The sequence below is a fragment of the Gemmatirosa kalamazoonensis genome (assembly GCF_000522985.1).
Lineage (GTDB): Bacteria > Gemmatimonadota > Gemmatimonadetes > Gemmatimonadales > Gemmatimonadaceae > Gemmatirosa > Gemmatirosa kalamazoonensis.
Genome location: NZ_CP007128.1, coordinates 4823022 through 5053707, shown reverse-complemented (window position 1 = coordinate 5053707; position 230686 = coordinate 4823022). Strand labels below are relative to the sequence as shown.

Here is a 230686-nt window from a genome sequence, read left to right as displayed (position 1 = left end):
TCGGAGCCCGGCGGGCGGATCTGCCTCATGGGCGGGGGCGAGTTCGCCCGCTCGCTGTTCGACGCAGGGCTCGTCGACGAGGTCCGGCTCAACATCCACCCGGTCCTTCTCGGCGAGGGCATTCCCACGTTCGGCGACCGCGGCACCCGTGTGCCGCTCGAGCTCACCGAGTGCCGCACCATCCACGGCGGCTGCGTCCTCGCGAGCTACCGCGCCGCCCGTTAGGCCCCGCGCGGCGTCACAGCGTCGGCAGCGAGCGCTCCTCCCGGAACCCGACGACCGCGAACCCCGCGATCGCGACGGCCTCCTCGAGCGCCGCGCGCGTCACGGTCCCGTCGTGCTCCACCGTCGCGCCGCCGAGCGTGACGTCGGCCCGCACGATGCCGGGGACCCCCGCGAACGCGGTGTACACGGCGCGCACCGCGTGGACCGCGGTCATGCCGGCGATGGTGAGGTGGGCGGTGCGCAATCGGGACTCGGGACTCGGGACTCGGGACTCGGGACTCGGGACTCGGGACTCGGGACTCGGGACTCGGGACTCGGTTAGGTTAACGAGTCCCGAGTCCCGAGTCCCGAGTCCCGACTCCTGCCCCAAATGAATGTCGCCTTTCTCGGCCTCGGCGCCATCGGCGCCCCGATGGCCGGTCATCTCGCCGCCCCGCCGTTCGCCCTCACGGTCTGGAACCGCACCCGCGAGCGCGCGCTCCGCTTCGTCGAGACGCATCGCGGCGCGCGCGTCGCCGACACCGCCGCGGAGGCCGTGCGCGGGGCGGAGTTCGTGATCACCTGCGTGCCGTCGTCGCGCGAGGTCGAGGCGCTCGTCGACGGCGAGCTGCTCGACGCCATCCCTGCCGGCGCGCTGTTCATCGACTGCACCTCCGGCGACCCCGCGACGTCGCGGCACCTCGCCGAACGGCTCGCGGAGCGCGGCATCGGCTTCGTCGATGCGCCGGTGAGCGGCGGCGTGATCGGCGCGGAGAAGGGAACGCTCACCGTGATGGTGGGCGGCGATGCCGCGCTGCTCGACCGCGCGCGGCCGGTGCTCGCCGCGTTCGGCGAGAAGATCGTGCACTGCGGCGCCATCGGAGCCGGCGACGCGCTGAAGGCGGTGAACAACGCGCTGCTCGCCGTGCATCTCTGGAGCACCGCCGAGGGACTCGCGGTGCTCGAGCGCGCCGGCGTGCGCGCCGACATCGCGCTCGACGTCATCAACACGTCGAGCGGTCGATCCAACGCGTCGATGAACCTCTTCCCGGAACGCGTGCTCACGCGCGCGTTCCCGCGCACGTTCCGGCTCGCGCTGCTCGACAAGGACGTCGGGATCGGCGCCGATCTCGCGCGTCAGCAGAAGGTCCCCGCGCCCATCCTCCAGCTCACCGCGGAGCTGTTCCGCATGGCGCACGCGACGCTCGGCGAGGAGGCCGACCACGTCGAGGCGGCGCGCATCGTCGAGCAGTGGGCCGCCGTCACCATCGGCGGGCCGCGCCCGTCCGCCGACGCGCCCACGGGCGTGTCGCCCAACAACGAGCTGGAGCAGGAGCTATGACCACGTTCGCGCTCGACGACCTGCGCGCGCCGCTCTCCATCGACGCCGTGCGCGGCCAGTTTCCGGCGCTCGCGCGCCTCCACGCCGGGACGCCGGTCGCGTACTTCGACGGCCCGGGCGGCACGCAGGTGCCGCGCGTCGTGGTCGACGCCATGGCGTCGTACCTGTATCACCACAACGCGAACACGCACTGGAACTATCCGTCCAGCGCGGAGACCGACGCGCTCCTCATGGAAGCGCGCGCCGCCGTCGCCGACCTGCTGAACGGCGAGCCGCACGAGATCGTGTTCGGCGCGAACATGACGACGCTCACGTTCCACGTCTCGCGCGCCATCGGCCGCGGCGTCGGCGGCCGTCCGACCGGGCCGGGCGACGAGATCGTCGTCACCGAGCTCGATCACCAGGGCAACGTCGCGCCGTGGAAGGAGATGGCGCGCGAGCGCGGCGCGACGATCCGCACCGTGCGGCTCGACACCGAGACCGGCCGTCTCGACTGGGCGGATCTCGAGCGCCAGCTCTCGCCGCGCACGCGTCTGCTCGCGATCGGCGCCGCCTCCAACGCGCTCGGCAGCATCACCGACGTGAAGCGCGCGTGCGCGATGGCGCACGACGTCGGCGCGCTCGCGTATGTGGACGCGGTGCACTACACGCCGCACACGCTCGTCGACGTGCGCGACATCGGCTGCGACTTCCTCGCGTGCTCGGCGTACAAGTTCTACGGCCCCCACGTCGGCATCGTGTGGGGGAAGGCCGAGCTGCTCGCCGCGCTCGACGTGCCGAAGCTCGATCCGGCACCCGACGAGATCCCCGAGCGGCTGGAGACCGGCACGCTGAGCCACGAGGGGATGGTCGGTGCCGCCGCGGCGGTCGACTTCCTTGCGACGCTGGGCGGTGCGGCGGCCGGCGCGTCGCGTCGCGAGCGCCTCGCGCGCGCGTACGACGTGCTGCACGCGCAGGGGCAGGCGCTGTTCCGCCAGCTCTGGGACGGCCTCGGCGCGATCGACCGCGTGACGGTGTTCGGGCCGCCCCCGGGCACGCCGCGCACGCCGACCGTCTCGTTCGTCGTCGACGGCGTGCGCTCGGAGCAGGTCGCTGGCGCGCTGGCCGATCGCGCGGTGTTCGTGTCGCACGGCGACTATTACGCCTCGGTCTGCGTCGACCGACTCGGCCACGCGGAGCATGGGCTCGTGCGCGCCGGCGCGGCGTGCTACACCACAGCCGAGGAGGTCGAGCGGCTGCTCGACGGCGTGCGCGCCGTCGCCCGCCACTGACCCACGCGCGCCGTGCGCACTCGCGAGGCGATCTACCACCACACGCAGGTGGGCCGGCTGATGCCCGCGCTGACCGTGGGCGCCGTCGCGATCGTCGTCGTCTGGACCGCGGCGGCGACGCGCAGCCTGCTCGTGCTGCTGCCGCTGCTGGTCGTCGCGCTGGTCGCGATGGTGTTCTCCACCATGACCATCGAGGTCATCGACGGCGAGCTGCGGCACCACTTCTCGTTCGGCGTCTGGCTCAAGCGCGTGCCGCTCGACGAGATCGAGAGCGCGGCGGCGACGACGTCGTCGTGGATCGAGGGGTGGGGGATCCGCGTGACGTTCCGCGGCATGCTGTACAACGTCTCCGGCACGCGCGCCGTGGAGGTCCGACTCCGCTCGGGACGGCAGTTCCGGCTCGGCACCGACGAGCCGGAGGTGCTGCTCGCCGCGCTGCGCCAGGCCGGCGTGCCGACGGACTGAGGCTCGGTCAGCGCGCGCCGAGCCGTCGCGCCAGCTCGTCGGCGAGCGCGCGCACCTGCGCGTCGCTCGAGTCGAATGTCAGCCCCCGTCGGAGCGACGCCAGCGCGCCCCTGAGATCTCCGCGCTGGCCTAACGCCTGCGCGAGCGCGAAGTGCACGTTCGCTATCGATGCGTCGGCGGCGAGCGCCCGGCGGTAGAGCGTGATCGCGGCCTCGGGCTGCCCCGCGCGCAGGTACGCGTTGCCGAGGTTGGCCAGCGCGAGCGGCTCGTGCGCGTCGAGCGACAGCGCGCGCTGGTACGCCTCCGCCGCGCCGCCCGCGTCCCCCGCGGCCTCGAGCGCGACGCCGAGGTTCACGAGCGTGAGCGGCTGCGCCGGGTCGTGCGCGAGCGCCTCGCGATAGCGCGCGGCGGCCGACGTCGCGTCGCCCGCCGCGCCGAGTGCCTCGCCGAGCGCCGCGAGCAGCCGCGCGTCGCCGGGACGCACCTCCAGGGCGCGCTCGATCGCCCGCGCCGCGCCGCGCGCATCGCCCCGCCCGCGCAGCCGCTCGCCGAGCGTCGCGAGCGCGAGCGCCCACCGCGCGCGCAGCGGCCCGTCGTCCCCCGATTCCGCCGTTAGGCGCTCGGCGAGGAACGCGCGCACGCCGGCGCGCTCGCCGCCCAGCAGGTGCAGCGTCGCGAGCGCGAGCGCGCGCACGTCCACGTCGCGCGACCGGGCGAGCGCGCGCAGCCGCAGCAGCGCGTCACCGTCGAGCGACGCCGTGTCGACTGCCGCGTGGCGCTCGGCCCACGCGGCGAGCGCGGCGTACTGCGCGGCCACATGCGTCGCGCCCGTGTCGAGTGGCGCGCGGCCCGCCGCGAGCGCCTCGACCGTCGCGGGGCGCGGCTTCGACTCCCCCCACAGGCGCCGGACCTCGGCGTCGGCGCGCGCCGTCGACCAGCCGGCGTGGCACCGGGCGCACGTGTTGGGCACCCCGAGCGCCGCGTCCGACGACGGGCGTGGGATCGCGATGGTGTGGTCGGCGCGGCCGTACGGGATCCGCGTGCCCACCAGCGGCTCCTGCAGGTACGGCATGTGGCACGCGACGCAGCGCGCGCCGGGGGACGTGCTCGCGTGCTTCGTGTGCGCCTCGGCGCGCACCGCCTTGCTCGCGTGGCAGCTCGTGCACTGGCGGTCGTCGTCGGGCCCGGTGAGCGGGCGCCCGGCAGCGTCGCGGTATCCCTGCGTGTGCGGGTCGTGGCAGCTCGTGCACGTCATGCCGCCGTTCACGTAACAGTCGCTCCACAGGTGGCCCTCCTGGTACGCGAACGTCCGCGTGCGCCCGTCGGGGCCGAGGAGCGAGTCGCCGAGCAGCGCGAGCCGCGCGGAGTAGAAGCGGCCTAACGGCGCGCCCGGCAGGTGCCCCGGGGCGAGCGTCGCCTTCACCGCGTGGCAGGCGAGGCACACCTCCAGCGACGCGTCCTTGCCGAGCGTCGCGAGCGGGCGCATCGCGCCCTCGTCGCTCGCCAGGCGTCCCGCGCGCGCCGCCGCCACGTGCGCGCGCGCCGGCCCGTGGCACGACTCGCAGTCCACCGCGAGCGACGCGTACCGGGTGCGCCACGCGTGCGACGCCGTGTCGAGCGCGACCTCGATGCGGCTGCCGTGGCAGCTCTGGCAGTTGTCGAACCGCGGCGTGTCGCCGAGCACGCGGCGTGGTGGCCAGTCGCCGCACGCGGCCAGCGGCAGCGAGTCGGTGATCGGCACCCACCCATGTCCCCCGCGCGACTCCGTGTTGCAGAACCACGTGCGTGCCTGCCGCGAGAAGTCGAACGGCACGAGTCGCAGCGTGCCGTCGCTCCACCGCGTCACGAACGCCTGCGTGCCGCCGCCGCGCATGTGCGCTCCGCCGATCACGCCGTCCACCCGCAGCACCACGTCGGGCTCTCCGTCGCGCCGCACGGTGAACGCGTACGTGCCGCTCGCGCTGCTCGGGAGCACGGTCGCGTCGCGGAAGCGGATCGGCGTGCCGTCGAACGGCGCGATCACGCGCTGCGGCGTCGGCGCGCCGCCGGCGTTGCCGTGCGTCGAGCGCGCCCACGCCGCGCTCTGCTCCGCGTGGCACGTCGTGCACGCGGCCGCGCCGGCGAAGTCGTCCCATCGGATCGAGTCGCGCACGCTCGCGCGCGCCGCCGGCAGCGGCGTGCGCGTGCGCTCCGGCGCGCCCCACGTGTCGTCGCCGCGCGCGCATGCGGCGAGCGCCGCGACGAGCAGCGACCAGCGCAGAACGTACCCTCTCATCGTCGTGCGCCGTCCGCTGCCCATCGCGGCTGCGTGCATGAGCAGAGCGTGCGGATGTGCCGCACGAGCGCGTCGATCTGCGCCGGCGCGAGCGTCTCGCCGAAGGGCGGCATGCGCGGGCTCCGGCCTAACGCGGCGCCGCCGGCCGCGATCGCGTCGTACAGCCGGTCGTCGGTGCGACGTTCCATCGCCTCGCGCGACGCGTGCACCGCGGGCGGCACGGGCAGGTAGCGCGCGTTCGGTCCGTCGCCCCGCCCCTGCGGGCCGTGGCACGCCGCGCAGTGCCGCGCGTAGAGCCGCGCGCCCGACGTGTCGCCACCGGCGGGCGGTGGTCCCGGCGCCGCCGGCGGAACCGCCTCCGCGCCGGTGAGGTAGCGGACGAGGAGCGCGCGCGTCGCGGGCGGCAGCGCCACGCGCGGCATGATCGTCCCGGGCACCGTGCGCTGCGGGTCGTCGAGGATCGACGCCACGTACGCCGGCGGGCGCCGCGCGCGCACGGTCGCGAGGTCGGGCGCCAGCCGCCCGCCGTCGGTGCCTAACGCGTGGCAGCCGAGGCACGGCAGCCGGTCGCGGAGCAGCGCCACCGCGGTCGCCCGCTCGAACGGCGACTGCGCCCCGGCGCTCGCGGCGCCGAGGAGAAGGAGGAGCGACGCGGCGCGGCGGCCCGTGCGCGTCACTCCACGTGCTTCGGCGCCGGCGTCGGGTGCTCCTTCTTGTGCGACACGAGCTCCCCGCGCTCCAGCGCCGCCTCGAACGGCTCGAACTTCGAGCCCGGGTGCCACAGCACCCAGCCGTCGTAGCCCGCGTCGTACACCGCCTGCTTCTGCTGGCGGACCTCCTCCGCCGTGTAATCCGGCTTGCCTAACGAGAACGCCTGCAGCCACGGGCGCACGTGCTCCCCGCCCGTGATGCCGAGCTTCGCGTCGCGCTCGCGCGCCCGGCTGATGGAGATGTTCACCACTTTGTACGGCTCCGCGTTCGGCACCGGGATGCCGAACGAGCCGCGCACGTAGTGGGACGGATACACCATCGGCAGCAGCACGTCGGTCACCGGGGCGAGCTTCTCCCACCACTGCGCCACCTCGAGCGGCCCGTTCACCGTCGTCACGAGCCCGAAGATGTCGGCCGTCGCCCGCACGCCGAGCTTGTCGAGCCGGTCGTTCGCTTCCTTCAGGAACGCGGCGATCGCGTCGGGCTTCGACATCCCGTCCGCGCCGGGGAAGATCTGCTTCGGCAGCGACGCGTACGGCTCGGGGAAGCGGATGTAATCGAACTGGATCTCGCCGAAGCCCATGCGCGCGAGCTCCTCCGCCACCCCGATGTTGTAGTCCCACAGCTCGCGGTGATACGGGTTCACCCACGGCGTCCCCTTCTTGTCGCGCCAGATCGAGCCGTCCTCGCGGCGGATGGACCACTCCGGGTGCAGCAGGGCGGTGACCGAGTCCTTGAACACGACGATGCGCGCGATCGGCAGGATGCCGTGCGCCTTCAGCGTGTCGAGCATCGCCTTCACGTCGCGCACCTTGCCCATCGTCCCCGCGTTCTGCGCGAACTTGGGGTCGGCCGAGTGGTAGTTCAGCCCGAACTCGTCCTTCATGTCGATGACGAGCGCGTTGATCTCGGTCGAGTCGGCGAGCGCGATGAAGTGCGGCATGCGCTTGCGGCTCTGCGCGGCGAAGCGGTTCACGTAGAGCGCCCGGATCGCCGGCGCCGGTCCGTCGTTCCGCGCGAGCGCCGCCGCCGTCGCCTCCGCGCCCTTCGCCTCCGCCGGGACCGCCGCCTGCGCCGGCCGCGCCGAGCCCGGCGAGACGGTGCCGCTCGCGGAGTCGCTCACCGCGCCTGCCGGCCGGCCGGCGCGGGCGCTCGCGTCGCAGGCGGCGGTCGCCAGGCCGCCGAGGAGCAGGGTCCGCGCGAGGAGACGGAAGAGAGCGGGGCGGGGGCGGAGCGGATGCGACGGCGGGAGCATGGGGTGCGACGAGTGCGACGATGAGAGACGAAGAAAGCCCGGAGTGGACTATATTTACTCGCGATGTCGATGCTTCGAGTCCTGTCCCCCCCCAAGGTGCGCCGCGCCGCCTCCCTCCTGGCGCTGGGGCTCGCCGCCGTTCTCGCCGGCTGCCGCGGGCGCGCCGCGTCCACCGCCGGCGCGCGCCCGGCCGCCGAGTTCCTGCTCAGCGCGGGCGACTCCACCTACTGGATCACGAGCGACCCGGCGCGCGTGCGGGTCCGCTCCTCGGCCATGTTCCTCGCCCGCTACGGCGGGCACCTGTACGAGGTCTACGCCGCGGACGACGACCGCTCGTACTACGACGCGATCTTCACGTCGCAGCGCATCTTCAGCCGGGACCTCGTGGGCGGCGACTCGACGACGGTGTTCTCCGACCCGCTCGTGCCGACGCTCGCCCGCCGATACGCGACGTCGCATCCGCACGAGCTGCCGCTCGGCCCCGAGGACGAGGGTGCGGAAGATCCGCGCACCCAGGCCACGACCGAGGTCTCGCTCGTCGACCTGCACGGGCCGTTTCTGACGTACGACGCGCGCGCCGACATCGACGTCGACGGCGGCACGACGCGGCACACCGCGCGACGCACCGTCGTCGACCTCCGCAGCGCGCGCACGATGTCGGTCGCGGAGCTGTTCGGCACCGCGGCCGCGGAATCGCTCGTCGTCGAGGGGCGTCGCCGCCTCGCGCGCGCGCTCGACTCGGTGCGCACCCTGGCCGACACCGACGACGAGACCGAGGTGCGCGCGCTGCACGCGTTGTCGACGTTCCGCTTCCAGGCCGACAACTTCGGCCTCGCCGCCGTCGGCGCGCGCCCCGCCGTGTCGTTCGTCGCTCTCGGCCGCGACGCCGACGGGCACGCGGTCACGCTCGTGCTGTCGCCGATCGTCGTTCCGGGCGCCGCGCCCGCGTGGTGGAGCGCCGACGTGAGCGACGCGCTCCCCACCGTCGCCGCCGATTCGTCCGAGCTGCGCTGGCGCGTCCACGCCGCGGAGGTGCTGGCGCGGCCCGTGCGCGGACAGGACGCCGCGACGCTCACCGTGCGCGCCGCCAACGCGGCGCGTCGCCGCACCGAGTATCCGTTAGGCCGCGTGCCGATGCCCGTGCACCAGCTCTTCGCGCTCGACCGTCCCGCGCTGGACGCCGTGTCGCGCCGCGCGCTCGTGCGCGCGTTCAACGAGAGCGCGCTCTATGGCGATCAGGCGATCAGCGCCGCGTATCGTAGCGGCGAGCGTGGAGCGTGGCGCGTGGTGCGTGGAGAAACGCGTCGTCGCGCAACGCTCCACGTTCCACGCACGACGCTTCACGGAAGCCGATGACCGTCGCTCCTCGCTCCCCCCGGGAGAGCCAGCACGAGACGTCCGAGCTCATGATGCCGCAGGATGCCAATGCGCTGGGGCACGTGTTCGGCGGCGTGATCCTCTCGATGATGGACAAGGCGGCCGCCGTGGCCGCGATCCGCCACGCGCGCGCCCAGTGCGTGACCGTGAGCATCGACCGCGTCGACTTCCGCGAGCCGATCCACGTCGGCGACCTCGTGGTGATGAAGGCGAGCGTGAACTACGTCGGCCGCACGTCGATGGAGGTCGGCGTGCGCGTCGAGGCGGAGGAGCTGACGACCGGGCGGCGGCGCCACACGAACTCGTGCTACCTCACGTTCGTCGCGATCGACCGCAACGGCCGTCCGATCGACGTGCCGCCGCTCGAGGCGCAGACCGCCGACGAGATCCGGCGTTACGACGCCGCGCGCGAGCGGCGTCGCCGCCGGCTCGAGGAGCGCGACGCCGAGGCGCGACGCAATTCCGCGCCGACCGCGCCCTCCGCAGCGCCCTCCGCCGCGCCGTCCGCAGCGCCCGCCGCTTGACTCCGCGCCGCCTGGCAGTCGATCCTCCGGGATGACCACGACCACACACGCGCCGCGCGACGCGCGGCCGCCGATCACCGTCGAGCAGGCCAACCGCATGCTGCCGCTCGTGCGGCGCATCGTCGCGGACCTCGTCGCCGACTATCGGCGGTGGCGCGACGCCGTCGCCGCGTTCGAGGTGCACGCCGCGTCGGGACGCGCCGACCCGGGCGACGCCGCGGCCGCGCGGCTGCAGCAGACGGTGCAGCGTCTCGCCGCCGACATCCAGCACTACCTCGGCGAGCTCGCCGCGCTCGGCGTCGAGTGCAGGGGCCTCGACGATGGTCTCGTCGACTTCCCGGGCGAGGTGGACGGCCAGCGCGCGTATCTCTGCTGGAAGCTCGGCGAGCCGTCGGTGGAGTGGTGGCACCGTCCCGAGGCCGGCTTCGCCGGACGTCAGCGCCTGGTGCCTAACGACGCGGACGCGGCCGGAGCGGCGCGATGAGCCCTTTCTTCGGCCGCGGCAAGAAGAAGTCGCGCGTCGCATTCCGCGATGGCGAGGGCGTGGAGTGGGGCGTGGAGGTGCGGTGGCCGAGCGCCACGAACGTGATGGTGGTGTTTCATCATCCGTCGCTGCTCGCGCGCAACCGCTACGCGTGGTGGGTGAGCGACGGCCCGCAGGCGCTCGACGTCACCGCGCGCCTGAAGGCGGACGACGTTCTCGCCGCGCTCACCGAGGCCGACCTGCGCGCGCTGTTCCGCAAGTCGATGCCCATCTCGAGCCAGATCCCGCGCTTCGAGCCGGCCTAACGAAACGCGAGGGCAGGAGGGCAGGAGGGCAGGAGGGCAGGAGAGCGATCAGGCTCTCGTGCCCTCCTGCCCTCGTGCCCTCGTGCCCTCGACGTACGGTACGTCGATCTCCAGCCCGTCCTTCGCGACCGTCGTCTCGGGGAAGACGTTCCGCGCCTCGCGCTCGAGCTCCACGAAGTCGCGCGAGTAGCGCGCGGAGATGTGCGTGAGCACGAGCCGTCGCGCGCCCGCGCTGGCGGCCACCCGCGCCGCCTCGCGCGCCGTGGAGTGTCCTGTCTCCACCGCGCGCGCGGCCTCGTCCTCGGCGAACGTCGCCTCGTGCACGAGGAGGTCCGCGCTGCGCGCCATCTCGATCGTCGCCTCGCACGGGCGCGTGTCGCCGGTGATCACGACACGCCGCCCGGGTCGCGACGGCCCGACGAGCGTGCTCGGGTCGATGACGCGCCCGTCGTCGAGCATCACCGGCTGCAGCCGATGCAGCTTGCCCCACAGCGGCCCTTCCGGCACGCCGAGCGAGCGCGCGAGGTCGGGATTGAAGCGGCCGCGCCGCTCCTCCTCGACGAACGCGTAGCCCACCGACGCCGATCCGGGGTGCTCGATCGCGAACGGCACGATCGCGTAGTCCTTGCGCGCGATCGGCGTTCCCGCCTCGACCTCGATGATGTCCACCGGGAACGCGAGGCGATCGCCGCCGAAGCTCACCGCCTGTCGCAGCGCGCGTCCCGTCCCCTTCGGCGTGTGGAGGCGCAGCGTCTCCGTGCGTCCCCCGAGCTGGAGGGTCCGCGTGAGCCCCACGATGCCGAGCACGTGGTCGGTGTGCAGGTGCGTGAAGAAGACGTCGTCGAGCGCGAACGAGATGCCGTAGCGCATCATCTGGCGCTGCGTTCCCTCGCCGCAATCGACGAGCATCGTCTCGCCCTCGCGCACGACGGCGATCGACGAGACGTTGCGCTCCACGGTGGGGCGCGAGGCAGCGGTACCGAGAAAGCGCAGCGCGAGCGACATGGCGGGGCAATCTAACCGCGCCCGGGAGGCGTGGCCGTTTCGTTAGGCATGCCGGTCGCTCGCCCTGGGTCGTTCCCGCGCTCCGCCGGGGGCACGTCGCACGTCCACGGTCCCGTCATGGAACCCGCCCGCGGAGTCGTCGAGGCTCCCCGCCGCCGACGGCATCGTCCTCGCAGGAGAGCCGTGCGGGCGGGTCGACCCGTGCGTCGGCCTCGTCGCGGACCGCGCAACGCCTAACAGGGACATCGCATGGGACCGAGGGAGGACGACACCAGCGCCACGCCGCCGCACGGCGATACGCTGCGCGACGGCAGCGGCGCCGCGCCGGGGAGCCGACACGGCGTGCAGCTCGACCCGCGCGGCGAGCCGGCGGACGCGGAGGCCGCGCCGCGCGAGGGCGTGCCGGCGACGCCGCGCTCGGCGCCGAAGCGCGGCGACACACCGTGAGCATCAGACCGGGGAGCAGCCGATGACAGCGAAGAAGGGAGGCAAGCGCAGCGCGCGGAGCGCGGCCGGCGACGCGGCGCGCGAGGGCGGGGACGAGCGGCACGCGTCGCCCGCGGGCGCCGGCTCGCGCGCCGCGCCACGGTCGGCGTCGCGCACGACGTACGCGTCGCGCGAGACGGCGGGCGGCGCGGACCCGGTCCAGCGCGAGAAGTCGCAGCCGAAGCAGATGCCGGCGCAGCATCAGGACGAGCCGGGCCTCGAGCGCGATCTCGAGCTCCAGCCCCGGTGGCAGGCGCCGTCGTACAAGCCCGCCGGAAAGCTCGACGGGAAGGTGGCGCTCGTGACGGGCGGCGACTCGGGCATCGGGCGTGCGGTCGCATATCTGTTCGCGCGCGAAGGCGCCGACGTCGCGATCGTGTATCTGCCCGAGGAGGAAGCCGACGCGAGCGAGACGGCGCGCGCCATCGAGTCGACGGGACGGCGATGCCTCAAGATCGCCGGCGATGTGACCGACGCCACGTTCTGCCAGGACGCCGTGGAGCGCACCGTGCAGTCGTTAGGCGCGCTCGATGTGCTCGTGAACAACGCCGCGCATCAGTTGGACAAGCAGTCGATCGACGAGATCGACGACGCGGAGTTCGAGAAGACGTTCCGCACGAACATCTTCGCGTACTTCTGGTTCGCGAAGGCCGCGCTGCGGCACATGAAGGAGGGCGCGGCGATCATCAACACCGGATCGGTGACGGGCCTCGAGGGCGCGAAGACGCTCATCGACTACTCGGCGACGAAGGGCGCGATCCACGCGTTCACGAAGTCGCTCGCGCAGAGTCTCGTGGATCGGAAGATCCGCGTGAACTGCGTGGCACCGGGCCCGGTGTGGACGCCGCTGAATCCGCAGTCGAAGCCCGCGGCAGAAGTCGCGAAGTTCGGACAGGACACGCCGTACAAGCGGCCGGCGCAGCCGGAGGAGATGGCGCCGGCGTACGTGTTCTTCGCGTCGACGGCGGACTCGAGCTACATCACGGGCGAGGTGCTCGCCCTGCTCGGCGGAGAGACCACCGCCGGGTGAGTGTGACCCGCGTCACGTTGCGGGCGAGGTGGGCGTGTCAGGCGAGCGGTTTCTTCGGCCCCGGGCTGGACGGTGTGGCGGGCGCGCAACAGTATTGCGATGCCAGCCGAGTTCGTCGCCCGGACTCCGAGCCTGAGCTTGGTGCGGCCCGTAGTTTGCTCGGGCGTAGCGCGAATGCAACACACCTGCGGGCGCGCGTTGGTCCGTATCGCGTCAGGGCGGTACGAGGGCGCGTCGGAAAATCGAGCGTGAGGGAGGTAGCATGGCCGGCACCGGGAAGAGCCGACGCGGCTTCGCGTCGATGGATCCATCGCGGCAGCGCGAGATCGCCAGCAAAGGTGGACGGGCGGCCCACGAGAAGGGTACCGCTCACGAATGGAGCTCGGACGAGGCGCGCGTCGCCGGCCAGAAGGGCGGCATCGCGGTGAGCCGCGACCGCGCCCACATGGCGGCGATCGGCCGCGAGGGCGGAGAGTCGCGCAGCCGCGCGAGCCGCCAGGCGCGCGAGACGAACGTCGGGAACGGCAGCGGCGATCGGGAGGTCTTCCGGACGGCCAGCCGCGAGAACGTCTCCAGCGACCGCGGTCAGCTCGGCGGCAACGCCGGTGGGATGGGAGGCGCCGGCTCGGAGACGCGCGATCTGCGCGACAACCGCCCCGGTCAGAGCCTCCCGGCCGACGGTCGCTGAGAGCTCCGGCCGGCTCACATTCCGCAACGAGCGGCGGCGCGAGGCGCATCTCCTCGCGCTGCCGCATCGACGTGTCCGTGAGGGAAGCCGGCGCGTTCCGCTGTCCTCGACCGGGGTCAGCTGCCTTGACGCGCTAACCGAAGGCGCTATCTTTACTTGGTCGGGCGGCCCCGCCACAGCGCGGGGCCGTTTCGTCGGAACGGGGCTGTAGCTCAGCTGGGAGAGCGCTGCAATCGCACTGCAGAGGTCAGGGGTTCGATCCCCCTCAGCTCCATAGATGGTGCTTCACCGGGGCATGCAACCTGCCCCTGGCTTACCTGCCCGCCGCCGCTCGGTAGGACGTAGAGTTCCAATGACGGCGCGCGAGGCAAGCGATCCTCCGTCGCTCGCGTGATGCGCGAGGCGACCTGACGATACGCGCAGCGCCGCGGTCCCTTCCGGGATCGCGGCGCTCTCGCTTTCCGGGCCTCAGGGCCCGGTCACCGACCCGCCGAGTGCCGCGATGAGGTCGGCGCGCAGCGCGAGCAGCGCATCGGCGAGGAATCGGTTCTCCTCCGACTCGGCGCGTCCTGCGAAGTCGTCCATCGCGCGGAAGCCGAGCCCACCGAGCCACCGGACGATGGCGCTCTCCTTCACCGAGACGTCGAGCTGGCGGACGAGCAGCGTCTGCGCACCGTCGTCGCGCAGGAGGACGTTGAAGACGATGCCGTCGTTCTGGAACGGCCGGTCGAGCGGCCCGGCGATGAGATGCCGGACCGCGAGCGGGAGATGCCAGCGCGGCGCCCGCCGGAAGCGCATCGCCCACCCGCGCTGGGTCGGCGTATGCACCATACGGAACTCCCCCATCATCTCCGACACGCCGACGTCGAAGATGAGGAACCGCTCGTACGCCTCGGCCAGCACCTCGGCCGAGTCGGGCATGGGGCGCGCGGGGCCGTCGAGCGCGAGCAGGTGGCCGTCGCGCGTGCGGAAGCGGATCGTCAGCACGCCGTCGCGCATCCGCGCGTCGAACCAGCGGGCGCCGCGACCGTCGCCGAGGACGAACACCAGTCGACCAGGGCGCACGTACTTCTTCACGTATTCCGCGAACGCCGGCATCGACTGCTGGATCGGCTTCGCGTCGACGACGACGCGCAGGTCGACGATGCTGGAGCCGTCGGTGAGCAGCGTGCTGCGCGCGCTGTCGAGCACGAACAGCCGGCCGAGCGCCGCGCTCGTGCGCGGGAGCGCGGCGTGGAGATCGGCGCGCAGGTCGCGCTCCGGCCGCTGGAACGTCCCGAGCCACGCCGACATCCCGGCCGCGACCTCCGCCGGTGCGACGCGTCCCACCCCGTGCTCGACGAGCGTCATCCAGCGGTACTCGTCGTCGTCGAGCTTCTGCAGGCGAATGGTGTGGCGCGCGTCGCCCGCGTGGTCGGGGACGGGCGTGCCGACCGTCGGCGTGAACAGGTAGCCGGTCGGCGTCGTGCGTCCCTGCAGCTCGAGCACGCGCATGCTCGGCGTGGGGCTCGACGTCCACACGCTGGTGTCGGCCACGAGGCGCGACGGGGAGAGCGCATACCGCGCGAGCCGCTCGCGTCCGGCGGCGAACTTCGGGTGGCGCTGGACATTGATGAACCGGACCGCGAGTCCGCGAAACAGCTCGTCGGCGTGCGCGCGCGCGCGGTGTCCCGCGTCGGACCGAGCACGGTCGGTGCGTCGCGACAGCCGGCGAGGGCGCTCGTGAGAGTGGCGCAGAGGGCGAGCGCGAGGGCCGGACGGCGGTGCACGGCGGGCGGGCAGGGGTTGAACGGGGGGGCTGGAACGGGTAATTTACACGTCCTGTCCGGTCGTGTTCGGTGACGCGGATGGGGAACTGCCCCTTGGTGTAACTGGCAACACGTCTGACTCTGGATCAGAAGAGTCCTGGTTCGAGCCCAGGAGGGGCAACTGAAAGCCCGGCGAGCACTTAGCTGCTCGCCGGGCTTCTGCTTTTCGGGAAACTTGGTAGAAAAGGAACCACATAGGTACCACGCGAGCCGCTTTCGTCCCGGAATCGCCAGCGTCACGCGTCGAGACGGCTGGGGAACTGAATCGTCATCGGTGCCCGCCTGCCGCGTGTGACGTCCACCATGTCGAATTGAAGACCGACGTACAGCGGCGGTAGCCCGCCGACATAGCGTGCACGCCATCGGGGCTCCTGGCCCGGCGCCGGGGGGGCGATGGCGCGCGAGTGCCAGTCAGCGTCGGCGAGGCGTTCAGCCTCTATGCGGAGCCGCAGCGCATCCACCTGCCGCGCCGCCACGTCACGCAGCGCCGCGGCGCCGTTGACAACGCACCGGGGCGAGCCGGGCGGCATGCCATGAGGTAACGGCTCCGCAATCAGCGCCGCCGATACCTCACGGGCGAGGTAGGCCGCGACGCCGTGCGCCAACTCCTCGTCAGTGCCGTAGGTCGGCGACAGCGCGCGGTATCGTGGCTCATCCCCGGGGCCGAAGAGCAGCCAGTCGACGGACACGCCGCGGCACCGCTCGGCGATGCGCACTAGCAGATCAAACCCCGGCTGCATCGTGCCGGCCAGGTACTTCCCCATGTTCGTCGGCGTGACGCCGCACGCCTTCGCAAACGCGGTTTGGGTGTAGCCCATGTCGACGCGCAGCCGTCCCAAGCGGTGCGCGAGATCAGCCCTCGCCGCGGGGTAGTTAATCTGCTCCCCCGGCTGGGCCGGAGCGTTCTTCTTGGGCCGCCCATGGCCGCGGCGGGCCGGCTTCGCTTTCCGCGCGCGAGTGCGACCGCGGGGCGTCACTTTCTTGGGAGTCTTCATATCCCAAGAAAGTGATATTGCTGCGACTCGTTAGCAATGGCTGGAAACTGCGATGGTGAGGCGTACCCCAACTCGAGGTGACGCCATGCCCCTACTGGACGCGAAGGAAGCCGCAGAGCTTGTGAAACTCGCCCCAGCCACTCTTGCCAAGCTGCGCGTCGTCGGTGGCGGTCCGCCGTACATCAAGATCGGCGCGCGGGTCGTCTACGAAGTCGCTGACCTGGAAGCGTGGGTCGCCGCGCGGGGGAAGCGGCGCTCGACGTCCGACACCCCCCGGGCCGCATGAGCGCGCCGGAGCGGGTCCCTTCGGAGGTGGCTGGCGCGCCGTTCCCGGGCGCCACCCCACTCGCGTGCGCCGCGGTTGCCTACGCGCGGCGCGGATGGGCCGTGCTGCCCTGCGCGCCAGGCGCGAAGCTGCCGCTGCTGCCTAACGGTTTTCACGGTGCGAGCACCGACCCGTCGACGGTCGCCGCTTGGTGGCGTGCCGAGCCGCGCGCCAACATCGGCGTGGTGCCGGGGCTGAGCCGTCTGCTCGTCGCGGGCGCGCCGTACGCACTCGTCGCCCTGGACCTGGACGGGCCGAGGGGCTTTGCGACGGCTGACGCGCTCGGCGTGCCCACCGATACGCTGACTGCGACGACGGGGCGCCCCGATGGTGGCTGTCACCGCTACTTCGTGGTGCCGACGTCAACGGTCGACGGCGCGCCGCTCATCATCAGCAACCGCGCGCTCGGCTCCGGGCTCGACGTGCGCCACGCGCGTGGCTACGTCATCGTGCCGCCGAGCGTGCATCCCAGCGGCGCCGAGTACCGTTGGACGGTCACTGCCCCGGCCGCGCCGCTACCGCCGGTGCTGCTCGCGCGGCTCCTCGCCCCGACGCGCGACGGCACGACGACGCGCGGCAACGCGGCGCGCAACGACACGCGCTATGCCGGCAGGGCGCGTACGCATATGTGCCCCCGGCGGACACCGGCGGGGGCCGACGCGCGGCGCCGCGCGCTGGCGTACCTCGCGCGCGTGCCGCACGCGCTCGGCGACGGAGACGGCAGGAACATGACCGCTTTTCGCATCGCCGTGGTCCTGTTGCACGATATGCAGCTCGGCCCGCACGAGGTGGCCGCCTTCCTCGCCGAGTGGAACGCGACGAACCGCCCGCCGCTGTCGTTCGACGAACTTGCGCGCGTCGCGGCGAACGCCGCCCTCTACGGCGGCCCGCGGGGGGCGGCATGACCGCGCCCGTAGACCCCACGATCGTCGCGGCCGAGACGGCGGCCGCGGCCCTCGCGTGCGCCGCGGTCGGCGACACGGGGGCGACGTGGACGCGCCGCGATCCAGCGGGCGCGTGGAGCGTCGTAGTGACGCTGCCTCGCGGTCGCGCGGTGCGCGCCACAGTCGCGGTGTACGTGCCGGCCGACACCGCCACGCCGGCCGCGCTCGACACGTGCGACCTGGCGCGCGACAGCGCGCGCGCGCACGGCTCGTCGAGCGCGCCCGCTCTGGGGGGCTCGATGGAGAGCACGAGGCGCCCCTTCTCGGGGTGCTCGCCGCGCTCGGCGTGCAGCTCGCCGCGCGCCCCGGCGCCGGCGACGCAGCAATGGAAGACGCGGCGGGCCGGGGTGCGCGACTCGTGTTCGATGACCCCGAGCCGTGGCATGAGCCGGTGGATGGCGCCACGCTGCTCGACGCGGTGGCCGCGTTCGTGGCGCAGCGCGTCGCGCTCCCACCGCACGCGGCAGACGTGTGCGCCCTGTGGCTGGCGCACACGTACGTGTTCGACGTTTGGCCCGTGACGCCGTACCTGCTTCTCAGCTCGCCCGCGCGCGCGTGTGGGAAGTCCACTCTGTTAGGCGTGCTGGCAGCGCTCGCCCGGCGCTCGCTCGCCGCCATGGACTGCTCGCCGGCGGCGCTTTACCGGGTCGTCGAACGCTTCAAGCCGACGGTGTTCTTGGACGAAGCCGACTCATGGCTCACGACGAAGCGGGAGGACGGGATCGTGAACCTGCTGAACGCGGGGGCGCGCGTCGGCGGACAGGCCATCCGGTGCGTGGGCGAAAGCACCGCGTACGACGTTGCCGCCTTCGACGTGTTCTGTCCGAAGCTGCTCTCCGGTATTGCGGTGCCACTGCCGGACGCCACGCGCTCGCGCTGCGTGGTGCTTCGGATGGAGCGCGCGGACGCCGCGCAGCTCGCCGCGCTGCTGCCGTTCTCGGAGCACGACCGGCCGAGTGCCGCCCCGCTCGCTGCGCAGCTCGTACGGTGGACAACCGACACGCGGGACGCCGGCGCGCTCGCTGCTCGGCCGGCGCTTCCGGCCGGAATCGTCGGCCGTGACGCGGACCTGTGGATCCCGTTGGTGACACTCGCCGACGCCGCCGGTGCGCGTTGGCCGGCGGCCGCTCGCGCTGCGGCGCTGGCGTTCATGCAGGCCGGTGCGCGCGACGAGCCACGCGACGTGGGCGAGCTGGCGTTGCGCGATGTGTGCGCCTACTGCGCCGCGAACCCGGCAGCCGACGGGGAGCTCGTCCCAAGTGCCGAGTTGGTGCAGTCGTTGAACGGCGATCCGCTCAAACCGTGGCCGACGCTCGGACGCCAGGGGCTGACGGCGAAAAAGCTCGCCGATTACCTGCGGCGCTTCGGCGTCCACGCCGAGCAGCGCAGGATCGACGGGGCGAATGTGCGCGGTTACCCTCGTGCTGCGTTGCACGCCGCCGGCGAGCGCTACGGTTATTCCCCGAGCGACGCTTTGGCCAGCGCGGAAGATCAACCCGCGCCCCCCTACCATGTGGGACACGCGGGACAACCGGGACAAGTGGGACCTTCGCACGGCGGACGCGTCCCACTTGTCCCGGTTGTCCCACGTGTCCCGTATGAGCGGGACGCGCAGACTGTTATTCCGCGACCAGCAGCGCGGCCGGAAGTGCTCGCGCGCTTCCACAGTAGCGCCGGCTAGCGGCGCGCCTAACGGTATGAGTGGCGCGGTGTACCCGCCGGGAGCCCTGGATCTTCTCACGTGGGCAACACGAGTCGGCGCGACGATCGCCCCGGCAGGCGACGGGGTGGAGTTGCGCGCGCCGTTGGTTGGCACGCCGCTGGACGCGGCCGACGTGGAGGATGCCGTGGCCGTGCTCGGCACCACGTGGCGCGATGTACGCCGGGCGCTTGACCAGGCGCACGTCGCGCTCGGCACGCTCGGGTGCCCCGGCTGGCCGGGGCTGTCGCCGGACGTCGTGACCGTTGCGGCTTGGGCGTGGGTGCTTCGCGATTCGCTTGAGTCCGACGCGCGCGACGTGTTCGACGAACGCGCCGCGGTGTACGAGCATGACGCCGGGTGCCCGCGCTGGCTCGCCGAGATCCGGGCCGCGGAAGACGTGGTACGCGCCTGACCCCCGGTGCCGCGCCCGTGCGCGCGTGGGGCCGCTGACGGCGCCGATCGTCGTCGTTACGGCGGCGATCGGGACTGGCGCGGACGGCACATCTTCAGGAGGGAAGTCGAATGACGGACGCACGCGAGCAGCGCACCCGGCGCAACGCGCCACAGCTCCCTGACTGCATTCATGGACGGCCCAGGCAGCCCGGCCGGCCCATAGAAATCACGCCCGAAATCGTCACCGCCGTCGCGGAGCGCATCGCCTCCGGTAACTGGTTCGAGACCGCCGCCCGCCTCGCCGGCGTCCCTCCACGCACGGCCAGCCGTTGGCTCGGTCGTGGGCTCGCCGCGTTCAAGCAACTCGGACGCGCCAGGCGCGGCGACGCGCCGCCCGCCGACGAGGCAGCGACCCTGTGCCTCGCGTTCTGGCTCGCCGTACGGACCGCTGAAGCGAAGCGTGAGGACGCGCACGTTCAGAACATCACGCGCTGCGCCATGGGCAGCCCACGCCGCACCATCACCACCGAACGCACGCTGCTCGACGGCACGAGGGAGTGCACGGTGGTCGTCGAAGAAGAGCGGGCGCCCATCTGGACGGCCAGCGCGTGGATGCTCGAACGAACCAGCTTCAGGCGCTGGGGCCGCAAGGAAGCGCGCGAGTTCTCTGGCCCCGGCGGCAGCGGCATCCCGCTCGCCATGGTGCGCGAAATCCTGACCGAAGACGCCACGGACAGTGCCGCCAGCCGCAGCGCGGCGACATGACTATCGTCACGACGGTCGTCACGACGGCGGTGACGACCGCGAGCAATTCTGGCGGGCACCTAAATAAAGAGCGATACGGCCCGGGCCACTTTGCAGCGTCAGCGCGATGTCGCTCTGCGCTCGCGACGCACTCGGCGATCGTGATGGTGAACGTGCCGGCAAGCAGGTCAGGGCCACCACCACGCGCAAGAGGACATTTGGGGTCGGTTTATGCCTTCTCCAACGCACGTTGGCTAGCGCACGGAACGCGGTGCCGCCTCGGATCGCGAATGTCTAGGACGGCTCGATCCCCCGGTTGCCTCTGCGGCACCATCGCGTTTGCCCGCGCGCTGGCTGACGTTCGCTTAAGCTTAGAAAAAGAGCGGACTGTCGAAGCCGCGGATGCGCAGGCGGATCCCAAGCTCACGTCTTCCGCCGAACCAAGGATCCCTTCGCGGGGTCATAGCTGTAGTCCGTGATCGTCCCGTCCCTGATCCGCTCAATCGCTTCGTCGATAACGAACAGCGGAACCAGAAACCACTCCCGCGGCGACACCGGATTGCCAAAGCGGTCGGTGAGCGTGATGCTCAAACGCGCCGGATCGAAGACGCGATGGAGCAGGTTCTCTAACTTCGTCCGGTTGATGTGGTAGAGCTGATAGGTCGTAACGACCTCCACATCCGCCAGCAGATAGGTGGGGTCCAGCTTTGCGTTGCCGATCCTACCGGCAACGTCTCCACCTGTCACGCCGATCTTGTGAATGAGGTCGCGCCTTGACGCGATCTCAGGGTGATCAGATCTGCTACGGAGGACATACACTTTCCCACTGGCCAGGTCGCCTTCATCGGCGTGCGCGGCAAAGAGCGGCCCCGCATCGGGTTCGGTGACTCGGCGTCCGGTTTCATCCTTGTAGAGCGCGTTCTGCAGCGAACGGATAAGGAGGTTGCTCTCGGTGCCATTGCTGTAGATCACGCGGAGTCGTGCATTCGGTGCGCCCTCCGGCGTCCGATACACTTCACCCATCTCGGCGACGTATACGAGCTGCCCACCCAGAACGAAGAAATCGCGAACCGTGATGATGGCATCCCTGCCGAAGCGCCGCGTTTGTCTGATTCCGGCCCTAATCTCGTCCTGAACCCCCTTGAAGAGCGGCTGGAACTGCTCAAAGTCCGCGCACGGCTGGCGGGTTGCGATCTCCTCCGCCGACTGGATCTCGGCGCGAGAGCGCACGTGGCGCAGTGTCGTAATCTCCGACTCGGATCTAGCGATGCCTGCCAGCTGAGCAGCCAACTCGTCAACACTCAAAGTGGCGGGATCGGACGGCAACTCCTTGCTCCCCTTCAGAATACCGTGATGATCGATCGGCTCCAGCAGGGCACATAGCTCTTGCTGCGCGCGAATCCGATCAAGGCGCACGGCGTACAGGCGTTCAAAGATGTCGATCCCCTCGCCGTGACACGGCAAGCGACCGTGCTCAGTGACCCACCGCTGAATCTCATCGAAGCCGGCAAGGACGCGCTCTCCGAGTGGCGAACCTGCCGCCTCAGGCGCCGGCTCGGCAAACTCCGCCAGATCGGCGCGAAGCGCGTCGAGATCAATGTTACCCGTCATAGCGCCCCTCATCCTTAAAGCGAACGAAGGCCTTTGCTCCCTCAGCCATCCGACGCTCCCAGGGGTCCGTCGCCGTCAGCGACGGGAGCCGACCACGCTCGCGTTTGAACATCGCCGCCCGGAGCGCTAGGTCCTTTGCGTCATCGGGGGAGATGGCGATGCGTTTGGCCTCCACCACCGCCTGAATCGCGCGCAGCCGCTCCTCAGTCATCGCCTTACTGAGAATAGCGTAGGCCTGGCCGAAGGGGTTGATCGAGTCAATCAGGTCGATGTCCAGCTCTCGGACGTCCATCGCGAAGCGGCGGACACCGTCCACGAACGCGGTGTTGAGACGCTCGACCGGATCGGCTCTCTCGTTCGTGTCCCGTTCAGCCAGCTGCTTCGCATGTTGGGCAAAGGCCATGGCCGCGATCACGCGTTGGCGAATCGCTTCTTGATCTTCCTCGGCAAGATCGGGGTGGCGCTCACGGACGATCTTGCCAACCTGAACCTGGGTGATCTCCTGCGGCATCAACTCCATGTCGAAGATCCCGTGTTCGATCGTCGGCTTGTCTTGGACGACCGCGGCGATCAGCTCGTTCAGGTCCTCCTGGATGATCCGTTTCGCCTCGTCACTCTTCGGCTCGGCGAGGCCCGCAATCTCGATCTGGAGCCTCCCCTCTTCGGCATTAAATCCGACGTTCCTCCCCTTCGGATCGTAGCCCCCCTCGCCGTAGTCAAAGCCCTCAGTCGCGGTGTTGGTCGGGTTCTTCGGCCGAAACTCGAAGCGCGGCGCCAGCACCTGCTCCATCAGTAGCGAAGCGGCGATCGCCTTCAGGGTGTCATTAACCGCCTCGGTCACCGCCTGCTCCGCGGCGTCCGGTTCCGCAATGAGGTTGGTGAAGCGCGCGCGGCTCTTCCCGGGGGCATCGCGCGTGGCCCGCCCGATGATCTGCACGATCTCTGTAAGGCTGGACCTGTATCCCACCGTCAGTGCATGCTCGCACCAGATCCAGTCGAATCCCTCCTTCGCCATCCCAAGTGCGATGATGATGTCGACGTGGTCGCGGTTGTTCTTCTGCGCCGGATCCTTTAGGGCCGCTATCACACGGTTCCGTTTTGCCGGCTCGTCGTCCACCAGGTCAGCGATTCGGAGGAGACGCCCCTCCGGTGTGCGGACAAGCTGAAAGCCCGTGGTGCCGTCCGCCCCTTCCCAGGTGCCGAGCGCGTGGAGGATCATCTCCACCTCGCGGAGCTTGTCCTGTGTGCTCTCGCGAGAATTGACGTTCGGTATGTGGACGATCGTCTTCTCGGCCGGATCGAGGACTTTGAGGATGTCGTCGACGTACGAACCCGAGTAAAAGAAGTAGCCGATGTCCAGCCGCTTCAGGTACTGGTACCCATTGAGCTGCTCGTAGTACGTGTAGGTGACGGTCGCGAATTTCGCCTCATCGGATGGCGCCAGCACGGCCTCGGCGTCGCCGCGGAAGTACGAGCCGGTCATCGCCACCATGTGCACCTTGCCGCGTGAGATAAGCGCGCCCAAGTGGCGGCCGAGGATGTTGTCCTCGCTCACCGAGACATGGTGGAACTCGTCCACCGCGACCAATCGGTCGTCAAACGCCTCCACACCGAACCGCTCAACGGCGAAGCGGAAGGTGGCGTGTGTGCAGACCAGCACGCGGTCGTCACTCGCCAGAAACGACTCTACAGCGGCGACCTTGCCGACATCGGTACCGGAGGCGTCGCACAGGTTCCACTGGGGCGCAACCACCCAGTCCGCCCAGAAGCCGCTGTCTGTGAGCCGCTCGTTATGAAAAGAGGCGCCAATGGCGCGTTCCGGCACGACGATGATCGTCTGCCTTATCCCCTGGTTGTGCAACTTGTCCAAGGCGATGAACATCAGCGCCCGGCTCTTGCCGGAGGCTGGCGGCGACTTAATCAGGAGGTACGGCTCGCCGCGATGCTGCCAGGCCCGCTCCTGCATCGGACGCATGCCCAGGACGTTCAATTTTGTCGAGCTTCCGTTTCCGGCGTACTTCACCGAGATCGAAGGAACCTCCATGCGCTCGCCGTTCATCCGCGCATCCTGCGGGCCGTGCTGGAGCGCTTCTCGTTTGCCGTCATCTGCGTGTACATGGCAAAGAGCCTCTCAAGCCGTTCGGTGTCGTTGCGGAAGCGGCGCCCAATGTAGATCCGCTCCAGCACTTCGTCGTTGCGCTCGTGCGCTTCCCGTAGATTGTCCGGCATCGTCTCCAGATCATACAGGTCGGCGATCGTCGCAGGGTAGTGCACCTCACGCGCGAGCAGAATGTCCTCGGCGCAGCGAGTCAGATCGGCCATGTTCTGGTCCGTTAGCGCCGGAACCGGAAACGTGTTCCAGCCAAGGGTATTGGAATACGAGAACCGCATCTCCAAGCGGACGCAAACCGTGCCGACCCAGACCCAATGGAGGCGCGAAGCGACCAGCGCCATGTTCCACAGCGGCGCATCATAGATCGCATAGCACTTGTCCCCAATAACCGGCCCGGCGGCGAAGTAGCTGACGGGGAGATAAGGCCTGTTCTCCGATGAGACTCTTGGAACGATGATGGCTCGTGTTCCGCTTGCCGCAGAGAGCTGGACAAACCGGTGCGGCGTCGAAGCGAATGCGCGGGTCGAAGGCGCGTCGCTCTGCCTCCTGAACCGCCGCACACGCTCTACGATCTCCGCAATAGCGGCATTCTTGAGTGCGGAGTCCGCGTGGCTGTCATCGATCCACAAACAAGCTCGCGGCTTCCCGTATATCACTTCCTCTGATCCAAAGAACTGCCGTACGAAGGCCGAGTTGACACCATGGTTCTGAACAAGGTCACGCGCGGCCTTCAGCGACATGACCAGATTGCCACCGTCTTTCGCCATGCTGCCTAAGTACATCTTCTTCTGGGGTCCGAGCGGCGTAGTGGTTGCCTTCACAATCACCGTAGTATTTGGCACCAAATACGGCCCGATGCTCGCTACAAGTCGCATTGAAGTGCCGCTGTAGAGGCATTTCGAGCGCGTACCGTTTGCGGCAAGGCCTATGACAACTACAGTGACGCCCGCATTGTGGCTTGCGAGATTCGACCATGTAAAGGACAGATGAGCGAAGAAGATCTCTACGCCCCTCTCATAAACGAGAGGCCATATGACTGGGACCTGTTCGCCCTGGCAGACAGAGTTGGTCGCGACAAAGGCGCCCGCAGTTCCTGGTACAGCACTGATGTAGTCGGCTAGCTTGAGCAGCCAGCCGGCGACGTAATCCATAGTGCGGTGCTTCGACGTTCGCGGCCCGGCGACCGCAGCTAGGTCTCCTTTCTGGGTCGAATCCTTCTTGTTACGACCCTTGTACGGAGGGTTGCCGCAGATGTACGTCTCTCCGCCCGCGTTCTCAAAGTCTATCTCAGGTTGATCAAGCGGTGTGTTGAAGAGGTCATCCCCCAGCAGCTTTACCTCTGTTCCGGTGCGGGGGCAGATCGCGAGCCAATCGAGCCGGAGTGCGTTGCCGCAGGTGATCCAGTTCTCAGCGTCTAGAGGAAGGAATTCCTGAATCGCGTCTTTCTGGCCCCGGTAAAGCTCATCGCACTGGAACTCCGCGATGATGAGTGCCAGACGCGCAATCTCGGCTGCAAAGCCCCGCAGCTCGATGCCACGGAAGTTGGTAGGCGGGATCTCCGACGGCCGGCCCGGCTGGCCCCGCCGGCGATTGATCTCGTGCTCAATCGCCCGCATCTCTTTGTACGCGATGACGAGAAAATTTCCGGAGCCGCAGGCCGGGTCGAAGACGCGGATGCGGGCGATGCGCTTGCGCAGATTGAGCAAAGTGCGCGAATTGTCACCCGCTTCCTCTAGCTTCGCGCGGAGGTCGTCCAGGAAGAGGGGGTTAAGGACCTTGAGGATGTTCGGCACGCTGGTGTAGTGCATGCCGAGCGCCCCGCGCTCCTCATCGTCAGCCACAGCCTGGATCATCGACCCGAAGATGTCCGGATTGATCTGTTTCCAGTCCAACGAGCCTACTTGCAGGAGGTACGAGCGCGCCGTGCGCGAGAAGCGCGGTACGTCCACCTTGTCGGAGAAGAGGCCGCCGTTGACGTATGGGAATGACGCCGCCCACCGCGGGATCCCTGCGTTCTCACGGTCAGCATGCTTCGTGTTCATCGCGCGGAACAGCGTGCCGATTACCTCATGCGTGTTCGATGAGTCGGCCGCACTCATCCGGGAAACGGTATCGGTGAACAGCCTGCTCTCGGCGAAGATGCCCGTGTCCTCCGCGAAGAACGAGAAGATCAGCCGCGCCATGAAATGGTTCATATCTGGGCGGCGCTCGTCGCTTCCCCAAGCGGGGTTCTCCTTCAGGAGCGCGACGTAGAGCTTGTTGAGCTTGGAGGTCGCACGGATGTCAAAGGCGTTCTCGCGGATCTGTCTAACGGTGGTGATCCCCGCCAGCGGAAGGAAAAAACCAAAGTGATCGGGTAGCTCGTCCCAGGCACAGGCGAGCGGCTCACCGCTCGCAAGATCCTCAGCCTCGAGGGTCTCGCCATCCGTGGCGAGAATGAACTTGGCCTTCTGCTTCGTCGTAGCAGGGCTCTCGCGGAGTTGGGACAGCTTCGCAGACACCTCGCCTGGAGGTGCCACAGCCAGGTGTATGTTGTTCCGCTGCAGGACGCCGCCCACGTCCGACTTGTTGGTATTGCCAGCGCGCAGGCGGCTGAGAGTCGTCTCCTTGTTGCCAAACGCCTGCAGAAACGCGTACGGGAATTCCGTCGGGTCGAATGGTCGCTCGGCGAGAACCGAGATTGCTTCCTCAATCTCAACAGCGTTCATAGAGCCCATCAGAGGTTTGCGCTAATCGGGCGAAACGGGCGAATCAGCGCCGAGGTCTTGCGGGGAGGCGGCTTCGGCGCGCCACGTCTAGAGGTCCGTATATCACTGCACATGCTTCCGCGTATGCTGGCTTAGCGGTAGGCACACGCGAAGGAAATAACTGTGCCCGTCATGCGTTGCCGATTGCGTGCTGCAACACGCGATGCCGGAGCTGCCATGAGAACGACGATCAGCCGTCCAGAATCGAGGCGCGAATATCCGGCTAACGCCGGAGTGCAGCCGGGAATGTGCTCCGAGGGGCCGAGCCGTGCGTGCGGCTCAAGTGGCCGACGCGTTCGCAGTTACCAGTTACAACGATGCGTCAGCCATCAGATCGCCGGGGCAATTCCAGCAGCGGATTGCTGCTCCAATTCCTTTAGTGTGACGCCAGTATCGGTGTGCCAGCTTAGTGGCCCACTTCGACTCGACCCCGCGACGAAGCAAGCCGCCGTCGAGGACGACGTGAAGGCCATATCTTCATTGATCGAGAAGTGTTCGCCTTTTTTCACCATGCTTCCAGACGCGAGTGCAGCCTGACGGAGGGCGATGACGTGCTTCGGCGTACTGGGCTGAGCATCAATCGCGACCTGAGATTTCTTCAGCACAGTGAAGCCCTCGTCAGTGGCGTATCCGACTGCGGAAAGCCCTAGGAAGTCAAAGCGCAGAAGCGTACCGAGAATCCCGCTCGGCGCGGGCACGGTTGTAGCCGTAACCGGCGCGGGCACGACGGGGGCGATTACGAGCGGCTCCAGCAGCCTGTGCCCGAGAGCGCCAAGTACCATTCGGAGATTTGCGAGGAATTCCTCCATGGCATCCGCATCCGCTCTGGGGAGCGCTGCGGAAAAGCCAGCGTTGCTGTTGTCGACGTCGTAGCGTCCAGCAAGCTTCGCTAGGTGGATCAGGCGAGCCTCCAAGTAGCGGACGTGAGCCTTGGTGAGGTTCGTGTCCTTGCTCGTGAATGCTACGGCCTCCGTCCAGAACTCCTTCTCCAGGAGGTGGCTTGCAAGACGATCGCGGACGTTCTCGCTTTCCCCCATGTAGACTCTTCCCCGATCAGTACCGAGGCCGCCTTCAAGCAGCAGATAGACTCCGGGGCGCGCCACCTCTGCCCACTCCACGAGCTCTGCAATCCGAGTACGCGGGCACGCGATCGCCTGACCTGTCCAGTTGACGATCTCCGCGAGACGAACTCCGCTAGGCGAACCGTCCGCGAGGTAGATCCGAAGGCTCCTGCCGAAACCGGTCATTCCACGAGCGCTGAGTAGTGATGGATAACGCGAGAGCGCAGCGGTAGAGCCGCGGGGCTAAACTGCGGTAGTCGACGAGCGATGCGCGGCTCCGTCGGATGCAACGATCGATCAGGGGCCCGCCGTGGGAACGGGTGTGCTCACTCGATCGTGATGCGCGATCACGGCGCGGCAGAGCTCAACAAACTCCGTATACGAGAGGTCGTTCTTCGCATCGTTCGTACGCCACGCGCAGATTCGGAAATGCGGCGCGCCAAGGCCGTCACCCACGTGATCGACGCTCGGAAGATCTCCTAGGGATGCCTTGTACGCGCGCTTACCAGCCCTCGACGCCTCATTGTCGTACGTGCTGATCAGATCCCATCGCAGGAGCCGGCCCGTGTAGGCGTCAACCCCGCCGCTCGACGCCACTGCCGCGTGGATAGCCGACTTGTACGCCTCGATCGTCGCCGTCTGGTTGCCCCGCGCCCGATCCCGTTTTCGGTGGGCGGAAGCCTTCCGCGCGAGCCAGCGGCTATAGGCCGGCGGTTGACACAACCCCGAGAGGCACTGCGGGAACGGGTACTTGATGCTCGGCATTGGGACGATGTATGTGGCTTCCTCACGCGCGCGAGACAGGGCCGCGCGACCGCCGCAGAAGCTGTCGAGAGTGCTGGTCGCCCGCCAGCGATCCCCACGAAAGTCAACTCCCCCCCCGGGCTTCGCCAGACGCCGTTTTCACAAGTCTAAGTAGCTGGTCTGGCGGAGCTTAGGGGCGGAGGTGCCCGGTGGCGCTAGCCTGGACGCTCGCGTGTCCGACGTTAGTTCGCGGCGCGTGCCTGTCGACTTGTCAAAGCCCGACCTCACCATCATGGCGCCCCAGTTCGCGCTGGCGGTCGGGTGCAGGGCCGCAAGCGCCACCTGCTAGTCGATATGACCGGCTGGTACTTCGCGCCTAGGTGCACGCGGCCGACTAGCGCGATCGCGCCGGGCGCGCCTTTGGTGGAGACTACGCCGCGCGGTGCGTTGCCGCGCATGCAAGTTTGCCGCTGAGACGTGCGCGTAACTATGGGCGATGCGGGAGGTGCAGCACTCGTACCCGCGTCACGGATTCGGAATCGCTTCCGCGCGCTGCCGGCGTCCCCGCGGCGAGCGCAGTAGCGACTGCGGCCGAAGTTTGCTCGGCAGCGCGCTTGCGGCTCGACTCGACCAGATGGGCATACCGGGCCGTTGTGGCGCTGTCAGTCTGGCCCAGGAGCGCGCCGATCAGGGGGAGGGTGAGCCCGCCGGACGCAGCCACGCTGGCAAACGCGTGCCGGAGGTCATGCAAGCGCACGTCCGGGAGCCCTGCGGCATGGCGCACGGCGTCCCAGACCCGAGCGGTATCGGTGTAGTGCGCGCCCGGTTTCTTGCCGGGGAAGACGTACTCGTTCCCGGCGTGGCGATGGGCGCGCATCTCGTCCATAACGGCGAACGCCGGCGCCCCCAACTCCCGAATGCTGCGCCCCGTCTTCGTGTTGGGCAGCACCACGAAGCCCGGCGGCGCGTTGGGCGCGCCGCGGTACGCGTGGTCAACGTGTGCCCATTCGAGCGTCAACGCTTCGCCCTCTCGCCACCCCGTGAGCAGGAGGAAGCGCAGCACCGCAACGCCGATCGGGTTGAAGGGCTTGAGAGAGCGCGCCCCTTCGGGGCTCGTGTCCTTCGTGCGGTGCTTCGCGGTCGCCGGCGTGGCCTTCCGGCGCTGCTCGCGCTTGGGGGGAATTGGGAGCCCTTCGCGTCCGGCGCGCGCGAGGGCGGCACCGAGCGCCGCAAACTCGGCTTCGGTCAGGTACCGTTCCCGTTTCTGCTCTGGGTAGGCCGAGATGTGCCGGCACGGGTTCGAGCCGTCCGGTCGGAAGCCCTGGCGCTCGGCGTAGACGAAGAGGGCCGAGAGTGTGGCGAGCGCCCGATTTGCCGAGTACGGCCTATCGGCCATGCCAAGGTGCAGCTTCGCCACCTGAGCCCTGGTGATGTCCGCCACCTTAAACCGGCCGAGCGCCCGCCGAAGCTCGCCCTGCCGTTCCGCGCCTTTGGACGGGCCGCGCTTCGCCGCGGTGACGCCGAGCAAGCGCGTGTACTCCGCGACGGTGGACGGCTTCAGCTTTGCGCGGCACTCGGCGAGAAAGGCGTCCGCCGCTTCGGAAACGGTGGGTGCCGCCCGCTCTGCAGCGACTGCGCGCTTTCTAGCCGCGCGCTCGGCCGCCGGCGAGCGGCCGGCGAAGACGTCGGCGCGAAGCTGCGTGGCGCGCTTCCGCGCTTCGTCCACCGTCAGGGCGCCGAAGTCGCCGAGCGTCACGCGCTGCTTGGTGCCCGCGCGGCCTCCAATTCGGAAGGCGAACACGAAGCTCTTTCGCCCACTGGGCCAGACGCGCACACCAAAGCCCTTCACGTCGTCGTCCCACACGAAGAAGTCGGCCGCGACGGGGCCGGTTTGGGGTGCCAATGCGTCCACCGCGCGCTTCGTGAGCTTGGGCATGATCGGGGGCCGGGGAGGGGGCGCTCGCGGCTCCTGCGTGGTTCCTGTCCAGCTACAGGAACCACATAGGAACCACAGGAACCACATTCGCAGCAACGCCCAGCAATTTGCAGACACACCAAGCTATTGTCAAATAACGGTCTAGCTATACGTGGAAATCCCCAGAAGCGCCGAGATTCCTGACTCTGGATCAGAAGAGTCCTGGTTCGAGCCCAGGAGGGGCAACTGGAAGTCCGGCGAGCACTTAGCTGCTCGCCGGGCTTCTTTGCGTTCCCACCCCGGCTCTCACGCCGCCGCCGCGAGCTCCGAGCCTCGCGCGCAGCACGCGAACAGGTTGATCCCTTCGGCTTCCGCCCGCACGTGCACCTGCGCATCGCCGAACCGCGAGCGCGCGAACAGCGCGCGGAGGTCGTCCGCGGTGCGGTGGATGAGCCGCCAGTCGAGGATGTGGTCCATGAACGCGCGGTCGGGATTGGCGACGTCCATGTTGCCGAGGATGGCGGTGCCGCCTGGACGCAGCCGGTCGTGGATCCAGTCGAGCAACGCGACCACGTGCGCGTCCTCGAGGTAGTCGATCAGTCCCACGCTGTAGATCAGGTGCTGCGGCGGGACGCTCGTCCGGCCGCGGCCGCGCGACAGGCGGATCACGTTGTCGCGCGCGAACGTCATGTGCTCGGCCACGCGCCGCTCGCGCGCCCGCTCGGCCGCGAACGCGATCGCCTCGTCGTCGATGTCGATGCACGTCGCGTGGATGGGTGGCGCGTCCGGCGCGCCGAGCACGTCGAGGATCTCGCGCGCGGGGCCGCTCGCGAGGCTGGTGACGAGCACCCGCTCGCCGGCGGCACGGGCGGCGCGTGCGGCGACGCTGCGGATGGCATCGGCGAGGAGCCCGCGTCGGTTGCGCACCGCGCGCACCACCGACAGGTCGAGCGCCCACCGGTCGATCAGTCGGCCGAGTCGGCCGACGCCCTCGGGGCGGTCGTCGTACATCAGATCGATCGTGTAGAAGTCGCCGGCGTAGCCGCGCGGCTTCGCGACCCAGCGGTCGATGTTCGCGCTGCCGGCGAGGAACGCGAACGTCTCGCGAAAGACGTAGCGACCGATCTGCGGCTCGAGATGCGTCGCGCGGCGGACGTGCTCGCGGAGGCTCGCGCAGAGCGCGTCACACACCGCGCTCACGCCGTCCTGTGCCGGCGCGGCGTCGAGCCGGCGCGTGCGGAGGCTGCGATCGAGGAGGAGCATGCTCGTCTTGAAGCGCTCGACGGCGGTGACGAGCGGCGCGGGGAGTGAGGTGCGATCGGGGACGTCGTCGCCGGCGATGGGGAAGGTGAGCGTGCTCTCCATGGGTTCGTCCTGCGCCCGCGGGCGCGAGAAGGGATGAGCGAGCGTGGTCTGCCGGTCAGCTCACGGCGGGATCGTTCGTGCGGACGAGCGCGCGGCGCATGACCGAGGCGACGAGCGTGTACGCTTCCGCCCACGCGTCGTGCACCTCGGGCGTGAACGCGGTGCCTAACGTGTCGCGCAGCGCCCAGAGCAGCGCGTCGCCCACGGTGTCGTAGTGCCGCTGCTCGACGCCGTAGCCCACGTGGCGCTTGCCGAGCGCGCCGATGACGGGGAGCAGCGCGTCGGGGTCGTCGAGCGTGGCGACGATGACGCCGAGCGTGCGCGCGAGCTTGGCGCGCTGGGCGGTCATGTCGACCGTCGCGAACAGCCCAGCAGCGGCGCCGTCGAGCTCGAAGAGGTGGCGGTAGAAGCGACTGGCGAGCGCGTCGACGTCGGCCGCGACGGCGGGCCACGTGGAGCGCACGAGCTGCGCGTGTTCGGGCGTCATGGTCGCCTCCGGGTGCGCGGCCGGCGTCGGGCGAGTGTCGGCCGCGCACGCGCGGGAAAGGGGCGCGGGGAGTCCGTCAGTGCCAGTTCGGACCGGGCGGGAACGCGGTCCCCGCCTCGCTGGTCTTCACCGCGGTGTCGCCGACGGCGCCGCCGCCCGGCACGTAGCAGCACGCGGTCGGGCGCCGCGTCGCGGGCGGGGCCTTCAGGACGCCGATGATGCCGTTCGTGGGACCCGGCGGCCACGGGGCGGGCGCGGTGGCGTCGTTGCGGTCGGAGCAGGCGGCGAGGACGACGGCGGCGGAGAGGAGCAGCAGCGAGCGCATGGTGGGGCCTCCGAGTGAGGTGGTGGAGCGGCGGATCGGTCGTCCGGCCGCGGTTCGTCGTGCGGGGCGAACGATGCGGGGCGCCGTTGCGCGCCAGTCACGTCTCCACCACGTCTCGCAAGTGCCTGCCACGACTGGGCTTGCGCGACGGCCGCGGCGTGGCGCGCGGATTCGGGACGCGGTCCGGCGGCCGCCAGGTGATCGACAGGTGATGGGCCGATCGGCGGCTCGGTTGCCGGTGCGGGTGCGGATCTCTAGCTTTGCCGCGTCCTCGCCCCGTCAGTCCCCTCCCGGAGCCTGCGGTACGCCGACGTGATTCGCATCGACACGTTGGGCGGTCTGTCCGTGCGTGGCGACGAGGGGAAACCGCTCGCCGGCGCCGCGGCGCAGCCGCGCCGGATGGCGATCCTGGCCCTGCTCGCGCGGGCCGGCGAGCGCGGGATGAGCCGCGAGAAGATCCTCGCGCTGCTGTGGCCGGACGCGGGCGAGGAGCGCGGCCCCCGCGCGCTCGCCCAGGCGTTGTACGCGCTGCGCAAGGACCTCGGCGCCGACGAGGCGATCGGCGGCGCACGCGAGCTGCGCTTCGATCCGGCGATCGTCTCGACCGACGTCGCGGAGTGCGCGGCAGCGATGGCACGCGGCGACGACGCGCGCGCCGTCGCGCTGTACCAGGGCCCGTTCCTCGACGGCTTCCACCTGCCGGGCGCGGACGCGTTCACGCGCTGGGTGGAGGAGGAGCGTCGCACGCTGCAGCGCGAGCACGAGCGCGCGCTGGAGTCGCTGGCGCGCGCCGCGTCGGCCCGCGGCGCGCCGGCCGACGCGGTGGGATGGTGGCGCAAGCTCGCGGCGCTCGAGCCGCTGAACGCGCGCGTGACGGTGGGCCTCATGGAATCGCTCGACAAGTCCGGCGACCGGGCGGGCGCGCTCCGCCACGCGCACATCTACCAGCTCCTCGTGCAGCAGGAGCTGGAGCTGCCGCCGGACCGCGAGGTGCTCGCGCTCGCGGAGCGACTGCGGCGCGGCGAGAGCGACGCCGCGGTGGCGATCGCGGTCGCGCCGCCGCCCCCCGCGCCGGTGCCGTACGCGCCGCCCACTCCTCCGACGCCGGCAACGTCGGTCGAGCCGGAGACGACTGCACCGCCACCGCCGCCGTCGATCGCGCGACGGACGGCACGATGGCCGACGCGCTGGGTCGCCGGGCTCACGCTCGCCGCCGCGGGCGTTGCGCTGCTCGTCGCGCGCGCCACGTCGTTGCCCGGCGTCCGCGCCGCCCCGGCCGACGCCGCGTCGGTGGTGGCGATCGGGCACATCGCGGCGTTCGGCTCGGACACGATGCAGGCGAGCATGGCGGCGGCGGTCGCCGATCTGCTGACGACGAGCCTCGCGCGCGCGCCCGGGATCCGCGTGGTGAGCCACGGCCGCATGCTGGAGCTGGTGCGGCGCGCCGGCGCGCTCGCCGACACGAGCGCGGACCGGTTCGTGGACGCGGCGCGGCAGGCGGGCGCCACGGAGGTGATCGACGGGACGCTGTACGCCCGCACCGGCGGTCGGCTGCGGCTCGACCTGCGTCGCGTGGACCTGGCGACCGGCGCGATCGGCGACGTGCACACGATCGAGGGAAGCGACCTGTTCGCGCTCGTCGACAGCGGCACGACGCGCCTCGTCGCGGCGTTAGGCACCGAGGCGCCCGCCGGGTCGGTGGCCGACGTCACGACGCGGTCGGTCGCAGCGTACCGGCTGTACGAGCGCGGGATCCACGCGTTCTACAGCGGCGACCTGCGCGCGGCGCACGGGCTGTTCGACGACGCGCTGGCGGAGGACTCGCTGTTCGCGCTCGCGTCGTACTACTTCGCGATCTCGACGCCCGACGCGGGCACCGACGTGGGGCGCGACTCGGTGGTCGCGCGGCTCGCGCGCACGAAGCGGCTCAGCGCGCGCGCGGCGGAGCGCGACCGGCTCACGATCCTCGCCGACCTCGCGTACCGCACGTCGTCGCCGGCGCTCCGCGCGTACGCGGAGTCGCTCGCGACGCGCTACCCGGCGGAGGTGGACGGGCACCTCTACGCCGGGATCGCGCTCGCGCTCGAGGGCGACTTCGCCGCCGCGGTGCCGCGGCTCGAGCGCGTGGTCGCGATGGACTCGCTCGGGCTCCACGACCCGCACGCGCGGTGCGCGGCGTGCGACGCGCTGAGCTGGCTCGCGAGCACCTACACCCTCGCCGACTCGCTCCCCGCGGCGGAGCGGGTGACGCGCCGGTGGGTGCGGCTGCAGCCACAGTCGACGGCCGCGGCGGTGTCGCTCGTGGGTGTGCTCGACAGCGAGGGGCGGTTCGACGAGGCGGCGTCGATCTATCGCGAGCGCGTCGCGAGCGAGCAGCGTGTCGACAACGTGCTGGGCTTCTGGGTGATGCACTACCTGCTGAAGGGCGACTACCCGACGGCGGACCGGCTGCTCGCGGTCCAGACGCCGTTCCTGGACGAGGCGCGGCAGCTCGAGGCGTACTGGTGGCTCGCCGTCTCGCGACGGCAGCAGGGACGCATCGCCGAGGCGCTCGACGCGGCGCGGCGGCTGCGGAGCATCCGGCACGCCGGCGTCGCGGGGCTGCAGTCCGACGCGGTGCTGGAGGCGCAGATGCGGCTGGAGCACGGCGAGCCGCGCGTGGCCGCGGCGCTGTTCGACTCGCTCGCGCGGCTGCGCTTCGTGGGCGAGGAGCCGCCGACGCGCGCGCGCCGGATGGCGTGGGGGCTCACGCACGTCGGGTCGGCGCTCGCGGCGGCGGGCGACACGGCGGCGCTCGCGCGGCTCGTGGACTCGGTGCGCACGTTAGGCGCGGCGAGCGGCTACGGCCGCGACCACCGGCTGCACCACCACCTGCGCGGGCTGCTGCTCGTGGCGCGCGGCGACACGGCGGGGGCGATCGACGAGCTGCGCCAGGCGTTCTACTCGACGACGATCGGCTACACGCGCACCAACCTCATACTCGGCGCGCTGTACCTCGGCAAGCGCCGGCCGCGCGACGCGGTCGCGATCCTGCAGCCGGCGCTGCGCGGCTCGCTCGAGGCGTCGAACCTGTACGTGAACCGCACGGAGCTGCACGAGCTGCTCGCGCGCGCGTGGGACGCAGCGGCTGCGCGCGACAGCGCGGCCGCGCACTACCTCGTGGTCGTCCGCGCGTGGGCCGCGCCGGATCCGGTGCTCGCGCCGCGCGCCGCGTACGCGCGCGCGCGACTCGCTGTGCTCACGCCGGGTCGAGCTCCCTGACGACGGCGTCGATCGCGGCGCCGAAGTCGATGCTGCCGTCGAGGTACGGCCACCAGGCGCGCTCGAGGATCCCGAAGTACCGCCGCGCCGCCGCGTTCTGCCGCCAGATGCCGAACGCCTGCGCGTACGGCACGTGCTCGTGATCGACGCTCCGCACGAGCGCGCCCGCGGTGTAGAACAGCACGAGGTGCGACATCTCCGACGGCAGCCGCCGGTGCTGCCGCGCGGCGCTCGCCGTCAGCGCGGAGTCCACGGCGCCGAGGATGGTGTGCCCCGCCTCGTGGAGCAGCACCTCGAGCCCGTTCGCGCCCTGCGTGCCGATCGACGCGCTCGACACGGTGATCTGCAGCGGGTCGAGCGTGGTGTACGCGCCGAACCACGTCGCGTAGACCGACGCCTCCACCGGCACGGGTGCGTCAGGCCACGGGCGGCGGAACAGCGCCGCCTCGCGCCGCATCAGGCACGCGCCGTCGCGGTCGAGCCGCGCCCGCGTCGCGGCGATCCACGCGCGGTTCTGCCGGTCGTGTGTCGGCCACCACACCTCGCGATAGACGGGCGCGGCCTCGCGCAGCGCGGCGGCGAGGTCCGCCGATACCATCGTCCCGGTGACGACGTCGGGGAGCTCGTCGTACTCCGCGGCCTCGGCGAGTCGGACGTTGAGCATCACGAGCACGCTGTCGACGCGCATGCTGCCGCGCATCGCCCGATCGTAGGTGTCGAGCGCCCGCGTCCAGCGCGCGCGCTCCGCGGTCGTGAGCGGGCGTGCGGGCACGGTATCGGCGAGCGTCGGTCGGAACGCGCCCGGCGACTCGTCCTCGACGCCGCGCCGCCGCTTCGCCTGCACCACGAGGAAGTCGTGGAGGTTGAGCCAGAACGAGCTGCGCAGGTCGAGCGTGGGCACCGCGCCGTCGCTCGCGCAGGTGCCGGTGGCGCCTAACGCGGACGGGGGACCGCTCGCCGCGCGCCACGCCGGCATGCGGGCAGCGCGATGCGACGACGTGGCACACGCGCCGACGATCGCCAGCGCCGCGAGCGCCGCGAGCATCACGAGCGGGGCGAGCGTGCGGAGATGGCGGGGGCGCATGACGGCCTGCCGGAGTTGAAGGGCGCTACCGGAGAAACTCCGCCGCCAGGCGCGTATTCCGACAGCCCATGGGTGACGAGTCGCGTCCAGCCCGGGATGACCGGGCCCGCCGCGCCTCACTCCTTGCGCTCGAGCGGCGGCTTCGGGAACAGCTCGCCCGCGGCGAGGAGGCAGAGCAGGCAGCCGACGAAGTAGCCGAGCGCGGGGCCCACACCGGCGAGGCTCGCGACCTGGCGGCCGGCGCCCGGCCGGGTCTCGAAGCCGAACAGGTAGCGCATGCCGCGGTACACGCACCACGCCGCGACGACGGTGCAGGCGAGGCTGAGCGCGTAGCGCAGCGCGCGGCCGACGGCTCTCATGCCGCCCTCACCATTCGGCGAAACTGCCGTCGGCGTGGCGCCACACGGGATTGCGCCACCGGTGGCCGACCTCCGCCATGCGCTTCACGACGTCCTCGTCGACGTCGATGCCGAGACCGGGACGCTGCGGGATGGCGACGTGCCCGTCGCGGTACGCGAACACCGACGGATCGCGCAGGTAGTCGAGCAGGTCGTTCGTCGTGTTGTAGTGGATGCCGAGCGACTGCTCCTGGATGAACGCGTTGTAGCAGACGGCGTCGAGCTGCAGGTTCGCGGCGAGCGCGATGGGGCCTAACGGGCAGTGCAGCGCGAGCGCGACGTCGTACGCCTCGGCCATCGCGGCGATCTTGCGCGTCTCGGTGATGCCGCCGGCGTGCGACGGGTCGGGCTGCACGATGTCGACGTAGCCGTCGGCGAGGACGCGCTTGAAGTCCCACCGCGAGTACAGCCGCTCGCCGAGCGCGATGGGCGTCGCGCAGTGGTTCGCGATCTCCTTCAGCGCCTCGACGTGCTCCGACAGCACGGGCTCCTCGATGAACATGAGCCGGAACGGCTCGAGCTCGCGCGCGATCACCTTCGCCATGGGACGATGCACGCGGCCGTGGAAGTCGAGGCCGATGCCGAAGTGCGGACCGAGCGCGTCACGCACGGCCTGCACGCGCGCGAGCACGGCGTCGACCTTGTCGTGGCTGTCGACGATCTGCAGCTCCTCGGTGGCGTTCATCTTCACGGCGGTGAATCCGCGCGCCGCGCAGTCGCGCGCCATGGCCGCCGTGTCGGCCGGCCGGTCGCCGCCGATCCACGAATAGACGCGGATGCGCTCGCGCACGGGTCCGCCGAGCAGCTGGTGCACCGGGACGCCTAACGCCTTGCCCTTGATGTCCCACAGCGCCTGGTCGATGCCGGCGAGGGCGCTCATGTGGATGCCGCCGCCGCGGTAGAAGCCGGCGCGGTACATCACCGTCCAGTGGTCCTCGATGAGGAACGGGTCCCTGCCGACGACGTAGTCGGCGAGCTCGGACACGGCAGCGGCGACGGTGTGCGCGCGCCCCTCGAGCACGGGCTCGCCCCAGCCGACGATGCCCTCGTCGGTGTCGACCTTCAGGAAGCACCAGCGCGGCGGGACGACGTAGGTCGTGAGGCCGACGATCTTCACGTCGAGGTCTCGCGGATGCGGTACCACGCGTCGACGAACGCGCGCGCGTTGGCCGCGACGCGATCGGGCGAGTCGCCCGGCCTGTAGAGCGCGGAGCCGAGCCCGAAGCCGGCCGCGCCGGCGGCGACGTACGCGGCCATGCGGTCGGGCGTGATGCCGCCGACGGGGATGAAGCGCGTCGTCGTCGGGAACACCGCGCGCATGGACCTCAGCACGGCCGGCGTCAGCAGCTCGGCCGGAAAGAGCTTCAGCGCATCGGCGCCCGCGGCGAGCGCCGCGTAGCCCTCGGTGGGCGTCGCGATGCCGGGCGCGGAGAGGAGCCCGGCGTCGTTCGCCGCGTGCACGACGTCGAGCTCACAGTGCGGCATGACGATGAGGCGTCCGCCGGCGCACTGCACCTCGGCCACCTGCGCGACGGTCGTCACGGTGCCGGCGCCGACGAGCACGTGCTCGCCTAACGACTCCGCGAGGCGCGCGATGCTCTCGGCGGGACGCGGGGAGTTCAGCGGCACCTCGACGATCGCGAAGCCGGCATCGACGAGCGCCTGGCCCACGCCCACGGCCTCCTCCGGCGTGACGCCGCGGAGGATGGCGATGAGCGGGAGGCGGTCGAGGTAGGGCTGGAGCGCGTTCACGCCGGGATGATGTGCGCGTGCACGGCGATGCGCCACAGCCCCGCCGGCGCCGCGTCGGCGATCACGGGAACGTCATGATGGCCGAGCAGCGCGAGCGCACGCGCGTAGCGTGCGCAGAGCGCGGGGTCGCCGACGAGCGCGTCGGGCGGGCCGGCGGTCGCGAGGGCGCTGCGGATCTCGTCGCCGAGGAGGAGGCCGGAGAGATGGTCGAGGCTCGCCGCCGCGGCGACGGCGCCGGTGACCACGGCGGCGCGCGCGGAGAAGAGCAGGGGGGCTAGGCCGCTCGGCGCGCCGGTCGCCGCGCGCACGCCACGCGCGAACGCGTCCGCCGATTCCGCGGCGCTCGGCGCCTCGGTGTCGCGCGCCGGGCGGCCGAGGATGGAGTGGTCGCGCAGGACGGCGAACAGCTCGCCGGTCATGTACGTCGCGAAGTCGTGCACGCGGCCGTCGACGACGCGCGCCCACTTCGCGTGCGTGCCGGGGAGGACGAACGTGGCGCGTCGCGCGAGCTCGGGGTGGAGCGCGAGCGCGCCGACGATCTGCGTCTCCTCGCCGCGCATGAGATCCGGTCGCTCGCCGCGCCGCTCGACGCCGGGGACGACGTGTACACGCCGATCGGGTACGGGCGCGAGCGCGGCGGCGAGCTCGGTCTCGCCGGCGGGGACGGGGCAGTAGGGTGCGGCGATCCAGCCGTGTGCGCTGCCGACCATGCCGCAGGCGATCGCGGGGAGATCGACCGCGCCGAGCGCACTCACGACGTCGTCGAACGCCGCCGCGAAGCCGCCCGCGGGGAGGCGCATGATGCCCCACGGCTCGGCGCGCGTCGCGAGCACGGTGCCGCGAGCGTCGAGGAGATATGCGCGGAGGGTGGTCGTGCCCCAGTCGAGGGCGATCAGGGACGAGGGACCAGGCGAGGACTCTTGGGGATTCATGGATCGAAAGGATCGCTGGATCCACGGAGCGACAAGCGCACATCCGCGGATCCAGTCGATCGCCGGTGGATCCCCATGAGTACTCGCCTCGAGGCTTCGCGCGTTCCCATCGACGGGTCCGCGATGGATCGGTACGGTAGGCGGCGCACTCGCCCCGATGATCGATCATGAGCCACGACGAGTCCCTCCGAGATCCGCTCACGCACGGCGTGATCGGGGCATTCTACGATGTGTACAACACGCTGGCGTACGGTCTCTCCGAGTCGCTCTACGCCCGGGCGCTCGAGATCGAGCTGCGCCAACGGGGCCACCAGATCGCGCGCGAGGTGTGCTTCACGGTGCGGTACAAGGGCATCGAGATCGGCACGCAGCGCATCGACATGGTCGTCGACGGATGCATCGTCGTCGAGACGAAGTCGACGATCGACCTGCATCGCGGTGCCCCGCGGCAGGTGCTCGGCTACCTGCGCGCATCGGGGATCCCCGTCGGGCTGCTACTGCACTTCGGGCCGGAGCCGAGCGTCAGGAGGATCACGTTGGATGGGTGGCGGGGGAGGGTGAGGGACGAGGTGAGTACTCATGGGGATCCAGCGGCGATCGACGAGATCTCGGGATAGCGACCATCGCTTCGAGCTCATCGCGAGATCCCTTTCGATCACTTCGATCCCCAGTCAGTCCTCGCCTCGTCCCTCCCGCCCGCCGACCGCCGGTATCCCTCCAGCATGCGGTCCATCGCCCACGACGTGCGCCGCCCCGTCTCGCCCGTGCTCGGCGACGCGCCCGTGCCGTTGATCGCGTTCACGACGAGCTGGATCAGCGGCTGCTGGATGTGCGCCGGGTTGTCGATCGCGACGAGCTCCACGCCGCTCGCCGTCGCGACCTCGATCGGGCGCGTATCGAACGTCGAGTACGTGATCCGTCCCCCGCTGCCGACGATCTCGGTGCGGTCGACCCGATCGAACGCCGAGAAGCACCACGTGCCCGCACCGAGCGCGCCCGACGCGAAGCGGAACGTGCCGGCGACGATGTCCTCCGCCGTGTAGCGGCCCGCCTGGTTCGCCGCGATCCCCTGCGCGTCGGTGACGGGGCGGAGCGCGAAGTCGAGGAAGTCGAGCATGTGCGACGCGAGGTCGAGAAACCGCCCGCCGCCGCCGATCGCGGGGTCCACGCGCCAGGGCAGCGTGCGCGGGTCGAGGTCCGCGGCGGCGAGCGGCTGGTGCAGCGCGACGTTCACGTAGCGGATGTCGCCGATCGCGCCGGCGTCGAGCAGTCGCTTGATCTCGAGGAAGCGCGGAAGCGCGCGCCGGTAGTAGGCGACGAACAGCGGCACGCCGGCCTCGCGGCAGCCCTCGATCATCGCGTCGCACTCGGCGGCGTCACGCGCCATCGGCTTCTCGACGTACACCGGCTTGCCGGCGCGCGCGGCGGCGAGCGTGTGCTCCAGGTGCGAGCCGGGTGGCGTCGCGACGTAGACCGCATCGACCTCGGGGTCGGCGATGAGCGCGGCGGCATCGTCGTACCAGCGCGGCACGCCGTGGCGGCGCGCGTAGTCGGCGGCGAGCGCGCCGGTGCGGCGCATGACGGCGACGAGCGCGGAGTGCTCCGCACGCTGCAGCGCGGGGCCGCTCTTCACCTCCGTGACGTCGCCGCAGCCGATGATCCCCCAGCGGATCGTGCGCACTGGCTCTCCTCCCGGTCGTCGTGCATGATGACGCTTCCCACCGCACCGAATACTATGCGCTCACGCCACCCGCTCGTCGCCGCGGCGGCACTCGCCACCCTCTTCGCCCTCCGCGTGGACGCCCAGCAGCAGCCCATCACCCGCACCATCGAGCGCCTCGACCCCGCGCTCGACGCGCTCGTGCCGCCTAACGCGACGATCGAGCAGCTCGCCGACGGCTTCGACTGGACCGAGGGGCCGGTCTGGCGCCGCGACGCGCGGGGCGGCCATCTGCTGTTCAGCGACATTCCGAAGAACACGATCTACCGGTGGAAGGCGGGCGAGGGGATCAGCGTGTGGCTCCGCCCCGCCGGCTATGCGGGACCGACGCCCGCCGGCCGCGAGCTGGGAAGCAACGGGCTCACGCTCGACGCACACGGCGCGCTCGTGATGGCGGACCACGGCAACCGCCAGGTCGCGCGCGTCAACGACTCGCTCTTCACGAAGGTGACGCTCGCCGACCGCTACGAGGGGAAGCGCCTCAACTCGCCGAACGATCTCGTGTACCGGTCGAACGGGGACCTGTACTTCACCGACCCGCCGTACGGGCTCGATGGGCTGAACGACAGCCGCGTGAAGGAGCTGCCGTTCAACGGGGTGTACCGGTTGAAGCCCGACGGCACGCTGACGCTGCTCACGCGCGACCTCACGTTCCCGAACGGGCTCGCGTTCTCGCCGGACGAGCGCACGCTGTACGTCGCGGTGTCGGATCCGGAGCGCGCGGTGTGGATGGCGTACGACGTCGCGGCGGATGGCACGCTGGCACGCGGGCGCGTGTTCTTCGACGCGACGGCGCTCGCGAAGCAGGGAAAGCCCGGGCTCCCCGACGGCATGAAGGTGGACCGCGCCGGCAACCTGTTCGCGACGGGGCCCGGCGGGATCCTCGTGCTCTCACCGCAGGGCAAGCACCTCGGCACGATCGCGATGGGGCAGCCGACGGCGAACTGCGCGTGGGGCGACGACGGCTCGACGCTGTACATCACGTCGAACCATCAGCTGCTGCGACTCCGGTTGAGCACGAAGGGGCCGGGGTTCTGACGGCTCGTCCTTTCCTGTGTGAGTGAACCGCAGAGGGCCGCAGAGGGCCGCAGAGGACTGCCTCTTTTCTTGAACCACAGAGGACACGGAGGACACGGAGGAGACCACTTCTTGTTGGTTTCCTCCGTGTCCTCCGTGTCCTCTGTGGTTCAAGATCGGAAGGGCAGTCCTCTGCGACCCTCTGCGTCCTCTGCGGTTCAATTAAAAGAGCTACGCCGAGAACCTGATGCACACCGGCGACGGCACGGGCACGCGCTGGCCGGTGAAGGTGAGCCGGCCGGTGTCGCGGTCGACGCGGAAGATGGTGATGTCGTCGGTGTGCTGGTTCGCGACGTAGAGGAACCTGCCGCGCGGCTCGAGGGCGAAGTTGCGCGGCCACTTGCCCTCGGTGGAGACGCGCTGCACGTAGGTGAGCATGCCGGTGCGCTCGTCGATCGCGTGCACGCCGATGCTGTCGTCGCCGCGCACGGTCGCGTACAGGAAGCGGCCCGACGGCGCGACGTGGATGTCGGCGGCGGTGAAGTCGCGCGAGCGCAGGCCCGGCACGATCGGCGCGAGCTGCAGCCGCTCGAGCGTGCCCGCGGCCGAGTCCCAGCGGAACGTGCCTAACGTGAGATCGAGCTCGTTCGCGAGGTAGAGGTACCGGCTGCCCGGGTGAAACGCGAGGTGCCGCGGGCCCGCGCCCGGGGGCAGCGCGACGAACGGCGTCGGTGCCGGCGCGAGGGTGCCCGCCGGGTCGAGCCGATAGATCATCACGCGGTCGGTGCCCAGGTCCGTGGCGAGCGCCCACCGGTTGGACGGGTCGGCGATGATGCAGTGTGCGTGCGGCCCCTCCTGCCGCTCCGCGTTAGGCCCCGAGCCCGAGTGCCGTACGACCGACGTCGGATCGCCGAGCGTGCCGTCGGCGGCGATGGGCAGCGCGGCGACGCTGCCGCCGCCGTAGTTCGCGACGAGCGCGATGCGCCCACTGTGGTCGATCGAGACATACGCCGGTCCGGTGCCGCCCGACGAGCGGCGGCCGCGCGGCGTGAGCGCGCCGGTGCGCGAATCGACCGCGAACGCGCTCACCGCGCCGGTACGCTGACCGTTCCACGTGTCGACCTCGTTCGCCACGACGAGCAGCCCGTCGGCGCGGCGCGCGAGGAACGATGGGTTCGGTCCGGCGTCGACGGGACCGAGCGCCTGGAGCGCGCCGGAGTCGTCGTCCATGCGGAAGCGGTAGACGCCCGCGCTGCTGGTCCCCTCGGTGTACGTGCCGACGTGGAGCAGGAAGTCGTCGTCGTCGCGGCGCCCGAGCGAGGCGCAGCCGGCGAGGCCGGCGGCGGCGGCGATGAACGTGCGGCGCGATACGGGGCGGTCCATGAGGGGGCGGGCGCGGGGTGAGGGCGGTGCGGATCGCGCGACATGATCGCATCTTCGTGGCGGCGCTGTCCACCTCACCCCGCAGGGTTACCCCGCAGGGTCACCCGCACCACGGAGCCATCGCATGCTCGCCGACGCCGTCCCACCCGTGCGCGACTCCGTGCTCGACGCGATCGGCCGGACGCCGGCGGTGCGGCTCCGGCGCGTGGTGGAGGGCCCGAGCGCCGACGTGATCGTGAAGCTGGAGTATTACAACCCGACCGGCTCGTACAAGGACCGGATGGCGCTCGCGATGGTGGAGGGGGCCGAGCGCCGCGGCGCCCTGCGGCCCGGCATGCGCGTCGTGGAGTACACCGGCGGCAGCACCGGCTCGTCGCTCGCGCTCGTCTGCGCGGTGAAGGGCTACCCGTTTCTCGCGCTGTCGTCCGACGCGTGGGCGAAGGAGAAGCTCGACACAATGCGCGCGTTAGGCGCCGAGCTGCAGCTCGAGCCGAGCGAGGGTGGCAAGATCACGCCGGGGCTCGTCGAGCGGCTGCGCGTGCGCACGGAGCGCCTCGCCACCGAGGACGGGACGTTCTGGACGGACCAGTTCCACAACGACGACGCGCTCGAGGGCTACAAGGGGATCGGCCGCGAGCTGGTCGAACAGACCGGGGGGCGCGTCGACGCGTTCTGCGGCGGCGTCGGCACGGCGGGGATGCTCGTCGGCGTGTCGCGCGCGCTGAAGGAGGCGGGGTGCCGCGCGCGCATCGTCGCGCTCGAGCCGGAGTCGTCGCCGATGCTCACCGCGGGGCACGGCGGCCCGCATCGCGTGGAGGGCGTGGCGGTCGGCATCGTGCCGTCGCATCTGCGTGCCGAGGACTACGACGAGGCGCGCGCGGTGCCCGAGGCGGAGGCGCGCGTGATGGCGCGGCGGCTCGCGCGCGAGGAAGGGATCTTCGCCGGCACGTCGACGGGCCTGAACGTCGCGGCCGCGGTGCGGCTCGCGCGCGAGCTGGGGCCCGGGCACACGGTCGCGACGGTGGCGGTCGACACGGGATTGAAGTACTTGGCCGGGGACCTGTACTCAGGGTGAAGGGAATGGGGGTGAACGGCGCCGGTGACGGCGGGGGCGATACTGCGCCGACGATGATGCGCGATGAGGCGCAAACCCCGTCTCACACCGCTGAACCGCGCCGTACCGCGCCGTACCGCGCCGTCAAGCGACGTGAGCATCGTTTGCGCCTCATCGCACCGTATCGACAGCGCCGCACCGCCCGCGCCGTCCCGACCGCAGTAGCACCCGCACCATGACTCACCACCACGTCATCATCGTCGGCACCGGCTTCGGCGGTCTGGGCGCCGCGATCCGGCTGCGGCAGGCCGGCGTCGACGACGTCCTGCTGCTGGAGCGGGCCGACGACGTGGGCGGCACGTGGCGCGACAACACGTACCCGGGGTGCGCGTGCGACGTGCAGTCGCACCTCTACTCGTTCTCGTTCGCGCCGAACCCCGACTGGTCGCGCGCGTTCTCGCCGCAGCCGGAGATCTGGGACTATCTGCGCCGGTGCGCGCGCGACTTCGGCGTGCTGCCGCACGTGCGGTTCGGGACCGCGGTCACCGGCGCCCGGTGGGACGACGCGACTGGGCGGTGGCGCGTGTCGACGTCGCGGGGCGAGTACACCGCGAACGTGCTGGTGCTCGCGACGGGACCGCTGAGCGAGCCGGTGACGCCCGAGCTGCCGGGGCTCGCGACGTTCGCCGGGCCCGCGTTCCACTCCGCGCGGTGGGACCACTCGGTGCCGCTCGCGGGGCGGCGCGTCGCGGTGATCGGCACCGGCTCGTCGGCGGCGCAGTTCGTGCCCGCCATCCAGCCGATGGTCTCCGCGCTGCACGTGTACCAGCGCACGCCGCCGTGGGTGATGCCGCGGCGCGACCGGCCGTTAGGCGCGCGCGCGAAGCGGCTGTTCCGGCGCGTGCCGGCGGCGCAGCGGCTCGCGCGCGGCGCGATCTACGCGGCGCGCGAGCTGATGGTGGTGACGTTCCGCGCGCCGCGCCTGATGCGTCACGCGGAGCGCGTGGCGCGCTGGCATCTCGCCCGGGCGGTCGCCGACCCCGCGCTGCGCGCGAAGCTCACCCCCGACTACACGATGGGGTGCAAGCGCATCATCGTCTCCGACGACTACCTGCCGGCGCTCGCGCGGCCGAACGTGGAGGTGATCACGGAGCGCATCGCGGCGGTGCGCGAGCGCTCGATCGTCGACGCATTGGGCGTGGAGCGCGCGACCGACGTGATCGTGTTCGGCACCGGCTTCCGGCCCACCGACCCGCCGCTCGCGCCGTGCGTGCGCGGGCGCGACGGCCGCTCGCTGGCCGACGTGTGGGAAGGCAACCCGCGCGCACACCTCGGCACGACGGTGTCCGGCTTCCCGAACCTGTTCCTGCTCCTCGGCCCGAACACGGGGCTCGGCCACAACTCCGTGGTGCTCATGATCGAGGCGCAGCTCGAGCATCTCGTGGGCGCGGTGCGGCATCTGCGCGCGACCGGCGCCGCGGCCGTGGAGCCGTCGGCGGAGGCGCAGGCGGCGTGGCTCGCCGACGTGGAGCGGCGCATCGCGGGCACGGTGTGGACCGATGGTGGATGCCGCAGCTGGTACCTCGATCGCACGGGGCGGCCGTCGGCGCTGTGGCCCGACTTCACGTGGCGATTCCGGCGGCGGGTCGCGCGGTTCGATCCGGACGAGTACCTCGTGCGGGGTTTCGCGCCGTGACAGGCTCCTCGCCTCGGACGGCTCCATGAGAGTGGACGCGGATCGCGCGGATTTCGCGGAAACGGCCGGATAGGAACGAGGCGTCAGCCTCCAGCCCAGTTCCCGTGAACCATCCGGTAGTGTTCGCGTGATCCGCGTGATCCGCGCGATCCGCGTTCCGAACTCACACCGAGTCATGCGCCGCGTGGAGCGCTCCAGATGCACGACGATCTCTCGGGCAGGACGGGCCTGATCACCGGTGCCGCGCGCGGCATCGGCGCGGAGACCGCGCGGCAGCTCGCGGCGCGCGGGGCGCGGCTCGCGCTCGTGGGCTTGGAGCCGGAGCGGCTCGCCGCGCTGGCCGAGTCGTTAGGCACCGGGCACACGTGGGCGGAGTGCGACGTCACCGACCAGGCCGCGCTGGAGCGCGCGGTGGAGTCGTCGGTCGCCGCGCTCGGCGGACTGGACGTGGTGTTCGCGAACGCGGGCATTGCGGCGCGCACGCCGGTGGGGAAGGAGCCGGTGGAGGCGCTCGCGCGCACGATCGAGGTGAACCTCGTGGGCGTGGTGCGCACCGTGTGCGCGACACTGCCGCACGTGACGGCGCGACGCGGCTACTACCTCCTCATGTCGTCCGCGGCGGCGATCGCGCCGCTCCCCGGCATGGCCGCGTACGCGGCGTCGAAGGCGGGCGTGGAGCACTTCGCGAACGCGTTCCGGCTGGAGGTCGCGCACCGCGGCGTGGCCGTGGGCGTCGCGCATCCGTGCTGGATCGACACGGACCTCGTGCGCGACGCGCGCGCCGACCTCGCATCGTTCGACGCGACGCTGAAAACGCTCCCGGGGCCGTTCGGCACGGTCACGCCGGTGGCCGAGTGCGCGGCGGCGCTCGTCGACGCGATCGTGCGCCGGCGGCGCAAGGTGTTCGTGCCGCGCTCGCTCGCGCCGTTCGCGGCGTTCCGTCAGGCGCTCGCGAGCCCACTCGCCGAGCGCATCTCGGCCCGCATCGCTCGGCGCATGATGCCCACCCTCGAGCGCGAGAGCGCGGCGGTCGGCTCGGCGTTCGGGGAGCACAGCGTGGAGCGCGGGCGGCTGTGACGCTCACGCGGAGCCGCGGAGAACGCGGAGAAGATCAACACCATCGTGTTGCAGTTCTCCGCATCCTCCGCGGCTCCGCGTGAGACGACTCAGCGGACGTGCACGACGACCGGCACCTTCGGCATCTTCGGGGACCCCGGAATGTCGATGTGCCCAAAGACGAGCGTGAGGTCGCCGGGCTTCTGTGGCGTGAACGCGAAGTCGTAGATCTCGCCCGGGTCCGACACCATCACCGCCGGACGCATCGTCGCCTGGCTCGCGGGGAGATCCGCGCCGTCCTTCGCGACCGCGCGCCACATCGTCGGATGGTCGCCGTCGTTCAGCAGCACGATCGCCGGGAAGTCGTCGCTGAGATTGAGGACGCGGAAGCGGTACGTCGTGCCCGCCTTCAGCTCCATCGGCGCCGGCTTCTCCTCGCCGTTCAGCAGCAGCGGCGCCAACGGGCCCCGGATGACGTTCGTCGTCGGGCCGCCGTTGCCGATGAACAGCACGCGGTCCGTCTCGGGGTCGAACCGCTGTCCCGGCTCCAGCACGATGATCGGTCCGTAGAGCCCCGAGTTGATCTGCTGGTACTCGTCGAAGTGCGAGTGGTACATGAACGTGCCCGCGCGCGGCGGCGTGAAGTGCACCGTGAGCGAATCGCCGGGCGCGATCGACGGCATCACGTGCTGGCCCTCGCCGCTCCACCCGGGCACGCCGTCGGGGTAGCTCTCCAGCTCGATGCCGTGCCAGTGGATCGTCGCCGGCTCCATGGCGCGGTTCACGATCGTGATCGCGACCGGCTCGCCCTTCGTGAGCACGAGCGGCCGCGCGGGGATCGGCAGGGCGCCGCTCGCGTCGTCGGCGCTGCCGCCGAACACGAACGCGTAGCCCGGCTTGTCGCCGTACACGTTGGCCCGCTGCCGCACAAGGACGCGCACGCTGCGCTCGGCGCGCGTGCCGTGGCTCGCGACCATCGTCGGCTTCGGCGCGACACGGATGCCGAGCACGAGGCCGAACATCTGATGCGGGGCGCCGGCGGCGTGCATGTCGTGGTCGGGCGCCGGGTGTGCCATCGGCGCGTGCGGGTCGTAGCTCCCGCCCTCGCGGTCGAGCGACACGAGGCTCGAGACGTGGCTCGAGTAGTGACAGTGGAAGATCCAGTTCCCCGCGCGCTGCGGCGCCCACGCGATCGTCGTGGTGCTCATCGGCAACACGATCTCCGTCACGGCGAGATGCCGGTCGGCCGCGGCGTACACCGTGTCGCGCACGCCGTCGCCCTTCGCGTCGACGCGGAAGTAGAACCCGTGCAGGTGCATCGGGTGGTCGGCCTGCGTCAGGTTCACCAGGTGCCACTGCACCGAGTCGCCCTGCGTGAGGTCGATGCGCTCGGTGTGCGGCCACGACAGGCCGTTGATCGCCATCGTGGCGTGGCCGAGCCCCGTGGGACTGTTGGGGTCCAGCGTGAAGTACCACGAGAGGAGGAACACGCGGTCGTTCTCCGGACGCGCCGCGCTCGCGGTGGTCGCGGGATCGACGACGATCGCGCCGTTCAGCTGCGAGTCCTCGAGGAAGCGCGCGTCGATCGGCTTCGTCCCCGTCTTGCCCGCGTAGTAGTACGTGCCCGGCGTCGTCGCGGTGAACGTCACCCACTGCGACGCGCCCGGCGCGATCACCACGCTGTCGCGGTAACCGCGCGCCGCGCCCAGCCCGTACACGGTGAGCGCCTCGGCCAGCGAGTTGTGCACCATCGTGCGCACCTGCGTGCCGACCGTGACGCGGATGAGTGGCCCCGGGTTCTGCAGCGGCTTCCCGAGCTCCGCGAACGCGGCGACGTCGAGGCGCTTGCCCTGCGGGCCCTCTGGGTACCAGGCGCCGGTGCGCGCCTCGAGATGCACCGTGAGCACGCCCGCGCTCGACGTGCCCGCGGGATGGCGATTGTCGTTCGGGGCGACGGCCTCGCTGGGAGGGATGGGCAGCGCGTGGGCCGTGGTGCGTGCGGCGACGAACACCGCGAACGCGGCGAGCAGGCGGGACGTTCGCATGCGGTCTCCAGTCGGATGGACGCTCGAGTACGATCCCGGGGGGCGACACGGATTTGTCATCGTCGGCCGAATGGGGCAACACATGTTGACACTCCCTCCATCCCGCGGTGCGCCGAGCACTGCCGCGTTGCCGAATGCATCGCGGGGCGCGACCTTCGACGAGTGCCCGAGCCTCTGACCCCGGCCGATGGGGCGTGGTGGTGGATGGAGCACCCCACGAACCTCATGACCATCACCGCCGTCTTCACGTTCGCCGAGCCGCTGTCGCTCGCCGACGTGCGGCGCCTCGCCGAGCGACTGCTGCGGTACGACCGCTTCACGGAGCGCGTCGTGGCGATGGGAGTGCTCGGCCGGCCGGCGTGGGAGCGCGACGCCGCGTTCGACCTCGACCGCCACGTCTGCGCGGCGTCGCTGCCCGACGGCGCGGGGCGCGACGCGCTGGAGGCGCTCGTCGGAGAGCTCATGGCGACGCCGCTCGCCTACGACCGTCCGCTCTGGCAGCTCCACCTCGTGCCGGTGTTCGCGAGCGGGAGCGCGGTCGTCGTGCGCATCCACCACTGCGTCGCCGACGGGATGTCGCTCGTGCCGGTGCTGCTGCGCCTCGCCGACGAGCCGCCGGTGCTGCCGCCGATCGCGACGCGCGGGCGCGCGGACGGCGGCACGGAACGGCGCCGGCGCGCGCGCGGCATGTTCGACCCTCGGCGGCTCGTCGAGGCCGCACGGGCGAGCGGCTCGATCGCCACGGCCATCGCCGGCATCCTCGACCTGCGCGCCGATCCGAGCACGCCGTTCCGCGGACCGCTCGGCCGAGAGAAGCGCGCGGCGTGGTCGGAGCCGATCGCGCTCGACGACGTGAAGCGGGTCGGGAAGCGGCTCGGCGCAACGGTGAACGACGTGCTGCTGTCGACCGTCTCCGGCGCGATCGGACGTTACCTGCGCGCGCGCGGCACGGCCGCCGACGGCGTGACGCTGCGCGCCGTGGTGCCGGTGAACCTGCGCGCGCCGGACGACGTGGCGCTCGGCAACAAGTTCGGCATGGTCTTCCTACCGCTGCCCGTGGGGCACGCCGACGCGACGGCGCGGCTGCACGCGGTGAAGCACGCGATGGACCGCGTGAAGCGCTCGCCGGAGGCGGTGCTCATCTTCGGGCTGCTGCGCGCGTTCGGCACGACCACGACGCGACTGCTGAAGCTCGCCGTGAACGTGCTCGGTCGGAAGGCGACGGCCGTGATGACGAACGTGCCGGGGCCGCGCGAGCCGGTGCGCTTCCTCGGGCGCGCGGTAGACATGATCATGTTCTGGGTGCCGCAGTCGGGACGACTCGGGCTCGGCGTGAGCATCCTGAGCTACAACGGCCACGTGCGACTCGGCGTCGCGACCGACGCGCGCCTCGTTCCCGACCCGCAGGCGCTGGTCGACGCATTCCACGACGCGTTCGCCGAGCTGCACGAGGCGCACGGCGAAGTGCCGCAGCCTGTCTGACACTTTCCTCCGCCCCATGTTCTTCCAGTCGATGCTGAAGAAGCTGTACACGATCGGCAGCCTGCAGGCGACGGACGACGGCTTCCGCTTCCAGCTCAAGAACCGGCTGCTCCCCGCGAAGCTGCTCGGCGTGCGACGCGTCGCCGTCGATGGACGCGACGTGCCGCTCGACGGCGCGGAGCTCGTGACGGGCGACGGGCGCGTGCTGCGGCCGTCCGACGTCTCGCCGGCGACGCCGCTCGAGTTCGACCTCGGCGAGACGTTCGACGTGCGGCTGCGCGGTGCGCCGCTCGCGCCGGGCCCGCACGCGATCGCGATCGAGTTCAGCTCGGAGCCGTTCGGCGCGCTCGCGCTCGACGTCGAGGACACGCTGGCCGGCTGACCGCGAGACTCCCCCTCCGCCGCCCCTCCCATGTTCGTCCCCCGCCTGCTCCTGAAGCAGCTCTACACGTTCGGCAGCCTGCGCAACGCCGACGGCGGCGTGCGGTTCTCGATCAAGAATCGACTGAGCGACGCGGAGCTCACCGGGCTGCGCCGCGTCTCGGTGGCCGGCACCGACGTGCCGCTCGACGGCGTCCGCGTGGAGCTGCCCGACGGGCGCGCCCTCGCCGCGCGCGATCTCACGCCGCGCACGCCGGTCGCGTTCGCCCTGCGCGACATGCTCGACATCCGCGCCGCGATGCCGCCGCTGGCGCCCGGCAAGCACCACATCGAGATCGAGTTCGACAGCCGTCCGTTCGGCAACCTCACGCTCGACGTCGAGGACTCGATCGTGCACGACGCGCCGCGACGCGACCGCGTGCCGCGCGCGCGCGACGACGACTACGCGCCGGAGATCGTGGCCGAGCGCCAGCGGTTCGTGGAGCGCGTCTCGGGAGCGTCGCTCGAGCACACGACGCGGTTCTCGTTCGATCCGCACGTCGTGCAGGGGAACTGCGAGCTGTTCTCCGGCGTCGCGCAGATCCCGCTCGGCTTCGCGGGACCGCTGCACGTCGACGGCGAGCACGCGACGGGGGAGTTCGTCATCCCGCTCGCCACCACCGAGGGCACGCTCGTCGCGTCGTACAACCGTGGCATGCAGCTCGTGAACGCGTCGGGCGGCGTGCGGTGCACCGTCGTCGCCGACGCGATGCAGCGCGCGCCGGTGTTCGTGTTCGGCGACGCGCGGCGGGCGCGCGACTTCGTCCGCTGGGTGCACGAGCACGTCGACCGCATCCGCGAGGAGGCCGAGGGCACGTCGAGCGTCGCGAAGCTGCAGGACATCGACGCGTACATGGCGAACAAGTTCGCGTTCCTCCGCTTCAACTACACCACCGGCGATGCGGCCGGCCAGAACATGGTCGGGCGCGCGACGTTCGCCGCGTGCTCGTGGCTGCTCGACAACTACCCCGAGCCCGTCGACCGCTTCTACCTCGAGTCGAACTTCGCGACCGACAAGAAGGCGTCGCACGTCAACATCATGCGCACGCGCGGCAAGCGCGTGACGGCGGAGGTCACCGTGCCGCGCGCCGTGCTGATCGAGCGCATGCGCGTGGAGCCGGAGACGCTCGTCCACCACTACGGCGTGGCGAACGTCGGCGCGCTCCTCTCCGGCGCGAACAACAACGGCCTCCACTCGGCGAACGCGATCACCGCGATGTTCATCGCGACCGGGCAGGACGTCGCGAACGTCGCCGAGTCGTCGGCGGGGGTCGTGTACGCGGAGCTGACCGCGGCGCGCGACCTGTACATGTCGATCACCATCCCGTCGCTCATCGTCGCCACGCACGGCGGCGGCACGAAGCTGCCCACGCAGCAGGAGTGTCTGCGCGTGCTCGGCTGCGCGACGCGCGGCACGGTGAACAAGCTGGCCGAGATCATCGCCGGCGTGGTGCTCGCCGGCGAGCTGTCGCTCGCGTCGGCCATCTCCTCCTCCGACTGGGTGTCGAGCCATGAGCGCTACGGTCGGAACCGCTGAAGCGACGCGCCCGCGCATCGCCCTCGATCCGCGCGGCCCGTACCCGACGATCCCGGAGCTCGTCGACGCCGGATTGCCGCGCAACACGTCGGGCACGCACTCGGCCACGAAGCGCGAGGGCCGGTGGATCGAGACGTCGGTGCGCGACTTCGTCACGATGGCGCAGCGCGCCGCGCGCGGCCTCGCGGCGCTCGGCGTCGCGCCCGGCGACCGCGTCGCGGTGCACGCGGAGCCGAGCACCGAGTGGCTCGCGCTCGACCACGCGATCCTGTCGCTCGGCGCCGTGAGCGTGCCGATCTATCCCACGCAGCCCGGCGACCAGGTGGCGTTCATCCTCGCCGACTCGGGGGCGAGCGTGTACGTGACGTCGGCGCCGCGGATCTGGCGCGGCGTGGCGGAGCACGTGAAGGGCGTCGCGTCGGTGCGCCATCTCGTCGGCATCCGCGGCTCGCTCGACGCGCGCATGCTCGCGTGGAGCGACCTGCTCGCGCGCGGCGACGGGGTGGACGACGCGCGGGCGACGGTGCACCCCGACGATCTCGCGACGCTGATCTACACGTCCGGGACGACCGGCACGCCGAAGGGCGTGATGCTCACGCACGCGAACATCACCTCGAACGTGCTCGCGATGCTCGAGCGGCTGCCGTGGGACCTCGAGGGGGAGCGTGAGGGCGGGCGCGTGCTGTCGTACCTGCCGCTGTCGCACGTGTTCGAGCGCACGCTGTCGTACACGTACCAGTACATCGGCTATCCGATCTGGTTCATCGAGGTCGCCGAGGAGATCGCCGGCGATCTCGGCACGGTGAAGCCGGTGCACTTCACCACCGTGCCGCGCGTGCTGGAGAAGGTGCACGCGAACGTGCACGCGCGCGCCGGCGAGATGCAGGGGATGCAGAAGCGCATCTTCGCGTGGGCCGTGGACGTCGCCGATCGCTACTCGGTGGACCGGCCGCCGACGGCGGCCGAGCGCGTGCGGCTCGCGATCGCCGACCGGCTCGTGTACCGCAAGCTGCGCGAGCGCTTCGGCGGACGACTGAAGGCGATCAGCGCCGGCGGGGCGGCGCTCTCGGCGTCGGTGATGAACTTCTTCAACGCGATCGGCATCTTCTGCGGCCAGGGGTACGGCCAGACCGAGACGTCGCCGGTGATCACCATCTACGACCCGAAGCGGCTGCGCGCGGGCTCCATCGGCAAGCCGATCGCGAACGTCGAGGTGCGCATCGCGGACGACGGCGAGCTGCTCGTGCGCGGGCCCAACGTGATGCGCGGCTACTACAACAACCCCGAGCAGACCGCGGAGGTGCTCGACGCCGACGGGTGGCTGCACACCGGCGATATCGTGACGCGCGACGCGGACGGGTTCCTGTTCATCACCGATCGGAAGAAGGACCTGCTGAAGCTCTCCACCGGCAAGTACGTCGCCCCGCAGCCGATCGAGATGAAGCTCGCCGCGAGCCCGCTCGTCGAGCAGGCGGTCGTGATCGGCAACGGCGTGCAGTTCTGCACCGCCCTCATCGTGGCCAACATGAAGGAGCTCGAGCGGCGCCTCGCGGCGCAGGGGCTCGCGCTCGACGGTCCGATCGAGAAGTCGCCGGCGGCCTGCGCGCTCGTGCAGGCGGAGATCGACGCCGTCAACCCGACGCTGCCGAAGTGGGAGCAGGTGCGCGCGTTCCGTCTGCTCGGCGAGCCGTGGACGATCGAGGACGGCGCGCTCACGCCGACGCTGAAGATCAAGCGGCGCGTGATCGCCGAGCGGTACCGCGCGCTCATCGCCTCGATGTACGCGTGAGCGAGACGACGCATGCGCCGCCGGCGCTCCCGGCGCGCGAGTCATCCGCGACGTCCGCGCGGCCGGCGCTCCCGCCGCCGGCCGTGGCGCCGCAGCCCACGCGGCCGACGCCCCACGGCCGCGCGAGCCTGGCGGGCCGATTCTTCACGATTTGGCGGCACGTGCTCGGGCTGCTCGCCGGCGGGCTCGTGGCGCACGTGCGAGCGCTTCCGCCGGAGCGACGGCGCGGCCTCCGATCGTTAGGCAACCGCGTCGGCGCGGCGCTGGTGCGGCCGTTCCTCGACGGCGAGCTGGCGCGGCTGCCGTTCCCCGCGCAGCTCCGCCGGCGGCTCGAGCTGTTGGGGCCCACGTTCATCAAGCTCGGACAGATCCTCGCCATCCGCGAGGACCTGCTGCCGCGTGCGGTGACGAGCGAGCTGCAGAACCTGTTCGACCGGCTGCCGGCGGTGCCGTTCGCCGAGGCGCGCGCCATCATCGAGCGGAGCCTGGGCCGGCCGATCGCCGACCTGTTCGAGAGCGTGGAGGATCCGCCGATCGGGTCGGCCTCGATCGCGCAGGTGCACCGCGCGTGGCTGCTCGGCGGCGAGGCGGTGGTGGTGAAGGTGATGAAGCCCGGCGTCGCGGATCTCATCCGGGCCGATCTCACGCTGCTCGGCGCCGTGGGCCGGCTGCTGGAGGCCGTGATCCCGCGCTACCAGCCGCGCCAGGTCATCAGCGAGTTCGCCGCGTACACCATTCGCGAGATCGACTACGGCTACGAGGCCGACAACGCGGAGACGTTCGCCGCGAACTTCGCCGACGAACCGGACGTGGTGTTCCCGCGCATCGTCCGCGACGCGAGCGCGGCCGACGTGCTGACGATGGAGTTCCTCGACGGGCTGAAGCCGAGCGATCCGCGCGTGCTCGCGATGCCGGCCGAGTCGCGGGCGCGGCTCATCGACCTCGGTGCGGCGGCGATCGTGCGCATGCTGTACCAGGATGGCTTCTTCCACGCCGACCTGCACGCCGGCAACCTGCTCGTGCTCCCCGGCGACCCGGCGACGGGGAGCCCGGTGCGCGTCGGCTTCATCGACCTCGGCATGGTGGGCCGGTTCGAGGAGCGCACGCGGCGGCGCATGCTGCACTACTTCAACGCGCTCGTGAACGGCGACGTGGACGGCGCGACACAGCATCTCGCCGACCTCGCGACGAGCGACGCGCAGGGCGACATGCCCGGCTTCCGGCGCGCGGTGGCGGATCTGTCGCGCCGGTTCGTCGCGCAGTCGCGCACGGGCCAGTTCAGCCTCGCGCAGCTCATCCTCGAGTCCGTGGGGCTCGGCGCGCGCTACCGCGTGTACTTCCCGGTGGAGATGACGTTGATGGTGAAGGCGCTCGTCACGTTCGAGGGCGTCGGTCGGCTGCTCGACCCGCATCTGGACGTGGCGTCGGCGGCGCAGGTGCACGTGACGCGCGTGTTCCGGCGCACGTTCAACCCGCAGGCGCTCGTGCAGGAGCTGTGGCGGAGCGCGCCCGAGATGATGGATCTCGTCTCGCAGCTGCCGCGTCTCATGGGCGCCGGGTTCCGCGCCGCCGAGGAGACGCTGAGCGGCAAGCCGCGGCCGAATCCGCTCGCCGGCGTACGCGGTGCGATCCTCTCCGGCGCGTGCATCGTCGCCGCGGCGCTCGTCGTCGTGCAGCACGGGCCGATCGCGCTGTCGATCGGGCTGTTCGTGATCGCGGCGCTGCTGGGGGTCTTTCGTTAGGCGCTCTGGCGCCGTTCCGGGCTCCACGTCCGAGTGTTCGTTGGACTGAAGGAGGACTGAAGAAGGACTGAAGAAGGACCAACAACAAAGACGTTGTGTCGTCCTTCTTCAGTCCCTCTTCAGTCCCTCTTCAGTCCTTCAGACACACGTACGTGGAGCCGTGCCGGGTCACACGGCAGCCGCCGAGCCGAGGAGGCCCGACGGCCCGAGCCCCAGCGGAGCGACGGTCCCCTCGGCGGAGAACAGCGCGCGCCTCGGGTCCTCCAGCACGTCGCGCCGCAGCGTGAGATCGTGGCGCGCGAACACCGGCGCGAGCCGGTCGAACTCGCGCAGCAGGTGTCGCCGCGTGCTCGCGTAGGCCAGCTCGCAGACGCCGCGGCGGTTCGCGAAGCTGAAGATGTTCGAGAAGAACAGCGCGTTCTCCTCCATCTCCGGCTCGATGAGCACGAGGTCCGCGTCCGGGTGCGAGCGCGCGTAGCCGCGGAACGCCGTGTCCATGCGCGAGTGGATCACCGTGCGGAACGTCTGCGACATGACGAGCGGCAGCCCGTAGTCGGCGAGCGAGCGGCGCCCGTCGCGCGACGACGTGAGGCGCACCGGCACGATCGGGTTCACGCAGAGGAGGAGCGTCGCCCCCTCCTCGAGACCGAGGCTCGCGTTCAGCGTGCGGCGCGCCACGCCGTCGATGTAGTGCTCGCCGTCGATCTCCACCGGGCAGAAGAGGCCCGGCAGCGCGGTGCTCGCCTGCACGGCGCGCGAGATCGGCACGTGGTCGAGCCCCGGTGCGCCGAACGTCGCCAGCTCCGCCGTATCGAGCCGCACCGCGGCGATGCGCAGCCGCGTCCGGAGATCGCCGAAGCGGTTCGTGCGCCCGTCGTGCGCGAGGGCCGCGGCGACGAAGCGCTCGATGCCGCGTCCGTCGAACAGCGCCGTCGGCACCGCGGTGCCGAGCTCCGCGACGAGCCCCCAGCCTAACGCGTCGCGCGGCGCGGCGAGCACCCGCCGGGCCGCGCGCGCCGCGATGCCGGGGAGTCGGAGCAGCCGGTCGGCGAGCTCGCCCCACGCCGGCGTGAGAAACGCGTCCGGGTGCACGTCGAGCGTGGGGTCACCGGAGCGGCCGACGATCGCCGCGGCGAGCGTGCGCGCGTCGACGCCGTTCGCCAGCATCGACGCGACGAGCGCGCCCGCGCTCACGCCGACGTAGACGTCGAGCCGCGTGAGATCGAGCCCATCGACGGCCTCCGCGAGCGCGCACAGCACGCCCACCTCGTAGAACCCGCCCTCGACCACGCCGCCCGCGAGCGCGAGCCCGACTCCGTTGCCGCTCGTCACGTCGATAACACGGATTGTGGTATGCGTCGCGTCCCTGCGCGGGACGCATAACGTGCCGCGTCGCGACGGGCAAGCCGGGCAGGGAGCCGGTGGCGCGATCGCAGTTACCAGGGGGGGCTCCCCCCCCTTCGCCCAAGGTTCTACACGCGCGTGCACGGCGTGGTACCAATCCGACGCGAACCCGCCCATTCCCTCGCATCTGCACGGCGGGTAGCGTGACCACATGCGATCACTCCGCGTCCTCCCGCTCGCTGCCGCAGCGGCACTCGGGCTGCCCCCGGCGCTCGCCGCGCAGGGCCCCAACCCGCTCAACCTGTGGACCGTCGACCTGCGCTGGAGCGGCGACCGGCTCGTGGTCGGCCCGCCGCGCAAGCTGACCCACGACGACGGCTCGAACAGCCAGCCGGCGTTCACGCCCGACGGTCGCGCGATCGTGTTCAGCGCGCTGCGCGATACCGGCACCGCCGCGCGGAGCGACATCTACCGCATCGACCTCGCGACCGGCGCCGAGCGCCGCGTCACGAGTACGCCGGAGAACGAGAACTCGCCGACCGTGCTGCCGAGCGGGGAGTACGTCGCCGTGCGCTGGCAGCCCGCGACGCTGTTCCGCGAGTTCGGTCCGTGGGTCTACGCGCCCGACGGCACGCCGCGCCGCGCGGTGCTCCGCGCGCCCGACACCACCGGCTACTACGTGCCGCTTCCGAACGGGGACTACGCGCTCACGCGGCCGAAGTCGCGCACGTTCACGTTAGGCATCTTCGACGCGCGGACCGGCGCCATCACCGACGTCGACAGCGGCGTGCCGGCGCTCCCCGCGCAGCGCATCCCCGGCGAGCGCGCGCTGAGCTACGTGCACGTCGACTCGGCCGGCGCGCACCACGAGATCCGCCGCTACGACCTCGCGACGCATCGCGTGACGACGCTCGCGCCCACGCTCGTCGGCCGTACTGCGCACGCGTGGATCCCGGAGCACCGCACGGTGCTCATGGCGAAGGGCAACGTGCTGTACGCGCGCCGGATTGGCCGCGACACGTCGTGGACGCCGGTCGCCACGTTCACCGATCCGGAGCTGCGCCACCTCTCGGCGTACGTCGTGAGCCCACGGGGCGACCGGCTGATCCTCACGTCGCCGAAGCGTCTGTCGCTCGCCGTCGTGCTGCGCGACTCGTTGGAATCGGGGCGCCCCGCGAGCGACGTCGCCGCGATGCTCGCGGCGTGGCGCGACGCGGGCCGGCTCGCCGACTACGACGTGGCCGAGGGCGCGCTCGGTGGGCTCGCCGACGAGCGGCTGTCGCGCGCGCAGCCGGCCGGTGCGGTCGCGCTCCAGACCGTGGTCGCGTCGCTGTTCCCGTCGTCGTACCGCGCGCTCGCGCGACTCGGCGACGTGCAGCGCGCCGCGGGCGACTCGTCGGCGGCGCTCGCATCGTACCGCCGCGCGCTCGAGGTCAACCCGCGCGCCACGCGCGCCGACAGCGCGGCAGCCGACGCGGTGCAGCGCAAGCTCGGAGGGCATCCATGACGGCGACGGCGAGCGATGTCGACGCGCCGACGCTCGACGAGATCCGCGCCGCGCATGCGCGCCTCGCCGCGCACGTGCGCGAGACGCCGACGTGGCGGTGGCGCTCCGACGCGCTCGCTGCGGCGGGGCTGCCCGAGCTGGTGCTGAAGCTCGAGCTGTTTCAGGAGGGCGGGAGCTTCAAGCCGCGCGGCGCGCTCGCCGTGATGCTGGAGCTGTCGGCCGACGCGCTCGCGCGCGGCGTGACGGCGATCAGCGCCGGCAACCATGCGATCGCCGTCGCGTACGCGGCGCGCAAGGTGGGCACGACGGCGAAGGTCGTGATCCCGCGCACGGCGAGTCCCGTGCGTCTCGCGCGGTGCCGCGCGTACGGCGCGGAGGTCGTGCTCGTGGACGACGTGCACGAGGCATTCGACCGGGTGCGCGCGATCGAGGCGACGGAGGGGCGCACGTTCGTGCATCCGTTCGAGGGACCGCGTACCGCGCTCGGCACGGCGACGCTCGGCCTCGAGTGGATGACGCAGGCCCGCGCGTTGGGCGCGCCGCTCGAGGCGGTCGTGGTGCCGATCGGGGGCGGCGGGCTCGCGGCGGGCATCGCCGCCGCGGTGAAGCAGCTCGACCCGAGCTGCGCGGTGTACGGCGTGGAGCCGGAGGGCGCCGACACGATGTTCCGCAGCTTCCGCTCCGGCGTGCCCGAGTCGCTCGACCGCGTCCGCACGATCGCCGACAGCCTCGGTGCCCCGTACGCGGCGCCGTACAGCTTCGGCCTCTGCCGCCGCTACATCGACGACGTGGTGCTCGTCGACGACGACGCGATCTGCCGCGCGATGGGGCTGCTGTTCGCCGAGATGAAGCTCGCGTGCGAGCCCGCCGCCGCCGCGGCCACCGCCGCCGCGTTAGGCCCGCTGCGCGACCGCCTCGCGGGCAAGCGCGTCGGCGCGATCGTGTGCGGCAGCAACATCGACGTCGATACGTTCCACGCGCAGGTCACGCGCGGCCTGGGGACTCGGAGCGCGGCGGGCTTTCCGGAATGAACCGCAGAGGACGCAGAGGGCCGCAGAGGAAAACCAATTGCTGTTGGTTTCCTCTGCGGCCCTCTGCGTCCTCTGCGGTTCGAACGCCGAGCGAGAGGCGTCTCTAGTCCCCGGGTGCGGGCTCCGCGACGGGCGGCCCACCCGGATCGGGGATCGGCGCGTCGGCGGGAAGCGCGGCATCGGGGATCGGCTCGGCCTGGAGCAGCGCGCGCTCCTCGGGGGCCATCCACAGACGGAAGCCACCGCGGAACGCGTCGGCGTTGGAGCCGAGGCGCGTGTTCGGCGGCAGCTTGTCGAGGTGCTTCACGAGGCGTCGCGCGCTGCCGCCGCCGATGAGCAGCGACTGCGTCTGCATCCCCTCGACGAGTCGGTGGCACACGTCGTACACGAAGTGCCGCCACCGCTTGTTGCCGACGCGCTTGCGTCCCGCCTCGCCGACGTACTCCTCGAACTCGCGCCCGCGACGATACGGCAGGTGCGCGAGCTCCAGCGGCTGCAGGTGTCCCTCGATGACGAGCGCCGAGCCGAGCCCCGTGCCGAGGCCGAGGAAGAGCATGCGGCCGCCCTGATACCCGCCGAGCGCCTGCATCGCCGCGTCGTTCAGGATGCGCACCGGCCGGTCGAACGCGTGCTCGAAGTCGAAGCTCGTCCATCCGCCGCCGAGGTTGCGCGGCTCCATGACGATGCGCCCGTCGACCACCGGCCCCGGGTAGCCGATCGACACCACGTCGTAGCGCCAGCCGCGGATGGCCGCCTGGAGCGACGTCGCCATCTCGAGCGGCGTGAGGCCGGGGCCGGACGGCACGCGGATCGGCGTGGTCTGTCCCGTGGCGAATGCTTTGACGTGCGTGCCGCCGACGTCGACGACGAGAATGCGCTGTCGGCGCTTGGGGCGTGGGCGGTCGAGGATCACGGGCGCGCGGGTGGTCGGAGCCCGGACGTTACCGATCGCGCGGCCCGTCCACCAGAGCGAGGAGTTCGGAGTCGGAGAGCGTCGCCCAGTCGTCGGGCGGTGCCCAGATGCGGCGCACCGTCGTGCCGCAATCGACGATGAGGCACTCGCGCGAGCGCGCGCCCGGCACGTTGCGACAGTCGGCCGCCCAGATGCGCCACTCGCGCCCGGCGATGCTGTCCCAGACCGTGCGCGGGCGAATGCGCGGTGCGCCGTCCTCGCGGCGCGTGTCCTGATGAGGATGCATGTTGCGGCTGCTCGATCCACTCTGGTGCGCCCGTCCCGCTCCGCCCGACCACCCACGGCAAGCCGTTTGGTCTTTGCGAACGCCGGGCCACGCGGCGCGGAAGTGTGCGAAAGCGATGACGCCGGAGCCGACATGCGTGCCCACGCACGCGTGCTTGCGCCGTCTCCGGACCGGGTCCATGTTAGGCGCCGCCACCGCGGGACGGAAGCGCGCAGCAGACGCGAGATGTCGTCGTCCCGGACGAGCTCGCCTGGTCCCGCACGATCGCGACCGGAGGTGCGCCGTGAGCGGTGCCCGCAGCGAGCCGTACGTCGAGCGCACGGTCCCCTTCGCCACGTCCGACGGACGCGCGGGGAACGTCATCAACGTGCGCGGCGCGAAGCCGCCTTCCCGTCCGCCGGTGCTCCTCGTCCACGGCGCCGGTGTGCGCGCGAACATCTTCCGCGCCCCCGTCCAGACCACGCTCGTCGACCATCTCGTCGCCCGCGGCCACGACGTGTGGCTCGAGAACTGGCGGGCGAGCATCGACCTGCCGCCTAACGAGTGGACGCTCGACCGCGCCGCCGTCCACGACCATCCCGCCGCCGTGCGCACCGTCGTGCGCGAGACGGGCACGGACGAGATCAACGCGGTCATCCACTGCCAGGGCTCGACGAGCTTCATGATGTCGGCCGTCGCCGGCCTGGTGCCCGAGGTGCGCACCATCGTCGCGAACGCGGTCACGCTGCATCCCGTCGTGCCGGGGCTCTCGCGCGCGAAGCTGAACGTCGCCGTGCCGCTCATCGGCGCCGTCACGCCGTACGTCAGCCCGCGGTGGGGCATCAAGGCGCCGACGCTCGTCGCGAAGGCGCTCACCGCGCTCGTGAAGCTGACGCACCACGAGTGCGACAACACGGTGTGCCGCTGGGTGAGCTTCACCTACGGCAGCGGCTTTCCCGCGCTGTGGCGCCACGAGCACCTGAACGACGCGACGCACGAGTGGCTGAAGGGCGAGTTCGCCGACGTGCCGATGTCGTTCTTCCGGCAGATGGCGCGCTGCGTGCGCGCCGGGCACCTCGTCGCCGTCGATGGGCTGCGCGAGCTTCCCGAGAGCTTCGTCGCGCGCCCGCCCGAGACCGACGCGCGGTTCGCGCTGTTCGCGGGCGCGCTCAATCGCTGCTTCCTGGCCGAGAGCCAGACCCGCACGCACGCCTTCCTCGAGCGTGCGCGCCCCGGCTACCACACGCTGCACGTGCTCCCGACGTACGGGCACCTCGACGTGTTCATGGGCCGCCACGCGGCGCGCGACGTCTTCCCGCTCATCGCCGCGGAGCTCGAGCGCCCCACCGAGCGGCCGCGCCCGCGCGGCGTGCAGGTGCCTAACGCGAGCCTCGCCGCCCCGATCGCATCGCCGACCGCGCCGCCGAAGGTGCCGTCATGACCATGCTGCCACGCCGCCTGCGCGACCAGACTGGACGCCACGCGCTCGTCGACGGCATCCCGTTCACGCTGCCGGTGCACTCGGAGCGGACGCCGGCGCTCATGGCCGCGTTCCCCATCGACGCCGACCGCGCCGCGGTGATGCTGCCGGGAAACGAGCTGCACGCGTTCCGCTGGCGCGGGCACGGGCTGCTCGTCGTCACCGTCGTCGACTACCGCGTGACGTCGATCGGCAAGTACATCGAGTTCAGCATCGCGATCGCGTGCACGCGCGGCCGACGCCCGGCACCGCCGCTGCTGCCGCTCGTCTTCCAGAAGACGTACGGCCTCGGACAGTACGTCGTCGACCTGCCGGTGAGCACCGAGGTCTCGGTGAAGGGCGGCAAGGGCATCTGGGGGATGCCGAAGCACCAGGCGAGCCTCGACTTCGTCATCGAGGAGCACGCGGTCAGCAGCCAGTACGACCTCGACGGCCGGCTCGCGATGCGCATCGAGGTGGAGCAGCCGAGGGGGCTGCGCGTGCCGCTGTTCAATCTTCCGGCGGCGAACTACTGCGCGTTCCGCGGCATGCTGTACAAGTCGTACATCTACTTCACCGGGCACCTCGGCATGACGCTCGGCGGGGCGGGGAAGGCGCGGCTCACGTTGGGCGACCAGCCGCGCATGCGCGCGCTGCGCGAGCTCGGCATCGGGAGCGACCCGGTGTTCACGGCGTTCTTCCCGAGCACGCACGGCACGCTCGACGACCACTACGAGTGCTGGTTCCTCAGCTACGACCGTCTGCCCGTCCAGCAGCCGGAGGGGATGGAGAGCGTCGTGAACCTCGGCCTGGGGGAGACATGGCCCGAATCGCCGCACCGGGATACGGCAGCTACACCCCGCACGCGCTGACTCCGGCCGCGGCGGACGCGCCGCCGCGCCAGCACCCGCTGCACGTGGTGAACGCGACGCTGCTGCTCGCGTGCGCGTCGATGTACTTCGGCACCGGGTGGTCCCTCGTGCTGTTCTCGTTCCCGATCGCGCCGCGGCTCACGCCCAGCACGTACACGCTGCCGTTCGTCGCGCCGGTGGAGGCGGCGACGCGCTTCTTCACCGTGATGACGATCGTGATGCTCGTCAGCGCGGCCGTGATGCTGTGGGGAGAATGGCGCACGGGCTATCGCTGGGTGCCGATCGTCGTGGCGCTCGCCGTCGTCGCCGCGACGGTGCTCACGACGCGCATCATCTTCCCCGCGAATCACGAGATGGAGGCGGGGATCGCGACGCAGGCGCGGCTGGACACGGTGCTCGCGCGCTGGATGCTCCTCAACCGGATCCGGACGGGGATATGGACGGTACAGTGGCTGACCATGGCGACGTACTTCGCGCTCCGGGCGCGGCGGGCGCCGGCGCGCTGACGCTCGCCCGGCGCGCGCTGCTCGCGATCGCCGCGCTGACGGTGGCGAGCGGCGCCACGCAGCTCGTCGCGCCGCGGCTCGTCCTCCGCGTGGTCGGGGGCGACGTCGGCAACGCCTCGGCGGCGCACTTCTTCGGCATCGTCGGCATGTTCATGGTGCTGTTCGGCGGGCTGCTCTGGCAGGCGCTGCGTGCGCCGGTGTCGATGCCCGTGCCGGTGTTCTGGGCCGCGCTGCAGAAGCTCGGCGCGTCGGCCGCGGTGGCGTTAGGCGTGTCGCGGGGCCTGTTCTCGCCGCTCGCGCTCGGCGTCGCCGGGTTCGACCTGCTCTCGGGCGTCGTCGCGCTCTGGTACTGGAACGCCGTCCGCCGATGACCCACACGTCGAGCTGGTTCGTCACGCCGCCGTTCAGCGTCATCGCGCCGCACACGCCGTCGATCGCCGCGGACGATGCGCCCGGTCCGCGCCGCGCGCTCGTGCTCGCGGGCGGCGGCATGCGCGTCGCCTACCAGGCCGGGGCGATCCGCGCGCTGGCCGAGGCGGGACTCCGCTTCGCGCACGGCGACGGGACGTCCGGCGGCACCATCAACCTCGCGATGCTGCTCTCCGGCGTGCCCCCGGCGGAGATGTGCGATCGCTGGCGCACGCTCGACCCGAAGGCGTTCGCCTCGCCGACCTCGATCGAGGAGTACCTGAAGCTCCCGAACGCGATGGCGCTCGGCGACGCGGACGGCGTGACCGGGACGGTGTTCCCGCATCTCGGCATCGACGTCGGGCGCGTGCGCGCGGCCCGCGGCATCGACGGCACGTTCAACGTCTGCAACTTCACGCGGAAGACGGCCGAGGCCATCCCGCACACCGACATCGACCTCGACCTGCTCGTCGCCGGGATCTCGCTGCCCATCTTCATGCCGCCCGTGCGCGCGCGCGGCGCGACGTGGACCGACGCGGTGTGGATCAAGGACGCGAACCTGCTCGAGGCCGTGCGCCGCGGCGCCGACGAGATCTGGCTCGTGTGGTGCATCGGCAACACGCCGACGTACTATCCCGGCGCGTTCCGCCAGTACGTGCACATGATCGAGATGTCGGCGTGCGGCGTGCTGCACGAGGAGCTGCGGCGCATCGCCGAGATCAATCAGGACGTCGCGTTCGGCGAGCGCCCGTACGGCCGCACGCGGCCGGTGGTGCTGCACGTGATCAAGCCGCGCACCGCGCTCCCGCTCGACCCCGACTTCTTCTTCGGCCGCGTCGACGCGCGCACGCTCGTCGCCCTCGGCTACCTCGACGCCGTACGCTACCTCGACGCCATGCGCGCCGAGGGCGTCCCCCTCACACCGGAGGCCACCCAGATGCAGGACGAGCCCCTCGGCATCACGTTCCGCGAGACCATGGCCGGCCCGTTCGCGTTAGGCGTCGACGACCCGAAGGCGGGGGCCGCGGCGGGCGAGCGCGCGGCGACGACGCTCACCATGCACGCGACGGTCACCGTGCACGACGTGCAGCGCTTCGTCGCCGATCCCACGCACACCGGAGAGCTGGTGGGCGAGATCGACTTCCCGCCGCTCGGCACCGGCATCCCGGCGCGCGCGGGCGTGTTCCGCCTGTTCTCGGCGGGCGGCACGCCGGGGCTCAAGTACATGGTGTACGAGCTCGGGTTCCAGCACGACGGCCGCCGCTACTACCTCGCCGGCAAGAAGGAGGTGCGGAACGACGCCGGGCTGGACATGCTGAGCGACACGACGACGCTGTTCACGCGGCTCCACGAGGGCGACGACGCGAACGGGCCGGTCGTGGGCGCCGGCGTGCTGCACCTCGACATGGGCGACTTCGCGAAGCTGATGTCGACCATCCGGCCCGTCGGCGCGCGGTCGATGACCGAGGGCGCGGAGGCCGTGATGACGTTCAGCCGCTTCTTCGCCGGTCAGCTCATCGACTCCTACGGCGGCGCGGTCGGGCGCATGATGGGAGGCGGGGCGTGACCGGATCGGCGCCGGCGCCGCGCGTGCCGGCGAAGAGCGAGCGGGCGACGATGACCGGCTGGTTCGATCCCGCCCAGCTGATGCGCACGGGCATGCGCGTGCTGGTCTCGGAGCTGTTCGGCCAGAACGCCGACCGCCGCATCCTCGACTCGATCGCGCACCGCGACATCGGCGTCTGCGACTACTCGACGTGGGACGAGCTGTGGCTCGACTACGTCTCCGACACCGGCGACGGCTGGAACGCGACGTACGGCATCGCCCACCAGGTGGCGCAGCCGACGCTGAGCGTCGACGACCCGCGCGGCACGACGCACCTCACGCGGCGCGGCCAGGTGCTCGTGTTCGGCGGCGACGAGGTGTACCCGACGCCCAGCCGCGAGTGGTACGAGCAGAAGCTCGTCGCGCCGTACCGCACCGCGCTGCCCAACAGCGCGAAGCCGCAGCCGTCGGTCTTCGCGGTGCCGGGCAACCACGACTGGTACGACAGCCTGGTGTCGTTCACGCGGCTGTTCTGCGGCACGCGCGACCGCGCGCTCGGCGGGTGGCAGGCACGCCAGTCGGTGAGCTACTTCGCGGTGCGGCTGCCGCACCACTGGTGGCTCGTCGGCACCGACGTGCAGCTCGACTCCGACATCGACGACCCGCAGCTCGAGTACTTCCGCGGCGTCGCGAAGCAGATGGAGGACGACGCGCGCGTGATCCTCTGCACCGCGGAGCCGCACTGGATCGAGGAAGCGCGCTACGCGAAGTTCGACCCGTCGCTCACCCAGCGAAACCTCAACTACCTCGAGCGCGAGGTGTTCGGGCGGCGCATCGAGGTGTTCCTCTCGGGCGACCTGCACCACTACCGGCGCCACGAGGCGCGCGACGGCCGGCAGAAGATCACCGCCGGCGGCGGCGGCGCGTACCTGTCGCCGACGCACCACGACGTGTCCGAGGTCGCGACGCTTCCGGAGGGCTACACGCTGAAGGCGTCGTTCCCGAGCGTCGAGGAGTCGAAGCGGCTGTCGTGGGGGAACCTGCTGTTCATCAGGCACAACCCGAAGTTCGGGATCCTGACCGCGGTGCTGTACCTGCTGCTCGGCTGGTCGGTGAAGGTGCCGTTAGGCGCCGTGTCGCTCAGGGAGCCGACGCGCGCGCTCGCCGCGCTGCGCGACGCCGTGCTGCTCAGCCCCACGGCGATGGTGTGGGGCGTGCTCGTCGTGTTCGGCTTCGTCACGTTCACCGACTCCCACTCGCCGACGCAGAAGCGACTCGGCGGCACGCTGCACGCCCTGGCGCATCTGCTGGCGGCGTTCTTCTCGGGGTGGATCGGCGCGGCATTCGCGGCGAACGTGCTCGCCGGCCGTCCGCAGTGGCTGCAGTGGCTCACGGTCGGCGGCTTCCTGCTCGTCGGCGGCTACGTGGTCGGCTCGGTGATCATGGGGCTCTACCTCCTGATCTCGCTCAACCTGTTCCACCGCCACAACACGGAAGCGTTCTCCTCGATGCGGATCGAGGACTACAAGAGCTGGCTGCGGCTGCAGGTCACGCCCGACGGCGCGCTGCGCATCTACCCGATCAAGCTCCACCGGGTCGCGCGCAAGTGGCGCCCCGCCGAGCCGCGCGACGCCACGCCGTCGCTGCTGGTGCCCGACGACCCGCACGCGACGGCGCCCGAGCTGATCGAATCGCCGATCGTCATTCCGGGCATCGTGCGCCCCGGCTCCGGCGGCTACGCCGCGGCCGCGGCGCCGGGCCTGACGATCTCCTGATGGCTCACGCGGAGCCGCGGAGCACGCGGAGAACACCATTGAACCGAATAGGACGCAGAGGACCGCTGGGGTTCTCTGCGACCCTCTGCGTCCTCTGCGGTTCGATCACACAGCAAGAGCAGTTCTCCGCGTTCTCCGCGCCTCCGCGTGAGACGCACGAGCTCCAGCCGAGGATGACGTTCATATGACGCTCTCCACCGATACCCACTTCGACGTCGTGATCGTCGGCTCCGGCTTCGGCGGATCCGTGATGGCCTACCGCCTGGCCGAGGCGGGGCTGCGCGTGTGCGTCCTGGAGCGCGGGAAGGCGTACCCGCCCGGGTCGTTCCCGCGCACGCCGGCCGGCTTCGCGAAGAACTTCTGGGATCCGAGCGAGGGGCTGTACGGGTTGTACGACGTCTGGTCGTTCCGCGGCGTCGAGAGCCTCGTGTCGAGTGGGCTGGGCGGCGGATCGCTCATCTACGCGAATGTGCTGCTGCGCAAGGACGAGAAGTGGTTCGTGGACGATGACCCGCAGGGGCACTACCCGGGCGGCTACCGCAAGTGGCCGGTCGACCGCGCCGCGCTCGACGAGCACTACGACCGCGTGGAGCGGATGATGAACGCGATGCCGTACCCGTTCGGCGAGGCGCCGTACCGCGACACGCCGAAGACGCGCGCGATGTTTGAGGCCGCGAAGGCGATGGGGCGCGCGAACGACTGGCTGCTCCCGCGGCTCGCGATCACGTTCGCGCGCGACGGCGCGCCGCCGTCGCCCGGTGAGCTCGTCGACGACGGCTCGCACAACCTGCACGGCAAGGCGCGCGTGACGTGTCAGCTGTGCGGCGAGTGCGACGCGGGGTGCAACTACGGCAGCAAGAACACGCTCGACCACAACTACCTCAGCCGCGCGGTGGAGCAGGGCGCCGACGTGCGCACGCTCGCCGAGGTGAAGCGCATCACGCCGTACGCGCGAGGCGGCTACGAGATCCAGTACGTACGTCACGACACGTCGGCGCCGCGCGTCGAGGATCAGCCACGGCTCACGCTGACCGCGGACCGCGTGGTCCTCGCCGCGGGCACGTACGGCTCGACGTACTTGCTGCTGCGCAACCGCCACGCGCTGCCCGCGCTGAGCCCCGCGTTGGGCACCCGCTTCTGCGGCAACGGCGACCTGCTCACGTTCGCGTTCGACTGCCACGAGGAGCGCGACGGCAAGCGCGTGCCGCGCGCGATGGAGCCGAGCTACGGACCGGTCATCACGAGCGCGCTGCGCGTGGGCGACACGCTCGACGGCGACGGCGCCGCGGGACGCGGCTTCTACGTCGAGGACGCCGGCGTGCCCGCGTTCATGGCCGTGATGCTGCAGATGACCGCCATGGGCGACTCGGCGCGGCGCGGGCTGCGCTTCGCGTGGCACCAGCTCCAGCGCGTCTTCCACGCCGGCGCCGACACGGAGCTCGGCGGCGAGCTCGCGGGGATGCTCGGCCCCGGCACGCGCTCGTCCACGACCATCCCGCTGCTCGGCATGGGGCGCGACGTGCCGGACGGCCGCATGTGGCTCGACGAGAAGGGGTGGCTCGAGAACGACTGGAGCACCGACGCGTCGTGGCGGTACTTCACGCGCGTGCGCGAGGTCATGAAGCAGATGGCCGACTCGTGGGGCGCGGAGCACTTCCAGGACGACCCGCTCTGGTACCTGCGCCGCGTCATCACGGTGCACCCGCTCGGCGGCTGCCCGATGGGCGTCTCGAAGGACGAGGGCGTCGTGGACCCGTACGGCGAGGTGTATGGCCACGATGGCCTGTACGTCGCCGACGGCTCCATCATGCCCGGACCGGTGGGAGCGAATCCGTCGCTCACGATCGCCGCGCTCGCCGACCGGTTCGCCGACCGCATCGTCGACCGCGCCCGCCGGCCGCGTGCGGAGAGCGTGTCGGCGCCCGCCGCCGAGCCCACCGCCGCCCGTACCACTACGTAGGGCGCTCCACCGGCGTACGGACGAGCGACCCCGGATGGGTGGGGGCTCGGGGTGGATGTACGTTCTGCCGATGCACTCCGATCCTCGCCCGAGCGACCCCGCGGTGCGGCACGTCGTCGTCGTCGGCGGCGGCATCAGCGGGCTGTCCGCCGCCGAACGACTCGCCGCCGCGGGCGCGCACGTCACGCTCGTCGAGAGCGCCGCGCGGCTCGGCGGGATCGTGCGCACCGAGCGGGTCGACGGCTACATGATCGAGCACGGCCCCGACGTCATGCTCGCCACGAAGCCCGGCACGCGATCGCTCGCCGAGCGCGTGGGGATCGCCGACCGGCTGGTGGGCACCGCGGCCCGCGGCGGCTTCGTGTCGCTCGGCGGCCGGCTGAAGCGGCTCCCGCAGGGGCTCTCGGGGCTCGTGCCGTCGCGCGTCCTGCCGATCGCGACGTCGGGGCTGCTGTCGCCGATCGGGCTCCTGCGCCTCGCCACCGAGCCGCTCCGCAAGTCGAGGGCGCATCTGCCCGACGAGTCGGTGGCGTCGTTCATGTCGCGGCGGCTGGGGCGCGAGATGTACGAGCGCGTCTGCGAGCCGCTGCTCACCGGCATCTTCTCGGGGTTCGGCACGCGGCTCAGCATGGAGGCGACGTTCCCGCAGCTCCGCGCCATGGAGCGCGAGCACGGCTCGCTGCTCGCCGGGATGCGCGCACGGCGACGCACCGCGCCGGCGGCCGCGGGCTCGCCGTTCCTCACGTTCCCCGGCGGGCTGCAGGAGCTCGTGGACGCGGTGGAGCGGACGCTGGAGCGCGCGCCTAACGCGACGATCCGCCGCGCGACGCCGGTGCGCGCGGTCGGGCCAGCGGAGGAGGGCGACCACGGCGCGGTCGTCGAGCTCGCGAGCGGTGAGACGCTTCGGTGCGACGCGGTGGTCGTCGCCACGCCGGCGCCGGTGGCGGGGCGGCTCCTCGCCGACAGCGACCCGGCGCTCGCCGCGGAGCTGGCGTCGATCGAGCTCGGGTCGACGGCGACGGTGTCGCTCGCGTACGCCGCGGACGAGGTCCCACACCCGCTCGACGGGACGGGCTACGTCGTTCCACGGACGGAGGGGCGGCCGGCGCAGGCGTGCACGTGGGTGTCGAGCAAGCACGCCGGCCGCGCGCCGGCGGGGACGCGGCTGTTCCGCGTGTTCATCGGTGGGGCCCAGCGGCCGGAGCTCGTGACGCGGCCGGACGCGGACCTCGTCGCCATCGCGCGGGAGGAGCTGCGCCGCACGCTCGGCGTCACGGCCGCGCCCAAGCTCGAGCTCGTGTCCCGTTGGGTGGGGGCGATGCCGCAGTACCATATGGGGCACCCCGAGCGGGTCCGGCGGATCGAGGCGCGGGTCGCGGCGACGCCGTGGCTCGCGCTGGCCGGGAATTCCTATCGCGGTGTGGGCGTCCCCGACTGTATCGCGTCGGGGGAACGGGCCGCGGCGCGTGCGCTCTCCGGGGACGTCCCGAGCGCGGCCGCCTCGCCCTCTACGTAATCCGACGGATGATTCGTCTCGCCGCGAGCTTTACTGTTCCTCGCGTGAACCTTCTCGTCGTCGGCCTCGATCATCGGACCGCGCCGCTGTGGATCCGCGAGCGCGCCGCGTTCGCCTCGTGGGCGGGTGCGGCGCGCGAGGTCGCGGAGCGCGCGGTGCTGCGCGAGGTGCTCGTGCTCTCCACGTGCAACCGCGTGGAGCTGTACGGCGCCGCCGACGAGCACGACCTCCACGCCGCGACCGAGCGCCTCATCGCGCTGCTCGCCGATCGCGCCGCGATGCCCGCCGAGCTGCTGCGCGACTACCTCGTGACGTACACCGGGGTGGCCGCCGCGGCGCACCTCGCGCGCGTCGCGTCGGGGATGGAGTCGATGGTGCTCGGCGAGACGCAGATCGTGTCGCAGATCAAGCGCGCCCTCACCGACGCGCGCTCCGACGGCGTCGCGGGGCGGGTGATCGAGCGGGCGGTGTCGCTCGCCCTCGCGGCCGGCAAGCGCGCGCGGCCGCACCTGCCGCACACCTCCGGGGTGCACTCGGTCGCCGAAGCGGGCGTGCGCGCGCTCGGCGGCGTCGCGGCGCTCAGCGATGCGTCGGTGGTCGTGGTGGGTGCCGGGGCGACGGCGGCGGACCTGCTGCGCGCGCTCTCCGGCGCGCGGACGCGGCGCCTGGTGCTTGTGAACCGCACGCTCGACCGCGCGCTGCCGCTCGCCGCGCGCCACGGCGCCGCGGTCGCGTCGTGGGAGGCGCTGGAGGTGGTGGTGGCGGACGCGGACGTCGTGTTCACGTGCACGTCGTCCGCCGCGCCGGTGCTGCGGCGCGAGCACCTCGCCCGCACGGCGCCGCGGCGGCGCACGTTCGTCGACCTCGGCGTGCCGCGCAACGTCGCGCCCGAGCTGGCCGAGCATTCCGCGACGCGCGTGATCGACGTCGACTCGTTAGGCGCGTGGGGGCAGGCCGGGGCGGCCACCGCGCACGCCCACACCGACGCGGAGGCCGAGGTGTCGCGGTGGGCCGCCCGCTTCGAGCGGTGGCAGCGCACGAGCGCGCTGCAGCCGACCATCGCCCAACTGCGCGACGAGGCGGCCCGCGTGCGCGACCTCGAGGTCGAGCGTGCCCTCGCGCGCCTCGGTGCCGTCGACCCGCGCGAGCGCGAGATCGTGCGCGAGATGGCGACGCGTCTCGTCAACAAGCTGCTGCACCAGCCGCTCGCCGCGCTCTCGGGCGACGCGGACGCGGCGGCGCTCGCGGCCTCGGTGCGGCGCCTGTTCGCGCTCGACGCCGACGCGCCCGCGGTGCCTAACGAGCCTGCCGTGCCGTCGCTTCCCGCGTCCCGCGCCGCGACGCCGCTCGGCGTCTGAGTCACTTCCGGTACCGTACCGCATGCCCGACGACCGTAGTCCCGGCGCCGCCGGACCCTTCCTGCGCGCCGCGCGCGGCCTGCCGACGGATCACACGCCGGTGTGGTTCATGCGCCAGGCGGGGCGCACGCTGCCCGAGTACCGCAAGGTGCGCGAGCGGTGGACGCTGCTCGAGATCTGTCGCCTCCCGGACGTGTGCGCGGAGGTGACGCTGCAGCCGATGCGGCGCATGCCGCTCGACGCCGCGGTGATGTTCGGCGACATCATGCTGCCGCTCGCCGGCGTCGGCGTCGCGCTCGACATCGTCGAGAAGGTCGGTCCCGTGATCGAGGAGCCGATCCGCGACCTCGCCGGCGTCGCGCGGCTGCGCGACCTGGAGCCGGAGCAGGACGTGGCGCCGGTGCTGGAGGCGGTGCGCATCGTGCGCCGCGAGCTGGAGTCGGAGCGCGCGGTGCTCGGCTTCGCGGGCGCGCCGTTCACGCTCGCGAGCTACCTCGTGGAGGGGAAGCCGACGCGCGACTTCGCGCGCACGAAGGCGCTCATGCTCGGCGCGACCGACGTGTGGGACGCGCTCATGTCGCGGCTCGCGCGCATCGCGACGCAGTTCCTGCGGGCGAACGTCGCCGCGGGCGCCGACGCGGTGCAGCTGTTCGACTCGTGGGTGGGCGCGCTGAGCGTCGCGGACTACGTGCGCTTCGTGCAGCCGTACACGCGCCGCATCTTCGCCGACCTCGCGGGGCTCGGCGTGCCGATGGTGCACTTCGGCACCGGCACCGCGCACCTGCTCGACGCGATGGCGACCGACGGCGGCACGGTGATGGGGCTCGACTGGCGCGTGCCGCTCGACGACGCGTGGGAGCGCGTGGAGACGGCCGCCGGCCGACCGTTAGGCGTGCAGGGGAACCTCGACCCCGCCGCGCTGTTCGCGCCGGTCGATGCGGTGGAGCGCGAGGCTGAGGACGTGCTGCGCCGCGCCGCCGGACGCCCCGGCCACGTCTTCAACCTCGGCCACGGCCTGCTGCCCGCGACGCCGCTGTCGAACATCGAGCGCGTCGTCGACTTCGTGCACGAGAAGAGCGCCGAGCTGCGTGGCGAGCTGCGTGCCGAGACGTCGGCCCAGGCGGTGGCCGTATGAGCCGGACCGGCATCATGCTCATGGCGTACGGCACGCCGGAGACGGCGGAGCACGTGGCGCCGTACTACACGCACATCCGCGGCGGCCGGCCGCCGTCGCCGGAGGCGGTGGCGCACCTCACGCACCGCTACGAGGCGGTCGGCGGCCGCACGCCGCTCACCGAGCTCACCGAGGAAGTGCGCGCCGCCGTCGCCGAGCGGCTCGCCGAGCGCGGACTCGACGTGCCGGTGTACGTCGGCATGAAGCACTGGCATCCGTACATCGCCGACGTGCTGCCGCGCGTGCGCGCCGACGGCGTGACGCGGCTGATCGGCATCGTGCTCGCGCCGCACTATTCGCGGTTCAGCGTGGGCGGCTACCAGCGGTACCTGTTCGAGGGGATGCACAAGCACGGCACGCATCTCGACGTGGAGTTCGTGGAGCACTGGCACGACCATCCGGGCTTCCTCGACGTCATGGCGACGCTCGTGCGCGAGGGGCTGACGCGCTTCCCGGAGGAGGCGCGGGACGACGTGGTGGTCGTGTTCAGCGCGCACTCGCTCCCCGAGCGCATCCGCACGTGGGGCGATCCGTACGAGGCGCAGCTCGCCGAGAGCGCGCGCGCCGTCGCGGCGCGCGTGGGCCTGCGGGACGCGCGCGTGGCGTGGCAGAGCGCGGGCGCGACGGGCGAGCCGTGGATCGGCCCGGACATCCTCGACTACCTCGACACGCTGCACGCGGAGGGCGTGCGCCACGTCCTGCAGGTGCCGATCGGCTTCGTCTGCGACCACCTCGAGATCCTGTACGACCTCGACGTGGAGACGCGCGCGAAGGCGGAGTCGTTAGGCATGACGTACCGCCGCACGCAGCTGCCCAACGTCCGTCCCGACTTCGTCGAGGCCCTCGCCGACGTCGCCGCGCGCGCGGTGGCGGGCGAGAACACGGTGCGCGTCGACGCGCCGCCGCCGACGACGCGGACGCGCGAGGAGCTCGCCGCCGGCGCGTCCCCGATTCACGCCGAGCCGGCGGGGCAGGGGCGGCCGTGACGTCGACGCGGACCGCCACGCTGCGACTCGGCACGCGCGGCAGCGCGCTCGCCCTCGCGCAGGCGCGCATCGTCGCCGGCGCGCTCGGCGGCGCGGGTCTGCCGGTCGAGATCGTGACGATCACGACGAAGGGCGACGTGCGCACCGACGTGCCGCTCTCGGTGATCGGCGGCCGCGGGGTGTTCGCCGCGGAGCTGGAGCAGGCGCTGCGCGTGGGCGAGGTGGATCTCGCCGTGCACAGCGCGAAGGATCTGCCGTCGACGCTCGCGCCCGATCTCGCGCTCGCCGCGTTCCTGCCGCGCGAGGACGTGCGCGACGTGCTCATCGCGCGCGGCGGCGCGCCGCTCGTCTCGCTGCCCATGCACGCGGTGCTCGGCACGAGCTCCCCGCGCCGGGCGTGTCAGATCCGCGCGCTGCGGCCCGACATCGTGCTGCGCGACATCCGCGGCAACGTCGACACGCGGCTGCGCAAGCTCGACGAGGGGCAGTACGACGCGATCGTGCTCGCCGCGGCGGGGCTCCGCCGGCTCGGGCTCACCGAGCGCGTGACCCAGTGGCTGGAGTCGGACATCATGCTGCCCGCCGTCGGGCAGGGCGCGATCGCCGTCGAGGTGCGCGCCGCCGATGCCGCGATGACGGCCGCGCTCGCGCCGCTCGACGACCACGCCACGCGCGTGACGGTGACCGCCGAGCGCGCGTTCCTCGCACGGCTCGGCGCGGGGTGCGCGGCGCCGAGCGCGGCGCATGCGCGACTCGAGCGCGGCATGCTGCACCTGGAAGGGCTGATCGGGTCGGAGTCGGGGGCGGTGATCCGCGCGGCGCGCACCGGCCGCGAGCAGGACGCCGCGGCGCTCGGCGTCGCGGTGGCGGAGACTCTGCTCGCGTCGGGCGGCGAGGAGCTGTTGCGCGCGGCCGGCACGCGGGTGCCCGCGGCGACGACGGAGGCCGAATGACGCGCGCGGCAGGCGCGTCGGGCACCACCGACACGCTGCCGCTGGCGCACCGCGTGGTCGCCGTCACCCGACCCGTGGAGCGCGCCGCCGCGCTCTGCTCGGCGCTCGAGGCGTTAGGCGCCACGGTCATCGCCTGTCCGGCGATCGCGGTCGAGCCGCCGACGTCGTACGATGCGCTGGACGACGCGCTCGCGCGCCTCGCGACCTACGACTGGCTCGCGCTCACCAGCGTCGCCGCGGTCGATGCCGTGGCCGACCGTCTCGCGGCGCGCGGCGGCGATCCGCGCGCGTCGCTCGGCACCCGGCCGCGTGTGGCCGCGGTGGGCGCGGCGACGGCGGACGCGGCGCGCGCTCGGCTCGGGCGATGCGACCTCGTGCCGGCGCGGCACACCGCGGACGGACTCGTCGCCGCGTGGCCGCGCCCCGCCGGCGCGCTCGTGCTGTTCCCGTGCGCCGACCGCGCGCGCGACGCGCTGCCGGTGGGCCTGCGCGGCCGCGGCGCGCGCGTGGAGTGCGTGGTCGCCTATCGCACGGTCGCCGTGGACGACGCGCTGAACGACGTCGCGCGGCGTGCCTCGGACGGCGAGGTGGACGCGGTGCTGCTCGCGAGCCCGTCGGCGGCGCAGGCGCTGGCGCGAGCGTTAGGCCGCGCGGGCGCGCGCGCGCCCGCGCTCGTATGCATCGGGCCCGCGACGGCGCAGGCGTGCCGCGACCTCGGGCTCACCGTGGCGAGCGTCGCCGCGTCGCCGTCGGACGATGGGCTCGTGGCGGCGACGCTGGCCTGCCTGTGAAGAAACCTTCGTGATCTGCGGACCACCAACGTTCGAACGGCAACGTGTGAGGACGTGATGTCCATGTCGTATACACCGGAGTCCACCGCCGAGCGCGAGGCCGCGATCGACCCGCGGTCCGCGATCGGCCGGCTGCGCCGCAACGCGGCCGCGCGCCGCATGCTCGCCGAGACGCTGCTGCGTCCCGAGCATCTCGTCCTGCCGCTGTTCGTGAAGGACGGCCGCGACTCGGTGACGCCGATCGCGTCGCTGCCCGGGCAGTCGCAGTGGACCGTCGATCGGTTGGGTGCGGAGATCGACGCGATCGTCGCCGCGGGGATTCCGGCGGTGCTGCTGTTCGGCATCCCCGACGCGAAGGACGCCGAGGGGACGGGCGCGTGGGATCCGGAGGGGGCCGTGCCACGCGCGGCGCGCATGATCAAGGAGCGCGCGCCGGGGCTGCTCGTCGTCGCCGACGTGTGCCTGTGCGAGTACACGTCGCACGGCCACTGCGGCACGCTCGACGCCACCGGGAGCTGCGTCGACTCGCACGCCACGCTGCCGCCGCTCGCGCGCGCGGCCGTCGCGTATGCCGACGCCGGCGTCGACGTCGTCGCGCCGAGCGCGATGATGGACGCTCAGGTCGCCGCGATCAGGGCCGCGCTCGACGGCGCCGGCCATCGCGACGTCTCGATCCTGTCCTACTCGACGAAGTTCGCGAGCGCGTTCTACGGCCCGTTCCGCGACGCGGTGGCGAGCGCGCCGAGCTTCGGCGACCGCGCCACGCACCAGCTCCCGCCGGCGAACGCGCGCGAGGCGGTGCGCGAGTCGCTGCGCGACGAGAAGGAGGGCGCCGACATGCTCATGGTGAAGCCGGCCGGCCCGTACCTCGACGTCATCCAGCGCATTCGCGCGAAGTCGCTGCTGCCGATCGCCGCGTATCAGGTGAGCGGCGAGTACGCGCTGCTGAAGGCGGCCGCGGAGCGCGGCTGGATCGACGAGCGGCGTGCCGCGCTCGAGTCGCTCGTCGCGATCCGGCGCGCGGGCGCGGACCTGGTGATCACCTACTACGCGAAGGACGCCGCGCGGTGGCTGCGCGAGGGGGCGTGACGATGGGTGCGATGGACGCAGGCACGGACGTCGTGCCACGGAGCGCCGAGCTGCTCGCCGCCGCACAGCGCGTGATCCCCGGCGGCGTGAGCTCGCCGGTGCGCGCGTTCAAGGGCGTCGGCGGGACGCCGCGGTTCATCGCGTCGGGCCAGGGCGCCCGCGTGACCGACGCCGACGGCAACACGTACGTCGACTACGTGATGTCGTGGGGCGCCCTCGCGCTCGGCCACGCGCACCCCGCCGTCGTCGAGGCGATCGTGCGCCAGACGTCGTTAGGCACGAGCTTCGGCGCGCCGATCGAGGCGGAGGCGGCGCTGGCCGAGCGGATCTGCGCCGCGCTGCCGGCGGTGGACATGCTGCGCTTCGTGAACAGCGGCACCGAGGCGACGATGAGCGCGATCCGCCTCGCCCGCGCCGCGACGGGCCGTCCGAAGCTGATCAAGTTCGACGGCTGCTACCACGGCCATGCCGACGCGCTCCTCGTGCAGGCCGGATCCGGCGTCGCGACGTTAGGCCTGCCGAACAGCCCCGGCGTCACCCCCGGCGCCACCGCCGACACGATCGTGGTGCCGTACAACGACCTCGACGCGGTGGAAGCGGCGCTCGAGACGCACCGCGGACGCGTCGCGGCGGTGATCGTGGAGCCGATCGCCGGCAACATGGGCATGGTGCTCCCCGACCGCGGCTTCCTGAGCGGGCTGCGTGGCCTCACGAGCGAGCACGACGCGCTGCTCATCTTCGACGAGGTGATGACGGGCTTCCGCGTGGCGTGGGGCGGGGCGCAGATCGCGTACGACATCACCCCTGATCTCACGTGCCTCGGCAAGGTGATCGGCGGCGGGATGCCGGTGGCCGCGTACGGCGGGCGGCGCGAGCTGATGGAGATGATCGCGCCGTTAGGCCCGGTCTATCAGGCGGGCACGCTGTCGGGCAACCCGCTCGGCATGGTGGCTGGGATCGCGACGCTCGACCTGCTCGCCGCCCCCGGCACCTACGACCGGCTCGCGACGAGCGCGAACGCGGTCGTCGGCGCGCTCGAGGCGGCGGCATCGAGGGCCGGCGTGCCGGTGCAGACGGCGGCGGTGGGCGGGATGTGGGGGTTCTTTCTCTCGACGGATCCGGTGCGGGACTACGCCGCGGCGAAGCGGTCCGACACGGCGCGGTTTGCGCGGTTGTTCCACGGGCTGCTCGAGCGCGGCGTGTACGTCGCCCCGTCGGCGTTCGAGGCGGGGTTCGTGTCGCTCGCGCACGATGAGGAGACGCTGGCGATCACGCGCCGGGCGTTCGAGGGCGCCTTTGGCGGGCTCGCCTAACGGCGGGATGCTGAACGGCGGGATGCTGAACGGCGGGATGACTTACTGCGGGACGATCCACTGCGGGACGATCGACGGCGGGAGGCTTCGATAGTGAGCGGGTTAGCGCGGCGAGCAGGCGGCCTGTTCGGGAGATGTGGAGCGACAGGGTGCGGAGCTGGGCGGCGGGTGCGAGGTGGCGGGCGCGGAGTAGCTCGAGCTGGCTCTCGACCTCGTTCAGCGATTTGCGCGCGGAGCCGAGGTACTTGAGGTAGTCGGGACGCGTCGGCGCACCGTTCCCCTCGGAGATGTTGAACGGCACGGAGGACGACGCCCGCCGCAGCTGGTCCGCGAGACTCCACTCCCGGCGTGGCAGTCCGTCGCAGATGCCGGCTGCGAACTCCGCCAGTTTGTGCGCCTCCTGCCACACGACCAGGTCGCGAAACGACTTCGCCGGCCGCTTCTGGGACGCTCTCTTGTCCATGCCCCAGTCTCGCACCACTCGATCGACCCACCCTACCGCGAGAACGCGCCACCATCCCCCAAAACGCACCGCCGCCTCATCCGTCCCGCCGTAGATCGTCCCGCAGTGGATCGTCCCGCCGTTGATCGTCCCGCCGTCGATCGTCCCGCCGTCGATCGTCCCGCAGTAAGTCATCCCGCCGTCCACCATCCCGCCCTTCGTCGTCCCGCCGTAGGAGGACCGAACGCTAACCCCTCCCCCTGCGTAGTCAGTCGTACCCGCTCCCGCAGTCATGCACCTCCGTACCACAGCGCTGATCGCCGCTCTCACGGTGGCGACCAGCGTTCGCGCACAAGCGCCTGCCCCCCCCGCCGTGCTCACGGTCACCCTCGACGAGGCCGTGCAGCTCGCGCTGCGGGTGAGCCCCGACCTCGCCCGCGACACCGGCGCCGTGCGCACTGCCGCGGCGGCCGAGCGCACGGCGCGCGCGGCGTTCCTCCCGACGCTCTCGCTCGAGTCGAGCATCCTGCGTTCAACGACGCCGAGCCCGCTGTCGCAGCCCGGCGCGCTCGGCGGCGTCGCCGACCGCACGTCCGCCGCGGGCCTCGCCGCGAACCTCGACCTGTTCACCGGCGGGCGGCGCGGCGCGGAGCGGCGGCGCGCGGCGGCGATCCGCGATGCGAGCGACGCCGGGCTCGTCGCGCGCCGGTTCGAGGTCACGCTGGAGGCCGAGCGCGCGGTGTTCGACGCGCTGCGCGCCGCCGACCAGCTCCGCGTCGGCAAGGCCCGCGTGGCGCGAGCCGAGCAAGGGCTCGCGTACGCGAAGCACCGCCACGATGCCGGCGTCGCGACGCGGAGCGACGAGCTGCGCGCGCGGCTCGAGCTCTCGCAGGCGCGGCAGGCGCTCGCGCAGACGGACGGCGCGTTGCGCACCGCGCGGTGGGCGCTCGGCCGCGTGGTCGGCGCCGACGGGCCGGTGGACGCGAAGGCGGTCGACTCGCTCGCCCCGCATCCGCTCGCGCTCGACGACACCGCCATCGTCGCCCTCGTCGCGGACCGCGCGCCGCTCGTGCAGTCGGCGGAAGCGGCGGACCGCGCCGCGACGGCGACGGTGCGCTCGGCGCGCGCGCGCTACGCGCCCACCGTGCAGCTGGGCGGCGCCTACCGTGTCGTGGGGCAGCCGAGCGCGCCCACCGTGGGGCCGCGCGACCCGGTGTGGGCGCTGCGGCTCGGCATGAGCTATCCGCTGTTCGACGGCTTCCAGCGCGAGGAGACGGTGACCCGCGCGCGCGTGGAGAGCGACGTTGCCGGGTCCGCGCTGCGCGACACCCGCCGCGCCGCGCGGCTCGAAGCCGAGCGGTCGCTCGAGGCGCTGCACGTGGCGCAGGAGCGCATCGCGCTCGCCGAGGAAGGCGTGCAGGTGGCCACCGAGGACCTGCGCGTCGTGACGGTGCGCTATCAGAACGGCGCGGCGAGCATCCTCGACCTCATCACGTCGCAGACCAACCTGTCCGGCGCGGAGTCGTCGCTCGTCGACGCGCGCTTCGACTACGCCGTCGCGCGCGCCGAGCTGTCGGCGCTCGCCGGGCGACCGCTGTGACGCGCGGGAGACGTTAGGCCCATGTGGATCGTCCGCCTCGCGCTCCGGCGCCCGTACACGTTCATCGTCGGCGCGCTGCTCGTCGTCATCTTCGGCGTGCTGAGCGTGTTCCGCACGCCCACCGACGTCTTCCCGCCGATCGACATCCCCGTCGTCTCGCTCATCTGGCAGTACAGCGGTCTGCCGGCCGAGGAGATGGAGCGTCGCATCACGACGACGAGCGAGCGCGTCACGATGACGACGGTGAACGACGTCGAGCACATCGAGTCGCAGTCGCTGAACGGCGTCGCGGTGGTGAAGATCTTCTTCCAGCCCGGCGCGAAGATCGAGGCCGCGGTCGCGCAGGTGAGCGCGGCCTCGGCGCTCATCACGCGCAACATGCCGCCCGGCATCTCGCAGCCGTTCATCATCCGGTACAACGCGTCCGACGTGCCGGTGCTGCAGACGGCGATCTCGAGCCCGCAGCTCGCGGAGCAGGAGCTGTACGACATCGCGACGAACCAGATCCGCACGCGGCTCGCGACGGTGCAGGGCGCGACCATCCCCGCGCCGTACGGCGGCCGCACGCGCGCGATCTCGGTGGACCTCGACCCGCAGGCGCTCTACGCGCGCGGCATCTCACCGAGCGAGGTGAGCTCGGCGATCAACGCGCAGAACGTCGTCCTCCCCGGCGGCTCGGCCAAGATCGGCGACCGGGAGTACGCCGTGCGGCTGAACGGCAGCCCCGAGGTCGTGAAGGCGCTGAACGACATCCCGATCAAGATCGTGAACGGCGCGCCGGTGTACCTGCGCGACGTCGCCCAGGTGCGCGACGGCTATGCGGTGCAGACGAACATCGTGCGCCACGACGGCGTCCGCGGCACGTTCGTCTCCGCGCTGAAGAGCGGGCAGGGCTCCACGATCGACGTCGTGCGCCGCATCCGCGCGACGGTGGACGGGATGAAGGCGCAGCTCCCGCCGAGCCTCAAGATCGAGTACCTGTCGGACCAGTCGGTGTTCGTGAAGGCGACGCTGTCGAGCGTGGTGAAGGAAGCGATCATCGCGGCATGCCTCACGGCGGCCATGATCCTCCTGTTCCTCGGGAGCTGGCGGAGCACGCTCATCGTCGCGCTCTCCATCCCGCTCTCGATCCTCACGTCGCTCACCGTGCTCGGCGCGATCGGACAGACCATCAACGTCATGACGTTGGGCGGCCTCGCGCTCGCCGTCGGCGTGCTCGTCGACGACGCGACGGTGGGAATCGAGAACATCCACCGCAACCTCGAGCTGGGGAAGGACATCGAGGACGCGATCCTCGACGGCGCGCAGCAGATCGCGGTGCCGACGTTCGTGTCGACGCTCTCGATCTGCATCGTGTTCGTGCCGGTGTTCTTCCTCGCCGGCGCCGCGAAGTCGCTGTTCGCGCCGCTCGCGATGGCGGTGATCTTCGCCATGCTCGCGTCGTACGTCATCTCGCGGACGCTCGTGCCGACGCTCGTGAAGTACGCGCTGCTGCGCGAGGCGAAGATCCCGCACGGCGAGGGGCCCTTCGACCGCGTGCACCACGCGTTCGAGCGCCGGTTCGAGCGGCTGCGCGACGGCTACGGCGCGCTGCTCGCCGGCGCGCTCGCCCGGCCGCGGAGCGTCGTCGTCGGCTTCACCGCGTTCGCGATCGCGTCCGTGGCGCTCGTGCCGCTCCTCGGCCGTGACTTCTTCCCGCAAGTGGATGCCGGGCAGATCCGCGTGCACCTCCGCACGCCCGCCGGCACCCGGCTCGAGCAGACGGAGCGCGTCACCGCGGCGGTGGAGCGCGTCATCCGAGAGACGATCCCGGCGGAGGCCGTGGAGGGGATCCTCGACAACATCGGCATCACGTCGGGCAGCTACTCCAACCTCGCGGCGAGCGACAACCCGACGATCGGCGTCGGCGACGGTGAGATCCAGATCGCGCTCACCGAGGAGCGCGACCGGCCGACGCAGGAGTACGTCGCGGCGCTGCGCGAGCGGCTGAATCGCGAGTTTCCCGACGTCACGTTCTTCTTCCAGGCCGCGGACATCGTCGGTCAGATCCTCAACTTCGGGCTCCCCGCGCCGATCGACGTGCAGGTCGCGGGCAGCAAGAAGATGGAGAACTACGAGGTCGCGAAGAAGCTGGCCGAGCGCATCAAGCGCGTATCGGGCGCCGTCGACGTGCACGTGCATCAGGTGGCGTCGCAGCCGGAGCTGTTCGTCTCCGTCGACCGCGTGCGCGCGGGGCAGCTCGGCCTCACGGAGCGCGAGGTCGCGTCGAACCTGCTCGTCTCGCTCTCCGGCACCGCGCAGACGGCGCCGAACTTCTGGCTGAACCCCGGCAACGGCGTGCAGTACGCCATCTCGGTGATGACGCCGCAGTACCGCATCGCGTCGATGCAGGACGTCACGAACACGCCGCTCGTCGCGGGCGGCACGTCGCAGCTCGCGAGCAACCTCGTGACGGTGGAGCGGCGCTCCGCGTTCTCGGTCGTGAACCACTACAACGTGCAGCCGGTGTTCGACGTCTACGCGAACGTGCAGGGGCGCGACCTCGGCGGCGTGGCGCGCGACGTCGATCGCGTGGTGTCGGAGCTGACGCCGTCGCTGCCGAAGGGCAGCTCCATCGTCGTGCGCGGGCAGGTGGCGAGCATGCGCGAGTCGTTCGCCGGTCTCCAGCTCGGCCTGGTGTTCGCCGTGGTCCTGGTCTACCTCCTCATGGTCGTGAACTTCCAGTCGTGGACGGATCCGCTCATCATCATCCTCGCGCTTCCCGGCGCGCTCGCCGGGATCGCGTGGATGCTCTACGTCACGCAGACCACGCTCAGCGTGCCGTCGCTCATGGGGGCGATCATGAGCGTCGGCGTCGCCACTGCGAACAGCATCCTCATCGTGTCGTTCGCCAACGAGCAGCGCCGTGAAGGGTTCGACTCGGTCGCCGCGGCGCTCAGCGCCGGGACGACGCGCCTCCGCCCCGTGCTGATGACGGCGGGCGCGATGATCATCGGCATGCTTCCGATGGCGCTCGGACTCGGCGAGGGGGGCGAGCAGAACGCGCCGTTGGGCCGCGCCGTCATCGGCGGGCTCGCGCTCGCGACGGTCGCGACGCTGTTCTTCGTCCCCGTGGTCTACGCGGCGCTGCGCCGCGACACGGTCGCCGAGGCCGCGCCGGCGCCGCTCGCCGAGGTGGTCGCGTGAGCGCGCCGCCGCCGTCGGGGCGAGGCGCGCGCCGCCTGCTCCCCGGGGCCGGCGCGTTCTTCGTCGTGCTGCTGTTCGTCGGCGCGGTGCCGCGCCTGCGTCGCAAGCAGGCGCTCGAGGCCCGCACGCACGCGGTGACGGAGGCGCCGCTCGTCTCCGTCGTCACCGTGAAGCGTGCGAGCGCGTCGGGCGAGCTGCTGCTCCCGGGCACGGTGCAGGCGATGCGCGAGGCGGCGCTCTACGCGCGCAGCTCGGGCTACGTGCGCCGCTTCCACGCCGACATCGGCAGCCGCGTGCGCGCCGGACAGCTGCTCGCCGAGATCGAGACGCCGGAGCTCGACCAGGAGCTCGCGCAGGCGCGCGCGTCGCTCGGCCAGGTCCGCGCGGCGCACGCGCTCGCGCGCACGTCGCTCGACCGGTGGCGTGCGATGGTGAAGGACAGCGCGGCGACGCGTCAGGAGCTCGACGAGAAGGAAGCCGGCTTCGAGGCGGCGTCGGCGAACCTCGCGGCGGGCGAGGCGAACGTGCGTCGGCTGCAGGAGATGCAGAGCTTCGGCCGCGTCGTCGCGCCGTTCGCCGGCACGGTGACGGCGCGCAACGTCGAGGTGGGGCAGCTCGTGAGTCCCGCGCAGGGCGGCGGCGCTCGCCCGCTGTTCGTGCTCGCGCAGGCCGATACGGGACGCGTGATGATCAACGTCCCCGAGGCCGCCGCCGCGCAGCTCCATCCGGGCTCCGACGCCGAGATCGTCGTGCAGAGCCTCGGCGGCGCGCGCTTCACGGGGCGCGTAGTGCGCACGTCGGGCGCCGTGGAGGCCGCGACGCGCACCATGCTCGCCGAGGTCGACGTGCCGAACCCGAACGCGGCGCTCCTGCCGGGCATGTACGCGCAGGTGCGCCTCGCGGTGCGCAACGTCACGCCGGGCGTGCTGCTGCCGGCGAACGCGCTCGTCTCCGGGCCTAACGGTCCGCAGGTCGCGCTGCTGCGCGGCGGCCGCGTGCACTTCACGAAGGTGGAGCTGGGCCGCGACTTCGGCACCGAGATCGAGGTGCTGTCCGGGCTGGACGAGGGGGCGACGGTCGTCGTGAACCCGTCGGACGCGGTGGCGGAGGGGATCGCGGTGCGGGCGGTGCGGGCGGAGAAGCCGTGACGTGAATTGACGGCGGGACGCCTCACTGCGGGACGCCTAACGGCGGGACGCCTGACGGCGGGACGCCTAACGGCGGGACGATCGACGGCGGGACGATCGACGGCGGGACGATCGACGGCAGGATGGATACGGCGGGATGATTCACCACGGGGACGGCGCGTACCTAGTCCCTAGGGGGGCCCCCCCCTTCGCCCAAGGTGCTACATGCGCTGCACGCCGCGGTACCGATCCGACGCGGACCAGATCCGCATGGAGGCATCGCGGCGCCGTCTCACGGCCCCGTCCCGGAGTAAGCCCCTCGCGTTTGGTGAGCGGAGCGCCGGATTCGCGAATCCGCTGATCCGCGATCCAAACACTGAGAAGGCTCGTCCCCGCGTCGAGCCACGCACCCGCGCGCCGCAGCACGATCCCGCATGCGACGTCCCGCGGTCGATCGTCCCGCCGTGGATCGTCCCGCAGTAGATCGTCCCGCCGTCAGGTGTGAGGCGTCCCGCCGTCGACCGTCAGAGTATGTTCACCGCCCGCGCCGCGAGCAGCGCGATCGTCGCCAGCGACATCACCGCCTGCGCCATCATCAGCACCTTCGCCCACCGCGACAGCACCGGCACGTCCGTCGGCGAGAACGCGGTGCTCGCGGTGAACGCGAGGAACAGGTAGTCGATGAACTCGGGGTGCCAGTGCGTCTCCACGTCGCAGTGCTCGCGCAGCGTCTCCACGTCGAGCGTCATCTGCGGGAAGAGGAACGCGCCGCGCGTGTGCGCCTCGCCGGCGTGGCGACGCTGGTCGCGGCTGTTCGGCCCCCCGGCGTCCAGCCGCCAGTACCAGAGCGCGAACACGAGCACCGTCGCGAACCAGAGCATCGCGGCGGCGCGTAGCAGCACGATCGGCGGCTCACGGTGCGCCGGCAGCAGCGTCACGAGGCGGCCGATCGCATAGAGCAGCGCCGCCGTCAGGACCCCGGTCACGACGTAGCCGAACGCCTCGTTCGCGGCGCGGTGCCCCGTGCGCTGCGTGACGACCGTCGGCACGAGCAGCAGCGTGACCACGACGAGCAGCAGCCACGGCGGCCCCGCGCTCATGTCGTCGGGGAGCGCGACGTAGAACAGTCCCGTCGCGAGCACCGCGATGACGACCGGCCATCGCGGCTCGCCATGCCGCGCGCGCGGCGACGCGTGGTGCGGCGGGCGCCAGACTCGGCGCGGGGTGTTCAGTCGCGCGACGCCGCGCGCGTGGAGTCGGCGCCGGCGCTCCCGGTGGACACGGCCGCGTTGGGCGATCCGTTAGGCACCGCCGACGCGAGCGCGCGGTCGATCGCGCCGCGGGCGGCGGCCGGATCGTCGTGGAGCCCGCCCGCGTGCCGCCACACGAGCCGGCCGTCGCGGCCGACGAGGAACGTCTCCGGCACGCCGACGACGCTGTACGTCTGCTGGATCCGCCCCTCGGGATCGAGCGCGATCGGCATCGTCAGCTTCTCGTGCGCGACGAACCGACGCACACGCGCCGCGTCGCCCTCGTCCACGCTCACCGCGACGACGCGCACGCCGCGCGCGCCGTAGTCGCGGTGCACGGCCTCCAGGTCGGCCATCTCCTCGCGGCACGACGTGCACCACGTGGCCCACACGTTCACGAGCGTGAGCGGACCGCCCGCGGCCACGCGCACCGTGTCGCCCGCGAGCGTCGGCGCGGCGTACGGCGGCACGCTGTCGCCCGGCGCGAGTGGTCGGAACGCGGCCGCGGACGCGGTCGCGGCCGCGGCACCCGACGTGGCAGCCGGCGCGGCGCCGGTCGACGCGCCCGCGCCGGCCGACGGCTTCGTCCCGCCGCCGCACGCGGCGAGGAGCACGAGCGAGAGGGCGCCTAACGCGACGCGCCCGCGATGGCTCACCGGCGCCGGGTCTCCAGCGCCTCGACGATCAGCGCCGCGAGCTGGCGGTCGCCGAGTCGGTGCCACGCCGGGTCGAGCACGAGTTCGAGACGATCGCGCCCCGCCGTGCACCGCACGCGCACGCGGCCCTCGTCGCCGGGCTGCGCGGCGAGCGATGGGTCGTACACGCAGTTCCACGCGACGCCCGATGCGAGGCGCACGAGCCGCCGACGCGCGACGCGCCGGTCGTTCGAGCCCGTGCCGTCGGTCGAGGGCTGCGCGGCCGCGGTGCCGCCGCGCTGGAGCTGGAGCGACGCCTGCAGCTCGTTCAGCAGCTGTTGCCGGGGCCACTCGAGCCAGTCCGCGCGCAGCACGAGCGTGGCGCGTCCCGTCCCCGTCGTGCACCGGATGCGCACCATCCCCGCCGGCACCATCGGATCCTGGGCCGCCGGGTCGTACACGAACCGCCACACGCGGCCCAACGAGTCGCGCTCGGTGCGATGACGCACCGTGCCGCTGGGCGGGGGGCCGTGGTTCGCGCCGGCATCGCCCACATCGGCGGCGCCCGCGTCTGTGCTGCTCACGTCGGCGGAGGTCACGTCGGTGGTGCTCGGATCAGGCGGGAAGGATGAGGAGCTCACCGGAAGCGTGGGTACGCGGGCGGACCGGAGCCCACCTCGCTCCGGCAAGATCGTAGCGAAAGGGCGCGGAGGCAACCATCTGATGTCGGGCTGCCGTGATGGACATCCGTCGTATCGCGCGCATGCCGAGCACGGCCGCGGGTCGAAGTACCCATGTCTCCCGACAAGCATCGGCGCACTCTCCCCGCGTCGGAGGCGTGCACGCGCCTCCCCGTCGCGGGATCGGCGCTTCACGAGCCCGACGGCGTTCGGCGCAGCGCCACAGGCGCAATACCACGCGCACACACATGCCGCGGGCCGGGCAGGTCGTCGGAGCGGACGACGCCACGGTCGCGGCATTGGAGGATAGCCCGCATGCCCGCACGTCCGTCGTTGGGCCGGACCCCGTCGCGTGCCGTGAGCGCGGTCGCGCTCACCGCCGCGCTCGCCGTCGCCGCCGCGTGCGCCGACGATCCCGTCTCCGCGGGGCCGCGCGCCACGCCGCGTCGGCTGCTCGGCGACGTGCCGCGCCCGGCGATCGTCGTGTCGCCCGACACCGCGCGCGTCGTGATCGGCCGCAGCCGACGCCTCGACGCCGTCGTGCGCGACTCCGCGGGGACTCCTGTGAATGCCCCGGCGCTCGCGTGGAGCTCGTCGGACACGACCGTCGCGCGCGTGGACTCCGCGGGTGTGGTGAGCGGCGTCGCGGTCGGGCTCGCGCGCATCACCGCGGCGCGCGGCGCCGACAGCGCGAGCGCCATCGTGACCGTGCACGACGCGTCGATCTGGTCGGTGAGCGTCGCGCCGCGCGAGATCACCATCGTCGCCGGCGACACCGTGCCGCTCGCCGCCGTCGCGCGCGACGCGCAGGATGCCGCCGTCGCGACCGACGCGGTGCGCTGGTCCGCATCGTCGCCCGACGTCGTCGACGTGGACAGCGTCAGCGGCGTCGTGAACGCGCGCACCGCGGGCGCCGGCTGGATCATCGCGTCCGTCGCCGGCACGCGTGACAGCGCCGCCGTCACCGTCGTTCCCGGCGTCGCCGCCGTGCGCGTCGTGACGTCGCTCGACACACTCGAGGCCTACGACGTGCGCGACATGCACGCGGTCTACGTCGACAGCGCGGGGCGCGTCGTCACGCACGGCGCGGCGGTCGAGAAGCGCGTGCTGCGCTGGTCGAGCTCCGACACGACCGTCGCGCGCATCGACAGCGTCACCGGCGTGCTGACCGGCATCGACCGCGGAACGGTCACCATCACCGCGCGCAGCGACACGCTCGTCGGCACCGCGACGCGTGTCGTCGTGATCCGCTATCGCTCGATCGTCGCCGGCACCGAGCACGCGTGCGACATCGCGAGCGGCGGCATCGCATGGTGCTGGGGGCTGAACGCGAAGGACGGCCGCATCGGGCTCCCCGAGCTCGGCGACGACGTGAAGAGCGCGGCGCCGGTGCGCATCCCCGGCGGTCACCGCTTCACGAAGCTCGAGGCGTACGGCCGCGTGACGTGCGGTCTCGAGGCCGACGGCAAGGCGTGGTGCTGGGGCAACAACGGCTGGGGGATGCTCGCGCGTCCGACGGGCACGTATCAGAGCGCGACGCCGCTGCTCGTGTCGGAGACGATGCGCTTCCGCGCGCTCACCGTCGGCGACGAGCACGTGTGCGGCATCGCGACGGACGACAGGACGTACTGCTGGGGCTACAACGGCTGGGGGCAGATGGGCACCGGCCGCACCGGCAGCTTCACGACGCCGACGCTCGCCGAGGGGGGCATGACGTTAGGCAGCGTGTCGGCGGGCGGCAGCTTCGTGTGCGGCCTCACGCCGAAGGGCGAAGCCTACTGCTCCGGCTACAGCGGCCAGGGCAACCTCGGCGAGGGCGGCAAGATCTCCGGCGGCAACACGTATCTCACGTCGCCGCAGCGGGTCGTCGGCGGGCTGACGTTCCGCGACATCCACGCGTCGAACCAGTACGCGTGCGCGCTCACGCCGGCCGGTGCGGCGTGGTGCTGGGGGAACAACGCCGGCGGCACGCTCGGCACCACGTCGGTGAGCCAGTCCTCGTCGCCGGTCGCGGTCGACGGCGGCCTGACGTTCCGCTCGATCGCCACCGGCTACGGCCACGCGTGCGGCGTGACGACGGACGACGCGCTGTACTGCTGGGGAAGCAACAAGGACGGCGAGCTGGGCACCGCAGCCGCGCAGAGCGGCACCCGCGCCCCGATCCGCGCCGCCGGCAAGCTCGCCGTGGCCGAGGTGAGCGCCGCGAACGTCGCCACCGGCGGCGGCGCGTTCACCTGCACCATCGCCGCCGACCGCCTCACGACGCTCTGCTGGGGGCGCAACGACAAGGGGCAGCTCGGCAACGGCACCGTGACGCCCCTCGGCCCGCCGAACGTGACGCCGAGCATCGTGGTGGGGCAGAAACCCGAGTGAGAGGGCACGAGGGCAGGAGGGCAGGAGGGCAGGAGCTGTCGCCTCTCTTGCCCTCCTGCCCTCCTGCCCTCCTGCCCTAGATCTTCCGGTCGCGGTAGAGCAGCACCCGCCGCCGCGCCGCGTCGCTCGCGCGCGCCGCACCCCAGTCGGGGGCGAGCGCCGCGGCGGTGCGCGCGGCCTCGCGCATCGTGGCGCGCCAGCCGAGTCGTGCGCGGCGCCACTCGTGGAGCTGCCAGAACGGGATCAGATCCACGAGCGCGAACACGTCGGCCGTGCGCTGCGCCGGCGCGGGCGCGGGGAGGGGGAGCGGCGTGTGCTCGCCGACGTGGCCGCAGAGCACGTGCGCGAGCCCGCGCCGCAGCGCCACGCGCCGCTGGTCGGGCGTCGCGTCGGCGGAGCAGATCGCGAGGTAGCGGCCGAACAGCGGCGGCGTCACCACGCAGTCGGTCGTCGCGCCTAACGCCGCGGCCCGCACCGCGATCGTCGAGCGCCGCAGCAGCGCGTCGAGCGCGTCGTCGTGCAGCGGCGCGAACAGGCCGTCGTAGCCGCCGCCGCCTTCGTCGATCGGGCGCTGCGCGGTCCGCACGGCGTGCGTCACCGCGTCGAGCAGCGCGTGGTCCTCGCCGGCGTCGGGCGCGTCCACGAACACGCCCCCTTCGCCCACCCACGGCAGCGCACCGCGCAGCACGCGCGCGCGCAGCTCGTGCACCTCGATCGGCAGCACGCGACCGGCCTCCGCCGCCGCGGTCTGCACCGTCGTGAGGAGCGACAGCCGCACGCGCCGTCCGAGCGCGTCGTCGGCCACCGCGGCGAGCGTGCGCTCCACCAGCTCGGCCAGCGAGCGCGGCGCCGCGTCGGGCAGCTCGGGGTCCGCCTGCGGCAGATCGGGCTCGATCTCCTCCGGCTCCGCGAATTCCGCCGTCTCGGGGTCTGCCGGATCGGCGAGGACGGTGCGCGGGCGCGAGGTCGGCATGGCTCTTCGAGGTTACCCCTGACCCGACGCGCAGTCAACGGTGTTTCTTCGGGCTGTGCGCGGCGCTTAGCTTACCCGTCGAACTTCCCACCTCGAGGCTCTCCCGTGACGACTCTCCCGACGCGCCGCGCGCTCCGCCGGCTCGCCGCGCTCCTCGCGGCCGCCGCGCTCGCGGCGCCGCGCCTCCACGCGCAGACGCTTCCCGTCGACGACCCGGTGCTGCGCCGCATCTGGGCGCTCGGCATGGACAGCTCGCGCGTCGGCGCGCTGCTGCAGGCGCTGAGCGACTCCATCGGCCCGCGGCTCACCGGCACGCCGCAGATGCGCGCCGCGAACGAGTGGGCGGTCGCGACGTACACGAAGTGGGGGATCACCGCGCGCAACGAGCAGGTGGGCACCTGGCGCGGCTGGCGGCGCGGCACGTCCAACGTCGACCTCCTCCAGCCGCGCGCGCGCACGCTCGAGGCGACGCTGCTCGCGTGGAGCGCGGGCACGAAGGGGCGCGACGTCACGGCACCGGTGGTCGTGCTGCCGCAGGTCGCCGACAGCAACGAGTTCGTGCGGTGGCTGCCGCAGGCGCGCGGCAAGTTCGTGCTCGTGTCGTTCCCGCAGCCCACCTGTCGCCCCGACGAGAACCTGCAGCGGTGGGCGACCGACTCGTCGCTCGCGCGGTTCCGTCGCCAGCGCATCGCCGACACCGCGGCGTGGAACGCGCGCGTGCGCGCCACCGGCTACTCGCTCTCGTTAGGCACCGGCTCGCTCGGCCGCCGGCTCGAGCAGGCGGGCGTGGCGGGCGTCATCGCGTCGCGCTGGTCGGAGGGGTGGGGCGTGAACAAGGTCTTCTTCGCGCGCACCGAGCTCGTGCCCTCGGTCGACGTGAGCTGCGAGGACTACGGCCTGCTGTTCCGCCTCGCGGCGAACGGCCAGGGCCCCGTGCTGCGCGTGCGCTCGGACGCCGAGATCACCGCCGACGTGCCGACGTTCAACACCGTCGCCGAGATCCGCGGCAGCGAGCGGCCGAACGAGTACGTCATGCTCTCCGCGCACTTCGACTCGTGGGACGCCGGCTCCGGCACGACCGACAACGGCACCGGCACGGCGACGATGATGGAGGCGATGCGCATCCTGAAGGCCGCGTATCCGCGCCCGAAGCGCACCATCCTCGTCGGTCACTGGGCGAGCGAGGAGCAGGGGCTCAACGGATCGCGCGCGTTCAGCGAGGACCATCCGGAGATCGTGCGTGGGCTGCAGGCGCTGTTCAACCAGGACAACGGCACCGGCCGCGTCGTGAACGTGTCGCCGGCGGGGCTCGTGAACGCCGGCGAGGCGTGGGGGCGCTGGGCGTCGCGGCTGCCGGCGGAGATCTCGCAGTACCTCACGTTCAGCTTCCCCGGCTCGCCGGCGGGCGGCGGCAGCGACAACGCGTCGTTCGCCTGCTACGGCGCGCCCGGCTTCGGCCTCGGCTCGCTGTCGTGGGACTACGGCACGTACACGTGGCACACGAACCGCGACACGTACGACAAGCTGTGGCTCGACGACGTGAAGAACAACGCGACGCTCGTCGCCATGCTCGCGTACCTCGCGTCGGAGGATTCGCAGACCGTCGCGCGCGACCAGCGCGTGATGCCGCGCGGACAGGTGTGGCCGGCGTGCGTGAAGGCGGTGCGGCGGTGGAGCGACTTCGCGCGGTGATGCGCGACGCATGACTCCACGTACGTGGCTTTCGTAGGACTGAAGGAGGACTGAAGAAGGACTGAAGAAGGACCAACAAGAGATGTCGTCCTTCTTCAGTCCTTCTTCAGTCCTCTTTCGTCCTTCAGAAACACGTGCGTGGAGTCCTGAACGGCGCTCCGAGACCCTCACCGATCCTGCATGTCACTCAGCGGCGTCGCCGCACGCCTGCGGCTGCTCGCCACCGCGCTGCTGTTCTCCACCGGCGGCGCCGGCATCAAGTGGACGATGCTCGGCGCGTGGCAGGTCTCCTGCTTCCGCTCGGGCGTCGCCGCCGTCGCCGTGTGGCTGTTCGTGCCCGCCGCGCGCCGCCGGTGGGGATGGCGCGTGCTGGTCGTCGCGCTGGCGTACGCCATGACGCTCACGCTGTTCGTCATCGCGAACAAGCTCACCACCGCGGCGAACGCGATCTTCCTGCAGTCGACGGCGCCGCTGTGGGTGCTGCTCGCGGGCCCGCTCGTGCTCCGCGAGCGGGCCACGCGCGAGGATCTCGTGTTCATGGGCGTCGTCGCGCTCGGGATGGCGCTGTTCTTCGTCGGCGCCGACCGGCCGCAGGCGACCGCGCCCGACCCCGCGCGCGGGAACGTGCTCGCCGCGATCAGCGGCGTCGGCTACGCCGGCGTCGTGCTCGGCCTGCGGTGGGTCGGGCGCGGCCGAGTACCGGCCGAATCGCTCAGCGCGACCGCTGACGAGGCGGCGACCGAGGCGCCGAGCGGCGCGAGCGACGACGCGATCACGACCGTCATCGCCGGCAACGTGCTCGCGTGCCTCGTCGCGCTGCCGATGGCGCTCCCGCTGCCGCCGGTACACGCGGCGGACGTCGTCGTGGTGCTCTACCTCGGCGCGGTGCAGATCGGGCTCGCGTACTTCCTCATGAGCACCGCGATGCCGCACGTGCCGGCGCTCGCGGCGTCGACGATCCTGCTCGTGGAGCCGGCGCTCAATCCGCTGTGGGCGTGGCTGGTGCACGGCGAGCGACCGGCACCGCTCGCTCTCGCGGGCGGCGCGACGATCATCCTCGGTGCGGCGGTGAAGTCGTGGTGGGACGGGCGGCGGCTACCGTTCGCGCAGGACGCAGGACAAGCTTCGGCATGATCTACCGCATGACGATCGCGCTCGGCAGCCTGATCTCGGGGCTCGTCGCATTGTACCTGCACCTGTGGAAGCTGGGACTCGCGGGCACGCTCGCGTGCGGCGGCGCGCACGGCTGCGAGTACGTGCAGGGAAGCCGCTACGGCTGGTTCCTCGGCGTCGACGTCGCGCTCATCGGCGCCGTCGGCTACGCGCTGCTGTTCGTCGTCGCGCTGCTCGGCACGGCGCCGCGCTGGGAGGACGAGAAGTGGCCGACGCTGGCGCTCATGGCGCTCATCTTCCCCGCGCTCGCGTTCACGGTTCGGCTGAAGTACGCGGAGTTCGTCATCCTGCACGGCTTCTGCCCGTGGTGCCTCGTCTCGGCGATCACGATCACGCTGTGCACGGTGCTCGTGTTCCTCGACTGGCGTCGCTTGCGGCGGCTGGGAGTCGTGGGATGATGCATACAGCTCACGAGGGCACGAGGGCACGAGGGCACGAGGGTGTCGGAGGGCGATGGCTCCTGCCCTCCTGCGCTCTTGCCCTCCTGCCCTCGCTGTCGGCCGCGCAGCCGCCGCGCGACACCGCTCGCGTCGACAGCGCTCGCGCCGACAGCGCGTCACGCGTCACGAGGCGCGCGGCACGCCTGCCCGCGGTCGTGACGACGGTGCTGCGCGCGCCCGTGCCGCTGGTGCGCGCGCCGTACGCCGTGTCCACCGTGGGACGCGACGCGGCGCAGACGGCACGCGCCGGGTTCGCGGTGGACGAGGCGCTGCGCGGCGTTCCCGGTGTGCAGGTCGACAATCGCTTCAACGCCGCGCTCGGCGAGCGCATCTCCATCCGCGGCTTCGGCGCGCGCACGCAGTTCGGCGTGCGCGGCGTGAAGGTGATCGTCGACGGCGTGCCGGCCACGATGCCCGACGGCCAGACGTCGCTGAACCACGTGGAGCTCGGCACGTTAGGCGGGGCCGAGGTCGAGCGGGGACCGGCGTCGGCGCTGTACGGCAACGCGGCGGGCGGCGTCGTGCTGCTCGAGAGCGCGCCGCCGCCCGACTCCACGCTCGCCGCGAGCGTGCGCGCGCTCGGCGGCGCCGACGGGCTGTCGCGGCTCCAGGCCACGGTCGGCGGGCAGGACGGCGGCGTCGGCTGGTCGTTAGGCGCGAGCCGCCTCGCGTACGACGGCTTCCGCCAGTGGAGCGACCAGCGGTCCACGCGCGTCACGGGGCGCGCGGACGCCGGGAACGCGGCGAGCGGGTGGGGCGCGCTGCGCGCGAGCGGCGCGTGGGTCGACTACGACGCGCACAACCCGGGCGCGCTCTCCGACTCGCTGCTCGGCGTCGACCCGGCGCGCGCGTTCGCGAACAACGTGCGGCAGCAGACCGGCGAGGCGGGGAAGCACGGCCAGCTCGGACTCGGCTGGCGGCGCGACGTCGGCGTCGGCGCGATCGACGCGTCCGCGTGGGGACTGCGCCGCCGGCTCAGCAACCCGATCCCCGTGAGCATCGTCGCGCTCGACCGCCGCGCCGGCGGCGCGCGCGCGGCGTGGACCGCATCCGATACGTGGCGGCCCGAGGTCGGCGGACGCGTCACGTTAGGCGGCGAGCTGCAACGCCAGCGCGACGACCGGCAGAACTTCGGCAACGCCTCCGGCGTGCGCGGCGCGCGCACGCTCGACCAGCTCGAGCACGTGACGAGCGGCGCGCTGTTCGCGCAGGCCGACGCGACGCTCGGTCCGCGCGTCGTCGCGCTCGCCGGGCTGCGGCACGACCGCGTGCGCTTCGCGGCGGACGACCGCCTCGTGAGCGCGACGAACCCCGACGACTCCGGCGCGCGCACGCTCTCCGCCACCACGCCGTCGCTGGGCGTGAGCGTGGAGATCGCGCGCGCGGCCAGCGTGTACGCGAACGCCAGCACGTCGTTCGAGACACCGACCACGACCGAGCTCGCGAACCGCCCGACCGGCGCGGGGGGCTTCAATCCCGACCTCCACCCGCAGCGCGCGCGCTCGCTCGAGGCGGGGCTCAAGGGCGCCGCGGTGGTCGGCGATCGCGTCGCCGCGTCGTGGCAGCTCGCCGCCTATCACACCATCGTGCGCGACGCGCTCGTGCCGTTCGAGGTCCCCGGCGCCGCGGGGCGGCAGTTCTTCCGCAACGCCGGACGCGCGCGCCACCGCGGCGTCGAGGCCGCGGCGCAGGCCGTCGTCGGCGACGCGCTCACGCTGCGCGCCGCGTACACCGTGGTCGACGCGCGCTTCCAGCAGTACACGGTGCGCGACACGTCGTACGCGGGGCTCCGCATCCCCGGCGTCTCGCCGCGGCGGTTCGACTTCTCGGCGCTCCTGCGCGCGGCGCACCGCGGGCTCGTCGCCGTGGATCTGCGCGCGCAGGACCGCATGCCGGCGAACGACGTGAACCGCGCGTGGGCCGCCGGCTACGCGCTCGTCGACGCGCGCGCGCTGACCGACGCGCTCTCGATGCGCGGCGTGTCGATCGCGCCGTTCGTCGGCGTGACCAACGCGCTGGATGCGCGCTACGTCACCGCGGTGACGGTGAACGCCGCGGGCGCGCGCTACTTCGAGCCGGGCGCGCGCCGCGCGTTCTACCTCGGCACCGACGTCGCGTTCGGGCGGCGCTGAGCGGAGACAGGACGGACGTTGCGCGTCGAAACGAAAGCCACGTATCGGCCATGAGCGTTAGGCACGCCGGCGCTCGTGTCGTGACCATCGTCGGCGCGGGCGGCGCGAACCTGAAGAGCACCGTCGCCGCGAACCTCGCCGCGGCACTCGCCGCGCTCGACGTGCCCGTCGCCCTCGCCGACGCCGACGGCGCCTCGTCGCGGGCGCTGGCCGAGCCGCTGCCGTGGGCGCCGCGCGCCGTGCGCCTCGTCGCCGCCGACACGCTGCACGCTGCGCCCGGCGAGATCCTCGTCGTCGACCCGCCGGCGCGACTCGGTCCGTCGACGACCGCGGCGGTGCGCGCCGCGGACCTCGTGCTCGTCCCCGTGGATGCGACGCCGCTCTCGCTCCGGGTGCTGCGCGACGTCGCCGCGCTCGTCGACGACGCGTCGCCGGCACCCCGTCTCCGCGCCGCGCTCGCCCGCCTCGTGCCGCGCGAGGCGGACCGGTGGGGGCTCGTCGAGAAGGTCGACGCGGTCGCGCCCGGCGCGCTGCTCCACGCCACGCTGCCGATGGCCCGATCGGTCCGGGTCGGGACCGGCGCCCCGCTCGCGCGCCCGGCGATGCTGTTCGCCCCGGGCACGTCCGCGGCCCGCGCCTACGCGGCGCTCGCCCGCGAGCTGCTGGACGTGCTCAGCAGTTCCCCATGAAGTACAGGGTGATGGCGAGCTGGATCGTGGCCATCACGATGCCGAACACGAGCGGGTGACAGCCGCGGGGCACCGGCCGTTCGGCCGGCGGCCGGGGCGCGGGGGGCGGCGATGGGGGCGGAGGCGGGGACGGGTCGGCCACGCGGTCAGTTCGGCACGTATTCGGGGTGTGTCAGGGGTGCAACGGTTGTCTCTGGTGCGGTAACATTAGTTCACGGTGCGCGCGCCGTTGGCCGAGGGCCTCTGACCCTGCCAGCGGCGCGTTGCCGTGTGTCGTCCCCTCCGTCCCAGTCGATGTCGTTCTCGTCTTTCGAGCTTCACCCCTCGCTGCTCCGCGGCGTGCAGTCGATGGGCTTCGCCGCCCCGACCCCCATCCAGCAGCAGTCGGTCCCGCCGGCCATCGCCGGACGCGACCTCCTGGCCTGCGCGATGACGGGCAGCGGCAAGACCGCCGCCTTCCTCCTCCCGATCGTCCAGCGGCTGATCGACCGGCCGCGCGGCACCACCCGCGCGCTCATCCTCACGCCGACGCGTGAGCTGGCCGCCCAGATCGAGGAGCACCTGCGCGCGCTGGCCGCCCACACCAAGGTGACGGGCGCGGCCGTGTTCGGTGGCGTCGGCATGGGGCCGCAGGAGGCCGCGTTCCGCCGCGGCGTCGACATCCTCGTCGCCACGCCGGGCCGGCTGCTCGACCACCTGCGCATGCCGTACGCGCGGCTGGACGGGATCGAGATGCTCGTCCTCGACGAGGCCGACCGCATGCTCGACATGGGCTTCCTGCCGGACATCAAGCGCGTGCTCGCGCACCTGCCGGCGAAGAAGCAGACGATGCTGTTCTCCGCCACCATGCCCGAGCCGATCGCGCGCCTGTCGCGCGACCTGCTGCACGACCCGGTGGCGATCAACCAGGAGCGGAAGGCGGCCCCGGCCACCGGCGTGGAGCAGATGCTCTACCCGGTCTCCGAGGCGCTGAAGGCGCAGCTCTTCCTCGAGCTGATCCGCCGCGGCGAAGTGAAGGACGTCATCGTCTTCACGCGCACGAAGCACCGCTCCAACCGGCTGTTCGAGTTCCTCACGCGCCACGGCGTGTCGTGCGAGCGCATCCACGGCAACCGCTCGCAGGCGCAGCGCACCCAGGCGCTCGACGGCTTCAAGAACGGCCGCGTGCAGGTGCTCGTCGCGACCGATATCGTCGCCCGCGGCATCGACGTCGAGGAGCTGAGCCACGTCGTGAACTTCGACGTGCCGCATCTGCCGGAGGACTACATCCACCGCGTGGGCCGCACCGCGCGCGCCGAGGCGACCGGCGACGCGATCACGTTCGTCTCGCCGGAGGAGGAGAACGACCTTCGCGCGATCGAGCGGGCGATCGGCAAGCGCATCGCGCGCCGCACGCTCACCGGCTTCGACTACCAGGCGCGGCCGACCGAGCGGTTCGAGATCCCGATCGCCGAGCGCATCGCCGACATCCGCAAGCGCAAGGCGGAGGAGCGCCAGCGCGCGCGCGAGAAGGCCGAGCGCAAGGCGCAGCGCGCGACCGACGAGGAGGCGCGCCGGGCCGAGAAGGCGCAACCGCGCGGCGGCCGCGGGCAGAACGGCGCGTCGAGCGGCGCGAGCGCCTACGCCGCGCCGTCGGGCAGCGGCGCCGCCCTCGCCACCCCGCGCCGCCGTCGTCGCGGCGGACGCGGTGGGCAGCGGCCTAACGGAAACGGCAATTCGTGATGCGCATCGCGTAGCGGCGCCCTGTCCACTCGGAACGGGGCGCCGCTACGCGATACGCCTCACGTAATTGGCGTCAGGCCACGTCGGGCACGACGAACGGCTGCACGATGTTGATGACCTGGGCGCGCGTGAGCGGCTCGTCGAAGGCCGCCGAGACGTCGGGGCCGCGCACCAGGTTCGGCAGCCGGGTCGCGTCGATGGAGACGTCGGCGGTGCCGTTGTTCACGACGTGCGTCTGGTTCCCCTCGCCCTGATACGGGAAGTAGACGCCGAGCTGCACGGCTTGCGGGAGCGACGACGCGTTAGGCACGCCCGAGCCTAACGTTCCCTCGCCCTGGATGGTGCCGTTGTAGCGGATCTCCGCCGGCGCTCCGGCGGCTCGGCGCAGCCGGCGGATCTTCGCCGCGTGGCGTGCCTCCACCGAGTGGATCTGCAGCGCCGCCTGCAGCGTGTCGCCGGCGCGCAGCAGGTTCCCCGCCTGCCCCTTGTACGCGCGCACGCCGGTGTCCTCGAACAGCTGGCTCGCGATGAGCAGCAGGCCCTTGTCGGTCGTCGCCCCGCTGAACGGGCCGGTGCCGCTCCCGCGGCCGCCGGTGAAATCGAACGTCAACGCGGGATTGTAGATCGTCGGCGTGCCGCCGGCCGCGGCGATCGCGCGGATGAGGAACTGCACGTGCGCCATCTCGTGATCGCGGATGAGCGACAGCGTCGCCATCTCGGTCGGCGTGAGCTGCGTGCGCACGCGCTGGAACGCGAGGTTGAACGGCACGAACTGGCTCGTGCCCGTGACGGCCCGGTAGAACTCCGCCTCGAGGTTCTCCAGCAGCAGCGCGAACTGCAGCGTGTCGATGATCGTGCTCGTCGGCGCCTGCCCGTACGCCTCCTGCGACAGCGCCGCGAGCGCGACGGGGAGCGATCCGATCGCCAGGCCGGCGGCGAGCATGCCACCGACCTTGCCGCTCCGCACGATCGCGTCGCGGCGGCTGACGAGGGTCTCGACGACGTCGGATTCGATCGCGTCGAGGATGGGTGCGTCCTGCATGTCCTGCATGGTTGCGTCTCCTCGAAGCGGGTCAGCTCGGCTGCGTGCCGATGGTGATCGTGTCCTGGATGAGCGGCGCCGCGTTCGACAGCACCGATACCGGCGGCAGCGCGACGTCGCGCCCGCTCGCCGGGTCGGCACCCCACGCCGAGAGCGATGCGAGATCGGCGAACGCCGTCCCGGTGGTGTCGAGCGTGTCGCGGATGGATGCCGCGTGACGCGCTTCGACGGACACGATCTTCCCCGCCATGAGGAGGTTGTTCGCGTTGCGGATGTAGCGCCCCGCGCCGTTGTACGCCGCGACGCCGAGGTCCTCGAACGTGCGCGCCGTCGTCAGCACGCTCGTGCGGTCGGCGAAGTTCACCGCGCTGAAGTTCGGCGTGAGCGTCGGGAGCGCGGCGGAGCCGAGCGCGGCGCGCAGCAGCTCGCGGTGCGCGACCTCGTCGCGCCAGATGTCGGAGAGCATCTCCCGCTCCGCCGCGTTCGCGAACGTCGACCCGAACGGCGACGTGGTGACGAGCTGCGTGTAGAACGCGGCCTCGAGCTGCTCCAGCGCGAACGCGTAGTTGAAGATGCCGACGTCGGTGCCGAGATCGAGCGTGATCGTGCCGACCGCCGCGGCGGTGAGGTCGCGCGCCGCGCCCGCCGGCGCGAGCCCCGTCGACGCGCTCTCGTCGCGGCACGCCGCGAACACGGTGGGCAGCAGCGCGACCGTGCCGCCCATCGCGAGCGCCCGCAGAAATCCGCGTCGGCTCGCCGGCTGCCAGAGCTCGTCCGCGCGGCGGACGACCACACGTTCCTCGTCGTATCCCATACCCCACCCCTCCCATGCCCGATGTACGACGCAGAAGCGCCGCGAGCGTCGTCGTGCGACGACGTCACGGTGTGCGGTATCTCCGCCGGCTGCTGCGTCGATCAGCGCCGGCTGCGGCGTGACGGGCGTCACATCGGGCGAGTATCGTGCCCGCCGCCCGCGAACGGGGCGAGCATCCTGCATCAACCTCGGTGCACCAGCATCCGTAGAATCGCGGATCTGGGACACGCGATTGTGTTCGGCAGCGTACCGACTCTTTCCCGCAACTGTTGCGGCGACGAGAGTTATGCCCATGGCAAGCACGCCCCGACGTCGCCGCATGGAGATCGCGGAGGTCATGCGCCGACGCGTGCTGAGTGGCGTCGCGTCGGGCTCCCTGCGTCGCAACGATCGCCTGCCGAGCGCGCGCGAGCTGGCCGGTGAGTTCGACGTGGATCCGCGGCTGGTGCTGTCGTCCTACCGCGTGCTGGCCCGCGAGGGGCTCGTCGACATCCGGCGCCGCTCGGGCATCTACGTCGCCGGCACGCCGCCGGTCCCGGGCGGTCCACCGGTGGTCGCCGACGGCTGGGTGGCCGACGTGCTGTTCGCCGGCATCGAGCGCGGCCTGTCCGCGCCCCGCCTCGGCGACTGGCTGCGCCGCTGCGTCACGACGCGCCGGCTCCGCGCGGCCGTCGTCGCGCTCTCGGCCGACCAGCTCGAGGGGCTGTGCGGCGAGCTGCGCGAGCTCTACGGGGTGGACGCGGTACCGTTCGCGCCGGCGGTGCTCGACGGGTCCTCGGTGCCGACCGAGCTCGCGGCCGCCGACTTCGTCGTCACCGAGTCCGCCTATGCCGACGCCCTGCGCGCGCGCATGACGCCGCTCGGCAAGCGCGTGCTCGTGGCGACCATCCGCGCCGATCTGGACACGCACTGGCAGCTTCTGCGGCAGGAGCATCCCGTGTACGTCGTGGTCACCGATCCGCGCACCGAGGCGCTGCTGTCGCAGGCCGCCGGCGTGCACGCGGACCGCGTGAAGGCGGTGGTGATCGGCCGCGACGAGGTCTCGCACGTCCCCGCCGACGCGCCCGTCTACGTCACGCGCAGCGCCCGCCAGCGCCTCGCGAGCACGCCGATCCCGGGCAAGCCGATCCCCGCCGCCCGCGCGTTCGACGCCGCGTCGTCGCTCGAGATCCTGCGCCTGATCGTCAGCGCGAACCTGAAGGCGATGCGCACGCCGTAGCGGCGCACACCGTCAGCATCCTCGCTTGGCGAGATACGTCAGCTCGTCCTCCACCGCGCCTAACAGCGCGCGGTTCACCCACTCGACGCCCTGCGCCACCGAGTGGTCCATGTTGCCGACCTCGTAGCGCCACGCGCCGAAGCGGCCGCGGGAGAAGATGCCCTGCGACTCGAGCCACGGCTGGATGACGCGCAGCGCGGCGTCGCGCTCGAGGCTCGGCGTCGGGTACGTGTAGTCGCGCTCGATGACGTACGTGTCGACGATCTTCGGCACGTCCGACTCGTCCAGCAGCCGCGTGGCGAGCATGCCCTCGATCGTCTGGTCGACGATCGTGTCGCGGTTCTCGGGCTTGAACTCCGAGTGCGAGATCTCGGCGAGCAGCGAGTGCTGGCGCGTGTGGTCGGGCACGACCTCGGGCGAGTAGTTCGAGAGATACGTCACGCGGTAGAACGGCGCGTCGCTCTCCGGGAAGTACATCCAGCACTTGCTCGTCCCCGCGGGCCGGTCCACGCCGACGCCGACGATGAACGACCCCGAGTGGCGCAGGCACCCCGCCGCGTCGCGCACCTGGTCCGGTGCGCCCTCGGTGATCGCGACCAGCTTGTCGAGCGGCATCGTGGACAGCAGCTGGTCGTACGGCTCGCGCGTGCCGTCGGCGAGGATGACTTCCTTGCGCGCCGCGTCGATGCCGACCGTGCGCGTGTTCAGCGACAGGTGCTCGCTCACGTACGGCACGATGCGCTCGAACAGCCCACCGGTGCCGCCGTAGCGCGGATACTTGAACGTGTTGTTCGGCCCCCAGCCCGCATCGTCCTTGTCGAGGACGACGTTGCCGAGCACCCGCTCGATGGGCGGCGTGGAGACGCGCTCGCCGATCCACTCCTTGTTCATCATGCGCGGCGGGTGCGCCCACACCTTGAAGTTGTACGGCATCATGAAGTACTTCGCGATGCCGGCGCCGAACTGCTTGTGGATCAGCTGGTCGAAGTTCTCGATCCGCGCCAGGTCGATCGGCGTGCGCTGCGCCTCGATGAGGCCGAGCAGGCACTCGAGCACCATCTCCTTCGGCAGGTGGCGGATGTTGTTCTGGAACGGGTACGGCAGGAACCGCCCGCACATCCACACCCACGCCTCGCGCACGAGCTCCTGATACTCGTCGCCCATCAGCGTGTCGAACAGCCGATCGAAGTATGGGTAGTGCGAGAACAGGACGTGGCCGCCGATGTCGTACGTGAAGCCGTTGGGGCTCGTCTCGCTCGAGGCCAGGCCGCCCACCTTGTGACGCGCCTCGAGCAGCCGGAAGTTGCGGTGCCCCAGCTCCTGCAGGCGGTAGGCGGCGCCGAGCCCCGTGGGGCCCGCGCCGACGATGACGATCTTCTGGTCCGACACTGAACGGGCTCCTAACGCTGTAGCGAGAGAGTGGGGACGAGCGGGCGCGCGGGCTCGGTGTGCCCGGCCCACGCGTGGGTGCCGCGCAGTCGGCGGCGCGTGTCGACGTAGGCGCGCACCGCGCGGTCCACGTCGCCGAGTATCGTGCCGCGCTCGCTCGCCAGCGGCGAGAAGCGCGGGCGCGGCGCCGTGAGCCCCGCCGCGTCGAGCGGCACGGGGACCAGCGTCGCCGTGGACAGACCGGCGTGGTGCGCCGCCGCGCGCGCGAGCTCGTACCACGTGAGCGCGCCCGCGTTCGCGACGTGCCACACGCCGCGCTCGCCGTCGATGAGCAGGTCGAGCGCCGCATCGACGAGGGCCGGCCGATACGTCGGCGACACGACGACGTCGGACAGCGCGGCGAACGGCGCGTCCGCGGCGAGTGCGCGCAGCGCGAGCGTGATGAAGTCGCGATCGCTCGACGGGCCGAAGCACGCGCTCGTACGCACGACGAGCGCCGCGGGATGCGCGTCGAGCACCGCGCGCTCGCCCGCCGCGTGCGAGCTGCCTAACGCGCCGAGCGGCGCCGTCGCGTCGGCCTCGACGTACGGGCGATCGAGCGCGCCGTCGAACACGAGGTCGGACGAGAACGTGACGAGCGCGATGCCGCGCTGCGCGCACGCGCGGGCGAGCGCCGCGGGCGCGCAGACGTTCTCGCGCCAGCAGGCGTCGCGCTCGCGCTCCGCGTCGTCGATCCTCGCGTACCCCGCCGCGTTCACGACGGCCCATGGCCGCACGGCGTCGAGCACCGCCACGAGCGCGGCCTCGTCGAGCAGGTCGAGCTCGGGGCGCGACGCGGCGTGATAGGCGAGGCCGCGCTCCTCGCACGCGCGCACCACCGCGTGCCCGAGCGTGCCGCGCGCGCCGGTGACGAGCACTCGGCGCGGGGCTGCGTGGCGCGCGGGCCGCAGCGGCGTCTCGTCGCGCCGCCGGTCGATGCGGCCCGCCGGCCAGTACATCAGCCGCTGCGGCGACTCCCACCATCCCGGGCCGTCGAGCGCCGGGTGGTCGCACGCGCCACGCGTGGCGAGGTCGCGCATCATCCCCGCGAGCGCGGTGGCGCGCGGCGCCGGCGCGCGCACGTCGAACGCGCCCGGCTCGTAGTGTCCGTCGTCGCGCGTGAGCAGGCTCGCCCAGTCGAACGCGCCGAACGTCGACCACGCCGTCACCGCGCGCAGATCGACGCCGTCGGCGCGCAGGTCCTGCGCGGCGGCCCAGACCGCGGCGAGCCAGCGCATCTGCTGCTCGCGTGTGCAGCCGAGGTGGCACTCCGTCACCGCCATCGGCCGGCCGTAGCGGTCCCACGCCTCGCGCAGCACGCGCGCCGGCCCGTCGGGTCCCGCCGCGAGCACGCGCACCGCCTCGACGTCGGCGTAGCGGTGCCGCCGGTTGCCGCCGTGCGTCGACGCCGGGTAACGCGCGAGGCGGCGGTCGAGGAACCGCTCGCTCGTGAGGTAGTGGTTGATGCCTAACAGATCCGGTGGGCACGGATCCTCGACGAAGCTCGCGAGCTCCGACTCGCGCACGGCGCAGCCGCGGTGCAGGTGGCGCCACATGCGCGCCTCCGGCCCGAGCCGCCCCGTGAGCAGGTCGAACGTGAGCCACCGCCGCTCGTTCTCGAACCGCGCCTGGTAGGCGAGCGTCCGTACCGCGTGCGTCTTGCCGAGATCCTCGGTCTGCACGAGCCGCGCGCCGGGGACGAGCTCGCGGATCGCGCGCATCGCCGCGCGGACGCCGTGCATCTGGTTCAGCAGCGCGCGCGCGCGAACGACCGGTCGTCGCGCGCATGCGGGTACCAGAGCCCATACAACGCGCTGAAGCGCGCGGTCGTGAGCGGCTCGTTGATCGGCGTCCAGTCCTCGACCCACGGATGCCGGCTCGCGACGGCGTGCGCGAACTCGGCCAGCCGCTCGGGCAGCGACGTGTCGAGGAGGCTCGTGTCGCGCGGCCCGCTTCCGTGGTGCAGCAGCGTCACGATCGGCCGCACGCCCAACGCGCGCAGCCGCTCGAGCCGGCGATCCACCCACGCCCAGTCGGCGCGCGCGAGCCCCTGGGGCGCGACGCGCTCCCACAGCACCGGCTGGCGCAGCGCCGTGACGCCGAGCGCGGCGAGCCGGTCGAGATCGTCGTCGCGCTCGGCGTGGCCGCCGAGCGCAAGCTGATCGCGATACCGGTCGCCGACCCGGTTGACCGTGCACTCCACGCCGGCCCACAGCTCCATCATCGACCCGCCGGCTCCGTTCACCCGCGCCGTCATGGCGCGAGCGGTCAAGCGGTCATCCCCTCACCACCCACCGCCTCGAGAAGCGGCGGGACGGCGCGACGCGCGGGCGCCGCGGCGGGCTTCGTCGCCCCGGCGGCGAACGGCGCCAGGTGCGCGTCGACCAGGTCGGTCGCGTCGAGCGCGTCGACGATGATCGCGCACATGCGGGCGACGATGGAGTCCCACGTATGCTCCTTCGCCATGCCGATGCCGCGCGCGATCAGCTCGGGATCGGGCGCCGTGAGCGCGACGCGCACCGCGGCGGCGAAGTCCTGCACCGTGTCCGCCACGGACACGACCGGCGTGAAGTGGTGCAGCACGTCGGCGATCGGCGTCGACACGATCGGCTTGCCGGCCGCCATGTATTCCAGCGTCTTCGTCGGGTTGATGTACTCCGTCGCCTCGTTCAGCGCGAACGGCATCAGGCACACGTCGAACGCCTTCGCGTACATCGGCAGCTCGGCGTACGGCTTCTGTCCGAGCCAGCGGATGTTAGGCGCCTGCGGCAGCTCGCGCGGGTCGACCTTCACGACGGGCCCCACCATCGCGACCACGCAGTCGGGATGCGCCTCGGCGAGGCCGCGCACGAGATCGTAGTCGATGCGCTCGTCGATCACGCCGTAGTAGCCGAGGATCGGCGCGTCGACGTCGGCGAGATCCGTGGGGCGCGGCAGGTCGGAGCGGCGCGCCTTCGCGAAGTGCGCGGAGTCCACGCCGCACCCGAAGAAGTGCACGTTCGGGTGCCGCTTCGACTTCGAGAGCCACAGCTTGTGCCCGCCCGTGAACACGACGTCGGCGCGCGCCATCAGCATGCGCTCGCGGTCGACCAGCTCGCGCGGCGCGAAGCGGAACTTCGACAGCTCGTCCATGCAGTCGTACACGATGCCGCGCTCACCGAACGCGCCGATCATCGTGGGCGCCGGCATCGGCGTGTAGAACCACTGCACGGGCGCCGTGAAGCGGCCGCCGAGGGCGCCACCGCGCGCGAGCGCCGCGAGCAGCAGCGTCCGCACCTCCGCGAGCGCGCGGTCTCCGTGGTCGCGGAGCGTGGCGGGCAGCACCGGCACGGCGCGCGTGACGTTCGGCGCCGGCGTGGAGAGATCGAGCCGCGCATGCGACAGATCGTCGGCGAACAGCGGCTCCTCGACGAACAGCACCGGCACCGACTCGGCGAAGCGCGACAGGAGCTGCTGCGGGCGTTGCCACACGAAGTCCCAGCGCAGGTGGCTGTGAACGATGAGTGGCGCGTCGAACGTGGGGACGACGCGAGTCGCCCGGTCGGATCGATCGGTGCGGATCATGACGACGGATTCGGTGTCGGGGACGCCGCCGCGCGCGGACACGCGGCATAACGCCCACCCAAAGTGCAAGTGCTGTTCCGAGGACTCCGCGACACGTGCCGCGCGAAACGGGCCGGCGTCCCATCAAGGGAGGCCGGCCCGCGCCGTTCGAGCGTGAGATCGCGTGTCAGAACTCGCTCTGTGCGCTACCGCTCTTAGCCTCGTTGTCGGCGATGAGCCGCCGCGCGCCCTGCCACCGGCGGAACAGTCGACCGTTACGCTCGATCGTCGTCTCGATGATGCGCCCCGACGTCACGCTCGCGTGGATGAAGTGGCCCTCACCGAGATAGATGCCGACGTGCGACACCTTCTGGCCGCGGCCGAACGTCAGCAAGTCTCCGGGACGCAGCAACTTGCGGTCGCGCGGCACGGCCGTGCCGACGCGCGCCTGCTGCGCCGCCGTGCGCGGCAGCCGGATGCCTAACGCTTCCATCGCGAAGCGCGCGAACGAGCTGCAATCGAGCCCCTTGTCCGGATCGTCGCCGCCGAACACGTAGCGCGTGCCGAGCTGGCTGCGCGCCCGCGACATCATCGCCGACAGCAGGCGTTCGGCGGACGCGCTGAAGCCGCTGAGCGGCTTGCCGTCGGTTCCCTCGGTCGGCGCCGCCACGGTGGGCAGGGAGGCGAACGCCTGCTCCATCGTCTGCCCCGGCTGGAGCAGCAGCTCGGCCGAAGGGATCTCGGGGAACGCGGCCGGCAGGGTGGGGAGCAGCGGGCCGGCGGCGACTTCGGCGTGGGGGTGGGGGCGCGGCTTCGCGCTCGTGCGCGTGGCGGTCGCGCGGTGGGGCTTCGTCGGGCGGCGGGGCTTCGGCTTCGGCGCGGCCTGGTGCGCGCGGATCGCCGCGGGTGCGGCGAGGGCGATCGAGCCGGCGGTGCTCAGACCGGCGCCAAGCAGCAGGGCGCAGCGCAGGGTCCGGAGCAGTGGGCGACTCGGTGGAAGGGAGAGGCGGAGGGGGGGCACGGCGGGGGGAGCCTCGTGACACGACGCGCGGACGCCGGAAACCAGGAGGGCCGGTCCGGCGGGCAGCGACGTGAACGTAGCCCCGCGGCTCCGTACGGCAGAACCCGAAAAGAACGGTGTTTCGTCGACCGCCCTGACCGCGTGGTCAGGAACCGCGGGGATTGCCGGACCGGGGCCCGTGCGTGGTTCCGGAACGTCTGTCCGACCGGGCCCGGCGGGTCGTCAGCGGAGGCCGACGACCTTGTGCGTCTGCACCGAGAGCCGCCAGCGCGGATGGGCCAGACAGTACGCGATCGCGGCCCGGGTGTTCTCGGCCAGGTCGGGGCCGTCCATCGGCTGGAGGAAGAAGTGGCGGAACGACAGCCGCTCGAAGTGCTTCGGCTGCGCCTCGGCCTCCCGCTGCGGGTAGACGAGCTTCAGCTCGTCGCCGGCGGTGACGGCGAGCGTCGTCCCGGCTTTCGGGCTGACGCAGATCCAGTCGAGCCCCGCGGGCGCCGGCTGGGTGCCGTTCGTCTCCACCGCGACCTCGAAGCCGGCCGCGTGCAGGGCGTCCACCGCGGCTTCGTCGAGCTGGAGCAGCGGCTCGCCGCCGGTGCACACGACGAGCGGGGCGACGCCGCCCGTCCACGCCGCATCCGGCAGCTGGCCGGTGCCCGCGGCCCATCGCTCGGCCACGGCGTCGGCGAGCGCCTCGGCGCTCGCGAAGCGGCCGCCGTCGGGACCGACGCCCACGAAATCGGTGTCGCAGAAGCGGCACACGGCGCGGTGGCGGTCGGCCTCGCGCCCCGTCCACAGGTTGCAGCCGGCGAAGCGGCAGAAGACCGCGGCGCGCCCGGCGTTCGCGCCTTCTCCCTGGAGCGTGTAGAAGATCTCCTTGACCGTGTAGCTCATGCGTAGCGAATCGGGTCCGTCGCCCCCGCCTCGGCGAACCCCTTCAGGCGCAGCTGGCAGGCGTCGCAGTGCCCGCACGCGGCGCCGTCGGGCGTCGGATCGTAGCAGCTCGTCGTGTCCGCGTAGTCGACGCCGAGCGAGAGACCGAGTCGGACGATGTCCGCCTTCGTGAGGTCGAGGAGTGGCGTGCGGATGCGCAGCGCCGTCTCGCCGCGTGCGGCGGCCTCCACACCCGCGCGGGTCGCGAGGTTCGCCATGCGCTCGAACGCGCGCACGTACTCGGGGCGACAATCGGGATACCCGCTGTAGTCGTACGCGTTCACGCCGATGAACACGTCGCGCGCGTCCGAGACCTCGGCCAGCGCGAGCGCGTACGACAGGAAGATCGTGTTGCGCGCCGGCACGTAGGTGATGGGGACTCCGTCGGTCGCGAGCGACGCCGCGGGCCGGTCCTTCGGCACCGCGATGTCCGCCGTGAGCGCGGAGCCGCCGAACACCCGGAGGTCGATGTCGACGACGACGTGTCGCGCGACGCCCCACCGCGCGGCGATGCGCCGCGCCGCGTCCACCTCGTGCGCGTGCCGCTGGCCGTAGCGGAACGACAGCGCGTGCACGGCGAAGCCCTCGCGCACGGCGACGGCGAGACACGTGGTCGAATCGAGGCCGCCGCTGAGCAGCACGACGGCGGGAGGCGTGGGATCGGTCACGCCGTGAAGCTAACCGGCCCGGAGCGCGCGCCGGACCTAGGTCCTAGGGGGGCTCCCCCCCTTCACCCAGGGTAGCACGCGTGCACGGCGACGTCGGTACCATTCCGGCGCGCGTCGTCGCATCCTGACGCGTTCGCGCGCCGCGCCCGCCTCCCGAGCCCCGACGACGATGGACTTCCTGACCGACCCGAACGCGTGGCTCGGCCTGCTCACGCTCACGCTGCTCGAGGTCGTCCTCGGCATCGACAACATCATCTTCCTCTCGATCCTCGCGGCGAAGGTCGAGCCGGCGTCGCAGAAGATGGCGCGACGCCTCGGCCTCGCGGGCGCGTTCGTGACGCGCGTCGGCCTGCTGCTGAGCATCAGCTGGCTCGCCCGTCTCACGACGCCGCTGTTCGCGCTCCCCGCGCTCGGGTTTCTCGAGGCGGAGGCGCGCGAGGTCACGGGACGCGATCTCATTCTCGTGATCGGCGGCCTGTTCCTCATCGCGAAGGCGACGTACGAGGTCCACGGGAAGCTCGAGGGGGAAGGGCAGCACGGCCCCGGTGCGAAGAGCGGCCGCAGCTCGCTGGTCGCCGTCGTCGCGCAGATCGCCGTCGTCGACATCGTGTTCTCGCTCGACTCGGTGATCACCGCGGTGGGCATGGTGAACAACGTCGCCGTGATGATCGCCGCGAACGTGATCGCCCTCGCGTTCATGCTCGGCGCGGCGGGCCCGATCTCGACGTTCGTCGACCGGCACCCGACGGTGAAGATGCTCGCGCTCTCGTTCCTCGTGCTCGTCGGCACGAACCTCGTCGCGGAAGGGCTCGGCCAGCACGTGCCGAAGGGCTACACGTACTTCGCGATGTTCTTCTCGGTCGCCGTAGAGATGCTCAACATCCGCGTGCGGTCGAAGGGGCAGCCGGTGAAGCTGCGGGAAGGGGAGACGATCGAGGAGGGGATGGTCGGCGAGTAGTCGCCCGCTGGCCTGCTCCCTGCACCCTCGCGCCACATGCGCATTCTGGTGACGGGTGGCAGCGGGGTGGTGGGCGAGGCGACGGTGCGCGCCCTCGTGAAGCGCGGGCACACGGTCCGGCTGTTGACGCGGCACGCCGACGAGGCGGCGCGCGAGTGGCCCGACGGCGTGGAGCCGCGCGCCGGCGACGTGACGCGCCCCGACACGCTGCACGGCGCGGCGGACGGCTGCGACGCCGTGCTGCACGTCGTCGGCATCGTCGACGAGTCGCCGCCCGACAGCACCTTCGACAAGGTGAACGTCGAGGGAACGCGCCACGTCGTGCAGGAGACCGCGCGCGCGGGCGTGCCGCACCTCGTGTACGTCTCGTCGCTCGGCGCGGAGACCGGCGAGTCGCCATACCACCGGAGCAAGAAGGCGGGCGAGGAGATCGTGCGTCGCTTCGGCGGCCGGTGGGTGATCGTGCGGCCGGGCAACGTCTACGGCCCGGGCGACGACGTCATCTCGCTGCTGCTGAAGATGGTGCGCACGCTGCCCGCGGTGCCCGTCATCGCGGGCGGCGACCAGGAGTTCCAGCCGGTGTGGGCCGACGACGTCGGCGAGGCGCTCGCGGCGGCGGTGGAGCGCGCCGACCTCGCGGGCAAGGCGCTCGACGTGGCGGGCCCGGAGCGCACGTGCGTGAACGACCTGCTCGACCGCTTCGGCCGCCTAACGGGGCGCGAGCCGACGCGCATCCCGGTGCCCGGCATGCTCGCCGGCCTCGGTGCGCGCGTCGCCGGTGTACTCGGCGTGGAGTTCCCGGTGAACGACAGCCAGCTCACGATGCTGCGCGAGGGAAACGTCATCGAGCCGCCGAAGCGAAACGCGCTGCTCGACGTGCTCGGCGTACGGCCCACGGCGCTCGACGACGGGCTGCGTCGGCTGCTCGACGCGCTGCCCGAGCAGCTCCCCGAGCAGGGCGTGGGCCCGCTGCACCGCAAGCGCTTCTGGGCCGACATCCGCGACGCCACCGTCGACGCGAACGCGCTGTTCGCGCGCTTCTGCCAGGACTTCGACGAGATCAGCCCCGATCAGATGCACGTCGGTGCGGAGCCCGGCACGCCGACGGCGGTGCGGGAGCGCGGGCAGACGGTGACGATGTCGCTGCCGATGCGCGGCAACGTGCAGGTGCGCGTGGCCGAGCTGGGCCCGACGCTGCTCACGCTGCAGACGGTGGAGGGGCATCCGCTGGCCGGTGCCGTGCGCTTCACGTTAGGCCCGCCGCCCACGCCGGTCGACACGGGCGTGCTCCGCTTCCAGGTGGAGCTCTACGACCGCGCGGCGAACGTCGTCGACTGGCTCGCCATGGCCACCGTCGGCAATCGCATGCAGGACGCGACGTGGCGCGAGACGATCGAGCGCATCGTGCGCGAGAGCGGCGGCACCGCGGAGGCGGGCGTGCAGACGGACGAGGCGACGCTCGACGGCCCGGACGCGGAGGGCGTCGAGGCGTGGCTGCGCGAGCTGGCGTTGTCGGAGAAGCAGGCCCGCAACACGCCCTGAGCGCGCGCCGTTAGGCGCCGTCGCCGAAGTCGACGAGATCCAGCTGCGCCGTGCAGTGCTCGCCGCAACCGAGCCGGTAGCGGTTGCGCGCGAACCAGCGATAGAAGCGGTCGACGAGCGTGTGCACGAGCGGGATGCGGAAGATCCACGAGATCAGCCGTCCGCGCGGCATGATGTCGATGATGCGCTCCACCGCTGCGGCGCCCATCCACGTGCGCCCGCCGGGCCCGATCAGCTGCACGCCCTCCGCGTAGGCGCGCGCCGGGATCCACGGGAACCGCGCCGCCACGCCGGCCATCTGCGACGGCACGATCTCGAGCAGGTGCGCGTTGCGATCCCACGCGCGCAGCAGCGCGACCATCTTGCCGCACACCTTGCAGTGGCCGTCGTACACCACCGTGTACGGCCGGCCCTCGCCGACGCCCGACCAGCCCGCGGTGAACGACGTCGGCGACTGCGCGGCGCCGTCGCGCGGCCGACCGCGCACCGTGAACTGCACCACCGGCACGCTCACGCGACCGCGCCCTCGACGCTCACCGCCGTGTGGCCGTGCGACAGCGTCGCGTGGATCGGGCAGAGCGCGGCGGCGCGCTTCGCGGCCTCGAGCCGGTTCGGCGGAAGGCTCTTCCACGTGAACGCGAGCTTCACCGTGTCGAGCCGATGCGGCTTCTCGGCGAACGTCCACGACACGTCGATCACGAGGTCGTCGAACGGGATGTTCGCGTGCGTCGCCCACGACGCGAGCACGGAGAACGTGCACACGGCGAGCGAGCTGCCGAGCATGTGGAACGGCGAGTACTGCCGCTCGGCCGAATCGGCGTCGATCGTCAGCAGGCCCGGCGCGGGCTCGTAGCGGATGGAGTCGTCGGACAGGAGCGTGATCTTCACGGCGCGTCGGCTGGTGCAAGGAGCAAGCCCTCCGCGTCCCTCGGAGGACGCCGATCTGTCACCCGCGCCGGACACCGGGTGCTGGCAACGCCGACGCAAGGCGATGCACGGTAACGACTTGCGCGCGCGGCACGGGCGGCCCCGAAGCTGCCTTACCGGGGGCCGGTGCCCGCGGCGTCGCGGGCAACGTGACCCGGAGAATCCCATGCATCGGTCCATCGTCAACGCCCGCTCGGTCGCCGTGCTGGCCCTCGCCCTCGTCGCCGCGCCGCTCGGCGCGCAGCAGCGTCAGCCGGCCGCCGCACAGAAGGCGACGGTGTTCGACGTGACGCCCTACGCGGGCTACATGCATTTCGGCGACATCATCAACGGCCCGCTCGGCACGAGCCTGAAGAGCGCGAACGCGCCCGTCGTCGGCGCGCAGCTCGGGCTCTCGATGGGGCCCAACGTCGGTCTCGTCGGCAACGTCGCGTACGGCTCGTCGAACCTGCAGGTCGGCGTGCCGATCCTCGGCGGCGTGAACATCGGCGGCACGAGCAAGCACGTGATCTACGATGCCGACGTCGAGCTCCGCATGCCCATGCAGAGCGCCGGCGCCGCGCAGCAGTTCACGCCGTTCGCGCAGCTCGGCGTGGGCGCGATCACGACGAAGTTCCAGGAGTCGGTCGTGAAGACGTCGTCCACCAGCTTCGCCGGCAACCTCGGCGCCGGCGTCGACGTCACCGTCGGACGCGGCTTCGGCGTGCGCGCGATGGTGAAGGACTACGTCGGCCGGTTCGACGCGCTCGACAACACCGGCCTGCCGGTGAAGGGCAACACGACGAACAACATCGCCGGAAGCGTCGGGCTCCGCCTGTCGTTCTGACGGCGTGCCCGCTTTGACGGGGCTCCACGTACGAGTGTTGGCAGGACTGAAGGAGGACTGAAGAAGGAGAACACCAACGGAGTTGTTGGTCCTTCTTCAGTCCTCCTTCAGTCCTTCTTCAGTCCCATGGAAAGTCGTACGTGGAGTCCCGCCGGGCGCGCCTGGCTCGTGGAGTGCAGGAGCTGCATGGCATGCCGGAACTGCATCCGCTCCTCCGCCTTCCTCCGCGCACGGACGAGGGCACCGTGAACGTGGTCGTGGAGACGCCCGGCGGCAGCGTGCACAAGCTGAGCTTCGATGACGAGCGCGGGGTGTTCGTGCTCAAGAAGTCGCTGCCGGTGGGGATGACGTTCCCGCACGACTTCGGCTTCGTGCCGCGCACGAAGGCCGGCGACGGCGACCCGATCGACGTGCTCGTGCTGCACGACGGTCCCACGCTGCCCGGCGTCGTCGTCGAGGCGCGGCTCGTCGGCGTCATCGAGGCGGAGCAGCGCGAGAAGGGCGGCCCGCCGCAGCGCAACGACCGGCTCATCGCCGTGGGCGTGAAGTCGCGCACGTTCGGACGCGTTCACGAGCTCACGCAGCTCCCGCGCGAGCTGGTGGACGACCTCGAGCGCTTCTTCGTCTCGTACAGCACCGCGCTCGGCAAGGAGCTCCGACCCCTGGGCCGCGCCGGCGCGGAGCGCGCGGAGGCGCTGCTCGACGAGGCGGTCGCGAAGCGTTAGGCCGCCGCTAGAACAGGAGCCCGAGCGTCACCGGGAAGTAGTGCAGGTCGGCTCCCGGCTCGGCGACGCTGTGGAAGCGGGCCTCGAGGAACGTGCGGAGCCCGAGCCCCGTGAGCTTCGTGCCAAGCCCCGCGTTCCATCCGAACTTGGTCGCCGTGCCGCACCGCGCGTCGCCCGAGCACGCGAGGTGGTACGCGCCGGCGCCCGCGATCACGTACGGCGAGAACGCCGTCCGCCACGCCGGCATCCGGTACGTCACGTTCAGCGTGCCCGACGTGACCGACTGCGACGCGCTCGACACGCTCGACGCGGTCGTGCCCTTGAAGCCGAACCGGTTGTACGCCGCGTCGAGGCGAAGGCCTAACGGCTGCATCGGCGAGCCGAGCGCGAACGTGCCCAACCCGTGCCAGCCGGTCTCCACGCCGTCGGCGAGCGCGCCCTGCGGCACCGTCACGCCGCCCGCGAGGCCCACCATCAGGGGACGCTGCGCGCCGGCGACCGACGCCGCGAGCGATGCGCCTAACGCCATGCCGATCCGACCACAGCGCCGCATGTCGATCCTCCCGTGTGTAGCCGAGACGCTCAGAGCGACTTGAGGTACTCGCGCAGATCCTTCCGCTGTCTGCCGGACAGCTTGAGACCGAGCGCCCGGTCGTAGTGCTCCACCACGTCGTCGAGCGTGCGCGCGCTGCCGTCGTGGAAGTACGGCGCGTGCTGCCAGAGGCCGCGCAGCGGCGTGGTGCGGTACTGCTTCGCCGTCGTGCGCTCGGCGTACCGCGGATCCATCCCCGTCTCCGACGCGGCGTGCAGCGTGCCGGCGTTGTTGTCGGTGAGGCTGTCCGCGGTGTGGCACCGCGCGCAGTTCGCGTCGAACACCGCCTTGCCTCGGCGCGCGGCGGAGCCGTTCACGAGCGCGCCCGGTGGCGGCGCGGCGCCGATCGCGTGCTGGTAGGCGCGCAGCGCGGCGAGCTTCGGCGTCACCATGTCCGGCTCCTGCACGATGTTCACGCCGAGCCGCGGGTCGGAGAAGTTGCCGTGGCCGTGCATCTGCGTCACGGCGACGTACGCGTTCCAGTACGAGATGGGCCCCTCCGCGGTGTACGTCTCGTTGGTCACGCCGGCGAGGCCGTACGCGGGCGGCAGCACGAGCGGCGTGCTCTTGCCGTCGAAGTTGAAGCGCGGGTCGTAGGTCCCCGTCGGCCAGGTGCGCAGCACCGCCTTCTGCTCCTCGGTGAAGTTCGGGAGCATGGCGAGGATCCGTCCGACCTTCAGGTCGCGGTTGGGCCACCCGTCGAGCCGGTGGCCGATGCCGGGGAGCAGCGCGTTGTCGACGGTGGAGTGGCACAGCGCGCAGGTGATCCCGATGCGCTTGATGTGCTTGCCCTCGAACTCCGCCTTGATGCCGACGACCGCGTTCTCGCGCAGCAGCTCCTTCGTCCCGCCGACACCGAGCGGGTTGTGGAGGATGAACTTCGCGAGGTTGAGCCGATCCATGTCGACCTTTAGCCCGAGGCCGAGCGCCTCCAGGGGTTGGATCTCCCGCTCGACCACCTCGTGCAGCCGCGCCGTGTCGGTCCAGAACTGCTCGTCGCCGAACGTGTCGTAGCGGAAGATGTCGCGCCCCTGCCGCTGCACCTCGTCGGCGGGCTTCACCGTGGGGAACTGGCGACAGGCGGCGAGTGCGCCGGTGAGCGCTGCGCACGCCACCGCGACGAGGGCCGGGCGTCGAGTCATCGTCGAGACTCCTCCAGCGACGGGAATCACGTACGGGAAGCATCCCGGGGACGGAGGCGCTGCAGAAAATATTCCAGATAAACTCAGAGTTATGGTGTTATCCGGCCAGCGGCAGAGACGATGCAGAGGTGCGGCGACAGCGCTCTAGATTGGGCGCGCCCGGTCCCATCACCGCCGCCCGTACGTCGCGTCGATGTCGCTTCGCCTTCGCCACCAATTCCTCGAGAGCCCGCGCGGGCGGATCGCGACGCTCCTGCGCCGCAGCGCGCTGACGGTGGACGAGATCGCGTCCGCGCTCGCGCTGAGCCACAACGCGGTGCGCGTGCAGCTCATGGCGATGGAGCGCGACGGCCTCGTGCGGCGTCAGGGGACGCGCCGCGGACCGACGCGGCCGTCGGCGGTCTACGAGCTGACGCCGGAGCTCGACCAGCTGCTGTCGCGTGCCTACGTGCCGCTGCTCACGCATCTCGTGAGCGCGCTCGCCGAGCGCACCACGCCCGAGGAGTTCGACCGGGTGATGCGCGAGGCGGGACGCGGGTTCGGGCGCGAGCTCGTCGCGCTCGTGCCCGACGCGCCGCTCGACGAGCGCGTGGCCGCGGCGAGCCGGGTGCTGAACGCGGAGCTCGGCGCGCTCACCGACGTGGAGCACGGTGCGGCGTCGCTCAGGATCCAGGGACGCGGCTGTCCGCTCGCCGCGCTCACCGGCAAGCACCCCGGCGTCTGCCACGCGATCGAGAGCGTGCTGGTCGAGCTGCTCGGCGACGGTGCTGCCGTGCACGAGTGCTGCGACCGCAGCGCGCGGCCCCGCTGCTGCTTCGAGATCCGAGCGTCTGCCTGACGCCTAACCGGCGGCGGCGAACAGATCGAGCTGGTCGCGCGGGCGCACCAGCCGGTCGCGCAGGTCGGGCGCGTCGAGCAGGCGCAGCGCGGGGTTCGGGTCCGCGGCGTGGACGAACGGCAGCACGCGCGCGACCGGGACGTGCAGCGTGAGCAGGTCGGTGGTGCGCAGGCGCCGCCAGCGGCGCGCGGTGAGGATGCGCTCGACGGCCATGCGTCCGAGCCCCGGCACGCGCAGCAGCTCGCGCCGCGTCGCGCGGTTGAGGTCCGCGGGGAACGCGTCGCGATGACGGAGCGCCCACGCGAGCTTCGGGTCCAGGTCCAGGTCGAGGTTCGGCGCATCGTCCGGCACCAGCTCGTCCACGGCGAACCCGTAGTGCCGGAGCAGCCAGTCCGCCTGGTAGAGGCGGTGCTCGCGGGCGGCCGGCGGCGCGGCGTCAGGCACCGCGTCCCCCGCGCCGACGATCGGCACGTACGAGCCGTAGTACACGCGGCGCAGCCGCTGCCGCTCGTACAGCGCGGCGCTCGTCCCGAGGATCTGCGCGTCGGTGGCGTCGTCCGCGCCGACCACCATCTGGGTCACCTGCCCGGCGGGCGCGAACGACGGTGCGCGCACGCTGCGGCGCTGCGCCTCGTGCGCCTCGGCGATGCCGTCGCGGATGCGGTCCATGGCGCGCGTGATCGTGACGAGCCGCCGCCCCGGCGCGATGGCATCGAGGTGCCGCTGGGTCGGCAGCTCCACGTTCACGCTGAGCCGGTCCACCCACTTGCCGGCCTCCGTGAGCAGCTCGGGGCTCGCCTCGGGGATCGCCTTCAGATGGATGTAGCCGGCGAAGCCGTGATCACGCCGCAGCGTGCGGGCGACGTCGGTGAGCTGCTCCATCGTGAAGTCGGCGCTCCGCATCACGCCCGAGCTCAGGAACAGCCCCTCGATGACGCCCTGCCGGAAGAGGTCGAGCGTGAGCCGCACGATCTCGGTCACGGTGAACCGCGCCCGCTCGACGTCGGCGGAGCGGCGGTTCACGCAGTAGGCGCAGTCGTGGATGCAGTGGTTCGTGAGCAGCACCTTGAGCAGCGCGACCGTCCGCCCGTCGGCGGCGATCGCGTGGCAGATGCCCTGGTCGGGCACGGACGACTCCCCGGGCGCGCCGGGCAGTCGGCGCGCGCAGGGCGCGTCGAATCGGGCGGCGTCGGCGAGGATGGCGAGCTTGCGTCGGGTATCCATCGGGGTGGGGGCTCGTGATTCCGAGCAACGTACACCCGAAGAATACCCGAAGATCCACCCTCGCGCCGCTGGGCCTCAGGGCGCCGAGCCGGTGGACATCACGAGGCCCGCGACGGCCATCATGACGACGACCACCACGACGCCGGTGACGTTCACCCGACCCAGCCGGGTGAGGATCAGCTCCAGCGTCTCGGCGTCCGGGGCGCGCTGCTCGGCGAGCATGATGGCGGCCCGTGCTCGGCGGAACAGGAGGTAGTTCGCGGTGCCGCCGGCGAGCACCATAGCCGCGAGCTGCACGCCGAGCAGCACCAGCCGGAAGTCCCGCATGAGCTCCGGGTTCGCCGAGATGTCGGCGGCCTTCGGCGGCTCCCCCTTCCAGAGCAGCCCGAACACCATGCCGGGCGCGATCCAGAAGAAGACGAACGGCAGGTAGAGCTTCCGGTACAGGAACCAGATCGGCGAGAACAGCGCCGCGGACCAGTTCCACGTCGGCTGGAAGCGCGGCTCCGCGAAGAACGGGGCGAACTTCCGGCGGTACGTCTCCCAGCGCGGCCCGATGAACGTCTCGTACTGCAGCTCGAGCGCGGACCCCGGCGCCGGCGCGCCGCCCTGCGGCTTCGGCCGCGCCCAGGTGGGAAGCGGTGGCTCCGTCATCGCGCGCCGCGTCCGGCCGGCTGCTGCTGCGTCAGGCAGTGCAGCGTGCCGAGGCCCCACACGAGGTCCACGGCGTGGATGCCCACCACGTCGTGCTGCGGGAACAGCCCGGCGAGCGTGTTGAGCGCCACGCGGTCGTTGCGATCGTTGAACGTCGGTACGAGCACGATGCCGTTGCCGATGTAGAAGTTCGCGTAGCTCGCCGGCAGCCGTTCGCCGTTCATCTCGACCGCGCGCGGGAAGGGCAGCGTGACGATGCGGAGCGCCCCGTGCGTGCCGCCGGCGAGCCGCAGCCGGTGCAGGTTGTCGAGCGAGCGGCGGTGGTTCTCGTCGGTCGGATCCTCCTCGTGCGCGAGGACGACGGTGTCGGGCGCGACGAAGCGCGCGATGTCGTCGATGTGACCGTGCGTGTCGTCGCCGACGCAGCCCTCGCCGAGCCAGATCGTCTGGCGGATGCCTAACCACTCGCGGAACGCGCGCTCGTAGTCCTCGCGGCCGAGTCCCGGGTTGCGCACCTGGACGTCGCTCAGCAGCCACTCCTCGGTGACGAGCAGCAGCCCCTGGCCGTTCGTCTCGATGCCGCCGCCCTCGAGCACGAGGCGCCCCTTGCCGTCGGGACGCTGCGGCTCGACGCGCGGCAGCCCCGTGACGTCGGCGATGGCGCGGCCGACGAGCGCGTCGTGCGCGTAGTTGTCGTACTTCGCCCACGCGTTGAACGCCCAGTTCGCCCACGTCACTCGCCCGTCGGCGCCGAGCACCCCCGTGGGCGCGGAGTCGCGGAGCCACACGCGATCGTTCGGCGCGACGTGGAGGCGCACGCGGTGCGCGCCGGGGCGGGGCTCGTTCACCACCACGCCGTGCGCCGCGAGCGCCTCGCGCGCGGCGTCGCGCACGGTGTCGTCGTGGCAGAGGATCTCGACCGGCTCGTGGCGGTGCAGCGCGCGCACGATCTCGGCGTACACCCACGGAATGGGGCCGAGCTTCCCGGGCCAGTCGGGCTCGTGGTGCGGCCACGCGATCCACGTCGCGTCGTGCGGCTCCCACTCCGCGGGCATGCGTAGCTCGGGACTCGGGACTCGGGACTCGGGACTCGGGTCCCGCCGGAAAGCGCTCGTTAGGCCCCGAGTAGTGGGGCCGATCTCACCGGAGCCGAGGTCGTCGCGCATGCGTCAGCGAGTCCCGAGTCCCGAGTCCCGAGTCCCGAGTCCCGACGCACCGATGTAGCGGTTGAGGATCGGCTGGTACGCGTCGACGCGGCGGTCGCGCAGGAACGGCCAGTTGCGGCGCACCTCCTCCTGCAGCTTCGGATCGCACGTGTGTACGAGCACCGCCTCGTCCGTCCCCGCCTCCGTCACCACGCGGCCGAACGGGTCGGCGATGAACGAGTGGCCGAAGAACTCGAGCCCGTTCGTGCCCGGCTCGGGCTCGAAGCCGACGCGGTTCGGCGACGCCACGTACACGCCGTTCGCGATGGCGTGCGCGCGCTGCGCCGTGCGCCACGCCTCCACCTGCGCCTGGCCCCACGTGTCCTTCTCCGCCGGGTGCCACCCGATCGCGGTGGGATAGAACAGCACGTCGGCGCCTAACAGCGCGGTGATGCGCGCCGCCTCGGGATACCACTGGTCCCAGCACACGAGCACGCCCACGTTCGCGTAGCGCGTCTTCCACACCTTGAAGCCGTTCGCGGCGCCGCCCTTCTCGCCGTGGTAGTCGAGGTGCGCGTCGCCCGGTGTGAAGTAGTACTTCTCCTCGAACATCGGGTCGTGCGGGATGTGCATCTTGTCGTACACGCCGAGGATCTCGCCGTCGGCGTCGATGACGACCGCGGAGTTCATGTACAGCCCCGCGGCGCGCCGCACGAAGATCGGCACGATGATGACGATCGCGAGCTCCTTCGCGAGCGCCTGCATCGTGTCGGTGATCGGCCCCGGCACCGGCTGCGCGAGGTCGAAGTGCTCCACCTTCGTCGACTTCGCGAAGTAGGGCGTATTGAACAGCTCCTTGAGGCAGACGATCTGCGCGCCACGGGCCGCGGCCTCGCGGATGAGCGACACGGCGCGCGCGACGTTCGCAGCCTCGTCGTCCGTCGCGTGATCCTGGATGATGCCGATCGTGAAGGGAGAAGCTCGCATGGCGGGAGAATCTAGCGGCGCATGCGGGGCGAGCTGAACCCGCGGCGACCACGTCGACTGCGGTCCGCGGCGCTCGGCTCCGCGAGGAGCGGGCCTCCTCGAGGTCTGGTACGCGGATCGTGAAGATCGACGGATCGTTCGATCCGCTATCCGAACCTCATGGAGCGTCGCTCCTCGAGACGGTCGGCTCCGGCGCCGCGACGCATGCGATGACGAGGTCGGCCACGTTGGTCCCCGTGGGTCCGGTGCGCAGCAGCGCGCCGGCCGCGTCGAGCGCCGCGTGGCTGCGATGTGCGGCGAGGTCGGCCGCCGGATCGCGACCCGCCGCCAGCATCCGATCCCACGTGTCGCCGTCCACGATCGCACCGGCCGCGTCGGTGGGGCCGTCGCGCCCGTCGGTGCCCGCGGCGAGGAGCACGACGCGCGCGCCGCGAATCGACTCGGCCGCCGCGAGCGCCAGCTCCTGCATGCGTCCGCCGCGCGCATCGGGGCCCGCGTCGCCGAGCGTGACCGCGGGCTCGCCACCCCACACGTGCACGACCCGTCCGCCTAACGGCAGCGACTCGGCCGCGGCGCGCAGCGTGGCGCCGATCGCCGCGCCGAGCGCGCGCGCCTCTCCCGCGAGGCGCTCGTCGTGCGCGACGGTGTGAAAGCCAGCGGCGCGCGCGGCGTCGGCGGCGGCGCGCACCGCGGTGTCGTTGTCGGCGAGCAGCTCGATGCGCACGCGGCGGAACGCATCGTCGTCCGCCGGCGGCACGTCCGGCTCGCCGCGCGCGGCACGCTCGAGGCGTCGGCGTACGCCGTCGGGCACGCGCGCCCATGCGCCGATGGCCTCGAGCTGTGCGATCACGTCGGCCGCGGGCGTCGCGTCGGGCGCGCATGGTCCGGACCCGACGAGGGCCGCGTCGTAGCCCGGCACGTCCGAGAGCACGAGGCACGCGACGCGCGCCGGGGCGAGCGCGACGGCGAGACGTCCCGCGCCCCATCGCGCGACGCGGCGGCGCACGCCGTTCACGAGCGCGATGTCGCCGCCGGCGCCGAGCAGCACGCCGGTGAGCGCCGCCAGCTCGTCGGGGCCGACGTCCGGCACCGGTGCGCCGACGAGGCTCGACGCGCCGCCGGATAGCAGCACGACCGCGAGGTCGTCGGGACGAACCCGTGCCGCTGCCCGGACGACGGCGTCGGCCGCGGCGCGGGAGCCCGGACCGGGCACCGGGTGGTCGCCGACGACGGCCTCCAGCGCGGGATGGGGCGGCGCGCCCGGGGTGGCCGCCACGATCACCCCGCCGGCCGGGCAGGCGCCGCGCCGCGCGAGCGCCTCCACCGCCGCGCCGGCCATCGCGTGCGCGCCCTTGCCGATCGCGAGGAGGTGGACGCCGCCCGGAGGGTCGGGCAGCGCGATCCCATCGAGGGTGACGGCGGTCACCGGCCCGGGGTGCACGGCCGCGAGCGCGGAGGAGAACATCTGACGCAGCAGCGCGCCGTCGTGTCCTCCCGGGGGCACAGGAGAGGACACCGCTACGGACGCTCGGGAGAGTTAGCGGCGCCACGAGGCCGACAACCCCTGGTCCGGCGCCTGCCTTGAACCGATGTCATTCTCGCGACCTTTCGCGATCTGGACTGGAGGAGACCATGCAGCCACGCTCGTTAGCGAAGATCATCCTGGCCCCGTCGATCGCGCTCGTCGCCGCCTGCGGCGGCAAGAGCAACTCGCTCGACGCGGGGCTCCAGAACGACCTGTCGCTCGCCTCGCAGGCCCAGGCGTACCGTCAGCAGCAGTTCGTGTCGCCGCAGGAGCTCGGCGCCCAGCAGTACCCGTACGGGCAGCCTGGAATGTACCCGAACGGCTACGCGCCGATGCCGGTCGCGGCCGGCTACGCCGCGGGTCCGTACTACGCGCCGGCGCCGTATCCCGCCCCCGCGCCGCAGCCGGTGCGCGAGCGTGTCGTGTATCGCACGCGCTCGTCGGGGAGCAGCAGCCGCGGCTCGTCGAGCGGCAGCGGCGTGGTCTATCGCGCGCCGCAGACGGTCGTGAAGAAGAACACGAAGCGTGACGCGGCGATCGGTGCGGCCGCCGGCGCGGCGATCGGTGTCGCGACGAGCGCGCGCAAGGACCGCCTGAAGGGCGGTCTGCTCGGCGCCGTGGTCGGCGCGGCGGCGGGCGCCATCGTCGGTAACAACGTCGACAAGCAGCGAGTCGCCATCCCGTGACGCGGCCGGCGTGACCGAGGTGATGACTGAAAAGCACGTCCGCGTACACCGCGGGCGTGCTTTTCGCATGCGGCCGTGCTCGCAATGAGCTCAACCGCCGAGCGAAACGACCAGGCCAGCGGGCCGTACGCCGACCGCCGACAGCGGCGGCTCGGAACCGCGCGCGCGGTGCGCGCGGTGAAGGCGCGCTTCTCCGCCGAGCTCACGCCGGTGGAGCGGATCGGCAACCGGCTGACGATCATCGCCGGCTCGACGCCGTTCCTGCTGTTCCACGTCGTGTGGTTCGCGCTGTGGATCGGCTGGAACGTGGGCATGCCGGGTCGCGCGTTCGATCCGTTCCCGTTCGGCCTCCTCACGATGGTCGTGTCGCTGGAGGCGATCTTCCTCTCCGTGTTCGTGCTGATGACGCAGAACCGCGAGTCGACGATCGCCGAGGTGCGCGAGGAGGTGACGCTGGCCGTGACGCTGCGGGTGGAGGAGGAGGTGACGAAGGTGCTGCAGCTCGTGGCGGGCCTGTACCCGCGGCTCGGGCAGCAGGTGGCCGACGATCCCGAGCTCGCGCGGATGCTGCAGCCGCTGGACGCCGACGCCATCGAGCGCGATCTGACGGACCAGCTCAAGCAGCTCGATCACGGGTCGCGGGAGCGGGACCTGTCCGCCGTCTGGGCGGACTGACGCCGGCCGCCAGCGGTCGGGGTCGCCGGGGCGGCGTTCCGGGGGCTATCATTCGGCCTGGATGACACTTCCCGTCGCCGAGCCGCTCCGGGCGCCAACCGCGCCGCCGTTCATGTCGTTCACGCGGGCGCAGTGGGCGCCGCTGCGGGCGAACACGCCGCTGCTCCTCGGCGAGGACGAGCTGGAGAAGCTGCGCGGCGTGAACGAGCCGATGCCCGTGCACGAGGTGGCGGAGATCTTCCTCCCGCTCTCGCGGCTCGTGAACCTGCACGTGACGGCCGCGCGCCGGCTGCTGCAGGTGACCGACACGTTCCTCATGCGGCCGTCGCTGTCGCCGCCGTTCATCCTCGGCGTGGCGGGAAGCGTGGCGGTGGGGAAGAGCACGATCGCCCGCGTGATGCGCGCGCTGCTCGCGCGGTGGCCGGAGCATCCGCGCGTGGAGCTCGTGACGACCGACGGCTTCCTGCTGCCGAACGCGGAGCTCGAGGCGCGGGGGCTGATGCGGCGGAAGGGCTTCCCGGAGAGCTACGACGTCGGGCGGCTGCTGCGCTTCCTCGCCGACGTGAAGTCGGGGCAGGAGACGGTGCAGGCGCCGGTGTACTCGCACCTCACGTACGACGTGGTGCGTGACGAGACGGTGACCGTGCACCGGCCGGACATCCTCATCGTCGAGGGGATCAACGTGCTGCAGGGGCCCGAGGCGACGCGCGACGGCGACGGGGTGGGGCGGCCGCGCGTCGTCGTGTCCGACTTCTTCGACTTCTCGATCTACGTCGACGCCGACGAGGACGCACTGGAGCGGTGGTACGTGAACCGCTTCCTCACGTTCCGCGACACGGCGTTCCGCGACCCGGAGTCGTACTTTCACCGGTACTCGCAGCTGTCGCAGCCGGAGGCGATCGACACGGCGCGCGGGATCTGGCGCGAGATCAACCTCGTGAACCTGCAGCAGAACATCGTGGGCACGCGCGAGCGGGCGACGGTGATCCTGCGCAAGGACGCGCACCACGCGGTGGAGGAGGTGCGGCTGCGGCGCACGGATCCCACGCCGCCGGTGGAGCTGCGTTAGGCGCGCCGCTCACGGCTCCACGTACGTGTTTCTGAAGGACTGAAGAAGGACTGAAGGAGGACTGAAGAGGGACCAACAATTCTGTCGGTGTTCTCCTTCTTCAGTCCTCCTTCAGTCCTTCTTCAGTCCTACACAAAGTCGTACGTGGAGCCCCGTCGCGAGGATCAGGCCCTCTTCACGAGCGACCGCAGCACGTACGGCAGGATCCCGCCGTGCTTGAAGTACGACAGCTCCTCCGGCGTGTCGATGCGCGCCAGCACCTCGAACGACTTCACCGAGCCGTCGGGTGCCGTCGCCTTCACCGTTAGGCGCTTGCGCGGCGTGAGCGTGTCGTCGAGCCCCACGATCTCGTACGTCTCGAAGCCGGTGAGACCGTGCGACGTGCGGCTCTCGCCGTTCGTGAACTCGAGCGGCAGCACGCCCATGCCGACGAGGTTGGAGCGGTGGATGCGCTCGAACGACTCCGCGATCACGGCGCGAACGCCCAACAGCACCGTGCCCTTCGCCGCCCAGTCGCGGCTCGAGCCGGTGCCGTACTCCTTGCCGGCGACGATGACGAGCGGCGTCCCCTGCTGCTGGTACTGCATCGCCGCATCGTAGATCGAGACCGCGTCGCCGCCGGGTTCCGTCGTCGTCCAGCCGCCCTCGGTGCCGGGCACCAGCTCGTTGCGCAGGCGGATGTTCGCGAACGTGCCGCGCATCATCACCTCGTGATGTCCGCGACGCGCGCCGTACGAATTGAACTCGCGCGTCTTCACGCCGTGCGCGATGAGCCACTTCCCGGCGGGGCTCGCCGCGCTGATGTTGCCGGCCGGCGAGATGTGGTCGGTGGTGATGGAGTCGCCGAGCATCGCGAGGCAGCGCGCGCCGGCGATCGGCGCCACGCCCTTCGGCGCCATCGTCATCCCCTCGAAGTACGGCGGGTTCGCGACGTACGTCGAGTTCGGGTCCCACGCGTACGTGTCGCCCGTCGGCACGTCGAGCGCGCGCCACTGCTCGTCGCCCTCGAATACGTTCGCGTACTGCCGCGCGAACATCTCGCCCTTCACGGCTTGCAGGATCGTGTCCTGGATCTCCTGCGGCGTGGGCCACACGTCGCGCAGGAACACGGGGCCCTGGGCGCCGACGCCTAACGGCTCGCGCTCGAGGTCGATGTCCATCCGCCCGGCGAGCGCGTACGCCACGACGAGCATGGGGCTCGCGAGATAGTTGAAGCGCGTGTGCGGGTTCACGCGCCCCTCGAAGTTGCGGTTGCCCGACAGCACCGCGCTCACCACGAGCTTCCCCTTCTCGACGGCGGCGGCGATCGGATCGGGGAGCGGGCCCGAGTTGCCGATGCACGTCATGCAGCCGTAGCCGGCGAGGTAGAAGCCGACCGCCTCGAGATCCTTCATGAGGTCGGCCTTCTCGTAGTAGTCGGTGACGACGCGCGAGCCCGGCGAGAGCGTGGACTTCACCCACGGCTTCGCCTTCAGCCCCTTCGCGGCGGCTTTGCGCGCGAGCAGCCCGGCGCCGAGCATCACGCTCGGGTTCGACGTGTTCGTGCAGCTCGTGATGGCAGCGATGACGACGGCGCCGTTCCTCAGGCGGAACGTCTGCCCGTTGTACTCCACCTCGACGCCGTCCGCCTCCTGCTCCGCCGTCACCGTGGCGACCGCGCTCTCGGCGAGCTCGGTCGGCGCGCTGACCTCCTTCGCCGCGTGGATCTCCGCCTTGCCCGCCGCGGATCCCGCCTTCGCGAGCACCTCGCCGAGGTGCGTGGCGAACAGCTCCTTCGACTGCCGCAGCGGGATGCGGTCCTGGGGGCGGCGCGGCCCGGCGATGCTCGGCTCGACGGTCGAGAGGTCGAGCTCCAGCGTGTCGCTGTACACCGGATCGGGCGTCGCGTCGGTGCGGAAGAGGCCCTGCGCCTTCGTGTATGCCTCGACGAGCGCGATCTGCTCGGCGCTGCGGCCCGTGAGGCGGAGGTACTTCAGCGTCTCCTCGTCGACGGGGAAGAAGCCCATGGTCGCGCCGTACTCCGGCGCCATGTTCGCGATCGTCGCGCGGTCGGCGAGCGGCAGCCCGCTGAGCCCCGTGCCGTAGTACTCCACGAACTTTCCGACGACCTTCTTCTTGCGCAGCATCTCGGTCACGGTCAGCACGAGATCCGTGGCCGTGGCGCCCGCCGGCAGCTTGCCGGTGAGCTTGAACCCGACGACGTCGGGCACGAGCATCGACAGCGGCTGGCCGAGCATCGCCGCCTCGGCCTCGATGCCGCCGACGCCCCAGCCGAACACGCCGAGACCGTTGACCATCGTCGTGTGCGAGTCGGTACCGACGAGCGAGTCGGGGTACGCGACGTTCCCGTCGCCGACGAACACCACGCGCGCCAGATACTCGAGGTTCACCTGGTGGCAGATCCCGGTGCCCGGCGGGACGACGCTGAAGTTGCGGAACGCGCTCTGTCCCCAGCGGAGGAAGCGATAGCGCTCCTGGTTGCGCTCGAACTCGAACGACACGTTCTCGAGGAACGCCTGCGGCGTCCCGTACTCGTCCGCCTGGACGGAATGGTCGATCACGAGGTCGACTGGCTGCAGCGGGTTGATGCGCTGCGCGTCGCCGCCTAACGCCGTGATCGCGTCGCGCATGGCCGCGAGGTCGACGACGCACGGCACGCCGGTGAAGTCCTGGAGGAGGACGCGCGCGGGCCGATAGGCAACCTCCTTCTCGCTCGGCGCGGCGACGTTCCAGCGGGCGAGCGCCTCGACGTCGGCGCGCTTCACGAACGCGCCGTCCTCGCCGCGGAGCAGGTTCTCCAGCAGCACCTTCAGGCTGAACGGGAGCCGGTCGACGGTGCTGCCCGGCAGCGCCCGCAGCGGGTCGAGCCGGAAGTACGTGTACTGGCGCCCTCCGACGTCGAGTGTCGCGCGCGCGCGTCGAAGGAGTTGGGGTGCGTCATGCTGTGTGCTCGGTCTGTGCGCCCGGCCGAGGTCCCTGGCCGCGGCCGGGCGCGGCGTGATTGGCGGAGCCGCTGCGCGGGGTGAGCGGGTGCCGCGCAGGCTGTCTGCAATGTAACCAGCCCTTGCCTGGTCCGTTGCACCACGGCAGCGTTCGTCATGCCGCTCCACTCTCGCCACGTCCGCGCGCTCGGCGCCCTCGGCGCGCTCGTCGTCGTCATCGCGGCGCCGCGCGCCGGTGCCCAGCAGCGGGCGGTGCTCCGCGGCGTGGTGTACGACAGCCTCGCGCGCGCGCCGCTCGCCGGAGCGCTCGTGCAGGCGGCGCCGGCGGGCGATCTGGTGCGCGTGCGCACGGTCTACGCCGACTCGCTCGGCGCGTTCCGCTTCGACACGGTGTCCGCGGGGCGCTGGGTGCTTGGCTTCGACCATCCGGTCGTGGGGATGCTGTCGCTCGACATGCCGACGCGCGCCGTCGACGTCGCGGCGGGAGACACGACCGCGGTGGTGCTGTCGCTGCCCGGCGGCCGCCGGATGCATCGCGTGCTGTGCGGCGAGGCGACGGGCGACTCGACCGGTGCGCTCGTCGGGATGGTGCGCGACGCCGATCGCGACGCGCCGGTCGACAGCGTGCGCGCGTTCGTCGCGTGGCCCGAGCTGGAGATCGGGCGCGGGCGCATCGCGCAGGTGACGCGCCGCGTGCCGCTGCCCGTGCGCGTGGACGGCAGCTTCGTGCTGTGCGGCGTGCCGTCCGACGCCGAGCTGATGGTGCGCGCCGAGGGACGCGGCGTGGCGAGCGGCGACGTGATGGTGGAGGTGAAGCCGGGCACGGTCACGCGGCAGGATCTGTCGGTCGGTGCTCCGCGCGCGACCGCGTCGCGACTGACCGGCACGGTGCGCGACGACAAGGGTCACCCGATCGGCCACGCGCGGGTCATCGTGCTCGGCATCGAAGGGCGGGGGGCGACGACGAGCGAGACGGGCGCGTTCGTGCTCGACAGCCTGCCGTCGGGCACGTGGACGATGGAGGCGCGCGCGATCGGGCGCCGACCGACCCGCGCCGTGGCGCAGCTCTCGACGCGGCGCGTGGCGGACGTGCAGTTCGCGATGCCGAAGTACGCCCAGTCGCTCGACCGCGTCGTCGTGGTCGGCAAGATGTCGGTCGCGACGCGGGAACTCACGGAGGCGCTCGAGCGCACGAGGATGCACGGCGGCACGCTCATCACGCCGGACCAGATCGAGCGTCGCAACCCGCTGTATCCGTCGGACCTGCTCCGCACGGTGCCCGGGATGCAGGTGCTGCCGGGTCAGTTCGGCAACGTCATCCGGGGCCGCGGACGCTGCACGCCCACGGTGTACCTGGACGGCATGCCGATCCAGGACGGCGCCAACGACATCGACCAGCTCGTGCCGGCCGCCGACGTCATGGCCGTCGAGGTGTACCGCGGCATCGTGGCGCCGGTGGAGTACGCAGGCGGTGGGTGCGGTACGGTGCTGCTGTGGACGAAACGCTGAACACGGCGACCGCTCGCACCGTGACGTGACGACGGCGACCTCTCGCACCGCGAGAGGTCGCCGTCGTCACGTCGCCGTACGAGCGGTCGCCGTCAGGAGGCGAGGTTGGGGTTCGTCTCCTTCTCGTTCCGCGAGATCGGGAAGCACAGATCGCGGCCCGCCATGTCGTCGGTGACGCCGGGCCGGTTCGCGGCGGCCCAGCGCCGCAGGTCGGCGAGCCGGCGCGCCTCGAGCCACAGCTCGATGCCGCGCTCGCGCTTCAGCGCGGTCCACGCGTCGACCGCCGTCGCCGCCGGCCACGGCGCGAGGCCGAGCGCGACGCGGTGCGCGTTGATCAACGTCGCGGCGCCGGCGACGTCGTTCGCGACGAGCTTCGCTTCCGCCTCGATGAGCCGCATCTCCCAGCCGCTCGACAGGTTGATCGGCGCCTCGCGCACCTTGAACTTCGTCTGGAAGTACCACGGCACGCGCCCGAGGTTGCCGACCGCGGCGTCGCCGGTGGGGTTCTTCGGGTCCGAGTCCCACGCCACGCGCGGATCCTTCGTGGCCTTGAAGTACTCCTCGTAGAACGTGTGCCACACCGTGTGCGCGCGATACGGCTGGTTCGCGCCCGCCCAGTAGATGCGGTTGTACTGGTCGACGTCGACGGTGTTGTACGGCATCTGGTAGACGAAGGCGTTAGGCACGCCGGCCGCGTCCGCCACCGCGCCCGACCAGTTGCCCTTCAGCGCGCGCACCGACGCGCGTCCCGCGGTGGCGGCGGTGGCCATCGCCGGCTGCGACGCCGCGGTCGCGACGGCGATCGCCTCGGTGAACTGCGCCTCGGCGCGGTCGAGGTAGACCGTGTACGCCTCCTTCGGCCCACCGTCGATGACGGCGTCGCACATGTTCTCGCCGAGCAGGCGGTTGGAGTACGCGGCCCACAGCAGCAGCTGCGCGGCGTCCTTGCTCTTCGCGAAGTCCGTCTTCAGGCCGGCGCGCAGCCGCTCGAGTCCCTGCTCGGCGGTCCACCGTGCCTGCTGCGCGTTGCCCCAGTGCGTGTTGACCTCGTCGTCCATCAGCTTCCCGTTCTGCTGCTGCACGCTGATGCCGAAGCTGCCCGTCGATCCGGCGGGGTTCAGCTCGCGGGCGACGGCGGCTCCGGTGTAGGAGATCCAGTTCAGCGCGTCCGACAGGTTGCGGCCGGCTCCGTTGACGATCGCCGGGTACGCCGCGGAGAGGTCGAGGAAGTCGTCCTGGACGGGGCCGGGATTCGTCACGTGGAAGTCGCACGCCACGACGAGCAGCGCCGCGGCGGTGGCGAGAAGGCGCGTGGTTCGCATGGGATCGGCTCCGCGGGTCAGAAGGCGACCTTGAGCTGCGCCGTGAACGTCGCCGGCGCGGGGATGTGCTCCGAGATGTAGCGCACGCCGGCGTTGAAGCCGTCGTTCCCCGCCTGCTCGGGATCGAACACCGGGAACTCCTTCTTCTTCCACGTGAACCAGTTGCCGGCCGAGAGCACGAGCGTCGCCGCCTGGGTGCCCGGCACCATGCGGCCTAACGGCACGCGCAGCGACACGTCGCGCAGCTTGAAGAAGTCGGCCGGGTAGATGAACATGTCCGACCGCACGTTCTTCTGGATGCACCACAGCGTCTCGCGCACCGTGAGCTGCGCCTGCTGGTTCGCCTTGATCTTGTCGTATGCCGACTGGCAGGTGGGCCACTCGACGGCGCGCGACAGCGCCTGGAACGACGCGTCCTCGTCGAGCCAGTGGCCGCCCTGCAGCTCGCCGCGCGCCGAGATCTCGATGCCGCGCCACGTGCGCAGCGACGTGTTGGCCGCGACGATGTGCGTCGGCTGCGCGGGGCCGAAGTAGTAGTTCGGCACCGTGTCCGCGGGGACGCCGATCGCGTCGGGGTTGCGAATGAGCCGCGCGCGGATCACCGGAACCGGGTAGCCCTGCGCGACGTAGCCGAAGCCGTTCGTCGACAGCGTCGAGACCGTGCCCGGATTGCTCGCCATGGCGAACGACGGCGCGCCGCCGAGGTCGAGCGCCTTGCTGTGGTTCGTCGACAGCGACAGGCCGGCGCTCCACGTCGCGAGGCGGTACTGCGTGATCACCGCGTTCAACGCCGCCTCGATGCCGCGCTTCTGCAGCTTGCCCACGTTCTCGAGCTGCGAGTCCCACCCGCCGGTCGACGGCGGCTTGCGCACGCGCAGCAGCGCGTCGACGGTCTTCGAGTCGAACCAGGTGAAGTCGAGCGTCACGCGCTGGTCGAGCAGCGCCTGCTCGAACCCGAGCTCGACCTCCTTCGTGCGCTCGGGGCCGAGGTTCGGGTTGCCGAGGTTGCGCGGGTCGAGCGCGGGCTGGTTGTTCCAGCCGACCGGATCCCACGTGCGCACGGCGTCGAACGCGCCCGGCGCGCGCCCGGCCTCGCCGTACGCCGCGCGCAGCTTCATGGTGCCTAACACCTTCGGCCAGAAGCCCTCCTCGGAGATCACGTACGCCGCGCTCACCTTCGGGTATGTCTGCAGCCCGAAGTCCTTGCCGAACGCGCTGTTGCCGTCGACCCGCACGCCGCCGGTGACGAAGAACTTGTCGGCGAGGCCGACCAGCTCCTGCACGAAGAACCCGGCGTTGATCACCTTCTGCCGCGTCTCGAAGCCCTGCCGCGCGGATCCGCTGGAGACGGTGGGCACGGGAATCGGCGGCAGGTTCTCGGCGTATCCCTCGACGTCGCGCGTGTCGACGGTCGCGCTCTGGCCGCCCCACGACAGCGTCGACTTCAGCGCGCGCATCGCCTGCCACTCCCAGTTGCCCACGTAGTCCGCGTTCAGCGTCTTCGCGACCCACATCTGATCGCTGATGACGCCCTGCGGCACGCCCGGGAAGCCGAACGGCCGGAGCTGCCGATTCTCGACGGCGGCGCGGTCGAGGCCGAGCGTCACGCGCTGCGTGACGTTAGGCAGCGGCGTGTACGTGGCCGAGCCGCCGAGGATGAGGTGGTCGACGCCCGTGGTGAGCTTGAAGTCGAGCACCTGGCTGATGGTGTCGACGTTCGCGCTCCCGAAGTAGTTGCGGTCGCGGCGGAACGCGTTCAGCGTGAGCCCGTGCGCGTTGTTGCCCGCCGGCGTCTGATGCAGGTCGTCGTTCGTGTAGGAGCTCGTCCACTCCAGCGCGAGCTTCGGGATCGGCTGGTAGTTGAAGTTGCCGCGCACGCCGTACTTCTTCTCGTGGTCGTTCGGCAGCACGCCCTTGTTGTCCTCCACGAGCCCCGACGAGAAGTACTTCAGCGCGGGCGATCCGCCGGCGACGGAGAGCGCGTACGAGCCGCGAGGCGCGGTGCGCAGCCACGGGTCCATGAACATGTACGGCACCGCGTCCGTGCCGAACGGCCGCTCCTTCGCGAAGCCCTGGCTCGTCTGCGCGGTCCACAGCGCCTTGCCGGCGGATCCCTTCTTCGTGAAGATCTGGATCACGCCCGCCGCGGCCTCCGTGCCGTACAGCGTCGACGCCGCGGCGCCCTTCAGCACCTCGATGCGCTCGATGTCGTCGGGATTGATGTCGTTCAGCGGGCTCCCGTTCACGTGCGACGAACGCAGGTTCTGTCCGCCCGCCGCGGGCACGTTCTTGGGATACTCGTCGCCGCGCATGCGCACGCCGTCGACGTAGATCAGGGGCTGGTTGCTCAGCGCGACGCTCGTGTTGCCGCGCAGTCGGATCGACGAGCCCGCGCCGATGACGCCCGCGCTCTGCAGGATGCTGGCGCCGGGCACGCGCGCGGCGAGGAAGTCGGAGACGTTCGTCTTCGCTTCCGGCGCGTCGGCCGCCTTCACCGACGCGATCGCGTTGCCCACCTCGCGGCGACGCGCCTGGCCCGCGGTGCCCGTCACCACGACCTCGTCGAGCGCGACGGCCGCCGGCTTGAGGCCCACCGTCACGTCCGCCGTCTGTCCGGCGACCACGGTGACGACGCGGTCGACCGGCGCATAGCCGATGAGTCGCACGCGCAGCGTCTGCGATCCCGCGGGCACGGCGGCGATGGTGAACGTGCCGTCGCCGCCGCTCTGCGCGCCGAGCGTGGTGCTCGCGACCTGGATCTGCGCGTTCGGGATCGGCGTGCCGGTGCCCGCGTTCTCGACGCGCCCGCGTACGGTGCCGCGCCCCGGTTGTTGCGCGAGCAGCGGGACGGCGGCGAGGGCCCCGCATGCGAGCAGCAGTGCCGCGGCGAGAGTGGCGGTGGCGCGCGTCCATGGGGGGCAGGGCGGGCGGTCGGACGGCCGGGTGGCGTGGCTCCGCGTGCGTGCATCGTCTCCCTCCTTTCGGGTTGACGTCGACACGAGGGCGCGAGTGGGGGGCGCCGCGCGGCGAACATGCCGTCGCCTGTGGGCTCCGTCAAACGCGCCTGTGCGTCGGACCCGGCCCTATGTGGAGCAGTCACCGCGGTCCGTCACTCGGCGACCGGTACCGCGTTCGCACGCCGCCGATACCTTCCCCGGCATGACCGAACCGCTCGCACTCGAGGTCGCGGCCACCGAGCCGCTCGATCCGCTCGCCGTCGCCATCGCGCTGATGGAGGCGCCGTCCACCAGCGGCGCCGAGGGCCCCGCGATCGACGCGGCGGAGCGCGTGCTCGGCGCGCGTGGATGGCGCACGACGCGCGTGCCGGTGACGGCCGGGCGCGACGTGCTGTTCGCGTCGGCGGACGAGCGCTCGCCGCTCGTCACGCTCTCCACGCATCTCGACACGGTGCCGCCGTACATCGCCCCGCGACTCGACGGCGATCGGCTGTGGGGACGCGGTGCGTGCGACGCGAAGGGGATCGCCGCGGCGATGATGTGCGCGGCCGAGCGGCTGCGCGCACGCGGCGTGCGCGTCGGGCTGCTGTTCGTCGTCGGCGAGGAGACGACGCACGACGGCGCGAAGGCCGCGAACGCCGCACAGCCACGGCTCGCGCCGGAGAACCGCGTGCTCGTGAACGGCGAGCCGACGGAGAGCGTGCTCGGCACCGGCACGAAGGGCGCGCTCCGCTTCACGCTGCGCGCGAGCGGCCGCGCCGCGCACTCGGCCTACCCGCAGCTCGGCGACTCCGCGACGGCGAAGCTCGTGCGACTGTTAGGCGAGATCGACGATCTCGCGCTGCCGTCGGATCCGGTGCTCGGCGAGACGACGGTGAACATCGGCCATCTCGCCGGCGGCGTCGCGGACAACGTCGTCGCGCCGTGGGCCGAAGCGCGATGCATGGCGCGCCTCGTCACGCCCGATGCGGAGCTCAAGCCGCTGCTGGAGCGATGGGTGGCGGGCCGCGCGGCGATCGAGTACGGGCCGATGGTGCCGCCGGTGCGGTTAGGCACCGTGCCGGGCTTCGCGACGGGCGTGGTGGCGTACGCGACGGACGTGCCGGCGCTCGGCAACTGGGGGACGCCGTATCTCTTCGGGCCCGGCTCGATTCACGTCGCGCACACGGACGGGGAGTACGTGGACGTGCCTGAACTGCGGGGCGCGGTGGACGCGTATGCGCGGCTTGCCATGGCGGCGCTGGAAGCGCGGCGCTGATGCTTCGACGCTGAAACGGCGGCGTTGAAACCACGCGTTATCAGCGCCGCCGTATCAGCGCCGTCGGATCAGCGCCGCCTCACCAGCGCCGCCCCATCGGTTCGGAGCGCATCGGGTGGCGGTACGACACCATCCGGCGCCACCGGCTCGTCCGAGTCGTCGTCGAGGATCGGCAGCACGCGGCTCGCCAGATCGTCCACCTCGATCGCCGCCGTCGGGCAGTGCCGCACGAAGTCGCCGTCGGCCGGTGACCAGGACAGCTCCCGCGAGAGCGCGAACGCCTTGCCCGTGCCGTCGAGCCCCATCGTGCGCGGCGCCATCGCGGCGCACAGCCCGCATCCCGTGCACCGTTCGCGGTCCACGCGCACGCGGACCGGCCGGCGCGGCCAGATCCCGCCCTCCGCGGTGAGCAGCTCGTCGAGGTTCCGCAGCGCCTCCACCGTGGAGCGATAGCCCTCCTCGATCAGCTCCGGCGTGTGGCCGAACGCGAACCACCCGAAGTGGCTCACCTTCGGGCGCACGAGCAGCATCGGGGGGCCGTTCCAGTGCTGCAGCGGCGCCTCCTGCAGCGCGTGCATCATGGCGCTCGCCGCGCGCATGAAGATCTGCGCGAACCCCTGGCCGCCGATCGACTCGTCGTGCAGCAGGTCCGCGTTGCCGACGTCGATCGCGATCACCGCGTCGACCGGCGGGATGCCGCCGGGGCGCGCGGCGATCGATACCGGCATGTTGTCGGTCGTGCCGCCGTCGACGCACACGCGGCCGTTCACCGCGCCCGGCGGGAAGAAGCCCGGCAGCGCGCACGACGCGTACACCGCATCGCGCACCGACACGTCGCTCAGCCCACGCAGCCCCCACACGACCTGCGAGCACCGCACGAGGTCCACCGTGTTCACGAGCACCGGCAGCGGCAGGTCGTCGAACGTGCCGAGCGGCACCACCTCGTCGATCAACGCGCGCAGCGGCTCCGCGGCATACAGCGACGAGACACGGATGCGGTCGAGCAGCATCTGGTAGTGGTTCAGCCGGAACAGGTCGCGCCGCTCCAGCCGCTCCGCGCGCCACGCCATCTCCGCGGGGCTCATCCCGCCCGCGGCGGCGGCCGCCAGCAGCGCGCCGATGCTCGCGCCGGCGTAGACGACCGGCCGGATGCCGCGCTCGCGCAGCGCCCGCAGCACGCCGATGTGCGCGAACCCCTTGAGCCCCCCGCCGCCGAGGACGAGCGCGATGCGCGGCCCGGGACGGGCGACGATGCGCGGCGCGAATCGGGTGTCGGTCGGTGGGATGCTCATGCGACTGCTCCGCGTGCGGGGACACCTTCGAGGGACGCGAAGCCGGCGGCGACGCCGGCCTCGCGCGCTCAGAGGAGATACTGGTACAACCCGATGAGGCCGACGACCGCCCCTCCTACGACGAGCGGGGTCTGCGCATCGCCACCAACGAGGATGCCGAGGACGACCGCGGCCCCCCCGACGATCATGAGCGCCGCGGCCTGCCCGTGGTGCGCGCGCGGCGCGACCGCGGCACGGGCCTCGGCGCTCGTCGGTCGACGGTCCGCCTGCGTGGGCCGCGCGGCGACGGCGGCCGCCGCGAGCGTCGGGCCGGCCGGTGCGACGGGGGCGCCGCTCGCCGAGGGAGTGAGGACGCTGTCGGCGGGCGCGAGCTGCGCGACCTGGGCGAACCGTGCGACCTGCGGCTGCGCATGGAGCGAGCGGCCGGCGAACAGCGCCACGGTCGCGGCCAGCGCGCGAGCGCGCACCGTCGTCGGGAAGGACGAGAAGCGGGACATCGATCGACCTCGGAGTTGGGCGTTCGACCCGGACAAGCGAAAGAACCGCGCCAGTGCCGGCGGCGCCATGTCGCGACGCTGCTACATTCCTCCGACCCCCGCCACCCCCTACGCGCCGTTCATGGCCCAGGTGTCCGCTTCGTCCGACCGCTCGCTCGTCCGCGCGTTAGGCCCGTGGACGCTCGCCGCGGCCATCGTGAACGTCACCATCGGCGGCAGCATCTTCCGCCTCCCCGCCACCGTCGCCGGCGCGCTGGGGGGCGCCGCGCCGCTCGCGTACCTGCTCTGTACACTCGCGGTGGGCCTCGTGGTCCTCTGCTTCGCCGAAGCGGGGAGCCGGGTGTCGCTCACCGGCGGCCCGTACGCGTACGTCGAGGTGGCGTTCGGCCCGTTCGTCGGCTTTCTCTCCGGCGTGCTGCTGTGGCTCGCCGGCACGTTCGCCCTCGCCGCCGTCGCCACGCTGCTCGCCGACGCGGTCGCGGCGATGGTGCCGGCGCTCGCCGGCGTCGTCGCGCGCGCGGCGGTGATGCTCGTCGTCTTCGTGGCACTGAGCTGGGTCAACATCGTCGGCGTCCGACAGGGCGCGCGGCTCAACCTCGTGCTCACCGCCGTGAAGCTCGTGCCGCTGCTGCTCGTCATCGCGTTCGGCGCGCTCGCCGCTCGGCCGGGCAACCTCGCCATGGGCACCGTGCCGTCGTTCGGCGCCGTGACGCGGACGTCGGTCGTGCTCATCTTCGCGTACCTCGGCATCGAGAGCGCGCTCGTGCCGAGCGGCGAGGTGCACGAGCCGGCGCGCACCGTGCCGCGCGCGATCGCCATCGCGATGGTGAGCGTGACGCTGATCTACCTCGCGCTGCACCTCGCCGCGGAGGGCGTGCTCGGCCCCGCGCTCGCCACCTCCACCGTGCCGCTCGCCGACACGGCGGGCGCCGCGATCGGTCCGTGGGGGCGCACGATGGTGCTCGCCGGCGCGACGCTCTCCATGCTCGCCTACGTGAGCGGGATGATCCTCGCCATGCCGCGCGCGCTCTACGCGTTCGGGCGCGACGGCTTCCTCCCGCGCGCCCTCGCCGCGGTGCACGCCACGCATCGCACGCCGCACGTCGCGATCGTCGTGCAGGCCACCATCGTGTGGCTGCTCGCCGTCAGCGGCACGTTCGAGAAGCTCGCCATCATCGCCAACGTCGCGATCCTGCTGCTCTACATCGCGTGCGCCGCCGCCGCGTGGGAGCTCCGGCGCCGCGACGTGCGCGCCGGCGGCACGCCGTTCCGCGTGCCGTTCGCCGGCGTGATCCCCGCGCTCGCGATCGCCGTCATCCTCGGCCTGCTCACGAGCGTGCAGCCGAACGAATGGGCGGTGCTCGCGATCGTGCTCGCCGTCTCCGCGGCGGTGTTCGCGCTCACGCGCAGCCGCCGCGCCACGCGTCAACCCGCGTCATGACCGACCCGCTGCTCCGCTTCCGCGACGAGTTCCCTATCCTCGCGCGCTCCACGTATCTCGTCTCCAACTCGCTCGGCGCGATGCCGCGCGCCACGCGCGACCGGCTCCTCGAGTACGCCGACGCGTGGGAGACGCTCGGCGTGCGCGCGTGGGCGCAGCGGTGGTGGGAGATGCCCGTCACCGTCGGCGACGAGATCGCGCCGCTGCTCGGTGCCGGTGCGGGCGAGGTCGCGATGGTGCCCAACGTCACCGCCGCGATGGCCGCCGTCGTCTCCGCGCTCGACTTCGCGCCCGGCGACGCGATCGTGATGACCGCGCTCGACTTCCCGTCGGTGCGCTACGTCGTCGACGCGCTCGCCGCGCGGCTCGGTGCGCGCGTCGTCGTCGTCCCGAGCGACGACGGGCTCACGATCGATGCGGGGCGGGTCGTCGACGCGATCGACGAGCGCACGCGGCTCGTCGCCGTCTCGCACGTCCTCTTCCGCTCCGCGTACGTGGTGGACGTCGCGCCGATCGTGCGTCGCGCGCGCGAGGTCGGCGCCCTCGTCGCGCTCGACGCGTATCACTCCGTCGGCGTGGTGCCGGTGGACGTCCGTGGGCTCGACGTCGACTTCCTCACCGGCGGGGTGCTGAAGTGGCTGTGCGGGGGCCCTGGCGGGAGCTTCCTGTGGACGCGGCCTGGCCTCGACCTGCGGCCCTCGGTCACCGGGTGGCAGGCGCACGCCCGGCCGTTCGCGTTCGAGTCGACGATGGAGCACGCCGAGGGCGCGTGGCGGTGGCTCGGCGGCACGCCGTCGGTGCCCGCGCTGTACGCGGCGATCGAGGGACCGCGGATCGTGCGCGCGGCGGGGATCGACGCGATCCGCGCGAAGAGCACGCGGCAGACGGCGCGGCTCATCGCGCTCGCCGACGCGCGCGGCTTTCCCGTGCACGCGCCGCGCGACCCGGCGCGCCGCGGGGGCACGGTGGCGTTCGACGTGCCCCACGCCTACGAGGTGGCGCAGAGTCTGCTCGCGCGCGACATTGTCGTCGACTACCGCCCGGGCGCAGGCATCCGCGTCGCGCCGCACTTCTACACGACGGACGACGAGCTCGAGGCGGCGGTCGTGGCGATCGACGAGATTCTCACGTCGGGCGAATGGCAGACCTTCGCCGGGCGACGCAGTGTGGTGACCTGAAAGACGCCGCGTGGCTGCGTGGCCGCGTGACACCGACTCGCTCACGCAGCCACGCGGCGACGCAGCCGCTCGAACCGAAACCCTTCAGCCTAGGGACCAGTCATGCCCGCCAAGCGCGTTCGGAAGCAATACGTCAACAGCGACTACCCGCTCGTCATCATGCGCTTCGAGGACGGCCACGAGATCAAGGTCTACAAGGGGACGGGGAAGGAGTTCGACGCATACCCGGGCGAGACGATCAAGCTGCTCGCGATGTACGACCCGACCTCGAACGACCGCGAGCTCGTCGAGGCGCGCAAGTCGGACGACTTCGCGGACGCCGAGGATTGATGACGGGACTCGGGACGCGGGACTCGGGACTCGGGTTGCTGCTCGCTGGCTGCGCGCTTGCGCTCACGCTCGCGACGACGGGATGCGCGCACGCGCAGACTTCGAGTCCCGAGTCCCGAGTCCCGAGTCCCGGCCGCTTCACTCACGCCGACACGGCACGCCTCCACCGCACGCTCGACTCCCTCGCCGAGTCGCATCGCGGGATCCTCGGCTACACGGTGTGGAACCTCGACACCGGCGAGCGGCTCGAGCGCCGTGGCGACGAGACGTTCCCCACGGCGAGCCTCATCAAGGTGTCGATCCTCGTCACCGTGTTCGACCTCGTCGAGAAGAAGATGCTCTCGCTCGACGACCCGCTCACCGTGCTGAAGATCGACCAGGTGCCCGGCTCCGGCACGCTGCAGTTCATGCACCCGGGGATCGAGATCTCGGTGCGCGACGCGGCGTGGCTGATGACGACGATCAGCGACAACACGGCGACGAACCTGCTGCTCGACCGCATCGTCATTCGCCGCACGTGGGACAAGATGGAGTCGCTCGGGCTGATGCACACGAAGGTGCACTCCAAGTCCTTCATCCGCGCGGCGAGCGTGGCGATGGACAGCTCCGTCAAGTACGGCCTCGGCGTCACGACGCCGAACGAGATGGCGAAGCTGTTCGCGCTGCTGGCCGACGGCAAGGCGGTGAGCCCCGCCGCGGACTCCACGATGCTCGACTTCCTCGCCCACAATCAGGACGAGACGAAGCTCGTGCGGTGGGTCGACGGCGTGCGCGTCGCGCACAAGACCGGCGACGTCGATCAGTCGCGCGCCGACTGCGCGCTGTTCTATCTGCAGTCGCGCGTCGTCGTCTGCGGCCTCACGAAGGAGAACGTCGACCGGAGCTACGCCATCGACGCCGAGGGCAACGCGGTGCTCGCCCGGCTCGGCAAGGCGGTCGCCGACGCGTGGCCGCGGCGCGCGCCTAACGGGACGCCGGCGCCGTAGCGGCCGGCCGTCGCACGCCGGTCGTGCCGCCGCCGCGCGTCGACACGCGCCCGTGCACGCGGCACCCCGCGGACAGCGTGAGGCGGCGGCAGGCGATCGTCGTCGGCGATCCGACGTCGCCCACGCGCGACCAGCGCCCGAGCGCGCAGTCGCGCTCCGCGACGAGCGGCCCGCCGACCACGCCCCACTCCTCGACCGTGACGTCGCGGCGGCTCACGAGCGCGTCCGTCACCTCGCCCCCGGCCTCGACGCGCACGTCGCGGTGCGCCTTGAGGCTCCCCTCCAGCCGCGCGCCGCGCTGCACCACCGCCGTGCCCCGCACCACCACGTTGCCGCGCAGCACGGTCGCCTCCGGCAGCACGAAGTCGCCCTCGACGCGGTAGAACGGCACCGCCGCGCCCTCGCCGAGCACGCGCGTCATCGTCGACGGCGGCTCGTACGGCGTACGTGTCGGCGTCGGCGGTGACGGCCGCGAGCCGTCGCCGGCCACCTCGATGATCGGCGCGCCGAGTCGGTCGAACCGCACGTCGCTCGAGAGCGTGATCCGATCGTCCGACGACGCGCGGTTGTACAGCGTGCTCCCGCGTCCCACGCACAGCGCCCGCCGCGCGTGGATCCACCGCAGCACCACGCTGCGCGACAGCAGGTGGCACACGTCGTCGCACAGCACCGCGCGATACGTCGTCCCCACGCCGCCGAGCATCGGCTGTCGTGCGTAGACCTCGGCCGCGAACACCTGGCTGGGCGGTACCGCCATGCGGCCGTCGAGCACGACGACGGCGGTGATCTCCTCGTGCTCGCCGCGCGGGAGCTGCGTCCACAGCCCCGGCGTCGCGACGCGCGCGTACGGCGCGCCGTCGGCCAGCGTGCCCGTCACGTTCGCCGGGTCGCTGCCCGAGGAGAGGATCGGGTGCCGCTCCAGGAACGCGCGGAAGCCGGTCGCGAAGTACGTGATGTCGCCCGAGTCGCGCCCCACCATGCCTAACGGCACGGCGTCGGTCGGGCGCAGCAGCTCGCGCACCGCGGGCACGAACGGCAGCAGCGCCCACACGCACGTCCCGAGCAGGAGCACGAGGAAGGGAAGCAGCCCCGTCATCGCTCGGAGCGCTGGTACTCCAGCGCGGACATCAGCACGTACGTGCCGGCCCCGTTCCCGCCGTTCGTGTTGCGGTGCCGCTCCGTCTTGTGCCACGTGACCGTGCGCCGCCGTCCCGGCCACCGGGGCCAGCCGGGCATCGACGCGCGGATCACCGCGACCGCGCTCACCAGGAAGCCGAGCAGCAGGAACGGCAGCAGGCGCACGCGGTTCTGCGACCCGTCGAGCCGCACCGCGACCGCCACCTCGAAGAACGCCGCGAAGTTGCCCACCGTGCTGAACGACGAGATCGCGAGCAGCGCGAGCAGCCCGTGCGCCGGGAGCCGTCCGGCGAAGAACACCGCGACCGCGAGCGACCAGCCGACGAGCAGCAGCACCGGCACGACGTACACGCCCAGCAGCAGCGAGCCGTCGGCGATCTGCCGCAGGTCGAGCAGCCGACCGCGGCGCAGCAGCGGGCCCGCGTAGCGGCGCAGCGCCTGGTTGTGCCCCGTCGCCCACCGCCGGATCTGCCGGATGCGCGTCGCCCAGTTCTCCGGCACCTCCTCGTAGCACTCGGAGCGGTTCTGGTAGACGACCTCCCAGCCGTGCAGCAGCAGCCGGTACGTGACGTCGGTGTCCTCGGCCAGCGAGTCCACCGTCCACCCGCCCACCTGCTCGAGCGCGACGCGCCGCACGCCGCCGACCGTGCCGCCGTACTGCGGTACGAGGCGGAGGTTCATGCGCGCCTGCTGGTCCACCTGGTAGCCGCCCGACCGCTCGAGGTCGAGCAGCCGCGTGATGAGCGAGCGGCCGATGTTGAGCGGCACCACGCGCCCCATCACGGCGCCCACCTCGGGATCGAAGAACGGCGCCGTGAGCTGCTGGATCACGCGCGGCCCCGGGATGTAGTCCGCGTCGAAGACGAGGTGCACCTCGGCGTCCGACAGCGGATACGCGTCGCGCAGCGCGGCGGCCTTTCCGGCCAGCCCCTCCGTGCGATGGAACGGGCGCACCCGGTCGGGGAAGCGCGCCGCGTAGTCGTCCACGATCTCGCGCGTGCGGTCGGTGGAGCGGTCGTTCACCGGGATGATCTCGAGGCGGTCCGCCGGATACTCCGACGCGAGCAGCGCCTCGAGCGACTCGCGGATGACGTGCTCCTCGTTGTGCGCGGGCACGAACACCGCCACCCGCGGCCACTGCGCCACCGTCACGTCGACGTACGGCTGGCGGTGGGTGCCTAACAGCCGGTTCAGCGTGAACACGTAGTGGCGCACCGTGTACAGCGCGAGCACGGCCACTACGGCCACGAGGAGGATGATGACGACCGTCACGGGTGCCGCGCTCCCGATCGCCGGCGCCGTGGCGGCGACACCGCGTCCTCGGCTGCCGTGTGACCGGCCCAGCTCATCCCCCAGCCGTAGAACGCGACGAACACCGCGGTCTCCACGAGCAGCCCGAACACGAGGAACAGCGGCGGCAGCACGAGCAGCGTCGCGTGCGTCACGAGGTACGCGTGCACCAGCGCCTGCAGCGGGAACAGCACCGCCATGTGCGCCACGAGCAGCGCCGCGAGCAGCAGCTTGCGCCACAGCGCCATGTGGAACAGGAAGAACGTCAGCCCGAGCAGCAGCGGCAGCAGCACGAGCACCGCGGCGCCCGTGCTGAGGAAGCCGACGAGGTAGTCCGGAAGCCGGTACGCGAACGGCGGCCGCGCGAGCGCGAAGTACGCGATCGACACGAGCTGCAGCGCGACCACCGCGCGAATCGCGTAGCGCAGCGGCAGCTGGCGCGGCGACAATGCGAACGTCGCCGCGAGCGCGAGCAGCGACCCCACCGCCCCGACGACGAGCGCCACGCGCCCCGGCCACGGCGCCTGCACGTTCACGTACGGGATGGCGAGCGAGTACAGGTTGCCGATGGACACCGCGCGCGCGAGCACCACGTTCCCGAAGCCGAGCGGGGTGCCTAACGCGCGCAGCAGGTCGCCCCACCGGTCGGTGATCCACGGCAGCGCGAGCAGCACCCCCACGGTGAGCGCGAGTGGGATGGCGAGCATGTTCACGAGCAGCATCGGCGTCGCGGAGAGCGTCGCCATGGCGCGGTGCTGCCGGATGACGCCCCCCCGCACGCCGCGCCGCCGCAGCTCGTAGACCGCGTCGCGCCGCGACACGGCGCTGACGATGCGGCGCCACAGCGGCGCGCGCGACGGCACCCGCGACGGGCGCCCCTCGGGAACGACGCTCGTCACCACGACCGCGACACCCCGGCCGACACGCCGACGCGCGAGTAGAACGGATTCTTGTACGCCTCGGTGGAGGCGATGAGCGTCCACCGAGGCGCGACGCGTGCACGCCACGCCACCGTCGCGCCACGGCTCGCGAACGCGACCTGCGCGGTGCTCGGCCCGAGCAGCAGATAGCCTTCCGTACCCGCGTCGCCGCGCACGATCACCGTCTGGCCCGGCGCCGCGGCGATCGTGACCGCCGCGAACGCGCGCTGCGAGCTCACGTCGCCCGGCGTGGAGCGGTTGGCGCGCAGCCCCACCTCCGCCACGGCGCCGCGGAAGTACGCCGCCGTCGCCAGTGTCAGCGCGACGTCGCGGTACGGCCCGCGGTAGCGCAGGTACGTCGCGCCTAACGTCGAGACGAGCCTCCGGCTCGGACCCCAGCGCACGCCGCCCGATGCGTCGCCGCGCGCGCGGGGCAGGAAGAACGCGCCGCTGCCCACGCCCGCGCCGACGCTCGCGAACGTTCGCGCGCTCAGCTCCCGCCGGTACGCGACCCCGCCGAACAGCCCGCGGTCGCCGAACGCGTACTCCGCGAGCGCGTCCGCGTACCACACGTCGAGCGTCGTCTGGCGTTGGTAGCGCGCGTACACGCTGCCCCAGTCGCCGTAGTCGTTCGACACCCACTGGTGCGACGCGCCCACCTCGAGCGCGTGCTGTGCCGCGGCGGCCGGCGGCGCCGCAGACGTCCCCTGCGCGGCCGCGGGGCGCGCGTCGAGTGCGAGCACGAGCGTGCCCACCGCCTGGGCGGTCGACCACGCGCGCGCGCCCATGCTCACGCCGGACGCGACGCCGCTATCGCGACGCGCCGCGCGCCGAGCCGCGCGATGAGTGCGTCGGCGATGCGTCCCGCCGCCTGTCCATCGCCGAACGGGTTGCGGCCGCTGCACATCTCCGCGTAGAGGCGCGCGTCGGTCAGCAGGCGCGACGTCTCGCGCACGATCGTCTCCGTCGATGCGCCGACGAGGCGGCCGAATCCCGCGTCGAGCACCTCGGGGCGCTCGGTGCGGTCGCGCAGGATGAGGATCGGCTTGTGGAACGACGGCACCTCCTCCTGCAGCCCGCCGGAGTCCGACAGCACGAGTCGGCAGCGGCGCAGCACGCGCAGCAGCAGCGGGTACGACAGGGGCTCGGTGAGATGGACGCGCGCCACGCCGTCGAGCGCGTCGTGCACGCGCTGCCGCACCTGCGGGTTGCGGTGCACCGGCATCACGACGTGCGCCGCCGGGTGCCGCTCGACGATCGTCCGGAGCGCGGCGCAGATCTGCCCGAGGCGCGCGCCATAGTTCTCGCGGCGGTGCACCGTCGCGAGCAGCACCGGCTGCGTGTCCCACGGCAGCGCGTCGAGTCGCGCGTTGCCTAACGGTCCGTCCGCCGGGAAGCTCCCGAGCGCGTCGACCACCGTGTTGCCGGTGACGATCACGCTCTCCGGATCGATGCCCTCGGCCAGCAGCTGACACCGCGCGCGCTCCGTCGGCGCGAAGTGCAGGTCCGCGGCCCACGTCGCGATGCGCCGGTTCAGCTCCTCCGGATACGGGTCGCTCAGACTGCCCGAGCGCAGCCCCGCCTCCACGTGCACGAGCAGGATCCCGCACGCGCGCGCGATGAGCGCCGCCGCGGCGACGGTCGACGTGTCGCCCTGGACCATCACCGCCGCCGGCTGCAGCGACTCGAAGCTCTCGTGCAGCGCCCGCATCGCGCGCGACGTGAACTGGCGGTGATCCTGCCCGTCCACCATGAGATCCAGGTCGACGTCGGCGCGCAGGCCGAACGCATCCAGCGCCTGCCGCAACATCTCGCGGTGCTGCGACGTCGCGAGCACCACGCACTCCACCGCGTGTCGCCGGTCGTGCAGCGCGCGAATGACCGGCGCGAGCTTGATCGCCTCGGGCCGCGTTCCGACGACGACGCAGACACGGTGTCGCATCGGACGGGGCGTGCCGCTTACGTGACCGACGCGGCGTTGCGCTTCGCCGCCGCGCGCCGTCCCGCGCCGAGCGCGAGCAGCCCGACGAACAGGAGGCCGACCGTCGCCGGCTCCGGCACCGTCGAGGAGGGCCGCAGCTCGAAGTTCGCGCCGATGTGCGTCCCGGTCGTGAACGAGAGCTGCACGTTGTCGGCGAAGCCGAGGAACTCGTGCGGCCAGTTGCTCCCGACGCCGACGCCGATCCCCCACACGAACGCGTTCGTCGGATCGTAGCAGCCGTTCGGTCCCGTCCACGCGACCGGCGTCAGCGTGAGCAGCGGGAACGCCGGGTCGAGCGGCCCGCCGGCGCATCCCGCGCGCGTGTACGACCGCAGCGTGCCGTTCGGTCCCTCGAGCGTCACCCGCCAGAAATTCTGCGAGAGCAGGTCCTCGCTCTGCCACTGGTTCAACGGCGCCGGCGCGCTGTTCGTGTAGTAGCGCTCCCAGACGAGCTGGCTGAAGTGCGGCGCGCCGGCCGGGTCGTTCTCGCGGACGAAGAGGCGCAGGATCGGCGTCTGGGCGAGCCACGGCACGTCGCCCCCCGCCACGCCGAGCGGATCGCGGAACCAGTCGAACGCGAGCTGCGAGATGTCGGTCAGCAGGCCGAAGCTCGCCGTGTTCGGGTTGCCGGCCGTGTTCTCGAAGTACGCCCAGTCCTGCAGGTCGCCCGTCGTGTGCAGCTGCAGCGAGCCGTTCCCCGACCGCGGCTGGGTGCCGGTGATCTGCGCGCTCGCGTTCTGGAGCACGTCGGCGATCCAGTTCGGGTCGCCCGGATAGACCGGGGTGGTCTGCGCGGCCAGCGGGAATGGGAGGGCGGCTGCGGCCAGTAGGCAGGCGGCAGCGACTTCGGCCAGGCGCGGCATGGGCGTCTCGTGAGGGAGCAGGTCACGGGAGTCGGGTCGGCGAACGCGGCCCAACGTCGGACCGTCGCCGACACCACGGACGAGAACGACACCAGCAATTCATGAGCCGTGCGTGAAGGTCTCGTAATCCGGCCGACACGCACGGGCTCGCTATGGCGCCAATTGCCAGACTCGGCAATTATAACAGCAGGACGCGGGGCCCGTCTTCCCCCCTCCGCCCGCGTCGAAGAGGTCCGATGAGGCATCCGCTGCCGTTCGTGGCCTGCATCGCAGCGAGCGCCGCCGCGGCGGCGACTGCAGGCGCCCAGTGCGCGCCCCGCCGATCGACCGCCGCGGACTCCCAGCCGGCGAGGGCCCCGGCGATGCTCGACAGCGCCGCCCGCTCCGTCCGCGCGGCCCGCTCGTGCGACGGCGCCGACGGCGCGACGATCGGCGCCGGACTGCCGCTCGGCGCGCTGCTCGGGGGACTGCTCGTCGGAACGGTCGCATTGGTCGTCGTCGATCGCGGCGGCGCGACGAACGCGATCCAGGCGGCGTTGGGGGGCCGGCTGCTGCCGCCCGAGGCGGGGAGTCCGCCCGCCGGGAACGCGCCGCCGGACCCCTGGGATCCCGACGCCCCCGCGGCGCCCGGCCCGCCCGCGGCCGATCCGCAGTCCGCGGGCGGCGCCGGCGTCGTGCCGCCGTCGCTCGAGCCGCCATCGACCACCGGCGGGGGCGCGCCGGCGATCGGCGGCGCGTCGCCGCCAGGCGGCGCCGGCGGGCCTGCCGGCCCGGTGATCGTCGTGGCGCCGGCGCAGTCCGCCGACGGTGCGATCGGCGACTCGATCGGTGATGCCGACGGCGCCGCGGTCGCCGTCCCCGGCGACCCGGTGCCCGCGACGACGCCGCCGTCCGACGGCGTCGATCTCGCGGCCGAGCCGGGGTCGCTCCCGCTGCTCGTCCTCGGCGCGCTCCTGCTCGTCGTGGCCCGGCGACGCCGCGCCGCATGACCGCCACGGCCCGGCACGCCCCGTGCGCACGAGCGGGGCATGCCGAGCCTGTCGAGACTCGCGTTGGTCGCCGTCGCGCTCCTCGCGTCGACGGCGCGTATCGGCGGCGCGCAGGTCGCCGGTGTCGTCGCCCCGCCCGCGCCGCCGAAGCCCGCCGCCCCGCCGCCGACGGTCGCTGCGAAGCCTACGACGTCCGCCGCCGCGCGCCGCGACTCGCTGGCGCTCGCGAACCGGCTCGACATCCAGGCGTGGGTCGACTCCGCGGCGGGTGCGCTCGCGCACGGCGACCCGGCGACCACGGTCCCGCTGTCGCCGGTGCCTCCCGCGCCGACGCGCCCCGACACGGCCGTGCGCGACACGACGCGCTCGATCACGCCGCGCAGTCGTCGTCCGACACCGGTGCGACGGCCGACGGGCGCGCGACGACCCGACGTCGCGCTACGGCACGAGGAGCCCTTCGGCGTCGCAAGGTGACGCGGACGACCCCGCCGTTGCTCGGGTCGGTACCACATGGTACCTTCGCGAACGAGCGTGACGACAGCTTCGCCCCACCGCATCGGTCCCACCGATTCCGCCGCGCGCCCCGCACGACCGCGCGTGCGCCGTTCCTCACCGCCCTCACCGCCCGTTCACCTCGACCGCGCGCGTCAGCGCGCATGGAGGAGCGTTCCGCACATCCCCGGCTCGCCTCGTGCGACTTGGCCGTCCGAGCTTCGTTGAACTCTGCAGCGCTCGGACAGTACAATAGGCGTAACGACTGGAGGAAACCCGAGCTATGCCCAACCCCTTCCTGAGCTCCGAGGAGTACGACGAGCGCGCGCACGCCCTTTACAACGAGGGGCAGTACGACGAGGCGCTCACCGTGCTGCGCGAGGGGCTCTCGCTCTATCCGCACGCGGTGGAGTTGCACGTCGGGATGGGGTACGCGCGCCTGGCGCGCGAGGAATACGCTTGGGCGCGGCGCTCGTTCGACGAGGCGCTCGTGCTCGACCCGGAGCACGAGGACGCGCTGGCCGGCCTCGGCGAGACGCTCATGAAGTTCGGGCAGCAGGACGCGGCGGTGCGCTGCTTCCGGCGCACGCTGGAGCTGGGCTATCAGGACGACATCGACCTCATGCTGCAGGTCGGGCGCGCCCTGTTCCGCGAGGGGCTCATCGAGGACGCGAAGGAGTTCTTCGAGATCGGCGCGCAGCAGGCCCCGGACAGCGCGGAAGCGGTGGCGTGCGTGGGCTACGCGATGCACCGCCTGGGCGACGACGACGGCGCGATCACGACGCTCCGCCGCGCCCTGCAGATCGACAACGACCACGTCGAGGCGCGCATCTACCTCGCGAACGTGCTCTACGACCGCGGCGAGTTCGAGGCCGCGCTCTATCACCTCGACCGCTCGACCCCCGAGGACCACTGGGACGAGCTCGGGATCTGGCGGCTCGTCGAGCTGAAGAAGTCGATCTACCGCCTCCCCGACGACGATCCCGAGCTGCAGCCGTGGGAGGCGCGCCTCGGCGAGCTCGCCGGCGAGCCCGATACGATCGACGAGATGCTGGCCGAGATCGAGCAGGCGGCGGACGACTCGGGCGACGACCCCGAGGTGCGCTCGCAGCTCGAGCTGTTCGGCGCGCTGCTCGCCGACGCGGAGGCGAAGCGCGACCCCGCTGCGAGCGTGGCGCACCGCGTCATCACGCGCGAGGGAAAGCAGTTCGACGGCACGTGGGACGACATCGTCTCGCGCATGCGTGACGCGAGCACGGAGTTCGCAGAACGCTCGGTGTTCGACTACATGGCCGCGGAGTCCCGGCGGCACTTCCGCAGCACGGGCGTGCGCATCTCGGCGACCAGCGCCGAGGCGTTCGTGCGGGGGAGCGCCGACGCGGGGCTGCTGCGCATCGTGCGGTAACCTCGCGCGGTAGTTCTCGCGCGCCGCCTTCACGCTTCCAGGCAGACGCGCATGATCTCGACCAACCAGCGCTCCGCGATCGCCGCGCTCGACGCGGTCCGTCCCGTCGTCGCCCGTCTCGATCTCGCGGGACATCCGGACGACGTCGCGGCCGACGTCATCGAGAGCTGGAGCGCGGTCGAGACGGCGCTGCGGTCGCTGCTCGGCGGCTCGGCGCTCGCCGGCCAGGCACTCGTGAGCGAGGTGCGGCAGCGCGGGCTGCTCGACTACGCGCACGCGCATGCGCTCCTCGGCTTCCTCGCGGCGCGCGATCGCGTGAGCCGCACCGACTACCGCCCGACGGACAGCGACGTCGACGCGGCTCGCTCCGGCTTCCAGGCGATCGAAGCGGCGCTCGGCGTCGGCATCGGCGCCGACACGGCGACGTATCCGACGGTGCGCGTCTCGGGCGGAGGCGTGGGCACGCCGCCACCACCGCCGTCCACGACGCCGCCGCGCGCCGCGCCAGGTGCGCCGGCTGCGCCCGGCGTCGCGACACCCGGCACGACGGCGCGCCCCGACGTCTACGAGCCGACCGCCGGCCGGGGGCGTGGGCCGGGGCTCATCATCGGCGTCGTGCTCCTGCTGCTCGTCGCGGCGGCCGCGTACTGGGCGTGGGCGAACAGCGGCGATCCGGCGGCGTTCAAGGACGGCGTCGTGCAGTTCACCCAGGGCAACCGCGTCGCGGCGCGTCGCAGCTTCGAGCAGGCGGCGGCCGACCGACCGAAGATGGCGCTGCCGCACGTGTACCTGGCCCGCATGGCGCGCCAGGACGGCGACCTGCCGCGCGCGTTCAACGAGGCGAAGACCGCGGTGCAGCTCGAGCCGCAGAACACGCTCGCCCTGCGCGAGATGGGGCAGTACCTCCTCCAGGCGCAGCATCCCGAGCAGGCGGTGAAGTGGTTCGAGCGCGCGCTCCGCATCGACGGCACCGACCGGGTGGCCAACGGGTGGATGGGGTGTGCGCTCCAGCGGCAGGGGAACGCCGAGCTGGCCGCGCGGTTCTTCCAGCGCGCGGGGCAGGGTGACTGGACGGCCTGCCAGCAGACCGCGCCGCCGCCCGGGGCCTATCCACCGGGCACGCTGCCGCCTGGGGCGGTGACACCGGGGGCGTTGCCGCCGGCGCCGGTCCCACGTCCTTGACGGCGAGGAGCTGAATCCGTCGTACCCGCGCCGCGTAGTGCAGTCCGTGACCCCACTCATCGAATTCCGCGGCGTCGGGATGCGCTACGCGCCGCCGCTGCGTCGCCCCGTCACCGCGCTCGACGACGTGTGGCTCGACGTGCACGCCGGCGAGGTGCTCGGCATCGCGGGCCCGAACGGCGCCGGCAAGAGCACGTTGATCTCCATCCTGCTCGGCTACCTGCGCCCGAGCTCCGGCGTCGTCGCGATCGACGGGCAGGAGCCGCGCACGTACATCCAGCGCAACGGCATCGGCTACCTGTCCGAGCTGATCGACGTCGACCCGCGATGGACGGTGCGCGAGGCGCTCACCCGGTTCGCGACGTTAGGCGGGGTGCTCGACGCGCAGATCCCGCTGCGCAGCCACCAGCTCATGGAGAAGCTGGGGCTCGGCGATCTCGCGGACCGCAAGTTCAAGCACCTCTCGAAGGGCAACAAGCAGCGGCTCGGCCTCGCCCAGGCGATGCTGCGCGAGGAGCGGGTGCTCATCCTCGACGAGCCGACGCACGGTCTCGACCCGCTGTGGCTCATGCGCTTCCGCGGCATCGTGGCCGAGCTGCGGCGGCCGGGGCGCGCGATCCTCATCGCGTCGCACAACCTCGAGGAGCTCGAGCGGCTGTGCGACCGCGTGGCGATCCTCGACCGCGGCCGCGTGTCGCGCGTCGTCGAGGTCACGCGAGTGCTGCCGCAGACGGCGGAGTCGCTGTGGCGCATCACCGTCGCGCGCGGCGCCGAGCAGCTCGCGCACGTGTTCCCCGAGGCGGAGGATCTCGGGCGCGGCGACTGGGCCGTGTACGCCGCGACGCTCGACGCGCTGAACGCGGGGCTCGCGGCGCTCATCGCGCGCGGCGTGCTGATCGCCGGCGTCGCACCGGCGCAGAGCGCGCTGGAGCTGGAGTTCCACGACGCAGTGACGGAGGTGGCGTGATGTCGCCGGAGATGCGCACGGGCACGTTCACGGCTCCGGAGCTCGACGACGCGTTCGAGCAGGAGCTGCAGCAGATGGCGCTGGAGGTCTCGGCGCCGCCGCTCGAGGAGCCGCGCGAGCCGGGGCTGGGCCGCTACCTGCAGTTCCAGATCAAGGACTTCATCAAGCACCGCGGTGCGGCGCTCATCCTCATCGCGCTCGTGGGGCTGTGGATCCTCCACTACAACTACGCCCCGATGATCGCCGAGCGCGCCGCGCGGCATCCCGACTTCGACGCGGGCGCGGAGCGGATGCTGTTCCGGACGATCGTGACGGGCGGCGCACTGCTGTTCGGCGGGCTGGGGAGCCTCATCGCATCGGTCGGCATCGTGTCGCGCGACCGCGAGGGCGGCCATCAGAAGTTCCTGTTCGCGAAGCCGGTGCGCATCACGCGCTTCTACCTGCAGGCGTTCGCCGTGAACGGCATCGGGCTGCTCGCGTGCGCGTTCCTCATGCTGCTGCTGACGAGCGTCGCGTTCCTGCGTCCCGTGCCGATGGTCGAGCCGCTGCTCGCGATCGGCGCGACGTACGCGGCGGTGGGTGGGCTCGTGTTCCTCCTCTCCACGCTCGTGCGCTTCGACCTCGCCGCGGGGCTGATGCTCGCGCTGCTCTCGTTCCCGCTGCGCGAGATGGCGAACCGCGGGCACTGGTGGGCGGTCGCGACGTACTGGCTGCTGCCGCCGGTGCACCTGCTCGAGGCGCTCAACCCGATGCCCGGGCCCCACACGCCGTCGATCGTGCAGATGCTCGGATCGCTCGTCGCGTACGGCGCGGCGTACGTCGGTGCCGGGCTCGCGGTGCTGAAGAAGCGGTCGATCATGCGGTAGCGCGGAGCGTGGAGCGCAGAGCGCAGAGAGGGCCTCCGGGATTCGCTCCCTGGGGCCCTCTCTGCGCTCCGCGCTAGATTCCGGGCATGGCCACTCCGATCCTCGCCGACGCCCTCATCGACCCCGCGACGGTCCACCGCGAGGTCCTCCCGAACGGCCTCACCGTGCTCGTGCGCCCGGACCGATCGGCGCCCGTCGTCGCGATCAACACGTACGTGAAGGCCGGCTACTTCGACGAGACCGACGACGTCGTCGGCATCGCGCACGTGCTCGAGCACATGTTCTTCAAGGGCACCGATCGGCGCGGCGTCGGCGAGATCGCGAAGGAGACGAAGTCCAGCGGCGGCTACCTCAACGCGCACACGATCTACGACCACACGAGCTACTACGCCGTGCTCCCGGCGAGCGGCTTCGCGGCGGGGCTCGACGTGCAGGCCGACGCGTACGCGCACTCGGTGGTCGACGCCGCGGAGCTCGCGAAGGAGCTCGAGGTCATCATCCAGGAAGCGAAGCGCAAGCTCGACAACCCGGGCGCGGTCACGATCGAGACGCTCTACGCGCTGCTGCACGATCGCCACCGCATCCGCCGGTGGCGCATCGGCGTCGAGCATCAGCTGCGCGGCTTCCGGCGCGACGACGTGGTGCGCTTCTACCGGAACTTCTACCGTCCGCGCAACACGGTGCTCGCCATCGTCGGCGACGTCGACGTGGACGACGCCGTGGCGCGTGCGCGTCGACTGTACGGCGCGCTCGACGACGCGCCGATCGCGCGGGCGCCGGGCGAGCACGAGACCGCGCCGCCGGGCGTTCGCTACCGCGAGCTGACGGGCGACGTGGGGCAGTCGCATCTCGCGTTCGGCTGGCGCACGCCCGGCACGCTCGACGACGACACGCCGCGTCTCGACCTCGCCGCCGGCGTGTTAGGCACCGGCCGCGGCTCGCGTCTCTATCGCGCGGTGCGCGAGCGCGGCCTCGCCTCGTCGGTCGGCGCGTACGACTCCACGCCGACGGAGATCGGTGTGTTCACGGTGCACCTCGAGCTGCCGCCCGAGCGCGCGGCGGACGCGGCGCGCGCGGCGTGGTCGCAGGTCGCCGCGCTGCGCGACGACGGCGTGAGCGCGGCGGAGGTCGAGCGCGTGCAGCGGGTGGCCGAGTCGCGGTGGCTCCGCCGTCTGGAGACGATGGAGGGGCAGGCGAGCCACCTGTGCGAGTGGGAGGCGCTGGGCGACTGGACGCTCGGCGACCGATATCTCGAGCGGCTGCTCGGCGCGACGCCCGAGGAGGTGACCGACGCGGCCCGCCGCCACCTCGACCCCGACGCGTTCGCCGCGATCTACTACCGTCCGACCGACGCGCCGGCGCTCGCCGCCGACGCCGAGGCGCTGCGCTCGCTGCTCGACGCGGCGGAGCCGGCGCCCCTCGCCGCGCCGCGGCGCGCGCCCTACGCGCCGGCGGCGATGGACCGTGCGCCGCGCCACGAGCGCGTGGAGTGCGGCGTGCACGTGTACCGCACCGACGCCGGCGTGCCGATCCTCGTGCGCCCGAAGCCGGGCGCCGCGGTGGCGCACCTCGGTGCGTACGCGTTAGGCGGCGCGGTCGACGAGCGGGACGCCGAGGCGGGGCTCACGTCGCTCGTCGCGCGCACGGCGGTGAAGGGGACCACGACGCGCAGCGCGGCGCAGATCGCGGAGGACGCCGAGCTGTTAGGCGGCAGCGTGGGCGCGAGCGCGGGCGGCGAGAGCTTCGGCTGGGGGATCTCGGTGCCGCGCAAGCACCTCGCGGCCGCCGCGGCGCTGCTCGCCGACGTCGTGCAGCACCCGACGTTCCCCGACACGGCGTTCGACACGGAGCGCGGCGTCGCGCTGTCCGAGCTCGCGATGCTGCGCGACGACATGTACCGCTACCCGCTGCGCCTCGCGCTCGGCGCCGCGTATCCCGGTCACCCGTACGGACGCGCCGTCGTCGGCACCGAGGAGTCGCTGCGCGCGCTCGACGCGGAGCGGGCGCGCGCCTGGCACCGATCGCAGGTGGTCGAGGGAGCGACCGTGCTCGCCGTCGTCGGCGACGTCGATCCCGACGAGGCGGCGGCCGCGCTCGCGCGCGAGTTCGGCGCGCTCGTCGCGCGCGAGGCGGAGCGCGTCGCGGCGCCGACGTGGCCGGCCGAAGCGCGGCAGGCGGTGGAGCACCGCGACAAGGCGCAGTCGGCGCTCGCCATGGTGTTTCCCGGCCCGGCGCGGCGCGACCCGGATCGCTTCACCGCGCAGCTGCTCGCCGGGATCGCGAGCGGGCTCGGTGGCCGCTTCTTCGACGAGCTGCGCGACCGCCGCTCGCTCGCGTACACGGTGCACGTCTTCGCGAGCCCGCGCGCGCTCGGCGGCAGCGTGTCGGCGTACATCGCCACGTCGCCGGAGCGCGAGGCGGAGGCGCGCGAGGGGCTGCTCGAGGAGCTCGCGAAGATCCGCGACGGCGGCGTGACGGCCGAGGAGCTGCAGCGCGCACAGACCTATGCCATCGGCACGCACCAGATCCACCAGCAGAGCGGCGGCGCGGTGCTCGGCGAGATCATCGACGCGTGGCTGTTCGGCGACGGCCTCGCGGAGTTGGACGAGTTCGCCGAGCGCGTACGCGCCGTGACGCCGGAAGCGGTGCGCTCGCTCGTCGCGCGCTACTGCGACCCGGACGTCCGCGTCGAGGGCGTCGTGCGGGGGACGGGAAAGAGCTGACGGGCTGGCCCGAGTTCCGCAGTAGAGGTGCGACGGATCACGCCGAGGACCTCACAACCGCGACCCTGCCCATGCGCACTCCCTCAGACGACCGCGACCAGGACCTGAACCCGCACCGCGACGCCGACCGCCTCCACGCGAGCTCGGTGGCGGCCTCGCAGCTGCGGCATCGCGGCATCGACGTCGACGAGCGCGAGTCGAGCGACGACATGGCCGCGGTGCTGAGCGCCGTGGAGCGATTCGAGACGGCGGTCTCCGTGCTCGGCGGCGATCGCATGGTGAACTCGCTCGACACCGACCAGCACGACGACGAGTCGCTCGTGCTGCCGCGCCGCCGTGCCGACGAGAGCCTAACGGCGTACGCGGTGCGGGTCACGCGCGCTGCCGAAGCGCTCGGACGGCGATCCTCGTGACGGCGAACATGTGACGGTGCCGGTGAAGCGTCGCCGTCGGCAGGTCGCCATCACTGCGTGACCGTCTCGCGCAGCCCACGCGCCGCGCGTCCCATCGCAGTGACCGCGGGGCGGAAGCGTCCCGACGCGGCGCGCAGGCCGTTCATCGTCAGGTAGTCGTCGGGCTCCGCGACGATCACGCCGACGACCTGCGGATGCGCGGTGGCCCACGCGAGCGTGTGCCACACCGTGCGCTCCTGGCTCGCGTCGCCGTGCGCCATCGGATACGCGCGCACGTCGAACACCCAGTGCGGCTTCGGGCGCGTCGGCGCGTCGGGACGCGCGGCGTCGAGGCGCATCCATCGGTCCGCCGCGCGCAGCCGCGCGTCGACGCCCGCGCCCCCGCTGAACGACGGACGCACGAAGAACCCCAACACGTCCACCGGCGATCCGCGCGTCGACGCCCACGCGAACAGCGCGCTGTCCGCCGCGTCGTAGCGTGACGCGGCGAGCGCGACGCGGATGCGCCGATTCACGGCGTGCGCGCGCGCCGCGGCCGCGGTGTAGTACGCGCGCCAGAACTCGACACTCTGCGCGCCGATCGCGTCGGTGCCGGCGCCGTACGGCGCTTCGGCGGGAAGCAGCACGTCGGGCCGCAGCGCGCGCGCGACGCGGTCGACGGCGCTCATGCGGCGCGCGAGGAAGCGCTCCGGCCCGTCCCGCAGCGCATCGCGGTCGGTGTCGTCGAAGCCGATCGCGACGACGATCACCATGCTGTCGCGGCGGAGCGGCTCGAGCAGCTTCGAGAGCGAGTCGAGCGCGGTGAGCGAGAGCGCCTGCGGCCGCAGCGTGAGGCTCACCGCGTCGAGATCGAGCGTGTCGCTGAGCGGCACCGCGTCGCGCACCGCGGGCGCCGGCGGCAGCCCGTCGAGCGTCGGCAGCAGCTTCACGCCGATCATGAAGTCGCCGGCCGGGCGCTCGCTGAGCCGCTCCTGCGAGTACGGCAGATAGCTGCCGACGACACCGAACCCGCGCGGCAGCTCGAGCAGCGTGACCCCCGCGGTGAACGCGGCCGCCGCGGCGAGGGCCGCGCGCGCGACGCGGCGCGTGCGGCTGCGCGCCGGATACGCGGGCACGATGATCGGCACCGGCACGATGAACGGCACGACGAGCGCCGCGCGTCCCACGAGCGTGCCGAGCACCGACGCCTGCGCGGCGGTGAGCGCGACGAGCGGTGTCGGCATCGGGCCACCGACGCGCAGCACCCACTGCGTCAGCGCGACGCCGGCGACGAGCACGTCGTACGCGAGCAGCGGCACGCCGACGAGCGGTGTGACGTAGCGCCGCAGCGTGGCGTACGCGGCCTGCGCGACGAACATGAGGGTCGTGAGTGGCCACAGCCACGCGACGGCGGCGACGGCGTGTCCGCCGAGCACCGTGGAGCTGGCGAGGCGCGCGACGAGCGCCGGCGCGACGAGGAAGCCGCACAGCGCGCTGAGCGTCGCGAGCGGACGCGGCGCGCGGCGGAGCTGCGCGATGCGTCCGGCGTACACGATGTTCCAGAGGAGGAGGAGCACCGTGCCGGCGACGAACAGCAGCGTCGGCAGAGCGGGGAGGCGCACGTCAGCCTCGCGGGTGTTGAGCCGTGCGCACCGTGCTCGTGCCGACGCGCCGCACGAACACGTCGACCGCCTTCTGCACGTCGCGGAACGCCGCCGGCGCGAGGACGTCGAGCAGCAGCACGCCGCGCTCGGGAAACGTGTGCACGGCCATGTGGCACCCCTCGAGCGCGAACAGCCCCACGACGCCGTCGCCGGGGAGCGCGCGCACGACGGGCGTCGTGTGCGCCGTGAACCCGGCGGCGCTCGCGGCGGCGATCAGCAACCCGGTGACGAGCGCCGTATCGCGCAGCTGCGCCTCCGGCACGTGACCGAAATCGGCGATGGTGTGGAGGAACGGCGCGGTGAGCACGGTGAGGCAAGACTCGCCGGAGAGCGGCCGCCGCGCAACGGATGAGGGCATGTGCCGGCGACGGAACGCAGGCGAGATGCCAGGGCTCCTGCCCTCCTGCCCTCGTGTCCTCCTGCCCTCGCTCGTTAGGTTGCTCCCATGTCGCGCGGTGTTTCCTCGCTCACGCCGGCGTCCCGCGCCTCGGCGCTGTGGACGCTGCCCAACGCCGTGTCGATGTCGCGGGTCGGGCTCGCGGCGGTGTTTCTCGCGACCACCGAGACGAACGCCCGCGTCGCGCTGCTCGCCGCCGCGTCGCTCAGCGACTTCCTCGACGGGTGGCTCGCGCGGCGCCGGAACGCGGTGAGCCGGTGGGGCGCGCTGCTCGACCCGATCGGCGACCGCGCGTTCGTGTTCGCGGCCACCGCCACGCTCGTCGCCGGCGGACGGATCGGGCCGATCGAGTGCGTGGTGCTGCTGTTTCGCGACATCATGACGGCGATCGGCTTCATCGTCGCGCGCATCGTGAAGTGGCTGCGGCCGATCACGTTCCGGGCGCGACCGCTCGGCAAGGGCGTGACCGCGCTGCAACTCGGGACGCTGCTCGCGGCGATCCTGCGACCGGCCGCCGTGACGCCGCTCGTCGCCGCCGTGGGCGTGACGTCGGTCGCGGCGACGGTGGACTACACCATGGCGCTGTGGCGCGAGCGCGACCGCACGTTGAAGCCGTGAAGCACGGGCACGTCCTGGTCGCGCTCGTCCTCCTCGCCGCTCGCGCCGGGGCCCAGCCGTCCACCGGCGACCGCCGCACGACGACGGAGATCCGGATCGACGGGTTCGCCGCGCGGACGGCGGGGGCGCAGGCCGGTGTGGGAATCGCGCTCGACGCCGGCACGTACACGCGCCTCGCAGTCGTCGCGGGGGCGGGTTTCGAGCGCCGGCCGGGCGGAGCGCTCGTCGGCGTCCAGCGGCTGGAGGGCGTTGGCCGCTTCCACCTCGATCCGTACCGGCAGACGCGCCACGGCGTGTATGCGGGCGGCGGGCTGGCGCTGCGGCACGCGCCCGGCGGACCGGTGCGCGCGCTCGTCGTCGCGCTGCTCGGCGTGGAGGGGCCGCCGCGGCACGGGATGGCGGCAGCCGTCGAGGCGGGCGTCGGCGGAGGCGCGCGCGTCGGCGTGGCGCTGCGGAGCGCCCGCCGCCAGCGGCGCTGACGCGCCTCGAGACACAAACGCCCCGCGGTGGCGGGGCGTGAGGGCGCTGCTACTGAATCGGCCGCATCAGGCGGCGGAGCCGGCCGTCTGCCGCTTCGGCGGCTGAGCGAACCGCTCGCCGAGCGTGCGGAGCTCCTGCATCTGGGCCGGCGTCAGCTCGGGGTACCGATCCGTCAGGTAGGCGACGGTGGCGTCGAACCACTCGCGCTGGTCGTCGGGCTCGGCGCCGATGACGCCACACTGCATCACGTGCTGGAACAGCTCGTCGCGGGCTTCCTCGTAGGGCGTCGGGGTCGCGACAGCATCCCGTCGTCCGCGGTTGTTATTGCCGTGAGTCTTCTTGTTGGCCATGTAAGCTCAGAGTCGGTGCGTCGCTAATAGATGTACGAAGATAATCAGATGAGCCTCTCGATCCTAGTCGCGGGGGTTCTCGCCGCGGACGAGAAGCGCAAGTTGCCGGCCCGCACGCATCACACGCCGGGCAGCTGCGCCATCGGGAGCGGTGCATCGGCCGGCGACGCCAGCGTCGGCACGTGCTCGAGGATGAGTCGAGTGAGCTCCTCGGGCGCCTCCTCCGGCACGAGTCGGCCGACGCGCGGCAGCCGTACGAGGCGCAGGCTCGGGATCGCGTGCACGAGCCGGGTCGGGATGTTCCGGTCGATCCACGGATCGGCCTCACCCCAGACCACGAGCGTCGGCACGGCGATGGTGCCGAGGTCCAGCTCCTCCACCTCTTCTACCCGCAACGAGCGCGCAAGATCGAGCAGGTGCGGCACACCGTCGCGCCCGACGAACGGCGCGAGGTAGCGGGCGACCAGCCGATCCGGCATGGCCTCGGGATCCGCCACCGAGCCGCGGAGGATCGGCGCGAGCAGCGACGCCGCGGCGAACATGCCCTTCGCGACGCGGAACGCGAACCGCGCCGTGTTGTGCTGCAGCGTGCGCACGTCGCGCCCCGGCAGCTCGTCGAACGCGACGGTGTTCACGAGCACGAGCCCGCTCACCCGGTCGGGGCGCGTCGTCGCGAGCCGGAGCGCCACCCCGCCGCCGACGTCGACACCGACGACGATCGCCTTCGCGATGCGCAGCGCGGTGAGCGCGCGATCGAGGTATTCCGACTGGGCGGCGACGCCGAAGTCGGCCTCGACCGGCCGGTCGGACTCGCCGTAGCCGAGGAGGTCGATGGCGAACGCGGAGTGCCGAGCGAGCGCGAGCCCCGGCGCGACGTTTCGCCACAGGAAGCTCGACGTGCCGAAGCCGTGCAGGAGGACGATCGGGGTGCCGCCGTGCCCGGAGCGCTCCACGTGAACGGAGCCGGGACCGACGGGTATGCGGAGGTGATCGGCGCGCACGAGTGCTTGAGCGTGAGTTCGTCGTCAATCTAGTGCCGACTCGCTTCGGCATGCTCCGCGCCGCGGGTTGGCCCTCCAACTGCGACCGGTCGACGGCGACCGTGCACCGCGGCCAAGAAACGGCGACCGGTCGCCGGTCGTCTGGTCGCCGTCGTCAGGTCGCCGTTCACGATCGTCGTCGATAGTTTTTCGGGGTTCATTCCGCACGAGGAGTCGCATGTCGGAGCCGGACCAGACCTACGACGAGGGCCGCTCGCGCAACCTCGAGGCGCTGCTCGTGGCGCTCGCCGAGCGCATCCAGCAGCTCCACGCGCGAGGTCTGTTGCTGCGTCACGCCCACGAGCTCATGAAGCTCATCGGCGACGTGCGGAGCGAGCTATTCCATTACGAGGTGCGCGCGACGTACGATACGCCGGAAGTGGCGGACAGCCGCCGGATCGTGCGTGAGGCCATCGAGACCCGGGACAGCACATGGGAAAGGACCGAGTGGACGCCGGACGCGGAGGACGGGGAGGAGGGGGGGGGACCGCCGGACGGGGAGGACGACCGCCGGCGCCGAACGTAGTGCGCGGCGCGCGCGCCGGCGGCTCCCGCCGCCCGTTCTACGTCGCGCTGCTGGTGGTGCTCGTGCTCGGCGCCGGCGCGATCAGCTGGGCGATGAACCGCACGAAGGCGGCGAGCGTGATGACGATCGACCCGAAGGCGGCGGTCGGGATCAAGGCGCAAGGGCACACCCTCGGGTCGCCCGCCGCGCCGGTGGAGATCGTGGAGTTCGCCGACTTCGAGTGTCCGGGCTGTGGGCAGTTCGCCACGGTCACCGAGCCGGACGTGCGCGAGCGGCTCATCAAGACGGGGCAGGTGCGCTTCCGCATCTTCCCGTTCCAGGTGACGCAGGCGCACCAGAACACGATCGCCGCGGCGCTCGCCGCGGAGTGCGCGGCCGACCAGAACAAGTTCTGGGAGATGCACGACAAGCTGTTCGGCGGTCAGGCCGACTGGAGCGCGATGTACTCGCCCGGGCGGGACCCGCGGCCCGTGTTCGACCGGTACGTGAAGGAGCTGGGGCTCGACCAGGCCGCGTTCAACGCGTGCTACGACGGGCGGCAGCACCTGAACACGATCGCGGCGAACACCGAGGAGGCGATGCGCCAGAAGGTGGCGCAGACGCCGACGTTCATCATCGGCGATCGGATGCTCGCCGGCGCGCAGCCCTACGACGCGATCAAGGCCGTCGTTGACTCGGTGCGCGCGAAGGGGCCGGCCGCGCCGGCCGCGGCGCCGGCGCCGGACAGCGCGAAGAAGTAGCCGCGCGCTACGCTCGACGGCGCGCCCGCGCGTCGGCCGCGTCGTCGAGCCGCAGCTTCGGCTTGCCAACCGGCTGACGCGCGTCGTCCCCCTCGGTCGCCGTCCGCTGCCGGCGGCGGAACGGCACGAGATCCTGGCCGAGCACGACGAGGGCGCGCGTCGCCACGGTGCTCGCCAGCGGCTCCGGGATCCCCATGACGCGGATGTACGTGTCGATCGCCCGGTCGAAGGACATGTCCTCGGCGAGCGTGTCCATGAACATCAGCGCGTTGTCCACGTGCGCGCGCACGAGCGATTCCTCAGCGCGCGCCTGCGCCAGCCGCATCCGGCGCTCGGCGTCGGGCGGCAGCTTGCGGGCGAAGATGGACTCGGGAAAGAGCTTGCCGAGCATGGGCGGTCCTTAGCGGGGGTCTGGCTTCGAGAGGGCAGGGTCCGTACCAGCCGGGAGTCGGGACTCGGGAGTCGGGACTCGGGACTCGGGACTCGGGACTCGGTTGCCGTACGAGTCCCGAGTCCCGAGTCCCGAGTCACGACTCCTGGTGTTCGTACTGCTCCTTCAGGCTCGCGACGACGCCGGGATCGGCGAGCGTCGTGGTGTCGCCGAGCGCGCGGCCCTCGGCGATGTCGCGGAGCAGGCGGCGCATGATCTTGCCGGAGCGCGTCTTCGGCAAGTCCGCGGAGAACAGGATGTCGTCCGGCCGCGCGATGGCGCCGATCTTCTCGGCGACGTGCTCGCGCAGCTCGTCGCGCAGCTCGCCGCTCGGCTGGTGGCCGGAGCGGAGCGTGACGAACGCGGCGATCGCCTGTCCCTTCAGCTCGTGCACCTTGCCGACGACGGCGGCCTCGGCGACCGCGGGATGGTCGACGAGCGCGCTCTCGACCTCCATGGTGCCGATGCGGTGCCCCGCGACGTTCAGCACGTCGTCGACGCGGCCGAGGATCCAGTAGTAGCCGTCGGCGTCGCGCTTCGCGCCGTCGCCGGGGAAGTAGAGATCCGGGCGCCCCTCCCACTTCGAGAAGTACGTCTGCACGTAGCGGTCGTCGTCGCCCCAGATGGTGCGCAGCATCGACGGCCAGGGGCGGGTGAGCGCGAGAAGCCCGCCCCCCTCGGGGATCTCCTTGCCTAACGAATCGAGGAGCGCGGCCGAGACGCCGGGGAACGGGACGGTGGCGGATCCGGGCTTCGTCGCGGTGACGCCGGGGAGCGGCGTGATCATGATCGCCCCCGTCTCCGTCTGCCACCACGTGTCCACGATCGGGCACCGGCCGCCGCCGATGTGCTCGTGGTACCACATCCATGCTTCGGGGTTGATCGGCTCGCCGACGCTGCCTAACAGTCGCAGACGCGACAGGTCGCGGCGCGCCGGGAACTCGGTGCCCCACTTCATGAACGCGCGGATCGCCGTCGGCGCGGTGTAGAAGATGGTCACGCCGTAGCGCTCGCAGATCTGCCAGAAGCGGTCCTTGTCCGGCCAGTCGGGCGCGCCCTCGTAGACGACGCACGTGGCGCCGACGGCGAGCGGCCCGTAGACGATGTAGCTGTGTCCCGTCACCCACCCGATGTCGGCAGTGCACCAGTACACGTCCTCGTCCTTCAGGTCGAACACGTACTTCGTGGTCGCCGCGACCCCGGTCATGTAGCCGCCGGTCGTGTGCACGATCCCCTTCGGCTTCCCCGTCGTGCCGGAGGTGTAGAGGATGTAGAGCAGGTCCTCCGCGTTCATCGCCTCGGGCTCGCGGACGAACGACTCGCCGTCGTGCTCCGCGTCGTGCATGAGGCGGTGCCACCAGTGGTCGCGCCCCTCGACGATCTCGGGGAACGCGAGGTCGCCCTCCGCGCCGGGCCGCCGCCTAACGACGATGACGTTCTCGATCGACGGCGTCTCCTCGAGCGCGCGGTCGGCGTTGCGCTTGAGCGGCACGACCTGGCCGCGCCGGTACCCGCGGTCGGCGGTGATGAGCAGCTTGCACCGCGAGTCGTTGATGCGGTCGCGCAGCGACTCGGGCGAGAAGCCGCCGAACACCACGGAGTGCACGGCGCCGACGCGCGCGCAGCCGAGCATCGCGACGACCGCCTCGGGGATCATCGGGAGGTAGATCGCGACGCGGTCGCCCTTCTTCACGCCGAGCCGGTCGAGGACCTTCGCGAAGAGGTTCACCTCGCGGTACAGGTCCCAGTAGGTGAGCGTGCGCCGGTCGCCGGGCTCTCCCTCCCACACGATGGCCGCCTTGTTGCGCCGCGGCCCGTCGACGTGCCGATCGAGGCAGTTCGCGCTCGCGTTCAGCGTGCCGTCGGCGAACCACTGCGCGTGCGGCGGCTTCCAGTCGAGGACGCGCGTGAACGGCTCGATCCACGTCAGCTCGCGGGCCATGCGGGCCCAGAATGCGTCGGGGTCCCGCGCGGCGTCCCGATAGATGTCGGCGCCGGCGGTGTGGGCCTGGGCGCTGAACTGTGGCGGCGGCGGGAAGCTGCGGTCTTCCTGGAGCAGGACGTCGAGGTCGCTCATGCTCGGCTCTGGGCGCGTGGGTGGCTCGCGACTGGAAACATGCAAGGATTGCGAAGGCGCGCGCAACGACGCAGAGTCCGCCCGACACCGAACCAGGAGCCCGATCCGTGGCGACCACCACCCCGCCGGCCATTGGCCTGCCGCTGGCCGCTCCGGGCGAGCGCGTGCTCTCCGCACGCGACGTCCGCACCGTGATCTTCGCGTCGTCGCTCGGCACGATGTTCGAGTGGTACGACTTCTACCTGTACGGATCGCTCGCGGCGATCATCTCGAAGCAGTTCTTCTCCGGCGTGAACCCGACGGCGGCGTTCATCTTCGCGCTGCTCGCGTTCGCCGCGGGGTTCGCGGTGCGGCCGTTCGGCGCGCTGATCTTCGGGCGGCTGGGAGATCTCGTGGGGCGGAAGTACACGTTCCTCGTCACGATCCTCATCATGGGCGTGTCGACGTTCCTCGTCGGCGTGCTGCCGGGGTACGCGTCGATCGGCGTGGCGGCCCCGGTGACGCTGATCTCCCTGCGCCTGCTGCAGGGGCTCGCGCTCGGCGGCGAGTATGGTGGGGCGGCGACCTACGTCGCGGAGCACGCGCCGAACGGCAAACGCGGGCAGTACACGGCGTGGATCCAGACGACGGCGACGCTCGGGCTCTTTCTCTCGCTGCTCGTGATCCTCGGCTGCCGCCTCGCGCTCGGCACCGAGGCGTTCGAGGCGTGGGGCTGGCGCATCCCGTTCCTCGTGTCGCTCGTGCTCCTGGGCGTGTCGGTGTGGATCCGCCTGCGGCTGAACGAGAGCCCGGTGTTCCAGGCCATGAAGGCCGAGGGCAAGCACTCGAAGCAGCCGCTGCGCGACTCGTTCGGCCGCTGGCCGAACCTGCGCGTCGTGCTGCTCGCGCTGTTCGGCCTCGTGATGGGGCAGGCGGTGGTGTGGTACGCGGGGCAGTTCTACGCGCTGTTCTTCCTCACGCAGTCGCTCAAGGTGGACGGGCAGACGGCGAACCTCATGATGGCGGCGGCGCTGCTGTTAGGCACTCCGTTCTTCATCGTGTTCGGCTCGCTGTCCGACCGCATCGGCCGCAAGCCGATCATCCTCGGCGGGTGCCTGCTCGCGGCGCTCACGTACTTCCCGCTGTTCCGCGCGCTCACGCACTACGCGAACCCCGCGCTGGAGGCGGCGCAGCAGCGCGCGCCGGTGACGGTGACCGCGGATCCCGCGTCGTGCTCGGTGCAGTTCGATCCCGTGGGGAAGAGCAAGTTCACGTCGCCGTGCGACGTCGCGAAGACGGCGCTCGTGAAGGCGGGCGTGCCGTACCACAACGCGGCGGAGTTCGACGCGCCGCCCGCCGTGCACGTCGGCGGGGCGGTGATCCCGTCGTACGACGCCGCGGCGCCGGACGCGAAGGCGCGCGGCGCGGCGTTCGACTCCACGCTCGGCGCCACGCTGAAGGCGGCGGGCTACCCCGCGAAGGCGGATCCGGCGCGCACGAACCGCGGCATGGTGGTCGCCATCCTGTTCGTGCTCGTGCTGTACGTGACGATGGTGTACGGCCCGATCGCGGCGATGCTCGTGGAGATGTTCCCGACGCGCATCCGCTACACGTCGATGTCGCTGCCGTATCACATCGGCAACGGGTGGTTCGGCGGCTTCCTGCCGACGACGGCGTTCGCGATCGTGGCGGCGACGGGCGACATGTACTCGGGGCTGTGGTACCCGATCGTGATCGCCGCCGTGACGTTCGTGGTCGGCGCGCTGTTCGTGCGCGAGACGAAGGACGTGGATCTGCGGGCGTGACTCCACGTACGACTGTTCGTTGGACTGAAGAAGGACTGAAGGAGGACTGAACAAGGACCAACAACTCTGTTGGTGTTCTCCTTCTTCAGTCCTCCTTGAGTCCTTCTTCAGTCCCATAGAAACGCGTACGTGGAGCGGTGCCCGGCGGATCAGCGCCGGCGGCGCCGCGGCTGCTTGCGGGTGAGGATCAGCCCGATGAGCGTCGCCAGCGCGAACACCCCGCCGACGATCGCGATGAACAGCGGACGATTGCGGTCGACGTAGCTCCGGTCGCCGCCGTCGATGGTCGCGGCGCGCGGCCGAGCGGGGTCGAAGCGCACCGGCACCGTGCCGCCCATGACGAGCTGCGGCATGGTGCCGTCGTCCACGGCGTCAACGGCGACGACCGTGTCGGCGCCGGGGGCGGGGACGAACGCGAGCTCCGCGACGTCGTACGGCTGCGGGAGCTCGAAGTCGTCGCGCCGGCTCGTCGACAGCGCGTACTCCACCGTGCGCACGGCGTGCACGCGCGCCGCGGCCCGCAGCGGCCCGTCGTTAGGCAGCGGGCCCGGCGTCGCGCGGTCCAGCGCGAGCGCGGCGACGCCCCATGCGACGGCCGCCGCGAGCAGGAAGGCCGTGCCGCGCCGGCCGGCGAACGCGAGGACCGCGATGCCGCCGACGAGCCAGATCACCCAGCGCCCGCCGTGCAGCACCATCGGTGCGAGGTCGCGCATCCAGTCCAGCGTGCTGCGATCGGCGAGCCGCGCGAAGATCGGGCAGCACGCGACGGTGCGGACGCGCACCGTGTCGCCGACGCGCAGCCGGTCGTAGCGCGCCTCGTCGACGCTCACCGTCGGCGTGATCGGCGACGTCTCGCCAGCGGGGGCGACGTCGAGCAGGAACGCGCGGGTCCAGGCGCCGTCGGAGGCGATGCGGACGTCCTCGCGCTTCCGCTCCACGCGCGCGCGCGACACGTGCCCGTTCGCGTCGAGCCAGAGCGACGGTCCGAGCACGAGCACCGCGCATAGCACGAAGAAGGGCATGCAGCCGCAGCCGCGACGGCGCGTTCGCGACCGTCGCGCGACCGGCTCGAAGGAGTCGGCGGATGACATGCGCGCAAGGAGGCAGCGGTCGACGAGCCGCGCAAGAGTGCGCCGCGGCGACGGGCCGGTTACCGTTCGTGCCATGACCGCCGCGCCGGAAGCCGTCCCCGAGAGCGAACGCGCCGCCGCCGTCGCCACGCCCGTCGTGGAGGCGGTGGGGCTCACGCGCGCGTTCGGCGCCGGTCGGCGCGCGGTGGACGACGTGAGCTTCGCGCTCGGCGGCGGCGAATGTCTCGCGCTGTTCGGGCCGAACGGGGCGGGGAAGACGACGCTGCTGCGCATGCTCGCGGGGCTGCTGCGCCCCACGCGCGGCACCGCGCGCATCGGCGGGGTGTCGTTGGACCGCGACGCGGCGCCGGCGGTGCGGGCGCGCGTGGGGCTCATCTCGCACCACAGCCTTCTCTACGCCGCGCTCAGTGCGCGCGAGAACGTGGAGTTCGCGGCGCGGCTCTACGGCGTGCCCGATCCGGCGCGCGCCGCGATGGCGTCGCTCGAGCGCATGCGCGTGGCCGACCGCGCGAACACGCCGGTACGTCGACTCAGTCGCGGGCTGCAGCAGCGCGTCTCCATCGCGCGGGCGATGGTGCACCAGCCCAGCATCGTGCTGCTCGACGAGCCGTTCACGGGGCTCGACGAGGTCGGCGCGCGCGCGCGCTCACCGACGCCATCGGCGCGCTGAAGGCGCACGGCGCGGCGCTCGTGCTCGTGACGCACAACCTGGCCGAGGGGCTCGCGCTCGGCACGCGCGTCGGGGTGATGCTCGCCGGTCGGCTCGTGCGCGTCGAGGCGCGCGCCGGCGTCGACGCGGCGGCGTTCGCGGACGCGTACCGCGCGCTCGTCACGGGGACGGCGTGAGCTTTCTCGGCACCGCGTGGCTCGTGGCGCGCAAGGACCTCACGATCGAGTTCCGCACCCGCAGCGCGTTCTTCGCGGCGATCGTGTTCGCGCTGCTCGCCGTCGCGGTGTTCCACTTCTCGTGGGATCCCACGGCGGTGTCGGCGATCGACCTGGCGCCCGGCGTGCTGTGGGTCATCTTCACGTTCGCGGGGCTGCTCGGCCTGCACCGCTCGTTCGGCGTCGAGGAAGCCGATCGCGCCATCGACGGCCTGCTGGCTTCCCCAGTCGGGAGAGAGGCGCTGTTCGCCGGCAAGGCGCTCGCGAACGTGGTGTTCGTCGGCGCCGTGCAGCTCGTGACGATCCCCGCGGTGGCGCTGTTCTACGACCTGCCGCTGCTGCACGGCGCGACGCTGCCGGGGCTCGCGATCGTCGCCGCGCTCGCGACGCTCGGCCTCGTGGCGGTGGGGACGCTGTTCAGCGCGATGACCGTGAACACGCGGCTGGCGGAGCTGCTGCTGCCGATGCTGGCGCTGCCGTTCTTCGTGCCGATCGTCGTCCCGGCGGCGCTCAGCACCGCGCGGCTGCTCGCCGGCCGGCCGCTCGGCGAGATCCAGGGCTATCTTCAGATGCTCGCCGCGTTCGACATCGTCTTCGTGACCGCGTGCACGCTGGCGTTCCCGTACACGCTCGAGGAGTGAGCCCACGCTCGCGACCCGACCCATGACGCAGCCCGCAACCGCTCTTCCCACCATGCCGCGCACCGCGCCCACCACGCGCGACGGCCCCGACTTCCTGCTCGGCGTCGCCGTCGTCGCCGTCGCGGCGGCGCTCGTGCGCGCCATCGTGTTCACGCCGATCGAGGCGACGCAGGGGCCGGCGCAGAAGATCTTCTACGTGCACGTGCCGTCGGCGTTCATCGCGCTGTACCTGTGCTTCGCGCTGCTCGCCGTGACGAGCGCGCTCTACCTGTGGCTGCGCGAGGAGCGGCTGGACCGCGTCGCGGAGAGCGCGGCGGAGGTGGGGCTCACGTTCATGACCGTGACGCTGCTCACCGGGCCGCTGTGGGGGAAGCCGATCTGGGGCACGTGGTGGACGTGGGACGCGCGCCTCACGCTGACGCTGTTCACGTGGCTCATCGTGCTCGGCTACCTGACGCTGCGCAACGCGATCGAGGATCGCGGCCAGCGCGCGCGATACTCCGCCGTGCTCGGCGTGCTCGCCGGGCTGCTGGTGCCGTTCATCCACCTCAGCGTGTACCTGTTCCGCACGCTGCACCCGCAGCCGATCCTGCTGAAGCCGAGCGCGCCGTCGCTGCCGCCGGAGCAGCTGACGACGTTCCTGTTCTCGTTCGGCGCATTCTTCCTCCTGTTCGTGGCGCTGCTGCGCGCGCGCTACCGCTACGCGGTGGATCGGGACCGCCTGGCCGAGCTGCGCGGGGGAGAGGACTGATGCCGCCGAGCAACGCCGGCTACTACGAGGCCGCCTACGCCGTGGCGGCGATCGTCTACGCGGTGTACGCGGTGACGCTGTGGCGGCGGCGGGCGCGCGTGCGCGCGGCGCTGCGTCGCGCCGAGGGCGCGGGTGCCAGCGGCAACCCGGCGCCGCTATCATGACTACATGATCAACGCTTGGCACGACCTCCCGCCCGGACCGCATCCGCCTGACCAGGTCACGGCGATCATCGAGATCCCGGCGAAGAGCCGCAACAAGTACGAGCTGGACAAGGAGACCGGCCTGCTCCGGCTCGACCGCGTGCTCTACTCCGCCGTGCACTATCCCGGCGACTACGGGTTCATCCCGCGCACGCTGCACGAGGACGGCGACCCGATGGACATCCTGGTGCGGATACAGGAGCCCACGTTCCCCGGCTGTCAGATCGACGCGCGGCCGATCGGCGTGCTGCGCATGCTCGACAAGGGGGAGCCGGACGACAAGATCCTCGCCGTGCCGTGCCACGATCCGCTGCACCAGGAGTACTTCGACATCGCGGATCTGCCGGCGCACTTCCTCAAGGAAGTAGAGCACTTCTTCCACATCTACAAGGACCTCGAGGGCAAGCGCGTCGAGATCATCGGATGGGAGAAGAGCGAGTCGGCGCTGCGACTGATCAACGAGTCGATGGAGCGCTACGAGGCGAAGTACGGCGCGGCGTCGACGATCCGTTAGGCGCTAGATCTCGCCGCGCCGGCGCCGCCGCCACATGCGGCGCGCCTCCTTCCATGCGTCGCGGAACGGCAGCCCGGCGGGCGCCGTGCGGATCTCGACGTTCGCCATGATCGCGGTGCCCGTGATGCGGATGCGCGGGGCGTCGATGGGCGCGTCGGGATCGTCGAACGTCCGATTCTCGACGTTCGCCATGACGCCGAGCGCGAGGTCCTCGACGACGACGCCGGGGGGCACGAGGACCTCGAGGTTCGCCATCACGGCGAGCAGGTCGATCTCGCACACGCCGGCGGGGAGCGGCGTCTCGCGCAGATCGAGCACGATGGAGCTCATGAGCGAGCGTACCTCGAGCTGACGCGGCATCGCCCACCGGCCGCTGCGCTCGGTGTTGCTCATGATCGAGAGCACGCGCCGCGTCGCCGCGGGCTCGGCGTACGACGGCGTGACGGCGACGCGGTGCATCGGACGCGACTCGACCTCGCTCAGCAGCCCGTCGAGCTCCGATACCGTGCTCGCCTTGTACATCCGGTCGAGCAGCGCCTCGAACTGGTCGATGGACAGCGTGTCGTCGGCGAAGCGGTCGGTGAGCACCCGGATCGTCCGCTCGCGCGCCGCCTCGATCGCGCTCGCCGCCACCCGGGAGGCGGAGGCCGGCATCTGCGAGATGGGCAGCGGCGCCGTCGAGGCGTCGGCCGGCCGGGCGCGGTTCGATATATCGTCAGGCATGCTTGATCCTACGAGCCACCTTACGGGCAGGTGTCAGGGACATGGCGGAGCGCGCGGGCGGTGCCGCGCGGGCGATACGGCGCGATGGAGCGCAAACACCGTCTCACGCCGCGGCACGGCGCCGGACTGCGCGGTTCGAGCGTCGTGGGCGTCGTTCGCCTCATCGCGCCTCACCGCCAGCGCCGTACCGCCGGCGCCGTGCCCAGCGCCGTTCGCGCCACCGTCCTCCGAGTCAGACTGCGTGCTCGCGCGGCGCGCCGCGCCCCTTGGCCGGCTGCACCGCGCCGCTGCCTGGCATCTCGGGCGCGCGCGGGAGGAAGAGCTGGTCGTAGAGCAGCGCCGCGACCACACCGCCCACGATGGGGGCGACCCAGTAGATGAGCTGCCCCTCCCACTGACCGAACGCGACGGCGGGCCCGAACGCGCGCGCCGGGTTCATCGCGGCGCCCGTCATCGGGCCGATGGCGAGGATGTCCGCCGCCACCGTGAGCCCGATGGCGAAGCCGCCGACCTTCGGCGCCTGCGGGTCGACCGCGGTGCCGAACACGGTGAACACGAGGAAGAACGTCGCGACGGCCTCGAGCCCGAACGCCTGGCCGCCGCTCACCGTGGACGCGATGGACAGCGTGCCGCCATGCGCCGCGGCGTACACGTCGCTCGGCACCACCGCCTTGTGGAGGTACGCGGCCGCCATCGCGCCGACGAGCTGCGCGACGACGTACACCGCGGCCATGAGCGGCTGGATGCGCCGCGTGACGAGGAAGCCGAGCGTGACGGCCGGGTTGAAGTGGCCGGAGATGCGCATCACCGCGGAGACCATCACGGCGAGGATCAGCCCGTGCGCGGCGGCGACCGTGCCGAGCGATCCCGCGCCGCCCTGCGCCATCATGAGCGCCGCGCCGCCGACGAAGACGAGCGCGAACGTGCCGACGAACTCCGCGACGAAGTGACGGAGGGAATCTCTCATGGGGGCCAGGGGCGAGATGGGGGATCGAGGGGAGGGCAGGAGGGCAGGAGCGCAGGAGGGCACGAGGCCTCCTGCCCTCGCTTCGCGCCCTCCTGCCCTCATGCCCTGCGGAATACTAACGCGGCGTTGATCCCCCCGAACCCGAAGCTGTTCGACAGCACGTGCTCGACCCGCGCGTCGCGGCCGTGACCCGGGAGGTAGTCGAGATCGCACGCGTCGTCGGGGCACTGCAGGTTCACCGTCGGCGGCAGCCACTCGTCGTGCAGCGCGAACGCGCTGATCGCCGCCTCGAACGCGCCCGACGCGCCGAGCGCGTGGCCGTAGTAGCCCTTCGTGGAGCTCACGCGCAGCCTCGACGCGTGGTCGCCGAAGACCTGCTTCAGCGCGAGCGTCTCGGTCGGGTCGTTGAGCGGCGTGGAGCTGCCGTGCGCGTTGACGTACTGCACCTCGTGCGGCTGCACGTCCGCGTCGCTGAGCGCGAGACGCATGGCGCGCGCGGCCTGTGTGCCGTCGGGGCGCGGCGCGGTCATGTGATACGCGTCGTTCGTCGTGCCGAAGCCCACCAGCTCCGCGTACACCCGCGCGCCGCGGGCGAGCGCGCGCGAGCGCTCCTCGAGCAGCAGCACCGCGGCGCCCTCGCCCATCACGAAGCCGTCGCGCGCGCGGTCGAACGGGCGCGACGCGCTCGACGGATCGTCGTTGCGCGTGCTCATGGCGCGGATGATCGCGAACGCGCCGAACGACAGCGGCGCGAGCGGCGCCTCGGAGCCGCCGGCGAGCATGACGTCGGCGTAGCCGTCGCGGATCTGACGGAACGCCTCGCCGATCGCGATGGTGCCCGACGCGCAGCTCATCGCGTTCGTGCTGTTAGGCCCGGTGACGCCCATCTCGATGGCGATGTTGCAGCTCGCCGCGCCGCAGAAGACCTTGAGCGCGACCGACGGATCGACCGCGCGCACGCCCTCCTGCAGGAAGTTGATCATCTGCTCCTCGGCGAAGCCGATGCCGCCGAGCGCGCTGCCCATCATCGCGCCGACGCGGTCGCGGTTCTCGCGCGTGATGTCAAGCTGCGCGTCGTCGAGCGCGAGCTGCGCGGCGACGACCGAGAACTGGCCGAACCGGTCGAGCCGCTTCGCGCGCCTCGCCTCGAGATGGTCGGTGGCGTGGAAGTCGTCGACCTGCGCCGCGATGTGGGTGCGCCACGGCGACGTGTCGAACCGCGTGACCTCGCGCACCGCCGAGCGCTCGGCGCGCAGGCCGTCGCGGAGACCGCGTGCGGATGTACCGATGGGCGTGATCGGACCGATGCCCGTGATGACGACGCGACGACGCTGCACATGCACCTCGTGGTTGCTGTCCCCTGCCTCCCCCCTGATCGGACCGCGCGAGCGGCCCGATTCGTCCCTTCATCCAGCGCCCTTCGTCCCTTCGGCGACCGCGGCCAGTCCGGCGAGCGTCCGCTTGGCGATGCCGTGCACGAACACCGGCCCGATGACGCCGACGGCGGCGAACGTGCCGATCACCGGCCAGCCCGGGCCGTCCCACACGTGCAGGATGCGCACGTGCGTGCCGCCGTCGACGCGGCGGAAGCTCCACTCGACGTCCATCCCCGTCGTCACGCCGTCGACGTGGCGGAAGCGGACCGCAGGCGCGCGCTCGTCGACCGACATCTCGCTGAGCCACCACGTCGGCCACTGCATCGGCCCGAACGCGCGGTTCGCCGACATCTCCACGAGCCCGCCGCCGTCACGCGCGCGGCGGCGGAACTTCACGAAGCGATAGTGCGGCAGGTGACGCGGCCACGCCTCGACGTCGCGCGCGAGCGCGAAGATCCGCTCGACGGGCGCGGCGACGGTGCGCTCGTCGAGCGTCATCATCACGCGGTCGAGCGGCATGGGCCCGAGCACGTACGGCTTGCGCGGCGCGCGCTCCGGCTGGCTCGTCGGCGCGGGATCGGGCGTGCTGGTCATGCCGGCTACCTTGCCCGCGCGCGCGGCGCGGCGCCAGGGTCCCGGCTTTCGCCGAGGTGCCGTTCGGTTGCCCGGGCAACGCGCCAGGTCGCGGCGAGCCGCCAGCCGAGCGACCGGCGCACCTCGGGCCGCGGCACCCCCGCGCGCTCGGCCATCGCGCGCAGCTCGTCGGCGGTGAACCCACGCAGCACGGAGAGCGTGCCGTCGTGGCGCGTGACGCGGTGGAAGCCGAGCGGCCACGAGACGAGCCAGAACAGGGACGCCGCGAGCCAGCTCCGACGCAGGTCGCCGACGACGACCGCGACGCGGGCGACGCGCGAGAGCTCGCGCAGCGCGCGCACGGCATCGTCCTCCGTGAAGTGGTGCAGCAGCTGCGAGCAGGTCACGACGTCCACGGCGCCGTCGGCGAGCGGCAGCGCGAGCACGTCGCCGCACACCGACGCGTCGGTGCGCACGCGGCTCGCCGCGGCGAGCGACGGGCGAAACTCGACGCCGACGGTCGCGAGCGTGACGCCCCGCCCCGCGGCGAGCCGCTGCGCCGCGGCGGGGATGTCGCCAAGCCCCGTGCCGACGTCGAGCAGCGTCGCGCGGGCGCCGAGGGCGGGGAGCAGCGCGTCGACCGCACGCAGCACCGCGCGCCGCCCGCCGAACAGCGCGTTCGACCGCGCGACGTCGCGCAGCGACCGCTCGGCGAGCGCCGGGTCCACGGCGGGATCGTCGAGCAGCTCGCGACCGCGCCGGCGGCGGGGAACTAGCACGGCCCCTCCACGCTCCACGCTCCACGCTCCACGCTCGCCACGAGTCGCGCCAAAGCCAGCGTGGAGCGTGGAGCGTAGAGGAGGCCAGCACCAACATGCCTAACGTTCAAGTTGCGCGTAGCCGCCGCGATAGTAGAGCAGCGGTCGCTCCTGGTGCGCGGCGGCGGTCTCCACGCGGCCGACGACGATCGTGTGGTCGCCCTCGGTGTGCCGCCGCTCGACGCGGGCCTCGAGCCACGCGAGCACGTCCTGCAGCAGCGGCACGCCGGTGCGGCCGCGCTCGTAGCCCAGCCCATCGAAGCGGTTCGGCGGGTCGCCCGACGCGAAGCGCCGCGACAGCGCCTCCTGCCCCGCGGAGAGCACGTTCACCGCGAACGCGCGCTCGGGCTGCAGCAGGTCGTGCATCGATGCCGTCCGGTCGATGCACACGAGCACGAGTGGGGGCTCGAGGCTGAGCGAGCAGAACGCGCTGACCGTCATGCCGTGGTCGTGCCCCGCCTCGTCGACGGTCGTGACGACGGTGACGCCGGACGCGAACCGTCCGAGCACGCTGCGGAAGCTGTCGGGGTCGAGGGGCATGGGGAGAACGTAATGGTCACTTCACGAACACACGCCACACGTACCGCGCGTTCAGCACCGCCGACGGCGGCACGAAGTCGCCGGCGACGCCGACGAGGAGGTCGGCGAGGTCGCGGCGGCGCGACAGCGTGTGAGCGGCGCGGTTCATGAGCGGCGGCACGTCGACGACCGCGCCGATGATGCGCTCCACCGCCCACTTGCCGCCGAACGCGCGGCGGCGCGCGGTCTCGTAGCCGGCGAGCGCGCGGTCGGCGCGCGCGGCGGGAAGCGCGCACGACTCGGCGACGAACGGCGCGAGGATCTCGCCGCCGCGCAGCGCGGCGAACACGCCCTCGCCGGTGAACGGATCGAAGAAGTCCGCCGCGTCGCCGACGAGCGCCGCACCGGGCGCCCAGCCGCGCCGCGACGCCGACGCGAACGGCCCCGTGACGCGCACCGTGTCCACGCGCTCGGCGGCGGCGAAACGCGGCGCGAGGTGCGCGCGGCCGCGGATCCACGACGCGAGGTACGACGCCGGGTCGCCGGAGATCCGCTGCGCCTCGCGCGCGGGCACCACCATCGACGTGTTGGTCACCCCGTCGCCGATGTCGGCGATGCCGACGAAGCCGTCACGCTCGACGTGCATCTCGCCGTGGTCGGTGATGCCGTCCACGCCGCGCCAGTGGGCGACGAGCGCGAGGCGCCGCGGCCACGCGCGCACGCGCGCGAGACCGAGCCGGCGCACGATCACCGACCGCAGCCCGTCGGCGCCGACGACGATGCGTGCGCGCAGCTCGGTCGTCGCGCCCGACGCGTCGAGCACGCGCACGCCGCACACGCGCCCCGCCGCGTCACGTACGACGTCGGCGACGCGCGCGCCCTCGCGCACGCGCGCGCCCACCGCACGCGCACGCGCGACCAGCGTGGCGTCGAGCACGCGGCGGGAGACGGCGAGCCCCCAGTCGCGCGGCGCGCGCCAGCCGTGCGCGGCGACGAAGCCGCCGCGGATCTCGTCGCCGCTCGGCGCGCGCACCACCATGCCGCGCAGCTTCGCGCCGACCGCGCTGAGGGCATCGAGCGCGCCCATCGCGTCGAGCAGCCGCGCGGACTCGGGGCTCAGGCACTCGGCGCACGTCTTGTCGCGCGGGAAGCGCGCGCGGTCGAGCACGAGCACGTCGACGCCGGCGCGCGCGAGATGCCACGCCGTGGATGCGCCGGCGGGGCCGCCGCCGACCACGATGACCTGCGCGTCGAAGCCGATGCTCACGGCGCCCCCGCGAGCAGCGCGCCGGTCGCCGCACCGACCACCGTGCACGCGAGGTTGACCGCGTCGTTGTCCACGCCGCGCACGCCGCCCGCGTGGATCGTCGGCATGCCGCACGCGTGCACGCGCTGCTCGGTGGCGCGGTCGCAGCGCGCGCACCAGCGCCGCTCCTGCAGCGCGGCGCCGAGCAGCGTGTCGGCGACGGCGCCGGCCGCGCCGCCCGCCGCGACCGGCCACGCCGCGGCGATGCCTAACGCGCGCGCCAGCGCGCCGACGACGACCGCGCCGAGCGCGAGGGCGAGCGTGCCCGGAACCGACACCGCGCCCGACGTGCCGGGCGGCACGGTGCGCAGCGTGGCGAGCGAGATCGGCGCGCGTCGGGCGAGCGTGCCGATCTCCGTCGCCCACGTGTCGGCGGTCGCCGCGGCGAGCGCGCCCGCGGCGGCGGCCTCCCACGGCCGCGCCGCGGAACCGATCGGCCCGAGCGTGGCGAGCGCGCACACCGTGAACGCGGCGCCGTTCGCGAGCACCTGCCGCGCGTCGCGCTCGCCGCCTTTCTCCACGACGCCGCCCGTACGACGCGCCTTCTCCACCGCGCGCCACCGCGACAGCAGGCTGCTCGCGACGAAGTAGACGATGAGCAGCGCGCCGTAGCGCCAGCCCGCGGCGATCGCCGCCGTGCCGACGACGACGGCGGCGACGGCGCCGCTCGGCGAGAGGGAGCGCGCACGCCGCGCGGCGAGCGCGATCGCCGCGGCGAGCGCGAGCCCGGCCGCGGCGCGCGCCCACACGTCGTCCACGAGGGCGGAGAGAGGCATCGCTGGGCAATCTGCCGCCGTGCAACCGGCGACGGCAGGCCGTGCGTCCCGACGCCCGCGCTTGAACCGCCGCGTCGGCTGCACTAGCGTTCGCACCCCAACGATTCACGCCGAGATGTCGCGCACGGTCGACGCCCTGCTTCCGCTGAGTCTCCTCGAGGCCGTACGCGCCGTCGACCGGCCGGTGATCGATCCCGAGACCGAGTTCGTCGACGAGCTGCGCAACAAACGGCTCGGGCTGAGCGACACGGTGACCGCGCAGATCCGGCGTTACACCGACGCCGCCCGTCGCCGCCAACGCACGGGCACCGACGAGGTCGCGGCGCTCGCGCGGCTGATCGGCCGGCGCCCCGACGCGGAAGACGTGTTCCGCGCCGCCGGCCGCTACCTCGCCGAGCGCGTGTACGAGCGGATCCCGGCGACGACGCGGCGCGCGGCGAGCAAGCTCCCGCGGCTGCTCTCGCGGCCACTCGTGCTGCGTCAGCTCCGCCGCCTCGCGCGGCGCTACTTCAGCGGCTCGCTCGCGCGTCATGGCGCCACGCTGATGCTCGAGATCCCCGCGCCGGTCACGTCGCTGACCGGTCGGCTCGCGACGGGGTGCGCGTACTACGAGGCGGGTTTCGTGGAGCTGATGCGACTGCTGCTCGGCGCCGAGCGTCCGGTGGAGCACGTGCACTGCACGTCGCGCGAGGAGGGGAAGTGCGAGTGGCGCGTCGACTGGTCCAAGTGAGAGGGCAGGAGGGCAGGAGGGCAGGAGGGCAGGAGGGCACGAGAGGCGATCGCTCCTGCCCTCGCGCGATTCGCGCGCGCCCTCCTGCCCTCCTGCCCTCTCCGTTAGCATTCGCCGCATGCTCACTCCCGACACGCTTCCGACGTTCCAGCGCGCGCTGCGCGAGGCTTCGCTCGACGGCTGGCTGCTGTTCGACTTCCGCGGCACGAACCCGATCGCCGCGACGCTCGCGGGGCTCGACGGCTTCGTGTCGCGCCGGATCTTCGTGTGGGTGCCCACGCAGGGGACGCCGGTCGCGATCACGCACGCCATCGAGCAGCTGCCCTGGCATCGCTGGCCGGTCGCGTGGCGCAAGGAGGTCTACAGCTCGTGGCGCGCGCTCGAGGGGTACGTGCGCGACCTCGTGGGCGGCAAGCGCGTGGCGATGGAGTACTCGCCGGGGGACGCGGTGCCCTACGTCGACCGCGTGCCGGCCGGCGTCGTGGAGCTCGTGCGCGCGGCGGGCGCCGAGGTCGTCACGTCCGGGGAGCTCATCTCGCGGCTGTACGCGGTGTGGACGCCGGCGCAGCTCGCGTCGCACCGCCAGGCGGCGCGCGTCGTCGCCGACGTCGCGCGCGACGCGTTCGCGTTCGTCGACGAGCGGCTGCGCGCGGGCGCCGCGGTGCACGAGCACGAGGTGCAGGCGCGCATCCGCGACGGGTTCACGCGCGCGGGGCTGGAGACCGATCACGGGCCTAACGTGTCGGCGGGCGCGAACGCGGCGAACCCGCACTACGAGCCGTCGGCGGACGCGCCGCGCCGCATCGCGACCGGCGAGCTGCTGCTCATCGACTTGTGGGCGCACGAACCGGGCAACCCGTACGCGGACCAGACGTGGATGGCGAGCGTCGGGGCGCCTAACGAGCGCGCGGTGCGCGTGTGGACGGCGGTGCGCGACGCGCGCGACGCGGCGATCGCGCTGCTGCGCGAGCGGGTGAACGCGGGGGCGCCGGTGCGCGGCGGCGAGGCGGACGACGCGGCGCGCGCGGTGATCGAGTCGGCGGGCTACGGCCAGTACTTCACGCACCGCACGGGGCACTCGATCGACGCGCGCGACCTGCACGGGTCGGGGCCGCACCTGGACAACCTGGAGACGCGCGAGGAGCGGCTGCTGCTGCCCGGCGTCGGGTTCTCGATCGAGCCCGGTGTCTACATCCCCGGGGAGATCGGCGTGCGCTCGGAGGTGAACGCGTACGTCGGCGAGGGCGAGCTGGTGATCACGCCGGACGACTACCAGCGCGATCTGATCGTCATCGCCGGCGCGTGAGACGTCCGCGCGTCAGGCGTAGTAGGCCTTGATGCAGAGCGTGATGAGTCGCTCGCGGAAGCGCACGGCCTCGAGGCGCCGCTCGGGGGCGTTCAGCTCGGGGAGGCGGCTGAGGAGATCCTTGAACGCGACGATGAGGTCCTCGGCGCGGAGCGATCGCTGGCGCGCCTCGTCGATCGTGCGCGCGACGGCATCGTGCAGCGCGTCGTCCCCATCCTCCGGATGATTCCACAGACGGAGCACCGCGTCCCGTAGCGCAGCCGCCGTCTCGTCGCCGAGCGGCCGCGGCTCAGGGGTCGAGCGCGAGTCGTAAGCCATCATGACGGGACCACGCGAGGAGTGCGGGCGGTGTCGCGGGCGGGCATCCGGGGGCCCGGTCCATGGACGTGCGGCTCGGCCGGCGACAGCCAGAGCGGCGTCGCCGACGGCCTGGGCCGGCGGAGGGCAGAAGTTAAGAATCTGTTTCGCGGTAGTCAAACGTTCTCGGCGTACCCCTTGCACCCCCGCGCGGACCGACAACGCAGAGGCACCGTGGCCCGTCGACGAGAGCGAACGAAGGTTCTGATCCTGGCGCGCGAGACGGTCATCGCGGCGCTCATCGGCATGCTGCTGGAGCTCGAGCACTACCAGCCGGTGTACGCCGAACCCGACGAGCGTCCCGAGGACGCGATCCGGCGCGTGCAGCCGCCGCTCATCGTGATGCTCGACGGCGAGATCGACGCGGCGACGTCGGATCTCTTCTACGCCCGCGCCGCGGCGGCGGGGGCGAGCGTGGTGCTGTTCTCCGAGCCGCTCGCCGCCGACGAGATCCGCGCCGTCGCGCGCGACCGCCGGCTGCCGTGCGTCGTCATGCCGGTGGACCGCGCGACGCTCGGGCGGGTGCTCGACCTGGTCGCGAGCGGGTGAGGGCGCGGCGCGGCCCTTGCCCCCATCCGTTTCGCCTGGACTCCGCCGACTCGCCCGTCATCGCCGTCTCCACGCCGCCTCCGGTGCCGCTTCCGTCGCCCATTCGCTCGACCCTCACACTGACCGCCCTCCTCGCCGCGTGCTCGAACGGCGACAAGGTCACGACCGCACACGCCGAGGGCGAGAGCGCCCGCACCGCGATGCATCCGACGTCGGACGTGCCGCTGCCGAACATCACGGCGGGCACGACGCCGTACGCGGTGAGCCCGGTGACCGACGGCGGCACCGTGTCGGGGAGCGTGGAGCTGTCGGGCCCCCCGCCCGCCGACTCGTCGGTCACGCCGCCGCCGGAGCTGCAGCGCGAGTGTGGAGCGACGCTGCCGCTGCGCACCGTGCAGGCGCAGGGCACGCACCTCGGCGGCGCGGTCGTATGGCTCGAAGGCGTCCGGCGCGGCAAGGCGCTGCCCGCCGTGCGCCGCTTCGAGGTCGCGATCGACGGCTGCCAGCTGGAGCCGCGCGCACAGGCCGTGACCGCCGGCGGCACGCTGCACGTGCACAGCGAGAGCCGCATGCACGCGCTCGTCCGCATGACGCGTTGGCCCGAGGGAACGACCGTCGCGACGGTGACGACGAACGACGACGGCGAGGTCGTGCCGGACGACAAGGTGCTGTCGACGCCGGGCGTGCTGGAGGTGCGCGGCGCGCAGCCGGCGTGGCTCCGCGCGTGGGTGCTCGTGCTCGACCACCCGTACGCCGCGACGACCGCCGCGGCGGGCACGTTCTCGCTCGACTCGGTGCCCGCGGGGCAGTACAAGCTCGTCGCGTGGCACGAGCGGTTCGGCCGGGTGGAGCAGCCGGTGACCGTGACGGCGGGCCAGACGACGAGCGTGACGCTGCGGTTCGGTGCGCCTAACGCGGCGCCGATAGTCGCGGACAGCGCGCGAACGGCGGGCGATACGGCGGCGCGAGGGCGGCGGCGATGAGGCGCTGGCGGTGCGGCGCGATGAAGCGCACGCACCGCTCGGACCGCTGAGCGGCGTCGAACCGCGCGATCGAGCGGTGTGAGCGCAGCTGGCGCAGCATGGCGCCGTATCGCCCGCGCCGTATCGCCCGCGCCGTCATCGCCGCCTGCCGTCGAGAGCGGTCAGACGGGGACCTCGTCCTCCCGGAACTGTCCCTGGTACAGCTTCGCGTACAGTCCATCCTGCGCGAGCAGCTCGGCGTGGCTGCCCGACTCCACGACGCGGCCGTGGTCGAGCACCACGACGCGGTCGGCGCGGCGCACGGTGCTCAGGCGATGCGCGATGATGATCGTCGTGCGCCCCTGCAGCAGCTCCTCGAGCGCGGCCTCGACGAGCCGCTCGCTCTCCGAGTCGAGGCTGGACGTCGCCTCGTCGAGCACGACGACGGCGGGATCCTTGAGGAAGACGCGCGCGATGGCGACGCGCTGGCGCTGGCCGCCGGAGAGCTTCACGCCGCGCTCGCCGACCGGCGTGTCGTAGCCGTTCGGCAACCGCTCCACGAACTCGTGCGCATGCGCGGCGCGCGCGGCCGCGATCACGTCGTCGAGCGACGCGTCGGGGCGGGCGTACGCGATGTTCTCGCGGATCGTGCCGCTGAACAGCGCGGGCTCCTGCGGCACGACGCCGATCGCGCCGCGCAGCTCGGTCAGCGACAGCGTGCGCACGTCCTCACCGTCGAGCGACACGCGCCCCGCCGGCACGTCCCAGAAGCGCGGCAGCAGCGACGCGATCGTCGTCTTGCCGGCGCCCGAGCGGCCGACGAGCGCGACGACCTCACCGGGCGCCGCGTGCAGCGACACGTCGTGCAGCACGTCAGGGAGCGTGGGGCCGTAGCGGAACGTCACCCCGTCGAGCGCGACGGCGCCGCGCACTCTCCCCAACGGCAGCGGCGCCGCCGGCTCGGCGACGACCGGCGCGGTGGCGAGCAGCTCGAACACGCGCCCCGCGGCGCCGATCGCCTCCTGGAAGTGCCCGAACAGCGACGCGAGCGACCCGACCGCGGCGGCGATGAAGAACGCGTAGAACAGGAACTGCACGAGCGCGCCCGCCGTGAGCGTGCCGGCGAGCACGCGCTGACCGCCCTCCCACAGCACCGCCGTCACGCCCGCGAACGCGACGAAGCCGACGACGCCGAAGAACGTCGCCCGCATGCGCGCCCGCGCCACGGCCGCCGTCACGACCTCGCCGAGCAGCGCGCCGTAGCGCCGGACCTCGTGCGACTCGCGCACGAAGCTCTGCACCGTGCGGATCTGCGAGAACGCCTCGTCGGCCATCGCCGTCGCTTCGGCCACGCGGTCCTGCACGCCGGTGCTCGCCCGGCGCAGCATGCGGCCGAACACGATCGCCGCGGCGACGATCACCGGCGCGACGGCGAGCGTCGTGAGCGTGAGGTGCGGGTCGGTGAACGTGAGCAGCACCACGCCGCCGACGAGGAACAGCAGCTGCCGCGCGAGCTCCGAGATCCAGGTGTTGAGCAGCGACTGGAGCAGCGCCAGGTCGGCGGAGAGCCGGCTCGTCAGCTCGCCCGTGCGCCGCTCGGTGAAGAAGCCCGGCGAGAGCTGCACGAGGTGCGCGAACAGCTCCTCGCGCAGCCGCGCCGTCACGCGCTCGGCCGTCGCGCTCAGCAGGTAGACCTGCACGAAGTTGAGCACGCCCTGCACGGCGAAGACGGCGAGCAGCGCGAGCGCGATGCGGTCGAGGCGCCCGCGGTCGCGCAGCATGAACGCCGAGTCGAGCAGCCAGCCGACGATCTTCGGGAAGACGAGCCCCGCGCCGGCGGCGAGCACGAGGCACACGGCGGCGACGGCGAGTCTGCCGGCGTGGGGTCGAAGCAGGGGAAGGAGCTTGCCTAACGGCTTGGGCGACGCGAGGCGCCGCTTGCGGGCGCGGGCGTCGGCAGGTGCAGCAGTCATGTCAAACGAGGTAGGCTCACGCGGAGACGCGGAGAACGCGGAGCTGGTGCTCTTCTCCGCGTTCTCCGCGTCTCCGCGTGAGAATCACATCAGGCGAGTCCGTCGAGCCAGCGCTCGATGAGGTGCAGCTCGGTGTTCAGGCGACGTCGCTCGCGGTGTAGCCGCTGGAGCTCCTCGCGCAGCCCTGCAGCGCTCGTCTCGTACTCACGCGGCGCGCCGCCGCCGCTCGTCTCGCGCACGCGCACCCGTCCACCCGACGGCGGCTGGAGCACGAGCACGCGCTCCGGATCGTCACCGCGGCCCTCGATCTGGACGACGAGCGTCTGTCGACGCCCGTGCGCGTCGACGCCCGGGCCGACCGGCGTGGGATCATACGGCATCAGCGCACCGCGCGATCCACCACCATCGCGACGAACAGCAGCGCGAGGTAGAGGAGCGAGTACTTGTACGTCCACCACGCGGCCTGCGTCCACACGGCGCCCTTCGCGTGCAGCGCGCGGATGCGCAGCACGCCGCGCAGGAGCAGCCCGCCGAGCACCGCCGCCGCGACGAGGTAGACGACGCCGAACGCGCCGAACGTCACCGGCAGCACGGTGAGCGCGATGAGCAGCACCGTGTACCAGAGCATCTGGTCGAGCGTGTTGCGCTCCCCCCAGACGAGCGGCGCCATCGGCACGCCGGCGCGGCCGTAGTCGTGCTGCTTCAGGAGCGCGAGCGCCCAGAAGTGCGGCGGCGTCCAGTAGAACACGATGAGGAACAGGAACACCGCCGCGAGATCCACGCGTCCCGTGACCGCGGCCCATCCGACGAGCGGCGGGAACGCGCCCGCCGCGCCGCCGATGACGATGTTCTGCGGCGTGGAGCGCTTGAGCCAGCGCGTGTAGACGAACACGTAGAAGTAGAAGCCCGCGAGCGCGAGCGCCGCCGTCAGCAGGTTGACGAAATGCGCCAGCATCCACGTCGCCGCCGTCGACAGCATGATGCCGAACGCGAGCACCGCCTGCGGCGCCATCCGCCCGCTCGGGATCGGCCGCAGCCGCGTGCGCGCCATGCGGTCGTCGATGTCGCGGTCGAGGTACATGTTCACCGCGTTCGCGCCGCCCGCCATGAGATAGCCTCCGACGCTCACCAGCAGCACGGTCCACCACGACGGATGGCCGGCGACGAACATCGGCGCGACCGTGGTGACGAGCAGCAGCGAGATGATGCGCGGCTTCGTGAGCGCGACGAGGTCGCCGGCGAGGCGCCGCTCGCTCCGCTCGGACATCGCGACGCCGGTCATCGGGACTCCATCGCCAGCACGGGCAGCTGGTCGGTCGGCGTCGTGACGTCGGCGGGTGTCCGATGCGGGAGCGCGAACGCGGGCGTCGACGCGCCGGACGCGACGCGCGCGACGTAGGCCGCGACGAACGTGGTGAGCCAGAGCAAGATGCCGTTCGCCTGATGTGCGGACCGCAGAACGGTCGGGAAGTGCATGAGCACCATCGCGGCGCCGAGCGCGATCTGCAGCACGACGACCGCGAGCGCCACCCGCACCGGGGCAAGCACCGCGCCGGCCTCGCGGCGGCGGGTGAAGCCGACGTTGAGCCCGAGGACGTGGAACGCGAGCAGGTACGCGACCACGCGGTGCGTCAGCTGCAGGTGCGACAGCCCGGGAATGGAGCCCGCGCCGCACAGCGGGAAGCCGGTGCACGCGATCGCCGCGCTCGGCACCTTCGCCGTGAGCGCGCCGAGGATCACGGCGATGAACGCCATCGCGGCGGCGACGAGCGTGCCGCGCGCCGCCCGCGCCGATCCGTTCTGGACCACGGCGCGCGCGCCACCCAGGCCGCCGGCGCGCACCACGGCCGCGGCGAGCGTGGCGAGCAGCGACGCGGCGATCCCCTTGTGCACCGCGGTGGCCCACGCGGGGTTGCCGTAGAACACGGTGACCGCGCCGAACACGGCGGCGAACAGCACGAGCCCGAGCGCCAGCCCGGCGGCACGGAGCACGCCGCCCCGTCCGCGCACCCCCGCCTCGCGGCGACTGGCCACCGCCACGAGCACGAGCGCCACGACGGCCGAGATCAGGATCGCGGCGAGCAGCCGGTGCGTCCACTCGACGATGAGCGTCGGCTGATCGAACGGCGGGAACCAGTACAGACGCCCGGTCACCGGGTCGGCGCAGCGCGGCCAGTGCTCGCCGCACCCCAGCCCGGAGCCGGAGATGCGCACGATGCCGCCGAACACGATGTGCACGAGCGACACGCCGAGCGCGACGAACGCGGTGCGGCGGACGGCGGCGGGCGGGTAGGTCATCGGATCGCCCGCCAGGTGAGGGCGAGGACGAGCACGAGCGCGAGCACCGGCAGGGTGGCCCACGCGAGCTCCTCGGCGCGGGTGGCCGGGCGGTGCGGGGCGGGCGTGGCCGCGCGCGCGCGGGCCGCGGCCTCGGAGCGGGTCGCGCGCAGGATGCCGAGCTGCGCGACCGCGCAAACGATCACGGCGATCCAGAAGACCGCGCTGGAGACGGACGAAGTCATCATCCAAAAGTCGCCGGCCGGAAGGGCAACTTCAAGCTGCGGGCCGCCGTGCGCGCGGCTACTTTGTCGCCATGGCCGCCCCCACCCTGCCGCGCGACCCGGCATCGCGCCCGTCCGCCGCCCCCACCCCCGAGACGATCCGGGGGCTCCCGCGCCGACTCGGCCTGTGGAGCGCCGTCGCGGTGCTCATCGGATCCACGATCGGCTCGGGCATCTTCCGCTCGCCGGCCGGCATCGCCGACAAGCTCCCCGGGCCGCTGCCGATGCTCGCCGTGTGGGTCACCGGCGGGCTGTTCGCGCTGTGCGGCGCGCTCACGCTGGCGGAGGTGGCCGGGGCGCGGCCGGAGACGGGCGGGCTCTACGTGTTCATCCGCGACGGGTGGGGGCGGCTGCCGGCGTTCCTGTTCGGCTGGTCCGAGCTCGTCGTCATCCGCGCCGCGTCGCTCGGCGCGATCTCGACCACGTTCGCCGAGTACCTGCTGCGCGTGACGGGGCACGACCCGGCGCAGGCGCCGTACAGCGACTGGGTGCACTACATCGCCGCCGTGGCGATCGTGCTGACCTCGGTGTTCAACTACCGCGGCGCGCGATCGGGCGCGGTCGTCCAGAACGTGACGACGCTGGCGAAGTACGGCGGGCTGCTGTTCATCGTGCTGCTCGCGCTCGCGATGGGGCTGCCGCGCACCGGCGGATCGCACTTCACGCCGGCGACGCCGCCGGGGAGCTTCGCGGTCGGCGCGTTCGGGCTCGCGCTCGTCTCGGCGCTGTGGGCGTTCGACGGGTGGGCGGACCTCAGCTTCGTCGCCGGCGAGGTGAAGGAGCCGCGTCGCAACGTGCCGCGGGCGCTGATCATCGGCACGGTGGCGGTGATCGCGATCTACCTGCTGGCGAACGTGGCGTACCTCAGCGTGATGTCGGTCGAGGAGATCCGGCACTCTCGGCTCGTCGCGGCGGACGTCGCCCAGCGGCTCATCGGCCCCGCCGGCGTCGCGTTCGTCGCGGTCACGGTGATGCTCTCCACGTTCGGCACGCTGAACGGCACGCTGCTCACCGCGCCGCGCATCTTCTTCGCGCTCGCGGAGGACGGCCTGTTCTTCAAGCCTGTGGCGCGCGTGCATCACCGCTACGAGAGCCCGTACGTGGCGATCATGCTGACGGCGGCGCTCGGCGTCGCGTTCGTCATGCTGCGCACGTTCGAGCAGCTCGCCGACCAGTTCGTGACGGCGATCGTGCCGTTCTACGCGCTCGCCGTGGCGAGCGTGTTCACCCTGCGGAAGCGCGCCGACTGGTCGCCGCCGTTCCGCACCCCGGGGTATCCGGTCGTGCCGGCCCTCTTCGTGCTGGCGACGCTCTATCTCCTGGGGAACGCGATCCTCGACCCGTCGAGCCGATGGGCGACGCTCGCCACGCTCGGCATCGTGGCCGCGGGCATTCCCGTCTATTACCTCACCGTCGGACGCCCCGCGCGCCGGGGGTGACGGGGCCGTTTCGGCCAGGGTCCGTACGGCGTGTCGGGCGGTCGGTAGCGCCCGGTCACGATCCCGCAACTCCGTTGACGTCGGTTCCGCGGGTTCTCTAGGTTGCTCGGCACGCGGCCGAGTACGCTGGGTCCGGCCGCGCCATTCCATCCTGCTTCCAGACAGGACTTCCATGATGATGATTCGTCGGATCGCGACGTTCACCGCCGCGCTCGTGGCGGTGGTGAGCGTCGGTGGATCCCGCTTGGGCGCGCAGGCGACCACCGGCTCCGTCGGTGGCCGCGTGACGGGCGCCAATGGCGAGCCGCTCGAGGCGGCCCAGGTGCAGGTCGTGGACGCCGCGACCGGTCGCACGTCGGGCGCCGCGACTCGCACCGACGGCCGGTACGTCGTGCTCGGCCTCGAGCCGGGGAACAACTACCGCGTCACGTTCCGCCGCATCGGCTACGCGCCGCAGACGGTGCAGCCGGTGACCGTCTCGCTCGGCCAGACGACCCCGGTGGACATGCAGCTGCACACGCAGGCGACGCAGCTCTCCACGGTCACCGTGCAGGCGTCGGGCGAGAACTCGATCATCACGCCGACGCGGACCGGCGCGCAGACGACCATCACCGACACGCTGATCCGCAAGCTGCCGACGCTGAACCGCAGCTTCACCGACTTCGTCTCGCTCACGCCGCAGGTGTCGACGAACGGCCCCGGGCTCTCGGCGGGCGGCGTCAACAACCGGTTTAACAACATCCAGATCGACGGCGCCACGGAGAAGGACCTGTTCGGTCTCGGCTCCACGGGGCAGCCGGGCGGTCAGGCGGGCGGCAAGTCGATCGGCATCGAGTCGGTGAAGGAGTACCAGGTGCTGCTCGCGCCGTTCGACGTGCGCGTCGGCCAGTTCGCCGGTCTCTCCATCAACGCGATCACGAAGAGCGGCACGAACCAGTTCCACGGCTCGGCGTACGCGTACGGACGCAACCAGCAGTTCCAGCGGTCGCAGCCCTACCTGAACGACTTCAAGCAGGCGCAGTACGGCTTCTCGGCGGGCGGGCCGATCGTGAAGGACAAGGTGTTCTTCTTCGTCAACCCGGAATGGCAGCAGCAGGCGGTGCCGGCGAGCGGCCCGGTGCTCGGCGACCCGACGATCCGCCTCACGCAGACGCAGATCGACCAGTTCACGAAGGCGCTCTCCGATCGCGGGATCACGGAGCTCGGCACGGCGGGCTTCGTCAACCGCCACAACCCGCTGACGAACATCTTCGCGCGCGTCGACTTCGTGCTGCCGTTCAACACCACGCTGATCGTGCGCGAGAACTACGCGCACGCCGAGCAGGACGTGTTCTCGCGCAGCTCGACCGGCGCGGCGCCGTTCTTCCCGCTGTCGAGCAGCCTGTATCACTTCGTGTCGGACAAGCACGCGCCGGTCGCGCAGCTGCGCACGAACTTCAGCAACGGCGCGTACAACGAGCTGATCGTCGGCTACACGCGCATCCGCGACGCGCGCGAGACGCCGGGCCGGCTGCAGGCGCAGGTGCTGGCGACGATCCCCAGCGTGGTGCAGCTGGCCGCGGGCACCGACGCGTCGTCGCAGGCGAACGCGCTCGACCAGGACACCTGGGAGCTGACGGACAACTACACGCTGCCGCTCCCGGCCGGCCACCGGCTGACGATCGGCACGCAGAACCAGTTCTACAAGGCGCGCAACGTCTTCGGCGCGAACTCCGCGGGGCTGTGGACGTTCGGCACGCTCGACTCGCTCATCGCCGGCCTGCCGAACCGCTACCAGATCGGCGTGCCGGTGACGGGTGACGGCTCGGTGCGGCCGCACGCGCAGCAGCTCTCGGCGTACGTGCAGGACGACTGGACGGCGACCGACCGCCTGAACCTCACGCTCGGCGTGCGCGCCGACCTGCCGCGGTTCACGAATCGGCCCCCGTTCAACGCGCAGGTGCAGCAGCAGTTCAACGTGAACACGAGCGAGATCCCGACGGGGAACCTGCAGATCTCGCCGCGCTTCGGGTTCAACTACAACATCACCGGCGACCTCCGGAACGTGGTGCGCGGCGGTCTCGGGCTGTTCCAGGGCGCGCCGGCGTACGTGTGGCTGTCGAACGCGTTCCAGAACTCGGGCGGCGTGTCCGGCTTCGCGTCGCTGTCGTGCAACGCGGCCACGGCGCCGCAGTTCACGGCGGCGAACGTCGCCTCGCCGCCGCGCGCCTGCACGAACGGCACGCAGGCGACGGCCGGCGCCGAGGTCGACCTGCTCGACCCGGACATGAAGTTCCCGCAGACGCTGAAGGGGGACCTCGCGTTCGACCGCGCGATCGGCCAGGGCTACGTGCTGACGCTCGAGGGGCTGTACACGAAGAGCATCAACGACCTGCTCTACTACAACGCGGCGCTCCAGGACGCGCCGATCGCCTCGGCGGTGGACGGCCGCTCGCTGTACGGCCTGCAGCCGGGCAGCCCGTCGCTGAAGGTGACCGGCCGCAACGCGGTGTACGCGGTGCAGAACTACTCGAAGGCGTACGCGTACAACCTCACCGGCAAGCTCGAGAAGCGGTTCCGCAACAACTTCGGCGGCGCGGTGGCGTACACGTACTCCGAGGCCAAGGACGTCGTGAGCCTCACGTCGAGCACGGCCGGCTCGCAGTACCGCTTCGGCCGCGTCTACGCCGGCAGCCAGCGCGACGCGTCGCTCGCGCCGTCGGCGTTCGAGACGAAGCACCGCATCGTCGCGAACGGCAGCTACACCGTGCCGAAGACGCGCACGTCGCTGTCGTTCATCTACAGCGGATCGAGCGGCGTGAACTACGCGTACGTGTCGAACACGGACCTGAACGGCGACAACCAGACGCAGAACGATCCGGTGTACGTGCCGTCGGGGCCGAGCGACCCGAAGACGCCGACGTTCGTGACGCTGAACACGACCGACGCGAACGGCGCCCCGGTGAGCTACACGCCGCAGCAGCAGTCGGACGCGTTCTTCGCGTTCATCGACAAGGTCGACTGCCTGCGCGAGTCGAAGGGCAGGATCCTCGGCCGCAACTCGTGCACGACGCCGTGGATCAACCAGACGGACATCTCGATCGAGCAGGCGCTGCCCACGTTCCACGGGCAGAACGTCAGCATCCGCCTCGACGGGATCAACTTCATGAACTTCCTGAACAAGAACTGGGGCCGTCAGGTGACGACGAGCCAGTTCAACCCGCAGGTGCTCTACTCGCCGACGGCGATGGTGCTGCCGGGGACGAACACGACGGCGAACCTGCAGACGGGGGTGCCGCGGATCACGTTCAACCCCACGACGCAGCAGTTCAACTACAACAACGTGTTCTCGAACTACACGTTCCAGCTGTCGGTGCGGTACTCGTTCTGAGGCCGCGCGGCGGGCGAGGACGCCCATAGTTGACGGACGGCGCGGCCCCGAGCACTCTCGCTCGGGGCCGCGCGCGTTCCCGGCGCGATCGACGTCGCGGCGGCGAGGTTCCAGGCGAGTACCGCTGGGGATCCGACGGCGATCGCGGTGATCTCCGGATAGGCTAGGCTGGCGGCTCCGCCCTCGCGCCTAACTCTCACCTTCAGCGAGATGCGATTCCTACCGTTAGGCCTCACGGTGCTGCTCGCCGCGTGCGCGTCGGGCGGCGCAGCGAAGGACCCGGTGAAGGCGCCCGTCACGCGGCTCGCCGACCGCGATCGGCCCGCGCTCGCGATCCGGGGCGACACGGCGCGATGCGTCGGCACCGGCGTGGTGCAGTACGTGGACGTGAAGAACCCGACGCCGCGCGAGGTCACGGTCGCGGTGCACACGCCGGACGGACTGGCGCGGCTCTCCGCCGACAATCTGCTGCGGCCGTTCGAGAAGAAGCGGTACCGCTTCCCGGCGACGCTGCACCTCACGGGGATCTCGGCGTGGACGATCGACCCCGGCATGGGCATCGGGCGCAACGCGACGCAGATGATCGACGTCGATCCGAAGCGGAGCTGCGGGTCCGGCTGATCCGCGGGGTAGCCCCCGCGTTGCTGGAGTCCACGGCCCGCCGTACGTTAGGCGCTGCTGTTTTTCCCCCCGCACGACTCCCCCCTCGCGCAGGACGCACATGTCATCTCCCCGCCGGATCGCCGGCCTCGTCGCGCCCATCGTGGCCGTCGCGGCCGTCTCTCAGCTCGGCGCGCAGGTCACCACCGGCTCGCTCGCGGGCCGCGTCACGAACGGCAGCGGCGAGCCCGTTCCCACCGCGCAGGTGACGGCGGTGCACACGCCCTCCGGCACCACGTACCGCGCATCGGTGCGCGCGGACGGCCGCTTCGCCATCCCCGGCATGCGCGTCGGCGGGCCGTACGCCGTGACCGTGCGCGCGTTAGGCTTCGCCCCCGACACGCGCAACGGCGTGTCGGTGGAGCTCGGCAACCAGACCGACGTCTCGTTCACGCTGCACACCGCCGCGATCCAGCTCGCGGGCGTGCAGGTGGTGGCGAGCACCGGCACGCTGAACGCCGCGCGCACCGGCGCCGCGACGAAGGTGACGAGCGAGGCGATCCAGGCGCTGCCGACGATCAGCCGGAGCCTCACGGACTTCACGCGTCTCACGCCGCAGGCATCCGGCGGCTCGTTCGCCGGACAGGACACGCGGTTCAACAACATCACGATCGACGGCGCGTTCTTCAACAACTCGTTCGGCCTCGGCACCGGACAGCCCGGCGGACGCACGAACGTCGCGCCGATCCCGATCGAGGCGATCGAGCAGGTGCAGGTCAACATCGCGCCGTTCGACGTCCGGCAGGGGAACTTCGTCGGCGCCGGCGTGGCCGCGGTGACGAAGAGCGGCACGAACAACGTCGAGGGGGCGTTCTACTTCAACAAGCAGAACCAGAGCTACGTCGGGAAGAAGGCGGGCACGAACGCGTTCAACCCCGGCACGTTCGACTTCGGCCTCATCGGCGGCCGCCTCTCCGGCCCGATCATCAAGAACAAGCTGTTCCTGTTCGTCGACGGGGAGCGCGACAAGCGGCAGGAGCCGGGGACGACGTTCCTCGCGAACTCCGGCGGCCAGGCGGTGACGGGCAACGTGACGCGCGTGCTCGCGTCGGATCTGCAGAAGGTGAGCGATCTCCTGACGCAGAGCTTCCACTACAACACGGGCCCGTACACCGGCTACAACAACGAGACGCCGTCGACGCGGCTGCTCGCCCGCGCGGACTTCAACGCGAACGACAACAACAAGTTCAGCCTCCGCTACACGCTGCTGAACTCGTCCGCCGACCAGCTCGTGTCGAACTCCAGCTCGCTCGGGTTCGGGAACCGGCGCACGAACTCGAACGCGATGAGCTTCCAGAACTCGGGGTACTCCATCCTCGAGAACTCGCGCTCCGTCGTCGGCGAGTGGAACGCGCAGCTGCGCGGGGGCCGGATGTCGAACAACGCGCTCGTCGGCTACACGACGAACGACGAGAGCCGCGGCTACAAGGGGGACTTCTTCCCCACGGTGGACATCCTGAAGGACGGCGTGACGTACATGAACTTCGGCTTCGAGCCGTTCACGCCGAACAACCAGCTGCGCTACAAGACGCTGCAGGCGCAGGACAACTTCTCGCTGTTCCTCGACAAGCACGACCTGACGTTCGGCGCGACGTTCGAGAAGTACAACTCGGACAACGTCTTCTTCCAGGGCGCGAACAGCGTCTACGTGTACAACTCGCTCGACGACTTCCTCACCGACGCGCAGGGCTACCTCGCGAACCCGAACCGCACGACGTCGCCCGTGACGCTGCGGCAGTTCCAGGTCGGATGGGTGAACATCCCGGGGCTGACCGAGCCGCTGCAGCAGCTGCAGGTGTTCTCCTACGGCGCGTACGTGCAGGACCAGTGGCGCCCGGTTCGGGGCCTGCAGCTCACGGCCGGCGTGCGCGCGGACCTGCCGGTGTTCAGCAACACGGGCTTCGCGAACCCGCAGGCGAACGCGCTCAACTTCCGCGACGCCTCGGGCAACACGGTGCACTACGCGACCGAGAAGCTGCCCGACCGCAACATCCTCTGGTCGCCGCGGCTCGGCTTCAACTGGGACGTGCACGGCGACCGCTCGACGCAGCTGCGCGGCGGCACGGGCGTGTTCAGCGGGCGCCCGCCGTACGTGTGGATCTCGAACCAGATCGGCAACAACGGCATCATCCTCGGCTCGGAGTCGCTCACCAACACGACGACGCGGCCGTTCAACCCGAGCCCCGACGCGTACAAGCCGAAGTCGGTGACCGGCGCGCCGGCGTCGAGCTACACGCTGAACTTCACCGACCCGAAGCTGCGCTTCCCGCAGACGTGGCGGAGCGACCTCGCGGTCGACCAGAAGCTGCCGTGGGGCGTGGTCGGCACGGCGGAGGTGCTGTACGGCAAGGACGTGAACGGGCCGGCGTACGTGAACGTGAACCTGCCCACGCCGCAGTCGGCGTACACCGGCGTCGACCAGCGCCCGCGGTGGACGAACCGCCGCATCAACGCGAACGTCACCGACGCGTTCACGATCACGAACGAGGCGCGCGGCTACAACTACACGGCGTCGGCGTCGCTCGAGAAGGCGTTCGAGGGCGGCTTCTTCGCGAAGGCCGCGTACTCGTACAGCGCGGCGCGGAACACGGTGGACCCGGGCTCGATCGCGGCCGGCTCGTGGCAGACGAACGCGATGCCGCTCGACCCGAACAACCCGCCACTCGGCTACTCGCAGTACTCGCCGGGGCACCGCGCGTTCCTCGCCCTGTCGTACAAGAAGGAGTACTTCAAGGCCGGCGCGACGGGCGTGTCGCTCTTCCTCGACGCGTCGACCGGCGGGGCGGCGTCGAGCGGCAACGTCATCATCACGACGAACGGCAGCTACGTGTTCTCGGGCGACGCGAACGGCGACGGCGGGTCGAGCAATGACCTCATCTACATCCCGCGCAACCCGTCGGAGATGAACTTCGTGCAGTTCACGACCGGCTCGGGCGCGTCGGCGAAGACGTTCACCGTGCAGCAGCAGAAGGACGCGTTCGAGGCGTACATCCAGCAGGACAAGTACCTCAGCGCGCACCGCGGGTCGTACGCGATGCGCGGCGCGGTCTTCCTGCCGATGACGACGCGCGCGGATCTCAGCGTCACGCAGGACGTCTTCCGCTCGGCGTTCGGCAAGCGGAACAACCTGCAGCTCCGCCTCGACGTGCTGAACGTCGGCAACCTGCTGAACAAGAACTGGGGCGTCGGCCAGCGCCTCGTGGCGACGGGCGGCCAGCTGCTCACGAACCCCGCCGTCGACCCGGCGACCGGCGCGTTGACCTACCGGCTGCGCGTGATCAACAACGAGCTGCTGAAGCCGCAGACGTTCGAGAAGTCGGCCGGGCTGACGGACGTGTACCGGATGCAGCTCGGCGTGCGGTACTCGTTCCGATGAGGCGGCGCTGATGAAGTGGCGCTGATGCTTCGGCGCTGAAACGGCGGCTCTGATAACGCGTGGTATCAGAGCCGCCGTTTCAGCGCCGTGGCATTGAGCGCCGCCGTATCAGCGCCGCCCCATCAGAAGATCCGCACCACGCCCTTCGTGTACTTCCCGGGGTTGTTCTTGAAGTCGAGCGTGAGCGAGTCCACGCGCGTGACGAGGCGGCGGATGTCGGCGTAGAGCAGGGAGTCGGTGAGCAGCTTGCCGGCGGTGCCCTGGCCGGATTTCACCTGGACGAGCAGCGCGTTGATCTGCGACGTGGTGACGCGGAGGCTGTCGGTGAGCGCCGCGGCGTTCGCGCTCACGGTGCGCGCGTTGGAGAGCGTGGAGTCGAGCTTCCGCGTGTCGACGGCGGACAGCATGCCGCGCACCTGGGCCTGCGTGGCCGAGAGCTGACGCGACTGCTCGGCGGCGATGGACGCGATCTGGGCGACGAGCGCGTTCGTGCGGCCGATCGCCTGGCGCATGTCGCGCAGCGCGCCGGCGTCGATGAGCTCCGACTGCAGCTTCCGGCTCACGTTCACGGCGACCGTGGCGACGCTGTCCGCCTTCGCCGTGAGCTCGGGGATGCCTGCGGCGGGAACGCCGGCGGGCACGGTGTCGCCGGACGAGAAGCTCTGGGGGCTCGGCGTGGCCTGGATGGCCACCTGCGCGTCGCCGAAGATGCCGACCGCCTCGACGACGGCGCGGCCGTTCGCCGGGACCTTGCGCCCCTTCTGGATCGCCATGCTGACGACGAGGTGGCCGTCGTCCTTGAGGTCGACCTTGGAGACGTAGCCGATTGGTACCCCCGAGAGGACCACCGGCTGCCCGACCTTCAGGTTCTGTCCCCAGCGGAACACGGAGTAGAGCGGGTAGCCGCGCGTCAGCCCGCCGCGCACGAGCCAGATCGTGCCGGCGATGCCGATGATGAGCGCGACGAGCAGCAGGCTGCCGACGAGTACCTCGTTCCGTCCCTTCATTCCCCGAGTGGTTAGGCGGTGGCGATCGCCGTCACGATCTCACGTATTGGGCCAGCCCGGCGGCGATGATCGCGTCGAGCACGAGGATCGCCATCGACCCCATGACGACGGCGCGCGCCGTCGACCGGCCGACGCCCTCCGCGCCGGCGCCCGTCGTGTAGCCCTCGAACGAGCAGAAGAACGCGACGGCGCCGCCGAAGAAGAACGCCTTGATCAGGCCGTAGATCACCTGGAACGGCGTGAACGACAGCCGCAGCCCGGAGATGTAGTCCTGCGACGTCACCGGCGTGGCGACGAGCAGCACGATCCACGCGATGACGATCGCCGTGAAGTTCGCGAGCACCACGAGCACCGGGAACATCACGAACGCGGCGATGACGCGCGGCACCGCGAGGTACGCGACCGGGTCGTAGGCGAGCGTCTCGAGGGCGTCGATCTGCTCGGTGACGCGCATCGTCCCGATCTCCGCCGTCATGCGCGCGCCGACGCGGCCGCACAGCACGAGCGCCGTGATGAGCGGACCGAGCTCCAGGACGATGCTGCCGCGCACGAGCAGTCCGAGCACCGAGAGCTGCACGCCGGCGAACAGCTGGTAGTACGACTGGAACGCCGTCGCGCCGCCGAGGAACCCCGCGACCACGACGACGAGCGGCACGGAGTCGACGCCGATGCCGCGCATCTGGCGCATCGTCTCGGCGAGCCAGGTGCGCGGCTCGCCGAGGGCGCGGCCGATGTCGCGCGCGAAGTAGCCGCGGACGCCGACGCCGCGGAGAAACCCGCGCGCGCCGCGAGTCATCCGGCGCGAGAGCGGGAACGAGTAGCCCCGGCGGGGCTCTTGGAGCGTCGGGTGCGCTGAAGTCGTCACGAGGCGGAATCTAGAACTGCCCGTCGCAAGGACGATACCCTCGGAAGAGGGTGACCGGCGCCATGCACGGCGCGGGCGATCCCGTGCTGGCAGTGAAGCGCGATGGGACGCGAACGGCGTCTCACACCGCGAAACTGCGCCGTACCGCGCGGTTCAGCGGTGTGAGACGCCACGTGCGGTTCACGGCGCCGCATCGGCAGCGGGGGATCGCCCGCGCCGTGCACGGCGCCGTCTTGCGCCGATCGCGCCGTCGGTTCGCCGTCAGGTTCGCGTCCGCGCGAGGAGGATCAACCCGGTGAATCCGAAGATGGCGCTGGGGATCCAGGCGGCGACTTCGGGAACGACGAGGCCCTTGCCGCCGATGGCGCGGGTGAGCTGGATGAGGACGAGGAAGATGACCGTGGTGCCGAGCGAGAGCCCGACGCCGAACGCCGCGCCGCCGCGCTGGGTGCTCGTGGCCAGGGGGGCGCCGAAGAGCAGGATGATCACGCAGGTCACCGGGATGGTGATCTTCAGCATCCGGCTGACGCGCAGCGCATTCACGTCGGCGCCGGAGCGGGCCTGGGCGGCGATGAAGCGGCCCAGCTCCGCGTAGTCCATGTCCTCCGGCGCCTTCGGCGTCAGCATCAGGTCGCGCGGCCGCTCGCGCATCTGCCGATCGACGAGCGAGTCGAACGCGAACGCGAGATCGAGCGAGTCGGTGGGGAGGACGTGGAACGTCCCCTTGCCGAGCGTCCAGCCGCGGGCGGGCCGCCACTTCGCGTTGCTCGCGGCGATGAGGTGGCTCGGGTAGTCGGGGCCCGTGCCCTTGCGCTCGATCTCGACGACGATCATGGAGCCCGAGTCGACGACGAGCTGCGCGGCCTTGTACACGCGCCCGTTCTCGCCCGCGTACGCGAACCGCGTGCGCACGTTGCCCTCGGAGGAGCGCGTCTCCTTGATGAGCGCGAGGCGTCGCGCGTTGAGGCGCGGCGCGATCTCGCCGATCGCGAGGCCGATGAGCATCGCGAACGACGCACCGACGAAGATCGGCGCGATGAAGCGGTAGAAGCTGATGCCGCTCGCCTTCGCCGCGGTGATCTCGGAGTGGCGCGTGACGGCGCCGATCGTGAACACCGTCGCGAACAGCACCGCCGCCGGCAGCACGTTGAACATCGTGTCCGGCAGCCAGTACACGTAGCTCAGCACGAGATCCCCCTTCGGGATGTTCCGGCTGAGATACTTGTTCAGGTTGTCCACGAGATCGATGATGAACACGAGGATCGGGAAGCCGATCGCCGTGACGACGAAGATCTTCGTGAACTCGGAGAGCACGTAGCGGTCGAGCGCGTGGCCGACGCGGAACCGGGTGCGGGCCATCGGCGTCAGGCGCGCGCCGGGGAGGACGACGACGACGCGGCCGCGCGCCGGCGGCGGCGCATGCGGAAGCGCACCGCGTCGAGCCACTCGCCGATGCCGCCGCCGCGGTTGGAGCCGCCGATGCGGCCCATGCGCAGCACGAGCGGCAGCGCGACGAGCGTGAACAGCACGTTCGCCGCCCACATCGCGATCCACGGCGGGAGCATGCCGCGCGACGCGAGCTCCTCGCCGGCGATGAGGAACGAGTAGTACGCGGCGAACACGAACAGGCTCACGCCGATGACGAGTCCGACGCCGCCGCGCGGGAAGCGCAGCGCGACCGGGGCGCCGAGCAGCACGAAGACGATGCACGCGACGGCGAGCGCGAACTTCTTGTGGATCTCCACGTCGTAGTTGTTCATGCTGCCGAGCGTCTCGCCGAGTCGGAGGCGGGCGAGCGCGAGCGACGACATGGCGAGCGGCGACGGGCCGGCGCCGCTCGGCGGCGGCGGGACGGTCGACGGCGGGACGGTCGCCGGCGGGACGGTCGCCGGCGGGACGGTGGAGGGCGGGATCGCCGCGTTAGGCGCGGGGACGATCGGCGTCGCCGTCGGGACCGGCAGCGGCGGGGGCTGCGTCATCGGTGGCACGGGCGTCTGCGCCGGCGTCGCGGGCGCCGGCGTGACGGCCGTGTCGCGCCGCGTCGTGTCGCGTCGCGTGGTGTCGCGGCGCGTGGTGTCGCGGCGGGTCGTGTCCGGCTTCAGCGTGTCCGGGCGCGCCGGCTGCGTCGCGGGCGGCTGCGTCGCGGGCGGCTGCGCGGCGGGCGGCTGCTGCGCCTGGAGGCTCCGCACGCCGAGCTGCGCGAGGCTCTGGATCGCCTGGCAGTACAGTCGCCCGATGCCGAGGAACACCTTCCGCTTGGGCAGGCCCTTCGGGTGCGGGCGCTTCAGCGAGTCGGCCTTCGCGATGTCGTAGTCGAGCCGCGCCTGCATGTACTCCGTGCGCGCCCGGATGTACGCGCGCTGGAGCTCGCAGATCGACATCTCGCGGTCGCTCTTGTAGTCGTTCTGTCCGGCCTTCGTCGGGTCGAACGCCTTCACGACGTCGCGCACGCGCACGAGCTGCGTGTCGAAGAACATCCGCTGCAGCTGGTCCGGCTTGCCGTCGTTCAGCTGGTCGATGGAGCCGGTGAACAGCGTGAGCTGCAGATCCTTGCCGTTCGGCATGAGCCCCAGCGCGCCGCTGTCCGCGCGGATGGTGCGCGGCGCGCTCTGGGTCATGTCGTAGATCGTGACCTCCTTCATCGTGTTCCGCGCGGGATCGATGTGCGCGGCGCGCATGAGGAAGCTCTCCGACCCGATCTCGTTCAGCACCTGCTCCTTCAGCACGAACGTCGGCGTGGTGCGCGCGATGTCCTGCTGCAGGGTGCTCAGCGTGTGGTTCGCGCGCGAGAGCACCTGGTCGTTGAACAGCACCATCCCCACCGCGACCACCGTCGCCGCCCAGAGCACGGGGCCGAGCAGACGGCCCATCGACACGCCGCTCGCCTTGAACGCGGTGATCTCGTTCTCCGACGCGAGCCGGCTGAACGCGTACAGCACCGACACGAGCACCGCCATCGGCAGCGTCATGGCGATGGTGAACGGCACCGACAGATAGAAGAACTTCGCGATCACCGTCCACGGCAGACCGCGCCCCACGAGGTCGCCGAACTTGCGCGCGATGTAGTTCAGCAGCAGCAGCGACGTGAGCGCGCCCAACGCGAACGTGAGCGGGCCGAGATGTTCCCGGAGGACGTACTTCGACGTGATCTTCACGACACGGGTCAGGGTTGTTGCGCCTGGTGAGCCCGGTAAATTCCACCGCGCCGCCCGCCCGACACAAGCCGTGCGAGCCTTCGCGGGTGCGTACCGCACGAGATCGACCGGATAGTACCCAAGCTTCGCCCTTTGGTGCGTTTGCCGCTCCGACCGCTGTTCGGCCTGCTGGCGACCGTCGCGATCGCCGGGTCGACGGCCGGGGCGCAGGTGCGTCCGGGCCAGCCCCCGGCGCCGACGCCCCCGCACCGACCGCGCCGCCGGCGTCTCCGGCCCCGAACGATTCCGCCCGCCGGGCCGGCGCGTCGCCCGCCGCTCCCGCGGTCCGCCCACCGGTGGACACGACCGGACGCCGCCGCGCCGTGGGCGATTCGGTGCCGCTGCCGCCCCCCGCCGGCTCCCCGCCGACGCCCCCCGCGACCCAGCCGCGCCCCGCCGCGGGCGACACGACGCAGCGTCCCCCCGTCCGCGACACGACGGTGCGCGTGGCGCCGCGCGACACCGCCGGCCGCGACACGCTGCCGCGTCTCCGCCGCGACTCCACGCCGAACCCGTTCGGCGACATCGACCTCCGCTTCCAGGGACGCCTGGAGACGAAGCTGCTCCAGACGCGCAACGACCGCTGCGCGCGCGGCGTCGCGGCGCTCGCGTTCACCTGCCGCGCGTCGTGGGTGAACGACCTCGCGGGGCAGTTCAGCATGAAGGCGACGGGCCCGATCGCCGACGTCGTCCACGTGGACGTGGACTACGACAGCCAGCGCGAGTTCGAGGCGTCGAACACGCTGTCGCTCTCGTACACGGCGCGCCGCGCGGACGCGAAGCTCGGCCGGCTGGAGCTCGGCAACGTCTCGTTCGCGCCGCCGCCGTCGCGCTTCATCACGGCGGGGATCCCGAGCAACAACGTGGGCCTGCAGGCGATGGGGCAGCTCGGCACGATGCGGTGGCGCGCGATCGCGGCGCAGCAGCGCGGCGACGTCGTGCGCGACCGCGTCTTCACCGTCGGCGGCGGGCGCGCGTCGCAGCAGATGGAGCGCACGATCGAGGACTGGCAGATCGAGCCGCGGCGCTTCTTCTGGACGATCGACCCGCGGCTGCTGCCGGGCTACCCGGGCGTCGACGTGCTCGATCGCGCGGGGCTCGCGCGGCTCGCGCGCGCGCTCCCCGACACGCTGCGGCCGGCGCGGCTCGTGGTGTACCGCCAGCTCATCGGCGCGGCGTACCAGAACCCGCGGGGGCCGCGGCTGCTCGTGCGCGGCGCGAAGAACCGCGTGCGGCAGACGTACGAGGTGCTGCGCGAGGGGATCGACTACTACGCGGATCCGTCGCTGCTGTGGATCGCGCTCGTGCGGCCGTTAGGCCTCAGCAACGAGCGGCTCGCCGTCGCATACGAAGTGAACCTCGGCGGCCGGCGCGTACGATACGTGAACACCGGCGGCACGCCCGACCTCGAGCTGACGACGGAGGACCAGTTCGCGAACCTGGTGTGGGAGCCGGAGCTCGCGCCGGGCGACAGCGCGTTCGCGCGCGAGATGCGCAACGTGTACCGCGTGGGCGGCGAGGACTTGCGGCGCGAGACGCTGAACGTGCGCCTCGTCGCCGGCATCGGCGACCAGGAGAAGCCGCAGGATCCGTCGTCGGGCGCGACGTACCTGCAGCTGTTCGGGCTCGCCGAGCGCACGAACCCGTCGACGTTCGACGTCGCGAACCGGCTGTGGCCGCGCCCGCAGGACCCGAACGTCGGCGTCGGCGGGGGGACGCTCGGCGGGCGGCTGCTGCGCGACCAGTTCGTCGTGTTCCCGTCGCAGCAGCCGTTCGCGCGCGCGGGCGGCGTGCGCAACACGGCGAACCCGTCGAACGACACGCTGTACACGTTCCCGAGCGAGTTCCTGTACTCGGCGCAGCGGCCGCGCGCGATCTACCGGCTGCGGCTGCGGTACGAGTCGGAGGGGGCGACGGAGGCGGCGACGATCGCGTTAGGCTCGCTGCAGCTCCGCCCCGGCTCCGAGCGGCTCACGGCACTCGGCCGCACGCTCGTCCGCGGCGTCGACTACGCGATCGACTACGAGCTCGGCACGGTGACGTTCCTCGACCCGGGCGCGCTGTTCCCGACGCCGACGGACGTGACGGTGCGGTTCGAGGAGAACCCGGTGTTCGTGCAGCAGCCGACGACCGTGTTCGGCGCGGCCGCGGAGTTCCCGACGAGCGCGGGCACGGTGTTCCTCACCGCGATCTCGCAGTCGCGGAAGTCGTCCACGCTGACGCGTCCCACGCTGGGCTTCGAGGCGACCGGCTCCACGGTGGCGGGGATCGGCGCCGACCTGTCGTGGGACGCGCCGCCGCTCGCGCGGCTCGCCGCGCGGCTGACCGGATGGAGCCGCCGCCGCGCGCCCGGCGACACGAGCCCGATGCCCGGCGCGCGCATCTCCTTCCACGGCGAGCTCGCGGCGAGCAAGCCGCACGCGCGGAGCACGCAGCAGGCGTTCCTGGAGACGTTCGAGGGCGGGGAAGGGTTCCCGCTCCCGGTGGACGAGGCGAGCTGGTACTACTCGAGCCGCCCGCCGAGCGGCGCGAGCCTCGTGCGCGCGTTAGGCACCCCGCTCACCGTGACGCGCGCGGCGACGATGGCGTGGCAGGGGAACGTGACGCCGCGCGACAGCGCCGGGGCGTTCTCGTACCGCATCACGCAGATCGACCCGGCGATCCAGCTCAGCGGCGGCTCGGGGATCGAGCCGGCGGTGCCGGCGATGTGGCTCACGCTCTATCCGCTGTCGGTCGGCGGCCTTCCATCGTCGAGCGGCACGCCGCCGTTCCGGTGGACGGTGGGGAACGCGCCGTCGGGACGCCGCTGGCGGTCGATCCGCACGGTGATCAACGCCGGCGGCGCGGACCTGTCGCGCGTGGAGGACCTCGAGTTCTACGCGCTCGTGAACGACCCGAGCCGCCCCGAAGGGCGCCGCAATCCGACGCTCGTCTTCGACTTCGGCGAGATCTCGGAGAACTCGGTGGCGTTCCAGCCGGAGACGCTGTTCGTCGCCGGCCGCGACTCGACGTACCGCGGCCGCCGCCTCGCCGGCTTCGACACGCTCGACACCGAGCGCGACTCGCTGTCGCGCGTCTTCAACGCGACGACGAACGACGTCGGCCTGCCCGGCGACCGCGCGCGCAACGTCGTCGTCGTCGACGGCGGCACCGTGCGCCGCGCCGATACGCTCGCCGTCTGCCACGCGGTGATCAACGGCATCCGCGTGCTCGGCGATCCGACGACCGACTGCACGGTGCAGAACGCGCGGCTCGACGAGGAGGACATCGACCAGGACGGCACGCTGAACCTCAGGGACGCGCAGTCGGACCAGGAGCGCATCCGCCGCTTCGTGATCGATCTCGCGGACGCGCGGCTGGTGAGCGCGGGCACGATGCGCGTCACGAACTGCAACGTCGCCTTCCCCGCGGGGCTCGGCACGCTGCTCCCCGGCGCCGCGACGCAGGCCGGAGCCCGCAAGTGCTGGGTGCAGATCCGCGTGCCGTTCCGCGCGCCGACGGATTCGTTAGGCGCGTTCAACGCGCGCCGCGTACGCGCCGCGCGACTCACGGTGGTGTCGGGCGCCGAGGAGTCGGACTCCGCGGCGACGACAGTGGCGCTCGCGCGCCTGCGACTGAGCGGGGCGCCGTGGCTGCGGCGCACCGACCGCGTGGCGACGGGCGTCGGCGGCGACTCCACGGGCACGCCGTCGAGCTTCGTCGTCGCGGGCGTCGTCGGCACGCAGGACTCGACGGCGCGGCTGCCGTACACGCCGCCGCCGGGCACCGCGCAGACGACGGAGACGGTGACGACCGGCACCGAGGCGCAGCGCGTGCCGGTGAACGAGCGCTCGCTGCGGCTCCAGGCGGGCGTGCCGGGCGGCGAGATCGCGCGCTACGAGCGCGCCGAGGCGTATCTGCGCTTTCCGGAAGGCGCGAAGAACGTCATGAGCTACCGCCAGCTCCGCGTGTGGGCACGCGGCCACGGCCACGGCTGGGGTCCGGACGGCGACCTGCAGTTCTTCGTGCGGTTGGGCAGGGACGAGCACAACTTCTACCTGTACCGCACGCCGGTGAACGCGGGGAGCGACGCGAGCGCGTGGCTGCCCGAGGTGCGCGTGGACTTCGAGCGGCTGCACGCGCTGCGCGTGGCGCTGCAGGAGCAGCTGCTTCCCGGTCGACTGAACGCGCCGTCGCGCTTCCCGTGCACCGGCGTGGATTCCGCGCTCGTCGCGCGGTCCGGCCTTCCGCGCGGTCTGCCGGTGCGCCGCGTGGCGGCGTGCGACGGCGGGTACATGGTGTACTCGGTGGACGGCAACGTGACGCCGCCGAACCTCGCCGCGGTGCAGGAGCTGGCGGTGGGCTTCGTGCGCGTGGACGACGCGCGGCGCGGCGCGAGCGCGATCGCGCCGAACGACACGCTGGAGCTGTGGGTGGACGACGTACGCCTCGCCGACGCCGAGGACGCGGCGGGGATGGCGGGCGAGGTGGGCGTGGGCGTGCACTTCGGCGACCTGGCCGACGTGCGCGTGAACTTCACGCGGCGCGACCCGCAGTTCCGGCAGCTCGGCGAGATGCCGACGTTCGTCGCGACGGGCGGGCTCGAGATCGGCGCGTCGGTACGGCTCGACCGGCTGCTCCCATGGTCGCTCGGCCTCGCGCTGCCGCTCACCGTGACGCGCACGTCGATCGGCGCGGCGCCGATGTTCATCGCGGGGACGGATCTGCGCGGCGACGCGCTCACGGATCTGCGCGCGCCGCGCGAGGCGACGACGAGCTGGGCGCTCACCGTGCGGCGCGCGACACCGGCGAAGGGGCCGCTCGCGCCGATCCTCAACAACCTCTCGCTCACGTCGACGTACGTGGCGGGGCAGGTGCGGAGCTCGTACGAGGACGGCGCGCGGCACGCGTTCTCGCTGCGCGCCGACTACGACGTCGCGCCCGGCGAGCGCGTGACGTTGGGCGGCGTGCGGTGGACGCCGACGGCGTTCCGTCTCACGTCGCACCGCGCGCGCACCGGCGACCGGCAGGAGGCGTTCCTCGCGCCGGTGCGGTCGCCGCTCGACTCGGGGCGCGTGGTGACGGGGCTCGACGACGTGTGGGAGCACGGCGCGACGCTCGAGCTGCATCCGCTGCCGTCGCTCACCGCGCGGTGGGACGCGAGCACGCTGCGCGACCTGCGCGACTACGCCACGGCGCCCGGATCACCGGACGACACGCTGCCGCGCGCCGAGCTGACACGCGCCGAGCGCACGCACCTGGGCGGGCTCGATCTCGGGTTCGAGCGGCAGCGCGTGCTCACCGGCGCCCTCTCGTGGACGCCGGCGGTGCGCCCGTGGCTGCGCCCGCGCGCCGACGTCACGACGACGTACACGATGACGCGCGACCCGAACGCGCCGTCGCTCGTCGGCCCGTTCGGCGACATCGCGCCGATCGACGTGGTGCAGCCGACGAACGTCGCGACGCTGCCGCGGCGGGTCGGCGCGACGCAGCAGCTCTCGGCGGCGACGTCCGTCGATCTCGCGCGTGCGCTCTATGGCCCGCGCGCCGGCACCGACTCGGCGTCGCGCGCGCGGGCGCCGTGGCTCGCGCGGCTGTTCGTGCAGCCGGTGAACGTGAGCGCGAGCCGCACGCTCTCGGCGAGCTACGACGCGACGAGCGCGGACCCGGGGCTCGGCGTGCAGCTCGGTCTCGCGGGCATCGGCGGCATGCGCGCGATCGACGGCACGCCGGCGACGCTGGCCGGCGTGGTCGACCAGCTCGACGCGACGCAGACGCTCACGCTGCCGTTCGGCTTCGCGCTCACGAACCACCTCGGCACCGGCGCCACGCGCAGCTGGTGGCGGCGCGCGGCCACGGGCGCGCTGGCCGAGGGGACCGGGGACCGTCGCGTCGTGCCGGACCTCACGCTGCGATGGACGTGGCGGCCGGCGCCGGGCGCGAGCGCGCTCGTGTCGAACGTGTCGGCGACGGCGCGCGTGCTGCGCGACTGGCGCACCGCCGTGGCGCCGGCGGATTCGACGTCGCCCGAGGACGCGCGCGCGATGCTGAGCCAGAGCTGGCCGCTCAGCGCGACGGTGACGTGGGCGGCGTTAGGCGGCCTGACGACGGGCGCCGGCTTCACGCAGACGCGCCGCATCGACGACCTGCCGGGGACGCGGCTGACGAGCCGCGAGCGCGAGGCGAACGCGGAGATCGCGCGCGCGTTCAGGCCGCCGGCGCGGTGGGGGCTGAAGAGCGACATCCGCACGCGGATCGGCTGGCAGGATCGGCACGCGGTGACGGTGGTGAGCGGCGCCGATCCCGCGCCCGGCGAGCCGACGACGATCGACCTGCTCGCGCCCTTCGTGCGCACGACGCAGGCCGACCTCGGTCAGCGGCTGCTCTCGTTCGGGGCGAACAGCGACGTGGCGGACAACGTGACGCTGAGCCTCACGGGATCGCGGACGACGCGGTTCAACCGAAACTTCGGCACGCAGTTCACCGAGACGCTGCTCAGCGCGTCGTTGCAGCTCGGGTTCTTCTCGGGGGCGTTCCACTGAGCGACTGGGGACTCGGGACTCGGGACTCGGGACTCGGGACTCGAGTCGGATGGCCCTCGCTGCGCTCGTGCCTTCATGAAAGCGAGCGCAGCGAGCCCACCGCCCCGAGTCCCGAGTCCCGAGTCCCGAGTCCCGAGTCCCGAGTCCCGAGTCCCGAGTCCCGAGTCCCGAGTCCCGAGTCCCGAGTCCCGAGTCCCGAGTCCCGAGTCCCGAGTCCCGAGTCCCGACTCCCTACGGGTTCGCGATCACGAACGGCACGGAGTACGTCGTGCTCACCGACTGCGTGGTGGACGATCCCGCGGCGTGGTAGAACGCGGTGACGGCGAGCAGGTAGGTGCCGTTGGGCATCAGCGGCTGGCCGGAGCTCGGGTCGCGCGCGGCGGTGTCGAACGCGGGGCTCAGCGCGAGGCTGCCGGTGCGCGCGGCGTCCGGCTGCGAGCGGAAGTCCATGTTCACCTGCAGCGTGCCGAGCGAGATCACGACGCGGTCGACGATGAACGCGCCGACGTCCACGGTGAGGTTCGGCGAGATCGTGCCGGTGACGTTGGACGGGTTCACGGGCCCCGTGTGCACGCCGCCCGAGACGACGTCGACCGACTGCACCGTGATGCTCGGCGCCGACACCACGGTGACCGGCACGGTGACGAAGAAGGCCGGTGCGGCGACCGAGGTGATGGTGATCGCCGCCGCGCCGCTCGAGCGTTTCGGCGTCACAAGCACGCCCTGCGCCGCCGGCTCGATGGTGAGCAGCGTGGGGTCGGTCGTCGTGTAGGTGAGCGCGCGCGACGTCGTGGTCGGCGCGCCGGGGACGAGCACCACGTCGCCGATCACGTTCGCGCTCGACCCGGCGAGGATGGTGACGCTCGGCGCGGTCAGCACGCGCACGCTCTGGATCGGGCTGCGGAGCGTGACGGGCACGGAGCCCGACACCGACTCGGTGCCGCGGCGCACGAGGTAGCCCACGGCCCCGGTGGCGGCGACGGTGCCGCAGTCGTAGGTCAGCGTCGCGCCGGTCGCCGTCTGCACCACGGCCGACGGGTCGAACGCCGGCGTGCCGGTGGAGGTGAGCGTGACCGAGATCGGGCCCGTGCCCCCGACCGCGTTCACGGTCAGCGTGCCGCGGCCGCCGAGCCAGCAGACGGGCGCGTCGATGCTCGCCGAGAGCGCGGCCGAGACGGTGATCGGCACCGCGCCGGTGACCGAGCTCGTGCCGTCCGACACCGTGAAGTCCACCGCCGACGCGCCGGCATCGTCGCAGAGGATCGTCGCCGTCGTGCCGTTAGGCAGCACCCGGACGAGCGCGTTGCGCGCAGCGAAGAACACCGCCGGCGTGCCGACTCCACCCGACACGTTCAGCGTCAGCGTGAGCCGCTCCCCGGTGCGGCACGACAGCGCGGCGGCACTCGGCGTGGCGACGAGCGGCGGCGGCGGGGGCACGGCGACGGTGACGATCGCGGTGGCGCGGGCGATCTGGGTACCGATCGTCGCCGTCGCGGTGAGCACCGAGGCGCCGGCCGAGACGCAGCGGATGGTGGCGGTCTCGCCGGAGACGCCGGCGACGGCGACGGTCTCGCTCGATGACACGAGCGTCACGTTGGGCGCCGGGGGGCCGCCCGTGGCGACCAGCGACACGGTCCGCGTCTCGCCCGCGCGACAGGTGAGCGTCCCCGGCGCGAGCGTGACGGTGAGCGGCGCGACGACGTTGATCGTGACGTTCGCCGTGGCCGAGCGGGAGCCGTCGAGCGCGGTCGCGGTGAGCGTCGCGGTGCCGGGCGCGACGCAGCGCACGCGCGCCTCGGTGCCGCTGCGGGTGACGGAGACGCTCGCTCCCGTGGCCGCGTAGCTCACGCTCGGCGTGCCGGTCGCACCGCTCACCGCGGCGGTGATGGTGAGCGAGTCGCCGACGGTGCACGCGAGCGTCGTCGACGGGAGCGTGACGGCGAGCGGTGGCGGCGGCTCGACGGGCGCGGGGCTGCCGTCGCCGCCGCAGGCCGCGGCGAGGACGAGGGCGAGCGAGAGGGCGGCCAGCGGGCGGCCGGTGGTGGGACGGAGACGCATCGGTCGGGTAGGGGATCGGGAGGGCCGGGACCCCAGTATACGCGTCGGAGGCGCCGAACGCCGTGCGCGTTCGTCCCACCACCGTTGCGTCGCCGCGACACCCTCGCGAGTCGCGGCGCGGCCGCACGTTAGGCGCATGACGAGCGGCGAGCGGAAGGCGCTGCTGTTCCTGGCCGGCGTGGCCGTGCTGGGCGGCGTGGCGCGCGTGGTGGCGTCGCCCGCGCCGGCGCCGACGGCCGCCGAGCGCGGCGCGCTGCGCGACCAGATCGGCGCGGTGGACTCCGCCCGCCGCGCGCCGCCCCACGCGAGTGACCGGCGTCACGCCGCACGACGAAAACGTGTCGTGCGCGACACCACGTCGGTGCCCACGCCGATTCAGTCGCCGCCATCACCTGCCGACACTCCGATCGACGTGGACGTCGCCGACGCGCGCGCGCTCGAAGCGTTGCCCGGCGTGGGCCCCGCGCTCGCGCGACGCATCGTCGCCGACCGCGAGGCACGCGGTGCGTTCGGGTCCCTCGCGGGGCTCGAGCGCGTGCGCGGCGTGGGGCCGGCGCTCGCCCGACGTGTGGCGTCCCACGTGACGTTCTCGGGCGTCTCGCGTCCCTCTGGTGCCGGCGCCGTGCATTCGCCGTGAGACGCGCGGGCGTCGCGTCGCATCCGACTCCCTCAGCTCAGACATGGCCGCACCTCTCGCCCTCGTCGCGGAACGCGAGCGTCTCGGTGAGCTCCTCGTTCGCGAGGGGCTGATCAACCGGGAGCAGCTCGCGCGCGCGCTCGAGGAGCAGCGCACGAGCGGCATGCGGCTCGGCTACTGCTTCGTGAAGCTCGGGCTCCTGCAGGAGACGACGCTCACGAAGATGCTCGCGCGTCAGTACCGCATGCCGGCGGTCGATCTGTCGCGCTTCGAGGTCGATCCGCGCATCCTGAAGCTCGTGCCGTCCGAGCTCGCGTCGCGGCACCTCGTGCTGCCGCTCAAGCGCGAGGGGCGCACGCTCACCGTCGCCATCGCCGACCCGGCGAACGCCGGTGTCCTCGACGACCTCAAGTTCGTCACGCGCTACGACATCTTCCCCGTCGTCGCGGGCGAGTACACGCTGCGGCAGCTCGTCGAGAAGCACTACGAGAACGGCGACGTGCAGATGCAGTCGCTGCTCGCCGAGATCGCGGCCGACGACAGCGACGTCGAGGTCATCGAGAACACCGAGGACGACGGCGCGCCGCTCGCCACCCAGGTGGACGAGGCGCCCGTCGTGCGTCTCGTCAACGCCATCCTGATGGAGGCGGTGAAGCGCGGCGCGAGCGACATCCACGTCGAGTGCTTCGAGCACGAGATCCGCGTGCGCTACCGCGTGGACGGCGCGCTGCAGGAGATCATGAAGCCGCCGATGAAGCTGAAGGCGGCGCTCATCTCGCGCCTCAAGATCATGTCGGCGCTCAACATCGCCGAGCGGCGCGTGCCGCAGGACGGGCGACTGCGCCTCAAGATCGGCAAGAAGGTCATCGACTTCCGCGTCAGCACGCTGCCGACGCTGTTCGGCGAGAAGATCGTGCTCCGTATCCTCGACAAGGGGAACCTCACGCTCGACCTCGAGACGTTCGGCATCGAGGCGCGCGCCGAGCACGAGCTGATGGAGGCGATCTCGAACCCGTACGGCATGGTGCTCGTGACGGGTCCGACGGGCTCCGGTAAGACGACCACGCTCTACTCGTGTCTGTCGAAGATCAACACCGGCGACACGAACATCATGACGGCCGAGGACCCGGTCGAGTACAACCTGTTCGGCATCAACCAGGTGCAGGTGCGGCCCGAGGTGGGGCTCACGTTCGCGTCGGCGCTGAAGGCCTTCCTGCGTCAGGACCCGAACGTCATCATGCTCGGTGAGATCCGTGACCTGGAGACGGGCGGCATCGCGATCAAGGCCGCGCTCACGGGTCACATGGTGCTCTCGACGCTGCACACGAACTCCGCGCCGGAGACGGTGACGCGTCTGCTGGACATGGGGCTGGAGCCGTTCAACGTGGCGAGCGCGCTGAACCTCGTGCTCGCGCAGCGACTCGTGCGCCGCGTGTGCTCGAAGTGCCGCGAGCGCTACGTGCCCGACGCGGCGGAGATCGCGGCGGCGAAGGTGACGCCCGACACGACGCTGCGCGACCTGCGGTTCACGGCCGAGGCGATCGAGGCGGCGAAGGCGAAGGCGGTGAAGGAGGCCGCGCCGCTCATCGCGAACGTCACGGTCGACTCCAAGATCACGGAGCTGGCGTACTTCCGCGGCACGGGCTGCGACGCGTGCGCCGGCACGGGCCTGAAGGGACGGCAGGGCGTGTACGAGGTGATGACGATGACGCCCCGCATCCGCAAGACCATCCTCACCGGCGGCGGCGACGCCGCGCTGCTCCGCGAGACGGCGATCGAGGAGGGGATGTTGACGCTGCGCATGGACGGCTGGCTGAAGGTGCTGCGCGGCATCACGACGATGGAGCAAGTGATTCGCGAGACGAGCGCCTAACGGAATGCTGCGTGGCTGCGTGGCTGCGTAACCCTACGCGCCTACGCAGCCACGCAGCCACGCAGCAAATCCCATGACCGCAACCCTAGCTCCGACTCCCCCCGCGGCCCCGACCGCGCAGGCCCTGAACCTCCGCGCGATGCTGGAGGAGATGGTCACGCGCGGCGCGAGCGACCTGCACCTGACCGCCGGCGAGCGCCCGAAGCTCCGCGTCGACGGCGACATCGTGAACGCGAGCGTCGAGCAGGTGCTGACGCCGCGCGACACGATGGCGCTCGCGTACTCGGTGCTCACCGACAACCAGAAGAAGCGCTTCGAGATGGAGGACGAGCTGGACTTCTCGTTCGGCATCCAGCAGCTCGCGCGCTTCCGCGGCAACGTGTTCAAGCAGCGCGGCTGCGTGTCGGTGGCGATCCGTCAGATCCCGTTCAACATCCGGAAGCTCGACGAGCTGGGGCTGCCGCCGTCGGTGACGCGGATGGCGGAGAAGCCGCGCGGGCTCGTGCTCGTCACCGGCCCGACGGGCTCGGGCAAGTCGACGACGCTCGCTGCGATGATCGACAAGATCAACCGCGAGCGGCGCGGTCACATCATCACGGTGGAGGACCCGATCGAGTTCGTCCACCGCCACCAGAACTGCATCGTCAACCAGCGCGAGGTCGGCACCGACACGAAGTCGTTCCAGGCCGCGCTGAAGTACGCGCTGCGCGAGGATCCGGACGTCATCCTGGTGGGTGAGATGCGCGACCTGGAGACCATCCAGGCCGCGCTCACCATCGCCGAGACGGGTCACCTCGCGTTCGCCACGCTGCACACGAACTCCGCGGCCGAGGCGATCAACCGCATCATCGACGTGTTCCCGAGCCACCAGCAGTCCCAGGTGCGCGCGCAGCTCGCGTTCGTGCTCGAGGGGATCGTGACGCAGACGCTGCTGCCGAAGGCGAGCGGGAAGGGCCGCGCGCTCGCCGCCGAGGTGCTGGTGGTGACGCAGGCGATCCGCGCGCTGATCCGCGACGACAAGGTGCACCAGATCTACTCGCTGATGCAGGGCGGGAAGAAGTTCGGCATGCAGACGCTGAACGATGCGCTGTACCAGCTCTACGTGTCGCGCCAGGTGACGGTGGACGAGTGCCTCCGCGTCTCGGGCGACCCGAACGAGTTCCTGCGCATGACCGGCCAGAACCCGACGGCCGCGTGAGCGTGGAGCGGGGAGCGTGGAGCGTAGAGCGTCCACGCAGCCCCTCCACGCTCGCCGCTCCACGCTCCACGCTCAGGTAGCAGACCAACGATGCCTACATTCGCATACACGGCCAGAACACTCGGTGGGGAGTTGAAGTCGGCCACGCTCGAGGCGCCGTCGCGCGACGAGGTCGTCGCGCAGCTGCGCCGCCAGCGGCTCGTCGTCGTGAAGGTCGACGAGGAGGCGAGCCGGCCGAAGCCGAAGGGCAAGATCAGCATGCGGGACGTCGTCGTGTTCACGCGACAGTTCTCCACGATGATCAACGCCGGTCTCCCGCTCGTGCAGGCGCTCGACATCCTGTCGAAGCAGACCGAGAACAAGGCGCTCGCCGACGTGACGCGCGCCGTGGTGTTCGAGGTCGAGAGCGGCGCCACGGTGTCGGACGCGATGCGCAACCACCCGCGGGCGTTCAGCGACCTGTACACGAACATGGTCGCCGCGGGCGAGGCGGGCGGTATCCTCGACACCATCCTCATGCGCCTCGCGACGTTCCTCGAGAAGAACGACGCGCTCGTGCGGAAGGTGAAGGGCGCCATGATCTACCCGGCGGTCATCATGGGCGTCGCGGCGATCGCGATCGTGGTGCTGCTGTGGAAGGTGATCCCGGTGTTCGAGAAGATGTTCGCCAGCGTGAACCTCGAGCTGCCGCTGCCGACGCAGATCGTCGTCGGCATGTCGCGGTTCGTGAACGCGTACTGGTGGGCGGTGTTCGGCGGCATCGCCGGCTCGGTGTTCCTCATCAAGCGCTACTACGCCACGAAGGAGGGGCAGCTCGTCATCGACCGGCTGCTGCTGAAGATTCCGGTGCTCGGCGACGTGATCCGCAAGTCGTCGGTGTCGCGCTTCGCACGCACGCTCGGCACGCTCATCGCCTCGGGCGTGTCGATCCTCGAGGGGCTCGAGATCACGGCGCGCACGTCGGGCAACCGCGTGATCTCGGACGCGATCCTCGCGTCGCGCGCGTCGATCGCCGGCGGCGACACGATCGCCGCGCCGCTGCAGAAGTCGGCCGTCTTCCCGCCCATGGTGATCTCGATGATCGCCGTCGGCGAGCAGACCGGTGGGCTGGACGAGATGCTGACGAAGATCGCCGACTTCTACGACACCGAGGTGGACGCCGCGGTCAGCGGGCTGCTCTCGCTGCTCGAGCCGATCATGATCGTGGTGCTCGGCGTGGTGGTCGGCGGCATGGTGGTGGCGATGTACCTGCCGATCTTCGACATGATCAACGCGGTGCAGTAAGCAGGCGGCCGACGAACGTCGACGGCGCGGGCCGTGGCGAGGGGGGCGGTGCTGCTTCGCGCAGCGTCGCCCCTCTCGCGCAGCGCCCGGTCCCTGCTCAGCCGCCGATCAGCTTCTTGAACGCGTCGCTCAGGATGGAGCCCGCGTCGAGCGTCGCCATCGCCCCGACGCCGCGGAAATAGCGCGCCTTCTTGTGCGTCGCGCACGACCCGCCGGAGATGCAGGCGGCGCGGTCGACGAGCACGTCGTCGCGCCCGCCATTCACGATGAAGTGCAGGTCGAACAGCATCCCCTCGGTCTCCGGCACGTCCTTGCCGAGCAGCCGGGCGAGGCGGAAGACGGAGAAGCCGGCGTACCAGTCGTTCGCCGGGTCCTGCGCGCCGACGCCGAGGAAGAGCGTGAGGAAGCGCGCGCGGGGCACCGGCGCGAACGCCATGCCCACGACGGCCTTCGTGCGCGCCTCGTCGATCGTGTCGATGCTCGCGGGCGACAGCGTGATCGTCGTGTCGAACGACGTCTTGCCCCCGTTCGGCAGCGTGCGCTCGATCGTCTCGACGCGCGTCTTCGCCGCGTTGGCGCCGAAGTGCCGGCGATCGGAGCTCACGCCGTAGCCGGCGACGAGCTTCGGCAGCGCCCGCGCGAGGGCCGAGAACTGCGCTGGCTGACCGGCCGCCGTGGTGCCGTCGGTCGGCACGTACGTGACGCGCACGTCCTGGAATCCGACGCCCTCGCCGAGCGTCCAGTTGCCGCGCGCGACGCAGCCGTTCTCCCTGTTCGCGGCCTTGTTCGCGTTCGCTGCATGCACCGCTTCGGTGGTGAGGAGCACGTCCGGCGCGTCCTCGCGGCGGGTCTTCTTGGGCTCTGGGACCTTCTCTATCGCCGCAAGGCTGGTGTCCGGTGTGATGCCGCCGCCGCTGCTCGCGCGATGAAAGACCACGCGAAGCCCGACGCACGCGCCGATGCTGTCGATTCGACTCGCCCTACCGTCGTCGTCGCGGAGCAGCTCGACGATCAGCGGCTTCCGCAGCGGTGTCTTCTCGAAGCCGTACTGCGTGCCGTCCGATATGCGCCTGACCTGGTATGCCTGCTTCGCGATCTTGCGCGGCACGATCGAGACGACGCCGGCCAACGGGCCGTAGTCGGTCGACGTCGACGCGGCGACCGCCGCCTCGTCCGCTCCCTGCACGCGATGCCAGACGACGGTGACGCCTCCGTTGGGATCGGGACGCGCGGTGTCGGGGCTGACGGTGCCGCTCGTCGTCGTGACTCGGACCAGCGGACGGGGCGCTCCTGCAGGGAGATCGCGGATCTTGAAGAGGAGCACCGCCTGCTGCAACGAGTCCTGACGCGCCACGGTGACGTGACACGACGCATCGGCGGTGGGTCGGTCGGCGGATGCGGAAGGTGACCGTTCGCACGCGATGCTCGGCGGCTTGGGTTGCGCGACGAGCGCGGTAGCGCAGGCGACGGCGAGGACGGCGATGTGCACGACACGACGGAGGGATCGAATGGCACTCATGGCGAAGGGCGGGCCGGGGGACGAGCGCCGTGGCCGCTGCGTCGCAGCCATCGGGGCGTTCATTCTCGTTAGAGGGCCACGCCTTCCGTTAGTCGCACCGCTCACGGCGGCCGGCCACCGACCATCTCGGCGGCCACGCGCCGCCACCCCGGATCGATCCAGAGCTCCCGTTCGCCGATGCGAACGCGGAGCTCCTGGCTTTCCGCGACGCGCCGGAGATCCGCGGTCGAGATCCGGTAGCGCGCCGTCTCGAACGTCATGCGCTCGCCGCCGTTCGACACGTACTCGCTCTGCTCCAGCCGGATGCGCCGCCCGCCGTCGAGCAGGAAGACGACCGCCGCGCGACCCGGGCCGCTCGGCTTCAGCGCGCGACTGACCGTGAGCCCGCCGGCGCTCGTGCGGCCGAGGCCCAGCTCGAGCGGCGCATCGGACGGAGGCGACGTGCCGCGCCCCTTCCAGCGCTGCACCAGCTCCACCGCGAAGCTGTCCGGCGGCGCGAGCGTGGTGTCGACGATCGCGTACACGGAGACGCTGCGCGTCGTCGAGTCGGTGAACGCGTCGTACTCCGTCTTCGGATGCGGGTCGCCGCGCGCGGGCTGCGAGGCGAGCCACTCGGCGGCGAACTCGGCGAAGCCGCGACGCGTCGCCGGCGACGCCCGACGAAGCGCCGCCCACACCGCGGCCCGCGTCGGCCTCACGCCGCGTGCGAGCAGCAGCGCCGCCGCCTGTGCGGCGACCGCGTCGTCGTACGGGGCGAGCGCGTCGACGAGCGGGCCGATCTCGCCGCTCGACGCCGCCATCGCGCGGGCGGCATACGCGTGTGCGTCCGTCGGCCGTCCGTCGCCGTCGACGTCGAGCCACACCGCGCCGCTCGCCCCGATCACGTGCGGGCTCCACTCGGCCGCCGCGGGCTGATACGGCTTCGCGATCGGCCAGAACGGGAGGAACTCGCCGGGGCCCTCCGCGACGGCCACGAGGAAGACGTCGTGCGCGGGGCGGGGGAGCAGCCACGTCCCGCGCCACTTCACACCGGCCGCGTCGCGGTCGACGATGCGCGCCGAGCGGATCGGCCGCCCGTTCGCGTAGAGCGTGATGCGGTCGGCGCGCGTCCACGCGGGGCCGAGCACGCGCACGTCGACGCGGAGCGACGCCGTCGCGGGGACGACGTCGCCCGGGCCGAATCGATCCGCCACCGTCAACTCCGCGAGCAGCCCGAAGCTCACCATCACCGCGCCGTCGCGGAATCGCTCGGCCGCGTCCGCGACGTCGATGCGGCCGGGGGCCTCGTCGCGCGTGCGGATGTACGTCCGCGCCTGCCCGACCACGTAGCGCCCGACGTCGTGCGAGTCGCTCGCGCCGACGGGCGTCAGGCGGTGGCCCGCGTTCAGCATCCCGAACCAGTCGAGGAGCAGTCGGTGCACGTCGGTCTGCTGCGCCCCGGAGTTCACCACCTCCATCGCGTTCGCGCGGAGCTCCCAGCCGTCGAGCGCGAGGCCGGCGATCGCGACGTGGCGCGCGGGGTCGAACGGCCGGAACCCCGCGTGGATGTCGCGCGCGTGGTTGAGGATGACGGCGTGCGCCCCGGTCGCCTCGATGGTGCGGAACGCCGCGTCCCAGCTCCGCACCTGCGAGTCCGGGACGGGCGCGCGAACCGTGAGCGGCCAGACGTTGAAGTGCCCCACGCGCGTGGTCACCTCGTTCCCCACCACCGGCGTGAAGAAGTCGCGCACGCCCGCGGCTCTCGCCGTCGAGTCGAGATCGACCTGCACGTTGTGCTCGGTGACGATGGGCAGCTCCACGCCCTCGCCGGCGAGCGTGACCACGCGCTCCTCCGCCGTCGCGTCGCCGTGGCGCGAGTACGTGAGGCTGTGCACGTGCGTGTCGCTGGCGACCCACCCGGGCGTCGGCACCTCGTGCCTAACGACGAGCCGCCGACGGACGCGGTCGCCGCGGCGCAGCACGAGTCGCGCCGAATCCACTCCGTACTCGAACCCGCGGCTCGCGAAGATCCGATACGCGCCGGCCGGCAACCCGAACGTGGCGCGTCCGTCGCCGGTGTAGACGATCCCCGGCCGGATCGCCCGCCCGCGCGCCGAGGCGCCGCCGACGGTCTGCAGCGCTCCGCCGGTGTCGACGACGGTGACGCGCGCGGGGAGCGGCTCGCCGCCATCCGCGTCCACGACGTCGACCTCCACCGACGCCTGCGAGAGCACGTCCTCCAGCGGCGCGTCGAGCAGCGTGATGCCGCGCACCCACACGTCGTCGGCGATCGTGTCGGCCGGCTCGACGCGCAACGTGTTCGTGCCGGCGCGGAGCGCGCCGACGGGAAGCGGCCAGTACGCGACGATGGGGTTCTCGTCCTGCTGCAGCTGGCCGAGGACGCGGCCGTTCAGCACCACGTCCCACCGCTGCTTCACGTCCTCCTGCCGGATGGACAGCGTGTGCTCGGCGCCGCTCGTCGATCGGAAGTCGAGCGCGAGCCGCCGCGGATGCGGGTGCGTGCCGCGCTCCTGCCACTCGGCGCGCGCGCCGGAGCGCAGGTGATGCGTCCGTGCGTCGAGCACGCGGGTCTGCGCACCCGCGCCCGGCCCGACGAGCAGCGCGAGCGCGAGCGCGCGTCGTCTCGGAAACCTAGGGGAGCGGCGGCCGTAGGGCTCCCTGGTTCCCAGCGCCGATGCCACCTGGAGGTCCCCCATGCTCAGGATGATGCGCGCGCCGTCGATCGGGCGCTACGCCAGGATCGCCGGCGTGCTGATGGTGCTCACGATGATCTTCGGCTACCTGGGGGAGCTGTACATCCCGTCGCAGTTCATCTCGACGGATGCGGCCACGACGGCGCAGCGCATCGCGAGCGCGCCACTGCTCTACCGCTTCGGCTTCGCGGCGTATCTCGTGGAAGCGGTCTGCGACGTCGCGCTGTCGCTGCTGTTCTACGTGCTGCTGCGGCCCGTGCAGCGTCCCATCGCGCTCGCCGCCGCGTTCTTCGGGCTCGTGTCGACCGCGCTGTACGGCGTCGCGGAGGCGTTCTACTTCATCCCGACGATCTGGGTCGGCGGCGCGGCGTTCATGCAGCCGTTCTCGCCCGAGCAGGTGAACGCGCTCACGCTGCTGTCGCTCAAGATCTTCACGCGCGTCGGCTGGATCTTCCTCGCGCTCTACGGCATCGCCTCGATGCTGCGCGGCTGGCTGATCTACCGCTGCGGATTCCTGCCGCGCGCGCTCGGTGTTCTCCTCATGCTCGGCGGCGCGGGATTCGTCGCGCGCAACATGACGTTCGTGCTGGCGCCGCAGTACTCATCGACGCTGTTCCTCGCCCCGATGGCGCTCGGCGGGCTGGCGCTCACGCTCTGGATGGTGCTGAAGGGCGTGGACGTCGCCGCGTGGGAGGCGAGAGCGGAGGGCGCGCGCGCTCTGTGACGGGCCACCCGCGCGTCAGCGGGCGCGTGACGCGTTAGGCGGCCGAGTAGCCTTGCCCGCGGCGCGCGCCTTGAGCCACCTGCGCCACTCCACGTCGAACGCGTCGACCGTGTGCGGCAGCGCGTCGCTGCGCGCGAGCAGCTCGGGCAGCGACGCGCCCGCGCGCAGCCGCGCCGGCAGCTCGGCCACGAACGCGGAGTCGCGGTCGCGCAGGAAGAGCAGCAGCGCCGCCGCCTGCGACGGCAGCGCGGGGCCGCGGTAGACGGGCAGGCGGTCGGCGCGCGGCTGCGCGCTGCCGTCGGTGCCGTACGCTCCGTACGCGCCGCTGCCGACGTTGCGCGCGCGTACGTCGTCGTACCGCGTGGGCGACGTGGCCACCATCTCGTCGACGGCCGGCCGCGGCGCGGCGAGCAGCGCGGCGAGCGACGTGCGGTCGCCCGCGTCGGCCGCCTGCGCGATCGCGGCCACGCGCGCCGCGGGATCGGCGACGAGCCGTGTCGCGCCCACCTCGAGCCACCACGCGCCCGCGGGCACGCCGAGCGCGCGCACCCACGTCTGCGCGGCGCGCACCGCCACCTGCGGCACCTCGCGCGCGGACTCCTCGCCCGGCATCACCCGCTTCGGGTCGGGCGGCGCGACGCGCACGGCGACGAGCGGCAGCCCGTTCCACGCGTCGCCCGCCGCGACCGGCGCCGAGTCGACGCGCACCGCGATCGCCGGCGGCGTGGCGCCGAACAGTGCGCGGTACCGGTGCGCGGCGTCGTCGAGCGTCGTGTGCGTCCACAGCAGCCGGCGGTCGCGCGACAGCAGCGCGTAGCCGCTCGTGCGCAGCACGTACGTCGTGTCGCTCCCCGCGACGTCGACGCGCGTGACCGGCGCCGGCTCGGGCGCGACGGTCGCCTCGCGCAGCACGAACGTGTGGCACGCGGCGGTGCCTAACGCACCGGCGGCGACCGCGCGGCGCAGGATCTTGCTCGTCATGCTCGGCCTCCTGGGACTCCTCGACTCCGTCACGCGCCGTCGGCGACCGCCCGCCGCGGCGCCGGGGCCGCGACGCGGAGCCCGCGCAGGCGCCCGATCGCCGTCGACATGACGTCATGCTGCGGAGACGATCGGTGAGGCGCGCGGTCGCGAGCACGTCGTCGGCTTCCTCACGGTGAACACGCGGACGCCCCCGACCCCCTACTCGGCGCGGCCGTCGCCGTTAACGTTCGCGCCACCAGCATACCCCGCATCGACCATGGTTCGTCCCGTCATCTTCTGGATCCATCTCGTCTGCGGCGTGGTCGCCGGCGTGGTGGTGCTCGTCATGTCGGCGACGGGGGTCGCGCTCACCTACGAGCGGCAGCTCGAGGCGTGGGCGGACCGCCGCGCTCTCGCCGCCGCGCCTGACGCGACGGGTTCCGCGTCGCTTTCGCTCGACACGCTCGTGGCGCGCGCGCGGACTCGCGTGCGTGGTGCGTCGGCGAGTGGGCTCACCGTGCGGGCCGACCCGACGGCGCCGGTGGCGGTCACGTTCGGCCGCGACGTGATGCTCTACGTCGACCGGCCGACGGGCGCGGTGCTCGGCGAGGGCGCCCCACGGGTGCGGCGCGCGCTCGCCGCCGTCACGAGCTGGCACCGCTGGCTCGGCCGCGAGGGCGACGGCCGCCGCGTGGCGCGCGCGGTCACCGGCGCGTCGAACCTCGCCTTCCTCGGTCTCGTGCTCACCGGGATCTACCTGTGGATCCCGCGGCGGTGGACGTGGCGACACGTCCGCGCGCTCGCATGGTTCCGCGGCGGCCTGTCGCCGAAGGCGCGCGACTTCAACTGGCACCACGTGATCGGGCTGTGGGCGTGGGTCCCGCTCGTCGTGATCGTGGCGTCGGGCGTGGTGATGTCGTACGGGTGGGCGAACCGGCTCGTGTACCGCGCGTTCGGCGAGCGGCCGCCGGCGCAGAGCGCCGGTCCGGGCGGCGCGGGACCCGCTCCCACCGCCGCGCAACCCGCGAGCGGCGGCGTGGGGCTCGACGCGCTCGTCGCGTTAGGCACCGCGCGCGTGCCCGCATGGCGCACGATGCAGATCCAGCTCCCGCGTCCCGCCGCTCGACAGGTGACGGTCAGCGTCGACGCCGGCACGGGTGGACAGCCGCAGCGCCGCAGTCAGCTCGTCGTCGACCGCGCGAGCGGCCGGGTGGTGCGGTGGGAGCCGTTCGCGACGCAGTCGCCGGGGCGCCGCGCACGGTCGTTCCTCCGCTTCGCGCATACCGGCGAGGTGCTCGGCATCGTCGGCCAGACGATCGCGGGGCTCGCGTCGTTAGGCGCCACGGTGCTCGTGTGGACCGGGCTCGCGCTCGCCTTCCGGCGGCTGGCGCGATGGCGCGCGCGCCGCGCGGGCGCGTCGACCGACACGAGCGAGCTGCGCGACGCGGATCCGGCGGCGGCGTAGGGCGGCTCTTCGAATCGAACCGCAGAGGGCCGCAGAGGGCCGCAGAGAACGGCAACTGCTTTTCACCACAGAGGACACGGAGGACACGGAGGAACCCCAACAAGAAGTGGTTCTCCTCTGCGTCCTCCGCGTCCTCTGTGGTTCAATACAAAGAGGCAGCCCTCTGCGGCCCTCTGCGTCCTCTGCGATTCAATTCACGGGCGATGGCCGCGCCGCCGCCACGCGTCCACGCTGAACGGCCCGGCACCTGTCGCGAACAGGTAGAAGTACACGAAGCAGAACAGCACGACGTTCTCGCCGCGGTTCATGATCGGCCAGAAGCTGCGTGGGTAGTGCACCTGGAAGTACGCGACCGCCATCTCGCCCGAGAGCAGGAACGCCACCGGCCGCGTGAACAGGCCGAGCATGATCAGCACGCTGCCGAACGTCTCGAGCACGCCGGCGATCCAGAACTGCGAGAACATCCGCGGCGGTCCGGTCCACGGGCGCGCGGGATCGGCGAACAGGCCGAGGAGCTTCTGCGGCCCGTGCTGCATATAGAGCGCGCCCGTGACGATGCGCAGCAGCGCGTGCGCGAAGCCGGGCAGCCACGCCGGGAGTCGTGAGTCGCGAGTCGGGTCGGTCATCGAGGAGTCGGGAGGCGTCGGGTCCGGGCGCGAGCACCTGCAAGAGGTGCGCACGACGCCGGCGACGGCCGGTATGGATCCGATCGACCGTGACCCGTCGTAGAACCGTCGTCACGGTCGGCCGCGCACCTATTCCTCCCGTTCACCCATGCGTCGCTCGCCCCTGGTGGCCGCGCTGCTCCTGCCCGCCGCGCTCGCGGCGCAGTCGTCGCCGCCGCGTACGGTCGACACCGTGAAGGTGATCGGCCGCGTCGACGACCTGGTGGGCACGGCGCGCAGCGTGTCGGAGGGCCGGGTGGGCCGGGTGGATCTCCAGGCGCGGCCCATCACCCGCGAGGCGGAGCTGCTGGAGACGGTGCCCGGCTTCATCGCCACGCAGCACTCCGGCGACGGCAAGGCGAACCAGTACTTCGTGCGCGGCTTCAACCTCGACCACGGGACCGACTTCGCGACGCGGCTCGACGGGATGCCGCTCAACATGCCGTCGCACGGGCACGGGCAGGGCTACACCGACCTCAACTTCCTCGTCCCGGAGCTCGTCGACCATCTCGACTACGCGCTCGGCGTGTACCACACCGAGATCGGCGACTTCGGCAGCGCGGGCGGCGCCGAGTTCCATCTCGTGCGCGCGGTCGACCGGCCGTTCGCCACGGTGACGGGCGGCGCGAACGGCCTCGCGCGCGTCGCCGCCGGCGGCTCGTCGGCGTTAGGCAGCGGCACGCTGCTCCTGGGCGGGGAGGTGAAGCGCTACGACGGCCCATGGGTGCGCCCCGAGGGCATCCGGAAGTACAGCGGCGTCGCGCGGTGGTCGGCGCGACGCGGCGCGTCCGACTGGAGCATCCTCGGCATGGCGTACCGCAACGCGTGGAACGCGAGCGACCAGATCCCGCGCCGCGCGGTCGCGTCCGGCCTCGTGTCGCGCTTCGGTCAGATCGACTCGACCGACGGCGGCGAGGCGGCGCGCTACAGCCTCTCGGCGCAGTACCGGCACGTCGGCGCGCGCGCGGTGCGCGAGGCGCACCTCTACGGCATCTACTCCGATCTCACGCTGTTCTCGAACTTCGAGTACTTCCTCGGCGACGCCGCGAGCGGCGACCAGTTCTCGCAGACCGACCGGCGCGTGGTCCTCGGCGGCAGTCTCGCGCAGACGCAGCAGCTCGCGGCGCTCGGCGCGACGCACGTTGTGAAGTTCGGCGTGCAGCACCGCACGGATCTCGTCGGCGACGTGGGGCTGTTCAACACCGTCGCGCGCCGCCGCGTCGGCACGGTGCGCGACGACCGCGTGACCGAGACGGGCACCGGCGTGTTCGCCGAAGCGGAGTCGCGGTGGACGGCGCGCTTCCGGAGCGTGCTCGGCGTGCGCGGCGACGCGTACACGTTCGACGTGTCGAGCGACACGCCGGCGAACTCGGGCCATCGCGCCGCCGCGGTCGCGAGCCCGAAGGCGTCGCTCGTCTTCGCGCCTGACGAGCGCACGGAGCTCTACGTCGGCGCGGGGCTCGGCTTCCACAGCAACGACGCGCGCGGCACCACCATCACCGTCGATCCCGCGACGCACGACTCCGTGGGCCGAGTGAGCCCGCTCGTGCGGTCGCGCGGTGCGGAGGTGGGGCTGCGCGTATCGTCCGCGACCGGGCTTCGCTCCACGGTGTCGCTCTGGGTGCTGGGCCTCGACAGCGAGCTGCTGTTCGTCGGCGACGCGGGCGCGACGGCGCCGTCCGCGGCGAGCCGGCGCGGCGGCGTGACGCTCGCGAACGACTGGCGCCCGCTCCCGTCGCTCTCGCTCGACGGCGACGTGTCGTTCGCCCGCGCGCGCTTCCGCGGCGCGGCGCGCGGGTCGTCGCGCATCCCGGGCGCGCTGGAGAACGTCGTCGCCGGCGGCGTGACGTGGCTGCCGAGCAGGCACGGGGCGTTCGGTGCACTGCGCGTGCGGCACTTCGGCTCGTACCCGCTCGTGGAAGACGATGCCGTGCGGGCGCGCGCGTCGACGCTGCTGAACGCGGACGCTGGCTATCGGCTGCGCACCGGCGTGCGGATGCAGGTCAGTGTGCTGAACCTCGCGAACCGCCGCGTCGACGACATCCAGTACTTCTACGCGTCGCGGCTCCCCGGCGAGCCCGCCTCGGGCGTGGACGACGTGCACTTCCACCCCGCGGAGCCGCGACAGGTGCGCGCCTCGCTCGGCTGGCACTGGTGAGGAGCGCGGCATAGGTGTCCTGCTGCTGCCCGCGCTGGCGGAGCGCGCGACGTGACGCGTCACCTCGTCGTGCTCGCGCTCGCACGGCGTCGGCGGCGCACCGCGAGCGCGAGCAGCCCGGTGCCTAACGACGCCCACGTGGCCGGCTCCGGAGCCGTCGTTGCCGGCGCCGACGGGTAGATCAGCGTGCCGTTCAGGAAGCTGTACTGCACGCTGCTCGTGATGTCCTGCCCGAAGCCGTCGTAGAACGTGAGGCTCGTGATGCGCCCCAGCTGCGTCGCGTCGGCGAACGCGGACGCGTCGAACGACGACCCGGGCGGGCCAGAGTTCTCCGTCAGCAGCGCGCTCGCCTGCATCGTGAGCAGGAAGTCGAAGTCGAGGTAGGCGCCGCCACCCGTGTACAGCGTGAACGACTGCACGTCGTGGAACGACGTCCGCTGGTGCAGCCCGCCGCCGTCGTCGGTCGCCATCTTCAGCACCTGCGCGTACGTCGCCGTGTTGATCTGACCGGCGGGCGCCGCGAAGAAGCCGTAGGCGAGCTGCGCGGAGCTGACGACGTCCACGCCCGGCGGCGCCGCGACGTCCACGCCCATGGCGCCGTCCCACGCGACGGTGATGCCGATCGACGCGGGGTTTCCACTCGTGATGGAGAGTCGATCCGCCCAACGCGGCCCGCCCACCGCGCCCCACGTCGCGTATCCGGTCGGCGACGTGGAGAGGCCTGTTCCGCCGACGCGCGCGTGGGCGCCCGTCGCGCCGGCCGTGGCGTCGGCGAGCCAGTCGAACGACGCGCCGAAGCCCTGGCAGCTCTGCCCGGCCGTCCCCGGCCCGTTCAGCGCCACGTACGTCGAGCCGCACGGGCGGGAGATCGTCCCCGCTCCGTTGGTGCGATACGCGGCATACGAGAGGACGCTCGACTGGAAGAACCCGGGTTGCGCGCCCACCGGAGTGGTGAGCGCGAGTGCGGCGATGGCGCCCGCGAGGCGGGCGCGCGGGAGAACGCGAGCGGTGGGATGCATGGCGGGGTGGGGTGGCGGATGCTGCTTCCGCACTCGCGCCGACGCGTCGCGTGACGGTCCGGCGGAGTGCCTCACGGGAGCAGACGGATTCCGCCGGCGCAACACGACACGGGGCCCCGACCTCGTGAGAAGTCGGGGCCCCGTGCGCGCCGCCCGCGAAGTCAGGGGATGTAGCCGCCCGGCGGCTTCACGCCCGCGCCGCTCAAGGCGACGGAGCTCGGGCTGCCCGGCGCGTTGTGCGCGATCGTGACCGTCGCCGTGCGCGTGCCGGCGGCGAGCGGCTCGAACGTCACCGCGAACGTGCAGGACGTGTTGGGGGCCAGCGTCGCGCCGCTGCAGCCGTCGTCCCAGACCCCGAAGTCCCACGGGTTCGTGCCACCGAGCGTCACGGCGGTGATGACGAGCGGCATGTTGCCGTTGCTCGTCACCTTCACGATGCGGCCCGAGGTCGTGGTGCCGAGGTACAGCGTGCCGAAGCCGATGCTGCCCGGCACCACGCTCGCGCTGACGAACGGGGTGATCCCGTTGCCGGAGAGCGGGATCGACTGCGGGCTCGCCGTCGCGTCGCTGGTCACGACGAGCGTGCCGCTGCGCGCGCCCGCGGCCGACGGGGAGAACGTCACGTACGCCGTGCAGGTCGCGCCGACGGCGAACGGCGTGGGCGCCAGCGGGCAGTCGGTGCTCTTGCCGAAGTCGGCCGACGTCGAGATGTCGCTGATGGCCAGCGCGGTGTTGCCGGAGTTCGTCAGCGTGACCGGCTTCGCGCCGCTCGTCGTGCCTAACAACTGGTCGCCGAACCCGAGGCCGGTGCTCGGGTTGATCGAGATCGCGCGCACCGCCGGCGGCGGCGGGTTCACCGCGAGCGCGGCCGACTTGGCGACGGTCGCCGTGCCGGTGATCGTCACCGTGTTCGCCGTCGACACGGCGTTCGTGTGAATGGTGAAGCTCGCGGTCGTGCTCCCCATCGGCACCGTGATCGAGGCCGGCACCGTCGCCACGGCCGTGTTGCTGCTCTTCAGCGTGACCACGGTGCCGCCGGACGGCGCCGCCGAGGTCAGCGTCACCTTGCCCGTGCAGTCCGCGCCGCCCTGCAAGCTGGTCGGCGTGAGCGTCAGCGCGCTGAGCTGCGGCACCACGATGCACGGGCCGCTCGCGGTGTTCGCCGTGATCGCCGACTGATCGACACCGTTCACCTGACCGATGTGGTCCGTCGTCGACGTGCGGACGGTGGCGGTCGTGCCGTTGTACGTGGCGCCGGTGTGCGGCTCGACGCCGTCGCGCGTCTGGATGACGCGGACCGAGACGAACGACGCGCTGGTCTGACGGACCACGCCGAGCATGTCGCCGCACGGGCTGAAGCTCCACGTCCCCGGCGTCACCGATGCCTCACTGAACACGAGCGCCGACGACTGCGGCTCGGTGAGGTTCACGGCGTTCCACTGCGCGCTGTTCGAGCCCGTGATGAACGCCCACGCGAACGTGCGGTCCTGGGCGTCGGGGCTGAAGCCCCACGTCGCCATGCCCACCGTGTCCTTCGCCGTGCCCGCCGGCACCGTGAACGCGAACGCCGACTGGTAGCGCACGACGCCGCTCAGGGCGTCGACGACCGAGAACGTGGTGTAGTTCGCGCTCGACGTCAGCGCGTGCAGCAGGTAGCGCCCGTTCGGGCTGAACACGATGCGCGACGGCGCGGTGGCGACGGCCGTCTGCCACACCGGCGTGGAGACGCTCTTCGCGAGGTTGTACAGGAAGATGTTCTGCGTCGTGCTCGGCGCGGTGCCGAGCGTGTAGTGGTACACGAAGCGCTGATCGTCGGGGCTGAAGCCCCACTTCGCGTTCAGCGGCACGGTGTACTGCGCGATGTCGGTCGTCCCCTTCGTGATGCGGAGATTGATCGTCGTGCCGATGGGCGTCGCGGTGACCTTGTAGACACCGTTAGGCGACGCGCCGGTGGAGTCCACGGCGATCGCCTTGCCGGCCTTCGGTGCGACGTACGGACCGGTCTTCGAGCAGCCGCAGTCGATGCCCGACAGCGCGCCGCGCTGCGCGGACGGCGCCGACGGCTGCAGCGCGCGCTCGGCGGGGAGTGGGGCGGTGCTGCTACGATCGGCGCATGCGGCCAGCGCGAGAGCGGCGAGCGACAGCGCCGTGCCGACGAGCGCGCTGAGGCGCGCGGCCCGTCGGCGCGGGCGGATGGTCGTGGTGCGCAACGGCTCCTCCTGGATGGGTCGTGTCGTGTCGAGGGAGCGACTCGCGCCGGGGGGGGGGAGAGCGCGGGCTCGGGTGCGACGCGCAGTCGCGCGGCACCGGTGACGCGTTTCACGACGGCATCGCCGAATCGTTCTCACGCACCGCCGCGTCGTGCGCGGCGGCGCGTGCGGAGCTCAGCGCAGGCGCAGCGGCCGGCTCTCCGAGTGGCGCTCGGATCCGTCGTCGAGCCGCGCGCGCACCGACCACCGGTGCTCGCCGCGCGGCACGCCGCCTAACGGCGCGACGAGCGCCGTGTCGACGGTCGTCGCGGTGTACAGCACGGAGCCGTCCGCGGCGTCCACCTCGAGCGTGTAGCGGAACGCGCCCGCCACCGACCGCCACACGAACGCGATCGAGTCGCGCGTGCCCGCGGCGGCGGACGCGGGCGCGACGAGCGCGAGATCGCCGTCCACGCCGCCGCGCGTGAGATCGTCCGCGCGCGAGGCTCGCTGTCCTCGGTTCGCGCCGTACAGGCCCACCGCGACCAGCACCGTCGCCGCCGCGGCGAGCGTCGCGCGCCGGTTGACCGGCCACACGCGGTCGCGCATCGCGACGCCGCGACGTGGCGGCGCGCCGAGCGCATGCATCAGCGCCGCCTCGCGCCGGCACGCGGCGCATCGCATGGCGTGGTCGAGCACGCGCAGCCGCTCGGCATCGGTGCCCGTCCACTCGCCGCGCACGGCGGCGGAGAGTGCCTCGGGGGTCGGGCACTCCGCCCCCCGCGTGGTGTCCGTCGCGTCGACGCGTACGTACGCCGCGCGCAGCTCGTCGTCGTCGAATCGCTCGCTCATCGTCCCCCCCTCCGCGGCGTGACGCCCATGGCCGTGAGCCGGTGCCGCAGGTCTTCGAGCCCACGGTACAGGAGGTTGCGCGTGCGCGCGTCCGTCCAGCCGAGGGCGCGCGAGATGTCGTCGCGGTCGTAGCCCGCGAGGTGCATGCGCACCGCGACGCGCCGATCGATCGCGATGGTCTGCAGCGCGGCGTCGATCTGCGCCGCGAGCTCGCTCCCTTCGACGTCGTCGAGCGGCGACCACGTCGTCGACGGCAGATCGGGGCGGTCGTGCACGTCCACCGACCGATCCGCGCCGTGCGTGCGCCGGCGCCGCAGCACCTCGAGCGCCGCCGTCGTCGCCACCTGGTACAGGTACGACGAGCCGAGCTCCTCGAGCGGCTTGCCGCGCTTGCTCGCCTGCCACAGGCGGATGCGCACGTCCTGGATCACCTCGTCGAGGTCGGCGTCGACGAGACCACGCTTCGCGCCGATGCTGCGCACCATGCGGCGAAAGCGCTCGAGCACCCCTTCGATGACCGACGAGACGCGGTCGGGGCCCGGCTCCATGAGGCGAACGTACGGGGGCCGATCCGCGGGACGCAATCGCGGCGGATCCGGCTCGGGGATCGGTGTCGACACGCGCACCGCCGAGGGACGAAGCATGTCGGGTGAGGTGGATGGTCGGCTTCCACCGTGACACGACCCGACCCCCGATCCGTTCTCACCCCGCCCCCGCCCCCGCCCCCGACTAGCCGGGCAGCGGCAGCGCCGGCCCCCGCTCGTGCCGCACGAACGCCTCCGCGTGCTCGCACCCGCGCTCCATGCCCCGGAACCGGCTCATGCGCTCGTGCCGCGGATACCAGTCGTCGGGATGCTGGCTGGCGTGCGCGAAGCACGCGTCGCGCTTGCGCTGCGCCACCGCGCTGATGTCCACGTAGTCCGTCGGGCGGAAGAGCTGCGTCTGATCGCCGGTGAGCACCTCGAAGTAGCCGAGTGCCTCCTTGCTCCCCGCGCGGATCCATGCGTCGTAGACGAGGAGCGACACCGCGCGGTGGTCGGGATGGGTGTCCACCGGCCAGTGCGTCAGCAGCACGTCGGGCCGCTCGCGCGCGAGCAGCGCGCGCATCGCCGCGTACGCGCCCGCGTCGACGTGCGTGTCACCGTCGATCTGCCCGAAAAAGCGCGGCGTGGCGCCGAGCAGCGCACAGGCGCGCTCCGACTCGGCGGTGCGGATGCGCGCCGCGTCGTCGTGCGACGTGCCCGGGATGCCCGCCTCGCCGCGCGTGAGGTAGAGCGCGATCACCTCGTGTCCCGCGTCGGCGTAGCGCGCGATCGTGCCGCCGCAGCCGCTCTCCGGATCGTCGGGGTGACCGCCGGCGACGAGCACCTTCAGGCGCCGCGGCTGTCGCACCGCCGCGAGCGCCAGCGGCGCGACGAGAAGTCGCAGCGCGTCGCGACGCGTCACGCTGGTCACGCGGTCGCCTCCCAGATCCAGGTGCGTACCTGCTCGTCGGTGAGGTTGCCGCCGCACAGCGGCGTGGCGACGAGCCTGTCCGGCGAACGATCGGTCCACGCGGCGATCGCCGCGATGCCCACGGCCCCTGCCGGCTCCACGAGCAGGCCGGTGTCCTCGTACAGCCATCGGATCGCGCGCCGGATCGCGTCGTCGGGCACGAGCACGAAGTCGTCGACGAGCGGCTGCAGGTCGGCGACCGCCTCCGGGATCGGCACGCGTACCGCGATCCCGTCGGCGATGGTGTGCACGTCGTCGGTGCACGTCGGGCCTTCCGCGCGCCACGACAGTGCCATGGCCGGCGCGCCCGCCGCGCTCACGGCGACGATGCGCGTGTGCGGCGAATGCGCGCGCATCCACGTCGCGACGCCGGCGAGCAGCGCACCGTTGCCGACGGGGACGAACAGCGCCGCGATCGGCTCGGGCCACGCGGCGAGCTCCACGCCGATCGTGCCGGCGCCCTCGGAGATCGCGACCTCGCGTCCGTCCTCCACGAACGGCAGCCCGCGCGCCGCGGCCCACGCGCGGGCGCGCGCCTTCGCCTCGTCGAGGTCCGCGCCGCCGAGGTGCACCGTGGCGCCGAGCGCCCGCATGCGCTCCACCTTCAGCGGCGACGCGCGCTCGGCCGCGAACACCGTGACCGCGACGTCGCGGCGGCGCGCCGCGTAGGCCATCCCCTGGCCGAAGTTGCCGGCCGACGCGCACACCACGTGCGCCCCACGCGGCAG

At 72.1% G+C, this 230686-nt stretch carries 202 protein-coding genes and 2 tRNA genes (2 of these 204 only partly in view); 106 read left to right on the top strand and 98 right to left on the bottom strand.

Annotated features, from left to right (window positions below; all coding sequences use genetic code 11):
• Positions 1-225 carry the 3' end of a dihydrofolate reductase family protein gene (locus J421_RS21900; RefSeq protein ID WP_025413313.1) on the top strand. 300 nt of this gene lie to the left of the window's left edge, so 225 of the gene's 525 nt are visible here — the last part of the coding sequence; the start codon falls outside the window, past its left edge; the stop codon is at positions 223-225.
• Positions 226-238: 13 nt separating this feature from the next.
• Here the strand turns inward: J421_RS21900 and J421_RS21895 are convergent, their stop codons facing one another.
• Complete coding sequence (locus tag J421_RS21895; RefSeq protein ID WP_104022936.1) at positions 239-439, bottom strand: heavy metal-binding protein; 201 nt, start codon at positions 437-439, stop codon at positions 239-241.
• A 156-nt stretch (positions 440-595) separates the two neighbouring features.
• Here J421_RS21895 and J421_RS21885 point away from each other — a divergent pair, with 156 nt between their 5' ends.
• From J421_RS21885 to J421_RS21875, 3 genes are read left to right on the top strand one after another with little or no spacing between them, the layout of a single operon-like run.
• Complete coding sequence (locus J421_RS21885; RefSeq protein WP_025413311.1) at positions 596-1546, top strand: NAD(P)-dependent oxidoreductase; 951 nt, start codon at positions 596-598, stop codon at positions 1544-1546.
• A complete protein-coding gene (locus J421_RS21880) occupies positions 1543-2817 on the top strand; it encodes a cysteine desulfurase-like protein (RefSeq protein WP_025413310.1) in 1275 nt (424 codons plus the stop codon). The genes J421_RS21885 and J421_RS21880 overlap by 4 nt, the downstream gene beginning before the upstream one ends.
• Before the next feature lie 12 nt (positions 2818-2829).
• Positions 2830-3282: a hypothetical protein gene (locus J421_RS21875; RefSeq protein WP_025413309.1), complete on the top strand. Its 453-nt coding sequence runs from the start codon at positions 2830-2832 to the stop codon at positions 3280-3282.
• A gap of 7 nt (positions 3283-3289) precedes the next feature.
• On the opposite strand, the gene J421_RS21870 is transcribed toward J421_RS21875, so the two are convergent.
• Genes J421_RS21870 through J421_RS21860 form a run of 3 tightly spaced genes read right to left on the bottom strand, consistent with a single transcriptional unit; the run spans position 3290 to position 7523 of the window.
• Positions 3290-5557 (bottom strand): tetratricopeptide repeat protein, encoded by a 2268-nt coding sequence (locus J421_RS21870; protein ID WP_158508871.1) that lies wholly within the window; start codon positions 5555-5557, stop codon positions 3290-3292.
• Entirely contained in the window at positions 5554-6234 is a 681-nt protein-coding gene (locus J421_RS21865; RefSeq protein ID WP_025413307.1) for a c-type cytochrome, read from the bottom strand. The genes J421_RS21870 and J421_RS21865 overlap by 4 nt, the downstream gene beginning before the upstream one ends.
• Positions 6231-7523: a putative glycoside hydrolase gene (locus J421_RS21860; protein WP_025413306.1), complete on the bottom strand. Its 1293-nt coding sequence runs from the start codon at positions 7521-7523 to the stop codon at positions 6231-6233. Before J421_RS21860 ends, J421_RS21865 begins: the two co-directional genes overlap by 4 nt.
• Before the next feature lie 63 nt (positions 7524-7586).
• Here J421_RS21860 and J421_RS21855 point away from each other — a divergent pair, with 63 nt between their 5' ends.
• The 4 genes from J421_RS21855 to J421_RS21840 are packed head-to-tail and all read left to right on the top strand — an operon-like array spanning position 7587 to position 10213.
• Positions 7587-8879 (top strand): hypothetical protein, encoded by a 1293-nt coding sequence (locus J421_RS21855; RefSeq protein ID WP_148306459.1) that lies wholly within the window; start codon positions 7587-7589, stop codon positions 8877-8879.
• A 53-nt stretch (positions 8880-8932) separates the two neighbouring features.
• Entirely contained in the window at positions 8933-9424 is a 492-nt protein-coding gene (locus J421_RS21850; protein ID WP_236646277.1) for an acyl-CoA thioesterase, read from the top strand.
• 31 nt (positions 9425-9455) lie between these two features.
• Positions 9456-9908 (top strand): DUF2203 domain-containing protein, encoded by a 453-nt coding sequence (locus tag J421_RS21845; RefSeq protein WP_025413303.1) that lies wholly within the window; start codon positions 9456-9458, stop codon positions 9906-9908.
• Positions 9905-10213 (top strand): hypothetical protein, encoded by a 309-nt coding sequence (locus tag J421_RS21840; RefSeq protein ID WP_025413302.1) that lies wholly within the window; start codon positions 9905-9907, stop codon positions 10211-10213. The genes J421_RS21845 and J421_RS21840 overlap by 4 nt, the downstream gene beginning before the upstream one ends.
• A gap of 48 nt (positions 10214-10261) precedes the next feature.
• Here J421_RS21840 and rnz read toward each other — a convergent pair whose 3' ends face one another.
• Positions 10262-11218: a ribonuclease Z gene (gene rnz, locus J421_RS21835; protein WP_025413301.1), complete on the bottom strand. Its 957-nt coding sequence runs from the start codon at positions 11216-11218 to the stop codon at positions 10262-10264.
• A gap of 249 nt (positions 11219-11467) precedes the next feature.
• Here rnz and J421_RS21830 point away from each other — a divergent pair, with 249 nt between their 5' ends.
• From J421_RS21830 to J421_RS21815, 4 genes are all read left to right on the top strand, one after another.
• Positions 11468-11665 (top strand): hypothetical protein, encoded by a 198-nt coding sequence (locus J421_RS21830; protein ID WP_025413300.1) that lies wholly within the window; start codon positions 11468-11470, stop codon positions 11663-11665.
• 22 nt (positions 11666-11687) lie between these two features.
• Complete coding sequence (locus J421_RS21825) at positions 11688-12734, top strand: SDR family oxidoreductase (RefSeq protein WP_025413299.1); 1047 nt, start codon at positions 11688-11690, stop codon at positions 12732-12734.
• A 262-nt stretch (positions 12735-12996) separates the two neighbouring features.
• On the top strand, positions 12997-13422 hold the full coding sequence (locus tag J421_RS21820) for a KGG domain-containing protein (protein WP_025413298.1): 426 nt from the start codon (positions 12997-12999) through the stop codon (positions 13420-13422).
• Between the two features lie 201 nt (positions 13423-13623).
• A tRNA-Ala gene (locus tag J421_RS21815) sits at positions 13624-13696 on the top strand.
• A gap of 194 nt (positions 13697-13890) precedes the next feature.
• Here J421_RS21815 and J421_RS21810 read toward each other — a convergent pair.
• The gene (locus J421_RS21810; RefSeq protein ID WP_025413297.1) at positions 13891-14958 is read right to left on the bottom strand and encodes a hypothetical protein; all 1068 of its coding nucleotides are present in this window, start codon (positions 14956-14958) and stop codon (positions 13891-13893) included.
• A gap of 320 nt (positions 14959-15278) precedes the next feature.
• On the opposite strand from J421_RS21810, the gene J421_RS21800 reads away from it, so the two are divergent.
• Positions 15279-15351, top strand: a tRNA-Gln gene (locus J421_RS21800).
• Positions 15352-15466: 115 nt separating this feature from the next.
• On the opposite strand, the gene J421_RS21795 is transcribed toward J421_RS21800, so the two are convergent.
• Positions 15467-16225 carry a helix-turn-helix domain-containing protein gene (locus J421_RS21795; protein ID WP_104022932.1) on the bottom strand — a complete coding sequence of 253 codons (759 nt, stop codon included), beginning with the start codon at positions 16223-16225 and terminating at the stop codon, positions 15467-15469.
• Positions 16226-16310: 85 nt separating this feature from the next.
• Here J421_RS21795 and J421_RS21790 point away from each other — a divergent pair, with 85 nt between their 5' ends.
• The 5 genes from J421_RS21790 (at position 16311) to J421_RS21770 (ending at position 20354) form a co-directional block, all read left to right on the top strand.
• The gene (locus J421_RS21790) at positions 16311-16511 is read left to right on the top strand and encodes a helix-turn-helix transcriptional regulator (RefSeq protein ID WP_201773064.1); all 201 of its coding nucleotides are present in this window, start codon (positions 16311-16313) and stop codon (positions 16509-16511) included.
• Positions 16508-17455 carry a bifunctional DNA primase/polymerase gene (locus J421_RS21785; protein WP_025413294.1) on the top strand — a complete coding sequence of 316 codons (948 nt, stop codon included), beginning with the start codon at positions 16508-16510 and terminating at the stop codon, positions 17453-17455. The genes J421_RS21790 and J421_RS21785 overlap by 4 nt, the downstream gene beginning before the upstream one ends.
• A gap of 307 nt (positions 17456-17762) precedes the next feature.
• Positions 17763-19175 carry a DUF3631 domain-containing protein gene (locus J421_RS21780; RefSeq protein ID WP_025413293.1) on the top strand — a complete coding sequence of 471 codons (1413 nt, stop codon included), beginning with the start codon at positions 17763-17765 and terminating at the stop codon, positions 19173-19175.
• A 28-nt stretch (positions 19176-19203) separates the two neighbouring features.
• Entirely contained in the window at positions 19204-19608 is a 405-nt protein-coding gene (locus tag J421_RS21775) for a hypothetical protein (RefSeq protein ID WP_148306458.1), read from the top strand.
• A gap of 110 nt (positions 19609-19718) precedes the next feature.
• On the top strand, positions 19719-20354 hold the full coding sequence (locus J421_RS21770; protein ID WP_025413291.1) for a hypothetical protein: 636 nt from the start codon (positions 19719-19721) through the stop codon (positions 20352-20354).
• Positions 20355-20756: 402 nt separating this feature from the next.
• Here the strand turns inward: J421_RS21770 and J421_RS21765 are convergent, their stop codons facing one another.
• The 9 genes from J421_RS21765 to J421_RS21725 form a co-directional block, all read right to left on the bottom strand.
• Positions 20757-21944, bottom strand: a complete 1188-nt coding sequence (locus J421_RS21765; RefSeq protein WP_025413290.1) for a GIY-YIG nuclease family protein — start codon at positions 21942-21944, stop codon at positions 20757-20759.
• Positions 21934-24003, bottom strand: coding sequence for a DEAD/DEAH box helicase (locus tag J421_RS21760; RefSeq protein WP_025413289.1), 2070 nt, complete (start codon positions 24001-24003; stop codon positions 21934-21936). Before J421_RS21760 ends, J421_RS21765 begins: the two co-directional genes overlap by 11 nt.
• On the bottom strand, positions 24000-26765 hold the full coding sequence (locus tag J421_RS21755) for a DNA methyltransferase (RefSeq protein WP_025413288.1): 2766 nt from the start codon (positions 26763-26765) through the stop codon (positions 24000-24002). Before J421_RS21755 ends, J421_RS21760 begins: the two co-directional genes overlap by 4 nt.
• 368 nt (positions 26766-27133) lie before the next feature.
• Positions 27134-28051, bottom strand: coding sequence for a GIY-YIG nuclease family protein (locus J421_RS21750; protein ID WP_025413287.1), 918 nt, complete (start codon positions 28049-28051; stop codon positions 27134-27136).
• Positions 28052-28162: 111 nt separating this feature from the next.
• Positions 28163-28630, bottom strand: coding sequence for a hypothetical protein (locus J421_RS21745; RefSeq protein ID WP_025413286.1), 468 nt, complete (start codon positions 28628-28630; stop codon positions 28163-28165).
• A 466-nt stretch (positions 28631-29096) separates the two neighbouring features.
• Positions 29097-30545, bottom strand: coding sequence for an integrase arm-type DNA-binding domain-containing protein (locus tag J421_RS21740; RefSeq protein ID WP_025413285.1), 1449 nt, complete (start codon positions 30543-30545; stop codon positions 29097-29099).
• Positions 30546-30830: 285 nt separating this feature from the next.
• On the bottom strand, positions 30831-31889 hold the full coding sequence (locus J421_RS21735) for a class I SAM-dependent methyltransferase (protein ID WP_025413284.1): 1059 nt from the start codon (positions 31887-31889) through the stop codon (positions 30831-30833).
• A 55-nt stretch (positions 31890-31944) separates the two neighbouring features.
• The gene (locus J421_RS21730) at positions 31945-32376 is read right to left on the bottom strand and encodes a globin domain-containing protein (protein ID WP_025413283.1); all 432 of its coding nucleotides are present in this window, start codon (positions 32374-32376) and stop codon (positions 31945-31947) included.
• 76 nt (positions 32377-32452) lie between these two features.
• On the bottom strand, positions 32453-32701 hold the full coding sequence (locus J421_RS21725; RefSeq protein WP_025413282.1) for a hypothetical protein: 249 nt from the start codon (positions 32699-32701) through the stop codon (positions 32453-32455).
• A gap of 312 nt (positions 32702-33013) precedes the next feature.
• Between J421_RS21725 and J421_RS21720 the strand changes: the two genes are divergently transcribed.
• Positions 33014-35962 carry a BTAD domain-containing putative transcriptional regulator gene (locus J421_RS21720; RefSeq protein WP_025413281.1) on the top strand — a complete coding sequence of 983 codons (2949 nt, stop codon included), beginning with the start codon at positions 33014-33016 and terminating at the stop codon, positions 35960-35962.
• Here J421_RS21720 and J421_RS21715 read toward each other — a convergent pair.
• The 5 genes from J421_RS21715 to J421_RS21695 all read right to left on the bottom strand — a co-directional run bounded on the left by J421_RS21715 (position 35940) and on the right by J421_RS21695 (position 40128).
• On the bottom strand, positions 35940-37046 hold the full coding sequence (locus tag J421_RS21715) for a hypothetical protein (RefSeq protein WP_025413280.1): 1107 nt from the start codon (positions 37044-37046) through the stop codon (positions 35940-35942). The genes J421_RS21720 and J421_RS21715 overlap by 23 nt on opposite strands.
• 116 nt (positions 37047-37162) lie before the next feature.
• Positions 37163-37405, bottom strand: coding sequence for a hypothetical protein (locus J421_RS21710; RefSeq protein WP_025413279.1), 243 nt, complete (start codon positions 37403-37405; stop codon positions 37163-37165).
• A gap of 7 nt (positions 37406-37412) precedes the next feature.
• Positions 37413-38561 carry a galactonate dehydratase gene (gene dgoD / locus J421_RS21705; protein WP_025413278.1) on the bottom strand — a complete coding sequence of 383 codons (1149 nt, stop codon included), beginning with the start codon at positions 38559-38561 and terminating at the stop codon, positions 37413-37415.
• A complete protein-coding gene (locus J421_RS21700; protein ID WP_104022930.1) occupies positions 38558-39196 on the bottom strand; it encodes a 2-dehydro-3-deoxy-6-phosphogalactonate aldolase in 639 nt (212 codons plus the stop codon). Before J421_RS21700 ends, dgoD begins: the two co-directional genes overlap by 4 nt.
• Positions 39193-40128: a 2-dehydro-3-deoxygalactonokinase gene (locus tag J421_RS21695; RefSeq protein ID WP_104022929.1), complete on the bottom strand. Its 936-nt coding sequence runs from the start codon at positions 40126-40128 to the stop codon at positions 39193-39195. Before J421_RS21695 ends, J421_RS21700 begins: the two co-directional genes overlap by 4 nt.
• A 167-nt stretch (positions 40129-40295) precedes the next feature.
• Between J421_RS21695 and J421_RS21690 the strand changes: the two genes are divergently transcribed.
• Positions 40296-40745: a GxxExxY protein gene (locus tag J421_RS21690; RefSeq protein ID WP_025413276.1), complete on the top strand. Its 450-nt coding sequence runs from the start codon at positions 40296-40298 to the stop codon at positions 40743-40745.
• 38 nt (positions 40746-40783) lie between these two features.
• Here the strand turns inward: J421_RS21690 and J421_RS21685 are convergent, their stop codons facing one another.
• On the bottom strand, positions 40784-41809 hold the full coding sequence (locus J421_RS21685; protein ID WP_025413275.1) for a Gfo/Idh/MocA family protein: 1026 nt from the start codon (positions 41807-41809) through the stop codon (positions 40784-40786).
• Between the two features lie 54 nt (positions 41810-41863).
• Here J421_RS21685 and J421_RS21680 point away from each other — a divergent pair, with 54 nt between their 5' ends.
• Positions 41864-42886, top strand: coding sequence for an SMP-30/gluconolactonase/LRE family protein (locus J421_RS21680; protein WP_104022928.1), 1023 nt, complete (start codon positions 41864-41866; stop codon positions 42884-42886).
• 210 nt (positions 42887-43096) lie between these two features.
• Here J421_RS21680 and J421_RS21675 read toward each other — a convergent pair whose 3' ends face one another.
• On the bottom strand, positions 43097-44248 hold the full coding sequence (locus J421_RS21675) for a lactonase family protein (RefSeq protein ID WP_025413273.1): 1152 nt from the start codon (positions 44246-44248) through the stop codon (positions 43097-43099).
• Positions 44249-44372: 124 nt separating this feature from the next.
• On the opposite strand from J421_RS21675, the gene J421_RS21670 reads away from it, so the two are divergent.
• The 3 genes from J421_RS21670 to J421_RS21660 all read left to right on the top strand — a co-directional run bounded on the left by J421_RS21670 (position 44373) and on the right by J421_RS21660 (position 48075).
• The gene (locus tag J421_RS21670) at positions 44373-45323 is read left to right on the top strand and encodes a PLP-dependent cysteine synthase family protein (RefSeq protein WP_025413272.1); all 951 of its coding nucleotides are present in this window, start codon (positions 44373-44375) and stop codon (positions 45321-45323) included.
• Positions 45324-45537: 214 nt separating this feature from the next.
• Complete coding sequence (locus J421_RS21665; RefSeq protein WP_025413271.1) at positions 45538-46998, top strand: flavin-containing monooxygenase; 1461 nt, start codon at positions 45538-45540, stop codon at positions 46996-46998.
• Positions 46999-47196: 198 nt separating this feature from the next.
• Positions 47197-48075, top strand: a complete 879-nt coding sequence (locus J421_RS21660) for an SDR family oxidoreductase (RefSeq protein WP_025413270.1) — start codon at positions 47197-47199, stop codon at positions 48073-48075.
• 89 nt (positions 48076-48164) lie between these two features.
• Here the strand turns inward: J421_RS21660 and J421_RS21655 are convergent, their stop codons facing one another.
• Positions 48165-50099, bottom strand: a complete 1935-nt coding sequence (locus J421_RS21655) for a multicopper oxidase domain-containing protein (protein WP_025413269.1) — start codon at positions 50097-50099, stop codon at positions 48165-48167.
• Positions 50100-50261: 162 nt separating this feature from the next.
• Between J421_RS21655 and J421_RS21650 the strand changes: the two genes are divergently transcribed.
• The 5 genes from J421_RS21650 to J421_RS21630 are packed head-to-tail and all read left to right on the top strand — an operon-like array spanning position 50262 to position 57069.
• The gene (locus J421_RS21650) at positions 50262-51581 is read left to right on the top strand and encodes a wax ester/triacylglycerol synthase family O-acyltransferase (protein WP_025413268.1); all 1320 of its coding nucleotides are present in this window, start codon (positions 50262-50264) and stop codon (positions 51579-51581) included.
• A 16-nt stretch (positions 51582-51597) separates the two neighbouring features.
• Positions 51598-51963, top strand: coding sequence for a hypothetical protein (locus J421_RS21645; protein WP_025413267.1), 366 nt, complete (start codon positions 51598-51600; stop codon positions 51961-51963).
• 30 nt (positions 51964-51993) lie between these two features.
• Positions 51994-53538, top strand: a complete 1545-nt coding sequence (locus tag J421_RS21640; protein ID WP_025413266.1) for a hydroxymethylglutaryl-CoA reductase — start codon at positions 51994-51996, stop codon at positions 53536-53538.
• Positions 53513-55327, top strand: a complete 1815-nt coding sequence (locus J421_RS21635; RefSeq protein WP_025413265.1) for an AMP-dependent synthetase/ligase — start codon at positions 53513-53515, stop codon at positions 55325-55327. Before J421_RS21640 ends, J421_RS21635 begins: the two co-directional genes overlap by 26 nt.
• The gene (locus J421_RS21630) at positions 55324-57069 is read left to right on the top strand and encodes an ABC1 kinase family protein (protein ID WP_104022926.1); all 1746 of its coding nucleotides are present in this window, start codon (positions 55324-55326) and stop codon (positions 57067-57069) included. The genes J421_RS21635 and J421_RS21630 overlap by 4 nt, the downstream gene beginning before the upstream one ends.
• A gap of 168 nt (positions 57070-57237) precedes the next feature.
• Here the strand turns inward: J421_RS21630 and J421_RS21625 are convergent, their stop codons facing one another.
• A complete protein-coding gene (locus tag J421_RS21625) occupies positions 57238-58401 on the bottom strand; it encodes a patatin-like phospholipase family protein (protein WP_025413264.1) in 1164 nt (387 codons plus the stop codon).
• Between the two features lie 223 nt (positions 58402-58624).
• Here J421_RS21625 and J421_RS21620 point away from each other — a divergent pair, with 223 nt between their 5' ends.
• Both J421_RS21620 and J421_RS21615 read left to right on the top strand, forming a co-directional pair.
• Positions 58625-59920, top strand: a complete 1296-nt coding sequence (locus J421_RS21620; protein WP_025413263.1) for a PD40 domain-containing protein — start codon at positions 58625-58627, stop codon at positions 59918-59920.
• Positions 59917-60951 carry a threonine ammonia-lyase gene (locus J421_RS21615; RefSeq protein ID WP_025413262.1) on the top strand — a complete coding sequence of 345 codons (1035 nt, stop codon included), beginning with the start codon at positions 59917-59919 and terminating at the stop codon, positions 60949-60951. Before J421_RS21620 ends, J421_RS21615 begins: the two co-directional genes overlap by 4 nt.
• Before the next feature lie 103 nt (positions 60952-61054).
• Here the strand turns inward: J421_RS21615 and J421_RS32210 are convergent, their stop codons facing one another.
• Together J421_RS32210 and J421_RS33715 are read right to left on the bottom strand one after the other, a co-directional pair.
• Entirely contained in the window at positions 61055-61864 is an 810-nt protein-coding gene (locus J421_RS32210; protein ID WP_025413261.1) for an ROK family protein, read from the bottom strand.
• A 28-nt stretch (positions 61865-61892) separates the two neighbouring features.
• Positions 61893-62150 carry a hypothetical protein gene (locus tag J421_RS33715; protein WP_025413260.1) on the bottom strand — a complete coding sequence of 86 codons (258 nt, stop codon included), beginning with the start codon at positions 62148-62150 and terminating at the stop codon, positions 61893-61895.
• 283 nt (positions 62151-62433) lie between these two features.
• Here J421_RS33715 and J421_RS21600 point away from each other — a divergent pair, with 283 nt between their 5' ends.
• From J421_RS21600 to hemL, 15 genes are all read left to right on the top strand, one after another.
• Positions 62434-63570, top strand: coding sequence for an esterase/lipase family protein (locus J421_RS21600; RefSeq protein WP_025413259.1), 1137 nt, complete (start codon positions 62434-62436; stop codon positions 63568-63570).
• The gene (locus J421_RS21595; protein WP_025413258.1) at positions 63567-64460 is read left to right on the top strand and encodes an acetoacetate decarboxylase family protein; all 894 of its coding nucleotides are present in this window, start codon (positions 63567-63569) and stop codon (positions 64458-64460) included. The genes J421_RS21600 and J421_RS21595 overlap by 4 nt, the downstream gene beginning before the upstream one ends.
• Positions 64409-64966 (top strand): hypothetical protein, encoded by a 558-nt coding sequence (locus J421_RS21590; protein WP_025413257.1) that lies wholly within the window; start codon positions 64409-64411, stop codon positions 64964-64966. Before J421_RS21595 ends, J421_RS21590 begins: the two co-directional genes overlap by 52 nt.
• Positions 64909-65337, top strand: a complete 429-nt coding sequence (locus J421_RS21585) for a hypothetical protein (protein ID WP_025413256.1) — start codon at positions 64909-64911, stop codon at positions 65335-65337. Before J421_RS21590 ends, J421_RS21585 begins: the two co-directional genes overlap by 58 nt.
• Complete coding sequence (locus J421_RS21580) at positions 65334-66941, top strand: patatin-like phospholipase family protein (RefSeq protein WP_025413255.1); 1608 nt, start codon at positions 65334-65336, stop codon at positions 66939-66941. Before J421_RS21585 ends, J421_RS21580 begins: the two co-directional genes overlap by 4 nt.
• A complete protein-coding gene (locus J421_RS21575; protein ID WP_025413254.1) occupies positions 66938-68695 on the top strand; it encodes a hypothetical protein in 1758 nt (585 codons plus the stop codon). The genes J421_RS21580 and J421_RS21575 overlap by 4 nt, the downstream gene beginning before the upstream one ends.
• A gap of 184 nt (positions 68696-68879) precedes the next feature.
• On the top strand, positions 68880-70655 hold the full coding sequence (locus J421_RS21570) for an FAD-dependent oxidoreductase (protein ID WP_025413253.1): 1776 nt from the start codon (positions 68880-68882) through the stop codon (positions 70653-70655).
• A 70-nt stretch (positions 70656-70725) separates the two neighbouring features.
• Complete coding sequence (gene hemG / locus J421_RS21565; protein ID WP_158508870.1) at positions 70726-72171, top strand: protoporphyrinogen oxidase; 1446 nt, start codon at positions 70726-70728, stop codon at positions 72169-72171.
• A gap of 44 nt (positions 72172-72215) precedes the next feature.
• Entirely contained in the window at positions 72216-73529 is a 1314-nt protein-coding gene (gene hemA / locus J421_RS21560) for a glutamyl-tRNA reductase (protein ID WP_025413252.1), read from the top strand.
• Between the two features lie 22 nt (positions 73530-73551).
• Positions 73552-74664 carry a uroporphyrinogen decarboxylase gene (gene hemE, locus J421_RS21555; protein ID WP_025413251.1) on the top strand — a complete coding sequence of 371 codons (1113 nt, stop codon included), beginning with the start codon at positions 73552-73554 and terminating at the stop codon, positions 74662-74664.
• Positions 74661-75689 carry a ferrochelatase gene (hemH, locus tag J421_RS21550; RefSeq protein WP_025413250.1) on the top strand — a complete coding sequence of 343 codons (1029 nt, stop codon included), beginning with the start codon at positions 74661-74663 and terminating at the stop codon, positions 75687-75689. Before hemE ends, hemH begins: the two co-directional genes overlap by 4 nt.
• On the top strand, positions 75686-76642 hold the full coding sequence (gene hemC / locus J421_RS21545) for a hydroxymethylbilane synthase (RefSeq protein ID WP_025413249.1): 957 nt from the start codon (positions 75686-75688) through the stop codon (positions 76640-76642). The genes hemH and hemC overlap by 4 nt, the downstream gene beginning before the upstream one ends.
• Positions 76639-77433 carry a uroporphyrinogen-III synthase gene (locus J421_RS21540; RefSeq protein ID WP_025413248.1) on the top strand — a complete coding sequence of 265 codons (795 nt, stop codon included), beginning with the start codon at positions 76639-76641 and terminating at the stop codon, positions 77431-77433. The genes hemC and J421_RS21540 overlap by 4 nt, the downstream gene beginning before the upstream one ends.
• Positions 77434-77496: 63 nt before the next feature.
• Positions 77497-78522 (top strand): porphobilinogen synthase, encoded by a 1026-nt coding sequence (hemB, locus tag J421_RS21535; protein WP_104022923.1) that lies wholly within the window; start codon positions 77497-77499, stop codon positions 78520-78522.
• Positions 78523-78533: 11 nt separating this feature from the next.
• Positions 78534-79835, top strand: a complete 1302-nt coding sequence (gene hemL, locus J421_RS21530) for a glutamate-1-semialdehyde 2,1-aminomutase (RefSeq protein WP_025413246.1) — start codon at positions 78534-78536, stop codon at positions 79833-79835.
• Here the strand turns inward: hemL and J421_RS21525 are convergent.
• Positions 79792-80487, bottom strand: a complete 696-nt coding sequence (locus J421_RS21525) for a four helix bundle protein (RefSeq protein WP_025413245.1) — start codon at positions 80485-80487, stop codon at positions 79792-79794. The two genes, hemL and J421_RS21525, sit on opposite strands and share 44 nt — an antisense overlap.
• A gap of 163 nt (positions 80488-80650) precedes the next feature.
• Between J421_RS21525 and J421_RS21520 the strand changes: the two genes are divergently transcribed.
• From J421_RS21520 to J421_RS21510, 3 genes are read left to right on the top strand one after another with little or no spacing between them, the layout of a single operon-like run.
• Positions 80651-81877: a TolC family protein gene (locus J421_RS21520; protein WP_025413244.1), complete on the top strand. Its 1227-nt coding sequence runs from the start codon at positions 80651-80653 to the stop codon at positions 81875-81877.
• Between the two features lie 21 nt (positions 81878-81898).
• Positions 81899-85063: an efflux RND transporter permease subunit gene (locus J421_RS21515; protein ID WP_025413243.1), complete on the top strand. Its 3165-nt coding sequence runs from the start codon at positions 81899-81901 to the stop codon at positions 85061-85063.
• On the top strand, positions 85060-86211 hold the full coding sequence (locus tag J421_RS21510) for an efflux RND transporter periplasmic adaptor subunit (RefSeq protein WP_025413242.1): 1152 nt from the start codon (positions 85060-85062) through the stop codon (positions 86209-86211). The genes J421_RS21515 and J421_RS21510 overlap by 4 nt, the downstream gene beginning before the upstream one ends.
• Positions 86212-86233: 22 nt before the next feature.
• On the opposite strand, the gene J421_RS34380 is transcribed toward J421_RS21510, so the two are convergent.
• The 4 genes from J421_RS34380 to J421_RS21495 form a co-directional block, all read right to left on the bottom strand.
• Positions 86234-86356 carry a hypothetical protein gene (locus tag J421_RS34380; protein WP_260525834.1) on the bottom strand — a complete coding sequence of 41 codons (123 nt, stop codon included), beginning with the start codon at positions 86354-86356 and terminating at the stop codon, positions 86234-86236.
• Positions 86357-86714: 358 nt separating this feature from the next.
• Positions 86715-87332, bottom strand: a complete 618-nt coding sequence (locus J421_RS21505; protein ID WP_025413241.1) for a DUF1345 domain-containing protein — start codon at positions 87330-87332, stop codon at positions 86715-86717.
• An 86-nt stretch (positions 87333-87418) separates the two neighbouring features.
• Positions 87419-88096, bottom strand: coding sequence for a TlpA family protein disulfide reductase (locus J421_RS21500; protein ID WP_025413240.1), 678 nt, complete (start codon positions 88094-88096; stop codon positions 87419-87421).
• Positions 88093-88659: a hypothetical protein gene (locus tag J421_RS21495; protein ID WP_148306456.1), complete on the bottom strand. Its 567-nt coding sequence runs from the start codon at positions 88657-88659 to the stop codon at positions 88093-88095. Before J421_RS21495 ends, J421_RS21500 begins: the two co-directional genes overlap by 4 nt.
• A gap of 411 nt (positions 88660-89070) precedes the next feature.
• Between J421_RS21495 and J421_RS21490 the strand changes: the two genes are divergently transcribed.
• On the top strand, positions 89071-91128 hold the full coding sequence (locus J421_RS21490) for an RCC1 domain-containing protein (protein WP_158508869.1): 2058 nt from the start codon (positions 89071-89073) through the stop codon (positions 91126-91128).
• A gap of 76 nt (positions 91129-91204) precedes the next feature.
• On the opposite strand, the gene J421_RS21485 is transcribed toward J421_RS21490, so the two are convergent.
• Positions 91205-92101, bottom strand: coding sequence for a hypothetical protein (locus J421_RS21485; RefSeq protein WP_025413237.1), 897 nt, complete (start codon positions 92099-92101; stop codon positions 91205-91207).
• Positions 92102-92206: 105 nt separating this feature from the next.
• Here J421_RS21485 and J421_RS21480 point away from each other — a divergent pair, with 105 nt between their 5' ends.
• The 6 genes from J421_RS21480 to J421_RS21455 all read left to right on the top strand — a co-directional run bounded on the left by J421_RS21480 (position 92207) and on the right by J421_RS21455 (position 99949).
• Complete coding sequence (locus tag J421_RS21480; RefSeq protein WP_025413236.1) at positions 92207-93793, top strand: M20/M25/M40 family metallo-hydrolase; 1587 nt, start codon at positions 92207-92209, stop codon at positions 93791-93793.
• 180 nt (positions 93794-93973) lie between these two features.
• Positions 93974-94927, top strand: coding sequence for a DMT family transporter (locus J421_RS21475; RefSeq protein ID WP_025413235.1), 954 nt, complete (start codon positions 93974-93976; stop codon positions 94925-94927).
• Positions 94924-95364, top strand: a complete 441-nt coding sequence (locus J421_RS21470; protein ID WP_025413234.1) for a vitamin K epoxide reductase family protein — start codon at positions 94924-94926, stop codon at positions 95362-95364. Before J421_RS21475 ends, J421_RS21470 begins: the two co-directional genes overlap by 4 nt.
• 197 nt (positions 95365-95561) lie before the next feature.
• Positions 95562-97538 (top strand): TonB-dependent receptor family protein, encoded by a 1977-nt coding sequence (locus tag J421_RS21465; RefSeq protein ID WP_025413233.1) that lies wholly within the window; start codon positions 95562-95564, stop codon positions 97536-97538.
• Positions 97539-97618: 80 nt separating this feature from the next.
• On the top strand, positions 97619-98227 hold the full coding sequence (locus J421_RS21460; RefSeq protein WP_025413232.1) for a hypothetical protein: 609 nt from the start codon (positions 97619-97621) through the stop codon (positions 98225-98227).
• 294 nt (positions 98228-98521) lie between these two features.
• Positions 98522-99949 carry a DEAD/DEAH box helicase gene (locus tag J421_RS21455; protein WP_025413231.1) on the top strand — a complete coding sequence of 476 codons (1428 nt, stop codon included), beginning with the start codon at positions 98522-98524 and terminating at the stop codon, positions 99947-99949.
• A 73-nt stretch (positions 99950-100022) separates the two neighbouring features.
• Here the strand turns inward: J421_RS21455 and J421_RS21450 are convergent, their stop codons facing one another.
• On the bottom strand, positions 100023-101000 hold the full coding sequence (locus tag J421_RS21450) for a ferritin-like domain-containing protein (RefSeq protein WP_025413230.1): 978 nt from the start codon (positions 100998-101000) through the stop codon (positions 100023-100025).
• Positions 101001-101022: 22 nt separating this feature from the next.
• The gene (locus J421_RS21445) at positions 101023-101784 is read right to left on the bottom strand and encodes a ferritin-like domain-containing protein (RefSeq protein WP_201773062.1); all 762 of its coding nucleotides are present in this window, start codon (positions 101782-101784) and stop codon (positions 101023-101025) included.
• A gap of 313 nt (positions 101785-102097) precedes the next feature.
• Here J421_RS21445 and J421_RS21440 point away from each other — a divergent pair, with 313 nt between their 5' ends.
• Positions 102098-103024, top strand: coding sequence for a GntR family transcriptional regulator (locus tag J421_RS21440; RefSeq protein ID WP_158508868.1), 927 nt, complete (start codon positions 102098-102100; stop codon positions 103022-103024).
• 12 nt (positions 103025-103036) lie between these two features.
• Here the strand turns inward: J421_RS21440 and J421_RS21435 are convergent, their stop codons facing one another.
• The 7 genes from J421_RS21435 to queC all read right to left on the bottom strand — a co-directional run bounded on the left by J421_RS21435 (position 103037) and on the right by queC (position 110614).
• On the bottom strand, positions 103037-104413 hold the full coding sequence (locus tag J421_RS21435; RefSeq protein ID WP_025413227.1) for a protoporphyrinogen/coproporphyrinogen oxidase: 1377 nt from the start codon (positions 104411-104413) through the stop codon (positions 103037-103039).
• 11 nt (positions 104414-104424) lie between these two features.
• Positions 104425-106194: a sugar nucleotide-binding protein gene (locus J421_RS21430; RefSeq protein WP_201773061.1), complete on the bottom strand. Its 1770-nt coding sequence runs from the start codon at positions 106192-106194 to the stop codon at positions 104425-104427.
• 5 nt (positions 106195-106199) lie between these two features.
• Positions 106200-106724 carry a family 1 glycosylhydrolase gene (locus tag J421_RS33710; RefSeq protein ID WP_201773060.1) on the bottom strand — a complete coding sequence of 175 codons (525 nt, stop codon included), beginning with the start codon at positions 106722-106724 and terminating at the stop codon, positions 106200-106202.
• Positions 106721-108016 (bottom strand): glycosyltransferase, encoded by a 1296-nt coding sequence (locus tag J421_RS21425; RefSeq protein ID WP_158508867.1) that lies wholly within the window; start codon positions 108014-108016, stop codon positions 106721-106723. Before J421_RS21425 ends, J421_RS33710 begins: the two co-directional genes overlap by 4 nt.
• A gap of 166 nt (positions 108017-108182) precedes the next feature.
• Complete coding sequence (locus tag J421_RS21420) at positions 108183-109016, bottom strand: C40 family peptidase (RefSeq protein WP_025413225.1); 834 nt, start codon at positions 109014-109016, stop codon at positions 108183-108185.
• 222 nt (positions 109017-109238) lie between these two features.
• Positions 109239-109907, bottom strand: a complete 669-nt coding sequence (gene queE, locus J421_RS21415; protein ID WP_025413224.1) for a 7-carboxy-7-deazaguanine synthase — start codon at positions 109905-109907, stop codon at positions 109239-109241.
• On the bottom strand, positions 109904-110614 hold the full coding sequence (gene queC, locus J421_RS21410) for a 7-cyano-7-deazaguanine synthase QueC (RefSeq protein WP_025413223.1): 711 nt from the start codon (positions 110612-110614) through the stop codon (positions 109904-109906). The genes queE and queC overlap by 4 nt, the downstream gene beginning before the upstream one ends.
• Positions 110615-110783: 169 nt before the next feature.
• Between queC and J421_RS21405 the strand changes: the two genes are divergently transcribed.
• On the top strand, positions 110784-111572 hold the full coding sequence (locus J421_RS21405; RefSeq protein WP_025413222.1) for a TerC family protein: 789 nt from the start codon (positions 110784-110786) through the stop codon (positions 111570-111572).
• A 36-nt stretch (positions 111573-111608) separates the two neighbouring features.
• Positions 111609-113114 carry a complex I NDUFA9 subunit family protein gene (locus tag J421_RS21400; RefSeq protein ID WP_025413221.1) on the top strand — a complete coding sequence of 502 codons (1506 nt, stop codon included), beginning with the start codon at positions 111609-111611 and terminating at the stop codon, positions 113112-113114.
• 10 nt (positions 113115-113124) lie between these two features.
• Here the strand turns inward: J421_RS21400 and J421_RS21395 are convergent, their stop codons facing one another.
• Positions 113125-113628 carry a thiol-disulfide oxidoreductase DCC family protein gene (locus J421_RS21395; RefSeq protein ID WP_025413220.1) on the bottom strand — a complete coding sequence of 168 codons (504 nt, stop codon included), beginning with the start codon at positions 113626-113628 and terminating at the stop codon, positions 113125-113127.
• Entirely contained in the window at positions 113625-114002 is a 378-nt protein-coding gene (locus J421_RS32970; protein WP_025413219.1) for an OsmC family protein, read from the bottom strand. Before J421_RS32970 ends, J421_RS21395 begins: the two co-directional genes overlap by 4 nt.
• A gap of 205 nt (positions 114003-114207) precedes the next feature.
• On the opposite strand from J421_RS32970, the gene J421_RS21385 reads away from it, so the two are divergent.
• Both J421_RS21385 and J421_RS21380 read left to right on the top strand, forming a co-directional pair.
• Positions 114208-114867, top strand: a complete 660-nt coding sequence (locus J421_RS21385) for an outer membrane beta-barrel protein (protein WP_025413218.1) — start codon at positions 114208-114210, stop codon at positions 114865-114867.
• A 191-nt stretch (positions 114868-115058) separates the two neighbouring features.
• Positions 115059-115592, top strand: coding sequence for an inorganic diphosphatase (locus J421_RS21380; protein WP_025413217.1), 534 nt, complete (start codon positions 115059-115061; stop codon positions 115590-115592).
• A gap of 7 nt (positions 115593-115599) precedes the next feature.
• On the opposite strand, the gene J421_RS21375 is transcribed toward J421_RS21380, so the two are convergent.
• On the bottom strand, positions 115600-116145 hold the full coding sequence (locus tag J421_RS21375; protein WP_104022917.1) for an outer membrane beta-barrel protein: 546 nt from the start codon (positions 116143-116145) through the stop codon (positions 115600-115602).
• A gap of 29 nt (positions 116146-116174) precedes the next feature.
• The gene (locus J421_RS21370) at positions 116175-117326 is read right to left on the bottom strand and encodes a c-type cytochrome (RefSeq protein WP_104022916.1); all 1152 of its coding nucleotides are present in this window, start codon (positions 117324-117326) and stop codon (positions 116175-116177) included.
• Positions 117327-117519: 193 nt separating this feature from the next.
• On the opposite strand from J421_RS21370, the gene J421_RS21365 reads away from it, so the two are divergent.
• Positions 117520-118164: a helix-turn-helix transcriptional regulator gene (locus J421_RS21365; protein ID WP_025413214.1), complete on the top strand. Its 645-nt coding sequence runs from the start codon at positions 117520-117522 to the stop codon at positions 118162-118164.
• Between the two features lie 3 nt (positions 118165-118167).
• On the opposite strand, the gene J421_RS21360 is transcribed toward J421_RS21365, so the two are convergent.
• From J421_RS21360 to J421_RS21340, 5 genes are all read right to left on the bottom strand, one after another.
• Entirely contained in the window at positions 118168-119388 is a 1221-nt protein-coding gene (locus tag J421_RS21360; protein WP_025413213.1) for a putative DNA modification/repair radical SAM protein, read from the bottom strand.
• Between the two features lie 75 nt (positions 119389-119463).
• On the bottom strand, positions 119464-120042 hold the full coding sequence (locus J421_RS21355) for a DUF2628 domain-containing protein (RefSeq protein ID WP_025413212.1): 579 nt from the start codon (positions 120040-120042) through the stop codon (positions 119464-119466).
• A complete protein-coding gene (locus J421_RS21350) occupies positions 120039-121208 on the bottom strand; it encodes an agmatine deiminase family protein (RefSeq protein ID WP_025413211.1) in 1170 nt (389 codons plus the stop codon). The genes J421_RS21355 and J421_RS21350 overlap by 4 nt, the downstream gene beginning before the upstream one ends.
• Before the next feature lie 3 nt (positions 121209-121211).
• Positions 121212-122174, bottom strand: a complete 963-nt coding sequence (locus J421_RS21345) for a carbon-nitrogen hydrolase (protein WP_025413210.1) — start codon at positions 122172-122174, stop codon at positions 121212-121214.
• A gap of 157 nt (positions 122175-122331) precedes the next feature.
• Positions 122332-123639, bottom strand: a complete 1308-nt coding sequence (locus J421_RS21340) for a glycerate kinase type-2 family protein (RefSeq protein ID WP_025413209.1) — start codon at positions 123637-123639, stop codon at positions 122332-122334.
• A 167-nt stretch (positions 123640-123806) separates the two neighbouring features.
• Here J421_RS21340 and J421_RS33705 point away from each other — a divergent pair, with 167 nt between their 5' ends.
• The 3 genes from J421_RS33705 (at position 123807) to coaA (ending at position 126129) form a co-directional block, all read left to right on the top strand.
• On the top strand, positions 123807-124385 hold the full coding sequence (locus tag J421_RS33705; RefSeq protein WP_025413208.1) for a glycine zipper domain-containing protein: 579 nt from the start codon (positions 123807-123809) through the stop codon (positions 124383-124385).
• A gap of 84 nt (positions 124386-124469) precedes the next feature.
• Positions 124470-125060, top strand: a complete 591-nt coding sequence (locus J421_RS21330) for a DUF1003 domain-containing protein (RefSeq protein ID WP_025413207.1) — start codon at positions 124470-124472, stop codon at positions 125058-125060.
• A gap of 61 nt (positions 125061-125121) precedes the next feature.
• A complete protein-coding gene (gene coaA / locus J421_RS21325; RefSeq protein WP_025413206.1) occupies positions 125122-126129 on the top strand; it encodes a type I pantothenate kinase in 1008 nt (335 codons plus the stop codon).
• A gap of 164 nt (positions 126130-126293) precedes the next feature.
• On the opposite strand, the gene acnA is transcribed toward coaA, so the two are convergent.
• Entirely contained in the window at positions 126294-128987 is a 2694-nt protein-coding gene (acnA, locus tag J421_RS21320) for an aconitate hydratase AcnA (protein ID WP_425485843.1), read from the bottom strand.
• Positions 128988-129227: 240 nt separating this feature from the next.
• On the opposite strand from acnA, the gene J421_RS32200 reads away from it, so the two are divergent.
• Entirely contained in the window at positions 129228-130580 is a 1353-nt protein-coding gene (locus tag J421_RS32200; RefSeq protein ID WP_025413204.1) for a carboxypeptidase regulatory-like domain-containing protein, read from the top strand.
• A gap of 92 nt (positions 130581-130672) precedes the next feature.
• Here the strand turns inward: J421_RS32200 and J421_RS21305 are convergent, their stop codons facing one another.
• On the bottom strand, positions 130673-131902 hold the full coding sequence (locus J421_RS21305) for a RagB/SusD family nutrient uptake outer membrane protein (RefSeq protein ID WP_025413203.1): 1230 nt from the start codon (positions 131900-131902) through the stop codon (positions 130673-130675).
• Positions 131903-131919: 17 nt separating this feature from the next.
• The gene (locus J421_RS21300; protein WP_025413202.1) at positions 131920-134901 is read right to left on the bottom strand and encodes a TonB-dependent receptor domain-containing protein; all 2982 of its coding nucleotides are present in this window, start codon (positions 134899-134901) and stop codon (positions 131920-131922) included.
• 160 nt (positions 134902-135061) lie between these two features.
• Between J421_RS21300 and J421_RS21295 the strand changes: the two genes are divergently transcribed.
• On the top strand, positions 135062-136117 hold the full coding sequence (locus J421_RS21295) for a M20/M25/M40 family metallo-hydrolase (protein ID WP_025413201.1): 1056 nt from the start codon (positions 135062-135064) through the stop codon (positions 136115-136117).
• A gap of 68 nt (positions 136118-136185) precedes the next feature.
• On the opposite strand, the gene J421_RS21290 is transcribed toward J421_RS21295, so the two are convergent.
• Together J421_RS21290 and J421_RS32965 are read right to left on the bottom strand one after the other, a co-directional pair.
• Positions 136186-137409, bottom strand: a complete 1224-nt coding sequence (locus tag J421_RS21290; RefSeq protein ID WP_025413200.1) for a patatin-like phospholipase family protein — start codon at positions 137407-137409, stop codon at positions 136186-136188.
• Positions 137410-137477: 68 nt separating this feature from the next.
• A complete protein-coding gene (locus J421_RS32965; RefSeq protein ID WP_025413199.1) occupies positions 137478-137906 on the bottom strand; it encodes a hypothetical protein in 429 nt (142 codons plus the stop codon).
• A gap of 130 nt (positions 137907-138036) precedes the next feature.
• On the opposite strand from J421_RS32965, the gene J421_RS21285 reads away from it, so the two are divergent.
• The 4 genes from J421_RS21285 to J421_RS21275 all read left to right on the top strand — a co-directional run bounded on the left by J421_RS21285 (position 138037) and on the right by J421_RS21275 (position 141841).
• Positions 138037-139347 carry an APC family permease gene (locus J421_RS21285; protein ID WP_158508865.1) on the top strand — a complete coding sequence of 437 codons (1311 nt, stop codon included), beginning with the start codon at positions 138037-138039 and terminating at the stop codon, positions 139345-139347.
• A complete protein-coding gene (locus tag J421_RS21280; RefSeq protein ID WP_025413197.1) occupies positions 139344-140525 on the top strand; it encodes an aminotransferase class V-fold PLP-dependent enzyme in 1182 nt (393 codons plus the stop codon). Before J421_RS21285 ends, J421_RS21280 begins: the two co-directional genes overlap by 4 nt.
• 102 nt (positions 140526-140627) lie before the next feature.
• On the top strand, positions 140628-140855 hold the full coding sequence (locus J421_RS32960) for a hypothetical protein (RefSeq protein WP_025413196.1): 228 nt from the start codon (positions 140628-140630) through the stop codon (positions 140853-140855).
• Positions 140855-141841 (top strand): serine hydrolase, encoded by a 987-nt coding sequence (locus tag J421_RS21275; RefSeq protein ID WP_025413195.1) that lies wholly within the window; start codon positions 140855-140857, stop codon positions 141839-141841. Before J421_RS32960 ends, J421_RS21275 begins: the two co-directional genes overlap by 1 nt.
• Here J421_RS21275 and J421_RS21270 read toward each other — a convergent pair.
• The 6 genes from J421_RS21270 to J421_RS21245 are packed head-to-tail and all read right to left on the bottom strand — an operon-like array spanning position 141819 to position 148032.
• Complete coding sequence (locus J421_RS21270; RefSeq protein ID WP_025413194.1) at positions 141819-142937, bottom strand: bactofilin family protein; 1119 nt, start codon at positions 142935-142937, stop codon at positions 141819-141821. The two genes, J421_RS21275 and J421_RS21270, sit on opposite strands and share 23 nt — an antisense overlap.
• Positions 142934-144250, bottom strand: a complete 1317-nt coding sequence (locus J421_RS21265; protein WP_236646276.1) for a glycosyltransferase family 2 protein — start codon at positions 144248-144250, stop codon at positions 142934-142936. The genes J421_RS21270 and J421_RS21265 overlap by 4 nt, the downstream gene beginning before the upstream one ends.
• Positions 144247-145167, bottom strand: a complete 921-nt coding sequence (locus J421_RS21260; protein ID WP_148306452.1) for a hypothetical protein — start codon at positions 145165-145167, stop codon at positions 144247-144249. The genes J421_RS21265 and J421_RS21260 overlap by 4 nt, the downstream gene beginning before the upstream one ends.
• A complete protein-coding gene (locus J421_RS21255; protein WP_025413191.1) occupies positions 145164-145976 on the bottom strand; it encodes a YaiO family outer membrane beta-barrel protein in 813 nt (270 codons plus the stop codon). Before J421_RS21255 ends, J421_RS21260 begins: the two co-directional genes overlap by 4 nt.
• A 2-nt stretch (positions 145977-145978) precedes the next feature.
• The gene (gene wecB / locus J421_RS21250; RefSeq protein ID WP_025413190.1) at positions 145979-147130 is read right to left on the bottom strand and encodes a non-hydrolyzing UDP-N-acetylglucosamine 2-epimerase; all 1152 of its coding nucleotides are present in this window, start codon (positions 147128-147130) and stop codon (positions 145979-145981) included.
• A 17-nt stretch (positions 147131-147147) separates the two neighbouring features.
• Positions 147148-148032: a PEP-CTERM sorting domain-containing protein gene (locus tag J421_RS21245; protein ID WP_025413189.1), complete on the bottom strand. Its 885-nt coding sequence runs from the start codon at positions 148030-148032 to the stop codon at positions 147148-147150.
• 362 nt (positions 148033-148394) lie between these two features.
• Between J421_RS21245 and J421_RS21240 the strand changes: the two genes are divergently transcribed.
• The 8 genes from J421_RS21240 to J421_RS21205 all read left to right on the top strand — a co-directional run bounded on the left by J421_RS21240 (position 148395) and on the right by J421_RS21205 (position 157069).
• Positions 148395-149021, top strand: a complete 627-nt coding sequence (locus J421_RS21240) for a PEP-CTERM sorting domain-containing protein (protein WP_025413188.1) — start codon at positions 148395-148397, stop codon at positions 149019-149021.
• Between the two features lie 39 nt (positions 149022-149060).
• Positions 149061-149495: a hypothetical protein gene (locus J421_RS21235; RefSeq protein WP_025413187.1), complete on the top strand. Its 435-nt coding sequence runs from the start codon at positions 149061-149063 to the stop codon at positions 149493-149495.
• A gap of 301 nt (positions 149496-149796) precedes the next feature.
• Positions 149797-150918, top strand: coding sequence for a tetratricopeptide repeat protein (locus J421_RS21230; RefSeq protein WP_025413186.1), 1122 nt, complete (start codon positions 149797-149799; stop codon positions 150916-150918).
• A gap of 51 nt (positions 150919-150969) precedes the next feature.
• Positions 150970-152100 (top strand): tetratricopeptide repeat protein, encoded by a 1131-nt coding sequence (locus J421_RS21225; RefSeq protein ID WP_025413185.1) that lies wholly within the window; start codon positions 150970-150972, stop codon positions 152098-152100.
• 46 nt (positions 152101-152146) lie between these two features.
• Positions 152147-153067, top strand: coding sequence for an ABC transporter ATP-binding protein (locus tag J421_RS21220; protein ID WP_148306449.1), 921 nt, complete (start codon positions 152147-152149; stop codon positions 153065-153067).
• A complete protein-coding gene (locus tag J421_RS21215; RefSeq protein ID WP_025413183.1) occupies positions 153067-153933 on the top strand; it encodes a hypothetical protein in 867 nt (288 codons plus the stop codon). Before J421_RS21220 ends, J421_RS21215 begins: the two co-directional genes overlap by 1 nt.
• Before the next feature lie 86 nt (positions 153934-154019).
• Positions 154020-156656 (top strand): M16 family metallopeptidase, encoded by a 2637-nt coding sequence (locus tag J421_RS21210; RefSeq protein ID WP_025413182.1) that lies wholly within the window; start codon positions 154020-154022, stop codon positions 156654-156656.
• Positions 156657-156727: 71 nt separating this feature from the next.
• Complete coding sequence (locus J421_RS21205; RefSeq protein ID WP_025413181.1) at positions 156728-157069, top strand: hypothetical protein; 342 nt, start codon at positions 156728-156730, stop codon at positions 157067-157069.
• Positions 157070-157119: 50 nt separating this feature from the next.
• Here the strand turns inward: J421_RS21205 and J421_RS21200 are convergent, their stop codons facing one another.
• Positions 157120-158670: a hypothetical protein gene (locus tag J421_RS21200; RefSeq protein ID WP_025413180.1), complete on the bottom strand. Its 1551-nt coding sequence runs from the start codon at positions 158668-158670 to the stop codon at positions 157120-157122.
• Position 158671: 1 nt separating this feature from the next.
• The gene (gene speD / locus J421_RS21195) at positions 158672-159070 is read right to left on the bottom strand and encodes an S-adenosylmethionine decarboxylase (RefSeq protein ID WP_104022911.1); all 399 of its coding nucleotides are present in this window, start codon (positions 159068-159070) and stop codon (positions 158672-158674) included.
• Positions 159071-159157: 87 nt separating this feature from the next.
• Here speD and J421_RS21190 point away from each other — a divergent pair, with 87 nt between their 5' ends.
• On the top strand, positions 159158-159727 hold the full coding sequence (locus tag J421_RS21190) for a CDP-alcohol phosphatidyltransferase family protein (protein ID WP_025413178.1): 570 nt from the start codon (positions 159158-159160) through the stop codon (positions 159725-159727).
• Entirely contained in the window at positions 159724-160206 is a 483-nt protein-coding gene (locus J421_RS21185; protein WP_025413177.1) for a hypothetical protein, read from the top strand. Before J421_RS21190 ends, J421_RS21185 begins: the two co-directional genes overlap by 4 nt.
• Before the next feature lie 66 nt (positions 160207-160272).
• Here J421_RS21185 and J421_RS21180 read toward each other — a convergent pair whose 3' ends face one another.
• Together J421_RS21180 and J421_RS21175 are read right to left on the bottom strand one after the other, a co-directional pair.
• Complete coding sequence (locus tag J421_RS21180; protein ID WP_025413176.1) at positions 160273-160557, bottom strand: hypothetical protein; 285 nt, start codon at positions 160555-160557, stop codon at positions 160273-160275.
• Between the two features lie 119 nt (positions 160558-160676).
• Complete coding sequence (locus tag J421_RS21175; protein ID WP_025413175.1) at positions 160677-161510, bottom strand: alpha/beta fold hydrolase; 834 nt, start codon at positions 161508-161510, stop codon at positions 160677-160679.
• 265 nt (positions 161511-161775) lie between these two features.
• On the opposite strand from J421_RS21175, the gene J421_RS21170 reads away from it, so the two are divergent.
• Positions 161776-162123 (top strand): hypothetical protein, encoded by a 348-nt coding sequence (locus J421_RS21170; protein WP_025413174.1) that lies wholly within the window; start codon positions 161776-161778, stop codon positions 162121-162123.
• Complete coding sequence (locus J421_RS21165; RefSeq protein WP_025413173.1) at positions 162123-162863, top strand: DsbA family protein; 741 nt, start codon at positions 162123-162125, stop codon at positions 162861-162863. The genes J421_RS21170 and J421_RS21165 overlap by 1 nt, the downstream gene beginning before the upstream one ends.
• A gap of 7 nt (positions 162864-162870) precedes the next feature.
• Here the strand turns inward: J421_RS21165 and J421_RS21160 are convergent, their stop codons facing one another.
• Both J421_RS21160 and acs read right to left on the bottom strand, forming a co-directional pair.
• Positions 162871-163254: a hypothetical protein gene (locus tag J421_RS21160; RefSeq protein WP_025413172.1), complete on the bottom strand. Its 384-nt coding sequence runs from the start codon at positions 163252-163254 to the stop codon at positions 162871-162873.
• Between the two features lie 136 nt (positions 163255-163390).
• Positions 163391-165370, bottom strand: coding sequence for an acetate--CoA ligase (acs, locus tag J421_RS21155; RefSeq protein ID WP_025413171.1), 1980 nt, complete (start codon positions 165368-165370; stop codon positions 163391-163393).
• Between the two features lie 218 nt (positions 165371-165588).
• On the opposite strand from acs, the gene J421_RS21150 reads away from it, so the two are divergent.
• Positions 165589-167154, top strand: a complete 1566-nt coding sequence (locus J421_RS21150; RefSeq protein ID WP_425485842.1) for an MFS transporter — start codon at positions 165589-165591, stop codon at positions 167152-167154.
• A gap of 149 nt (positions 167155-167303) precedes the next feature.
• On the opposite strand, the gene J421_RS21145 is transcribed toward J421_RS21150, so the two are convergent.
• Positions 167304-168176 (bottom strand): DUF3592 domain-containing protein, encoded by an 873-nt coding sequence (locus tag J421_RS21145; RefSeq protein ID WP_148306448.1) that lies wholly within the window; start codon positions 168174-168176, stop codon positions 167304-167306.
• A gap of 142 nt (positions 168177-168318) precedes the next feature.
• Here J421_RS21145 and J421_RS21140 point away from each other — a divergent pair, with 142 nt between their 5' ends.
• Genes J421_RS21140 through J421_RS21125 form a run of 6 tightly spaced genes read left to right on the top strand, consistent with a single transcriptional unit; the run spans position 168319 to position 171239 of the window.
• Positions 168319-168915 (top strand): ABC transporter ATP-binding protein, encoded by a 597-nt coding sequence (locus J421_RS21140; RefSeq protein WP_158508864.1) that lies wholly within the window; start codon positions 168319-168321, stop codon positions 168913-168915.
• A 26-nt stretch (positions 168916-168941) separates the two neighbouring features.
• On the top strand, positions 168942-169091 hold the full coding sequence (locus J421_RS32955) for a hypothetical protein (protein WP_158508863.1): 150 nt from the start codon (positions 168942-168944) through the stop codon (positions 169089-169091).
• The gene (locus J421_RS21135; protein WP_025413168.1) at positions 169088-169771 is read left to right on the top strand and encodes a heme exporter protein CcmB; all 684 of its coding nucleotides are present in this window, start codon (positions 169088-169090) and stop codon (positions 169769-169771) included. Before J421_RS32955 ends, J421_RS21135 begins: the two co-directional genes overlap by 4 nt.
• A 22-nt stretch (positions 169772-169793) precedes the next feature.
• Positions 169794-170522 (top strand): cytochrome c biogenesis protein CcsA, encoded by a 729-nt coding sequence (ccsA, locus tag J421_RS21130; protein WP_104022906.1) that lies wholly within the window; start codon positions 169794-169796, stop codon positions 170520-170522.
• Complete coding sequence (locus J421_RS32950; protein ID WP_158508862.1) at positions 170522-170686, top strand: hypothetical protein; 165 nt, start codon at positions 170522-170524, stop codon at positions 170684-170686. The genes ccsA and J421_RS32950 overlap by 1 nt, the downstream gene beginning before the upstream one ends.
• 7 nt (positions 170687-170693) lie before the next feature.
• The gene (locus tag J421_RS21125) at positions 170694-171239 is read left to right on the top strand and encodes an inorganic diphosphatase (protein ID WP_025413166.1); all 546 of its coding nucleotides are present in this window, start codon (positions 170694-170696) and stop codon (positions 171237-171239) included.
• Between the two features lie 3 nt (positions 171240-171242).
• Here J421_RS21125 and J421_RS21120 read toward each other — a convergent pair whose 3' ends face one another.
• From J421_RS21120 to J421_RS21085, 8 genes are all read right to left on the bottom strand, one after another.
• Positions 171243-171962 carry a DUF1707 domain-containing protein gene (locus J421_RS21120; protein ID WP_148306446.1) on the bottom strand — a complete coding sequence of 240 codons (720 nt, stop codon included), beginning with the start codon at positions 171960-171962 and terminating at the stop codon, positions 171243-171245.
• A gap of 232 nt (positions 171963-172194) precedes the next feature.
• Positions 172195-172929 carry an MIP/aquaporin family protein gene (locus J421_RS21115; protein ID WP_104022904.1) on the bottom strand — a complete coding sequence of 245 codons (735 nt, stop codon included), beginning with the start codon at positions 172927-172929 and terminating at the stop codon, positions 172195-172197.
• A 98-nt stretch (positions 172930-173027) separates the two neighbouring features.
• Positions 173028-174266, bottom strand: a complete 1239-nt coding sequence (gene fabF, locus J421_RS21110; protein WP_025413163.1) for a beta-ketoacyl-ACP synthase II — start codon at positions 174264-174266, stop codon at positions 173028-173030.
• A 69-nt stretch (positions 174267-174335) separates the two neighbouring features.
• Positions 174336-174899, bottom strand: coding sequence for an SRPBCC family protein (locus tag J421_RS21105; RefSeq protein WP_025413162.1), 564 nt, complete (start codon positions 174897-174899; stop codon positions 174336-174338).
• Positions 174900-174904: 5 nt separating this feature from the next.
• Positions 174905-175657, bottom strand: a complete 753-nt coding sequence (locus J421_RS21100) for a methyltransferase domain-containing protein (RefSeq protein ID WP_025413161.1) — start codon at positions 175655-175657, stop codon at positions 174905-174907.
• Between the two features lie 99 nt (positions 175658-175756).
• On the bottom strand, positions 175757-176236 hold the full coding sequence (locus J421_RS21095) for a flavin reductase family protein (RefSeq protein ID WP_025413160.1): 480 nt from the start codon (positions 176234-176236) through the stop codon (positions 175757-175759).
• Positions 176237-176252: 16 nt separating this feature from the next.
• A complete protein-coding gene (locus J421_RS21090) occupies positions 176253-177482 on the bottom strand; it encodes an NAD(P)/FAD-dependent oxidoreductase (protein WP_158508861.1) in 1230 nt (409 codons plus the stop codon).
• Entirely contained in the window at positions 177479-178297 is an 819-nt protein-coding gene (locus tag J421_RS21085) for a DUF92 domain-containing protein (RefSeq protein ID WP_104022901.1), read from the bottom strand. Before J421_RS21085 ends, J421_RS21090 begins: the two co-directional genes overlap by 4 nt.
• 115 nt (positions 178298-178412) lie before the next feature.
• On the opposite strand from J421_RS21085, the gene J421_RS21080 reads away from it, so the two are divergent.
• A complete protein-coding gene (locus J421_RS21080; protein WP_025413157.1) occupies positions 178413-179027 on the top strand; it encodes a hypothetical protein in 615 nt (204 codons plus the stop codon).
• A 118-nt stretch (positions 179028-179145) separates the two neighbouring features.
• A complete protein-coding gene (locus J421_RS21075) occupies positions 179146-180333 on the top strand; it encodes a M24 family metallopeptidase (protein ID WP_025413156.1) in 1188 nt (395 codons plus the stop codon).
• A gap of 12 nt (positions 180334-180345) precedes the next feature.
• Here J421_RS21075 and J421_RS21070 read toward each other — a convergent pair whose 3' ends face one another.
• A complete protein-coding gene (locus J421_RS21070; RefSeq protein WP_025413155.1) occupies positions 180346-180654 on the bottom strand; it encodes a hypothetical protein in 309 nt (102 codons plus the stop codon).
• A 210-nt stretch (positions 180655-180864) separates the two neighbouring features.
• Between J421_RS21070 and J421_RS21065 the strand changes: the two genes are divergently transcribed.
• Both J421_RS21065 and J421_RS21060 read left to right on the top strand, forming a co-directional pair.
• The gene (locus J421_RS21065; protein WP_025413154.1) at positions 180865-181239 is read left to right on the top strand and encodes a hypothetical protein; all 375 of its coding nucleotides are present in this window, start codon (positions 180865-180867) and stop codon (positions 181237-181239) included.
• Positions 181240-181322: 83 nt separating this feature from the next.
• A complete protein-coding gene (locus J421_RS21060) occupies positions 181323-182222 on the top strand; it encodes a carboxypeptidase-like regulatory domain-containing protein (protein WP_025413153.1) in 900 nt (299 codons plus the stop codon).
• 161 nt (positions 182223-182383) lie between these two features.
• Here J421_RS21060 and J421_RS21050 read toward each other — a convergent pair whose 3' ends face one another.
• The 5 genes from J421_RS21050 to J421_RS21030 all read right to left on the bottom strand — a co-directional run bounded on the left by J421_RS21050 (position 182384) and on the right by J421_RS21030 (position 186699).
• Positions 182384-184174, bottom strand: a complete 1791-nt coding sequence (locus J421_RS21050) for an ABC transporter ATP-binding protein (RefSeq protein WP_104022899.1) — start codon at positions 184172-184174, stop codon at positions 182384-182386.
• An 89-nt stretch (positions 184175-184263) separates the two neighbouring features.
• A complete protein-coding gene (locus tag J421_RS21045; RefSeq protein WP_025413151.1) occupies positions 184264-184554 on the bottom strand; it encodes a hypothetical protein in 291 nt (96 codons plus the stop codon).
• The gene (locus J421_RS21040; protein ID WP_104022898.1) at positions 184554-185456 is read right to left on the bottom strand and encodes a heme o synthase; all 903 of its coding nucleotides are present in this window, start codon (positions 185454-185456) and stop codon (positions 184554-184556) included. The genes J421_RS21045 and J421_RS21040 overlap by 1 nt, the downstream gene beginning before the upstream one ends.
• Positions 185453-186472 carry a COX15/CtaA family protein gene (locus tag J421_RS21035; RefSeq protein WP_104022897.1) on the bottom strand — a complete coding sequence of 340 codons (1020 nt, stop codon included), beginning with the start codon at positions 186470-186472 and terminating at the stop codon, positions 185453-185455. The genes J421_RS21040 and J421_RS21035 overlap by 4 nt, the downstream gene beginning before the upstream one ends.
• Positions 186469-186699 carry a hypothetical protein gene (locus tag J421_RS21030; protein WP_025413150.1) on the bottom strand — a complete coding sequence of 77 codons (231 nt, stop codon included), beginning with the start codon at positions 186697-186699 and terminating at the stop codon, positions 186469-186471. Before J421_RS21030 ends, J421_RS21035 begins: the two co-directional genes overlap by 4 nt.
• A 68-nt stretch (positions 186700-186767) precedes the next feature.
• Here J421_RS21030 and J421_RS21025 point away from each other — a divergent pair, with 68 nt between their 5' ends.
• The 4 genes from J421_RS21025 to J421_RS21010 all read left to right on the top strand — a co-directional run bounded on the left by J421_RS21025 (position 186768) and on the right by J421_RS21010 (position 195580).
• Positions 186768-188174 carry an APC family permease gene (locus J421_RS21025; RefSeq protein WP_025413149.1) on the top strand — a complete coding sequence of 469 codons (1407 nt, stop codon included), beginning with the start codon at positions 186768-186770 and terminating at the stop codon, positions 188172-188174.
• A gap of 175 nt (positions 188175-188349) precedes the next feature.
• Positions 188350-191544, top strand: a complete 3195-nt coding sequence (locus J421_RS21020) for a TonB-dependent receptor (protein WP_158508860.1) — start codon at positions 188350-188352, stop codon at positions 191542-191544.
• A 210-nt stretch (positions 191545-191754) separates the two neighbouring features.
• Positions 191755-192165 carry a hypothetical protein gene (locus tag J421_RS21015; protein ID WP_025413147.1) on the top strand — a complete coding sequence of 137 codons (411 nt, stop codon included), beginning with the start codon at positions 191755-191757 and terminating at the stop codon, positions 192163-192165.
• 100 nt (positions 192166-192265) lie between these two features.
• Positions 192266-195580 (top strand): TonB-dependent receptor, encoded by a 3315-nt coding sequence (locus J421_RS21010; protein WP_025413146.1) that lies wholly within the window; start codon positions 192266-192268, stop codon positions 195578-195580.
• Positions 195581-195702: 122 nt separating this feature from the next.
• Here J421_RS21010 and J421_RS21005 read toward each other — a convergent pair whose 3' ends face one another.
• The 4 genes from J421_RS21005 to J421_RS32195 all read right to left on the bottom strand — a co-directional run bounded on the left by J421_RS21005 (position 195703) and on the right by J421_RS32195 (position 200607).
• The gene (locus J421_RS21005) at positions 195703-196587 is read right to left on the bottom strand and encodes an MlaD family protein (protein ID WP_025413145.1); all 885 of its coding nucleotides are present in this window, start codon (positions 196585-196587) and stop codon (positions 195703-195705) included.
• A 31-nt stretch (positions 196588-196618) separates the two neighbouring features.
• On the bottom strand, positions 196619-197383 hold the full coding sequence (locus tag J421_RS21000) for an MlaE family ABC transporter permease (RefSeq protein ID WP_025413144.1): 765 nt from the start codon (positions 197381-197383) through the stop codon (positions 196619-196621).
• Between the two features lie 330 nt (positions 197384-197713).
• Positions 197714-198811, bottom strand: a complete 1098-nt coding sequence (locus tag J421_RS20995; protein ID WP_104022896.1) for an LptF/LptG family permease — start codon at positions 198809-198811, stop codon at positions 197714-197716.
• 5 nt (positions 198812-198816) lie between these two features.
• A complete protein-coding gene (locus J421_RS32195; RefSeq protein ID WP_025413142.1) occupies positions 198817-200607 on the bottom strand; it encodes an LptF/LptG family permease in 1791 nt (596 codons plus the stop codon).
• Between the two features lie 335 nt (positions 200608-200942).
• On the opposite strand from J421_RS32195, the gene sov reads away from it, so the two are divergent.
• On the top strand, positions 200943-207167 hold the full coding sequence (sov, locus tag J421_RS20975; protein WP_025413141.1) for a T9SS outer membrane translocon Sov/SprA: 6225 nt from the start codon (positions 200943-200945) through the stop codon (positions 207165-207167).
• Between the two features lie 231 nt (positions 207168-207398).
• On the opposite strand, the gene J421_RS20970 is transcribed toward sov, so the two are convergent.
• On the bottom strand, positions 207399-209225 hold the full coding sequence (locus tag J421_RS20970) for a hypothetical protein (RefSeq protein WP_025413140.1): 1827 nt from the start codon (positions 209223-209225) through the stop codon (positions 207399-207401).
• Positions 209226-209361: 136 nt separating this feature from the next.
• Here J421_RS20970 and J421_RS33700 point away from each other — a divergent pair, with 136 nt between their 5' ends.
• From J421_RS33700 to J421_RS20950, 4 genes are all read left to right on the top strand, one after another.
• Positions 209362-209862 carry a ComEA family DNA-binding protein gene (locus J421_RS33700; protein WP_025413139.1) on the top strand — a complete coding sequence of 167 codons (501 nt, stop codon included), beginning with the start codon at positions 209362-209364 and terminating at the stop codon, positions 209860-209862.
• A gap of 43 nt (positions 209863-209905) precedes the next feature.
• Complete coding sequence (locus tag J421_RS20960; RefSeq protein WP_025413138.1) at positions 209906-211735, top strand: GspE/PulE family protein; 1830 nt, start codon at positions 209906-209908, stop codon at positions 211733-211735.
• Positions 211736-211808: 73 nt separating this feature from the next.
• Entirely contained in the window at positions 211809-212933 is a 1125-nt protein-coding gene (locus J421_RS20955) for a type IV pilus twitching motility protein PilT (RefSeq protein WP_104022891.1), read from the top strand.
• A gap of 90 nt (positions 212934-213023) precedes the next feature.
• Positions 213024-214217 (top strand): type II secretion system F family protein, encoded by a 1194-nt coding sequence (locus J421_RS20950; protein ID WP_025413136.1) that lies wholly within the window; start codon positions 213024-213026, stop codon positions 214215-214217.
• 97 nt (positions 214218-214314) lie between these two features.
• Here the strand turns inward: J421_RS20950 and J421_RS20945 are convergent, their stop codons facing one another.
• The gene (locus J421_RS20945) at positions 214315-215841 is read right to left on the bottom strand and encodes a hypothetical protein (RefSeq protein ID WP_148306443.1); all 1527 of its coding nucleotides are present in this window, start codon (positions 215839-215841) and stop codon (positions 214315-214317) included.
• The gene (locus J421_RS20940) at positions 215838-218432 is read right to left on the bottom strand and encodes a CehA/McbA family metallohydrolase (protein WP_148306442.1); all 2595 of its coding nucleotides are present in this window, start codon (positions 218430-218432) and stop codon (positions 215838-215840) included. Before J421_RS20940 ends, J421_RS20945 begins: the two co-directional genes overlap by 4 nt.
• Between J421_RS20940 and J421_RS20935 the strand changes: the two genes are divergently transcribed.
• Complete coding sequence (locus tag J421_RS20935; RefSeq protein ID WP_104022890.1) at positions 218431-219153, top strand: DUF4386 domain-containing protein; 723 nt, start codon at positions 218431-218433, stop codon at positions 219151-219153. The two genes, J421_RS20940 and J421_RS20935, sit on opposite strands and share 2 nt — an antisense overlap.
• Positions 219154-219168: 15 nt before the next feature.
• On the opposite strand, the gene J421_RS20930 is transcribed toward J421_RS20935, so the two are convergent.
• Entirely contained in the window at positions 219169-220134 is a 966-nt protein-coding gene (locus tag J421_RS20930; protein ID WP_025413132.1) for a hypothetical protein, read from the bottom strand.
• A 259-nt stretch (positions 220135-220393) separates the two neighbouring features.
• On the opposite strand from J421_RS20930, the gene J421_RS20925 reads away from it, so the two are divergent.
• The gene (locus tag J421_RS20925; protein ID WP_025413131.1) at positions 220394-221581 is read left to right on the top strand and encodes a PepSY-associated TM helix domain-containing protein; all 1188 of its coding nucleotides are present in this window, start codon (positions 220394-220396) and stop codon (positions 221579-221581) included.
• A 194-nt stretch (positions 221582-221775) separates the two neighbouring features.
• On the opposite strand, the gene J421_RS20920 is transcribed toward J421_RS20925, so the two are convergent.
• Positions 221776-222207 (bottom strand): DoxX family protein, encoded by a 432-nt coding sequence (locus J421_RS20920; RefSeq protein WP_025413130.1) that lies wholly within the window; start codon positions 222205-222207, stop codon positions 221776-221778.
• Between the two features lie 148 nt (positions 222208-222355).
• Between J421_RS20920 and J421_RS20915 the strand changes: the two genes are divergently transcribed.
• Complete coding sequence (locus J421_RS20915; protein WP_104022889.1) at positions 222356-224404, top strand: TonB-dependent receptor; 2049 nt, start codon at positions 222356-222358, stop codon at positions 224402-224404.
• Between the two features lie 59 nt (positions 224405-224463).
• Here J421_RS20915 and J421_RS20910 read toward each other — a convergent pair whose 3' ends face one another.
• From J421_RS20910 to J421_RS20885, 6 genes are all read right to left on the bottom strand, one after another.
• Positions 224464-225423: a PEP-CTERM sorting domain-containing protein gene (locus tag J421_RS20910; protein WP_025413128.1), complete on the bottom strand. Its 960-nt coding sequence runs from the start codon at positions 225421-225423 to the stop codon at positions 224464-224466.
• A 161-nt stretch (positions 225424-225584) separates the two neighbouring features.
• Positions 225585-227633: a choice-of-anchor D domain-containing protein gene (locus tag J421_RS20905; protein WP_025413127.1), complete on the bottom strand. Its 2049-nt coding sequence runs from the start codon at positions 227631-227633 to the stop codon at positions 225585-225587.
• Positions 227634-227807: 174 nt separating this feature from the next.
• Positions 227808-228464, bottom strand: a complete 657-nt coding sequence (locus tag J421_RS20900) for a hypothetical protein (RefSeq protein ID WP_025413126.1) — start codon at positions 228462-228464, stop codon at positions 227808-227810.
• The gene (locus tag J421_RS20895) at positions 228461-229108 is read right to left on the bottom strand and encodes an RNA polymerase sigma factor (protein ID WP_104022888.1); all 648 of its coding nucleotides are present in this window, start codon (positions 229106-229108) and stop codon (positions 228461-228463) included. The genes J421_RS20900 and J421_RS20895 overlap by 4 nt, the downstream gene beginning before the upstream one ends.
• 85 nt (positions 229109-229193) lie before the next feature.
• Entirely contained in the window at positions 229194-229919 is a 726-nt protein-coding gene (locus J421_RS20890; RefSeq protein ID WP_158508859.1) for a PIG-L deacetylase family protein, read from the bottom strand.
• On the bottom strand, positions 229916-230686 hold the 3' portion of the coding sequence (locus J421_RS20885; RefSeq protein ID WP_025413123.1) for a threonine ammonia-lyase. The gene runs 192 nt beyond the window's last position; the window shows 771 of its 963 coding nt (coding positions 193-963); its start codon lies beyond the right edge, outside the window; the stop codon is at positions 229916-229918. The genes J421_RS20890 and J421_RS20885 overlap by 4 nt, the downstream gene beginning before the upstream one ends.

Coding starts and splice junctions, on each gene's coding strand:
- J421_RS21895 (WP_104022936.1), bottom strand. CDS start 439: ATGACCGCGGTCCACGCGGTGCGCGCCGTGTACACCGCGTTCGCGGGG.
- J421_RS21885 (WP_025413311.1), top strand. CDS start 596: ATGAATGTCGCCTTTCTCGGCCTCGGCGCCATCGGCGCCCCGATGGCC.
- J421_RS21880 (WP_025413310.1), top strand. CDS start 1,543: ATGACCACGTTCGCGCTCGACGACCTGCGCGCGCCGCTCTCCATCGAC.
- J421_RS21870 (WP_158508871.1), bottom strand. CDS start 5,557: ATGAGAGGGTACGTTCTGCGCTGGTCGCTGCTCGTCGCGGCGCTCGCC.
- J421_RS21860 (WP_025413306.1), bottom strand. CDS start 7,523: ATGCTCCCGCCGTCGCATCCGCTCCGCCCCCGCCCCGCTCTCTTCCGT.
- J421_RS21855 (WP_148306459.1), top strand. CDS start 7,587: ATGTCGATGCTTCGAGTCCTGTCCCCCCCCAAGGTGCGCCGCGCCGCC.
- J421_RS21850 (WP_236646277.1), top strand. CDS start 8,933: ATGCCGCAGGATGCCAATGCGCTGGGGCACGTGTTCGGCGGCGTGATC.
- J421_RS21845 (WP_025413303.1), top strand. CDS start 9,456: ATGACCACGACCACACACGCGCCGCGCGACGCGCGGCCGCCGATCACC.
- J421_RS21840 (WP_025413302.1), top strand. CDS start 9,905: ATGAGCCCTTTCTTCGGCCGCGGCAAGAAGAAGTCGCGCGTCGCATTC.
- rnz (WP_025413301.1), bottom strand. CDS start 11,218: ATGTCGCTCGCGCTGCGCTTTCTCGGTACCGCTGCCTCGCGCCCCACC.
- J421_RS21830 (WP_025413300.1), top strand. CDS start 11,468: ATGGGACCGAGGGAGGACGACACCAGCGCCACGCCGCCGCACGGCGAT.
- J421_RS21825 (WP_025413299.1), top strand. CDS start 11,688: ATGACAGCGAAGAAGGGAGGCAAGCGCAGCGCGCGGAGCGCGGCCGGC.
- J421_RS21820 (WP_025413298.1), top strand. CDS start 12,997: ATGGCCGGCACCGGGAAGAGCCGACGCGGCTTCGCGTCGATGGATCCA.
- J421_RS21795 (WP_104022932.1), bottom strand. CDS start 16,225: ATGAAGACTCCCAAGAAAGTGACGCCCCGCGGTCGCACTCGCGCGCGG.
- J421_RS21790 (WP_201773064.1), top strand. CDS start 16,311: ATGCCCCTACTGGACGCGAAGGAAGCCGCAGAGCTTGTGAAACTCGCC.
- J421_RS21785 (WP_025413294.1), top strand. CDS start 16,508: ATGAGCGCGCCGGAGCGGGTCCCTTCGGAGGTGGCTGGCGCGCCGTTC.
- J421_RS21770 (WP_025413291.1), top strand. CDS start 19,719: ATGACGGACGCACGCGAGCAGCGCACCCGGCGCAACGCGCCACAGCTC.
- J421_RS21765 (WP_025413290.1), bottom strand. CDS start 21,944: ATGACGGGTAACATTGATCTCGACGCGCTTCGCGCCGATCTGGCGGAG.
- J421_RS21760 (WP_025413289.1), bottom strand. CDS start 24,003: ATGAACGGCGAGCGCATGGAGGTTCCTTCGATCTCGGTGAAGTACGCC.
- J421_RS21755 (WP_025413288.1), bottom strand. CDS start 26,765: ATGAACGCTGTTGAGATTGAGGAAGCAATCTCGGTTCTCGCCGAGCGA.
- J421_RS21750 (WP_025413287.1), bottom strand. CDS start 28,051: ATGACCGGTTTCGGCAGGAGCCTTCGGATCTACCTCGCGGACGGTTCG.
- J421_RS21745 (WP_025413286.1), bottom strand. CDS start 28,630: ATGCCGAGCATCAAGTACCCGTTCCCGCAGTGCCTCTCGGGGTTGTGT.
- J421_RS21740 (WP_025413285.1), bottom strand. CDS start 30,545: ATGCCCAAGCTCACGAAGCGCGCGGTGGACGCATTGGCACCCCAAACC.
- J421_RS21735 (WP_025413284.1), bottom strand. CDS start 31,889: ATGGAGAGCACGCTCACCTTCCCCATCGCCGGCGACGACGTCCCCGAT.
- J421_RS21730 (WP_025413283.1), bottom strand. CDS start 32,376: ATGACGCCCGAACACGCGCAGCTCGTGCGCTCCACGTGGCCCGCCGTC.
- J421_RS21725 (WP_025413282.1), bottom strand. CDS start 32,701: ATGCGCTCGCTGCTGCTCCTCTCCGCCGCCGTCGTCCTCGCCGCCTGC.
- J421_RS21715 (WP_025413280.1), bottom strand. CDS start 37,046: ATGCGCCCCCGCCATCTCCGCACGCTCGCCCCGCTCGTGATGCTCGCG.
- J421_RS21710 (WP_025413279.1), bottom strand. CDS start 37,405: ATGAGAGCCGTCGGCCGCGCGCTGCGCTACGCGCTCAGCCTCGCCTGC.
- J421_RS21695 (WP_104022929.1), bottom strand. CDS start 40,128: ATGAATCCCCAAGAGTCCTCGCCTGGTCCCTCGTCCCTGATCGCCCTC.
- J421_RS21690 (WP_025413276.1), top strand. CDS start 40,296: ATGAGCCACGACGAGTCCCTCCGAGATCCGCTCACGCACGGCGTGATC.
- J421_RS21680 (WP_104022928.1), top strand. CDS start 41,864: ATGCGCTCACGCCACCCGCTCGTCGCCGCGGCGGCACTCGCCACCCTC.
- J421_RS21675 (WP_025413273.1), bottom strand. CDS start 44,248: ATGGACCGCCCCGTATCGCGCCGCACGTTCATCGCCGCCGCCGCCGGC.
- J421_RS21670 (WP_025413272.1), top strand. CDS start 44,373: ATGCTCGCCGACGCCGTCCCACCCGTGCGCGACTCCGTGCTCGACGCG.
- J421_RS21665 (WP_025413271.1), top strand. CDS start 45,538: ATGACTCACCACCACGTCATCATCGTCGGCACCGGCTTCGGCGGTCTG.
- J421_RS21660 (WP_025413270.1), top strand. CDS start 47,197: ATGCACGACGATCTCTCGGGCAGGACGGGCCTGATCACCGGTGCCGCG.
- J421_RS21655 (WP_025413269.1), bottom strand. CDS start 50,099: ATGCGAACGTCCCGCCTGCTCGCCGCGTTCGCGGTGTTCGTCGCCGCA.
- J421_RS21645 (WP_025413267.1), top strand. CDS start 51,598: ATGTTCTTCCAGTCGATGCTGAAGAAGCTGTACACGATCGGCAGCCTG.
- J421_RS21640 (WP_025413266.1), top strand. CDS start 51,994: ATGTTCGTCCCCCGCCTGCTCCTGAAGCAGCTCTACACGTTCGGCAGC.
- J421_RS21635 (WP_025413265.1), top strand. CDS start 53,513: ATGAGCGCTACGGTCGGAACCGCTGAAGCGACGCGCCCGCGCATCGCC.
- J421_RS21620 (WP_025413263.1), top strand. CDS start 58,625: ATGCGATCACTCCGCGTCCTCCCGCTCGCTGCCGCAGCGGCACTCGGG.
- J421_RS21615 (WP_025413262.1), top strand. CDS start 59,917: ATGACGGCGACGGCGAGCGATGTCGACGCGCCGACGCTCGACGAGATC.
- J421_RS33715 (WP_025413260.1), bottom strand. CDS start 62,150: ATGCATCCTCATCAGGACACGCGCCGCGAGGACGGCGCACCGCGCATT.
- J421_RS21595 (WP_025413258.1), top strand. CDS start 63,567: ATGACCATGCTGCCACGCCGCCTGCGCGACCAGACTGGACGCCACGCG.
- J421_RS21590 (WP_025413257.1), top strand. CDS start 64,409: ATGGCCCGAATCGCCGCACCGGGATACGGCAGCTACACCCCGCACGCG.
- J421_RS21580 (WP_025413255.1), top strand. CDS start 65,334: ATGACCCACACGTCGAGCTGGTTCGTCACGCCGCCGTTCAGCGTCATC.
- J421_RS21570 (WP_025413253.1), top strand. CDS start 68,880: ATGACGCTCTCCACCGATACCCACTTCGACGTCGTGATCGTCGGCTCC.
- hemG (WP_158508870.1), top strand. CDS start 70,726: ATGCACTCCGATCCTCGCCCGAGCGACCCCGCGGTGCGGCACGTCGTC.
- hemE (WP_025413251.1), top strand. CDS start 73,552: ATGCCCGACGACCGTAGTCCCGGCGCCGCCGGACCCTTCCTGCGCGCC.
- hemH (WP_025413250.1), top strand. CDS start 74,661: ATGAGCCGGACCGGCATCATGCTCATGGCGTACGGCACGCCGGAGACG.
- J421_RS21540 (WP_025413248.1), top strand. CDS start 76,639: ATGACGCGCGCGGCAGGCGCGTCGGGCACCACCGACACGCTGCCGCTG.
- hemB (WP_104022923.1), top strand. CDS start 77,497: ATGTCGTATACACCGGAGTCCACCGCCGAGCGCGAGGCCGCGATCGAC.
- hemL (WP_025413246.1), top strand. CDS start 78,534: ATGGACGCAGGCACGGACGTCGTGCCACGGAGCGCCGAGCTGCTCGCC.
- J421_RS21525 (WP_025413245.1), bottom strand. CDS start 80,487: ATGGTGGACGGCGGGATGACTTACTGCGGGACGATCGACGGCGGGACG.
- J421_RS21515 (WP_025413243.1), top strand. CDS start 81,899: ATGTGGATCGTCCGCCTCGCGCTCCGGCGCCCGTACACGTTCATCGTC.
- J421_RS21490 (WP_158508869.1), top strand. CDS start 89,071: ATGCCCGCACGTCCGTCGTTGGGCCGGACCCCGTCGCGTGCCGTGAGC.
- J421_RS21485 (WP_025413237.1), bottom strand. CDS start 92,101: ATGCCGACCTCGCGCCCGCGCACCGTCCTCGCCGATCCGGCAGACCCC.
- J421_RS21475 (WP_025413235.1), top strand. CDS start 93,974: ATGTCACTCAGCGGCGTCGCCGCACGCCTGCGGCTGCTCGCCACCGCG.
- J421_RS21470 (WP_025413234.1), top strand. CDS start 94,924: ATGATCTACCGCATGACGATCGCGCTCGGCAGCCTGATCTCGGGGCTC.
- J421_RS21455 (WP_025413231.1), top strand. CDS start 98,522: ATGTCGTTCTCGTCTTTCGAGCTTCACCCCTCGCTGCTCCGCGGCGTG.
- J421_RS21450 (WP_025413230.1), bottom strand. CDS start 101,000: ATGCAGGACATGCAGGACGCACCCATCCTCGACGCGATCGAATCCGAC.
- J421_RS21440 (WP_158508868.1), top strand. CDS start 102,098: ATGGCAAGCACGCCCCGACGTCGCCGCATGGAGATCGCGGAGGTCATG.
- J421_RS21430 (WP_201773061.1), bottom strand. CDS start 106,194: ATGCACGGCGTCCGCGCGGCGATGCGCGCGATCCGCGAGCTCGTCCCC.
- J421_RS21425 (WP_158508867.1), bottom strand. CDS start 108,016: ATGATCCGCACCGATCGATCCGACCGGGCGACTCGCGTCGTCCCCACG.
- queE (WP_025413224.1), bottom strand. CDS start 109,907: ATGAGCTACACGGTCAAGGAGATCTTCTACACGCTCCAGGGAGAAGGC.
- J421_RS21405 (WP_025413222.1), top strand. CDS start 110,784: ATGGACTTCCTGACCGACCCGAACGCGTGGCTCGGCCTGCTCACGCTC.
- J421_RS21400 (WP_025413221.1), top strand. CDS start 111,609: ATGCGCATTCTGGTGACGGGTGGCAGCGGGGTGGTGGGCGAGGCGACG.
- J421_RS21385 (WP_025413218.1), top strand. CDS start 114,208: ATGCATCGGTCCATCGTCAACGCCCGCTCGGTCGCCGTGCTGGCCCTC.
- J421_RS21380 (WP_025413217.1), top strand. CDS start 115,059: ATGCCGGAACTGCATCCGCTCCTCCGCCTTCCTCCGCGCACGGACGAG.
- J421_RS21375 (WP_104022917.1), bottom strand. CDS start 116,145: ATGCGGCGCTGTGGTCGGATCGGCATGGCGTTAGGCGCATCGCTCGCG.
- J421_RS21370 (WP_104022916.1), bottom strand. CDS start 117,326: ATGACTCGACGCCCGGCCCTCGTCGCGGTGGCGTGCGCAGCGCTCACC.
- J421_RS21365 (WP_025413214.1), top strand. CDS start 117,520: ATGTCGCTTCGCCTTCGCCACCAATTCCTCGAGAGCCCGCGCGGGCGG.
- J421_RS21360 (WP_025413213.1), bottom strand. CDS start 119,388: ATGGATACCCGACGCAAGCTCGCCATCCTCGCCGACGCCGCCCGATTC.
- J421_RS21355 (WP_025413212.1), bottom strand. CDS start 120,042: ATGACGGAGCCACCGCTTCCCACCTGGGCGCGGCCGAAGCCGCAGGGC.
- J421_RS21350 (WP_025413211.1), bottom strand. CDS start 121,208: ATGCGCGACGACCTCGGCTCCGGTGAGATCGGCCCCACTACTCGGGGC.
- J421_RS21345 (WP_025413210.1), bottom strand. CDS start 122,174: ATGCGAGCTTCTCCCTTCACGATCGGCATCATCCAGGATCACGCGACG.
- J421_RS21340 (WP_025413209.1), bottom strand. CDS start 123,639: ATGTTCTCCTCCGCGCTCGCGGCCGTGCACCCCGGGCCGGTGACCGCC.
- J421_RS33705 (WP_025413208.1), top strand. CDS start 123,807: ATGCAGCCACGCTCGTTAGCGAAGATCATCCTGGCCCCGTCGATCGCG.
- J421_RS21330 (WP_025413207.1), top strand. CDS start 124,470: ATGAGCTCAACCGCCGAGCGAAACGACCAGGCCAGCGGGCCGTACGCC.
- coaA (WP_025413206.1), top strand. CDS start 125,122: ATGACACTTCCCGTCGCCGAGCCGCTCCGGGCGCCAACCGCGCCGCCG.
- J421_RS32200 (WP_025413204.1), top strand. CDS start 129,228: ATGCCGCTCCACTCTCGCCACGTCCGCGCGCTCGGCGCCCTCGGCGCG.
- J421_RS21305 (WP_025413203.1), bottom strand. CDS start 131,902: ATGCGAACCACGCGCCTTCTCGCCACCGCCGCGGCGCTGCTCGTCGTG.
- J421_RS21295 (WP_025413201.1), top strand. CDS start 135,062: ATGACCGAACCGCTCGCACTCGAGGTCGCGGCCACCGAGCCGCTCGAT.
- J421_RS21290 (WP_025413200.1), bottom strand. CDS start 137,409: ATGAGCATCCCACCGACCGACACCCGATTCGCGCCGCGCATCGTCGCC.
- J421_RS32965 (WP_025413199.1), bottom strand. CDS start 137,906: ATGTCCCGCTTCTCGTCCTTCCCGACGACGGTGCGCGCTCGCGCGCTG.
- J421_RS21280 (WP_025413197.1), top strand. CDS start 139,344: ATGACCGACCCGCTGCTCCGCTTCCGCGACGAGTTCCCTATCCTCGCG.
- J421_RS32960 (WP_025413196.1), top strand. CDS start 140,628: ATGCCCGCCAAGCGCGTTCGGAAGCAATACGTCAACAGCGACTACCCG.
- J421_RS21275 (WP_025413195.1), top strand. CDS start 140,855: ATGACGGGACTCGGGACGCGGGACTCGGGACTCGGGTTGCTGCTCGCT.
- J421_RS21270 (WP_025413194.1), bottom strand. CDS start 142,937: ATGACGGGGCTGCTTCCCTTCCTCGTGCTCCTGCTCGGGACGTGCGTG.
- J421_RS21255 (WP_025413191.1), bottom strand. CDS start 145,976: ATGGGCGCGCGCGCGTGGTCGACCGCCCAGGCGGTGGGCACGCTCGTG.
- wecB (WP_025413190.1), bottom strand. CDS start 147,130: ATGCGACACCGTGTCTGCGTCGTCGTCGGAACGCGGCCCGAGGCGATC.
- J421_RS21245 (WP_025413189.1), bottom strand. CDS start 148,032: ATGCCGCGCCTGGCCGAAGTCGCTGCCGCCTGCCTACTGGCCGCAGCC.
- J421_RS21240 (WP_025413188.1), top strand. CDS start 148,395: ATGCTCGACAGCGCCGCCCGCTCCGTCCGCGCGGCCCGCTCGTGCGAC.
- J421_RS21235 (WP_025413187.1), top strand. CDS start 149,061: ATGCCGAGCCTGTCGAGACTCGCGTTGGTCGCCGTCGCGCTCCTCGCG.
- J421_RS21230 (WP_025413186.1), top strand. CDS start 149,797: ATGCCCAACCCCTTCCTGAGCTCCGAGGAGTACGACGAGCGCGCGCAC.
- J421_RS21225 (WP_025413185.1), top strand. CDS start 150,970: ATGATCTCGACCAACCAGCGCTCCGCGATCGCCGCGCTCGACGCGGTC.
- J421_RS21215 (WP_025413183.1), top strand. CDS start 153,067: ATGTCGCCGGAGATGCGCACGGGCACGTTCACGGCTCCGGAGCTCGAC.
- J421_RS21210 (WP_025413182.1), top strand. CDS start 154,020: ATGGCCACTCCGATCCTCGCCGACGCCCTCATCGACCCCGCGACGGTC.
- J421_RS21205 (WP_025413181.1), top strand. CDS start 156,728: ATGCGCACTCCCTCAGACGACCGCGACCAGGACCTGAACCCGCACCGC.
- speD (WP_104022911.1), bottom strand. CDS start 159,070: ATGCCCTCATCCGTTGCGCGGCGGCCGCTCTCCGGCGAGTCTTGCCTC.
- J421_RS21190 (WP_025413178.1), top strand. CDS start 159,158: ATGTCGCGCGGTGTTTCCTCGCTCACGCCGGCGTCCCGCGCCTCGGCG.
- J421_RS21180 (WP_025413176.1), bottom strand. CDS start 160,557: ATGGCCAACAAGAAGACTCACGGCAATAACAACCGCGGACGACGGGAT.
- J421_RS21170 (WP_025413174.1), top strand. CDS start 161,776: ATGTCGGAGCCGGACCAGACCTACGACGAGGGCCGCTCGCGCAACCTC.
- J421_RS21160 (WP_025413172.1), bottom strand. CDS start 163,254: ATGCTCGGCAAGCTCTTTCCCGAGTCCATCTTCGCCCGCAAGCTGCCG.
- acs (WP_025413171.1), bottom strand. CDS start 165,370: ATGAGCGACCTCGACGTCCTGCTCCAGGAAGACCGCAGCTTCCCGCCG.
- J421_RS21150 (WP_425485842.1), top strand. CDS start 165,589: ATGTTCGAGTGGTACGACTTCTACCTGTACGGATCGCTCGCGGCGATC.
- J421_RS21145 (WP_148306448.1), bottom strand. CDS start 168,176: ATGCCCTTCTTCGTGCTATGCGCGGTGCTCGTGCTCGGACCGTCGCTC.
- J421_RS21140 (WP_158508864.1), top strand. CDS start 168,319: ATGACCGCCGCGCCGGAAGCCGTCCCCGAGAGCGAACGCGCCGCCGCC.
- ccsA (WP_104022906.1), top strand. CDS start 169,794: ATGACGCAGCCCGCAACCGCTCTTCCCACCATGCCGCGCACCGCGCCC.
- J421_RS32950 (WP_158508862.1), top strand. CDS start 170,522: ATGCCGCCGAGCAACGCCGGCTACTACGAGGCCGCCTACGCCGTGGCG.
- J421_RS21120 (WP_148306446.1), bottom strand. CDS start 171,962: ATGCCTGACGATATATCGAACCGCGCCCGGCCGGCCGACGCCTCGACG.
- J421_RS21115 (WP_104022904.1), bottom strand. CDS start 172,929: ATGAGAGATTCCCTCCGTCACTTCGTCGCGGAGTTCGTCGGCACGTTC.
- J421_RS21105 (WP_025413162.1), bottom strand. CDS start 174,899: ATGACCAGCACGCCCGATCCCGCGCCGACGAGCCAGCCGGAGCGCGCG.
- J421_RS21095 (WP_025413160.1), bottom strand. CDS start 176,236: ATGCCCCTCGACCCCGACAGCTTCCGCAGCGTGCTCGGACGGTTCGCG.
- J421_RS21085 (WP_104022901.1), bottom strand. CDS start 178,297: ATGCCTCTCTCCGCCCTCGTGGACGACGTGTGGGCGCGCGCCGCGGCC.
- J421_RS21080 (WP_025413157.1), top strand. CDS start 178,413: ATGTCGCGCACGGTCGACGCCCTGCTTCCGCTGAGTCTCCTCGAGGCC.
- J421_RS21075 (WP_025413156.1), top strand. CDS start 179,146: ATGCTCACTCCCGACACGCTTCCGACGTTCCAGCGCGCGCTGCGCGAG.
- J421_RS21070 (WP_025413155.1), bottom strand. CDS start 180,654: ATGATGGCTTACGACTCGCGCTCGACCCCTGAGCCGCGGCCGCTCGGC.
- J421_RS21050 (WP_104022899.1), bottom strand. CDS start 184,174: ATGACTGCTGCACCTGCCGACGCCCGCGCCCGCAAGCGGCGCCTCGCG.
- J421_RS21045 (WP_025413151.1), bottom strand. CDS start 184,554: ATGCCGTATGATCCCACGCCGGTCGGCCCGGGCGTCGACGCGCACGGG.
- J421_RS21040 (WP_104022898.1), bottom strand. CDS start 185,456: ATGACCGGCGTCGCGATGTCCGAGCGGAGCGAGCGGCGCCTCGCCGGC.
- J421_RS21035 (WP_104022897.1), bottom strand. CDS start 186,472: ATGACCTACCCGCCCGCCGCCGTCCGCCGCACCGCGTTCGTCGCGCTC.
- J421_RS21030 (WP_025413150.1), bottom strand. CDS start 186,699: ATGATGACTTCGTCCGTCTCCAGCGCGGTCTTCTGGATCGCCGTGATC.
- J421_RS21025 (WP_025413149.1), top strand. CDS start 186,768: ATGGCCGCCCCCACCCTGCCGCGCGACCCGGCATCGCGCCCGTCCGCC.
- J421_RS21020 (WP_158508860.1), top strand. CDS start 188,350: ATGATGATTCGTCGGATCGCGACGTTCACCGCCGCGCTCGTGGCGGTG.
- J421_RS21015 (WP_025413147.1), top strand. CDS start 191,755: ATGCGATTCCTACCGTTAGGCCTCACGGTGCTGCTCGCCGCGTGCGCG.
- J421_RS21010 (WP_025413146.1), top strand. CDS start 192,266: ATGTCATCTCCCCGCCGGATCGCCGGCCTCGTCGCGCCCATCGTGGCC.
- J421_RS21005 (WP_025413145.1), bottom strand. CDS start 196,587: ATGAAGGGACGGAACGAGGTACTCGTCGGCAGCCTGCTGCTCGTCGCG.
- J421_RS21000 (WP_025413144.1), bottom strand. CDS start 197,383: ATGACTCGCGGCGCGCGCGGGTTTCTCCGCGGCGTCGGCGTCCGCGGC.
- J421_RS20995 (WP_104022896.1), bottom strand. CDS start 198,811: ATGGCCCGCACCCGGTTCCGCGTCGGCCACGCGCTCGACCGCTACGTG.
- J421_RS20970 (WP_025413140.1), bottom strand. CDS start 209,225: ATGCGTCTCCGTCCCACCACCGGCCGCCCGCTGGCCGCCCTCTCGCTC.
- J421_RS33700 (WP_025413139.1), top strand. CDS start 209,362: ATGACGAGCGGCGAGCGGAAGGCGCTGCTGTTCCTGGCCGGCGTGGCC.
- J421_RS20960 (WP_025413138.1), top strand. CDS start 209,906: ATGGCCGCACCTCTCGCCCTCGTCGCGGAACGCGAGCGTCTCGGTGAG.
- J421_RS20955 (WP_104022891.1), top strand. CDS start 211,809: ATGACCGCAACCCTAGCTCCGACTCCCCCCGCGGCCCCGACCGCGCAG.
- J421_RS20950 (WP_025413136.1), top strand. CDS start 213,024: ATGCCTACATTCGCATACACGGCCAGAACACTCGGTGGGGAGTTGAAG.
- J421_RS20935 (WP_104022890.1), top strand. CDS start 218,431: ATGCTCAGGATGATGCGCGCGCCGTCGATCGGGCGCTACGCCAGGATC.
- J421_RS20940 (WP_148306442.1), bottom strand. CDS start 218,432: ATGGGGGACCTCCAGGTGGCATCGGCGCTGGGAACCAGGGAGCCCTAC.
- J421_RS20930 (WP_025413132.1), bottom strand. CDS start 220,134: ATGACGAGCAAGATCCTGCGCCGCGCGGTCGCCGCCGGTGCGTTAGGC.
- J421_RS20925 (WP_025413131.1), top strand. CDS start 220,394: ATGGTTCGTCCCGTCATCTTCTGGATCCATCTCGTCTGCGGCGTGGTC.
- J421_RS20920 (WP_025413130.1), bottom strand. CDS start 222,207: ATGACCGACCCGACTCGCGACTCACGACTCCCGGCGTGGCTGCCCGGC.
- J421_RS20915 (WP_104022889.1), top strand. CDS start 222,356: ATGCGTCGCTCGCCCCTGGTGGCCGCGCTGCTCCTGCCCGCCGCGCTC.
- J421_RS20910 (WP_025413128.1), bottom strand. CDS start 225,423: ATGCATCCCACCGCTCGCGTTCTCCCGCGCGCCCGCCTCGCGGGCGCC.
- J421_RS20900 (WP_025413126.1), bottom strand. CDS start 228,464: ATGAGCGAGCGATTCGACGACGACGAGCTGCGCGCGGCGTACGTACGC.
- J421_RS20895 (WP_104022888.1), bottom strand. CDS start 229,108: ATGCTTCGTCCCTCGGCGGTGCGCGTGTCGACACCGATCCCCGAGCCG.